The organism is Sulfurovum xiamenensis (assembly GCF_030347995.1).
GTDB classification, from domain to species: domain Bacteria; phylum Campylobacterota; class Campylobacteria; order Campylobacterales; family Sulfurovaceae; genus Sulfurovum; species Sulfurovum xiamenensis.
This window is the reverse complement of the sequence record NZ_JAQIBC010000002.1, coordinates 57,672-288,357: the sequence shown is the minus strand read 5'-3', so window position 1 is coordinate 288,357 and position 230,686 is coordinate 57,672. Positions and strand designations below refer to the sequence as shown.

The following is a 230,686-nucleotide window of genomic DNA, read 5'->3' as shown; positions in this document are numbered from 1 at the left end:
CTAAGGGTGTTTCTTTAAGAGATGCCCTTTTTTTACTTAGTGATTATATTGTATAAAAGTAACAATAAACAGGTTGAATAGACCCATTAACATCATAGTTATCACAAATGATTTTTCATGTTTTTTCCAACGATTGACATTTATTACTGTTAATAGTACTTTTTTCATTTTCACCCTTCCCCGATTCTTCATTGAAAATATAACATTTTGATGTCATATTTATGTAACATAAATATGAACTATTTGAAATAAAGTGTCAATTGCTAGAGAAGGATATGAATGGATATTATAGTAGTATCACCTTATGGCAGAAAGATGGGTGACATCTTCCTGTCAGGTTTGTTTTAACGTTTTTTGATCTCTGAAACGATGACTCCCCTAAATGCACCTAAAGTGTAGTGACTCGCATTCTCATCAGGATATGATTCATGTATCACTGCTTGTATCTCAGGAGAGATGTTCTCACCGTGACACTTGAGACATGCTGTTTCTGCTATCAATGGTTTATAGTAACGTGTGGCTTCTTTGGTGTTCACTTTTCTTACCATCATCGCTGTGGCTCTTTTATTTTGGATTGAATCCTCAATCTCTTTCATGATTTCAATATCTTTTGTATCAGGCTTATTGATACTATTTCTTGTTCTCAGAGAAGTTCTTCTTACTTTGGCATAGTCCGGTAGCTGTGTATTGACTTCATTGGTAATAAGTTGTGCTTGTGCTGTACAAAAACCAATGGCACTCAAACCACTCGGATCCGCCTGAAGTTGTGCTTTCAGTTGACTTTTAAGTGTCCCTCCAAGCATCTTGATATACTTGATACCTTCTTGTGTTTGACTTAGAGCTTGCGTACCATGGTTCTGTGATGCATGTATACCTGCAGTACACACTAAAGATGCAATAAATAGTTGTAATTTCATAGAGATACCTTTTAGTTTGGGATATTTTTAAATTCTACTCAAATAATCTTTGTGGCAGTTAAAAAAATATACTGCTTCCCTGTCAGTGTGACTCTGAACTTCTTCTGCTGCAGGTACTTTTTGCAAAAAATGATATCATTAAAAAGCAGTGACATTTCACTCATTGCATAATTGGGTGCCTTGGCCCCATAGATCATCTCTCCACCTATCCATCTACTGTTTGGAAAACCTAAGATGATAGCGGCATCTTTTTCAAGATAGTTTTGCACCAATGACATAAAAAAAGGCTTGAAATTGATACTTGGACTTTGCAATGTTCCTATGCTTACAAGTAGATCGAATTTCCCTAGATTTAAACGCTCTAAGTCATTGATATCATGTGTATGAAATGTCACATTCTCTTCAGGAAAACATTTTTCAGCATAGGTAATAGCAGATTTTGAGTGGTCAATACCTACAAGCTTCATTTTTTCATAGGTGAGTGTATCTAAACTATTTTTGATGATCTTGAACTCATCTCCTGTATTGATACCAAGGTTCAGGATTGATCTTCTTTGAGTGAGCCTGGCATTTTTCAGGGCTTGAGTATAGTAGTAAAGAAATGCTGGCTCTTCCATTTTTTGTATTTGAGAAAAATGTGACTCCACACCATATTTCTCTTCTTTGGAACTTGGGGATTCACTATGAAAAGAGCGTTGTGTCTCTAGCTTTTTAAAATGGAGTTTTACTAGAGGATAGGTACTTTTTGTAGGAGTCATCATTTTGCACATTAAAAGTTCTGCCAGGTCTGTCCATGATTTGTAGCCCCGATAAACATAGCTTTCTCCTGCTATCTCTAATATCTTACCGGCATACCCTTCTCCAAGATCTGGATCAACTGTTTCAAAGCTGATATATTCCCCTGCTTCACATGCCTTTGACTTTACACTGAGTATTGTGAGGATATCTTGCATTGATTGGGTGGTAAATATCAAATGAATACTCCGTATTTGAATATAATATTATTTAGTATTAGGGTAATGTTGGCTTGTAATGGGGTATTTTATCATAGATGTTTGAAAGGTGAGTTTGTATGTTATATGATGACCCATTTCCACAAAAAGTGGGAATGGGTTGGACAAGCATCAATTATATATCTCGTCTCTTCATTGACTCTAGACTGTTTCTTGTCTCCTTATAGCTATAGATTTCTCTTGTTAGCCAAAGGTGACACAGGCTTGAGTATGATGTATCGTTTTATGTAAAAGAAACTCTTTTCTACTGATAGCGCCATCGTTATCGGCATCTATCTCTGTAAATGAATGGGCTTCTCCTGCATTCTTAAGCATTCGACCTTCTGCGGCCCTCTGTTCCATACGAATAGTACGGGCTTTTTCCAATTCACTTTGGGTGATCTTGCCATCATTGTTAAGATCAAATTCGGAAAACCTAGGTTGATCTATAGCCCATACACCCGAAGCGAACAGTGCTATGATTATTAGCTTTTTCATGGTTTTTTCCTATGAAATTGGATTTATTTTCTCTGTATCAGAAAATTATCCTACTCTATCACTTTAGTGTGTAAAGTATGTGTATTGAAGAGGATAATATGGTAAAAGATATTGAAGAAAATATTGTTTATATCTGCTATTCCCACCACTCTGTGGGAATAAACAGTATATATATCTATTAATATGTAGAAGTGTTAAGATTAGGGACAATTTCCTGACGGACAATTTCCTCTGTTTTTCATTCTCTGAGTTTGGTGTACATTGAATTCCTCCTGGCTGATGACTCCATCCTTATTAGTATCGATCTCTGCAAAGCTGGATGCATTTCTCATCATACTTTTTCTTTGTCCCATACCTGTGCTTGGACAATTTCCAGTACATTTTTTCATCTGTTCTGTTTGATGTATCTGGAACTCTTCTTTGTTTAATGCACCGTCGTTGTTTTTATCCATATCGGAAAATGCCGGAGCCTTTCCTGCATTTCTCAACATTTTACCCTCTTTGGCTTTCTGGCTCATACGTTTTGCACGTGCTTCTTCCAATTCGCTTTGGGTGATCTTGCCATCATTGTTAAGATCATATTCTTCAAACGTTGGCTGCATAATATGTTTACAACAGTTACGCTTACTCGTCATACCCATACCTTTCCCCATACCGTTTGTCCTCATATATTTTTGTCGTTCTTCAGGAGTCATACTCTGCATACGTTTTTGCATCTCTTGCTGGAAAGCAGGACGATCATCCACAGGTACACTTCCTCGCATGTTCATCATCTCTTCTGTACTCATATTGGAAAAATCTGCAGCCCACGCTACTGAAGCCAATAGTCCAATCATTATTATATTTTTCATTTATTTGTTCCTTTCATTCCTTGGGTTTGTTTTTTTCTATTAGAATGTGACAATATTGTACTCTATTTTATATGTATTATTTGTGAAATTGATGAGGGGTTTATGCGATTTTTTGTTATGATGTTGATTATTTTAGAAGGAATCTTCAGTGTCAAAGTATGATCTCATCGTAGTAGGTTCCGGGGCAGCAGGTATGATGGCTGCCATTACTGCTGCACGTGCAGGCAACTCTGTACTGCTTTTGGAAAAACTCTCCAAGATAGGCGCAAAACTCAAAGCCACAGGTGGTGGACGCTGCAACCTGACCAACACACTTTCAAATGAAGATTTTATGGCACGTTTTGGACGGGACGGACGTTTTATGACCCCCGCTCTGGAAGCTTTGGACCATAAAGCACTGATGACATTTTTTAAAGAGATTGGTGTGGAGAGCCATGCTCCCGATGGATATAGGGTTTTCCCTGTAACCCATAGCTCTTCTACGATCATACATGCAATGGAAAAGGAGATGCAACACCTTGGTGTAAAAGTATTGTGCTCACAAAAAGTTGAGACATTGGAGCATGATGGTGAGAAGGTTACCGGTGTTAAGACAGTTACAGATACATTCATAGGTGATAATATTGTGATCGCTACAGGCGGGTTGGGTTATCCTGTATTGGGAGCTGAGGGTGACGGTTACCCCATAGCAAAATCTGTAGGACATAAAGTAACCGAACTCTACCCTGCTATGATGCCACTTAAAACAAAAGAGACCTGGGTAGAAAACTGTAGGGCAGATACCATTGCAAAGGTCGCTATGCATGTTAATATGAAAAAATATAAAAGACTCTCTGCCAAAGGAGATCTCATCTTTACCAAAGGTGGTATACGCGGTCCGGTGGTCCTTGATTTCTCCAGAGAGATCACTCCTCTTTTGAGTAAATTTGATGAAGTGCCTATACTCGCAAACTTTACCAAAGGGATGAATGAAGAGCAGATCCGTGACCATTTCAAGCAGGAACTGCTCAAAGATCCTCACCGTAACACACTACAACTGCTTCAAACCCTCCTTCCTGAGTCTGTCAGTTTGGAACTCTGCAAACTTGCTGAAGTTGACCCTGCTCTGGCTTTGGGTAAGCAGGCGGGTTCGGCAAGAGATAGACTCATCAGACTTCTGGCATGGACGCCGCTTACCATAAATGGACATGATGGTTTTAAAATGGCTATGATCACCCGTGGGGGCATCCATCTCAAGGAGATTGATCCTTATACCATGCAAAGTAAGAAAATAAAGGGACTCTATTTCTGCGGGGAGATCATGAATCTTGATGGCCCCTGTGGCGGATATAATCTACAATGGTCATTTGCCAGTGGATATTTGGCAGGTATGTTAAGATCATAGAACATTAAAATGTCTCAATGTGTAAGCCTCTCCAAGAAGAAAATAGGAAACCTTATAAAATTATATATTTTATAAGGTTTTGAAAATAAGACTATTAGAAGAAGTCTTAAATTATCTCTAAATTCTGGTTTATATAGATTACAGTTTCTGCTTTGAACTGTAATGTCCACACTGAAATTTGCTAAATGGGCTTTACGTGGCAGTTTCCTGTTCGGTATCACAACACTATTCTTTCTCTTCCTCAACGCTCAAAGAAAGCGGCTTTGAGTGCTTCGCGCACCTCCGACAGCCGCCTTGCGAACCGATCGCGATCATGTTTGGATTCGATGCTGCGATCGGCCAGATCGGCAATATACTGCACCTGTTCGTCGAGTGCGCGTAAGTGACTCAGTCTAACCGTGCGACTGGCGATGGTACCGATGGCGCTGAGCATTCGCGCCATAATGGCGACGTTGCCTGTGGCACTAGCCCGAATCTGATCGAACGCCTCAGCCAACATACCCTCAAAGGTTGGAACGATGGCGATCAGGCGCAACGTTTCTCCCTCGTAACGGTTCGATGGCGGGAATTGCCGACAAGATAGCGAGGTCAGAATCGCTGTCAAATAATCCACACACATCACCGCCGTCGAGGTGTCATTAACACCGGGCGAAAGTGCCTTTAAGGCCATATCCACAATTTGCCTGATACCGAAAGCAGGATCTTGTTCAACCGTACGATGACGATTAATACTATAAGCCTCATTCAGGGTAGCAATCGTCTCCTGATCTGGTGGGTACGTCAGGGCGAGTGATACCAGTGCAGTATCTTGCACAACGAACGCTCCGATGCCGTGCTCCATCCGCACAATAGTTCTCCTGTCCTTCGCCAGGCTCAGGATAGCGTCATGATCTACGTTTTGTATATAGCCGCTCACCTTTGCCGGGACCGCGTACCAGGTTTTCTCATCCAGAGATGGAAGGAGTCGCTCGTTTTTTTCATCCTCGGCTTTATCGGCGGTGGTGTCCCGTTTTTCCGGGAAAAACCGACTAATGGATGCGTTGGTTTCATGCGCAACAGAGGCTATAATGCTGGAAGCCTGAATCGACGAGGCGATGTGATGAATGAAAAAAATGAGGACGGCAATGCCAGAAAACACCAGAACAAATGCGAAAAATACCGCTAGGCTAGGCACAAATGGCGCATCGCCAGTGCGTATAGCGTGCATCACAATCAAACAATAGACAAAAATTCCTGCAAAGGTCCCCAGCGTGACCTGTGTGACATGACTGCGCATGAAGTTCCGCAGAATGCGAGAGGTGTATTGGCTCGAAGCCAGCGCAAGTGCCAGCAGAGTCATGGAGAACGTGATGCCCATAACGGTCATCATCGAACCGGCAAGCGTTGATAACATATCGCGCGCGCCATCCGCCCCGACCCCAAATATCCGTGGCCACTGGGACAGCCATTGGTCACTCACGGAGTAGTCTATTTGAATCAACACTACCGCGTAAACAACGCTGCTTAGGACGATCAAAAAAGGTAAAAACCAGAAGCTCGATCGTAGATTAGCCCAAAACTGTATTAACTTATTCATGATAAGGTATGTGCCAACAACAAAACTGACAGCGCCAGTAATGTAGAATGTCATTATCTTCTCTGTATCTGAACCTGTCGTTATTTGTGAACCGACAAAACCAGATAATTGATACCCCCATAATGCAAGGCCAAGACCTATAGCCACTAGACCAATACCAATAATTTTCATTGTAGTTCCTGAAGCCATTGTTATGTTAAACCCCCATCGTTGAAAGAGACTAAATATTTTTATATCGTAGCTAACAGTTTAATTAACGAGACCCATTGTCTCATAATACATTCTTATACCTATAGTGTACCTAAAAATTTACTTGTTATTAAGATCACCATCTCTTATCTTTTGTGTTGAATATGTAAACATAAGCTACTCAAATATGACGTAATGTTCTATTCACAATAAAAAAGATTTGATTTAAAAATTTAAGTAGATCGTATTGTAGAGTAATTCTATTATGCGTTAGATCGGAGAACTTGGATTAGAATCTAGTTCTCCTGATTGTTAAAAGGGTGTTTATCTATTTTGTGTCTTCGTAATATCCAACACCCGCACCTATAGCTGTACCAACGGCTGCTGATTTAAGTACTGAACGTCCAGATACGGCACCAACTACTGCTCCAGTACCGGCTCCGATCAGAGCACCTTTTTGTGTTTTTGGGCCAGGCTGAGCACATCCCGACATCAATCCTACAACTGAAACAGCAACTAACATCTTTTTAAAGTTTATACTTTTCATCATTGTTCTCCTATTAGTTTAGATTAACTTATTATATCATTAATTTTTCTTCATTATCAAATCTTGAGTAAGTTATGTAGTCAGTCTTTAATTTCATTTTGGCTAACTATCAAATGAATGCCTGATCTACCTACTTATTCAAAAATACTCTATTTAGCTTCGTCTGTTTCCAAAAAGCAAGATCAATCCACCTAATACTATGGCACCAGCACCAGCCCAAACTGGAATCTGTACCGTCTGTTTTTCTTCTACCGTCATCTCGACTGGTCCTACCTTGATCGCATCTGTATCCTTAGTGTAGCTGAAACTGCTGTACGCTAAACCTAATGCACCGGCTATGATCAGTATGATCCCAAAAATTTTGATTGCATTCATTTTACTTCCTTTTTGATTTGATTCCCTGCCAGATACAAGTAACTAAAAAATAGAAACCAGGTGTTCTGTGCAGAGCTATTTTTGACTCTTTAGAGTATACGACGACCTTGAATAACACGAATCACAATCACCACAATTGCGATGACTAGAAGAATATGGATGAATCCGCCCATAGTATATGAGCTGACAAGCCCAAGAGCCCAAAGTATAATTAGAATAATTGCAATCGTTTCAAGCATTTTATTTTCCTTTTTTTATAGAATATTATGAAAGTGTGTATTGCCTGTGTAGTGAATTCTAGTGAGTAAACTAGATGAGTCGTAGTATAGGCGTAGCAAGACGAAATAATTTTGCTCAGACCGTTGGTTAGGGTTTTGTTTTTTATGGCTGTCTTCCTAGATCAGTTAACTTTGGTTCACATTTCTAGTATATGACCAATAATACCTTTAAAAAAAACACCAAAATCTTTCTCTGAGGGGGTTGACCTTATTTTTTAGAAGAGTTAATATAACTCCTGGTTGCCAATAATAGTTTAACAGCTGTTATCATTTTTCTTCTTGTGTCATTTTCTGGTAAGCACCCAAACCGATGACTAGCATCACAGCAGTTAATAGTAAAAAGGTTGGATACACCAATAAACTGATATCTTTTTTCGCTGCGGAAAAAACGAATACCAAAGCCTCAAGCGTGACGGCGATAATAATAATGATAAGAAATTTGACTAAGATCACTCTCTGTTTCTGAACCGTCTCTTCGCCATGGACTTTGAACACTTCCTCCTCCATCAAAAATCTCGACACATCAAAGATGGCTGTTCCAATCACAATGAAGCCGACTGCATCTAGAAGGGCTTTGGTAAGTAACATTTTCTCGTGCAGTGAAGCCCAAATATCATAGAGCGCATAAACAATCATCGTGAGGCTGATAATTCCAAGTGATAAACTGATAAGACCATACACGGTTCGACTAATTCTTTCAGTAATAAGTTTTGAGGTATTCATAATGACTCCTTGGTCTTGATTTGTATCTTAACTCATCATTATTTATTAACGGAATACAATGTCTGATTATAACGTAATATTTGCATTAGGAGTCAATTAAAAGTGCTCCCTAATTTATCAAATAAACCATCAAAAGGAAAATTACTCCTTCCATTGAAGAGTTAAAAATATGTAAATAAATATATTTCTAAAATGGTTAACTGATTCAAAACGTTATAATCTAACATATCTTATAACGTTTCTCGCTGTAGCGACGTTTGCAAGGTAAAATATTTTTCCCTCCAATAGAAAACCTTATAAAAAGTTCTAAAATGTGATGTTTTATAATGAAAATCATACAAAAAACCATATAGTGTAATTTCCAATAAAAGTGTATACTTCCATCATGAAACTTAGAGTAGGTACCTTTAACCTTTATCAATTTGTCGAGCCGCCTTTTGCATGCTATACACGCAAAGGCAAGTACAACCAAAGACAGTGGCTTGAAAAAACGTTGTGGATAAAAAAGCAAATACTTCGTATGGATTGTGACATCATAGGGTTTCAAGAGGTCTTCTCTAAAAAGGTCTTGGAGACACTTGTAAAAGAGTTGGGCTTTGAGTACTTTGCAACCGTCGATGATGCTAAGCTAAGTGAAACAACACCACATAAATACACAACTACCACCGTTGCCATAGCCTCCAAACACCCTATATCAAACATACAAGGTGTTAATCTACATGCTCCCAGTCTGGAAAAGCACCATTTTAAAGATGAGTTTGCATTTTCCAGAGTCCCCATAAAAGCAACGCTCTCACTGCCAAACGGGCAAGCGCTTTTGGTCTACGTATGCCATCTTAAATCAAACAGGCTAAACGCGTTTGAATATGTTTTTAAAAAAGAGGATACCTTGGCACAGAAAAAAGAGCGTGTCTTTAAACTATTGGAAGAGAAGCGATCTAGCGCCCTAAAGCAGAGATTGTGTGAGGCATCTTCACTGTTCTATGACATTCAAAGTTCACGACATACACCTGCCCTGCTCTTGTGTGACCTGAACGATAAGGAGTATTCCCTGACCATTGAAGCACTCACCAACCCGTCCTACCATGATGATACAAGTGAGGATACTCCTCTTTTATATGATGCAAGTTACCAATACAAAGAAAAGGTATATAACCCTCACCCGGAACAAAAAAAGCCAAAACGAACACCTACGAGTTACTTTAAAAACAAGGGGAATGTGCTTGATTATATTTTTATTTCAGAGCATTTTCACAAAGAGAACTCACAAAAGGTAGGAACAGTCACCGACTACCATGTTTTGGATGCGCACTTACAAACATATAAAGATGGCTCCCTCATCCAAAGTGACCATGCACAGGTGGTGTGTGAGTTGACTTTGGATGCCTAAATGTAGTTCCTAAGTCTATAGATGTTTGTTTAAAATATCGATATAGTGGTCGATATACTTCTGCTTTTCTTTACGTCTATACTGCATGACCCATCTTGGATGGGGCACTACTTCTATACTTTCAAAACATCGGTGCATTTTGTTAAACGCTTCAAGATACTTGAGGTTTTTGCCTGTGCCTACGCAGATGATCTTTGGCTTGGCTTGAGGAATGGAGATCTGTTGTAAAAGTGTTTGGGTAATGTAGGGCTCGAGGCTTGCGAGGGTCTCTTTATCATCATAGTAGTTATAGTTCTTCCCCTCTTTGAGCAGACCAAGAGGCATCGTGGTCGTAAAGAAAAAATCACCGTAAAACTTCTCTACACCGCCATAGGCTTCTATGACCTCGAACATAAAAGCTGCACTCAGTTCTATACGTTTATCAAAATCATTGGCTATATCGCATATCTGCTCTAAATGATAGGCATCACTGAACCCTACTCCCGTCACACCTGAACCTAGCCTGCCCGGGTTAATACCTATGAGATAGGTACGCGGATTTGTATCGTTGTAGTATTTGTTAAAAAAAGTCTCCATCATCTCTCTGGTTTGCGGGTTATCGAAAGGATAGATCACCTCTATCCCTTTGGGAAGAGAGGGTTCTTTTGACAAGGTAAAATAAAAATCTAGTATCTGTTGGGCAAACGTATACATATTTGAGCCTTACTTTTATAAAAATTATAGCTTTGAATACATAAAGAAACAACGCTTTTATTTTAAGATTCAACCATTATGCACTTCATTAGGACATTCTAGACTATTATGGTAAAATTCCGACCATAATTAAAGCAAGGAATTGATGTGTTTAACATTCAAAACTATTCGAAACAAAACATTAAAAATGACATTCTTTCGGGTGCATTGGTCGCTGTTGCCCTTGTACCTGAAGCGATAGCATTTTCATTTATTGCCGGTGTCTCTCCGGTGGTCGGGCTTTACGGGGCATTTATCATCGGGCTTATTACTGCACTTCTTGGGGGTAAGCCGGGAATGATCTCTGGTGCTACAGGTTCTGTGGCAGTGGTATTTGTAGGACTCGGTCTTTCTGTTAGATCTATGTACCCTGAGCTTGATACGGAAGCTTTTAGCATGATGGTACTGCATTACATCCTATTGACATCCATTATAGCTGGACTCATACAGATAGCGATCGGTGTATTGAAGATGGGTAAGTTCATTCGTCTTGTGCCGCAGCCTGCCCTCTTTGGTTTTGTGAATGGTCTTGCTATTGTTATAGCCATGGCACAGCTTCCTTTCCTTGCACCTCAAAATATGGAACAATATACCAACTGGATAGATATCGTCTTTGCAAGTTTTACAGAAAACTATGTAATGTATATGATTGTGGCTGTGACAATGCTAACAATGCATTTTTTACCTAAGTTCAGTAAAGCTGTCCCTGCAGGACTTGTAGCGATCGTTGTACTGACGCTGATCACGTATTTTATGCACATCGATACGAAAGTGGTTGGTAACCTTGCAGACCTTTCCAATGTTTCTCTGCCTTCGTTCGTAATGCCTCTCACTGAACTCTTTACATGGGAATCCATGGCTGTGATCTTGCCAACTGCACTGATTGTTGCACTGGTCGGACTTATAGAGTCTTTATTGACCCTCTCTGTACTCGATGAGATGGGTGGAGAGCGTGGTTCAGGAAACAAAGAGTGTATCGCTCTTGGTATCGGGAACTCTACTTCGGGACTCTTTGGGGGTATGGCAGGATGTGCGATGATAGGCCAATCGGTCATCAACTTTACCTCTGGTGGTCTGGGCCGTCTTTCTTCCTTTACTGCAGCTGTACTGCTTATCATTCTTGTGGTGAGTTTTTCGCATATCATTGCAGTTATCCCTATAGCAGTGCTTGTGGGTATCATGTTTATGGTAAGTATTGGTACTTTTGAGTTCTCTTCTATTAAACGTATCACGCATATGCCTCGTTCAGATGCATTTGTATTGATTGTAGTGACCATCATCACGGTACTTGAGGATCTTGCAGTAGCAGTGATCGCAGGTATTATTATCTCTGCACTGGTATTTGCATGGGAACATGCCAAGATCTTTGCACGTACTTCTACCGATGATAAGGGTAAAAAGATCTACACACTTGAGGGACCGCTATTCTTTGCTTCGGTGACTTCATTTAATGAACAGTTTGATATAGAAAATGATCCAGACACTGTTGTTATAGACTTCAAGGATGCCAGAGTTATGGATAGTTCCGGTGCAGAAGCCATAGATAGCATCACGGACAAATACAAACAAGCAGGAAAAAAACTTACACTTAGACACCTTTCCAAAGACTGTAAAAGTTTGTTAAAAACGGCTGGACCTTTCTGTACCTATGAAGAGGATGACCCGACCTATAAAGTCGCAGCCAATATATAAATGATCTTATGACATGCCAGCATCTTTCAAGAGATAGAAAATGCTGGCATCTTTTTTTGCGTTACACACTCTTTCCATACTCTCTATACTATTATATAGCATTATCAGTACTCTAGTATTTACTAAAGGAAAAGGATGTTTTATAAATACTGTACATTTGTATTAGTGATTAGCTCTCTCCTCTTGGCAGAAGAGATTGGACTGGAGTATGAAGGTATACCAGTAAAAACCATGGATGCAGCAGGTAAGAATGTATACACCGTTGTAAAACGTGAGATCCCGGAAGCGTGTAAAAAAATACCTATCAATAATATAATGCTATGGACAGGAAACTACGCCCATCCTAATGTACCTGAAGTATGCAAATCTACTTTCGTACATACTGTTGGTGGTCATATATACCCTATGTATCTAGATACAGATATCACTACCTATGGTGAACTGGAAGTGTTGGCTTTTGTCAAACAGATGCAGACAGATGATTCACTGATGCTTATAGACGTTTGTAAAAAAGAGTTCTATCATTATCGGACCATCCCCGGAGCAGTCAATATGCCTTTTAATCACTTTAAAGATCCAACAAACTATGTGTTTGAATTTGAACAGCATATGAAAGATCTAGGCGTTTCTGTGAATGATGAAAATGATAGTTTGGACTTTACTCATGCCAAAACGATCACTCTCTTTTGTAATGGACCCTGGTGCAGCCTATCTGTAACAGCAATTCTGGCTTTACTTGATATAGGGTATCCTCCTGAAAAGATTAAGTGGTACCGTGGAGGATTGCAGGAATGGTTGGCAGCAGGCATGACTTCTACAAGAAAATGATTTTACAAAGTGTAGCCTTAGACTTCATTACACACATTTTCTACACACACTATGTTATGGTCATTCAAAAAAGGATGTATCATGTTTTATAAAATGACAATCATCTCATTACTTTTAACTTCTTCCATAATGGCTGGAAATAATGGTTTTGAATATGAGGGAATACCTGTAAAAATGGTCGATATAAACGGTAAGATAAAAGAGTTTATTGTAAAACGTGATATTCCCGAAGAGTGCATAAAAGTGCCTATCACGAATAAGATGTTATGGACCGGAAACTATGCCAATGCAAAAGTACCTGAAGCATGTAAATCTACCTATGTGAGTACGAAAGGTAAGATCCTTCCTATGCAGTTGCATGAAGATATAGATACCTATGGAGAATTAGAAGTTTTGGCCTTTATGAAAGAGATGCAAGAAAATGATTCGATGATGCTAATAGATGGCCGTAAACAGGTATGGTATGATTATCGTACAATTCCGGGTGCTATCAATATGCCTTTTCATCATTTCAAAGAACGAAAAAGTTTCGAATTCGAATTTGAACATGAAATAAGGAGATTGGGTGTAAAGATAAATGAGGATGATACATTTGACTTTACAAAAGCAAAAACCATTACAATATTTTGTAATGGCCCATGGTGTAGCCAATCCGTCGCAATGATCATAGCCCTTCTTGACATAGGATATCCGCCTGAAAAGATCAAGTGGTACCGCGGGGGTATGCAAACATGGTTAGCTGCAGGTATGACCTCCACAAGGGATTAGAAAACTTTTCAGAGAATGATTCTCTAAGATATAATTATAAAATAAACTTAATTAATATTATAAACTATACATATAATATACACTCATTTCCTATACTTCATGTAAAACTCACAAATGAAAATCATAAATAAAAAAGGAAAAAATATGTTTAAAACCATTCTTTTATGTATTGTCTTGATCTCTTTTTCCAAAGGAGATGATAGCACCTTACAACTTAATCGTGTAGTTACTGAGCATATCAATAATAAAGGTGAGAGAAAACCTATTATAGTCAAGCGTGATATTGACCCTATATGTAAAAATATCCATATAAGTAATGAAGTGATTTGGCAGGGAAACTATGCTAATTCGAAAGTTCCTGAAGCATGTAAGTCTACTTTTGTTACCTGTGCCGGACAAACAATATTTCCAATGCAGTTACATAAAAAGATAGAAACCTATGGGGAAGTAGAAGTGATGGAGTTTATCAAACAAATGCAAGAGAGTGAGTCTATGCTTTTGATTGACACACGTGCTGGAAAGTGGTATACATATCGTACCATACCAGGCGCGATCAATATCTATTATAAATATATCATGAAGCCCCATATTTTTCAGGATGACTATGAAGCATCCATGGATATGCTCGGTGTTATTGGCAATAAAAAGCCTTTTGATTTTTACAAGGCCAAAACAATTTTACTATTTTGTAACGGGGCATGGTGTAGCCAATCTCCCAAAATGGTCAAATCCTTGCTGGCTCTGGGCTATCCTCCAGAAAAGATCAAATGGTACAGAGGCGGCATGGAGGACTGGCTGGGGTTAAGTATGAGCACTACCAACAAGTATAAAGCAAGACTTTAGTGCAGGGATTTAAAGAAAGAATATCCCTGCAATCAGAAATAAAAAGGGTAGAATCCCTAACAAAAAGATCTTTTTTTGGGTTTTAACTGTTTTAAAGATACCCCAGAAAAAAAGGATCACACTTAAGACAAAGAGTATGAGAATGATACTGTTTGTCATGTTTATTTATCTAACTCTTCTTTTCCCAGTTTATCTACCATCTTGATACTATCTAAAGCATTATTGAGTATCTTTTTCGTTGATGTTAGAGGTTTCATATGAAGGTTTGTCTGTTTTTTATCGAGACTTTCATCCATGAGTACATCCATGACCTCTTTTTCAAGCTCTTTGATGATCTCATTGATCTTATTTTCTATAAAATCTATATTCATATTATTTAGTATGTCCTTATTTTGCTTTCGGTCTGAAGATCTTTATAACGTCTTCATTTGCTTCTATGAAAGAGCCTCCGATAAGGTCTATACAGTATGGAACAGCAGGGAAAACAGCATCCAAACACTCACGGATAGACTTTGGTTTTCCCGGTAGATTAATGATCAGTGAACTGTGGCAGATACCAGCCGTCTGGCGTGAAAGTATGGCTGTTGGGACATACTGTAGACTCACTGCTCTCATCTGTTCTCCAAATCCAGGAAGAAGTTTTTGACAGACATTTTCTGTCGCTTCGGTCGTCACATCTCTCTTGGCTGGGCCTGTTCCGCCGGTAGTCACTATTAGATCACACTTTTTATCCCTTGCAAGTTCTATCAGTGTTGTCTCGATAAGGCTCTGTTCATCAGGTATACATCTGTATTCATACTCACATTCATTGAGCAAGTACTCTTTCATTGTATCCATGATAGCCACCCCTGAGATATCTTCATAGATACCTTGTGACGCTCTGTCGCTTGTAGTAACAACACCTATTTTTATCTTATCCATATACAATCCTATTGTTTTATTACGCAGATTATAGCAAAACTCTTTTAATACAATTTTGGTGCTTCTTCTTAGCGCTAATCGATCTTCATCAAGAGTTTGTCTAGGTATGAAGTACTTAGGATGCGTTTGATATAGCCTAGAAGATATGTGGCTTTTGTAATATAGTAACGGGGTTTTGGACGGTCTGCCAATATAATTTTGTGGACCACTGCAGCAACCGACTCAGGCCCCTCTTTAAACGGTACTTTCTGTTGTGTTCTCTCTTTAAGACTGCGATGGTATTTCTCCTTGAAGACGGAATGTTCTATATCAACATTCTCTGCAAGTTTTTCTACGGCTGTTTGTCTAAAATGGCTTATGATGGGGCCAGTATTAAGAAGTACAGGATAGATGTTCGTATCCTGAAGTTCAAGTCGAAGCGTATCTGTAAGCCCCTCTATGGCGTATTTACTTGCATTGTAGGCACCTCGCCCAAAAAGAGAGATGATGCCGAGTACAGAACTGTGCTGAATGATCTTCCCATACCCCTGCTTTCTCATTACAGGAATGATCTGTCTTGTACATTCATGCAACCCAAACACATTGGTTTCAAACTGTTCTCGCAGTACAGGGACTGTAATGTCTTCTACCGCACCTGGTTGCCCATAGCCGGCATTGTTGAACCAGACATCTATCTTTCCATCTAGTTCAAGTACTTTGTTGATCACTGCTGTGATCTCATCAGGGTGTCTGACATCCAGTTGCATGGCATGTTCAAAGCCCAGTGCTTTTAACATCTCTACATCTTTTGTATCTCTTGCGGTAGGATATACTTTGATAAATTTGTCTTGGAGATATTTTGCAGTTTCAAGTCCGATACCTGTACTGCATCCTGTGATGACGATATTGGTCACTGTTTTATCCTTCTATATACTTTTTGAGTATTTCGGTATTGACGTTCTGACCCCGTATGTGCTCTTTGGCAAACTCTACGATCATCCCATGAAAACGTGCATAAAGGGTATGTCGTGTCAATGCCTTGCCAAACATTTGGGTTATTTTATCAAAGTTTGCTTCGATCCCCTCTTGCATCCATGCCTGTATTTGCATATAGTTCTCAAAACTGTAGCCCAAAGCATTAAGGAGTCTGGCTGTATAGCTGTCGACAACAAAAACTTCACGTCCGCATCCGTAACAAAGGATGGAATCCGCACTCTCCATGCCTATCCCTTTTTGTTCAAGCAGCCATTCCCTGCTTACTTCATTTTGAAATTTTTCAAAGGTATGAAAGTCATGGAGTATATTTTGACAAAGTTGTTGAAGCCTCTGGGCTTTGGTATTGTAAAAACCACTGGGTTTTATGAGTGTAGAGATCTGCCCTGATTCTGCTTTACTAAGTGCTTCCAGTGACATCAGACCAGCTTCTTTTAAATTGGCCAGTGATGCCTCTACCTTCTCCCATTTTGTCTGCTGCGTCAAGATCGCACCGATAATGACTTCAAAGGTACAGCTTTTGGGCCACCAGAGGGGATCTCTGTTCGTTTTGGGATAGCCCATGTTTTGAAGGGCACACAGCAGATCATAACTACTTTGCAAACGATACCCTTACTTGTCTGTAGAGCGCTGTTGTAGATAATCTTTCAAGATCACACTGTGGTCAAAGACCAATTGATCCATGGGTATCTCTTCCAATGCGTAAACTTTTGCCTCTTTGGCATCATCTCCGCCTTTGGGTTGACCTTGAGACTTTGTTATGAAAACAATACTTGCCGTATGAAACCTTGGGTCACGATCAGGATCAGAATAGACACCAAGCAGTTTGCTTATCTCTACCTCCAGGTTGGTTTCCTCTTGCATCTCCCGCCATAAAGCATCTTCTACACGCTCACCCACATCCACAAAACCACCAGGCAGAGCCAACCCCCTTGGATCATTTTTACGCTCAATAAGTATAATACCCTTAAATCTATCTCCCTCATACAACTCTATAATACCATCCGTAGTAAGATGGGGTGTTTTAGGCGTAAAAGGCATAGAAGGTGATTGTTGTATCTTAAGCAGTGCAACAGCTTGTGCCAGAGAAAGAAAAAACGTAGCAGTAAGAAGTCCAAGAGAAACGGCTGACCTGAAGGCTTCACTGGCTTGCAGCAGAAAATACGAGTGTATCATTACAGCGAAGAGTCCACCAGCAACCAATAACCATGAAAAAACAATACCGACTGCACGTCCTTGTAAGAGTGCCAGATAACCATAAAGAACCAACCCTACTAAGAGTAAATTGAGGATCAGAAATAACTGAATGCCACCCGGCATCCCGAACAGTTCCCACTCATGCCAGTAAGCAGAGTCAATCTCATGGGTAATGAGAACAGCTGCATTCAGAAGGTAGAGCCATATAATAATGGGCTTTACTTTCATTCATTCTCCTTTTAATCTACTTTTTCTTTTGTAATTTTTGCCTTTACCTCGTTCCACCTCTCCGCAGATGGAATACATAGGTAATTTTAACATAATCCTCACATAATAAGTCTACCAAAACCTATTAATTTCCATTAACCACTTTCCCTCATTATAATCTCTGGTACTAGAATATATCTTCTTTTACATAGACACGTAATACACTCTGCATTAATTTACCAACTGGATATATTCTTTATGGACACGGGTTATGCGGGGCACTTGAATTATGATATAATTTATTGATCCTTTAGTAAAGAAAGTAGGTAAAAAATGAAGCTTCGTATCAATACTGAAGATATCATTCAAATAGCTATAGGTGCATTTGCCCTTGCCGTGCCGATCTCTTTTACAGAAGAAGCATGGAAGATGAGTGTGACTTTACCATTTTATAACCTCTTGTTGGTTTTTATACTTTCTGTGACTTTTTTAGGATTTTATGCCTACTACAGTGTCTTCCAAAAGCAGGTATCAAAGCGCTACGATATATTCATCTTACGTATTTTTATTGCCTACTTTATCTCTGCCCTGGTAGTAGTTTTAGTTTTACTGGCTTTAAATAAGTTACCCGTTATAGATGAGCCCCTCATAGCGTTAAAAAGATTAATATTAATTACTATGCCTGCATCAATGGGCGCCATTGTTGTAGACAGTTTCAATAAGGAATGATCTAAAAAGGAGAAAGTATATGGAACGGGATCTTACGATTGAAAACTCTATGCTATCTGATAGAGTATTAGGCTTTTCTATAGGTATCGGGCCTTTATTTATTACGGATTTTCGGCAATTTCAGGGATCGGTAGTTTCAATATGACAGAACATATACTCCTTACATTAGCATTGGTCAGCTTTTTTGGTATCTTGAGCCAGTGGCTCTCCTGGTACATTAAACAGCCATCGATCATTTTTCTGCTTCTGTTTGGTATAGTGATCGGACCGGTGGCAGGACTGTTTGATCCGGATGCAGTGTTGGGTGAACTTCTTTTCCCTTTTGTCTCTATGGGAGTTGCTATTATACTTTTTGAAGGTGGCTTGACACTTCGTTTTCATGAGATCAAAGGTTTGACCAGACCGCTTTATATGCTTCTTACAGTTGGTTTGGTAGTCACATGGGCCATAGTGGCTCTGGCTACACATCTATTGGTAGGACTTTCATGGGAAATCTCCATACTCTTTGGTGCACTGATGACGGTAACAGGACCAACGGTCATTAAGCCGCTGCTCAGAACGGTACGTCCTTATGCCGACCTTGCCAATATCCTTCACTGGGAAGGTGTGATCCTGGATGTAGCTGTAGCGATCCTGATAGTCCTTGTCTATAAGACTATTACCCTGCAGCATTCTGGAACAATGATTCCACTTTCCCTGGCTTATATTGTTGCTACAGGTATGATCAGCGGTACAATAGGGGCTCTCTTGCTTGCATTTTTATTACGTCGATACCTTCTACCCCATTTTTTGCACCATGTATTTACTTTAACCCTGGTATTGATGATCTTTACACTCTCTAATGCGATCGCACATGAATCAGGATTATTAGCGGTGACGCTCATGGGTATGATGCTGGCAAATATGAAAAATGTAGATATAGAAGAGATACTCTTTTTTAAAGAGAGCTTGAGTCTTCTACTTATCTCCGTACTTTTTATCATTCTTTCTGCACGTTTGGATCTTTCAGCGCTGATTGACATAGGCTGGTCTGCATTGGGACTGTTGGGGATCATCCTCTTTATTGCACGCCCTCTTTCTGTGATGGTATCAACACTCTTTTCTGACCTTACACTACGTGCCAGGATATTTTTGAGCTGGATCGCTCCTCGCGGTATCATCGCTGCTGCTGTTTCGGCACTTTTTGCTATACGCTTGGAGGAATTTGGATATGTGGAAGCAAAACTGCTGGTGCCACTGACATTCATGGTCATTATTGGTACGATATTGCTACAGGGGTTGAGTGCAAAACCACTGGCCAAACGCTTAAACCTGCAAGAAGCAGAGCCCTCCGGTATGCTTATCCTTGGAGCCAACAGGGTCTCTCGTGAGATCGCTAGATCACTGAAGGAACAAGGGGTTGCTGTAAAGTTGGCAGATACAGATTGGGAGAATATCAGTCATGCAAGAATGGAGGGGTTTGATACCTATTATGGACGTGTCATATCTGATCATGCAGATCGCAATATGGAACTGGCAGGCATAGGAGGTCTGTTGGCCATAAGTCCCCATGCTACACTGAATGCTTTGGCATCTGTACGGTTCAAGTCCGAGTTTGGCACTGAAAATATCTATTACCTTCAGAACGCTGAGGGTCGGAAACTTGAAAAGAGCAAAGCATCACACTCTACGATTGTAGGGCGTCAACTCTTCACGGAAGATGTGACCTTTACTAAACTATCTTCTTTGTTGCATGGTGAAGGAGAGATCAAGACAACCACCTTGTCTGAGAAGTTCGATATAGAGGCCTATAAAAAAGCACATGAGAGTAAGGTTATTCCATTATACTTGATAGATACAGACGGGAAATTACATTTCTTTACCACAGATCATGAGCTCAAGCCAAAAGAAGGATGGAAGATCACAAGTTTGATATACAAGCATAAGGAAAAACAATGAAAAACGAGATAGCCAATAAATTTCAGCAAGGTTTTGTTCTGCTCCTGCTCTTTATAGCTCTGACGGGATTCATCGGGATGATCCATGAATTTTTGATCGCACTGATCCTGGCTGCGATCTTTTCGGGACTGCTTTATCCTTTTTACCGTAAACTTTTTGACTATTTCAAAAAAAGATCTGCTCTGGCAGCGAGTACTACACTGATCGTCACTGCGTTGACTTTTGGTTTGCCGCTGGCCACTTTTACAGGTATGGTAACAGGTGAAGCCATAGAGATCACTAAAAAGGCACGTCCTATAGTCAAAGAAGTTTTGGACAATAATCTCTCTTTAGGTGAACATTTACCTGAATGGTTACCTTTTAAAGAGAAACTTGAACCTTTTCATGAGACTATTATCAAGAAAGCCTCTGAGGCAGCCAGTGCGATGGGAAGTTGGCTGGTTTCAAGTCTGTCAAGTGCTACCAAAGGTACAGTGGGATTTTTTATCGGTCTGTTCATTATGTTTTATGCTATGTTCCATTTCTTGATACATGGACCGCAACTACTCCGTACACTCTCTTCTTTGCTGCCTCTTTCGGAAGAGGATCGGACTGAAGTGATGAGCCGCGGCTTGATGGTGACCAGGGCATCTCTGAAAGGCATCATCATTGTAGGGTTCGTTGAGGGTGTATTGGTCGGTCTGGGCTTATGGATGGCCGGTATCGAAGGTTCAGCATTTTGGGGGAGTATTGTTTTTCTTCTAGCTGCTATTCCAGGATTAGGGGCATCCTTGATCTGGTTGCCGGCAGCACTCTATTTACTATTTACAGGCAGTACCGGATGGGGTATAGCTCTCGTGGTTTGGGGTGTATTGGTAGTAGGAATGGTGGATAATATCTTGCGTCCATGGATCGTTGGGAATGATGCAAAATTGCCTGACCTGGTCATACTCATATCGATCTTTGGAGGTATACTCTCCTTTGGTCCTCTGGGAATCATTATTGGTCCAGTGATCGCAGCTCTTTTGGACACGATTTTAAACATTTACAAAAGGACGTTTCAGCATCTGTTGACTTCCTGAACTAAGGCATAGAAAATAATGTATAAGGCTGACTGAACATGATAAAGCAGATTTTTTTACAGATAGTATTGATGCTATTGCTGCCACTTCTACTTTTTGCAGACAGTCAACAGATAAAAAAGGATAGTAATATGCAAAAAGATAATAAAACTGTCTCCTTGGTCCTTGGCAGCGGAGGAGCCAGAGGATATGCACATATTGGTGTCATAGAAACGCTTGAAAAGAAAGGATATACGATCAAATCTATTTCGGGATCTTCTATGGGTGCACTGATAGGAGGACTTTATGCGGCAGGAAAACTGGATGCATATAAAAAGTGGGTACTCTCTCTTGATTTTATAGACACGCTTAAGCTGATTGACATCTCACTAGCTCATGGAGGTATAGTTAATATCGACTCTGTGTATCAAAAAATAGAACAGATGATAGGTGATATTACCATAGAAGATCTGCCTATCACCTATATGGCGGTGGCATCAGATATCAAAAATCGTAAAAAAGTATGCTTCAGGGAAGGAAAGCTTATTGATGCTATAAGAGCTTCTATCGCCATACCTACCGTGTTTACACCAGTCATTGAAAATGATATGATCCTTGTAGATGGAGGTGTATTGGAGCCCTTACCCATAGCCTCCGTCTTATCAGATGATACGGATATTATTATTGCAGTGAACCTGAATGCGAATATACAAAATACCTATCATATAGAGAGACTAGAAAAAGAGAAAAAAGCAGAAAATAGATTGTATAAAAAGACTCTAGAGCTAGTAGATAAAGCCAAGGAGGCCATAGGTAAGGATAGCTCTAAAGAAAAGCCTCCGATAGATATTTTGTATATACTGAACAAAAGTCTAGATGCCACACAAAGTCTCATAATAGAGAATACCCTCAAGGAATATGAACCTGATCTAATGATAGAGATACCTAGAGATGCTTGTGAAGCTTATGAGTTTGACAAAGCCTATGAGATGATAGAGATAGGTATAAGAGCTACACAAAAAAGTTTAGAAACTGTAAAATAATTAGGTTATGAGTAGATTATTCTACCCCTTTACGGATGTCTAGTATTTAGCCTTTGAGTAGATGTCCTGCATTTTTCATGAAATAGGTAGTAGTCAAAGGTTTGAAGAATTCAAATGCCTTTTGTGCATCTATGATCTTGTCCTTTTCTCCCAGAAAGACTTCTATGGTAGTACCTCTATCAAGGACTTTCTGTATCTTTTCATTCTCCCAAGTGTAGCTAAGCAGTGCTTCAAGCTCTTTTTTGGTTCCAACATTCAAATAGTCTGAAAGATTGAAGTTTGAAGGATAAGCAGCATTTTCCAGGAACTGTTTCACGTACGCTTCCTGCCCAGCTTCAAAGTAACGCAGCTGTGTACGTATAAAACTTGGTTTTTCTGTTTGAAAAAAAGCCGGTGAGAGAAGTATCAGCCTGTCTATACGCTCTGTAGAGTTATATACATACTCAAATGCCTGTTGTGCCCCATAGGAAAAACCGGCAACACCATATTTGCTTGGTGTCATATAGGGAATGAAGAGTTCCTTTTCATTTTGAAGCGAAAATCCATTAAAGTATTTCATTAGAAGGCACTCCTCTCTAAAAGATCTTACGTAAGATCACACGGCACTCTTCAGGCGTGATATTTTCATGTGCCAAGAGGAAAGCAGTGACTTCACTCAGTGCTTGATCCAGGGTAGTTAAAAGTTTTGTGATCTCTGAAACAGAGTCACGTAGAAGTTCCTCTTCCTGCTGTGTGGTTACGATGAAGTTGTCACTCATCACATACTCATACACCACTTTTCTAACGATCTCTTTTGCCTGAGCAATGTCAGTACTTGCATTGGTGAATTGTTCATTATAGTGTATCTTTGTAGCGATGCTGCCTGCAAGATAGACTTTAATACGTGAAAGCAGCTGGCTTTTGGAGAGTATCTCATGTTCCTGGTTGAGAAGCCTTGTGTTGACGATACCGATTTTTTCATATTCCACATCCAGCCAGGTAGCGATAACAGCTTTTGCGGCCTGATAAACGGCTTGAATCTCTCTCTCCTCTTCGGTAAAAGAGAGTATTTTTCGTTTTCCCAGTAAAACTTTCTCTTTGACTGCTTCAAAATCTGAAGTTTCTACGACACTACGCCCTTCTCTCATCGCATAGATAGCGGCTTCGTTGGTCAGTGTATCCAATGCTGCAGAGTTGAAACCGACGGTCATACGTGCCACAAGATCGATGTCTACATTGTTTGGTTTGTGTGCAAGATAGAGCTCAAGTGTTTTGGCCCTGTCTTCCAGGTCTGGCAGTGAAATATGTATACGTCTATCAAAACGCCCTGCTCTTAGCAGTGCTTCATCGAGCATCTCTATTTTATTGGTCGCACCGATGACGATGACACCTGAACTCTCTTCAAAACCATCCATTTCCGTGAGCAGTTGATTAAGTGTGGCTTCTCTCTCATCATTTCTGAATTCACCGCGGCTTTTACCTACAGCATCGATCTCATCGATAAAAACAATACTCGGTGCCATCTGTTTGGCTTTTTTAAAGAGTTCAGAAACCCTTTTTGCCCCCATGCCTACATAGATATGGACAAAAGAAGCCCCACTTTGGTAAAAGAAAGGTACATTGGCTTCACCCGCGACGGCTTTGGAGATAAGTGTTTTACCTACACCGGGAGGACCTACAAGGAGCACACCTTTGGGTAGACGAATGTCCAAGTCACGATATTTCTGCGGTGCTTTGAGAAAATCAATGATTTCTTCAAGCTCCTCTTTCACATCTTTTATCCCTGCGACATCTGCAAAAGTGATAGTGGATGTCAATGCCTGTACTGGAGCATTGACAGGTGTATCATCGTCTTTAGAGGCTGCACGTATATGTTTGAGTTGTTGCAGTCTGTTCTGCTGCATTAATCTATATAAAAAACCAAATGCCGCGATAATGATAAGAAAGGAAAGAAGATCATAGATGTCACTATTGTCCTGACGTACTTCAACAGGGTATTTGGTGAAAAAAGCTGTTTTGTTCACTGCATCTTTGTAGATCTTATAGGTGTCTGTATCAGTCTTTAGTCGTATGAGATCACCATCTATAATGACTTTTTGTATTTTGTTTTCAGTGTAGAGAGCATTGGCCTGATCGTGGGTAATGAGTGTATCTGTATCCCTAAGAATAGCAAATGAAAGTAAGAACACCAACAGTACAAGCAGTCCTACAATCACTTTTACATTCGAGGGATTCAGCATTGATGGGTCAAACTTTGGCTTTATTGCCTTCATTGCTTACCTCCACATCATTTAGCAGGACCCAGTTTGAAGTGAGGTCTTCATCACTTGTTACAGATACTTTATTAAAATATTGGTCAAAGCCTTGATAGACACCATCTTGACCACTCTCTAGGAGTACTTCAAGGTTTTGTGTATGCTCCCGTCTGAACGCAAAGTTCTTTGCTTTTATGATAGCTGTAAGTTCACGATGACGCTCTTTGGCTATGTTGCCCCTTACTTCTGGTTTCATGGTTGCTGAAGGGGTATTGTCCCGCTTTGAATAGGAGAAAGCATGTACATGGGTCAAAGGTAATTCTTTCACTCTGGAGATCGCCTCAGACCACTCTTTTTCATCTTCACCTGGATGTCCTACGATGTAGTCCGTCCCCAATGCATAGCCCTGGTCGGCAATTTTTCTGAAAAGTGCCAGATCGCTCTTAAACTCATTTCTTCTGTTCATCAGTTTGAGCATTTTATCGCTGGTATGCTGCAGGGCAATGTGCATATGTTTTGCCATCCAAGGTTCATTGAGAAGCTCCAAGAATTCATCGTCGATCTGTATAGGCTCCATACTTCCTATACGTATACGTCGAACACCACGGATCATACTCATCTTTTTAAGCAGTTTGGCCATGGAGGTGTTGTGATCCTGTCCGTAACTTCCTACATTGGTTCCTGTAAGGATAAATTCTCCAAATCCATTGGCTGCAAGTTTGTTGATCTGCTCTAAAATAGTCTCTTCTTTATGGGAGCGTGCATCACCACGTACTGCAGGTATGATACAGTAGGAACATCTAAAGTCACACCCCTCCTGGATCTTGATAAAAGCACGGCTTTTACCTACAAACTCTTCAACAATAGTCGAATCAATATGCTCAAGATCACCGATCTGATAAAATGGGTTTTCATTTTTAAGTATAGCGTTGATGTTCTCTTTTTCAGAATGACCTATGACACCAAATACTTTTTTGTCTTCAAAGAGTGATTCACCTTTTGAGTGTGATCCACAGCCTGCTAGAATCACTTTTGCATCCGGATTTTTACGCTGCATAGAGGAGATATAGTTACGGACAGAAGAGTCTGCACCATTGGTCACGGTACAGGAGTTCACAACGATGATATCAGAGCTCAGCTCATTATCTGTCAGTTCATAATCTTTCAGTTTTGACATCATGACCTGTGTATCAAACTGGTTCGTACGACATCCAAAGGTTTTAAAATAGACTTTTTTCATCATCAAAGTCCTTGAGGAGGATTGATCGTATCTAATCCTATTTCCGGTTTAGGTACATTTTTATCCACATAAATAGATTGTGTAGGGAATGCAAGTTGTATCTTCTCTTCTTCTTGAATACGTGCGATGATCTCGATGGAAATAGTACTTCTCAGAGTCATCGTCGCATAAGAGTTTGTCAGATACCATGCAGATATTTTTAAACCGTAAGGTTCAATATGTGTAAAGATACGAGGCTCAACATTGGTGTTTCTCATACCATATTTACTTCTTAGTTTGTTCAGTTGTTTTCTTGTGATCTCTGTATACCCTTTTGAGTATTTTTTGGTGATCTCTTTAGCGATCTGTGTAGCTTTATTTGCATCAGAATCAAAAGTAATGACAAAGTCTATCCCATCCCATACTGTTTTGAGTCCAGAGTGAGAGTAATTTGCGATCATATCAGTAAATATGAAGTTGTTTGGAATGAAGATCATACGTCCTGCTCTTCGGTTGGTCATGTAAGAAGTGAGGTTGACATCCTCATGCATGGTCATACGGAGCATGGAGATATCTACGATATCCCCTACATACTCTACACCTTCACGTACAAATCGAACCCTGTCACCTACATGGATAGCACCGCCAAGTACGATGGTCGCCCACCCCATAAGGGACATAAACCAGTCTTTCATCGCAATAGCAATACCCGCTGAGGCAAAACCAAGGATCGTGACCAGATAACTCACGTTCTCTATATAGGCAAGGAGTAAGGTTAAGATCAAAATACTCACAAAAGAGATGTTGAGTGCTTTGTTGATGGCATAAAAGCGTTCATCTTCTGACATATATTTTTTAACGAAATGTTTAATGAAGAAGAGAATGAAAAGAAAGAACAGGATGATCCCACCGATCGTCATCGTTCTTTGTATCTCTCTTTGAATATCATTTTTGAGCTTGAGCTCGATCTCATCGATTTTTTTACTGTACACATTCTTGGTGGTTTTAAATATTTCCAGGACAGGAATAAATGTTTTAATTTGATCTATCGTGTCCTGCTGCTCATTGATGAACTCTATGTTCAGAGGGTCCAACTTTAAAAGTTTTTTAAGAAGAAGCTGTTTCTCTTTAAACTTTTCAACGATATGATAGAGAGATTCATAGCGGTTGTTGTACTCTTCCATATCGGATTGGAGCTTTTCTCTATACGATACTGCAGAGATAAGAGCAAAAGGACTATCTACTTTAGGTACAGCAGTGATCTCAGGCGGGGTAAGAAACTTTTTAAATGGGTCTTTTTCATACTCTTCTAGCAGTTGAAGTTTGCCAAGAAGTGTGATCTTGGTGTCTTGAGCATTTTGATACTCTTCTTTTTGAGCTTGTGTTTTTCGTTTGATTTTTTCCAAGCGTGCAATGTTTTCATCCAGTACAATCTGTTGTTTTTCAAGTTCTTTGTAGGTATGGTAATTACTATAGATCTTTGACCAGATATTGTTATCACTCAGTTCTTTTTGCAGTGTTTCTTTTTGCACAAGAAGCTGATCTATTCTCTGTACATCCAAAGGCAGTTTTTCTGTTTTATTGGCCTCTATGATCGTTTCTGTAGTAGTATTTTGCTCTAAGGCAGGTTCAGCAAAGGCTGGAACAGAAGATAAAAGAGAAAAAGCTATAAGAATGTTTTTAAAACTCATTTCTTTTCTCCAAAGCTTTGAAGTACTTTTTTTACTACACTTTCATCAATATCGGATGCCATTTTATAGTTACCCATTCCATTAGGTAAGATAAATTTGATACTCCCTTTCGCACTTTTTTTGTCTAAAAAGAAATGCTCATAAAAGTCATCTACATCTTTGATCACATAGTCGGTAGGCAAAGAGGCATTTTCCAAAAGTGTTTTGACCGCATCGGCCTCATCTTGTGTAAACAGGCCAAGTTCTACTGCCAAAGCGTTGGCCATGACCATACCTATAGCGACTGCTTCTCCATGTAAATAAGTCGTATAGTTGGTTTCATTTTCAACAACATGACCAAAGGTATGGCCGTAGTTCAGTACAGCACGTATACCTGCTTCTTTTTCATCCTGATTGACCACCCATGCCTTAAGTTCGACACTCTTCTTGATCACCTCTTTAAGTGTTTCAGTGTCACTGAAATCCGATTTTTGCAGGAACTCAAAATAGTTTTTGTCAAACATGACTGCCATTTTGACTATCTCCGCGATACCTGCAGCAAACTCTCTTGGAGGCAGTGTTTTTAAAAATGCAGGGTCTATGTAGACAGCTTTTGGCTGATAAAATGCACCTATGAGATTTTTCCCATATTTGTTATTGACCCCTGTTTTACCTCCTACACTCGCATCCACTTGACTCAGTAGTGTGGTAGGTATCTGGATAAAGTCTATCCCTCTTTGATAAATGCTTGCAGTAAATCCTGTCATATCTCCTATCACACCCCCACCAAAGGCGATAAGCAGTGATTTTCTATCGAGCTTATGTTCAAAACATTCATTCAGTATATTTTCAACGGTTTCCAGGGTCTTGTACCCTTCCCCATCAGGGATCGTCACAACATTGAGTTTTGTGGCATGTATGTGAGAAAGAAGTGTTTCAAGATGGTACCCCGCAACTGTCGGGTTTGTCACTACAACAACATTGGTGTCAAAAGTAAGTTGGGGTAATGCATCAATAGTAATATCATAAGTGATGTTTTGAGCATGAGCTAATTCGATAGGGACGATCATATTGGTAAAACCTTGCGCGTTATTATTGGCTCTATTTTATCTTATTTGTGATTAAGTATCGTTTTAAAGGATTTTAGACCCCATAGAGCCTTTATGTCATCGCAAAAGGCACTAGCAGTTTGGGATGCTTATTGGTAGTAAGAAGAAAGTCTTGTATCCTGTTGGAGATGAATTTTCTAAGGCTATCAGTATTGAGCCGTTTTTCAAAAGGTGCGATCTGAAGTATATCTTCCATGTTTGAAAGTTCACGTATAGGGTTAGCCACCTTTTGTTCGATGTTCACCTCCATATTAAAGATATGGGCCAGTGTCTCGTAATGATCTATGATCATCTTTTTACTCTCAAAATCGCCTTCGGGGTTAAAGTCACCCAGAGTAAGCCCTAATCCCAGTGTCTCTGATATATCAAACGCTGTAGATGAAATGGATTCCATTTTTTCATTTTCACTCATCAGTACAACAGAGTTTTTAATGTTATACAGCAGTTTATCCCCAAAAAGGAAGACCAGTTTTTTTAGATCATAAAGTGTCTCTTTAAGCCCATCTGCTTCAAATGTAGGGATGCTGTTCATCACAAGCCCGATATCAAATTCATGTATATCATTTTTGATGAGAAATGCAGCATTTTCATTCTCATAGGAGATAGAGATCGTCACACGTTCTGATTCCAAGGTTTTAAGCTCTTCGATCAAATCAAAATCATTAGGGTATAAAATACGTACGAAGAGTGCTTTGTCTTCCAGTTTTTCTATAAGATAAATACTCTGTTTCAGACAGAGTAATGCCTCTTTTTTATCATGTCTAAGATCCAGGATAAGATAGATGTTTTTACCAAATGGTTCAGGGAACAGACCTATTCTTTTATTGATGGTCTTGTATACACCATTGAGTACGATAGGTTGTCCCAGGATAAGTAGGGTATCGTTTGGACGAATCATCGTAGTATCTTCCGGAAGGATCAGTTTTTCATCTCTGTAGAGCGCAGAGATCTTCCATTTTTGCTGAAGGATCGATCCTACATGTCTATAGGCGTAAGAACTTCCAAAGGGTACATGGACTTCCATGATCTCTCCCTGGCCAAGTCCGACATTCTGTGCGACCAAAGGTACATTGGGTAGTTGGTCATAAAGATGGGCCGCTATCAGTTTATCGCTATGTACGATGGTAATGTTCTCATGGTCCTTCCCTATCGTATGGTCATCCCATTGGTTTACAAGGGTAATACGTATCTTTGGTTTGATCATGGCTATATTTTTTAGCACATATCGGGCATCCTCTATATCTTCCATGACAACAAAAAGATTTGAGAACTTGGTCTCATTCATAATACGATTCAATTTTGAAAAACTTGTAGGATCCGCATCAATGATCGTAATATTTTGGCCTATTTTTTCAGGTATCGTATGCTCTTTGTAGCATGTGACATAATATTCGTTGTCTGCAACCCTGTTTTTACTGACCCATTCTATAAAATGTTTGGCAATGCTACCGCTGGCTAAAATAAGTATATTTTTGATGAAAATCCTTTATATCATAACCCCATAAGTCAAAGGGTTGTAATGACTTTTCTTATCTATACGACAGGATCATATGAAGCGTCACTTTTGTCTTATTTTGTAAAATATAGATATACTTCCGTAATTATTTTTGAGGGATATTATAACACAATGGAATTTCAGATAGATAAAACAGATGGTAAAGCAAGAGCCTGTACGATAAAAACAGCACATTCTACGATACAAACACCGGTATTTATGCCTGTAGGTACGGTAGGTGCCGTCAAAGCACTTGATGCAACGGATCTTGCTACATTTATCAAACCGGAGATCATATTGGGAAATACCTATCATTTGTACATGCGTCCGGGTGATGAAACGATCAAGACCATGGGCAAATTGCATGGGTTTACGAAGTACCCTAAAAGCTTTCTGACAGACAGCGGCGGATTCCAGGCTTTTTCACTCTCAGATAACGTCAAGATCGATGAAAACGGCATTACTTTTAGAAGTCACCTGGATGGAAGTAAACACTATTTTACACCTAAAAAAGTGATAGATATCCAGCATAACCTGGGATCAGATATTATGATGATACTGGATGATCTTGTGGCGCTGCCTGCTACCCAGGAACGTATCAAAGCAAGTATTGAACGTACCACACGCTGGGCGCAGGAATCTATAGACTACTTCAGAGCCAAGCAAGAAGAAGGTATCGGTGTGGATCAAAATATTTTTGCCATTATCCAAGGAGGTACCGATAAGGCTTTTCGTGAGAAATCTGCCAAAGAACTCTGTGCGATGGATTATGATGGTTTTGCTATTGGCGGTCTTAGCGTAGGAGAGGCAAATCAGGATATGTATGACACGGTAGAGTGGACCACACAGTTCATGCCAGAAGAGAAGCCACGCTATCTTATGGGGGTAGGAACTCCTGAAGATTTGGTGGAGAACGTAGCACGTGGTGTAGATATGTTTGACTGTGTGATGCCTACAAGAAATGCACGTAACGGAACACTCTTTACAAGCTTTGGTAAAGTCAACATCAAAAAGGCTGAATATACGACTGATGAAGGACCTGTCGACCCTGAATGCGACTGTATGGTCTGTAAAACCTACTCAAGATCATATTTACGTCACCTTTTCCGTGCAAGAGAGATCACTTACTTCAGGCTGGCAACGATCCATAACCTCTATTATTATCTTAATTTGATGAGCCAGATGAGAGAAGCTATTTTAGAGAATAGATTCGATGCATTTAAAGTGGAGTTCTATGAAAAACGGAAGTAATATTTAACGACTTTAATACTAAGAAATATTATTAAATTATATTAAATACTATTATCGTCTATACGGGACTTTGGCAGAAGGGGTCTCTTTGGATGTATGCTCTAAATGTGTATCCTGATCATCAAAAAATATATCTGCACCGAATGCTTTCACAACCTCATATTTTTGTACACCGCCCTGGAAAAAGGCTTCATCTACACGAACACCCCACCCCTCTAAGGTTCCTAATACTCTTTCATGTGTGGAAAAGTTTCTTGCCGTTACCAGTGCTGTACGTATAGGTGATTTTTCCATGGGAAACTTGTCCTGTATCTCTGATATCGTTTTAAGGAACTTGAAAAATGGTCCTTGACTCAACGGATTCTTGGCATTTTCACGTTCGTGTTCTATGAACGCTTCCAGACCTTTTTCCTGATAGACTCTCTCACTCTCGTCTCCAAAGAGGACAGCATCCCCATCGAAGGCTATTTTTACCATATCACTCTCCTCAGAGGTGATAGGTGTATGAGGAAGTATGGTTGCAGCAGCCACCCCCGAGTTGACGGCTTCTTCAACATCCGGGGAGTGTACAGAAAGGAACAAGTCTACTTTAAACGCTTCAAGATATCTACTTACAGGCGTACCAGCAGTCCATCCGGTACGTTCTATATCTAGATTATAGTGTTCTATAGATCGTCCTATACGTAAACCAGTTGCAGCATTATTGCGAGAAAGGATGATCACTTCTATCAGTTTGTTATCAAATTTTTTGTTAATAGCAAGCAGGTTCTGTACAAATTTAAATGCAGAACCTTTGGATAAAGGGTCATCCAAATGAGACAGTTGATAATCATAATATGCTTCGAGTCCTTCTTTATCAAAGATACTGTTTTCTTCCTCAAGGCTAAAGAGTGCACGGGATGAGATCGCAATGACAAGTTTGTCTTTTAAGTCATACGCCATAGGTTTCCTTATAGATGTTTGTCGTATTGTAGTCAATTTTTCTTTAGGGGGCAGAGAGAAGAGTTTACCAAATAAAACCTGTGCTAGAATTCTTTTACCAAATCAAAGGTTGAAAATGGAAACACTGTTTGTCTATGGCACGCTGATGCCAAATTGCCCCAATGGCCATGTACTGGAAAATATCACAGGTAAATTTGTCCCCTCAACCGTACGAGGAAACCTTATCGGTGCCGGTTGGTCAGCCTCAATGGGATATCCGGGCATTAAACTCGACCCTGATGGTGATACGGTACATGGTTACCTGTTTTACTCACGGAATCTTGATGAGCATTGGGAGTATCTCGATGAATTTGAAGGAGATGAGTTTGTACGTACTGCTGTGAGTGTAGAGAGATATGATGAACTTGATGTCGATACTTTTATCTATGTCCTCAAGGAAGAGAAAGAACATTTAGAAGAGTAGAAAAGTATCTTTGGTTATAATAAAGCTATACAACACTTAAAGGAAGAGAAATGAGTTTTGGAAATATTGTTTTACTGATCATTGTAGCTGTCGCTGCGTATCTTGTTGTTATTTATAACAGGTTTATATCATTGCGTACGGGTATCGATGCATCATGGTCTGATATCGATGTGCAGTTGAAGCGTCGCTATGATCTTATCCCGGCACTGGTGGATACAGTCAAAGGCTATAAGGATTATGAAGCAGAGACACTTGAAAAAGTGATACAGGCACGTCAGCAGGGATTGGATGCAGGAAGCATCGATGAAAAGGCTGCCGCAGCCAATATGATCTCCGGGGCCCTGGGTAAACTCTTTGCTCTGGCTGAAGCCTACCCGGATCTTAAGGCGAACACTACCTTTATGAAACTGCAAAATGAGCTGTCAAGCATAGAAGATGCGCTCCAAAATGCAAGACGTTACTATAATGCCATCGTAAGAGATTATAACTATAGACTTGATGCTTTTCCTGATCTTTACGTGGCAAAAAAGTTTAACTTTACTCCTCGCGAGTATTTTGAGCTTGATGAGAGTGAAGCCGAAGCTGCGAAAAAGATGCCTAAAATAGACTTTTGATCTGATGAAAACACTACTCATCCTCGCCCTCCTTTTTTGGGGCTTGAATACCTCTGCTTATGCTGAAAAGATCTCAAATTATAAGATAGATGTTACGGTAGAACAGAGTGGTGAACTCTCTATCGTAGAGTCTATCACCTATGACTTTGAAGGTTTAAGAAAGCACGGGATCTTCCGTGATATACCTTACACCATCAAAAGAAACAACCTTATAAAAGATCTGGGGCTCTATGACTTTTCGGTGCAGCTTGATGGGGGTATCATAGAGTGGCAGCAGTCCACTCTTGCTTCTACGCAGGCAGGAGATGTCATACGTTTGAAGATTGGTTCAGCTCATACCTATATTACTGGAAAACACCTCTATAAGATCGCTTACCGTGTAAAAAAAGGTGTGCTTCCGGCTGCTCAAAATGAAGAAGATGATGCCATACGTTGGAATGTTATCGGTACAGGTTGGCAGATCCCTATTCATAATGTTGAAGCAAATTTCTTCCTGCCCTCCTCTCTGAGTCAATATGACATCGTACTCTCAACGTCTACAGGTCGTTATGGTTCAAAGGCTCCTTCCGCTAAAAGCGTGTGGATTGATCCAAGACAACTGCAAGTAAAAGTAGTAAAACTGTATCCCCATGAAGGAGCAACGGTCGAGCTAGCTTATCCGGCCGATCTTTTAGATCAAAATGGACTGGAGAATGTCAAAGCCACTTTTGTGGAGTGGTTTTTAGCCCATATCCACTGGGCTGCATTGATTGGTTTTTTGCTCTATTTTTATCATACCTACACCAAGAACAGAGGATTTGTTGACAAACGGTCTATCGCAGTACAATATGAACCTCCAAAAGGGCTCAGTCTGTTAGAATCAGGACTTGTTCTGGACAAGTTCACTGACAATAAAGACTTTGCAGCAGCTGTCCTTGAACTGGCACACTTGGGACACCTTGAGATAGACCAAAGAGAGAAGAAACTTGATCCTCTTTTGATACGTAAAGAGAGTAATACAGCAAATTTAAGAATGGACCAGAAGTATCTACTTGATCATGTACTTTTTAAAGGAAAAAACAGTTTTATGCTCTCCTCTGGATCCGAAGAAAAAGCATCAGCACTGCAAAAAGGATTCAAATATATCAACGATAACCTTTACACCTGGTCGGTGGCAGATGGATATATGGTAGAGAATCCACAAAGGGTACGTAAAAACTTTTTAGCCAAGAGTATTCTACTTTTATTGCCTGTTGTAGGATTGGTGCTTTACAACCTCTATCTGCAGTTTGGAGAAGAGGTGATCTTTCTTCTTATCTTTCCTCTTGTCTTTGGTGGTGTAGGTCTAAATATTATGACGCTGAATAAAAACTGGTTCTCTAAAATAACAGGTCTTATCTTTGCTATAGCAGGAATGATGCCTTTTCTTGCCATACACAAGGAAGGGATACACTTCCATGAATTGATACTAGGTCCTTTGGGGGTTTTGATCGTACTGGTGGCATCTTTGGTTTTTACCTATAGGAAAATAGGAAAATTTACACAAAAAGGTGCTTATGCATCGAAACATCTACTGGGATTGAAAGAGTTTATCAAACGGGTAAAGCAAGATGAAATAAAAAGACGTTTAGCGATGGACCCGCTTTACCTGGAAAAAATGTTGCCGTATGCCGTTCTTTTTGATGAATCGGACCATTGGCTCACCTTTTATGATATTCTACATGTAGACACGCCATATTGGTATCATGGAAATGTTTCAGGTCTGGGTCGATTCTCCTCTTCTCTCAGTGCAGCATCTACGTCGCCTTCCAAGAGTTCTAACGGCGGTAGCGGCTTCTCAGGTGGAGGTGGCTTCTCCGGCGGCGGCGGTGGCGGCGGCGGCGGTGGCAGTTGGTAACTGAACTTATAGGATCTATGAAACCATAAAAGTCTATCCTATACTGAGCATCAGCGCCTCTTTATGTAATCCAGTCACTAAAGCATATTCTTGAGCATTTTATCACGTGATGAGTTTCTTTGCGATCTCTGCGACATATGCTCCCTGGTATCGTGCTCCGGAAAGCTCATTTTTACTTGGGAACCGACTGCCATCACCACCAGCGATCGTTGATGCACCATATGGAGAACAACCACTGATCTCTTCCATCATCATTTGTCCCTGGAACGTATAAGGCAAACCTGCAATGATCATACCGTGATGCAAGAGTGTAACATGGAAGGTCAATATCGTGGATTCCTGTCCACCATGCTGGGTACTTGAACTCGTAATAACACTTCCTACTTTGCCTACCAACGATCCTTCCATCCATAGTTTCCCGGTACTATCAAGAAATTGTCGCATCTGTCCACACATATTTCCAAATCGGGTAGGTGTTCCGAAAATGATCGCATCAGCCTCACTCAGCTCCTTTACCGTGCATATAGGTATATGAGACTGCTGTTTCTGGGCTTCAGTCGCACCCATTTTTTCTAATATTCCCTCGGACAAAGTCTCTGGAACTCGGCGAATGATAGCTTCTGCATTTGCAACAGATCGTACGCCTTCAGCAGCTTCTTCTGCCAGCCTGTAGATATGCCCGTACATTGAATAGTAAACGATCAATACCTTCATCTTAACACCCTATTTTTTATATCACTATAGTTAAAATTTGTGTACTTTCTATGTAGCAGTTACATAATTCATAGTATGAAAGCTTAAAAATATGTCAATTTGACATATTTGTAGCTTTTCTAGGATCCTTTACCCTACAATGTCGTCATGTATAACAAAAAAAAAGAAAGACTCTATATCTGTGACCTACTGGACAACCCTGCTGTTCCCTATCCATCTTACTATGTATTAAGCTGTGCTATGCATAGTAATGAGATGTTGCAAACGGCTCTGATAGCCCTGCATAGTTTTGATTTCAGCTATTATGAAACGGCCAAAAGCTATGAAGATATCTTTGCCATGTTCCACTCAGGAACCTTCCCTATCTATAAAGAAAAATACATTGTTGGATATTTTGGAAATAAAATGATGTATCTGGAATCAAATGGATGGAAAGGAATGCCTGCAACAGAGGAGATATTTAAGATAGAAAATTGGCTTGTGTGTTAGATTTAAAAAAATAATTTGAACAAATTTTAGTTATAAGTTTTAAATTAAGAGTAATTTTATCTTATTTGGTTACAATTCGGTCATATCTTAGGTATGGCAGTTTTTTTTATTCTTCCTCCTTTTAGAAAAACATTGTTGTCTCGACTACCAACGAAACAAACCCAACCTTGCTGTATCTAAGATAAAATTTCCTTCAATTTACAATTTCAGTAACTATCTATATCTGTGGCGATTATCGTATTGTTTTCGATTTTGATAATAACCATATTGACCTACACGTGCACTATAACGGTGTCCATGATGGTATCGATATCCATTATGGTAATAGTGCCCATCTCTAAATCTGTAACCTTTATAATAATAAAATCCATCACGATAATATCCACCATAATAATATCTACCGTCGTAATAATAGTATGGACGATCATAATAATGTGGGTAACTAAATACGGATGCCGCAACAACACCAACCCCTACACCAGTAGCAAAAGCGCGTTCCTGCGGATTACAAGCATTAAAGATCAATGCTGAAGTCAGTATGCTTGCTGCACCTATGAGTTTAAGATTCCTTCTTACCATCCTACTTTCCTTTATAGTGATCATTGAATTAAATGATAAACTAGAAGTATGTAATAAGTGTGAAATCATTAAGGCATCTAAAGGATACTTTTGATCTATGCCTCTCCACCTCTCAACACGTCTAATACGTTTGTAGCGTATGAACCTTTAGGCAATACAAAATTCAGTTCATAGTGGGCTTTTTCTTCGATATATGTTTTCTTAATATCCGTTACCTGTATCCAGGCATACCTTCTGGCACCATTGAGGTTTATCTCCTCAGCAAATGGTGATTCTATGAGACCTGCTGTACCTTCTGCTCTCTTTGTTTTTTTACCGGGAAGCAGTCCTGCAGGTGCGATGTCTTTTTCTGCAAAACGTTTGGCTTCTTCTTCCAGGTTCTCCACCGTAAATAAACGTCCGTAAGGATAGTGCATCATTACATCACCCTCTACCAGTTTGAAGAAGTTTGGCTGTGACTTTGTACCTTTGAGTGAGCCTTTGGGTAAGTTCAATACCTGCTCCGTTTCAGCTTCAGTGAACTTTTCAAGCAAGTGACTCAGTTCCATACGTTTTGAGAGCCATTGGTTGAAAAGATAGCTTTGGTAGGCACCCATCAAAAACTCTTTTGTTTTTCTGTCACGTATTTTCAGGCTTCCCTCTATCAGTTTTTTACCATCTTCCCAGTTGTTTCCATCTGTCCCGAAACGTTGGTTTCCAAAGTAGTTTGGTACACCATTTTCGTCGATCCACTTCAGTACAGAATCCAGTTTGTCTTTTTGGACACCAAGCACTTTTTTCAGACGAATTTTGAAACGATTACCTTTCAGATGCCCTACACGTATCTTGTTATTGTGGAGGACCATAGAGAGGATCTTGATCTTATCATGTGAAAAGGCCTTTAACTTCTCCTCAAATTTCGCTGGCAAAGAGATGTACTGAATCGTCATAGCATGTTTGTCTTTTAACCCTGCATATCCCATGTCACGGCGTCGTATGCCTACATGGTTGGAAATGACATCAAGCATCTCCCATGTCGTCAACTCTTTTTTACGTACTTGAAGTACCAGATGTTCACCCTCACCCGTAAACTCATACAGTGGTATCTCTTCAACAGTAAAGTCTCGAGGAGAAGAGTTAAATACAAATTCATTTTTGACGTTCAGTGGGTAGATTAGCTGCATGGATTTCTTTCAAAAGTTAATAATTCCAGCATTTTAGCTAAAAAATGTATAATCGCCCAACTAAACATGCACAATACATAAATTATCGGTTATTTGTACGAACGAACATAATTCACCTACAAACGGTGTTCTTTTATTTGTACTATAAATGAAAATTTGGTATTGTATATAAAAATTATATTAATTATTCAATAACATTATATAAAAGGTAAAATTTGAAATTCACTAATAAAGAAGTCATTTTATTTGATCTGGATGGCACACTGATCGACAGTGTACCGGACTTGGCAACCGCAGTAAATCATATGTTAAATGCATTACACCGTGAAACGTTCAGTGAAGATACGATTCGTTACTGGGTGGGGAACGGGGCACAGGTTTTGGTCAAACGTGCTTTATCAGGACAAACAGAAATAGACGAGAAGCTGGATCCTACTTTGTTTGAAAAGGCTTTAGATATCTTTTTAACGTTCTATGGAGAAAATCTTTGTATCGATACGGCGGCGTATCCCAATGTATCAACCACACTGCATACCTTAAAGGAAAAAGGCTACCGTTTGGTGATCGTGACCAATAAACCTTTTGATTTTGTCGGCCCTATCCTGGAAGCCCTCGGGCTTGATGGCGTGTTTGACTTTTGGTTGGGAGGAGACAGTTTGGAGAAAAAGAAACCAGACCCCCTCCCTTTGCTGCATGCTTGCGAGCATATGAATGTCAGCATATCGCAATGTGTGATGGTAGGCGATTCTAGAAATGACCTCTTGGCTGCCAAAAACTGTGGTATGCAAAGTGTTGGTGTAACTTATGGGTATAATTATGGTGAAGAGATAGGAATATACGACCCAACATTTATCATAGATGATTTTTCGGAGTTAAATGCACTGTTATGAGTATGATAGAAAAGAGTAAAGTAAAAATTGCCATTATAGGGGGAGGTGCTGCAGGATCAAGTGCAGCACTCTATTTTGGTCAACTTGGTCTAAATGTGACACTGTTTGAAAAGAGTGCAAGTTTAGTGAGTGGGCCACCATGGTGTCATTTACATGCAGGGGGCAATCTCTATCGTGAGATCTCTGATGCACAGTGCATTACTTTACTAAAACAATCCATAGACTTTTTGCGCTTCTACCCTTTTGTAGTGGACTACAGACCTACGGTCATAGTGTTACCCACTACTGACAGTTCCAATCCTGAGGCACTACTACCACGCCTTAAGTTACTGACAGAGGAATATAAAGCCCATATCGCCAAAGACCCGAAGAATGAAGTACTGGGAAAACCGGAGAACTATTATCGGATCTACACCAAAGAAGAGATACAAGGACTCAGAGAAAAAGCATTGGTCCAAAGACCGAAAACCTCTGATGAATGGATGATACCTGTAGCCAAAAATATCGATATGGATAAAGTACAGTTTCCTCTTATTATGGTTCAAGAGTATGGACTAAACCTCTTTAGGCTTGCTGCTGGTGCTGAAATGACCCTTGAAGCACTAGAGTGCGTTTCGCTCAATATGAATAGTATCGTTTATAATGTACAGCAAAATTTTGAAACGGAAGGGTGGGATATCAGTTATGTCAAGGATGATATCAGCCATACAGACTCTTTTGACTATCTCATCAATGCTGCGGGCTTTAGAACAGGAAAGATCGATGATCTTTTGGGTGCACCTTGTAAGTCTATGGTTGAATTCAAAGCAGCGTATGTGAGTCACTGGGATGGGTGTGAAGGTACACAATTCCCTGAAGTTGTTTTTCATGGAGAGCGTGGTACACCACGAGGTATGGGACAATTCACGCCCTACCCCGGCGGGTATTTTCAACTGCATGGCATGACCAAAGATATCACACTCTATGAAGATGGTCTGGTTGCAAATTCTCTTGTCAGTTGCCAACCCAGACTGGGTCAGGATTTTATAGACAAAATAGAAAAGTCCTGGACACAAGAAGAGACCCAAAAACGTACAAAGGCGGCTATCGAACATCTCTCTCAGTACATACCGTCCTTCAAGAGTGCTACTGTAGGAAGCAAACCTCTTTTTGGTGCACAGCAGATCCCTGGAGATGACCCGACTTTACGTGTAGCAGAAGTCTCTTTTCCTCGAGAACGTTATGCCAGATGTGAGATCGTCAAAGTTTCTTCAGTCTTGGATATGATAGATGCCATGACACAACAATTTATTGACTTAGGCTATCTAGAAGCCAATATTTTAGGTAAGCGTGACTTTACTCATGCCACAGACTTGGATGAAACCGCATTAAAACAAAGAGCTGAATCTATAGCAGTAAAACGTGACTATCCACGTGCTTTAGCCAACAGAAATATTTCAAAGCAGGTCTCATGAAAATCTTTTCTCTTATACTATTTACGTTAAACATCCTCTTCGCTACGGCAGAGCTTGAACATGTCACACTGGGAAATCAGGACTTTTCCATAGTCACGGAGGCTTATGATATCTATGACTCTAAAGGTGAAGTAATGAAGTTCTATAAAGAAGAACGCAATAACGATCTTACCTTTGTATTGAGTCTGATCTTGAAAGACAAAACAGGTACCTGTGCAGATAAAAGTACGCAAGAAGGTGCCTATGAGATAAACGGTACGACTATCACGCTCTACAGTTTTTGGGACAGAAAAGGAAAAGTGTATGACAGCCCTTATGGGGCAAGGATACAGCAGTATGAAATGCTCCCGGATCATACGGTAGTATTGAGATCAAGTAAAGTTTATATAGAAACAGCAAGAAAAAGTTATGACAAAGAGAGTGGGATGCAATACCTTTTTACCCCGCCAAAAACAGCGTTGGAAAAAGAGGCACTTCAAGCCTATGTGCAGTCTGTAGAGAAAGAGTATAAAGGCGTCTTTGTCTTTGGAGAAGAAGCAAAAATGCTTTTAGACGAAGTGCATGAAGCATTTAGGCGAAAGATGAAGTCTGCATGGCAAGGTAATTAACCTTACTCTGTACTATTTTGAAAATGCTGGCTTTTACATGGATATCTGTCACTGTTTTTAGCCACTTTTGCAAAGACACTTAAAGGGGTATTGGTCTCTTCTGCTATTTTCATAACATCACTATAATGTTCAGGAGCGAAGCTTACAAGCATTTCATACTCTTCCCCGCTGTGCCCTATTTCAGGCGAAATTTCTTCAAATATATCAAATCCATATTTATTAATATCTAATAGTTTGTTCGTGTCACAATAGAGTCCGTCTGAAATGTCCATGCCCGTACGTAAAAAAGGTCTTGCACTCGCTATAAAGTCTGCCCTTAATGTAGGCTCGAAAAAGCGTGCATCATTGGCTATCTTTTCCCCTCTGAAAAGTGCATCAAGATTACGTTTGCTCTCTCCCAATGTTCCTGTATAGGCCAAGAGGTCCCCTACTTGTAAACCTGTACGCAGAAGCGGTGTATCGCTTTTGGAAATGATCGTAATAGAGAGATGTAGTTTGTCACCACCAATGGTATCTCCACCAATGATCTCGCAGTGGTACTCTTTCGCTGTACTTTCCATACTCTGTATCAATTCATCTATCTCTGATTCTGTCATCGTCTTAGGGATAGAGACAGTGACGAGTGCAAACTGTGGCCGTGCATTCATAGCAATGGCATCAGAGAGATTGATAAGCATCGCTTTTCGACCTATCTGAGCGATGCTCATCCATTCACGCTTGAAATGTGTATCTTCAAAGAAGGCATCCATACTATAGAGTGTATCACCTATCACTGCAGCATCATCACCGATGTATTTTGAACTTAAAGAGTGAATAAGGTAGTGTTCTTTATCTTGTTTAGGCATAGTTTCTGTCCTTTGAGCACTTAAATCTTTAGAATTGGTAGAATTGTAACATAGTTCAAGTGTTTTAGCTTTAGTAAGAGTCAAATTGTCTCATTCATAGTTCTATAAGTTATACTAAACAATCTTTATTAAGGAAATACCTATGTCATATAAACTTGAAATAAGAGCATTCTTTTTTAATGCTAAAACAGACTATCTGCCTTACTACAAAAACTTCACTATACATGTGAATGATGATGCAACAGCCAAAGACCTGCTGGTAAAGATACAAGAAGAGAACGAGAACTTCAGTTTTCCGAAACAAAAACTTCTTATGAAGATCAATGGTCTTGTTGTCGAGGCGAAGCAACCTGTTTCAGCTCTGGTGGAAAGACTTGGAACCTCTTTACAAATAGATCCGGTAAACAGCTATCGTTCTAACGATGGACTGAAGATCAATGACAGTGACTTTATGAATAGTTTTGAACTTTTGGCTCCCTATGCTTCGGAATCAGATCTAAAATACTACAAAACATTGTATGCACTTCATTATGCATCAGAAACAGAAAACTTTGACCGTGAGTACATCGGTGATGCAATACTCGTTCTGGCACATAAAATGATCACAGAAGGCTCAGAGCATAAAGAAGCCATACTTGAAGCGGTCACTTCTGTGAACTCTGGACTCTTTGACTGTGAATATGAAAATAACCTCTTTAATGCGCAAGACCACAGTGCTGCGATCAATGCGCTCAAAGCGATGGTCAAACCAGAAGAAGGCCCTTCTCTCTGTGCAAGACTTATGGCACGCTTTTCTAAAAAAGAGGTTGAAGTTTCTGTACCAAAAAGAGCAGCAGAGACGATTGAAAACCTGGAAGAGAAGCAGATTGCACATTATCATGGTCCAGCTTCCCATGATACTATGCATAAGTTGATCGCTGACAGAGGTATGAAAGGTGTACACTTTTCAAGATCAGGAAAGCTTGCCGGACTCGGGATACTGGAAGAGAACAAAGATCTCGCATTCAAAAAAGCAGGTGCCATACTTTTAGATGCCTATGACCATGGTGCAGAAGTGCTTGTTGTTGAAGATATTGACGTAATGGACATGTTCAAGAAAAACTTTTCTGCTATAGAAAGAACGATAGGTAGAAAGATGATAGGTCTAGAACTTATCTCTGCAAATGATTTTGTTTCGCAACTGAATTCTATCGCAGCATGATCAAAAGTAGCGTTGGCTGAATTGCCACGCTACGAAACACTACACCTCCCCAAATTTCATCACTTATACCAATTTCTAACGAAAATTAATGCTAAGAAGATATAATAAAGCCAAATTGTAACAAAAGGATATGGATACTATGAGCAAAAACTCAGATATTAAAATCTACGAATATGACGCAGTCATCGTTGGTTCTGGACTCGCTGGACTTGCAGCAGCGAAAGAGTTGACAGAAGCAGGGAAAAAGACAGCGGTCATTACAAAACTTCACCCATTAAGATCTCACTCAGGTGCAGCACAAGGTGGAATCAACGCTGCTCTTGGTAAAGATGATTCTACAGAACTTCATGAGTTTGACACGGTGAAAGGTTCTGACTATCTTGCAGACCAGGATTGCGTTGAATTGATGTGTACAAAAGCTCCTGAGACTATCAGATGGGCAGAGAGAATGGGAGCTGTATTCTCAAGAAATGAAGAAGGTAATATTGCTATCAGACCTTTTGGTGGACAGTCTCAACCTAGAGCATGTTATGCAAAAGACAGAACAGGACTTACACTGCTTCAGACTATTTATGAACAGGCATTCCGTGCAGGTGTAGAGATATTTGATGAGTGGTATGCTGCTGATCTTCTTTATGAAGATGGAAAAGTATCTGGTGTTGCTGCGTATAATATCCGTAACTCAGAACCGGCTATATTCAATGCAAAGGTGACGATGTTCGCTACAGGTGGTCATGCCAGAGCCTATAGATTTAACTCAAATGCACATGCAAATACAGGTGACTCACTTTCTATCGTAGCACGTCACGGTCTTCCTCTAGAAGATATGGAATTTGTTCAGTTCCACCCAAGTGGACTTGGTGGTTCAGGTGTACTTATCTCAGAAGCGGCGCGTGGTGAAGGTGGTCGTCTTTTTAACTCTGAAGGTGAAAGATTTATGAGCAAGTATGCACCAAACGCTATGGAACTTGCTTCACGTGACGTTGTATCCAGAGCTATTATGGAAGAGGTACGTCAAGGTAGAGGTGTAGGTAAAGATGGTCAGTCAGTGAACATTGACCTTACGCATCTTGATCCTGAGATCATCTTGACACGTCTTCCGGAGCTACGTGAACTTGCTATTGCCTTCCAAGGGCAGGATATGCTTAAAGAGCCTATTCATATCTCGGCAACAGCACACTACTCTATGGGTGGTATTCCTGTAAATATCAACTGTCAGGTTCGTAAAAATCCAAGAGAATTGGTAGAAGGTTTCTATGCGGCCGGTGAGTGTTCATGTGTATCGGTGCATGGAGCGAATCGTTTGGGTGCAAACTCAGTGCTTGAAGCCCTACTTTTTGGTCGTCATGCAGGTGAAAACATGATAAAGGCACTTGATGAAGGTATAGAGTTACGTAAAGCCTCTGCTTCAGATGCAAACAGAATGATCGAAGAGATGCACAAGATCAAAACTTCAAACGGTATTGAAACAGTTCCTGGACTCAGAACTGAACTTCAAAACGGGATGACTGCAGATGCAGGTGTATTTAGAAGCAAAGAGTCTTTAGAGAGACAAATAGCACTTATCGATAACTTGTTGGAAAGATTTAATAATATTCGTATTGATGACAAGTCAGATACCTATAATACAGACCTTCAAGAAGCTTTAGAACTTGGACATATGTTAGAGTTCTCCAAGTTCATTGTTGTGGGAGCACTTAACAGAGAAGAGAGCCGTGGCGGACACTACCGTGAAGACTTCCCTAAGAGAGATGATGAAAGATTCCTCAAACATACCTATGCATATATGGATAAAGATTTTAACATTACTCAAGAATGGGGTGATGTAGTGCTTGGTAAGTTTGAGCCTAAAGAAAGAACATATTAAGGAGGTCATGATGAGTGAAACAAGAAAAGTAACAATAAAAGCATTCAGATTTAATGCTGAAACAGACTATCTTCCATATACAAAACAGTATGAAATGGAAGTAGGAAAAGATGATTTGATCCTTGACCTTATGAACAGAATTAAATGGGAACATGATGGAAGTTTCTCTTATAGACGTTCTTGCCGTCACGGTATCTGTGGTGCCTGTGCCATTAAGGTTAATGGTAAAGCAGTGCTTGCTTGTAAACAAAATGCGATTGAACTCTTAGACCTTTTTGATAATGATATTACACTTGAGCCAAGTTCGAAGAAACGTGCGATCAAAGATATGATCATTGACAAATCAGATTTCTGGGAAAAACATGCGGCGATCAAGCCTTATGTCGTTGCAGATGTTGAGCCTCATCCAACACATGAGACAAAACAGTCTATTTCTGAGTTCAATAACTTCTTGGATTCAGATCTTTGTATCCAATGTGGTGCGTGTCACTACTCTTGTCCTGCACTTGAAGTGAACCCGGACTTCTTCGGACCGGCTGCCTTTGCTGCGGCATATAGATTTACTGTAGATACCAGAGACACTGCTGGTGCAGAACGTCTGGAGTTGACGGCACAACCAAGTCAAGGTGTCTGGGACTGTGTGAAATGTTATGAATGTGCAGAAGCATGTCCAAAAGAGATCAATCCTATAGAGAAGATCGGAAAACTTCACAATATGCAGTTTGAACAGGGTATCGCTGAGAGTAACGTTGCAACACGTCACGCAGAAGGCTTCCTTAGAGGTATGAAAAAATATGGTTATCTTGATGAGGCAGATATTGTTACCTATTCTGAAGGCTTACTTGGTGCAGCTAAACACATAGGTACAGCAATGAAAATGATGAAAAGCGGTAAAATTCATTGGCATTCAGGAGTACCGTTCATAGACAGTATTCCTAAGATCAAAAACCTAGATGAAGTTCAAAAACTGATTGAAATTTCACAAACAAATAAACTGTAAGGAGAAAAGATGAGCGAACAATTACACTATGCATTATTTACAGGATGTACTGCTAAGCAATCTACACCTGAGTTACTTTCATCTACACTTGCAGTAGCTGATAAGTTGGGTATCAAGATCACTATATTGGAAGAAGCGAGTTGTTGTGGTGCGAGTCACTTGCAAGATTTCGATGAGTTCCTGGCCCATGTACTGAACGCTAGAAACATCTGTTATGCAGAAAAACTGGGTCTTACGATGATCACTATCTGTAATACATGTCAGCTAAACTCTGCAATGACAAAACATGCACTTGACACTGACCCGGAACTTAAAGCTAGAGTCAACGAAAAACTTGCAGAAGTTGGACTTGAGTACAAAGGTACATCTGAGATCAAACACTTCCTCTATACACTGATCGATGAGTATGGTTTAGAAAATGTTAAAGATAAGGTACAAGTACCACTTAGTCACTTAAACATAGCACCATTCTATGGTTGTCATAATATCAGACCATCTGAACTTCATGAAGAAGCTAATGGACATGAAAACCCATATAACCCTACTTCACTTGATAGTTTGATAGATGCATTAGAGGGTAACCCGGTGAATTATGAGAGTAAGAACAAGTGTTGTGGTTTCCACGTAGAACTTCAAGCAAACCATACTTCTGAAGTATTGGCCGGTAATGCCCTACTGGATGCTATGGATAATAATGCAGACCTCATGGTTACACCATGTCCACTCTGTCACTTAAAGATGGATACTTATCAAGACAGTATAGGGAAAGTGATGGGTCGTGACGTAGAACTTCCAGTACTACATATGCCTCAAATGGTTGCTTTGGCTCTTGGATGTACAGAAAAAGAGATCGGACTTAATTTCCACGTTCAAAAAGCGAAACACCTTTATACTGCTTCATAGACAACTACTTTTTTAGACCATTCAAACACCAATGTTAAGAATGGTCTAACAATACCTTCTTTCCCATAAAAAACTATTCATCCTTTTATTATAGACATTTTTGATTCTTTTTTGATTTCTATTTCGGACATTATTATAAAAATTAAACAAATAAGACAATTTTTATCCTAATTAATTTTATTTGTGCTATAATATTTGCACAAAAACAAAAAAAAGGAAACAATATGCCAAAAATCAACAAATACCAAGACATTTCAGAAATCGATAGAGAAGCGAAAAAAGACCTTATCGACAGACACTCTCCATTCATTCACTGTGCAGATACTGCAAAAGCTGGTGAGCCGTTTGAAGTAACAGTAAAAATGGGTAACGAGTATACTCACCCAGATGACTTTGATCACTTTATCGAGTCTGTAACACTTTTCGATGGTGATACACAACTTGCAAAAGCTACATATGTACCAGGAACTCTTGGTAACACAAAAGCGCACAACACAACTACATTCACTATCATCCCAACAGGTAAAAAACTTAAGCTTAACGCTCACGGTTACTGTACTAAACACGGTATCTGGGAAGGTACTGAAAAAGAAGTAACAGTAGAAGCGTAAGCAACTGCCCTACTTCATAAGCTTTAAAGCCCTATTTTAGGGCTTTAGCTTATATTTTATTCTATTCCTTATACCTACAACCAATAGTCAAATCTCTTATTATTCTCTCAACTTTTGTTATAATCCTCTATGCAAAAAATATGAATAATGAATTTATCTGTCCATTAAATAAATTACATCAAAAGGAACGACTTGAAAAAACGATATTTGATCATCACGGTACTCATCCTGCTATTAAGCGGATGTAACAAAGTTACGAAAGAGAATTACGACAAAATTGAGAGTGGTATGAGCTACAATGAAGTGGTCGAGGTTCTAGGTAAACCTAAAGGGTGTTCTGAAACGCTTGGAATAAGTAACTGTGAATGGAAAAATGATGATGCAATGATCGCTATCACCTTTATTTCAAATCAAGTGACAATTGCAGTTGCACATGGTCTTAAATAAGACCATGTGTTACTTTTAAGCTTTATCTATTGATAAGATTACTTTTCTAACGCTTTTTTCATAGATACACGTTGAAACTCCATCTCTTCTTTATCCAACACATTACCATAAATACTTTCTCTAAGTAACAATTTTTATTATCTGCATATAATGCAAATTTCTGTAAACTTCTAAAAACAGGCAATAGGCTGTGTATAAAAGCTACATAGCGCCTGTTAAAATAATAAGGGAGTGTGTAATAATGCGATCAAAGATTATATTTGTACTGTTATTCATGCTTGCTTTTACGCTTTTGCATGACTCCTTTTTCTCTCTTATAGAAAAAAATGATAATGTCAGTGTCGTACATAACATAGATGATAAATCATTATCTTCGGAATGTATTGAATTCAACAAAATACATGCTATGTTCCATTTTATTGCTATTGTCGTACCTTATAGTAATCGTCAGATGCTGTTTGCTAAAAAAGAGCACATACCACATCACTTGGTACAGTACACCCCTCCCCTTGTAAAAACCTCACACAAACCACCAATAGTATAAAATTTAAATATAACATTACTGTTGATACTGTCGTATACTCTAGTATATCGGCATATTTCCACTATAGCCATGATGATGGCCTATTATTACGTACACTATAGAGAAAGAGAAAAATTTTTATGAAACAGATTATACTATTTGTGTTATTGATACAGTTGCCGTACGCTTCAACATTGACTTTAAAAGAAGTGTTGGAATCTGCAAAGAAGCATCAGACACTTACACAGGCACTCGATCAGGAGCGTCTTTTCCTCGAAGCAAAAAACCTTGCAGAGACATCTTTGGATCCTATGGAGCTTTACGGTTCTGGGACAAAAGCCTATCCAATTGATGGTAGAAAAAATGGATACGAATACTCCGTCGGTATTTCTAAGACACTTCCTTTGGGCAATACTCAGGAACAGGATGAAATGATCAACCGTCTGAATAATGAAGCCTATCTTTTAGAAGAAGAGAGAAAGATCTTGAGTTTTGAAAACAACCTGAAGAGTCTTTATCATCAACATTGTTTGGATTATAAGAGCTACCACAGTTTCAATCAAAACTATCAGGAGTTTGAAACACTCTATAAAAAGAAAGAAAAGGCGTACAGATATCAAGAGATATCGAAGACTGAACTTATGCAGCTGGAGATCGAAAAGCACAGACTCTATGCAAAACTCCAGGAGATGAAGACGATACAAAGCATATCAAAGCAAAAACTTTTTATTTTGGGACGTATCAACCATTCTGAAAAGACGGTATTGTCCTGTAGTGATATGTACCCGATCAGAGAATCTGTGAAACTTAAAGAACGTCCCTTTATGCTTTCTAAGGCAGCCTATGAAAAGCGTATACATAGCACAGAGATAGCATTGGAGAGATATACAAGACCATTGGACTCCGTCAGCCTTTCACTACAGTATGAACAGGAGATAGATATCGATAAATACAGTGTGGGCATATCTGTTCCCCTCTCTTTTAGTGGACGTAGATCAGAAAAAGAGCGTGCCGCGGCTATGCATAAAAATTCGGCTATAGAGTTTCAGTATGAAAATATGATGGCTGAGAAAGAAAGTATGTACTTATCATTGACAAGTACATTGAAAAGCAGTGCCTTGATGGTCAGGTCATTGAAGCATGATCTAAATAATTATAAAAAGAACCTTTTACCTCTTATCAGGAAGAGTTACGATCTTGGTGAAAGTTCCGTCATAGAATATTTATTGAACAGGCAGAATTACCATCAGCTCACGCAAGAGCTTTTTGCAACACAAAAAGCCTATTATCATACACTCTTTACGCTCTTTACATTTATTGAATCAAAGGATAACCAATGAAAAAACAACTGATCTTTTTAGCACTATTTATATGCTCTTTAAATGCAGAGACAATTACGCTTACATCGGAACAAGAAGCAAACTGGAAGATCAAAACTGAAATACCGAAAAGCTCAGATAGATTGCCATTAGGTGAATTTATCGTTGAAGTTGTGACGCCACCTTCACTCTTACATACGGTCTCCTTGCCATTTGAAGCAAATGTGCAGATACTGAATGTAGCCAGGTATGAAAAAGTGGACAAAGGAGGTATACTGGCCGAAGTTACAGGGACAGAATGGATAGAGACACAACAAAAAGCCATAGCTGAAGTCATAGAGTTTCGTCATCATCAACATTTGACTGAGCGTAAGAATCTACTCTGTAAAGAAGAGATCATTCCTCAAAAAGAGTGTATGATTGCAAATGCAGAACTTGAAACAGACAGGATCAAAGTCTTTGCATCCAAAGCCATGCTGAAAAGTTACGGTGCAAGCGATGAGATGATTGACAAACTTTTGAAAGACCTTACATTGTTCCCAACCATAGAGATAAAAAGCAGTGTCAAGGGAAGTGTAGTTCAACTGCTAGCTGCACCAGGGAAAAGTATCAGTCCTACAGAAGCACTGTTTGTCATTCAACAAGATGGCCCTTTATGGATTGAAAGTTCTATAGAAGCATACAGAGCAGAAGTACTGAGAGAAGCACAAAAGGTAGAGATAGTTCTTGAAAATCATACTTTTGATAGCTCGATTTTGCAGATTTCTCCAGTGATCAATCATGAGAATCAGACTAGAGAGATACGTTTTCTGGTACCTTCGGATATTAAGATTTTTCCCGGACTTCGTAACAGTGCAAAGATCATACTTTTAGAACAGTGCATTAAGATAAGAAAAGATTCTGTGATCAAGGTAGGTGAAGCACAAGTAGTTTTTTATAAAAACAAGCATGGCTACACTCCATTGCCTGTAGATATAGTGTCTGAAGATAATCAATACTACTTTGTCAAACCATCCCCACTGTTAAAAAACAAGATAGCTATCAGCTCTGTGGCTATCCTCAAAAGTATGCTGGGAAACGAAGATGAATAAGTTGATCAGTTTTGCCCTTGCACAAAGGCTTTTCTTATCCTTGTTGGCGCTCGTGGTGCTTGGTTTCGGTATCAAGGCTTATAAGGAATTACCTATCGATGCATTTCCGGATATCTCCCCTACTCAGGTAAAGATCATCCTAAAGTCAAGCGGAATGACACCTTCTGAGATAGAGTCACGGATTATCGTTCCCCTCGAGATGCAAATGGTCGGTATACCGCATGAAACAATGTTACGCTCCATTTCTAAATATGGTCTGTGTGATATCACCATTGACTTTGAAGATGGAACAGATATCTATTGGGCCAGACAGCAGGTCAATGAAAGGCTTTCTGACATCAGAGACGATCTTCCTGCAAATCTTGAAGGGGGGCTTGCGCCTATCTCTACACCTTTAAGCGAGATATTAATGTTCACGATCGAATCCAATACCCTTTCACTTGAAGAAAAAAGAACGATTTTGGATTGGGTTATCACTCCCAAGATACGTGCTATCAGTGGTGTTGCAGAAGTGAGCCCTCTGGGAGGGAAGGTAAAAACCTATGAAGTGGTACCTGATATGAACAAAATGAGAAGTATGAAAGTGACACTCTCCCAGATATTTAAAGCACTTGAAAAGAACAATCAAAACGATGGTGCAGGACGTGTTTCACAAGGGGTAGAGAGCATCTTGGTAAGAAGTGTTGGTCGTTTAAAAAACCTGCATGATATCCGTACATTGCCTGTTGGAAAACGGGGAGAGAAGATCATCACCATAGGTGATGTGGCTGGCGTGAGGTATGGATATATCACACGTTCAGGTTTCGTCAGTAAAAATGGAGAAGGAGAAGCTGTACAGGGTCTGGTTCTCGGACTTAAAGGGGCAAATACGGCTTTGGTCCTTGATAAAGTAAAAACAGAACTTAATAAACTTGACTTGATGCTGCCGGAAGATACAAAGATAGATATATTTTATGACCGTTCGGACCTTGTCAATCTTGCGACTGATACGGTAAAAAACGCACTCTATGAAGCTGTCATACTCATTATGGTCATTCTACTGCTTATGTTGGGAAATCTTGCTTCTGCACTGAGTGTTGCACTTATTCTTCCTTTTGCACTGCTGATGAGTTTCATCGCGATGCAATATTTTGGTCTGACAGCCAACCTGATGAGCCTTGGTGGACTTGCCATAGCTATAGGTATCCTTGTAGATTCTGCGGTCGTGGTGGTAGAGCACATTACTGCAGAGCTTGGAAATCCTAAGCACACAAAACAGAACAAGCTGCACATCATCTATGCAGCAACGACTGAAATGGCTCCCTCCATTATCACAGGGGTACTCATCATTATCATTGTGTTCATGCCACTTCTTACCCTTGAAGGTCTTGAAGGAAAGCTATTCCGACCTGTAGCACTGAGTATAATTTTTGCACTATTCTCTTCACTTGTGCTGGCATTGACGCTTATACCGGTGCTTAGTTCATTTATTCTAAGCAAAAGACCCGACAGAGAATCAGCCCTTATTCAGTATGTGACAAAAAAGTACAGGCCTGTGCTGCTTTTAGCATTAAACCATATTAAGGGCACTGTGATGGCGGTGCTTGTGCTTTTTGCCGGCTCTCTTTTTCTAGCATCAAAAACAGGAAAGACATTTATGCCTACAATGGATGAAGGAAGCATCATTATTGGGATAGAAATGCTACCTTCTATTTCTCTCAAGGAAAGTTTGGCACTGAACCTGAAATTGCAAAAAAAACTTTTGGAAAAAGTACCTGAGATAAAGGAGATCATAGCAAGAACTGGAAGTGATGAACTTGGTCTCGATCCCATGAGTCTGAACGATACAGATACCTTTCTGGTTCTTAAGGACAAAGAAACGTGGCGGGAGCCCTCGAAAGAATTTGTTATGAATGAGATCAGAAATGTACTAGATGCGTTTGTCGGGATAGAGTATAGCTTCACACAGCCTATAGAGATGAGGGTATCTGAAATGCTTACGGGAGTCAGGGGTGATCTTGCTATCGATATCTTTGGGACTGACAATAACACACTTGAAGAGATCGCCGTAAAGATCAAAGAGATACTCGAAGTTATAGAAGGAAGCAGAGATGTCTACAAAAAAGCCAATGAAGGTGTGGAGTATTTTGAACTGAAATTCAACCAGAAAGCTATGGCATATCATGGTATCAGTCAGCTGGAGATCAATCATTTTCTCAAAGTAATGGTCACAGGTATGCAAGTAGGTATTATTCAGGAAGATATGCGTCGTATAGATCTTATCGTAAAAGGAGATGAGAGTCTGCAAAATTCACTTGATAAGATAGAAAAACTCTACTATCCGTTGGAAAATGGGAATGCGGTTCCTCTAAGTAATTTTGTAAAGTTCGTCTCCAACGAAGGACCTGTACAGATAGAGCATGAACATGGGTACAGAAAAACAATCGTACAAACGAATGTTGAAGGTAGAGACCTTGTCAGTTTTGTAGAAGAAGCTAAGAAAAGGATCGAAAAAGAGGTTAAACTTCCTGCAGGCTATTATCTTGCGTTTGGAGGAGAGTTTGAAAATCAGCAAAGGGCTGCAGATAGATTGGCGATCATCATACCTTTGGCTCTTTTTTTGGTCTTTATCCTTCTCTTTGTCTCTTTTGGGTCTTTAAGACAAGCTGCTATGGTGCTGATCAACGTGCCTTTGGCTTTGATCGGTGGCTTTATCGGGCTCTATGTGAGCGGGGAATATATGTCCGTGCCAGCATCGGTCGGATTCATCGCCCTGCTTGGGATCGCTGTTCTGAACGGTGTGGTACTAGTGAATTATTTCAACTATCTAATGCTGAATGGAAGGACGCTGAAAGATGCGGTGGTAGAGGGATCCATCAAAAGACTCAGACCTGTACTCATGACTGCGACCATTGCGGCATTTGGTCTTCTCCCTTTACTTTTTGCTACAGGACCGGGTTCTGAGATACAAAGACCTCTGGCGATCGTTGTGATCAATGGTCTTATCTCTTCGACACTGCTTACCCTTATCATTCTTCCTATACTCTATTTGAAGTTTTCAAAGAAAAGTGATGAGAAATAAATAGCTTCTTGAACCAATATAAGGCAGGTAACTACTCCTGCCCCCCCATATTACTCTCTTTTTCACTAAACCTATGTGACCCAAAATATCTATTTATACCTTTATCTATCTTCTGCTACACTACGTTCATAAAAGACTAAGGGTTAAAAATGAATATGCAAGAGATAGCAGATAAGTGTGAAAAAAAGTTTCTAGAAAAAATCGAAGAGAAAATGGGTGACAGTTCAGTAGTACCGTTGCCTGTGATCAAAAGATACTGTCGAATGCTGACGATCTATTGTGACTCAGAAGGTAAAGTAACGGAAAGCTTTATAAAATCGATGGAAAAATGTATTGAAGAGATAAAATCTATAGAGGGTATGGATGAAATCTTCGATGAATGCAATCAATGCCCTGAAGAGTCATAGAAACGGGTCTAAAAAATAAACAAAGCCATGCAATGATGCATGGCCTTTAAAAGATCTGGATCTTCCTTTTAATCATTAAATAGCAATAACATAGATATTTGGATCGAGTTTATCTCTTAGCGCATTTTGAATGGCTTGGAGTGTACCCGTACCTGAACTGGAACAGTCACTACATGCACCAAGATAACTAATGTAAACCTCAAATATCTCACCATTTTCTTTGACATTAAGCACATCGATGTCTCCACCATCCATAATAAGAAACTGTCTTACAGTGTTATCAATCGCAGTTTCAACTGCCATGACTCTATACTCTGGGCTTAATTCTCTAAAAGGTATAGCAGCCAGAGCCTTCTCTGCTTCTTCTTCCTCTGCCAATATTTTTTGGTGTGCTTCAATGAATGCAGAAAGGTTTTCTTTGCAATCAGTGTCTGAGGATCCAGCTTTTGTGTACTCTACAAGACCTTCAAGTGTATCAATGTTATGTAACTCGATAGACTCTTTTATAGAGGCAATGCTCATTGGGCTATCTTTACAAGGAACGGTTTTCTCCTCATGGTTTAATGGCTTATGAATATACTCTTTGACAGCCAGTTTTGCAGCATCAATCGCAAACGTGATCGTATAGCGTTCAGAAGAAGGAAGTGCTTCCATAGTAGGATTGTCACGTAGCAAGCGTTCCAAGGCTTTGTAAGTGATATCATTGATCTGTGGTATACTTTTATTCGTAGATATGAGTGCTAGCATATGATTGACTGCTATACCAGAGGCTATCCCTTCATAGGTATAACGTGCTAGGACAATGCTGTCTTCACGTGTGTTTATAGCCCAATATAGTGTAAGTTTGTATCCAAGTGCTTCATCGCCATAGGTATAGCTAAAAAGTGATGCACCCAGTTCTTCGGCTTCTTCTTCAGAGATAGTCCCCAAATATTTAGGTTCGTTTATAAACATTGCAACCTTGATACCATACTCATCGTTTGTTTCTTGATCCATTTTTTTTCCTTTAGGAGATAATGTGCACTTTAGCAAGCTAACCTAAAAATAGGCTAAAATAATGTCTAAAATATTTTTAATTTTTTCATTTCGGTAAATTACATTCCTTATAGTATTATTATTTGTATTTAGAAGGAAGATGAAAGAACAAATAATCATGTTTTTTACGATATAAACTTCATGAGGTACACCGTATAAGTCAAATACTATTCAGAGAACATATTAAGATGTTTGGGAGTATAATATTCTCATGAAAAACCTCCGAAATGCACTTTTACTTAAACAACTGTATCAACTCAAACAGCTGGGCTACAAATATACATCCGTCACACCATACAAAGAAGATGAGCAGCACCTAAGACTTCCTAACACATTGGATTCACTGAAAAAGCAAGCCATGGAGTGTCATTTGTGCGAGCTTAGCAAAAGTCGCCAGAAAGTGGTCTTTGGAGAGGGTGATCCACAAGCAGATATCCTTTTTATCGGTGAGGGACCAGGTACGATGGAAGATAGCTCCGGTAAACCTTTTGTCGGTAGATCAGGTGAACTACTCACAAAGATGATAGAGAATGTATTATTGATCTCCAGATCTGAGGTTTATATCACAAATATCGTGAAGTGCCGTCCCCCCAATAATGCAACACCTACACCGACCCAGGCACATACTTGTCAACCTTATCTCTTGAAGCAGATTGAACTCATACGGCCAAAGATCATAGTCACATTGGGTGTAACTGCTTATCATTATCTTACAGGTGATGATACAGAGATAAGTAAAGTGAGGGGTACCCTACACAAACAAAATGATTATACGGTCATCCCTACCTATCATCCAAGTTATTTACTGAGAAATCCAAGCGCTAAAAAAGAAGTGTTTGAAGACCTGTTGAAGGTCAAAGAGTTGATGGGGAAATAATCATAGGAGTTCCCCAAGAATACTGGGGAATGACAAAGAGAAGTGTTTAGGCTTCTCTTGCTTTTGTGACCAACTGTTCAACGATAGATGGATCTTCAAGTGTGGATATATCCTGTGTGATCTCTTCGTGTTTTGCGATAGAACGTAAAATTCTTCTCATGATCTTACCGGAACGTGTTTTAGGCAATCCCGGTACTTCAATGATATGGTCTGCTATGGCAATGTTACCTATTTCTGCTGCAAGCAATGCATTGATATGGTTCTTGATATCTTTGTTGATGTGCCCCTCTTTGAGTACAATATAGATGAAAATCGATTCACCTTTAATATCGTGAGGACGTCCTACTACCGCAACCTCTGCTACCGAATCATCTTTTTTTACTGCTGCTTCTATTTCCGCAGTTCCCATACGGTGTCCAGAAACATTGATCACATCATCTACACGACCGGTGATCGTAATGTAGCCTTCTTCATCAACGACTGCACCATCCCCGGAGAAATACACAGGTTTTCCATTTTTAACTGCGTCTCCAAAGTATGCTTTTTCATAACGTTTTGGATCTCCCCAAATATTTCTGATCATACTTGGCCACGGTTTTGTAATACAAAGGAGTCCTGTCTCCCCTATTTCTTTAGGCGTGCCATCAGGATCAATGACCTCTGCTATGATTCCTGGAAGTGCAAACGTGGCACATGCCGGTTTGATAGGTGTAGCACCAGGAAGCGGAGAGATCATATGTCCACCTGTTTCTGTCTGCCACCATGTATCAACAATGGCACATTTCGAGTTACCTACGGTTTCATAATACCATTTCCATGCCGGTGGATCTATAGGTTCTCCTACAGTTCCAAGTACCTTTAAACTTGATAGATCGTATTTCTCAGGCTCATGTTCACCCATTTTATGAAGTACACGGATCGCAGTCGGTGCTGTATAGAATTGGTTGATCTTATGGTCTTGAACCATTTTCCATGCACGTCCTGCATCAGGGTATGTCGGTACACCTTCAAACATGATAGTTGTTGTCCCCGCAGCCAAAGGTCCGTAGATAATATACGTATGCCCAGTGATCCAACCGATATCTGCGGTACACCAGTAGACATCATCCTCTTTAATATCAAAGACCCATTCCATCGTCATTTGTGCCCAAAGGATGTATCCTGCAGTTGCATGTTGTACGCCTTTTGGTTTACCCGTACTTCCTGAGGTATAGAGTAAGAAGAGCGGGTCTTCACTATCCATCAGTTCAAAAGGGCATTCTGCATGTTGAGATGTGATCAGTTCGTTGTAATCATGGTCTCTACCCTCTACCCATGTGATCTCTTCATTGTTTCTTTTTACGACAAGTACCGCTTCAACACTCTTGCCACCTTGTGAGAGTGCATCATCGACAACATGTTTAAGCATATAAGGCTTCCCTTTTCTATACGCACCATCTGCAGTGATGACAAGCTTCGCTTCTGCATCTTCGATACGGTCTTTCAGTGCTTCTGCAGAGAATCCGCCAAAAACGATGGAGTGGATTGCACCGATACGTGCACATGCAAGCATTGCATAGGCAGCTTCAGGGATCATAGGCATATAGAGTACCACTCTGTCGCCTTTTCCTACACCAAATTCATCTCTAAGTAAATTTGCCATTCTGTTCACACGTAGGGAGAGCTGCGCATAAGAGATCTTTTCTACATCACCTCTATCACCCTCAAATAAGATAGCGGTTTTGTCTGCTTTGTCTGCAAGGTGTCTGTCGATACACTGGTTGGAAACATTGAGCTTACCGTTGATGAACCATTTGTAAAATGGTGCATTACTCTCATCCAGTACCTGATCATAAGGAGCTAACCAGTCGATCTTTTCGTCAGCATACTCTCTCCAAAAACCTTCATAGTCTTCTAAAGCCTTATTCTGTAACGTCCAATACTCATCCATGTTTTTAATAGCAGCATTTGCAGCGAGTTCCGGATTTGGGTTAAAAGTCTCTTTTATCATTAACAATCCTTTGGTATGTATAGTAGAAAATCATTTTAACATAGAATTAAGAAAGAAAGTTTAAATAGGAGTATTAACTCCTATTTGTTGGATCTGGTGGTCAATTTGTATTATATGATCTCAATTTTTTCTATGACATCCAGACCAAAACCTGCCAGTCCGACAAATTCCGTATCTTTATTTGTGGTAAGCAGATTGATATTTTTAATGCCAAGGTCTTTAAGTATCTGAGCACCCACACCAAACTCTTTGGCTTGTTCGTGAGAGATCACTTTTGTATCAAGGAAGATCAGTGTGCCTCCATTGAGTTTTAAGTACTCTATAGAGTTGTTAAGTGCATTAAAACGTTTATCGTCAAGTACGAGTCCTATGTCTGAACCTATATTATGAAACTTCACATTGGCAGTTTCATGAGGTTTGTAAAACTGTATCACCGTATGTGTTCTATCGAGGTGGTCACAGTATGTGATCTTCTCAACTTTGATACCTCTGAGTTCACAATCCTCTTCTTTGACACGTTTGATCAATTTTTCATGAGCCAAACGGTACTCAACGATATCTGAAATGTACACAATGGAGAGATCATGTTTTTTTGAAAAGAGTTTAAGGTCATCCATACGTGCCATCTTTCCGTCATCCTTGATGATCTCACAGATCACAGCAGCAGGAGCCAGTCCAGCCAACTTACAAAGATCTACCGAACCTTCTGTATGTCCTGTTCTTACCAAAACACCACCATCTTTGGCGATCAATGGAAAGATATGCCCCGGACGTACAAAGTCTTCACTGACTGTTTGAGGATTTGCCAACTTGGAGATACAGTCATCTCTCTCAGCAGCTGAGATACCTGTTTCTGCGTTTGCTGAGTCTATGGAGACAGTGAATGCTGTTTCATGAGCAGATACATTATTACTTACCATGGGTACAAGATCAAGCTTGGAAGCGATCTCATTGGTGATAGGAGTACAGATCAATCCCCTGGCTTCTTTTGCCATGAAGTTAACCATATCCGGTGTAGAGAAAGTTGCTGCATAAACAAGGTCACCTTCGTTTTCACGATCTTCATCATCCATCATGATGACCATTTTTCCATGTTTTATATCTTCTATCGCTTTTTCTACTCTTTTAATCGCTTCAATTGACATTCATATTCTCCAAAAACTTTTATACAGTATATATAGTATTAATCGTATTATACCTATCTGGTACTTCACTTTAGAAACTTTTTTAAACTTTTCTTTCAAACCCCTTGACATGTGAAGCATATGGTGCTATAATGCCGTCCACATAAGCAGTTAGCTTATATCGATTGGGGTATCGCCAAGCGGTAAGGCAACGGTTTTTGGTACCGTTATTCGGGGGTTCGAATCCCTCTACCCCATCCATAAGATTTAATCTTGGTTTTATTAAATCAAGATACAATCTCACTTCATTTAAATCGAAAGATTTATAATTTCCTGTCGCGGGATAGAGCAGTTTGGTAGCTCGTCGGGCTCATAACCCGAAGGTCGTTGGTTCAAATCCGGCTCCCGCAACCAATTATAAATATCGGTATCATCGTTAATACAAGACAATCAATCAAAATAATATTTACTACGAATTTTAGTCAAGGTACACACTTTATTTTCTCAAGCTACTTTATTGAGATTACTTTTTTAAAAAATATCTCAATACACAAATACCCTCCCCCTACTTCAAAACATCCAATGGTAGATAATAGATATAGTGGTCAGATAAATTTTTGAAAAATATGGCCTAATTAAATCCCCCATACTAGGACATCGTTTTCTTCCTTACGTCCAAACTCTTCATTGCCATTTTTTCAACAATTTTTGAACATTTTAGTGATATGCTTTAGCATTAGAGTGAAAGGTTTACAATGAAATTGAAGTTAATGCTAAGTGGTCTGATTACATTAATCGCTCTTCTTTTAGTCGGATGTGGCAACAATAATGGTAACACTGCCATGGATGTCTCAGTAAGAGGCTTTCAGGGAATAGTTGAAGAACATCTTGCAGGCATTTTGAATGCAGAACGAGCGATCGCTGCGAGTGTAGAGGCGCAATCAGGCGATTGGGATACGGTCAAGCCTATATTGGCACAATTCGCTGATGACTTGAGCACCGATGCTGCCGTTTGGTACGTCTTTTCGGATGGGCATTACTACACTGTCGAAAAAGATCTTGTTGATGCAAGTCTCAGTGACCGTGACTATTTTTCATCCTTAATGAGCGGTGAGGATATCGAAGGCGATCTGGTCATCAGCAAATCAACCGGGAAGCGTTCCATCATTGTCGCTACACAGGTAGGTGGCAACACCAGTGTTGCAATCGGTGTTTCTGTTGATGCCGAACTGCTTTCTCAACTCGTAACTGAAAGATTGCAGCTGCCGGAAAATATGTATTTTTTTGCTTTGGATCAAGAATTTCAGACACCAATACATAGTAATATTGAGCGCATTTTCGCCTATCCTGCTGAATTTGACGAATCTGTAGAGGGTGTGTTTAAATCCATTCAGGGTAATGATCAAGGGGTTATCACTTATACGTTGAATGGCGATCAGATTACAGCAACCTATCATGCCTCAGAGATACTTGGCTGGCAATTCTTTATTGCGGAGAAGTAAATAGCTTCAGTAGATGAAATAGCAAATTGTATTTTATTCCAAAATGGTCAAGACATAATAATTTTCTTTAATATTTCACAGGCTACAAATTGGTGTAACTCTGGTTCTGTTGCAAGAGTTAAAAGTAAGGTATTATCTTAGGGCTTCAGTTGCTATTAGTTCTAATGTAGATTTATCTGTAATTTGTGGAAATATTATTTTCACTGCATCAATTACAGCTTTTTTAAGTTGATTTTTCTTGTAATTCTCTTTGACATATATAGCTATTTTAAGCTCTTTTGGTAGATCTGCTCCCAAAGTCTCAAGTGTCTCTTTAGTTGCTCTTATCTTGGCATCTGTGATACTATGTGCAGTTTTTATGGTATTTAGAACCATGAAATAATGTAAAACCCTCAAACTAAGTTCATCTTCTAGCTCGGGTGCATAGAATAAAGGTGTTGTCATCTTGGCTGTCTGTGTATCATTAAGCAGTACATCAAAGATATTCTCTACAGTATACTTAGTGTCTTGCATATCCTCTTCTAGTATTGCAACTTCTTCTCTTAATAAAGGGTCATTTAAGTATTCTCTATCTGTTTTAGGCTCTTCCCTAGATTTTCTCTTTATGTATTTATTATAGAGTGTAAGTGATTCAGGTTTCTCACCAGAGCCTCTCTTGGCTGCCCACTCTATATATTCAAGTTCTTTTTCTTTATTTGCATAGTGCTCTTTTAATATTTTAGGGTCTAGTTCAAAGTCAAACATGCTACACCTCCGTCCATTTAGTCTTAGTATCGAAAGTTGTTGGTTTAAATTTAATCTTTTAAACTCTTAACTATCCATTCTTTTTCAAGTAAAAGTAACTCACCTGAAAATATCTGTCCTACAAATTTATCTCCCAGGCTATAGTTACCTACACCTTTAGGCGTGCCACTCATGATAATATCGTTATCGTCCAATGTCATAAAACTTTGTATCTCTGAAAGCATAGTATCAGGTTTATACATCATTAAATCGTACGTAGCAAATTGTACTAGTTTATTATTGATATAGAGCTTCATTTTCAACGTGCTGATATCTACATCAAGATTGATAAATTCACTTAGTACAGCAGAATGATCAAATGCTTTGGCTCTCTCCCATGGCAAACTTTTGGATTTCAGATGGTTTTGAATATCAGCATGTGTCAGATCAAGTCCAAAGCCTATACCATCGATTTTTGCATCACGGATTAAAAAACAGATCTCACCCTCATATCGACAATGTTCTGAAAAGTAGTAAAGTGTGTCACTTATGGCTGAATTTGGTTTGTTGAAAACGACCATACTCGAAGGGATCTCATTACCCAACTCTTCTATATGTGCGACATAATTTCGACCTATACAGACTACTTTAGATACTTCTAAGTATTGGTTTTTGTATTGAATTGTTTTCATTTACTTTGTCAAAGCCTCCATGGCCTTATTTTGTTCTTCGATACGTTTGTTAGCCTTATTCACCGACTTCTTGCTTGACTCTCTCGAATTAACTCGACTAGTTAGATATGAAGTAGGGTTTTGTAGGGTGTTGGAGATACTAAGCGCTTCAACATTTCTTTTATAGGTATTTGTAGGAGTATCAAGTTCGATTTTTTTAGGTGGTTCCGTAGTATCTGTATAAGTATTTTGTATTGGATCTTCTTTGGTCATAAATAAAAATAACCCTGCAATAATCAAAATAACGAGCATGATGTTTTTCATCTACCACCCTCCTCTTTCATATTTTATAGAGACTAGTATAGCATAACAAAAGGATGAAGAAGTGTTAAAAAAGTTTTTTAGGTCTGAGTATATCACCCTGACCCTTTTAGGGTCTAGGTGATGTAAAAACAAGGAAGTTTGATGATTGTTTAATGATTATGCATCAGTAGATAATTGATTCTCAATGGCATCTGTAAGTTCATGTAAAACATTATGTACTTTGTTATCTGTTCCCAGTCTACCTGGATTCATTTGGATTTTATCTACAAACTCTACATTGACATTATCGTTTGTATAAGCTACCTTCACATAAACAGTCATTTGTTTGTTCTGATGTCTGTTCTGATATCTGTATGTGAAGTAGTCTTTATTTTTAATTTTCTTTTTAAAATAAAGTGTTTGTGATGCATTTTGCATAGCTGGTGTATATTGTGTCCACTCATCATTCATTGCAGCCGTTTGAATGGCATTGATCATTTTATCTTCTTTCACTGTCATTTGAGACGCTGCAAATCCGTTTGTACCTAGTAAAAAGCTTGCTATAGTTGTAAGCACTAATAATTTTTTCATGTATATATTCTCCTAATTATGTATATATTTTAGTTATTTTTGTATTGGTTAAATTTGTATATACGAACAATCACACGAGTACATACCAACAAATGCAGGCAGTGTGATCGCGCTTTAAGAGAATATAGGAGGTTTGAAGATAGTATTGAGATAGAGTTGATCTACGATAGGTGTTGAGAAATCAAAACCAGTAAATGGTTTTGTTTCCTTTGAATAAGGTTTTGGAACAAAGGCAATTAGCTTTTCATCTAATATTTGTTGTGTCTCTTTCTCTTCCAGTGAAATTTGGATTTTTGTTTCTGATATACTATCCGCCAATTTAGGTGAAGAGATGTCAAAAGAGATGGCAGTCAACATAACAATGATAAGCGATACAATATAATGCCTGTTTAGTTTCATAAGCTTGATACTACCAAATTTTGTTAATGATGTCAATATCTTTTAGTGAAGTTATCATTTATTTTTATGACTTTTGTCTTTTTTGTATCTCTTGGATTCTTGACGGTAACGCTTTTCATCATAACGATCACGCTGATGTTCACCCAGATAGTGCTTATTGTGTTTATAATAGCCGTTCTTATAGTTTGGATGTTTCTCTTTTCTATACTTTTTTCTATAATGTTCCTGGTACCCTCTCTCATAGTAATGACCACCCTTTAGTCTTTTACCTTTATAATAGTAGTACCCGTTCCTCCAGTCACCACCATAGTAGTATCTGTTATTGTAAAAGTAGTAAGGTCTTTCATCTTGGTAGTGTGGTTTATCATACGCTCGATTATACTGGTCGTAATATCCTTGTGGATAATAGTGTCCACCACTTAGTCTTCTGCCCTCATAGTAGTAGCTTCCGTTTCTCCAGTCACCACCATAATAGTATTTGTTATTGTAAAAGTAATAAGGTCTGTCATCACGGTACTGCGGTTTATCATATGTACCTAAGATCACATCTACCACCACTCTTTCCAGTAAAGACTGTGCAGATACTTGTAGAGGCATACATACACTGATGCATACCAAACTGCTCATGATCATTTTTTTCATTGTTCCTCCTAATTTTGATATATTACAGTATAAAATAAAAATGTGGAGTTATTGTATAAAAACAATTTTATACTCTCTGTCTATCGACGTTAACTTTTCTTCTATCCTTCCTGTTTAGAGAATGGTCTTATTTTACCTTAAGCTTCTCAGCCATTTTACAGCCTTCTTCAGAACCGAGTTTACAGGCTTTTTCGTAGTATTCAATCGCTTTTGAAATATCTTTTTCCAATACTTCACCCTTCTCATATTTCATTGCGACTGAAAAACATCCATAATAGTCGCCATGATTATTACAGTCATCTATATAGTCTTGAACGATCTCTCTTTCCGTCAGCTCTTCACCAAGATCATCATCGAACTCATCAGACTCTGCATGTGTAAAGCTGCTCATACTTAACACAAGTATACTTGCAAGTAGTATTTTTTTCATTGGTATTCCTTTTTTAGATTATTTTACGTATTTTACTGACAAAATGATTTATCTTTGATATTTTTTTTGAAATTATTTTTAATGATGAAACATCATTGACCATTATCAAAGAATCGCCTAATGAAATGAGGTAAAGCAAAGATTCTTATATTATTTTTTAACGATATCCCGTCTATGTATCATTTTACTTACGTATCATTCGATATATCATATTTGGATGATCGAATGAAAAGAACAGTCATAAGTATCATGCCAATAAATACAGTGATAGAGAATAGTGCCAAAAATGGGTCAATAGTTTCAAGAGAAACAAAATTTCCATAATATAAAAATAAACCAATGACAACGCCAAGTGTTCCGACTTGATGAATATAAAATTGGGTAACAGATAGTTTTGAGATCAGGTTATTGAGCCAGAGTTTGTGACACAGACCATAGATAAATGAGACAACAAAACCAATGAGAAGGATATGCGTATGCGTTACTAAATGACTATGGTCTTTGGATGCTGCCATAAAAATACCAAGTGCCAAGCCAATGATGGCATACATGAGACTGATAAATATAAATTTTCTGTCCATATTACTCTCCTATTGTGAATATAAGACCCATATTAGGCACTTTCGTCGTTGGAGTTTAGTATCGCATCTATACTATTGTAGCACTTTTTTCGTCATTTATTTCTCAAACATAGAATGACGTATTCATGGATATCATTTTCTATGACAATTTGACATACTTTCAACTTCTTTCATCTTTTTCTGTCAGAATACATCTATGAAATCTACATCCAAAGAACTGCTTGAATCGGTCAGTAAGCATTGTTACAATGAATTAACACTCTACAAGTTCAACAATACGACACTTCACGTAAGTGATAAGTACAGAGAAGGCAGAGTAACTGCATTGGAGTACCTTATTGAACTTACTTACTATTACCTACAAGAAGAAAAGAAAATAGGAGAAGAGTTTAAGCTGCAGATATCAAAACAGTTAAAGCGTTATGATTGTCTGGATGACACAGAGTATAAACGTGGTCTTTATGATGCATTACATGCAGTATCGGGATTGTAGTGGTTTCTTTGTAAAGAAGAGTGTTCAGTATGGTGTGTCATAAACACACCCTGTAAGGATATCACAATGTACCTCAATGACTTGAAGACCATTCTATTACTGGTTAAGCAATAGGGATAAAAACCTATTCAAAAAATGATAGTAGATCTTTCACATGTGCATTGGTCAGATCTTTTCCAATACTCTTTCCGAGTTTTTCCTTGGTTTTTGTATCGATCATTTCAGTGAGTTTATTCAAGTTTTCCTGAGGAAAGGCAAGATGCCATTTTGGAGGGTTGGTTTCAGAGATCAATGCAATGATATCATCAGCGATCTGCTGCATACCGCGACGCTCTGCTTCTAATGAACGGTTATGCTGTTCACCGGTATTGTGCCCCTGATTTCCCAACTGGTCACTCATGTCATCGGATGTATGGGTATGCGGTTCTATATATTCAAATTTTTTAATTGTGGTTAGGTTTCTTCTCACTTTTTGCGTGCCGGCACTCACATTTCTTGTCTCTTGGGGATCAATACCTGTGACTGTATCAACCTGATATGCATCAAACCCACCTAAGTTAGCGATAACTATAATATTTTCATTAAAATTCATGACTACATTACCTCCTTTGATTTTATTATATTTTATTATAACGACTTTATGCCCTTTACTCAAGTCCTAATAAAATCGTTATTTAGTTTTTTTGGGAAGATTATAATTTGATTGATGATTGAAATAAGAAGTTACTGGAAAGAGTGGGTAAATACCCACTCTTTATATGATGACAGTTCTTGTTTATAAAAATTTATGGTTTAGTGATAGCCCAAGTACCATCGCCATTTTCTGCACCTGAGTGCTGAATGTTCACATAAAGTGTTTCTGGATCAGTTGGGCTGAAGTAGATACCTGTACCTTCTGCACTACCATCAGTCAATGAAGCAAAAAGTTTCACAGATTTAGAAGCACCGAATTCATTAGTTTGAGTTGATGCGAACCAGATATCTGATGGACTATTGTCTTCAACCATAACCAAGTCACCGTTTGGTGCTTTAGCAAGATTATCTACACTGTCAAAACCAGTCTGATGACCATCTTGACCGGGTTTACCAAGTTCAATAGGAGCATTAAGTCCTGCTTTAACAAAGTTAGTCACCTTTATAGTCTCAAGATCGATTGCAAGTACACGACCTTCATAATACTCTTTGCCGTACTCGTCTCTTGGACCTTCAGTGATCGCTGCATAAAGTACACCATCAATGATCTGTAAGTCTTCAGGACGCTGGTAGCTGGCACCACCTATATCAGAACCTGATTCACGTGCATTTTCCGGATCTATTGGTCCTAACCATGCTCCTTGACCTGTTCCATCACGGTTAGCATCTGGGAAACCAAGAACATAGAGGTTACCTGATGATAGATCACCATATGTATTTGGTACGAATTTGTAGATACCGCCGCCACAAGGAAGTTGAGTATCACCTAAATTAGTGACACCAATACCATTCGTATCTGTACAACCTTGAGTACGACCACGGTGCTCATCAACGACATAAACATTACCGTCTGCATCAACTTGAACACCTTCATGTGAAAGTTTACCTACTGCAGGACGCTCAGTAACAGTTCCGGACATCATATCATTAGGGTCAAGTGTCAATTCATAGAAAGAACCAGCAGTTGTCTCTGAATTAAATACTATACTTCCCCATGGCGTCCATGCGATACCGTCAATTGCAGTGAAATTTGTAGACTGGGCAATGATTTTAGTCTCACCCGTTTCCAGATCGACAACGGATACTGCACCACCTAAATCATTCCATTCAGTAGGAGCAGTTGCACCTAGACGAACTTCATGTGTACGGTAAAGATAACGACCTGCATTTGTACCAGTTTCATTCACCACGTTCATATCGTGCCAATCATTTTCAGTAGGATAGATATTTAGATCAGTTTCATCAGATACAACCGTCTGAATATAACCTTCCGGTAATTTCCAAGGTGCACTTGGATCCCAATTCTCTGCATTAGCAGATAATTCTATTGGAACAAAATTACTGAAATTGATATTACCTGTTGCATCAACTTCCTCTATATTATCAACATTATCAACTCCATTTGTACCATCTGTAGTACACGCAGATAATGTTAAAACTAATGCTGCCGATGCAGCAATACTGATCCATTTGCTCATTTTAGCTCCCTTGTTTTGTTTAATACATAAAAATGCAGTGGGATATTAGAAGAAATTGATAACAAATATATATTATTTTGATTACATGCATGTATCCGTATAAGATAAATAAAAGTTATAACTATATGATATGGCTCTTTTAATGACTGATTTAATTTATAGAACTCTGTACCACTACTCTTAAGTTTTTTGAGGCACAATAAAATTACAAAGAGATAAGCAAAGGGATAGAGTATATCAATGGTTAAACAGACAAGAAAAATACTGCTGGCAATATTATTGGGGGTCATTGCGTTTGGAGTGATGATCGCATTTTTTACACTTGAACAGTCTCTTATGGTTGCAGTGATCGTATTGATGGTGACACTGTGGACGAATGAGGGGTTGCCTCTGGCTGTGGTTTCACTGCTTCCGATCGTTCTTTTCCCCGCCACAGGAATATTATCTACAAAAGAGACGGCGGTAAACTATGCCAATCCCATCATCTACCTTTTTCTAGGTGGTTTTTTGATCGCGATCGCTGTTGAGAAGACAGGACTTCACAAAGTGATAGCAAGCAGAATGCTAGATCTGTTCCCAAATTCTGTCAGAGGCATTATCTTTGCTTTAATCATCACATCGGGGCTTTTAAGTTCTATACTCTCAAACACCACGACCACTCTGCTCCTGCTTCCAATCGCACTCTTCTTAACCGAAGATGTAAAACTCAAAATGCGATTTGCTTTAAGTATAGCCTATGGGGCAAGTATTGGAGGTATATTGACACCTATCGGTACGCCGCCTAACCTGATACTTTTGGGGATCATGAATGAGATGGGGATGGAAGCTATTCCTTTTGTCCAGTGGATGTATATGGTTGCACCATTGGTTTTCTTGATGTTTATAGCAGTGGGGTATATTCTGGGAGCGGGTGTTAAAAATCTGTATATTGAAGCAGATCTCAGTAACAAAACGCTTACTGCCGATCAAAAGAAAGTCGTCTATCTTCTTTTCGGGTTGATCATACTGCTCTTAGTCAATGCTCCTATTAAACCGTATTACAATGGATTGGGGTTGAGTGAACCGGGTATACTGCTTGCAGCCGGGCTGCTTCTTTTTGTCCCGCCTTTTTCAATTTTGGAGTGGATGGATGATAAAGAGAGCATCCCCTACCGTATCATGTTTCTTTTTGGTGCAGGGTTTGCGATAGCTGCGGCGGTCACAAAGACGGGTATGGCTGAAGAGATCGCTTCACATCTTATGGGCTTCGCGAATATGCCTATGATCCTGTTCTTACTTATCATTGCTGCTATGATCACCTTTACTACAGAGATCACCAGCAATACCGCACTGATATCGATCATGCTTCCTATTCTCTATAAGGTAGCCGAACAAACGGGTATGGATGCAACACTGATCATGATGGTCGCGACGGTCTGCGCTTCGTATGCATTTATGCTTCCTATTGCTACCCCGCCTAATGCAATAGCGATGAGTTCAGGTGCAGTTTCAGTCAAAACAATGGCGACATACGGGATCATGTTTAATCTAATGGGTATTCTACTTATCGTGACAATTGCCCGATCTCTCTGGATACAGTTGCTGTAGATCGTAGTTTATTCCATCTCCAGTGTCATCAGATACATCTCTTCACCGTCAAGGACCGATACATCTGTACTTTGGCAGTGAAGACACTGATAGCGAACTTCATTCTGCTCGCTCTCTTGCTGACACGTATTGCAGTAGAGCTTAAGATCCTGTAGCTGCATGACAAATTCTGCACCGTCACACACGGTTTTTTCTCTAAATGTTTCAAAAGCGGTTTTTAGCAGATGTGGTTCCACTCCGCTGAGTTTGCCTATTTTGGTCACTACTTTGGTGACTTTCGTTGAATTATTTGCTCTGGCATGATCTTCACACTGTTCTAAAAGGGCTTGGACTATGGAGTATTCATGCATGACGTTAGCATATCCTAGGTAAAAGTTCGCCTTTTGGCAAGTCAAGATAACGGCTGCTTCCATAGGCAGAATGAAGGATGACCCTTCCCTCTTTTTTTCTACTTACCTGGCCGATCATAGTTGCTTTCTTTGTGACTTCTACTGTATGCAGTGCAGCTAATGCCATTTGTGCATCTTTTTCAGGGACAGACAGTATAAAGGTACCCTCATTGGCAAAATCAAAAGCTTCAAAACCAAACAGTTCACATATCCCCTGCACCGCTTGATCAACAGGTATGTTTGACTCTTTGATTTCCAAACAGACTGCACTTTGTTCAGCCCATTCATTCAATACTGCAGAAAGGCCTCCACGTGTAGCATCACGCATAGCAGAGATAGAAACATTTGCATCGATTAAGGCTTGAACTGCTGGCCATAATGTGGCACAATCACTCTTAAGATCACCAGAAATTCCCAATCCTTCACGTTCCATCAGGATCGCTGCACCATGCCGTCCCACATCACCTGAGACGATAATGATATCTCCCTCCTGAAGATGATTTGCTGAGATCCCCTCTTTTTCTATCTCCCCTATGCCTGAGGTATTGATAAATAATTTGTCAACGGCACCTTTGGGAACCACTTTGGTATCACCACAGACAATTTTTGCTCCGGAGTGTTTAAGCTCCTCTGCCATTGCTTTTACGATAGTCTTCAAGTCATCAAAAGAAAATCCTTCCTCGATCATGAAGGAGGCACTAAGATAAAGTGGTTTGGCACCCATCATGGCAAGATCATTGACCGTACCTGCTATGGCAAGTTTTCCTATGTTTCCACCATTGAAGAAGATCGGGCTTACGGTAAAACTATCTGTGGTAAACGCGATCTTTTTTTTGACTTCCAAAACGGCAGCATCTTCTGCAGCGAGCAGTGTATCATTGGAGAAATAGTGATAGAAGAGATCGTGAATGAGGCTGTTAGTCTCTTCTCCACCACCACCGTGGCTCAGCTGTATCTGTTTAGGACTTGTCATTTAGATCTCTCCATATCGGTAATAGGCATTACAGGCACCTTCTGCGCTGACCATACAACTACCCATAGGATTGTTTGGTGTACAAGCCGTTCCAAAGACCTGACAGTTATTCGGCTTAGCCAATCCTTTGAGTATCGTTCCGCAGATACAAAGTTTATGGTCATCAATAGGCTCTGTTGGTAGAATATCAGCAAATATTTTTTCTGCATCATAAGCAGCATACTCTTCTCTTAGTTCAAGTGCACTATCTGGAATGTCGCCTATGCCACGCCAGCGAAAATGTTTACGTGGTTCCATGAATTTTGCTATCATTTCCTGTGCTTTAATATTGCCCTCTAAGGTCACAGATCGGCTGTATTGAATCTCCATTTCACAGCGCTCTTCATTCTTTTGCCTCACGATCATCAAAATGCTCTGCAGTACATCAATCGGTTCAAACCCACTGACTACTACAGGTGCACCATATTTTTCAGGTAATGGCTGATAGATCTTCGCTCCACTGATGACGCTGACATGTGCAGGGCCTATAAACGCATTGATCTTTGCCTGACCATCTGCCATGATGGCATCCACTGCCGGAGGAACAAGTACATGATTGATATGAAAATAAAGATTAGTGATACCTTGTTTTTCGACCTGCTCTAGTAATGCTGCTGTCATAGGGGTTGTTGTTTCAAAACCTATGGCAAAGAAAACAACTTTTTTATCTGGATTTTCAAGTGCGATCTTGATCGCATCCAAAGGTGAATACAATGCGCGTATATCACAACCATTAGCCCGTTCCACCGCCAAAGAACTTTTAGAACCTGGTACACGGATCATATCACCCAGGGTGAGTAAAATGGTATCTTCCATCTGCGCCAAGGCGATTGCATGATCGATCCGTTCTTTTGGCATGATGCATACCGGACAACCAGGACCATGTATAAAATCTATATTATGAGGGAGTAGTTGCTTTAGCCCATATTTCATAATGGTATGGGTATGCCCACCACATACTTCCATAATATTTAACGTTTCTTTTAAATTTTTTGTTTCATCCGTAATGGTCTTAGCCAAGGCTTTGATAACATCAGGGTCTCGAAACCCGTCATAAAGATCTTTAAGCTGAAGTTCACTCATACCTGGGTCCGATTATCACATTGGTCATCCGATTCAATGACTTGCCGTCTCTCTTCCTCTTCCATAGCTTCAAGCATTTCCCGATAAAGCTCAAGACTTTGCAAGGCTTCTTCTTCATCTATTTTATTCATTGCAAAACCGACATGGATGAGTATATAGTCTCCTATGTTGATCTCATCAGCTATGAGATCAAGGCTTACATGGCGTTTGATCCCCATTGTATCAACTGTAGCCATATTGTTGTCATCAATTTTCACTACTTTAGAGGGTATGGACAGACACATATTAAGCCCTCATTTTTCGTTTGAAATTTATCCACTCTACAACGGAACGAATAGACTCTTTATCATTGATATTGACTTCCAGGATATCCACATTGGGTTTAATGCGTCTGGCCTGGGCTTTTTCATTTTCAATATCATACTTGAAGTATGGCAGAAGGTCGGTTTTTGTGATGAGGACAAGATCGGCCTGACGGAACATGACAGGATATTTGGCTATCTTGTCTTCCCCTTCGGGTATAGAGACCAGTACGATGTTCAAATGTGTACCCACATCATAAGAAGCAGGACAGACCAGGTTTCCTACATTTTCCACAAAACATACATCCAACCCATCCAACGGCATATCGTGTAAACCTTTATGCACCATAAAAGCATCCAAGTGGCAAGCAGAACCAGTCTGTATCTGCATGGCAGGAATGCCTTTTGCTTGAAGCCTCTCTGCATCTTTACTGGTTTCTAAGTCACCCTCAACCACACCAAATTTAAAATCTGCCACATCTGCCATATGTTCCAACAGCGTGGTTTTCCCACTCCCAGGACTGCTCATAAGGTTGATACCCAATATACCTTTGTTGTTAAAATGTTGTCTGTTATGCTCTGCTTCATGGTCATTTTTATCTAAGATCTTTTGAATGACTGAGATGGTTTTGGCATCATTGAGTTGTGGATTGTGATGTAAATGTTCATGTGCTTTTTGATGCTGATGAGAATGAGCATGATCTTTACCTTCATGACTATGCTCCATCACACTCTCTGTTATACTACACCCACAATCTGTACACATATTTTTCCTTTATCCTAATAATATATTCGTTCCGACTATCAGTGAAATGAAACCGGCCGTTGCAAATGCTCTTCTTACGTTTTTTAGATTACCTAAAAAGCTTTGATTGATATAGAGTATCAACAGTCCAAATGCAAAAAATACCAGCATGACCCCAAGTGTAAAAAGACCTACCATCGATAGATCTACACTGCTACCTTGAACAGCACCCAGTGTGATCAGCATACCTCTCACACCTCCTGCTCCCATTAAAAGTCCCAGTGAGAATGAAGAACTGTTCTCTATGCCATGGTGTTCATGCGACTTTCCAAACCAAATGTGTATGTGCTCTTTATCGCCATGCTTATGTTTTCGCAGTTGAATACGATTTGTCAGAACCATCGTAAGTAGATAGATACCTATACCTATGATCACCATGGCAGAGATCATATCTCCATAGGCTAAAATTTCTTCAGATAATTCAATGTGTTGGAGTATTTTTGCAAAGATAAAAAGGCTGAGACCATGACCTAAGGCAAAGAGTGCTGTGATCAACAAGGTTTTTTGTTTATTTTTTCCTATGGAAAAATCAGCAATAGCGGTAAGATGATCAGGACCAAATGCATGTAAAATACCATACCAGAAAATAAGTAATAAACCAGCTTCCATCTTGCGTTCCTTATACTTTTAATTATAGAGTCTTTTCATAAAATTGTGTTTAAAGATATGCATCTTTATCATGCGTTTTGTGTTGAGTAATAATGCAAGGCATGCCATGCCTGTCCTCCAGCGATCCCACCATCATTGATCGCTGTATCATTTTGAAAATAATAGTTACGATTCTCTTTTTTACAGCGTCTGATGATCTTCTCAACCAGTACTTTGTTCTGGAAAACACCTCCAGAAAAAAGAAGTGGGAGCGTAGGATGTTTTTGGGCGATCTGAAAAATGATCTCTACGACTGTATTAAAAAAGGTTGAAACAATGCGTTGTCTATCTTCCATTTGTACCATAGATTCTACCATCGATTGTAGGTTGATCATACCATTCTCTATCTCAAAATGAAAGATATCCGTGATGCTTTCATCCACATACTGTTCCATGACCAAGCCACTTTCCCCTTCAAAACTTGACAGATGTACAATATCTGCAAAACTTGCCACAGCATCAAAAAGTCTTCCCATAGAACTGCACAATGGAGCATTCATGCCCTTCTCCCATACCGTATGAAGCATGTTGACCTCTTCTTTGGAAAATTGCTGTAATAGTGGCAATTTTAGTGCATGTATCTCATCAAGTGTATAGGTTTCAAACAAGAGAGAAAGAGCAGATCTGCGTGGCTCTTTGATGGCCTTTTCCCCACCCAAAAGACGAAAAGGTGAAATGGTCACAATACGTTCATAGTTTTGATGATCTGCTATCATCACTTCTCCGCCCCATATGGTTCCATCATCACCATAACCCGTACCATCAAATGCAAATCCCAAAACTTTTCCATCCATATGATGTTCGCCCATCACTGCAAGAAGATGAGCATAATGATGCTGTACTTCAATGGCTTGTAAATTTGGATGATTTTTTTGTAATTGTTTAGCCCATTTTGTGGTCATATATTCGGGATGTTTATCATAGACGATGACATCAGGTTCAAAATCATAAAAGCGTTTAAATGTATGAAGTGTACGTTCAAAATATTCAAATGCTTCTAGTGAATTTAAATCACCGATGTAGGGACTCATAATAAGCGTATTATCAAAGATCAAAGCAATACTGTTTTTTTGATTTGCTCCGACAGCGAGTATCTTTTTCTCACTCTTAAACGGTAGTTTCATACTTTTTGGTGCATAGCCTCTGGACATACGAAGTGTTATCTTTTCATCGCCTACCATTTGTAAGACACTGTCATCATTTGCATTGAGTATATCGCGGTCATGGTCAAGTATCAGATCAACAACAAAGCCAAGCTTCTCAAGTAACTCAACACTGTTTTGTATGATCGGGTCATCACTGTGATTCGCACTTGTAGCAACAAGAGGAACATTGACCTCCTCGAGCAGAAGATGATGCAAAGGTGTATAAGGAAGAAAAACACCTATGCGGTCAAGACCCGGTGCTACAAGAGGACTGAGTAAACTCTCTTTTCGTTTAGGAACGATGACGATAGCTTTTTCTTTGGATGTGATGAGTTCTGCTTCCCTTAGAGATATGTCTGTAGAGGCTTTTAAACTTTCTATATCTGGGAACATCACGGCAAAAGGCTTTAGTGGTCTTTGTTTGCGTTTTCTTAACTCATCTACAGTATTGGTGTTGGTGGAATCACAGATCAGATGAAATCCTCCAAGTCCTTTGACTGCTACAATAGACCCTTTTTTGATAGCATCTGCTGTTAATTTTATAGTATCATTGCCTTTTATTAATACGTTTCCCTTAGGATCAAGTAATTTGAGTGTAGGTCCACAGTCAGGACAGCTGATGGGCTGTGCATGAAAACGGCGATCCAAAGGATCCATGTACTCTTTTTGGCACGCTTTACACATCATAAAAGAATGCATAGAAGTGTTGGGTCTGTCATAGGGAAGTGTTTCTATGATACTGTAACGCGGTCCACAGTTAGTACAGTTAATAAAAGGATAAGCGTGTCGTCTATTGGTTGGATCATGCATCTCTTGGAGACAATTTTTACAAATGGCTATATCAGGAGAAACCAAAGTAGATTTCTGATTTGCTGTGTTACTTTGAAGAATTTGAAAATTTGTATAACCGACGTACTGTGTATCTTCACTTGAGAGTGTATCGATACGTACAAGAGGGGGCAGTTCTCTGTGGAATGCTTCTGTAAATGCCTCAATGGCACTCTTTTTACCCTCAAGTTCTATGTTTACCCCAGCTGTAGTGTTTACTATAAATCCATTTAAATGGTAACGGTCCGCGAGCTGGTAGATGAAAGGACGAAAACCAACGCCCTGTACAACCCCGGTGATGTTAAACTTTCTATTCACTTCCAAGGGTAATCGCTCCAAATGCGACATTGGCATCATCTATGCTTAAACGTTTGTTTCTATAGATCGGATAATTGATACTCAGAGCATTATAGGCACGCATCAATAATTGACGGTTTTCAAATAATCCACCGCTGAGTGTCACACCATGGATACCTATATTTGCATCTGCATTTTCAGCCTGCTGTGCAATAAAGTCTGCCAAAGAATCAATAAAACCAAAACTCAGGAGATACTCATCAAGACCGGCAAGTTTGAAACTCATGGCAGAACGGATGGCAAGCCTCGGGTCAAGCTGGTATCCCTCTTCTGTGCTTATGACTTTATAATCGATACGAGGACCGGATTTACCGTTGAATTCAATGGCAGTTGACTCAAGTTTTTCGCATGACTCCAGTGCATCGCTCCCTTCATACAAGCCGATAAAAACAGCTGCCATAGACCATATTTTGGTAATGTCAGAAATATCGGTATGGGATGTAAACTTCACTTGTTCGATCGTATCACAGAGGTCAGGAAAACTCTTTTGGAAATTGTTCACCAGACGCATACCACCCTCGTCCATGGTTCTGATCGCTTCTAACATATGTTTAGGCTGACAGATGGTATTATCTCTGAAGAGTACCATAGGGGTATATCCTATTTTTCTGGAAAAAGAGAAGATATGAGATGGATGTGTTCGGCTGAAATGTATCCCACAGAGTGACTGTTCGTCAAGTCCATGTTCAAGTACAATGGAACGCATGGCAGCATGTGCAGGTTCAAAACGTATCGCATTGGCAAAGGTAGGTGCTGCATCATTCGCAACATAGCGTATAGTTGGTTTTTGTAAGGCAAGTATTTTGTTCAACTGTAAGCCATTTACATCTCCACAGGCCTGAAAACCGTTATACTCACAGAAAGAAGGTTGTTTTAAAGGGATATCCATAGAAAATGGCAGCATATCACGACCTGATGTGATAATCAACTTTTCATCCAGCGCAGTAGCAACACGTAATGTAGATACATGGTCAGAGTACACTGCATCTATATCTTTCTTTTTTAACGCAATAGAGAGGGCCAAAGTAATTTTATCATCTGCGAAGAAGACAGGATAAAAAGGTTGATCCAATGTATTTTCAGCGCGAAACATTAATTTCGGTTTTAAACGCACGGAAGGTTTTTCCACTGTCATCAAGCTATCCAATTCACATTGCGTGATAAGAAATTTATCTGAAATATCTGTAGGATCGCAAAAGAGAATACCCTGATCGTTTTGTTCCTTTGTATGTAATAAAGCAAAGCGGCGTGTTCCATTATAGGTAGGTAAGACAATTTCACCTTTCTCTTCCAAGACAGTTGCCAATTGCAGAAAAAAATCCTTTTCTTTGGATGCTTGGATGCCTGTATAAGTAGTGAGATCATCCATAGAAATAGATAGTTCACTGAACCCGCAAACAGTACATGGATGAAACGGATTCAATGTGTTGATCACTTTTTCCTGGCATTCGGGGCAATATGGTACTTCATATGGAGCATCATTCTTAGAGAGTATCTTAGAAGCTACCTCGGTGTTAGCCTCCTCTATCTTGTACTCTTCCAAGAAGAGTGACTGGGGGACGAGCAAGGATATTTGTTCCGCCAGTGCCTCTAAGCTTGTTTGGTCAGCTGAAGCTTCTATCCTGAACTCTGTGCCATTCTGGTATAGTGAAAGCGGTAGAGTTGAGAGTTCATTGATACGATTTAACAGTCGTATAAACAACCCATTACTATGGGTGTATGTAAATTTAAACGCTATATGCATCAAGTACCCTAAATGAGTTTGGTAGAATGGCCTGCATATCGACTTCAGCTTTTTTGACTGCAGCAATTCCCATGGTTTTTAAGTAATGTAGCAGTGTCTTTTCCATCAGTGGTACGGCGGCAGCTACACCCTCAGAAAGAGAAAATTCTGTGGCTTCTATCACTGTGGGTACGACACCCATGATCATCGTAGGTGGACGATCGCCTGCAAGATCCATCATATTGAGAGTTTGCAGCATTTCAACCTCATGTGCACTACCCTGCCAGTCTACTGCATCAGGCACTGCATCAAAATCAAAGAAATAAACTTCACCAGCCTCTACTCCTGGTGCATTGATCGTATCAACAATGATCACATGATCATACTCTACGATGATAGGTATGAGTCTTTGTGCAAGGGTCCCTCCATCCACAAGATCGATCTGAGGTTCACCTTCAAAACGGTATTTCTCTCCTATATAATTGATAAAATGTACCCCGATGCCTTCATCACCAAATAGCAGGTTCCCAATACCTAATACTAAAATTTTCACTTTTTATCTTTTTCCTCAGACTGGCTTTCTAGTTGTTCTTTTTTCAGATGGTAATCATACCCTGTAAACATTACATCAAGCGCGGCATGTTTAAATCGTATGGCAGACCAAATGACCATGTAGATATGGATAGGGATAAAGACCAAAAAACCCCACATTGTAATATGATGTATAAAACGTACACTAGCAAGTCCACCGAACCATGCCTCAACTACGCGCATTGAGTCATATAACAAACCACCAATACCTTGGTGATAGACATGTACATACAATATTAATCCAGTAAGTGAGGCTGTAATAACCAAGAGCGTGATTATAAAGTAAGTAAAAAACTGTAATGGCCCATACAACCCTATTTTACGTAATTCACCGAAAAAGAAATATGACTTTAACGCAACTAACCAAGATTTTAAACTGAATACATCTCTAAGTGAACGTAATTCACCATTACTATCTGGTCCAAAAAAGAAGAGATAGATACGAAGCAGACCGGAAGATATCAGTACAAATCCCAGGATAAAATGCCACATTGCCCACTTTCCATAAAGTAGTTTATCCGTTGAACCTTCAGACAAAATGAATGGATGTGCTAGATAGAACCCGGTTATAATTAATCCCGTTACTACAAGGGCACGTATCCAGTGTAATATTCGATTACCCCAACTATAAACAAAATCAGGATGTTCTATAATATATTCTTCTGGTTTTTTCATAGTTTTCTCTCCTTTTCATTCCTTTTTATTCAAGGAAATCTATTTAACACATTAACAAGCTGTCCCACTGTTCATAGGATTCACTTTAAATTCACTAAGTTCTGCACCTTTCATATCCATCACATGTACGGAACATGACATACAAGGATCAAAAGAGTGAATCACTCTGAGTACTTCAAGCGGTTTGGTCGGATCTTCAAGTTTTAAACCTACCAAGGATGCTTCATAAGGGCCAATAGTACCGTTACCGTCCATCGGTCCAGCATTCCATGTTGTTGGTACGACTGCTTGATAATTTTCTATGACTCCATCTTTAATACGTACCCAGTGACTAAGTGTTCCACGAGGAGCTTCTCCTATAAAGCGGCCTTTGTAGACTTTTGAATGATCAATCTCAAACTTAGTGTACGTACTGTCATCGGTTTTGATATTCTCTACCAGTGAATTAAAGGTTATGATAGCATTGTCAGATATCAATTTAGTTTGAAGCATTCTTGCCGCTGTTCTACCTAATGTCGTAAAGAGTGCACCTACCGGCAGTCCCGTCCTTTTTAGAAAAGCGCCTACTTCCGCTTGGACCTTTGTATTGCCTCTGGCATAATTAACCAGTAAACAGGCTAAGGGACCAACCTCCATCGCTTGATCGTCATAACGAGGTGATTTCACCCAAGAGTATTTTGCATTTTCATCGATGATCTTTGCTTCTCCATTCACAGTATCACCATCTACAAAACCAGTATAGTCTGGTTCAGTCACACCATCCCAAGGTTGTAAGTGATTTGTACCTTTATACCATGCGTGTGTCACATCTTCTTCTATCTTCATATCATCAATATCGAATACTTGAGTAATATCACCATTTGTGATGTACCCACTTTGGAAAAGATTTTCTGTACGGTTTAGCATAAATGCATCAGCAGCAAGGAAGTTCTTCACCCCTACTCCACCTAGTACGGTTTCTTCTGTACCGTAGGCTTCTGCAGCCATGATGATATCTGCCTGATAGGCACGATCGATGAAGTCTTTAACAATTTTGTATTTTTCTTTCCATTGAGCCAGACGTGTAGGACTCAATATATCTCTGACACAGGTCACCCCACCCACCACAAGACTTTGCGGATGCGGCTGTTTTGCTCCAAAGATAGCGAACATCTGTGCAGCTACACGCTGTACCTCTAGTGCCTTGAGATAATGTGAAAGTGCGATAAGGTTCTGTTCCGGAGAGAATTTGTAGGTGCCATTCCCCCAATAGGCATTGGCGAATGGACCAAGTTGACCTTTATCTACAAACTCTTTCACTCTCTTTTGTACAGCAGTCAGTTCATCTGCTCCTGTTGCTATAGGTGAATCAGAATATTTAAAAGCCAACTTGGATGCTTTTTCAGGGTCTGCACTCAATGCTGAGACCACATCGACCCAGTCAAGACCATGTAAGTGGTAGAAATGTACCACATGGTCATGCATATAAAGAGATTCATTAAGAAGTGAACGTATCAATTGTGCATTGTAGGGTGCTTCTACACCTAAGGCATTCTCTACCGCTTCCACACCGGCCTTGTAATGTGAATAAGTACAAACACCACAGATACGCTGTGACATAAGTCCAGCATCACGAGGATCACGCCCTTTAAGAATAAGTTCGATCCCTCTCCACAAAGTCGATGATGAGTAGGCTTTTTGTACTACATTGTTTTCATCTACTTCGACTTCTATACGCAGATGTCCCTCAATTCTAGTTATCGGATCGATCACTACACGTCTGTTACCCATGACTTACTCCCCCCTTTTCATCATGTTTATTCATAAATATACTTGCAACGGCATGTGCACCTATACCAACCAATGTTGCAGTAAGAAGTGTGGTGCCTATCTTATCAACAGTGGAGTTGAGTCCCATGACGAGATGTGAATCGATCGGTTTTTCCAATGGCCCCATCGTATCCCAGAAGTCCGGTTCAGAACATCCCATACAACCGTGTCCCGCACCAATCGGCCAATTGACATGCTGGTTAAAGCGTTCTGTAGAACAGTTGTTAAAGGTATACGGACCTTTACATCCCTGCTTATAGAGACACCATCCGTCTTTAGCACCATCATCACCGAAACTCTCTACGAACTCTCCGGCATCAAAATGTCCGCGACGTTCACAAAGATCATGTATGCGGTTACCGTATGCCCATTTTGGACGATGGTAACGGTCAAGTGCAGGCAGTGTACCAAAGAGTAAAAAGTGCATCAGTGTACCAACAATATTTGAAGCACTTGGAGGACAACCAGGAACATTGATAACAGATTGAGAAACCACCTTGTCAACACCTTTTGCACCGGTAGGATTTGGTGCAGCAGCCTGAATACCACCAAACGCAGCACAAGTTCCTATGGAAAAGATCGCTGCTGCGTCTTTGGCCGCTTCTGTAACAACACTGAGGCCTGTTCGACCTTGGGGTCCCATGGTCAAATACTGACCGTTCATAGCTGTCGGTACTCCACCCTCAACAAGGAGAATATACCTTCCTGCATATTTTTTTAAAGCTTGATTCAGGTTTTCTTCCGCTTGCCAGCCTGATGCAGCCATGAGTGTCTCATGGTATTCAAGAGAGATATAGTCAAAAATCAGGGAATCGACTGTTGGCGCATCAGAGCGTATAAAAGATTCACTACATCCTGTACACTCTGCCATATGGAGCCAGACCAACGGTATACGATCGGCCATTTTAGCAGCTTCAGCAAATAAAGGAGTGAATTGGGAAGGCAGGGCAAGCATTGCTGTAATACCTGCAGCCCATTTGATGAAGTCACGCCGCTCAATACCACGACCTTCAAGCATCTGCTCTATAGACTCTTCTTTAAATGAAGGCAACTCAGACAACGCCTGTATACGATCTTTTGCTTTTGCATAAAGTGCATCAAAACCATTCATCTTCAACCCCTTTAATTTTTGTATGTGCTAAGTATATCATAGGAACTCTAATAATATTTGCTTCTACCAAATATTATAAAATAATTTTTAATTATGACAATTATCTATTTTCTAGAACCATCCTCTCAACATAAGATACCAGTACATCGGTTTCAACTGATAGAGGTCAAATGCCCACCACAGAAATCTGGGTTTTGCAGGATCCAGGAATGGTACGGTAGGTGCTAGACCTTTGTAGTTAAATTCAGCCATGATGATCTCACCATATTCTGTTTTAAGCGGACAGACTGTGTACCCATCGAATTTCTCCATCAGTGGCTTACCTTCAAGTGCTGAAATAAGGTTGCCCACAGCGATAGGACCATGATGTCTAGTAGATCCACCGGTTTTACCTAACGGAATACCACAAACATCACCCATGCCAAATACATTTGGGTATCTTCTATGCTGCAGTGTTTCCTGGTCTACTTCAAGCCATCCCTTAGCAGTACCTTTTTGCCAACCCAATTGAGAATCCACCAATGCCTGAGGAGGCCCCATAGGCGGTACAATATGAATGAAGTCATAAGAGATGTCTACCATTCTTTTTTCTTCAGATATATCATACTCTTCCAGATCTTCATCATATTCCCCTTTGACCTCATAGGTCTCTTCAAACGTTGCTACCTTGTTCTTTGTATCTATGGCAATAAGATTGTGTCTAAAATGATTGGTAATGGTGTCATACTTATTTTGTACTTCTAGCAGTGATTTTTCGATCTCAGGGATGTGAAACAGTTTTGCACTGTCAGTAGCGTAAATATAATTCGCCCCTAAATCATTTTTTTTCAAATGATCTGCACTGAGGTAGAGGATCTTTTGTGGTGCACCACCACATTTGATAGGTGTGTTCGGACTTGTATAGAGTACTGTTGGTTTTTTACCTGAAGCTGCTGCCTCTTTGAGCGCGTTGAACCAGTGCAAAGTCACTTCACCACCTTTAGCGGTACCTTTTTCCAGATTGTTCAGATAGACACTGGAGATACTGTTTTTACCTATATCCTCTTCACTCAGACCTTTGATCCAATCATAGTGATAGACTATCCCGGTAGCCACGACCATATAATCATAAGGTACTTCCACACCGGCACGTGTCGTTACTTTATTGTTATCCGGATCAAATGAAGCAACTTCATCTTTGATCCAATTGACATCCTCCGGTATGAACTCTCTATTCTCTTTTGCAATATCATCTAACGTATAAAGCCCGGCAGCCATAAAGACCTGTCCCGGCTGATAAAGGTGTGTCTCATTGGGTGCAATGATCGTAATATCTGCATTAGGTAAAGCACTGTGAAGTCTGGCAAGTGCCATGATACCGCCTGCTCCACCACCAACAATCAAGATCTTGGCATTCTTTTCACTTTTGGCTGTTGGTGCTTCATCTGCTTGTAAAAAAGGAGATGAACCCACCAATGTGGCCGCCCCACCGACCCCCATCATTTTGAGTGCTGTTCTCCTACTGATACCTTCTTCTATGGCTTCACCATGCAACAGTTCCACTAAAGGTTTACTATGCTCAATTTTTTTATGCTTCATAAATTAAAATCCCTATGATTTATTTATCTTAAGTATAGGATAAATAAATTTTACAAATACTGAAAATAATCTATGAATATGATGATAAGCATTTAAATAAAGTGTTTTCATTTAAAGGTAGTATTATCTTAAGTACGCAGTTGCTTCAATCATAAGAATAGTGATATAATGTTCTTAAAAAGAGATAAATCTATGGCTGGGCAACTTATACAAGCACTTTCTGGGTTGGGAATGTTCCTGTTTGGTATGTTATATATGGAACTTGCACTGAAAGAGGCAGCCGGGCGCCGTTTTAAAACCTGGGTCAAGAACTCAACATCTTCTACTCTTAAATCTCTAATGACCGGAACGATTGCCACTGCGATGCTTCAAAGTTCTTCTGTCGTCACGCTTATGACATTATCATTTGTGAGTGCCTCTCTGATCACATTGTATTCGGGGATTGCCGTTATATTTGGTGCAAATGTCGGTACAACTGTGACATCATGGATCGTTGCAACACTTGGTTTTAAGGTTAAGATTGAAGCTTTTGCTTTACCGATGATAGGTGCAGGAGGTCTGCTGCTTATATTTGCATCTTCAAATCAAAAAATTACATCTGTGGCTAAAGTATTTGTTGGGTTCGGCCTTTTATTTCTTGGTCTTGAATTTATGAAAAACTCTATAGAGTCTTTAACCAGTCTGATTAACCTTGAGAAATTTTCACATTTACCTCTCATCGCTTTTGTTGGTATCGGTTTTTTTCTTACAGCACTTATCCAGTCAAGTTCAGCGGCTACAGCTATTGCACTGAGTGCACTCTATGTACACATCTTAAACTTTGAACAGGCCGCTGCCATGGTGATCGGTACGAATATAGGGACAACTGTAACAGCGATGCTTGGTGCTATGGGTGGTATACCTGATAAAAAGCGTGCAGCTCTGGCACATTTTATCTTTAACTTTATCACTGCGGTCGTCGCATTCTTGATACTTACACCTTTGACACAGTTTTTGATGGATATTCCGGCTTTAAAGCATGACCCTATCACAGCATTGGCTCTTTTTCATACGATATTTAATGTATTGGGTGTCGTGCTGCTGCTTCCTTTTATATCACTGATGGCTAAGTACTTGAAACGACTTTTTGTCTATCGTGAACCCGAACCGACACGGTATATACATTTGGTCGATCCTGAATTTTCAGAAACGGCACTGGTTGCATTACGTGATGAAGTAAACAATCTCTTTGTTAAAACGATGAAATATGCACTTTTGGTCGCAAATATAAAACCCAATGATATTTTTGTAAAAAAACTAGGTCTGAAAGAGGCTGTAGAAGCCAATCAAGAGCAAATAGAATTCGATCATAAAATAGCCTATAACACGATTAAAGAGATAGAGATCAAGATCATGGAATTTGTGTCGGTTTTGAACCAACAAGATCTTTTGGAGGATGAAAGAAAAAGCCTGCAAACACTTTTAGCATCCGTACGTGAATCTGTCTATGCAGCTAAGATGCTGAAAGATATAAAAAATGACATGAATGAATTCTCAGAAAGCAGCAGTGAGACCATTCATACGATCTATGATGCTATACGAAGAAATCTTCTCTATGCGATCCTGATTTATATCAATTATATGGAAGAAGTATGGAGTATGGATAAATGTACAGAAAAATTCTCTAAAGCAGAAGAAGAGAATCATCGTATAATGAACGAAGCAAGTATTTCTATCAGTCATAAAGGTATTAACGAAAAGAAAGTGATCTCTCTGCTCAATACCAATCGCAGTGTTTTCATTGCAACACAGGCACTTTTCGAGGCATCAAGATCAGTATCACTGCACTTCCCGCTTGAGGATTAGGTGATAGCCATTTAGTCCTCTTGTGTTATAATGCTGCCCATACAAAAACAAGGGTGTACTATAGTGGAAACTTCATCAGTTCAAACACAAAAATTCATTTTAAAACTCTTTCCGGAGATCATGGTCAAAGGTTCTTCTGCCAAACGACAAATGGTAGGACAGCTTTATAACAATCTTGTAAAACTTTTAGGTAGATATAGTGCTGATATCACGGTCAAAAAGTTCTCTGATAAGATTGAGGTTGTTACACCTATAGAATTTCTTACTGAGGTACGCCAAACACTTCTTGACACCCCAGGTATAGAACAGGTACTCGAAGCATTACAGTTTGATGGCATGGAAACACTGGATCAGATCAAGGTCAAAGTCAATGAAATGATGGCAAAAGAGATCATAGGTAAGACCTTTGTGGTACGTGTTAAACGTTCAGGAACTCACCCTTTTAATTCTACACAAATAGCACAGACCGTAGGCGGATATATGTTGGCACACAATGAGACAAAAGGTGTGGACCTGCATCATCCGGAAGTCACGATTCGTCTGGAGCTCCTCAATAAGCAACTCAATATCATTACGATCAAACATGAGGGACTCAGTGGTTTTCCTTTAGGTACACAGGGAGATATACTCTCGCTGATGTCCGGTGGTTTTGACTCGACAGTGGCCTCTTACCTCACGATGAAAAGGGGTATAAAAACCCATTTCATCTTCTTCAACCTTGGTGGGATCGCCCATGAGATAGGTGTCAAACAAGTTGCACTTTACCTTTGGTCCAAGTTCGGTGCTTCGCATCGTGTCTCTTTCATCTCTGTGCCATTTGATGCAGTCATCGAAGAGATATTCCGTTCGACCCATGAGAGCTACATGGGTGTAACACTCAAGCGTCTTATGCTCCTTGCCGCTGAAAAAGTGGCCAATGAACTGGAAATAGATGCACTGCTTACGGGTGAAAGCGTGGCACAAGTTTCTAGTCAGACCTTGCGTAACCTGGCACTGATCGACCAGGTGACCAATAAACTCATTTTACGTCCACTCGCTACAATGAACAAACCTGAGATCATCAAGATAGCCAGTGAGATAGGCACACGCCGTTTTGCAGAGAATATGCCTGAGTACTGCGGTGTCATCTCCAAAAACCCTATTACGCACGGTTCATATAAGCGCATGGAAAAAGAAGCAGCACGTTTTGACTACTCTGTGCTGGATAAAGCTGTAGAAGATGCACAGAAGATCTATGTCGATGAGATCATCGATGATGTGACCAATGCGGCACCTGTAGAGGTGATACATGACCTCAATGATGATAAGTATGTGGTCATAGATATACGTACGGAAGATGAGTGCATCGAAACACCGTGTAAAAGCATTAAGATCCCATTCCATAAACTCAAGACAGAGTTCAAGAAGCTGCCGCAGGATAAGGAGTATCTACTCTACTGTGACAAAGGGATCATGAGCCAACTACATGCCCAGTATCTGCGTGATGCAGAGAATGTTAAAAATGTAAGGGTATATCGACCCTAAAATATTATGAAAATGATGTCCCTGCATGCCATTATCATCGGTGAAAAAGCCAAAGAACCTTTACGTTACGTAGAGAGTGCCCAGGCTGTTAAAGGTAAAGGCTTGGAGGGTGACCGTTATTTCTACGGACAAGGCACCTTCAATAAACCCCAACTTTCCCAAGATGTAAGAGAGATCAGTATACTTCCTTTTGAATCTTTGGCAGAGTGTAACAGCCGATTAGAGAGTCACTTGGACTTTTTGGACCTGCGTCGAAACCTTATTATCAAAAACTTCGATGCTTCACTGTTGGAAGAGAAAATTTTCAGCATTGGTACGACCAAGTTCCGCATCGTACGTACCTGTCCTCCATGCCGTTACCTTTCCAGACTTTTAGATGAAGATATGATGAAGGGACTGAAACATATAGGTGGATACAGGGCTCTTATTGTACAAAGTGGGATGATCAGTGTTGGAGATGAAATTAGTTATTAACACTCGAAGATACTAGAAAAACTTAAATTAAAAATCCTCATATACATCTTCTTTTATTGTAATTACACGCATAATACACATAGGCTTGCTATCCTCAAAATCGAGATACATTACGATCAATAATTACATGGCAGGATGTTGTCTGTCTAATAAGATATAAAAGGAATATGGATGAAAGTTTTAATCATAATAGCAGCAATGATCGCCTCACTGTATGCGATAGATTTTTCGCATATGAGTACGGAAGATATGATGCATATGCGTGGTAGTATACCTATGGAGCAAAGAGATGACTTTAGAAAAGAGATGCAAAAACGTATGCAATCCATGACACAGGAAGAGCGTCAAAAATATGGTATGCAAGGTAAAGGCATGATGAGTGGTCAAGGAATGATGGGTATGGGCAATCAAGGTATGATGGGTGGCCAAGGAATGATGGGCATGGGTAACCAAGGTATGATGGGTGGTCAAGGTATGCATTGCTGTTGCTGCTGCTGTTGTTGCCAGGCAATGATCAACAACCGTTGTATGATGGTAAATAAAGGTATGGGTAAAAAAAGTATGATGGGTGGTCAAGGTATGAAACAAGGTAAAGATATGAAGTGTGGCGGCCAAGGTATGATGATGAAAAATCAATAAATGACTGTGGTAGCCTATAAAATGAGGCTACCCAACTTATCTTTCTAAAAAACTACATAAGTATACATAGCCGATGCACACTGACTTACTATACGCAATTCAATGGAATAAAGGATAAGAGATGCATTATTTTGATCATGGCTGGGGTATGGGTTTTGGAATGTGGTTCACATTTATAGTTTTCGTACTTATAGTTTTTTATTGTTTAAAGGAATCTACAAAAAGTGAAAAGCAAGACGCTTCAGCTCAAGATATTCTTGATAAACGCTATGCGAATGGAGAGATAGACACAGAAGAGTATAAAGAAAAATCAAGTGCTCTTAGAGAAAAATGATCATTTATGTTGCACAGAAGGTACACACATTCTTGTTATTCTATTTTTCATAAAATAGAAGGTTATGTAATGAAATGGATACTGCTATTAATCTATCTACTCTCTACACTACTTTCAGCTAAAGATGTCTACTACAATCTTACCATAGACTATCAACAAGTAAATTTCACAGGGGAAAATGTAGAAGCTATGACCATTAATGGAGGTATCCCCGGTCCTACCATTAAAGCCCAAGAAGGAGATTGGGTCAATATCAAAGTAACGAACAATATGGATGTAGACACTTCCATTCATTGGCATGGTATTCTTTTTCCTGGTCGTAACGATCAAGATGGTGTTCCAAATCTCACTACACCTCCTATTAAGGCACATGGTTCGTACACATTCCGATTTCCCCTGATACAGTCCGGAACATACTGGTACCATTCTCATACTAGACTTCAAGAACAAAGAGGTGTGTATGGTTCCATTATGATCCAACCGAAAAAGAAACGGTATAAAGTGGATAAAGAACTGGTTCTTATTCTGTCAGACTGGACCAATGAAGACCCACAGGAGGTTATGAGAACACTGAAACGCGGCAGTGAATACTATTCCATAAAAAAAGGTACTGTACAGTCACTCTGGGGTGCAATTGAACACAATGCCGTGGGCAATATGCTGACACAATGGAAAAATCAAATGCCTGCTATGGACCTCTCTGACGTCTATTATGATGCTTTTCTTATCAACGGCAAACAGAACAGTAGTTACAAAGCAAAATCCGGTGAGAAGATACGTCTGAGAATCATCAATGGTTCTGCCTCCACCTTTTTTTATGTGCAGTATGCAGATGGCCCTTTACATATTGTCTCTGCAGATGGTGTAGATGTGAAGCCTTTTGATCAAGATAAACTTCTTATATCTGTTGCAGAGACCTATGATGCTATCATCACTGTTCCCAATGATGGAACTTTTGAACTGAGGGCAACTGCCCAAGATGGTTCGGGAAAAGCTTCGATCTATATAGGTCATGGAGAAAAGGAATCGGTGAAAGGAGTACCCAAACCAAACTATTATGCCATGAGATGCGGCGCTTCTATGAAACCTAAAGGTAAAGGGATCGGTGGTAGTAAAACAATGAAATGCAGTGGCGGGAAGTCGGCAGTTGGTATGAAGTGCGGCGCTTCCATGAATATGAAAAAAATGGATATGTCCTTATCTCAAAGACCGCCTACTCCTTATGCCAAACTCGAAGCATTGGAAGATACCACACTTGATAAAAAACGTCCATGGAGAGAAGTGCATCTCACACTGAATGGAGATATGCGCAGCTATATCTGGAGTTTTAACGGTAAAACACTGAGCGAAGAAGACAAAATACCTATCAAAAAAGGTGAGAATGTACGTTTTATCTTTGAGAATAAGACCATGATGCATCATCCGTTGCATCTACATGGACATTTTTTCCGTGTGGTGAATGAAAATGGAAGTCGCTCACCGCTGAAACATACAGTGGATATCGCACCTTTAGGTAAGAGTGTCATAGAGTTTGCAGCCGATTATGAAAAAGACTGGCTCTTTCACTGTCACATTCTTTACCATATGATGTCAGGTATGACACGTGTAGTCAGCTACGGTACACCCAAAAATCAAAAAGAACAAGCCAGTTACAACAGGTTCATCAAGGAATTTGATAAGTGGTACTTCTGGGGTAATATGCTGGCACTTGACAGTATGAATGAAGGATTGCTTGCAGCTGCAAGCGGGAAGAACAGTTTGATTGCTTACTGGGAGAGTGATTATGATACAGAGTATGATAACTACATTGTTTATAACAGGTATATAGACCGTTTCAGTTCCTGGTTCGGTGGTGTCAGCATTGCAGACAGAGAAAGTGATAAGACACGTGCGATTATTGGGTATAACTATCTGCTTCCGGGACTCATCGATGCAAAATTATGGGTGGACAGTCAGGGAGATGCGCGGATCTGGTTCATTAAAGAGCTCATGCTGACCAATAACACGGGATTGGAACTTGAATACCAATACGATACTGAACTCAAAAGTGAATGGTCTGCCACTTTGGATTACCGTATCAACAAACAATTCAGTATAGGTGCACGTTATCACAGTGATACAAAATGGGGTGCGGGGATACGATGGTTTTTCTAGCACCGATAATGATGGAAGGTGTCTATTATGATATCCCAAAAAATTCGACACCGATTGAAGAAATTTTCCCTCACTTACATAATCAAGTCACCACTATCTAGATCTCATCTTCTGTAAGATCATAGAGTTTGTAGACCGTTTGGTCGATCTCTTTGTCGGTGTTGGCTATTTGATCTTGTACTTGGATTTTATCGTTTTCGAAGAGGGCTTGCAACTCTTTAAGACCGTTCTTTGAAACATAGACATTACAGTTATAACTTGTGCGAGTATTCTATCAATAAAGAAGTTGGAGTTAAATGGGACAGATTGATTTTCCTTTGTTCACTTTTTCTTATTAAATTATATAATTTAAAATATTTAAAATTCAAAGACATTTTTGTTATACTCTTAATACATACTAACGAAACAGAGGGTACTTTACTCCTCCAGCTGTTCTATACTTACAAAGAAAGGACCACCTTCATGATGAATGATTATAAAAGCCTTAAAGAGCACTACAGGTTCACACCAGAGGAAGAAGAGACCTTAAACGCACTTCAACCTAAAATGGCTTCCATTGCAGATACTTTTATAGACGAATTTTATGATTATATCTGGGGCTTCGGTGAAACGGCTCAGTTTTTAAAAAATCAAGAGATCATTGATAAACATAGAAAAAAGATCAGGGAGTGGTTTATTAACCTGTTTAGCGGAAAGTATGACCTGCAGTACTTTATGTACCTATATAAGATCGGTGAAGTACATATGAAGATCGGGCTGCCGACGCATTATGTCAATTCTGCTTTTACCTTTGTCAGAACCTTTGTGCTCAAGCACATTGAAGATGACTACGACAATAAAGAGGAACACATTAAAGTGATCAATGCGGTTGAAAAGATCATAGACATGAACCTTGACTCTCTGACAAGTTCCTACAGGGAAGAAGAGTTAGGAAGGTTTCTCTCTTTGTCTAAAGTCGAAAAGAAGATACTGACCGGACTGAAAGAGTTCAACTCTTATATCAATTATTTTTTGGCTGCTGCACTGGCTATCGTTGCATTTTTTTCTATAGGTCTTTTTTTATATGACATCTACCTGTTATTTTTTACTGATGTGAAAATAGAAGAAGGAATCTTAACCGTGCTTGGAAGCCTGCTTGTTCTATGGGCAACGATCGAGCTTATCCATGAAGAGATCAACCACCTTCAGGGTAAAGGCTTTGCCATAGGTGCTTTTATCATGCTGGCCATGGCAGCACTCATCAGAAAAGTACTGATATACTCTTTGTCTTCTGAAAAAGGGGATGAGCTGCTCGTTATAGGCGGAGTGATTGTCGGACTGGCCATTGCTTACTGGCTTGTAGGAGCAAAGAAAAAACATCTTCGGTCCTGACAAAACATACTAAAACATACGATAAAAAGGACGATCGTTGATAAATGGATGCTTTATCCCTCCCTGATCAGCCAACTGTCACGTGCACGTATAATACACACTTATGTGATAGCATAGATAAAAGTGACAGCAAAGATAGTGACAAAAAAAGGATAGTGCAAAAAAGAAAACGATGAAAAAAGAAAACGATGAAAAAGGAAAACGATGAAAGAGGCTCACAAAGATGTGGTGTGCGGTATGGATGTTTCAGAGGATTCCAAATATAAAAGTGCCTATCATCATAAGACCTACTACTTCTGCAGCGAACAGTGCAAAAGCAAGTTTGATGCCTCGCCAGAGACCTACCTTCATACAGAAGATGCAAAAGAAACAAAAGACACATTACACACAGAGAGTTGTCCTGATGGCAGCTGTGACATAAGCCCGAGTGTGACACAATACACCTGCCCCATGCATCCGGAGATCATCAAGGATGGACCAGGAAACTGTCCTATATGCGGTATGTCACTCGAACCTGTGATGGCTGCTGAAGAAGGAGAGAACATCGAACTCAGGTCAATGACACAGCGTTTTTGGATCTCTGCGTTCCTGGCGCTTCCTCTTTTTGTCTTGGCGATGGTAGCAGATATGATGCCTTCACTTCTACCGCAGAACCTCTCAACAAAAACCTTATACTGGATAGAGTTTGCTTTGGCGACCCCTGTAGTGCTTTGGGCTGGATGGCCTTTTTACGTCAGGGCTTGGCACTCTGTAAAAAGTTGGAACCCCAATATGTTCACGCTCATTGCGCTCGGTGTTTCGGTGGCATGGACCTATAGTCTAGTGGCCTTGCTTTTCCCCACTATTTTCCCGCCACAGATGCGGTCAACGGAGGGTACGGTACATGTCTATTTTGAAGCAGCAGCAGTGATCACTGCTTTGGTGCTGATGGGGCAGGTACTGGAGCTTCGGGCACGTTCAAGAACCAATGAAGCCATCAAAATGCTTCTCAGTCTTGCACCCAACACTGCCACGCTCATTCATCCTGACGGATCGGAAACGACGGTTTCTACTGAAGAGGTCAAAGTAGGCGACAAACTGCGTATCCGTCCCGGAGAAAAGATACCTGTGGACGGTGTTGTAGTGGAAGGAGCGAGCCATGTGGATGAGTCTATGGTAACGGGTGAGCCTATCGCTGTCAATAAAACATCAGGCATGAAACTGATCGGTGCCACGATCAATGGCAGCAGTACACTTGTGATGCAGGCAGAAAAGATCGGTGCAGATACCCTACTCTCACAGATCATCGATATGGTAGCCAAAGCACAACGTTCACGTGCACCTATACAGAAACTCGCAGACCTTGTCTCCTTTTATTTTGTACCGACGGTGGTGTTTATATCTATTCTGACCTTTATTGTATGGTATCTCATCGGGCCCGAGCCCAGATTGGCATACGCACTGGTATCTGCAGTAGCAGTTCTCATCATAGCCTGCCCCTGTGCCCTGGGTTTGGCAACACCTATTTCGATCATGGTGGGTACGGGAAAAGGAGCAGCGAATGGGGTACTGATCAAAAATGCTGAAGCGTTGGAGATCATGGAAAAAGTAAGTACGTTGGTCGTCGACAAGACAGGTACATTGACGGAGGGTAAACCTAAACTTGTTGCTATAGAAACAGTCGGAGAGATAGAGGAAAATGATCTGCTTCAGTTGAGTGCTTCTCTTGAACATTCAAGTGAACACCCTATCGCTCTGTCAATCATGGAAGAAGTAGAAGAACAAAAGATACCATTGCTTGAGGTGAAAGCGTTTGACTCCATTACCGGTCAGGGTATCAAGGGGGTTGTCAATGGACGGGAAATGGTGATAGGCAACATACATCTGTTTGAATCTTTAGAGGTCGATACAAGCAGTCTGAAAGAGAGGGCCGAATCCTTGAGAGGAGATGGTGCTACCGTGGTACTGGTCGCCATAGATGATGAGATCGCCGGCCTCATTGCCGTGGCAGATCCCATAAAAGAGACCACACAGGATGCCATCAATGCACTCCACAAAGATGGACTGAAAGTTGTAATGATGAGTGGAGACAACCTGACCACAGCCAATGCTGTCGCGAGAAAACTTGGTATTGATGAAGTACATGCGGATGTACTCCCCGATGGCAAAGCAGACATCATCAAAACACTTCAAGATCAAGGCGAGATCGTCGCCATGGCAGGCGACGGGATCAATGATGCCCCTGCACTGGCCCAGTCCCACGTAGGGATCGCAATGGGTACAGGTACGGATGTTGCTATGGAGAGTGCTGGGATCACACTTGTTAAGGGTGATCTAAGAGGTATCGTCAAAGCCGTTCATCTTAGCCGGGCTACCATGAAGAATATCAAACAAAACCTCTTTTTTGCCTTTATTTACAATACTCTAGGGGTGCCTGTCGCCGCAGGTGTGCTCTACCCTTTCTTTGGTATTTTGCTCTCTCCTATGATCGCTGCTGCTGCAATGAGTTTCTCTTCGGTGTCGGTGATCTTGAATGCATTAAGATTGAAAAATAAGAAACTCTAACTAATAAATTCATTGATCTATAAAAAAACTACACGCAGACTGCACATACTCTAGATTACTATAAGAGTATAAAAATACATACTAAATGAGTATATAAAAGGATAAAGAATGACACACACATTAATGGACTTACCTTTTGATGAAAATGCACTGGAACCGTATATTTCAAAAGAAACACTTCAATACCATCATGGTAAACATCATGCCGGATATATAAATAAACTTAATATTTTGATTGAGGGTACGGTCTATGCAGAGATGAAACTTGAAGAGATTGTCACAAAAGCCGATGGTGGTATATTTAACAATGCTGCACAAGTCTTTAACCATAATTTTTATTTTAATGGAATGAGCAAAAAAGCAACTTCTCCTTCTAAAGAACTGTTGGCTTTATTTGAACGTGATTTTGGATCTATAGAGTCATTTAAAGAGAAATTTTTAGACATGGCAGCAGGTTTGTTTGGTTCTGGCTGGGTATGGCTGAGTATAAAAGACTCAGGTACATTGAGCATAGAATCATTTTCCAATGCTGGTAATCCACTTCTTTTAGGTCATACACCATTACTTACATGTGATGTATGGGAACATGCCTACTATATTGACTATAGAAATGCCAGAGCGGATTATCTTGAGAAATGGTGGGAGCTTGTGAATTGGGACTTTGTATCGGAAAACCTAGAAGCAAGTACTCAATGATATTTCATAGAATGAGTGTGTAGGACACCACAAACATTCTAACACGTAAAGGAGTGATCATGAAATCATCAAGAAGATATTTTTTTAGATATATGTCAGCACTTGGTTTGGTGAGTTTTTTCCCTGTACCGATCAGTGCCAAAACAGCTAAGAATATCGTAAAATATCAATCTACACCAAAAGATGGAAATGCCTGTAAAACATGTATGCACTTTATACCTGAAACCAATGAATGTAAAACGGTGGAAGGAAGTATTGATCCCAATGGCTGGTGTATCATTTACTTTAGAGATCCTCACTATAAAGAAGTAAAAGTAGAAGATGATAATGCAACTTGATCTCGCTGTAACGTAGTTCGTCATTATTCATCTAGTCAGGAGCTTAGAGTATGACCTTGGAAAAATTGAAGCAGTATAATGGAAAAAATAATCAAAAAGCATATATTGCCTATAAAGGTAATATATATGATGTCACAAACAGCCCACTATGGAAAAATGGAACCCATCAAAATATGCATGAAGCGGGTGTTGACCTCACAAATGTTCTGGCAAATGCACCCCATGGTGAAGAGGTCTTTGGAAAATTCGAGATCGTAGATACACTCGATGAAGAGGATGAAAATGATCGAAATAATGTAAGCACAATAGATTGGGTGCAATGGTACCGTAAATACCATCCACATCCTATGCTGGTTCATTTTCCTATTGCTCTACATCTTTTTGCTTCCGGACTGGATCTTATTTTTTTGTTTCAACCCAGTGCCTCGTTTGCTACAGCAGTTTTTTACACTTTTTTTGTCTCCACAGTGATGGGTATATTTACGATGTTTTCTGGCATATTAAGCTGGTGGATCAACTACCAACTGGCATTGAACCATATTTTGATCAAGAAACTGATATTCTCTGTGACCACCCTCATTCTTGGTATTATCGGTATTATAATCTATCTTAACGATCCTGGTGTGGTTTACTTAACGACACTGCCGAGTATATTTTATCATGGCATCATATTTCTTACAGGGATAACAGTGATCATATTGGGATATTACGGAGGCAAACTCACCTGGCCAAATAGCACAGAGGATACAAGAAAGGATATCAAAGACGATACCATAGATGATAGTAAAGAAGAAATGAAGAAAGAGACTATAAGTCCTACTATGAAAGAGATGAACATACCGTTTCAGTCAGTGATCTCCAAGTCACCCGTGTCTCTACCACAAAATGAAGAAGTAAATATAGATGGGAAGAGTCATAGTATTTCTATTCTTATCGGAGGTGCAGCAGGAACCGGTATCAAGACACTGGAAAATATATTATCTGCTGCCTTTAAACGCAGCGGTTATTTTGTCTTCTCCACCAAAGAGTATATGTCAAGAGTACGAGGCGGAAGCAACACCACCCTGCTCCGTATTTCAGACAGACCTATCATCGCACCATGTTGGTATGTAGATCTTTTTATAGCCTTGGATACCCCTGCCCTCTCGCATGTACAGGAACGGTTGACGGAGGATAGTGTTGTTTTGGCAGATGAGAATGTTGAGCACGAACAGATACAGATCACATCTATACCTATGAATCATACAGCCAAAGAGCTTGGAAGTAAAAATTATGTGAATTCTTATGCCGCCGGTGTACTTTTTGGCATCTTGAATCTTGCATCACAACCATTGTCAGGAAGTATTAGCAGGCTCTTTGATGAAGAGGATCTTCAAGGAAATGAAAGAGCGATGGAAGCAGGGTTGACCTATGGTAATAATCTAGAGACTTTCCCATCTCTACAACTTCCTGAAACGTTATTTGATTCTGCAGATTCCATGCATCTTATGGATGGCTCTTCCGCATCCGGATTTGGTTTTTTGGCTGGAGGATGCAATATGATCACTGCCTATCCTATGTCCCCCTCTACCGGAGTACTGAACTTTATGGCTTCGATGTCCAATGAGTTTACTCTGTTGGTTGAACAGAGTGAAGATGAGATCGCATCGCTGAATATGGTGCTGGGTGGCTGGTATGGCGGGGCAAGAGCCATGACCTCCACTTCAGGGGGTGGATTCGCACTTATGAGTGAAGCGATCAGTCTTTCGGGAATGAGTGAAACACCTGCCGTCGTCTACCTGGCACAGCGTCCTGGTCCAGCCACAGGCTTGCCTACACGAACAGAACAGGGAGATCTGAACCTTGCAATATATAGTGGACATGGATATTTTGGTCGTATTGTCTTAGCACCGGGAGATCTTCAGGAATGTATCGACTACGGCTATCTAGCCTTTGAACTTTCAGATAGGTATCAGATGCCTGTGATCTATATGAGTGACCAGTACTTGGCAGACTCTCTCAGTCTTTTAAAAACAGTGGATTTTGAAGCATATGAACAACGACGCTATATTCAACCTACGGATGCATCTTATGATCGCTACAGACTGAGTGATACAGGTATTTCAGCACGGGGAGTCCCGGGTGTGGGTGAAGGAATAGTGGTCACTACCAGTGATGAACATGATGAGCGTGGACAAATCACTGAGAGCTACCATGTGCGTGAAAAGATGGTTCAGAAGCGGCAAAAAAAGATCGAGTTGTCTATTTCAGAAGCATTTGCTCCTAAGGTCTATGGAGAAGGAGAGATCGCGATCATAGGATGGGGATCTACCAAAGGGGCCATCATGGAAGCAATAAATGCATTAGATGATCCCAGACTCTTTCATGTGCATTTTTCATGGGTACATCCCCTCAATACGGAACACCTTGCATTTCTCAAACAAACTTCACTCAATATAGTGATAGAAAACAATGTCACCGGAGAGTTTGCAGCTATTTTGAAAAGCCATGATATCAAGATCGATCATCGTATCTTACAATCGAATGGTTTTAGCTTTTTTACGGACCGGTTAAAAGAAGTATTGGAAAAAGTACTAAAGGAGACAACATGAAACATCCGCTCGATAGAACAAACATAGACAATGCATGGTGTCCAGGGTGTGGAAATTTTGGGATACTGAAACTCCTGGAAGAAGTACTGACCGAACTGGAATGTGATCCTAAACATACAGTTATAGTCTCTGGTATTGGGCAAGCTGCCAAGACACCCTACTATATCGATACACATATGTTCTGTGGACTTCACGGGCGTGCACTTCCTGTCGCTACAGCACTCAAAGCTTCCAACCCTGCACTAAATGTCATCGCAGAAGGCGGGGATGGAGATATGTATGGTGAAGGTGGGAACCATTTTATGCATACCATCAGGCGTAATCCTGATATCGTACATATCGTACACAATAACATGGTCTATGGTCTTACCAAAGGCCAGGCCTCACCCACAACCCAGATAGGTTTTAAAACACCCATACAGGTAAATGGGGTCACTAATGAACCATTCAACCCCATATCAGTCGCTCTAGCACTAAAGGCCGGTTTTGTATCACGTGTCAACATAGGAAATCAAGCCCATGCCAAAAAGGTTCTCAAAGAAGCCTTTTTACATAAAGGGTATGCTTTGGTAGATGTCTTTCAACCTTGTGTGGTCTTTAATAAGGTTAACACCTATAAATGGTTCAATGAAAACACCTATGAACTCGATAGTAGTTATGAGAGTAATAACCTACCCTCAGCTATGCAAAAAGCACTTGAAAATGACCCCATACCTATAGGCATTTTTTACCAGAACAGGCAACCAACATTTGAAGAGCATATCAGAGGAGATGAACAAAATCCGCTTGTCACTCTTACCCATGATATAATAAAATTACAGGAATTATTCGATTCCTATTGAAATATAAGGTAAATAGGATAAAATTACTCCTATATTATAAAAATACTTGACCGCACTCTATAATTGTGCTATAACTTGTAAAAGAATAATGATCTATATAAGGATTTTAAATGGCAAACGAAGGATTAGATAAAGCTGTCTCAGGAGAGTATGCCCTCGGCTTTGAGATAGATATCGAAACCGAAACCGCACCACCGGGACTTTCAGAAGAGACGATTGCGTTCATCTCGAAAAAGAAAGGTGAACCTGACTGGATGCTTGAACTCCGTATCAAAGCATTTAGAAAATGGGAAACCATGACTGAACCGCACTGGGCTAAACTAGACTATGAGCCGATAGACTACCAGTCTATCTCTTACTATGCAGCACCGAAAGAAGGTATTGACAGTTTAGATGAAGTGGATCCTAAAATTCTAGAGGCCTACAACAAGTTAGGTATCTCTTTAGAAGAGCAAAAGCAACTGGCCGGTGTGAAAGTGGCTGTAGATGCAGTTGTTGACTCAGTTTCGGTCAAAACCACCTATGCTGAAGAACTTGCTGAACATGGTGTTATCTTCTGTTCGATCTCAGAAGCGATAGAACGTCACCCAGATCTCATTAAAAAATATATGTTCTCTGTTGTACCAATGGCAGATAACTATTTTGCAGCGCTTAACTCTGCGGTATTTACAGATGGAACCTTTGTATACATTCCTAAAGGTGTACGCTGCCCTATGGAGCTAAGTACGTACTTTAGGATCAATGCCATGAACACGGGACAATTTGAACGTACACTGATCGTAGCAGATGAAGGATCATATGTAAGTTATAATGAAGGATGTTCTGCTCCGACACGTGATGAGCACCAACTTCATGCAGCTGTCGTTGAACTCGTAGCAATGAAAGATGCAGAGATCAAATACTCTACGATCCAAAACTGGTTCCCAGGAGATGAAAACGGGAAAGGCGGGATCTACAACTTCGTTACCAAAAGAGGTATATGTGAAGGAGACAATTCCAAGATCTCATGGACACAGGTAGAGACCGGTTCAGCCATTACATGGAAATATCCGTCATGTATCTTGAAAGGTGACAACTCTGTGGGTGAATTCTACTCAGTAGCAGTCACTACCCTAGCCCAGCAAGCCGATACAGGTACAAAGATGATACATATCGGTAAAAACACCTCTTCAACGATCATCTCTAAAGGTATCTCGGCAATGAAAGGCCAAAATACCTATAGAGGATTGGTGAAGATAGGTGCTAATGCCACGGGTGCAAGAAACTACTCTGAGTGTGATTCACTGCTCATAGGTTCTAACTGTGGGGCACATACGTTCCCTTACCTTGAATCAAAAGATACACAAGGACAGGTAGAACACGAGGCAACGACCTCGAAGATCAGTGACGAACAACTTTTTTACCTCCGTCAAAGGGGTATCAATGAAGAAGATGCCGTGAGTATGATCGTTCACGGTTTCTGTAAACAAGTCTTTAGCCAACTCCCTATGGAGTATGCGGTGGAAGCAAAAGCATTATTAGAATTAACATTAGAAGGAAGTGTAGGATGAGTATTTTGAAAATTGAGAATTTAGAAGCGAAAATAGGTGATAAGCAGATATTAAAAGGTTTAAACCTAGAATTGGAACCAGGAAAGGTCCATGCTATTATGGGACCCAACGGTGCCGGTAAGTCTACGCTTTCTAAAGCGCTTGTAGGACACTACGACATTGAATTACTTGGTGGAAATATCATCTACAAAGGTAAGAACATCAATGAGATGGAGCCTGAAGAGAGAGCTTTAGAGGGAATTTTCCTTTCATTTCAACACCCAGTAGAGATCCCTGGTGTGAATAATGCCTATTTCCTAAGAACAGCACTCAATGCGAAACGTAAACACGAAGGTAAAGAAGAGTTGAACTCAGCTGAGTTCCTACGTCTTATGAGAGACCATTTAGAGATGCTTGGTATGAAATCAGATATGATCAGCCGTTCACTCAACGAAGGTTTCTCAGGTGGTGAAAAGAAGCGTAATGAAATTCTTCAAATGCTTATTCTTGAGCCGGATGTCATTATTCTTGATGAGATCGACTCCGGACTGGACATTGATGCACTAAGAGCTGTATCTGAAGGGATCAACAAGATGAAGGACGGTAAACGTTCATTCCTGGTTATTACACACTATAGCCGTATTCTTGACTATATCCAACCGGATTATATCCATGTACTGAAAGATGGGAAAGTGATCAAAACAGCAGGTCCGGAGCTTGTAGCACAGCTTGAAGATACTGGATATGACGCGATAGAGGAAGAATAATGAACCTTTCAACGCTTAAAAACAAAAACCTGCAAGAAGTCAATGGCTTGTTGGATATAAAAGATAGAGATATCTTGGTAGAGCGTTTTGTATCACTGGGTCTTCCGAGTAAAAAGTCAGAAGAGTATCGCTACTTTGATGTAGAAAAACTCCTGGAAAAAGAGTACAAAACACTTACCTATGTTCCAAAAACGCTTAGAGTCTCTGATAAGATAGAGATCGTTGATGGTGTGGTGGTAGCTGCTCCACAAGGATTACGTGTCTACAATGAGGCATGTGGCCAGATCGATATGGATCATTTTGATCCGCTCTATTACCTTGGACACCTACTCTCTCCACAAGCGATCAAAATAGAGCTGGATGGAGATACAGAGGTAGAGATAGAGCATAAGTTTACCCAAAGCAATGCTTTGATCAACTATCGTATCGTACTCTACACACAGGCGAACCGTCATGCAACGGTATATGAGAACTTTGTAGAAGAAGGTATTGAGAATTCGCTTGTACTTTATGGGTATGATATGCATATTTCACAAGACTCTTCCTTACGTGTGGTTAAAATGCAGCGTATGCAAAACAGCGGTTATAGCATGGTTGCTTCACATAAGATCAATGTTGCTAGAAATGCACATGCCGTATTTAAAAGCTTTGATCTAGGTGGAGACAATGCCCTTCAGCTACTCAAAGTAGAATTAGATGAGCGTGCCCATGTTGATGCAGGTCACCTTCTCTATCTCAACAGTGAAGCAAAAAGAGGTACTGTCTCTCAGATCGTACATCGTGGTGAACATTCGACCTCTAAACAGGAAGCTAAAAATATCTTGGACGGTGAATCCAGAGGTATCTTTGATGCACTTATTCGTGTAGAAAAGAGTGGTAAATATACCAAAGCTGAGCAGAATTCTAAAGCGATACTACTTCACGATAAAGCATATATGGCTGCAAAACCGCAACTTGAGATCTATATTGATGAACTGGAAGCAAGTCATGGTGCAACGACTGGTCAACTCAGCGAAAAACAGCTTTTCTACCTACAAAGCCGTGGTATTAGTCGTGTTGAAGCCAGAAAAATACTTGTGATCGCTTTTGCAAATACACTGATCGAGACGGTTAAGGACAGTAGACATCAAGAGCGTATTAAAAAAGCTTTTGAAGAGGTCTTTTACTTAGCACACAAAAAGGATAACTAATGAATATGGAAGAGACAGTAGCAAGGTATAAAGAAGATTTTGAACTTTTTCCTACAGATAATGAAAAGTTAGAGTACATTTTTGATTTGGGAAAACGCCATACAACACTTCCTGACGAATTGAAGAATGATGATACTTATGTCAAGGGATGTGCCTCTGACGCATGGCTTGTAGGCGAATGTGAAAATGGTATACTCAAACTTCGCGGTGAAGGTACTTCTGAGATGGCCAAAGGTATGCTGACTCTTCTTTTAGACATATTCTCTAACCGTCCAGCTGATGAGATACTCAGTTTTGATCCTGCTAAACTTCATGATATGGGTGTGGTAGAACTCCTCTCCCCTGTACGTCAGCAAAGTTTGGAAGCATTTTTAAATATGGTCTATGGCTACGCACAAAAATGTAAAGAACAAGGATAACATCATGAGTAGTGAAGAGAAAAACATCAATGACAAAATGGCTGAAGAGAGACAAAAATTTATCGAGTCTCAGCCAACAGATGAAGAGATGACAGAAAAGATCATCGCACATCTTAAAGAGATCTATGACCCTGAACTTCCGGTGAATATTTATGACCTGGGACTCGTCTATAATATAGACACATGGACGGATGAAGTCTCTATGATGAAAAAAGCCAAGATCACGATGACACTGACTTCAGCAACCTGTTCATTTTCACAGGTCATCATCGATCTGGTCAAAAGTATCGCTACACGTCAAGAGGGTCTTGAAGACGTAGATGTAGAGATAGTTTTTGATCCGCCATGGAGTCAAGACAGCATGACCGATGAAGCAAAATTAGCTATGGGATTACTCTAAAAACCATACTGACGCTCTCCGTCAAAACATTGCTTGCCAACGTGTATTAAACACCTTTTTTAATACACGGTATTTCCCTTTCGCCTTTCACATCTAGATACAGACTCATAGAAATATTTATGATATAATTTATATTAGTGATATACACTGGATTTGTGTATTAAACAGTCTCTGAGAAAGAAAGGGTTTAAAATGGATGGACCCCTATTAGAAATTTCAGATCTCTATGTCTCCGTAGAGAACAAACAGATCATCAAAGAGATGAACCTTAGTGTGGGCAAAGGTGAAGTGCATGTTATTTTCGGTCCCAACGGTTCTGGAAAATCCACCCTCCTCAATACGATTTTGAAACTTCCCGGCTATAGCATTGATAGTGGAGAGATCCGAGTAAAATCCAAAAATATACAAGATATGACAACAGATGAGATCGCCAATCTGGGTATAGGTATGTCTTTTCAGCATCCGCCAAAGATCAAAGGGGTGACTCTCCGAAACTTTCTTCATGCGATCAACCGTTCCGATGACCTTGATGATGAGATTCGAGCGCTCAGTATGGAAAACTTTCTAGAAAGAGAGCTCAATGTCGGTTTTTCTGGCGGAGAACTCAAAAGGGCTGAAGTACTGAAACTTTATGCACAAAGTCCTGACCTGCTTTTAATAGATGAACCCGAATCAGGTGTTGATATTGAAAATATTGCCGTAATCTCAAAAGCGATCAATAAGATTCTTCAAAAAGAAATGCCGATGAAACTGCGTGTACGTTCTGCTATAATTATCACACATACGGGCCATATTCTTAACTATATCGACGCTGATATTGGACACGTTTTCATGGATGGTAAGATCGTTTGCACGGGTAATCCTAAATCACTTATGGAAGATATTAAGAGGTTGGGTTTTACAGGGTGTGCAGAGTGTTATAAGAAACCAAAGGATCACATATGAAGCAACTGGATGAAGCTACGAAAACAACTCTAAAAAAGGTCGCATATGATGAAAAAGAGGAACGATCGGCAAATTTTTTTGCCAAAGATTGGGATATTCTAGACACACACTCCGCGGCTGAAGGACTTGAGATCCTCCCCATCAATACAGCATTGCAAAAATATGAATGGCTCAAAGAACTTTTCTTTACGCTTGTAGATAAAGACAAAGACGATTATGTCAAGCAGGTAGCCTCCAGTGATGTGTTGCTGGGCTATTTCATCCGTGTCAAGGCAGGAGTCAAAATTACTCTTCCAGTCTATACCTGCTACATGATCAATACCGATAAATTCACCCAGTGCACGCATAATATTGTGATTACTGAAGAGGATTCTGAGCTTCACCTTATCAATGGATGTACAGCCAATGCACATGTCACATCCGGACGCCATCTCGGTGTCACAGAGTACTTTGTCAAAGATGGTGCCACACTCACCAGTACTATGATCCATAGTTGGGGGAAAGAGGTGGAAGTTTACCCTAGAAGTGCTGCACATGTTGGTAAAGATGCAAAATTTATTTCAAACTATGTCGCGATGACTAGTGTAAAAAAACTGCAGATGAATCCACTTGCAGTGATAGAAGAATCTGGACTCGGGGAATTTTATACTGTCATATATGCACCTGAAAATTCTCAGTTTGATGTCGGATCGACGGTTATCTTAAATGGTGATGGAGCATCATCCGAGATTATCAGCCGTGTGGTTTCTAATGGTGGTGAAGTAATAACCAGAGGAGAGATCATCGGTAAACACCCCAATGGCAGGGGTTCAATGGCCTGCAACGGGTTGCTTCTGAGTGAAAAAGGCTACATTCACGCGATCCCAGAACTACTTGGAGAGGACCCGCACCTTGAACTCTCTCATGAAGCAAGTGTGGGCATGATCTCCAAAGATGAACTTGCCTACCTGATGGCATCGGGTATCGAAGAGGAGAAGGCAAAATCTTTGATAATCGAAGGCTTTTTGGATCTAAAAATCCCGTCTCTTCCTGAATACTTACAACGACAGATCAATGATATTGTCAAAGAGACAAAAGACTTTGAAACGATGTAAAGAGGGTTTGGATGTACTCCAGGCCCTGCTCTTGCGAGAGTGATACATACAGTTTTTAGCATTTTAGTGTAGTAAAATTATAACAAATTGTTTAAAAAACTATAAGAATTTAAAATATCACTAGCATTATCTTGTTTATTATGCTATAATTCCGAACTTTTACTGCAAGAGAGTATCAAACTCCTTATTTAGATACATAACATGTATCTCCTTTTTACAACGCATTGGCGTGTGATAGTTTGGTATCAAGTTGCATAAAACAGGGTGCACCCAGTTGCTTTAGCAGCAGGGGTATCGGCATTGAGTGCCAGATAACATGCTTGTAACTTTAGAACCGTTCTATCGCCAAGACTTTACCACCCCACACAATATCAATATAAAGAAAACACTACATGAAATTTACAGATTTTAATTTAAAAGAGACTATTCAGACTGCTATAGCAGAAGCTGGATTTACTGAACCGAGCCCGGTTCAGAAAGATGCGATTCCTTTAGTATTAGAAGGTCATGATATGATCGCGCAGGCACAGACAGGTACAGGTAAGACTGCTGCATTTGGTCTTCCTATCATGAGCATGATGAAAGGTGACGGTTCTGTTGAGGGACTTGTGATCGTTCCTACTCGTGAGCTTGCAATGCAGGTGAGTGATGAACTCTACCGTTTCGGTCAAATGAGCGGACTTAAAACAGCTACTGTCTATGGTGGTACAGCGTATGGTAAACAGATAGACCGTATAAAACAAGCTTCTATCGTTGTGGCGACTCCGGGTAGACTTCAAGATCTGCTTGAGAGCGGAAAGATCAAAATGAATCCTCAGTTCGTTGTGCTTGATGAAGCTGATGAAATGCTTGATATGGGATTCTTGGATGAGATCAAGAATATCTTTACTTTCCTTCCTCAAGAACGTCAAACACTTATGTTCTCAGCAACAATGCCAAACAGTATCAGAAAACTTGCAGAGCAGATCCTTAAAAACCCTAAAACCGTTTCTATTACGAAGTCAGAGAGTACAAACACTTCTATCACGCAACTTTACTATGTTGTACAGGAGAAAGAGAGAGATGATGCGCTTGTTAGACTTATCGACTATAAGAATCCAAACAAATGTATTATCTTCTGTCGTATGAAAAAAGAGGTTGATAGACTGGTTGCACACTTGACAGCACAAGGATTTAAAGTTTCTGGTCTTCACGGAGATATGGAACAAAAGCAAAGAGAAGTAACGATCCGTGCTTTCAAACAAGGTGGTATCGATATTTTTGTTGCAACAGATGTCGCTGCACGTGGTCTTGATGTCAATGATGTCACACATGTATTTAACTACCACATCCCTTTTGACTCTGAATCTTATGTTCACCGTATCGGTCGTACAGGGCGTGGTGGTAAAACAGGTGAAGCGATCACTTTAGTAAGCCCTAATGAGCTTAGAACCATTAAGCGTATAGAAAAAGATGTAGGTACGAAGATGACTACACAAGTGATCCCTACACGTATGGAAGTACAAAACAACCGTGCAGATGCGCTTATCGCTAAGATCTCTGAAACTAAAGTGACTGAAAGTGCGATCAATCTTGTTAAAACATTACAGCATGATCTAGATATCGTCACGATCGCACATCTTCTTGCTTCTTTAGTTCAGGAAGAAACTTTTGTAAAAGGTAAAGACCACATTGGTCTTGGTCTTGAAGAAGTTGAACTTCTTATCGAAAAAGCACTGCAGAACAGAGGCGGAGGCGGTGGTGGCCGTAACCGTGGTGGTTCTCGTGGTAACAGAAGTGGTGGCCGAAGTAGACATGGCCGTAACGGACGTTCAAGCGGTAGCCGTAGCGGTGGCAGACGTGACAGCCGTAACGGCGGTCAAGGCAGCAACAGAGGGTAAAACTACCCTCTTCTTCTTATCTCCTGCCTTATAATTTAAACTTTCAAAACTATTAGAACATTATTTCTCCAAATATTAAAACATTCATAGATTAGTTCATCACCTTATTTCTTGAAATATACATATATTTCTTGTATACTATAAATACTACTAATAATTTGTTGAGCTTGCAAAAGGTTGTATGCCTGAACCTTCATGGCAGTGATAAAAGTATATCACTCATCGTTCTTATGAACACAAAAAGGATTCTACATGAAACTACGATTATTTTTCCCACAAATCTTGATCTTAATGTTATTTAATCATATCCTGCTTGCACAGGAACCTACTTATAAGCAAGGGGTGAATACATTCATAGAAACCGGCGTAACACAGCCTGATAATATCCCTACATGGTATGCGCCCATGGTAGCAAAGCCTTATGCACCTGTTTTTGAAATTCTTGCTACAAAAGGAACTCAAGGCAGGTATTATCCATACACGTATGCTGTCACGATAAAAGATATGATCAAGTGGCATGGCCATGATTGCGAAGGAACCACCCATGCTGCGAACATCATGAAAATCGCATTTGAGATCCTTTTCCCTGATGGTATTATAGATAGAAGTGTCCTCAAGGGTATTTCTGGAACTGGGCCCTGCTGGTCAGATGCTGTTGCTTTCTTAACCGGTGCCCGACTTCAATATGGTAATCTTGGCTACTTCAAGAACAAAGATTATAACCATGCTATTCTACTGTATCGTACGGACACCAAGGTTGCTGTATTAGGAACATGGAAGAAAGGTATCAATAATATTCCAGGTGAACCCGTCGTACTACCCGAAAAGATCAATTGGACAGCAAAAGTGAACATGCAGGATGTCATTGCATTGAAGAAGGAAGTGAAAAATGCAAAAGGGAATCCTACTCCCTACCAGGTCGATCTCTTACGTTTCTATCAGTGGACACATGTGAACGACATTCTGAGTCATCCATTACATGAAAGCTATCAAGCTAAAGTCATTGAAGATTTTAACTGGGACGACTGGGTGGATAATACAAAAAGCATTTCGAAGCCATTTATAAGATCAGATACACGTTTAAAGAATCACCCGTACCGTGAGAAACCTGTATTAGATAGAAATTAACAAACTAATTATCCTCATTCCCACGGAAACTGTTCGAATGAGAAAAGAGACTTAATCTTTTATGATCTTAAAGGATGGGGATGTTATTATGGTAGGTACATAAGAGAAGATGCTTTTTATATTGAACTTTATACCGATGAAGAAGTGATACTTTCTCAAATGGGAAGGCAAAGTAAGTAAAACAATGGAATATCAGTTTATAGAATTCAAAGAAGGTCAGAGATGGAAGACCCGGATGGGCAAAAGATTTATTATTAAAGAGATTCGTGAGGACGAAGAGTACGCTCTGGTATGCATTAGTATGGATACAGGTAAAAAACATTTTTTTGATGAAGATGGTTTTGAAATTCCAGGATATCCTACAGATAATGATTTAGTAGAACAGATCTCTTAGTATTGAGGAATAAGTCCCTACTTAGAAACAGTGTAGCAAGTATTAATGCAAAAGGCAATATAATGAAAAGCAAGAAAACACTAAGTACCGAAGGATTCACGAGGCGAGTCGTTGTGAAGCTCTTTGGAGTGGTGGTGGGTATTTTGGCCACTGGATTTCCAAAGAGCGCTTTCGGTTCAAATAAGGAGTCAAAGATGATTTTTCCTAATGAATCAGAATCCCGCATCACCCCCTTACCCACTAAGGATTTGAGCCCAGAAAGCTTAAAAATTTTGGCACGTCTTCCCGGGAAAGGCCTCCAGGGAGAAGGCTTCCCGTACAATCTCCTCGGTACTCTAATGCATAACCCGGACACCTTGGAGCCGTTTCTTGACTATTGGGTGACGTCAAAAGCGAATATGGGACTGTCGGTCCGTGAGCAGGAGTTGGTCATCCTTCGCATGGCTGTTCTCTATCGCAGCGAGTATGTTTGGAAACACCATGTTAAGGTCGGGAGAGAATTTGGCATCAACGATACAGAACTCGACGCTATTCGACACGGTTCCTATGCAGCGTTCTCTGCTCAGAGGGAGTGCGCCTTTCTCGAACTGACTGATGCCTTCGTGAAAGAGCGGTCTATCTCGCCGAAATTATGGAACCATACCAAGGAGATTCTCTCTGAAAAGGACTTCGTCGATTTGATCTCCCTGGTCTCTCAGTACGTTCTTTTCGCACTTACTAATGTCTGCTTACAAGTCCAGGTCGAGCCTGGAGTGGCAGATCTGCCTGGAATCGAGGATTAGAGGCGACTCTAAATCGACAGGTTTGATATATTACTCACACTTTATATAGATACTGTGAGGAGAGTTTATTTAAGATACAATTGATACGTTCAAAAAACGCAAAAACAAGGATTTAAAATGAAAGTTACAAAAATATCTTTAACTTGATTGGCTATGCTCTCATCTTCTGTTTTCACTGCGATTGCAGATACTCCAGAGCCGTCTAACCATATAAATTATCCTGTAGGATGGCAGAAGTGGTCTCCGATAGCTGTTTATCACCGTACAGATAATAACACAAGTAGAAAAATATTAGGTAATTCAATTGCCGTCGAAGCTGCGCGTAAAGGAAATGTCAATCCTTGGCCGGATGGGGCTATATTGGGGAAGATCGTTTGGAAAGATGATCAACTACAAGATTGGAAGGCAGCAACGGCTCCTGGAGAATTTGTTCATGCCGAGTTTATGTTTAGAGATTCAAAGAAATGATGAAGATGTTTTGAAGTTCCAGGCTATCCTACAGATAATGATCTTGTAGAACAGATCTCTTAACCCGTTCCATATCTCCCGATACAGAACGAATCAGTTTCTGTAGGTATAGATCTCTGATTAACATGCTATAATTTAAACCATGAATAAATGGATGCAGATAGCCTATAACGAAGCGATAAAAGGGATGAATACCAATGAAGGGGGACCGTTTGGTGCCGTCATTGTCAAAGACGACAAGATCCTTGCTAAAGCCCACAACCGTGTGCTGGCGACAAATGATCCGACGGCCCATGCCGAAATGACCGCCATTAGGGAAGCCTCGAAGTTACTCGACACTTTTGATCTTTCCGGATGTACCCTGTACGTCACTACACAACCCTGCCCGATGTGCCTCGGGGCTATCTTATGGGCACATATAGAGACTGTCTATTATGGTACGACCAAACTGGATGCGGCCAAAGGTGGCTTCGACGATGCTCGTTTTTACGAGATGATAAAGTGGGAAAAAAATGGTGTTGTGCTCAAGCAGATCGATTACGAGGCATGCGCAAAGATTTTTGAACAATGGAATGAGAAAGAGGATAAGCAAATCTACTGACTCTAACACATTACCTCATTACACCAGTAGTAAAGAGGTACTGCTAATACTATACTGATCTTTATTCTTGACCATACACCTAGGAAATGGGAGAAAATCTCATAACTCAAAAGAGAGATTTGCAAATACCCCTTCGACACTTTGTGCCGTTTTATAGCGGGTCTGGAGCATTCTTACCTTTTTGGTCTTCATGTCACAAATAGCTATACGGAAGCTCATACCCATTTGCGGTTCAACGATACAGATAATTTTTCCATCATGTTCACGTGTGGCATGGATGATACCCTGAAGTTTGGGAAAGAAGTATTTTGGATAGCTTAACGGTGTAATCTCTACGATCTTTACCTTATCGCCATCTTTTAGGGTATCAACTATAAGCTGGGCATCTTCCACGCTCTCAAACTGCACACACCAATCATCAAAAACCTTATTGAAATGCTTTAGATCTTCATCTAAGAAACCTCCGGCAAGTGATTGTAAAGCAAAAATACCCATTCATTTTATCCTATTTTATCAAGCGAATTTTAGCATAAATTGCTGGAGAAGAGAAATAACCTACAGGTTAAAGTAGTGTTTTGTGACTCGTCCTCCATCGAGACAATGGGAGAGAGTATATGCGTATCGATATATTAGTTTATAACTATATGTATTGAAACTTCCAGACATTTCTTGTATACTATTCATGCTCTAATAAAAGTAGTATGTTTCTCTAAATAAAGTGAGTCACCATTTACTTGTAAAAAAGGATATAAAATGAAACTTATTAAATTATTTGTCACTTCATTGGCGATGATCTTTTCTTCCACTATCAATACATTTGCGGATACACCAGAGCCATCAAACAATATTGACTATCCTGTCGGTTGGCAGATGTGGTCTGCGATAGCTGTTTCTCACCGTACTGATAACAACACAAGTCGAGTAATATTGGGTAATTCAATTGCAGTCGAAGCAGCACGCACAGGAAAAATTAACCCTTGGCCTGATGGGGCCATATTGGGTAAGATCGTTTGGAAGGATAAACAACTTAAAAATTGGAAGGCAGCAACTGGACCGGGAGAACTTGTCCATGCCGAATTTATGTTTAGAGACTCAAAGAAATATAGTAAGACATACGGATGGGGTTGGGCACGTTGGCTTGGTCTGTCACAAAAGCCATTTAATGATGGAGGAAAGTCCTGTATCTCATGTCATACACCAGTCAAAGATCGAGACTGGACATTTACAGATCCAGCTGCATTTCCAACTTTAAAATAGCTAACAATGCATATGTGGTGTTAAAAAGAAGTCAAGATAATCCCTCCCCTCTTGGATTTTCACTTCTCTTTCGTCATATCCTTGACCCCATCTACATCGATCGGTGTGGACCATTTTGCTTCAAATACCGTTTCCATAGACTCTACCTCCTCTCTAATATCCTCTACTCTCTTTCTTAACTGCTCATGCAATTGCTTATAGTGCTTGTCGGTAGACAACAGCTCTTCTTCTTTTTCTTTTTTCCATCGATATCGGCTCAACGCTTCCACAACTTCCGGGGCGACGGATTTCAGAATGGCTGATTCGAGGAGTTCGGCTTTGTTCTCTACTACATTGAGCTCAACCCCAAGTGTCTGACCCTTTTCTATCCAAGATTGGTTGGGTTTGTTTTGTTTATTGGTGCTGAGGGTATAAGTGGGATAATGAGAGACGATATCTTCATATCCACTGCCAAAAAGCACAGGGATAGCACTAAATTCGATATCTGGGTTAATGAGCCCTAAGTCATTCTTGACCTTCACCGCAAGTGAGTGAAAGATGGATTCACCGGATGGGTCGAAGTCGGTAATGGCTATAAGATAGGCTTTATTGTATTTGGCCGTACGGTTAAGATATTGGGCAATATTCACCGACTCAAAAGATGGGATCTGTCCGGTACTGCTATAGATACCACATTGCAGTGCTTCGGAGAGTATGTCTGTACTTCTCGTCGGCTTTTCTGTGAAAAGCACGATGGGGGTATTATAGGTGTGTTTGTCATTACTGAGTCCCTTAGTGATAAGGTTGAGTCGACTGTAGATCGTCACATCACCATCCAAAAAGAGTTCATAGAGATATTCGCCTATGAGTCTGTTGACATAGATATCCCACTTGTCATCAGGCATTTTTTTGAGATGTTCGATGTCCCCTTTGAACTTATACCAGATATCTCTGATATTTTCCACGGTTTCACCTGTGGAAAGAAACTGATCGATATAGGTGGTAAGTTTTTTGCGGGTGCCTCTGTAGTGTTTCATAGCTTAGCCTTTACGCATACAAAGTTAGAAACATTATACCAGTTTTTAACTCTTGTCACTACTTGTAAATCCGGATCTTGAGCACAGAATTAAAATCATTTTGGAAAATTCATAAAAATAGAGAAAAACTTATTAAATGATAATTTTTATTATTTACATGTAAGTATAACAACTATATAATGACTTATAAAATTTATAAGGAGACTATATGAAAATGACTAAAATAATTGCTGCTTCACTTGTAGCATCATCCGTATTATTTGCTGGTTCATTGGCTGATAAAGCAAAATCAATGGGGCTTCAACCGATCCCAATAGATAAAAATGAGCTTACCAAACTTACGGATCCAAATGGAACCATTACACCTGAGAGAGTGGAACTAGGTAAAAAACTCTATTTTGAACCAAGACTTTCAAAAAGCGGTATCATCTCCTGTAATACCTGTCACAACCTTGGACTTGGAGGAACGGATGGAGCACCGGCAGCTGTAGGTCACATGTGGGTTGCAAATCCACACCACCTGAATTCACCAACAGTTTACAATGCAGTCTTCTTTAAATCTCAGTTCTGGGATGGAAGAAGTCCACACCTTGAAGATCAGGCACAGGGCCCTATGCAGGCAGCACCTGAGATGGCATCACCGGCTTCACTGGTTGTAGATAGAATCAATTCTATTCCAGCATATGTGGAAGAGTTTAAAAAAGCATATGGAAACGATGTAAAAGTTGATTTCCCAACGATCACATCAACGATCGGTATCTTTGAGAGAACATTGGTCACACCATCAAGATACGATGACTTCCTCAATGGTAAAGATGATGCATTGAACGATGCTGAAAAAGAGGGGCTACAAGTATTTATGGATCAAGGATGTGCATCATGCCATAACGGTGTAGCACTTGGTGGAACCATGATGCCATTCCCAATGATCAAACCATATAAATTTGCAGATGTAGGTGACTTCAAAGGTGATAAGAAGGGTATGGTAAAAGTACCAACACTTAGAAATGTGACGGAGACAGCACCATATTTCCATAATGGTCAGATCTGGAGCCTTGCTGAAGCGGTTCAAGAGATGGGACGTACACAGCTTGGAAAAAATATTTCTGATGAAGATACAGCAAAGATCGTGACATTCCTCAAAGCGTTAAAAGGTGAAAAACCGGAGATTGTTTATCCACAGCTTCCGGAAAGTACTGCTACAACGCCTAAACCTGATTTTAACTAATCAAACATTATGTTGCAGAGCGGGAAATTCTTTCTTGTTCTGTAACTATATATCTACGATACTCTTGATCTCATCAAGATATAACAGCTCTTTTTCTACCAGTTTATCTGAAAGCGCACTGATCTCTTTCTTATGGGTTTGAAAAAGTTTTAATACCTCTTCCTCTTTTTCTGTAATAATCTTCCTTACTTCATCATCTATGAGTTTGGCTGTCGCTTCACTGAAGTCTTTTGGCATCGCCATTTCACGCCCCAAAAAGACATGATCTTCCCCTTTTTGATAGTAAACAGGTCCAAGCACTTCACTCATACCCCATTGGCTTACCATATGTGTTGCCAGACTCGTTGCCTCTTTAAGATCATTGGCCGCTCCTGAAGAGAGATCACCAAGCAGTGTTTGTTCTGCAGCCCTTCCACCAAGCATCACCCCTATTTTGTCTAGCAGATAGGCCTTTGGAAAGTTTTTTAAATCTTTCAACGGCAGTTGTTCTGTCATTCCCAGTGCCTGCCCTCTTGGAATGATACTTACCTTTTCTATAGGATCTGCATGTTCAAGCAGCAGTGCAGCAAGTACATGACCACTCTCATGAATGGCTACTCTTTGCTTGTCCTTTTCATCCAAGACAAACTCCTGTTCGACACCCATGATGATACGATCACGTGCATACATGAAATCATCCTGTGTGACATACTTTTGCCCTTCTCTAGCTGCATGCATGGCTGCTTCGTTGACAAGATTGGCGAGATCTGCACCGGAGAAACCGATAGATATTTTTGCTATCTTCTCCAAATCTATAGAGTTGTCTATCTGAACATTACGTATATGGATGTTGAGTATCTTTTCACGTGCTTTGACATCGGGCAGACTGAGTGTGATTTTACGGTCAAACCTACCCGGTCTTAGCAGTGCATAATCGAGAACATCAGGGCGGTTTGTCGCTGCGATGACCACGACCTGCTCTTCTGACTCAAAACCGTCCATCTCAGCTAAGATCTGGTTGAGTGTCTGTTCTTTTTCATCATGACCGCCGCCTACACCTGCACCTCTGGCACGCCCGACAGAGTCAATTTCATCGATAAAAATGATTGCAGGGGCTTCTTTTTTGGCTTTGTTAAAAAGATCACGTACCCTTGATGCCCCTACTCCTACAAACATTTCAACAAACTCCGAACCACTGATGGAAAAGAATGGCACTTCCGCCTCCCCTGCTACTGCTTTTGCCAAAAGGGTCTTCCCCGTACCCGGTGCTCCCATCAGCAAGATCCCTCTGGGAATTTTGGCACCTATTCTTTCATATTTTTCAGGATTTTTAAGAAAGTCCACAACTTCATAGAGTTCGATCTTTGCATTTTCCACACCTGCCAGATCATCAAACGTCACAGATACCTTTTGTTTCTCATATTTTTTAGCCGTGGATTTCATAAAGTCAAATACACCTCCACCCATACCACCTAATTGCTCTTTCATACGTCGTGAACTGTAAAATATAAACCCTATAAAGATAAAAAGTGGCAGCAACATAAAAAAAGCAAGCCAAAAACCTGACTCTTTTTGTGACTTCACGAACATCTCAACCTGATTTTTTTCCAATAGTGCTAATAATGTTTTATCTTCAAAAGGAGGAAGTGTTGTCCTTACATAAGCAGGTCTCGAACCTATCTCACCTTTTAAAGTAGCTACAACCTGATCTCCATCGATTCGTATCTCTTTGATACTATTTTCTGCAATTTTCTTTTTAAATTCATCGTAAGAGAGTGTTTGACTCTGTTTCTGCAATGACATATAATTATACAATTGAAATCCGAGCATAATCATGATCAGTATCACCCATATATTGGTAAAAGGATTGAATTTAGGCATATCTATCGGTTCTTGTTTCATCTCTACTCCCATTAGGAAATTATCAACTCTATACTTATTGTACCAAAATATAGAAAGTCATTTTATAAGGATAATAGGTATCATAAGGATAATTCACACTTATTGGCTATAATACGAAAATAATCACTATGAAAGAAGAAATTCCTGTATTTTGGATGCATGAATAAGGTACCCCTATGAGCAAACTTGATCTTAGAGAAGCAAAACGTTTTTTACCTACCACCAGAGAAGAGATGGATGCACTTGGGTGGAAACAGTGTGATGTGATATTGATCTCTGGAGATGCCTATATAGATTCTCCGTTCATTGGTGTGGCTACAGTCGGACGTATGCTTGAAAAGCTGGGGTATAAGGTTGGAATCATAGGTCAGCCTGATATCAAGAGTGACAAAGATATCAGACGTTTGGGTGAACCGAGACTCTACTGGGGTGTGAGTGGTGGAAGTATTGACTCTATGGTAGCGAACTATACAGCTACAAAGAAGTTTAGAAATTCTGATGATTATACACCCGGAGGAAAGAATACCAAACGTCCAGACCGAGCTGTTCTGGTCTACACCAATCTCATACGTCAAAACTTTAAAAATACGGTACCTATCGTTCTGGGCGGTATAGAAGCTTCACTTAGACGTGTCACCCACTACGACTACTGGAGCAACAAGCTTAGAAAACCTATACTCTTTGACTCTAAGGCAGATATACTCATCTATGGTATGGGAGAACAGGCGATTCGTGAGCTTACCCATGCCTTGGATCAAGGTAAGGAGTGGAGAGACATACGCGGTGTCTGCTACATAAACAAAGAGCCTGTAGAGCATTATCATCAACTTCCCTCACACCAGGAGTGTCTGGATGATAAAGAGAAGTATATAGATCTTTTTGATCTTTTTTATGACAACAATGATCCCATCGCAGCAAAAGGTCTTTGCCAGAAAGTAGACACACGTTACTCTATACAAAATCCGCCATGCGATTATCTGAGTGAACCTGAGATGGATGAAGTCTCTGCCCTGCCGTTTACAAGAGAACTGCACCCCTACCACCGTCCGGAAGGTAAAGTAAAATGTCTTGAGACGATCAAGTTCTCCATTATGACACACCAGGGATGCTGGGGTGAATGTAACTTCTGTGCCATTGGTGTGCACCAGGGACGTACGATCCGTACACGTTCAGAACAGTCCATCGTCAAAGAGGCCAATCAGTTTAAAGAGTACAAAGACTTTAAAGGCATCATCTCAGATCTTGGCGGTCCTACAGCAAATATGTACGGCTATGAGTGTAATAAAAAACTCAAACTCGGTACCTGCGACCATCAGCGTTGTGTAGATTCACGACATCTATGTTCATCCATGAAACCGGACCATACCCGTGTGATAGGTATGATGAAACAGGTACGTAACATAGAGGGGATCAAAAAGGCCTTCGTAGCTTCAGGTATACGTTATGACCTGATCAATGAAGACAAACGTAAGGGCTACTCCTATCTCAAAGAGCTGGTAGAACACCATATCTCAGGCCAGATGAAAGTCGCACCTGAACATACCCAGCAGCATGTACTTGATCTTATGGGAAAACCGGGAAAACAGACACTGATAGACTTTAAAAGGCTGTATGACAAACTCAACAAAGATATGGGGAAAAAGCAGTATCTTACCTATTATCTTATCGCCGCACACCCGGGTTGTGAAGAGAAAGATATGCATGAACTGAAACGTTTTACGACTGAAGAGCTTAAAATGAACCCCGAACAGGCACAGGTTTTTACCCCGACTCCTGGAACCTACTCTGCCGTGATGTACTACACAGAGATGGACCCTGTCACACGTAAAAAGATCTTTGTGGAGAAAGATATACATAAAAAAGAGAAACAAAAAGCCATCGTACAGGCAAAAACGAATTTTAAATCAGGATTTGCAAGTTAATGCACAACAGACCTATCTATATCACTGACCTCGACCATACGTTTTTGCGTACGGACCAGAGTGTCAGTGATTTCAGCAGAGAAGTTTGGAACACAAAAAGCAAAGATGCCATTCTCTCAGTAGCCACAGCAAGAAGCTTTCAAAAAACCCATGACTTTTTGGAAAAACTCCATCTGGATGCCCCTATGATACTATTAGACGGTACGATGATTGTCTCTCCGGACAAAAAGCTCATAGATCTAAAAACCATCAACAAAGCACTGGGTGATGCCATCGTTGAAGTTGGATTACAGTTTGATATTGACCCTTTTATCATAGGGTTGAAAGACATGGATCTCAATGAAGCATTTTTGTACCCTCGTAAACTGAATAAGCATCAGAAATTTGTCCTCAAGGGCTACAAAAATGATCCACGACTACAGTTCAACCCTGAAAATAAAACCATGGAGTTGAACCTGAAGATCGTTTATTTTGGTGATAAAAAAACACTGAAACCTCTTACATCGAAATTAAAAGCGACATTCAAAGATGCCATAGAGTGCAAACTCTCCCCGGAAAAATACTCAGACGGCTACTTCCTGACGATACTTCACCCTGAAGGGGACAAAGCCCATGCACTTCAGAAGGTTATGAACTATCTAGAACGAGATCCTGCTGATGTAACGGTATTTGGTGACTCTGTCAATGACATTGGGATGTTCAAGCTTGCAGGAACCTCTGTAGCCGTTTCCAATGCCCTGGATGAGGTAAAAGCCGTAGCAGATGTCATACTTCCTCACTCTAACGATGAGGATGCAGTGGCCAAATATTTGAAAGAACAGAAGCGTTAATACCTATTCATCAACTGGGCGTTCAAAAGCTCCAGTCTCTCTGGTGTCCCTATATCAAGCCATTCGCCTTCATAGAGTTCACCGGTCACTTTTCCCTCTTTGATTGCTACTCTGAGTAAAGGTGCCAGTGCAGATTTACCGTAGAGTACCCCATCAAAGAGTTTTGGAGAGTAGTACCCGATGCCAGAGAAAGTGTATTGCCTGTTATCAATGACCCTGTTCCCATCTAAGGCGAAATCTCCTTCAGGGTTATGTTCCGGGTTGGGTACAAGGACTAAATGGGCGAGAATACCTTCTGCAAGCTTTCTATGGTCTTGAAAATCATAATCGGTCCATATATCTCCATTGAGAACCAAAAATGCCTGATCCCCAAGTAATGGCAGCGCTTTGATGATGCCCCCTGCTGTCTCAAGTCCACCCTCTTCCTGTTCATCAGAGTAGGTAATGTTCACGCCCCACTCTGAACCGTCCCCCAGTGCTTCAGGGATTTGATACCCCAGGTGTGCAATGTTAATGACTATATCAGTATATCCGTCATGTGCTAGACGTTCTATGTGCCATACGATAAGAGGTATACCGCCTACTTTAAGTAGAGGTTTCGGTGTCGTGTCGGTCAGTGGCCTCATTCTTGTTCCAGAACCTGCAGCAAGTATCATACATTTCATCGTAGTGTATCCTTTCTTAATTAGGCGGTTAAAATATTCTCATCGTGACAGGTGCATCTTTGAACTCACCATATTGTGATTTCAGTAGAGCGATCAATCCGTCCAGTTCCGGGTACTTTTGACCCACTTCCAGGATATACTTCAACGTTTGTGGAATATCCTGCAGGTATTTCTTTTTCCCGTCTCTTAGTGCCAGTCTTGAAAAAATACCCAGTATCTTGATGTGACGCTGCAGGCCTGTAAAATCAAACCAGCGGATAAACGTCTCATCCTCTACATCAAGTCCCTTCAACTCCTTAAAGAGCAGGATCAGTCTGCGTAATTCTCTTCTATCCAGTTTCACATAGGCATCACGAAGCAATGAGACCAGGTCATAGGTCAAAGCCCCTTCTCTTGCATCCTGGAAGTCTATGACCACAATCTCGTCATTGCTGTCTATCATCAAATTGCGTGCATGGTAGTCCCGGTGTACAAAAATGCCTTGCGGCTGGCTCAATACCTCTTTGGCTATCAGGGAGAAACTCTCCAAAAGCATACGTCCTTCAAGACATTCAAGTGTTGTGCCCAGATATGCTTTTAGGTACCACTCTGTCATAAGATTCATCTCTTCGAGCAAAAAACCCTGATCATACGGTAGTAAACCTTTAGAAGATGTGGTCTGGAGTTGAACCAATGTTTCTATGGCTTTATCATAATAAGGCCTTGCATCTACACCTTCCACACATTTATCCAGGAGGTGGGTAGAGCCTATATCCTCTAAAAACACAAAACCTTTTTCAAGATCATAGGCATTTATGGTCGGTATACGTACATTTGCATCTGTAAGTCTTTGAGCTACACCGATAAAGACAGGTACACTCTCTTTGGCTTCTGAAGCATCCATCACGATACCACCATCACTGTTTATAAGACGGTAGTATCTTCTTGCACTCGCATCCCCATGTAACATTTGAAGTTCCGGGTCATTAATACCTAACGACTCCAACCATTCTGTTAACTCTTTATACATATATGCCTCCTAGAACTGCATTGTCACTTGCACCCGTAACGTCCTTTAAATTGACTTTTTGATGATGTATACGTTTGTATGCAAGCCATGCAAAGGTCATTGCTTCTATCTGGTCTGCATTAGCAGAGATAGCCACTTCTACATTTGGCATCAATACTTTGATCCGCTCAACAAGAAATGTATTCTTGGCACCACCACCGCAAAGCAAAGTAATATCCGGGTTGAACTTCAAAACTTCATTACTGATACTCATAGCAGTAAGTTCTAAAAGTGTCCTCTGTACATCTTCAGGGTTATGCGTATGTCCTGAAAGATACTTTTGTAACCATACATTATTGAATTTTTCTCTACCTGTACTTTTGGGATAAGGCTCTTGAAAAAAATCATCCGACATCATTTTATCTAAAAGAGTATAGTCCACAACACCTGTGCTTGCCCACTCTCCATTTTCATCATATGCCTTGCCCTGATGTTCAGCTATCCACATGTCCAAAAGTACATTTCCACAACCAGTATCATATCCTATAAGTTTATCTCCTAAGACAGTAATATTTGCCATTCCACCGATATTTACCACAGAAACAGACGAATTAATATTACTAAATATAAATTCATGAAATGCCGGTGCAAAAGGGGCACCCTGTCCACCTAATGCTACATCTTTACGTCTGAAATCTGCTACAACAGGTATCCCTGTCTTTGCAGCCAAAATATTAGGGTCACCAAGCTGCATCGTGAAAGGATATTCTCCTTCCGGTGCATGCCAAAGTGTCTGACCATGTAATCCTATAGCATTAATACCTGATGGATCTATATTCTCACGAATCAATAAAGCACCAACAGCCTGTGTGAAGAGTAAACCCAAACGATGGTCTATCTCTCCTAAAGATTCTAATGTACAATTCTCTTCTATCACTCTGAGTATTTCACTCTTTAACTCCAAAGGCATAGGATACTCTAAAGAAGTAATAAGTTTACAGGAGTTGCTGTCTATTTCACAAAGTATGACATCCACACCATCAAGTGATGTACCTGACATGATACCTATATAGTGTTCTTTATTCATCGATATATCTTTTCAGTGGGATAATAGGAGACCTATTACCTAGGTTTTATAGTATGAAAGATTATACAAACTTACTGCTTAATATGGTGATAAACGTAAAGATCTATTGCGTGATATGACAATTCTGTTGTGCGAGGTATTTATATAAGTGAAGTTCAACTATACTTCAACAAATAAAAAAAGTCAGGTCAATATGAAACTAAGTAATCGAGCAAAAAATATCGCACAATCAGAGATCAGAGCGATGTCCATATTATGTAACGAAAAAAATGGACTCAATATGGCACAAGGTCTTTGTGATCTTGAAGTACCTTTACCAGTTGTAGAAGGTGCAAAAGAAGGGATAGACCGTGGAAAAAATACCTATACCTCTGCTTACGGTAATTACAAGTTAAGAGCCGCTATCGCTAAAAAGCAGAATGATTTTTATGACCAGGGTATCGACGTGGACAATGTACTTGTAAGTCTTGGGGCAACAGGAGCGTTTTATGCTACTGCTATGTCCCTGCTCAATGAAGGAGATGAGGTCATACTTTTTGAACCTTACTATGGTTACCACGTAGCGACACTAAAATCAATAGGATGTAAGATCAAATACATCAGAACGAATCCGCCAGCTTATGAAATAGACTTTCAAAACTTGAAAGATCAGATATCAGAAGACACAAAAGCCATACTCATCTGCAATCCTTCAAACCCCAGTGGAAAAGTGTATACAAAAGAAGAGCTTCAAACGCTTTCTGAGGTCATTAACCAAAACGATCTTTTCCTCTTTAGTGATGAGATGTATGAACATTTTATCTACGATGAACTTGAGTTTGTATCTGCATTAAGTATCGAGAGTTTAAAAGAGAGAACAGTTGTAATCTCAGGTTTTTCAAAGATCTATTCGATCACTGGATGGAGACTTGGATATGCGATCACACAAAAAGGCATTATCGATGCAGCCTCTGCTTTTAATGATCTGGTATATGTCTGTCCTCCTGCACCGCTACAGAACGGTATACTCAAGGGACTGAACGAATTACCTAAATCCTACTACGAAAATGTAGCCAAAGAGCATCAGAAAAAAAGGGATAAGTTCATTAAAGCCCTCAATGATGCAGGACTGAAGGCTGAATATGTCAAAGGGGCCTACTATGTACTAGCCGATATTTCGAAACTTGAAGGTGAAGATGACAAGCAAAAGGTTGTAACACTTCTAGAAAAAACCGGTATCGCTGCGGTTCCGGCTAGAGCATTCTATCAAGAGAGTGAAGGTATTCATCTGGCAAGATTCTGTTTCTCTAAAAAAGAAGAAGAGCTTGATGAAGCTATAGAGAGATTGAAACGTCTCTGAATTCAGTGATAATTGTATGCCTAAGGGTGTGAGATTCACCTTTAGCTAATGTCACACTATCATCTAAAACATTGGCACTCTCTATACAAAGCATCTGAGTGTGATCGTGTAGATCAGCCATACTACTTGCTATAACCTCTCCAGGATTCCAAATAACAATCGTATTCGTCCCCTCTGTTTGAACAGTATGATGTACCTTGTTATCTTTTACCAAAATATCATTATTGACATTTTGATAGATTCGATCTACCTCTTTGCTAAAATCTATATGACCCTCTTGAAGTGTAAAAGTATTTTGGGTCTTATCGAAATAGTATGTCTCATCCAAACCTTCTACATGCGTTTCATAGATGTTATCAATCGCCAGATAAGTATGTAGTGCAGAGGTGAAAGTAAACGGTTTAGTATCAAGATTTTGACTTGTAAGTTCTAATCTAAGTACCGCGCCAACATAGATATCTAATGTCAGATGAAACAGATAAGGCCAAAGTACGAGTGTCTCAGGTGACGAATGCAGTGTCAGTGTAACCTTGGTCTCTCGATCATTTAACATCTGAGTCGATTGATGCTTCCAAAGTGAAGTTCTGGCAAACCCATGATTGGGTAGCGAGCTATCACTTTCATTGGCACCAAACCAAGGCCAGCAGATGGGTACACCACCTCTTATGGCCTTCCCCTCTTTAAATGCTGATGTTTGACTCAGAAAGAGTACACTGCCCTTTCCTTTCAGTGTAAAATCAAAGATATGAGCACCTTGTAATGCTATCTTTGCACTGGAACAGCTGTTTTCAACACTTATGTACGCTAATTCATCTTGTGTATCCATACCCTCTCTTTTCATAGCTAGAATAAACTAATTATTTGAAGTACTTTTTTCTTTCCCGAACATCATCAAGACAAACGCCACAAAAGTTCCGGCCAAAATCTGCCATGCAAACCCAAGTTTCAAGTCCAGTGCAGCACCTAGCACATAAGGTTGTAGTAGCAGTACTGTGATAAATCCACCAAAAAGTGCCAATGGCACTGTAGTTGCAGAACCGCGTTTAGTAAAGATAGCTGCACCAAATACACCAAGTAAGCCTGTGTATGCAAATGCCATCACGCCAAGAGCAAAGCTAAGTAGTGGAAGTTCTGTGTAACGTTGCCAGTAGTAGCTTAGCATCGCCATAAGTGAGAGTGCGACAGCAAATAGAAGCACTGCATTACGCCCTGCTTTGACAAAGTGCATCTCATCTACATTGCTTCTCTTTTGCTTCCAAGGTTTATAGAGATCTTCTATGGCTACAGATGACATGGCACCCAGGACAGAATTGGAACTGGATAAAGCAGCTGCTACAGCACCAACGGTCACAAGTCCTCTCATCCCCTCTGGCATCTCATGTAAAATGTAGTACATAAAAATAGTGATCTTCTCCCCATCAAATTTTTGTACCACTTCCGTACTCAAACCAGAAATTTCAGGATGCTGATAAAAGAGGTAAAGCAGCAAACCGATCATTAAAAAAAGTAACGCTACAGGGATAGTCAGGTAGATACTCATCATAAGTGAATTTTGGGCTTCTTTCGTACTTTTGCAGGTCAATGCTCTTTGTGTCATGTCCTGGTCAAGGCCATAGGCAGCGATATTAAGAAGCAGCCAGCCACCAAGCAAGGTCCAAACAGAAAATCCACCAGACATTGACCAATCAAGTAGCTTGAGTTTGTTTTCACTCTGCAGGGTAGACACAATCGTAGACAGATCGGTATGCATACTCATATAAAGGTAGATCAATATTGCGATCCCCGCTCCAATATAAGTAAAGGCTTGAATGATGTCAGAAAAGATGATCGATTTGACACCCCCAAAGTATGCATAAGCCAATGCACCCAGCATTAATATCGAGATGGATATAGCAACATGTATGGATGTAATATCTAAGAAGAGTATCATGGAGATGGCTAATGCACCGATATAGAGCCTAGCACCAGAAGCAAACAGACGTCCTATAAGAAACATAATACCCGCTTCTCTTTTTGCATTCTCACCATAACGCTTTTCTAGCAATTCGTAGACTGTTACCGCTTTGATCGCATAAAAACGTGGAATCAGCACTTTAGCGACAAAAAAAACTGCCAAAAAAGCAGAAATATAGAATCCTATGAACGTCAGATCTTTTCCGTATGAGTACTCAGGTCCGCCAAGAAAGGTAGCAGCAGACTGTGAAGTAGCCAGTACAGACATCGCTGCAGCAAACATAGGAACACTATTCCCCCCGACGAAATAGTCACGTGTGTTCTTTACCTTGATACGACTTAAAAGTACTGATGTTATAGTTAATATTAAAAAATATGCAAAGAAGATCCCCCAATCAAGGGTACTGAATGCGGAGTTCATTCGTTCCCTTTGGGTGGTGCTTTAAGATGGAGACATTGTACACCATTTCTTATATCGGACATAAACTTTTCACCGGGATCAGATTTCACTGTTCTGTATCCTTTGTCTTTTTCCAACCACAAAGCTGTCTTCTCCATCTGTCTGTACTCATGATGACCTACAAGATACTCGATCGTAGGGTATTTGGCCTTGAGATACATCACTAGGTCAATGTTGGCCTGACGCTGTTCAGGTGTCAGATCATCTATCTTATTGTCTTTCCCTCCGATGTTCTCTATACCGATACTGGAGTAATTAAGTCCTATCACATGACGTGCCATCCAATTCTCCGGCATTAAACGGTATATGGTCCCGTCTCGTGCCACCATAAATTGAGAGGATACATTCAAGGCTGAAGCTTTCACAATGTCTTTTCGGTCAGAAAGGAGTTTTTCAGGCTTCAAACGCTTGAATGATTTGTCAAAATCCATCTCTGCTGTCCAGTGGAGCATAATGATCTTTGGCGTGATCTCAATATTCTCTACGTTCATGCCGTAATGAGATTTTATATACGATTTTGTCATAGCGATGCGGTCAGGTCCGAAATCGATTGGTTTATCGATGATCCGGAGTGGTTGTATAGGTTTTGTGGTACAGACTGCAGGTTTTGCCTCTTCTTTTCCACATGCAGTCAAAGTGAGAAATACAAAAGAGAGTAGTAAAAGTCTTATCATGAAATAAATCCTCACTTCCAAGTAGAGTTATTCTATCGGATCTTGGCTAATGTTTTCTTTTTCTTTTAGAAGGACCCAAACAAGAATCACAGAAGGAATACCCAAAGAGATAATATAACTTGGAATATGTAATAATCCGTGTCTATTGAGATATAAGAAGCCCAAGATTAGCAGCACATAGGCACCTAGTCTATAGAAAGAGAGAGCCGCTTTGGTGTCTTTCATGGTCTGGTAGACACTGCGTCGATTCTCTTTGAGTTTTTTCTTCTCTGCTTTGATCGTTTGTGCCAAACTCTTCTCCTCGACCTCTACCTCTTCACTGTATAAATCATAGGGATCTTCAAGTTTGTCAATCACATCTTGAGTGTCATCCATGGTTACCATATTGTGTTTCACACGGGCATTGACCATACGTCTATAACTGACTATCGAAGCAATCATGACAAGTGATGCGGTGATATAGCCTATCTGTGTGTTGTAAAGCACTTTAATATCAAAAAATATTATAGAGATCAAGAGTAGTAAAATATCCACAGATAGGAGTACTGCGAAGATCTTACGATTCATACTATGCATCATCATCCTCAGCATCATATTTGTCTTGCTGTTCTTTTTTATAGGTATATCTTGGATCATTAGCCAATTCATCCAACGACTTTTTCTGCTTCGCATATGCTTTGTAGACATTAGAGATAGCCGCACCGATACCGATGAATACACCGATCCAGAGTGTCCATCCAGCACCCGTAAGATTGCGTAATCCCAATCCTATACCAACACCAATAATGACAGCGACAACCATGGAAATACCAAGACTGAGTCCATCTGCAGCATCCACCACTTTTTTGAATTTCGGTTCTTCCGTATTATTTTGCATTTTTAGTCCTCATAATTTGAAAATGTAGTATAGCCAATTGGTACATAGAGCATGGTTTAGAATAAAGTTTTTCCTCCTCTATGTTGCACCAGTAGGCTGCTCTAGCGTGACAGCTCCATAAAGAGAAATATATACTCTTCTACTTTAGGCAGCAGCACGGTACCGTGTCCATCACCAGGGAGTATGAGTGTGGTACCTGCAATTGCTTTTTTACCATATTCAAGTGCATTCACGTTCGCACCCAATGGATCATTTTTGGTAGCGATAAAGTAGGTTTTTGCCAGAGAACTTGATAGTGCCATGTCACTTTCACTGCTGTTTGATCTTCCCGCAGAAAGCGAAATGAGTGCTTTTGCATCATAGTCATTCAATACAGGGATCAGCGATGCACCACCCAGTGATGCTCCAATGAGGTAGAGTTGTTGTATATCCAGGCTTTTATCCTCTTCTATCATCTCCAGCCATGCTATGAGGTCCTGTGGTATCTTGGAAAATCCCACTTTGGGTGCACTTGCATCAAAAGCTGTTCTCACTTCACTTGTGTTTTTAGGCATTTGTACGCTGTTCTCTACGCCTTGTTGCATGGTTGACTTTCCATGGCCACGCAGATCCACACTGAGAGTCGCCATACCTTTCGCAAGTAATCTCATGGTGAGCATATCCCATGATGTATGGTCTGAACCGAACTGGTGTGCCAAAAGTACGATAGGCATAGGTTTTTTAGTCTCTTTCGGTTTTTCCAGCCATCCGTGGAGCACAAATCCATCTTCGGTCGTAAGATTAAGTTCCGTAGCAAAAAGAGGTATGACCAATACCAGGGAGAGTAGAAATTTTTTCATGATATTTCCTTCACAAACAGTATAACTTGATTGGCTGTTCTATCAAAATGATATGAAGCGTGATCTAGGCTATTTCAGCCATCACTTCATACGCTGCTTTGATCGTCTCATCTATCATCTCATCCGTCATAGCAGCACAGATAAATCCTGCCTCAAAAGATGAACAGGCAAGATAGATACCTCTGTCCAACATACCTTTATGGAACTTGGCGAACCTTGCCGTATCATTTTCCAACGCATCATCAAAGTTTCTGACAGGCTTATCAGAGAAGAAGAAACCGAACATACTCCCTCTAACATCGGTCACGAAAGGTATGTTAGATGCATCTGCCGCTTTTTTGAATCCATCCATGAGTTTCTTGGCTTTGTTTCCCAGTGATACATATAATGAAGGATTGGATTTGAGCTTTCTGAGACTGGTAAGACCTGCTGCCATCGCTACAGGGTTACCTGAAAGTGTTCCTGCCTGGTAGACCGGCCCTTCAGGAGAAAGGTGTGCCATGATCTGTGCCGATGCACCAAAGGCACCGACAGGCATACCTGCACCGATGACCTTACCAAGAGTCACCATGTCCGGTTTCACACTTGAAATACCCTGAGCACCGCTCAATGAAGCCCTGAATCCACTCATCACTTCATCAAAGATAAGCAGTGCACCATGGTTTGTACAGAGACATCTCAGTTCTTCCAAAAATGCTTCATCTGCAGGTACAAGACCCATATTTCCGGCTATAGGCTCGATGATCACACAGGCAATACCGTCCGGTGACTCCTCAAAACACTTTAGTACGGATTCAATATCATTATACGTTGCCAAGAGTGTATGTTTGGTAAGATCAGCCGGTACACCAGGACTTGATGGAGAACCGAATGTAGCCAGACCAGAACCTGCCTGTACTAGCAGTGAATCTGAGTGGCCATGATAACATCCAGTGAACTTTACAATATTCTCTCTACCTGTCACACCACGAGCCAAACGGATAGCAGACATCACTGCTTCTGTTCCAGAACTCACGAAACGCACTTTATCAATGCTGTCAAAAAGCGTGACGATCTCACTTGCAAGCTCCGTCTCTATAGTCGTAGGAGCACCGAAACTCAATCCTCTTTGAACGGCCTCTATCACTGATGTTTCGATCTCTTTATCTGCATGACCAAAAATAAGCGGACCCCAACTTTGTACATAGTCGATATATCTGTTCCCGTCAATATCAAAAAGATATGCCCCCTCACCTCTTTGGATGAATGGTGGTGTACCCTCTACTCCTGAAAATGCACGTACCGGTGAGTCAACCCCCCCAGGAATCACTTTATATGCTTCTTCAAATGCTGCTATACTTTTGTCATATGCCATGTTATTAATCCTCATTATGTATAATTGCAAAGATTATACACTAACGGCACTTAGGGCTATATACAAGGAGAGTCTCATCAGAACGCTGAAAGGATTAATACTCTCTTTATTGTTACATTTACTGATATTGATGCTTTTTATGAAAAACTGGAAAGAGTTCATCTTCTTACCTCCTAAGAAAGAAGAGAAGAAAATAAGCCTAAATCTCCAACAGATCGTCACTCCTCCTGCACCGAAACCAAAGCCGGTACCTGTTCCCGAACCCGTAGTGATTCCACCAACACCTAAACCTGTCATTCAAAAACCGGTAGAAACAGCCGTGCAACCTATAAAGAGAAAAAAGTTGGATGAGAGTAAAAAGATCTTTGCACAGCAAAGTACAGAAGAAAACAATGTCACCAAAACCGTACCCAAACCTGTTCAAAAGATCGTTCAAAAAGAAGAGAAAAAGAAAGTTATTAAAAAAGTACAGAAAAAAACTGTAGCGAAAAAAACGAAAACATACAGACCATCTAAACGTTCAAGTGATCCTCTTGCTAATGCGCTCATGGGTTCTGGTACATCTATGTATCCAACACAGCGGAGCCGACCATCATCTTCAGGCAGTTATGGTGCTAGAATGATCAATCAGCTTTATGGTAAAGAGTTTGATACTTACAGTGAAACACAAAAAAAGTTCATCAAAAACAATCTGGGAACCATCCACAGGATCACACAACGTACACTTACCCGAAACGGCTATCCGGATGTTGCGGTCCGCACAAGACAGCAGGGAACCAACATTGTCTCTTTTTACCTCCATCCAAATGGTGATATCTCAGATCTTAAATTAAAAAGGCATATAGGTCACCAGGCTTTAGATCAAAATACTTTAGATGTAATACGCATTGCCTATAAAGATTATCCTTTACCTAACAAAAAAACAAAGATCGTTTTTTATGTAAGGTATAGTATCTATTAAAGTTTATCTGATCTCTTTCCAAAGCTTTTGTACCACATCCTCAGTTCCCTGAATTAATAGAGGTTCAGCTTCAGGATCTAACCAACGTAAGACTGTTTGTATCTGCTCCTCGCTCATCACTGTACATCCGGCCGTAGGTACATCCTTAATATGAATAAAGATACATGACCCTGCCCCCTTTATAGCTCCAACTTCACCTATATGGTTATGATCCACCACAATGCCATACTTGTAGTAGTCTTTGGGGAACTTCATATGTTCTTTGCTTTTATAGTCCACATCTACTTGCGTACTGTCTACGATCTTATTATAAAATTTAGAATTGACATCATCCACACAATGATCTGTCTCTTTGTAGATTTTATAGGGGTATGCTATATGAAAAGGTGCATATCCGAATGCATGTTTGAGTTTAAAAATACCTGCAGGTGATTTCCCGTCTCCCTCTTTTTTAATGATCTGTGCATCTTTTGGTAATTCATGCAGCCCTATTCCCCATCCTAAACCGTTTCTACCCAGTTTGATATCTATCTTATTGCCTATTTTTTGCCAACCAGTCTCATGCAGTTCATAACGCTGTAGTTTTCCTGAAGGTGCAGACCACTCTTTTGTTGTTACAACCAAAAGCTGTTTGGTTTGAGCCTGTAGTGTGATAAGTATGACACATAGTGCAAGTACAATCTTCATGTGGTATAATCCTTCTATGGAATATGGAATAGTCTCAATAGCAATCCCGTTGCTTACAATCATTTTAGCTATTATAACCAAAGATGTGATCGTTTCGCTCATGGGCGGTATCTTTGCAGGTTTTTTGGTACTGAATGGATATAACCCTATAGATGCCTTCATTGCACTTTTTGATGGTATTATCTCACTTTTTTCAGAAGCCTGGATCACCAAAACCCTTCTCTTTATCGTCATGGTCGGTTCCATTATCAGATTACTTACCCTAAGCGGTGCGGTTGACAGTTTTGTAGTTTATCTGAGCCAAAGATCCAAAAAAATTGACTCACCAAAAGGGGCAATGCTGCTTGCTTATATTATCGGTGTTGTGATCTTTATAGAATCCTCTATCACTGCGCTGGTTGCTGGTACTGTGGCTAAACCTCTATGTGACAAGAATGGAGTCAGCAGAGAAAAACTTGCCTATATCTGTGATTCTACTTCTGCACCGATCTGTTCGCTCATTCCACTCAATGCATGGGGTGCCTTACTTCTAGGTCTCATCGTAACGGCCATTGACTCTCAGGTGATATCAGGAGATGGTGTCTCTTTACTAATCTCTTCTATTCCCTATAACTTTTATTCGCTCTTTACTTTAGCTATTGTTTTGGCAGTCATATTTTTAAATATAAATATGGGGCCCATCAAGGATGCTATTCCTGTACCCTACACTGTTCAAGAGAGTGAGACTAAGATCGAGGCTACACCCTACAGGATGCTTTTACCTATTTTGGTGATGGTAATGATGGTACCTGTAGGACTTTATCTGACAGGAGAAGGTGACATCTTTAAGGGTTCCGGTTCCACTTCTGTCTATTACGCTGTCATCATCACGTTGCTCTTTATCTATCTCTATTATGTCCCGACCAAAACACTCACACATAAGAACTATTTCATTGGTCTCTATGAAGGTATAGGAGATATGATACCCGTAGGATTGATCATGGTCTTTGCCCTGCTTATAGGAAACGTGATCAGTGATCTTGGCACTGCCAAATATTTGGCATATTTGCTTACGGGAAATATTTCGCCTCTGCTTATACCGCTTCTTATCTTTTTAGTCGCAAGTATCACAGCATTCTCTACAGGCACAAGCTGGGGTACATTCTCCATTATGATGCCTATTGCTTTGGCTTTGGGTGCAACGATGGAGCTGCATATCCCATTGGTCATAGCAGCAGTGATCTCCGGAGGTATATTTGGCGACCACTCCTCTCCTATCTCTGACACGACCATTATCTCATCCATGGCGGCAGGGTGTGACCATGTCGAACATGTAAGAACACAACTGCCTTATGCACTCTTGGGTGGTCTGTTGGCATCAGGTGCATTTTTACTGGCAGGATGGTTCACCGTATGAATTTATTGAAAAAAGGCAAATCATGAGCACAAAACAAGGAAATATGCAATGAAGCTTCTTGTCTCCGCCCTGGAACCCTCATCAAACCTCCACTTAAAAGAGGTTCTCAAGCATACACAGGATGTTGAGCTTCTGGGTATCTTCGATAAAAATATTAAAGAAGGTACACCGCTTTATGACATCAGCGAAATGGCTATCATGGGTGTGGTAGATGCCATCAAAAAACTTCGCTGGTTCTTTAAAGTGGCAGATGAGATGGTCGAACTCGCCAAAGAGGCAGATAAAGTCCTTTTAATGGACTCTTCAGGGTTTAACCTGCCTTTGGCTAAAAAACTGAAAGAAAAGTACCCGGATAAAGAGATCATTTACTATATCCTTCCCCAAGTATGGGCCAGCCGTCCCAAACGTGTTAAGAAGTTGGAACTCTATTGTGATAAACTGCTCGGTATACTCCCTTTTGAAATGGAGTATTACAGTTCAGATAAAGCACAGTATATCGGACATCCGCTGCTTGACGAGATAGATGTACACAGAAATGAAGAAGAGACAAAAGGATGCATTGCATTCATGCCGGGAAGCCGTAAAAGTGAAATAACCCGTCTTATGCCTATTTTTCTTGAACTGCGTAGAAAATTCCCGGAGATCCGCCCTCTGCTTGTCATTCCTCCCTCTTTTTCTAGAAACAAAATAGCCAAACTCTACAAAGGCAATCGTGAGTTTGAAATCGTACGTGATACCCATGAAGCTCTTAGACGTGCAGAGTTTGCCTTCATATGTTCAGGGACTGCCACACTCGAAGCAGCACTCATAGGTACACCTTTCACACTGGCATACATCGCAAAGAAGGTTGACTTTTTCATAGGGACAAAACTTCTAGGCATCACACAGGTAGGCTTGGCGAACATCATACTCACCCATTACAACAATACGACCTTGCACCATGAGTTACTTCAAGAAGAGGTCACAGTTGACAACTTGTTAAAAGAGTACTACAATACCGACCGTAAGATCTTCGGACAAAAAGCTGAAGAGTTAAAAACATATCTTTCTCACGGCAGTTCTCAGAATGTCGCGGAAATAATCATGTCGCAAAGGTCATAATGGAGTCATCATGCTAGTACATATCTGCTGTTCGGTCGACAGTCACTACTTTTTGCAAAAACTCCAAACGGAGTATCCTGAAGAAAAACTCACAGGATTCTTTTATGATCCAAACATTCATCCCTACTCTGAGTACTACTTACGACTTCTGGATGTAAAACGCAGTTGTAAAATGCTCGGTATTGATCTCATAGAGGGAGAGTATGATGTCGAGAACTGGCTTGAGGCTGTACGTGGCTTGGAACATGAACCTGAAAAAGGCTCACGCTGCTCTGTCTGTTTTGACAGACGTTTTGAGGTCTCTGCACAAAAAGCCAGTGAGATAGGTGAAACAAGCTTTACCTCTACACTGCTTACCAGTCCTAAAAAATCGCTCAAACAACTACAGGCAGCCGGTGATGCATTGGCTCAGAGAGAAGGCATCGCTTTTGTCGCTCCAGACTACAGAAAAGCTTCTGGTACACAGGAACAGAACATGTTAGCCAAAGAGGATGCACTCTACAGACAAGACTACTGCGGATGTATGTTCGGTCTGACTATTCAACGTGACCAACAGGATAAACTGGCAGATGAACTCTTTGTACCGCTTTCAAAACAAATACAGCCAGAATCCATAGAAGAGCGCATCGAAATGTATGAAAAGCGTTGGAAGATGGAAGAAGCAAATATCCCTCATAAGATCATCAAACAACGGTTTTTAAACTGGCGTTTGATGATGGGCTTACTGCGTGTACGTAAAGAGGTCGTTCCTGCACACTTTCTACCCTATTCTACACTCAAGGGTGAATACACAAGAGGAAAGATAGAGTACCATGTCGGTGAGGTGTATCATATGAACCGTGATGAGGTACGTTTTATCACACTTAAAGACTATAATGATCTTACTGGTACTGACTACCGGAGTGTCACAGAACTCATCTACTCCCCTCCAACATTCAGTCAAGAAGTGGAACTGCGTGCCAAACTGGGGGTCACTCCCTATGATCTCTCTGTCATCATGGTCGTCGAAGAGATACCAAGCAACAAGATTGAGATCATTTGTCAGAGCAAAACCTACAGTGACGTTAAAGAAGTATTGATAGAGCTATAAACCGATTTTTACCAACATTTAGATAAAATAATCCAATTTTAAAATAAAGGTTTATACATGCTTTATAACGTCGTGGACATTCAGAATATATTACCCCATAGATATCCGTTTTTATTAGTAGACAGAATCACTGAACTTACACCGGGTGAATATATTGAAGGTCTTAAAAATATCTCTATCTCAGAACCTGTATTTCAAGGGCATTTCCCTGGACACCCTATCTACCCTGGTGTAATGATCATTGAAGGTATGGCACAGGCTGGTGGTGTATTGGCGTTTAAAAGTATGGATCTGGCAAGCCAGGAAGAGATCGAAAATAAAGTAGTATACTTTATGAGTATCGACAATGCAAAGTTTCGTTCACCTGTGACACCGGGGGATCAACTGGTGTACAAGATCAATGTAATCAAGAATAAAGGTGCCGTATGGCAACTTGATGCAAAAGCATATGTGGATGACAAAGTGGTTGCGCAAGCTGAACTTAAAGCTATGATCGTAGATAAATAGGTCTTTTGATGTCTTTAATACATGCTTCTGCAGTCATAGAAGATGGGGCCATCCTAGGTGAGAATGTCTCTGTAGGTCCTTTTGCATACATCGGCCCGAATGTCAAGATAGGTGATAATACCACAGTGGCAACACATGCTGTGATCGAAGGCCACACCACCATAGGTAAGAATAACCGTATTTTCCCACATGCGGCCGTGGGTACGATACCGCAGGATCTAAAATTTGCCGGTGAACATGTAGAACTTATCATTGGTGATAACAATACCATCAGAGAGTTCACACTGCTCAACCCTGGTACCAAAGGCGGAGGTTCTGTCACCAGGATCGGTAACGGAAACCTACTTATGGGATATGTACACTTAGGGCATGATGTGATACTTGGAGATAACTGTATCCTTGCAAACGGTGCAACACTTGCAGGTCACGTTGAGTTAGGTAATCATGTAGTGATCGGTGGACTTACGCCTGTGCATCAGTTCGTACATATCGGTGACTATGCGATGATAGGAGGAGCCAGTGCCTTATCGCAGGATATTCCTCCTTTCTGTCTGGCTGAAGGAAATCGTGCGAACTTGAGAGGACTTAATCTTACCGGCTTGCGTAGAGCGATGGGGAGAGAAGATATCAATGCCCTCAAATCAGCCTATAGAGAACTTTTTGAAGAGGGAAAACCACTACAAGAAGTAGCACAAAGACTTTTTGAAAGTACAAGCTCTGAAAAAGTCAAACAACTTTGTGAATTTATTATGACCTCTAAAAGAGGGATTCCGTTTACACGGTCAAAAACAAATGAGGATAAATAATGACAAAAAAAACATGTAGCTTTTGTGAAGCCCAAGAGAGTGAAGAAAATCCACTCATCGCCGGTGAAAATGCCTATATTTGTTCAAACTGTGTCGTTTCTGCATATAAAATACTTTTTGGTGAAGAAGAGCAGGATGAAGCACAAACTGACATAGGAGCCCATACGCTCTATACGCCAAAAGAGTTGAACACACTGCTGGATGATTATGTCATTGGCCAAGAGAAAGCGAAGAAAACACTCTCAGTGGCTGTCTATAATCACTATAAACGTATTTTTAAAGATGATATTCAAGATGATACGCAGATCGCTAAATCAAATGTACTTCTTATCGGCCCAACGGGTTCAGGAAAAACACTGTTAGCACAAACGATCGCCAGATTTTTGAATGTGCCTATTGCTATTGCAGATGCTACAAATCTTACAGAAGCAGGGTATGTGGGTGAAGATGTTGAAAACATTCTTACAAAACTTCTTATGGCTGCTAATGGCGACCCGCAACGTGCCGAGCAAGGGATCGTCTTTATAGATGAGATTGATAAGATCGCAAGAATGGGTGAGAACCGTTCTATCACACGTGATGTTTCAGGAGAAGGTGTACAACAGGCCCTCCTTAAGCTCATTGAAGGTTCAGTAGTCAATATCCCGCCAAAAGGTGGACGTAAACATCCTAACCAAGACTTTATACAAATAGACACAACCAATATACTCTTTATCTGCGGAGGTGCATTTGATGGACTCAATGATATCCTTAGAAGAAGACTTGGAGCGAATATACTTGGTTTTGGTCAGGAAAAACGTTCCAAGAAAGAAGAGGAAAATCTTCTTCCTATGATAGAAGCAGATGATCTGGTCACCTATGGGATCATTCCTGAACTGATCGGCCGTCTCCATGTACTGGCTACACTGGGTGAGATCAGTAAAGAAGATATGGTCCGTATTTTGGTAGAACCAAAAAACTCTCTTGTCAAACAGTATCAGAAACTTTTTGAGATCGATGATGTCAAACTTACCTTTGAGGAAGATGCACTTGCACGTATTGCCCAAAAAGCGCTGGAGAGAAAAACAGGTGCACGAGGATTACGTTCTATACTTGAAGAGATACTTCTGGATATCATGTATGAGTTGTCTGAACTTAAAGGGTATGAAGTAGTGATCACCGATGAAGTCGTTGGTTCAGGTGCAAAGCCTTTGTACATAAAAGATAAAAAAACAGCATAACAGCAGTATTAAAAGGATATATGGATGTTTAAAAGATTATTAGGAATGTTCTCAAACGATCTAGCGATCGACCTAGGAACAGCAAACACTCTTGTACTAGTAAAGGGACAAGGTATCAGTATTAATGAACCTTCTGTCGTTGCTATCCAGTATGATAAGCATGGTAGAGAGAAAATTCTTGCTGTGGGTCAGGAAGCTAAAGATATGGTAGGTAAAACACCTGGAAACATTAAAGCCATTCGACCTATGAAAGACGGTGTTATCGCTGATTTCGAAGTGACTGAAATGATGATCCGTTATTTCATCGAAAAAGCACATAAAAGAAAAGGGTTCTTCTCTCCACGTATTATCATCTGTGTTCCTTATGGATTGACTCAGGTAGAAAGACGTGCCGTAAAAGATTCAGCGGAAAATGCTGGTGCAAGATATGTTTACCTGATAGAAGAACCTATGGCCGCTGCGATTGGTGCAGGTATACCTGTCAAAGATCCAAATGGTAACCTGGTAGTAGATATCGGTGGTGGTACCACTGAAATAGGTGTAACATCACTCGGTGGTCTTGTGATCTCCAAGTCTATTCGTGTGGCCGGAGATAATCTTGACCAAGCGATCATTGACTATATTAAAAAGAACTTTAACCTTCTTATCGGTGAGCGTGTGGCTGAAGAACTTAAGATCAAGATCGGAACAGCGATTCCATTACAAGAAGAGTTGACGACAACGGTACGTGGTAGGGATCAAGTGGAAGGAAGCCTTGCTTCGATAGAGATCACTTCTGAGCATATCAGAGCAGCGATGAAAGATTCTCTGGAAGAGATTGCAGAAGCATTGAAAGATGTACTTGAGCAAACACCACCGGAACTTGCCGGTGATATCGTTGAAAACGGTATTGTACTGACAGGAGGTGGTGCACTAATCAGAGGGTTGGACAAATATCTTTCTGATATCGTAAAACTTCCTGTATATATCGCTGAAGACCCTCTTCTTGCAGTTGCAAAAGGGACAGGTATTGCATTGGATGAAATAGATCTCCTTCAACAAATGGCATATGAAGACTAGACTTGTCATCATAGCCATACTGTTACTCATCCTAACAGTACTGTTATCACGAAATGATGAACGTATCTCGGATACATTTCTCAATATCATTAACCCTATCAAACAAAAATATAAAAACTTTACACAGAATTTAGAAGATAAAAGCCAAAGCTATATTTTTCAAAAAGAGTCTATCGAAAAATTGAGTAAGGAGAACCGTATTTTACGTAAACGCCTTCTCGAACAAATCCACTATATAGAACAGATCAAAGATATTTATGAAGTACTCCCGACATTAAGCCACATACCTGTAAAAAATATCTCTATTACCGATACCATATCCTATGTAAAACTGAACAGTTTTTCTCAGATCATATTGACCAAACCAAAAGGACTGGTAGAAGACAAACTTTATGGCCTGATACAAGGCAGCGTCGTTGCAGGTACGGCAATGGTCCATAACAATCAACTCTATGGTTATCTCACATCAGATAAAAAGTGTCGTTTTTCTGTGTTCATCGGTGAGACCAAAGCACCCGGTATCGCTTTGGGTCTAAAAGAGAATGAAATGATCGTCAAGTTCATACCAAAATGGCATAAGATCAAAGAAGGCGACACTGTCCTTACCTCAGGTTTGGACGGAATATTTTTTGCAGACATACCTGTAGGCCTTGTGACAAAAGTAGAAATACAGAGTTCTTATACCGTTGCACATATCAAAACCTATAGTGATATTTTCCATCCTAAAACATTTTTTCTTATCAATGATGCCAAAGCGACACTTGCAGAAAATTATGATGCTAACCGTACCAATATGGCAACAAGATACAGTACCCCCGATATCCATGTTGAACAGAGCCATTCGTCTGAGCAACTTCATGATGCTAATATAAGTAGACCTGTTGTCTCAAGTATACCAAGACGTATCGACCAGACACAAGAAGATGTGATCGAGCCAATTGACGTTCCAGAAATCGTAGAATCCTCTAAAAAAGTCAATAAGAAGAAGTCTGAAATTGGTTCAAGTAGTCTAGACCTCTTTTAAAAGCGTATTTTGCCCTCTTTTAAGGGCTTTTTCTATCAAAATCATGTATAATATCCAACTAAAAATTAAGGGTATTTCTCCATGCCAAAACGCAATGACATCAACACTATTTTACTTATTGGTTCTGGGCCTATCGTTATCGGTCAAGCTTGTGAATTTGACTATTCTGGAACGCAAGCAGCTAAAACACTCAAAGAATTAGGCTATAGAGTTGTCCTTATCAACTCTAACCCTGCTACGATCATGACAGACCCTGAGTTTGCAGACCGTACCTACGTTGAACCTATCACTCCTGAAGTCATTGATAGAATTATCAAAAAAGAAAATGTTGATGCGATCTTACCTACCATGGGTGGGCAAACTGCACTGAACGTTGCTATGGAAATGTATGAAGCTGGCATGCTTAAAGATGTGAAATTCCTTGGAGCACATCCGGATGCTATCAAAAAAGGTGAAGACAGACAACTCTTTAATGAAGCGATGATCAAAATCGGTATGGACCTACCTAAAAGTGCCAATGCATACAGTGTGGACGAAGCGATAAAAGTGGCTAAAGAGATTGGTTTCCCTGTTATCAGTAGAGCGTCATTTACGCTTGCAGGTGGTGGTTCAGGTGTTGCCTACAATATGGAAGAGTTTAAAAAACTGGCAGCAGAAGGCATTGATGCAAGTCCGATCAATGAGATTGAGATCATGGAATCGATGCTTGGCTGGAAAGAATACGAAATGGAAGTGATCAGAGACAGCCAAGACAACTGTATTATCGTATGTTCTATAGAAAACTTCGATCCTATGGGTGTACACACAGGAGACTCTATCACTATTGCCCCTGCTCTGACACTGACAGACAAAGAGTTCCAGAACATGAGAGATGCATCTTTCAAGATCTTACGAGAAGTAGGAGTAGACACGGGCGGATCAAATGTACAATTCTCTATCAATCCCGATACAGGACGTATGATCGTTATTGAAATGAACCCAAGAGTTAGCCGTTCTTCTGCACTCGCTTCAAAAGCTACAGGGTATCCTATCGCTAAAGTGGCAACACTTCTGGCTGTTGGATTTACACTCGATGAGATCACCAACGACATCACAGGAACACCGGCGAGTTTTGAACCGGTCATCGATTATGTCGTAACAAAACTTCCTAGATTTACTTTTGAAAAGTTCCCGCTTGCAGACTCTACCCTTACAACATCTATGAAATCAGTCGGTGAAGTCATGAGTATAGGAAGAACATTCAAAGAGTCTTTCCAGAAAGCACTCTGTTCACTTGAAACAGGACTGATCGGCTTTAACCCGATCAAATGTGATGGAGAAGAGCTTGTCAGAGAGATCAGACGCCCCAATGAGAACCGTATGCTTTATGTATTTGAAGGACTCAGACGTGGTATGAGTGTAGATGCGATCTTTGATCTTTGTAAAATTGACAGATGGTACCTTTACCAGCTTGAAGAGCTTGCAGAACGTGAAAAAGAGATGGATATTACCCTGCTCTCTGATGCTACACGTCTGAGACAAGTGAAAAGTGAAGGTTTCTCTGATGCTATGATCGCTGCAGTGATCAATAAAAAAGAGGGTCTGAAGCTTACAGAGAATGATATCTATAATGCCAGAGAAAAAGCCGGGGTAGTACTGGAGTATAATGAAGTAGATACCTGTGCTGCAGAGTTCAAGGCACTGACCCCTTACCTCTACTCGACAACGAATATCACCAAACTTCCTAAACAAGAACAACCAGAATCTACAGAGAAAAAAGTACTTGTGATCGGTGGTGGGCCTAACCGTATCGGTCAGGGTATTGAGTTTGATTACTGTTGTGTACATGCGTCATTTGCCATCGAAGACATGGGGATGAAATCCATCATGTATAACTGTAACCCAGAGACCGTTTCAACCGACTATGATACGTCTGATGTTCTCTACTTTGAACCGATTGATTTTGAACATGTCAGAAGTGTTATCGAACTTGAAAAACCGGATGGCGTGATCGTACACTTTGGTGGACAGACACCACTAAAACTGGCTAAAAACCTTACAGCGATCGGTGCGAACATTTCCGGAACGACTGCAAAAGTGATCGATCTTGCTGAGGATAGAGAACAGTTCTCTACTTTCATCAATGAACTTGGACTCAAACAGCCGGATAATGGTACTGCATTTGCCAAAGATGAAGCGATGGCTATCGCAAACCGTATTGGTTACCCTGTGCTTGTACGTCCGAGTTTCGTACTTGGTGGACGTGGTATGCGTACAGTCTATTCTGATGCAGAGCTAAGAGAATATATGGATGAAGCTGTAAGTGTCTCTAACGATGCGCCAGTCCTTATCGATAAATTCCTAGACAGTGCTATTGAACTTGATGTAGATGCGATCTGCGACGGAGAAGAGGTCTATATCGGATCGATCATGCAACACATTGAAGAGGCAGGTATTCACTCGGGTGACTCAGCATGTTCACTTCCTCCGGTATCTATCTCTGATGCGCTTCAAGAAGAAGTAAAAGAACAAACTGCAAAGATCGCACTTGGTCTTGGCGTAGTGGGTCTAATGAATATACAATATGCCATCCATAAAGGTGAGATCTACTTGATCGAAGTCAATCCAAGAGCATCAAGAACCGTGCCGTTTGTATCAAAGGCTACAGGTGTACCATTGGCAAAAGTAGCAACAAGAGTCATGCTACAGGGTGACCTAAGAGAAGCACTTAAGTTCTACGATACATTTAATGTCGTCAACTTCGATAAAAAGATCATGGAACCAAACCTTAAAGGCCACGTAGCTGTAAAAGAAGCGGTATTCCCATTCAATAAACTTCCAGGATCAGACCTTATCCTCGGACCAGAGATGAAATCAACGGGTGAAGTGATCGGGATCAGTGACAATTTCGGTATGTCTTTTGCAAAGAGTCAGTTTGCCAGTAAGAACAATATCCCTCTGGAAGGTAAACTTTTCATCTCACTTACGGAAATAGATAAACCTCAAGCAGGTGAGATCGGTCAAATGTTCATTGACCTTGGATTTGATATCGTTGCAACATCGGGGACACATGCAGCATTGGAAGTAGCAGGAGTTCCTTCCACGAAAGTTCTCAAGATCTCCGAAGGCCGTCCGAACATTGATGATATGATCAAAAATGAAGAGATAGCATTGGCGATCAATACTTCAGACAACAAAGCAAGTAAAGATGATGCCAAAACCATCAGACAATCGGTTCTTGCTAACCATGTAGCCTATTTCACTACATTAGCCGCAGCAAAAGCAACAGCAGCAGCTATCAAGGAACTGAAGTCGACAAGTGGTGAACTTGAGCCAAAAGCATTGCAAGATTATCTCAGTTAAAATGAATAATAAAGTTTTTTTGACACAAACCGATACGACCATCGGTTTTGTCTCGCAAAATGCTGACAAACTCACTCAGATCAAACAACGCCCTCCTCACAAATATTATATTAAAGCTGTCAACTCACTAGATACGCTCAAAACATTTACCCGTGTACCTCAAAAGCATAAAAAAAGAGTCAGAAGAGCAAAAAAAACAACCTTTATCATGCCGGATGGAGATTCCTACCGTGTGATAAAAGACAAACATCATCTCTTGCTCTTAGACCGTCTCAAATGGGCCTATACGACTTCAGCAAATCTAAGTAATGAAGCCTATGATGAATCATTCGCCAGAAAGATGGCAGATGTCATCATAGAACCGATACAAGAGAACAGACAGGCCTCAAGTATTTACAGGCTTGGGAAAAAAACACTAAGAAAGATACGTTAATGTCAGTAATATATAAAAATGAAAATATCAGGATTGAAGTAGAACAGAACGAGATCCCCTGGCTTAAGATATTTACTCAACACGCTTACAAAGAGATGAGTGAAGTGCCTAGTGAGATAAAATTAGAAATATATAACCTTTTAGACATCATAGAAAAAGAGATGCTCTCGTATTACAAACCTAAAAAAATAAATATTGCCAGTTTTGGTAATTATATGCCTCATGTACATTGGCATATCATGGCACGTTTTGAAGAGGACAGTTTTTTCCCTGAACCTATGTGGGGTACAAAACAGCGTGAAAGTAGTTTGAAGTTACCAGATTTTGAAAGATTTTGTGAAAACGTAGTTAAAGCTATAGTATAACTTATAGTATACTCGCCCTAAACGCGTTTGGACGAGTGATTATCAAATTTTTATTTCCCCTCATTCTCCGGACTATGATCATCAAATTTAACTTCTTCATCTGCAGCTTTCTTTGAAAACATATCTACATCCAGAAAAATTCCAACGACTACACCGATAATAACCCCTACCACTATACTAAATATGTCCATGACCATTCCTCTCTCTTTTTTATTATATTAAACCTTACAGTTATAAAATAGTATAACATAAAATTCTTTTTAACTATTTTTAAATAAAAATAACAGAAGAAATATGATTATTCTATGATCACTACTAAGATTAGTAGGGGTATACTATGGGAATGCACTTATGAGAAAAGGATGAGATAAACAGATATGATACGAATGGCCAAAAAAATGGAAAAAGCGGCAATCAAGAGTAGTGGTTTTGATTTTATAAGACTTGGTTTTGCGCTCTTTTTTCTCGTAGCGGTTTTGACCTATAGTTTTTTAAGCTCAGGGCATATACCAAATAATATGTTTTTAGCTATCGCCGCACTATTTGGTGCCTATATGGCTATGAACATCGGTGCGAATGACGTTGCAAACAATGTAGGCCCTTCTGTTGGTTCAAAAGCACTTACTATGGGTGGTGCCATTGTCATTGCAGCTATATTTGAGGGCGCTGGTGCATTTATAGCCGGTGGAGATGTTGTAAAGACCATTAAAAAAGGTATTATTGACATCAATGCATTCGGTACCAATGTTGATCCTTTTATTTGGGCGATGATTGCAGCGCTCCTGGCTGCAGCACTATGGCTGAACTTTGCAACGATGATGAAAGCGCCTGTATCAACCACCCACTCTATCGTAGGGGGTGTGATGGGAGCAGGTATTGCTGCTGCAGGGTTTACTATCGTGTCATGGGGCACTATGGGTCAAATAGCTGCTTCTTGGATCATATCACCGGTGATTGGAGGAGTCATTGCAGCAATATTTTTATATGCCATCAAAAAAACGATCATATTTCAGAATGACAAAGTTGCCGCAGCCAGAAAATGGGTACCTATTTTTGTAGCTATTATGTCTTGGGCATTTATGACTTATTTAACACTGAAAGGCCTCAAAAAGATCTGGCCTTCGATCGTAGATATTTTCGTCTTTCTCCCGGATGAAAAAACACCTTCTTTCCTTACCGCATCTATATTTGGACTGATAGTGGCTGTAATCGTGTATATAATCATGAATAAAACGGTTGCAAAGAGAGCAACCAATCTTCATAACACCAGAGATTCGATCAATTTACTCTTCACTGTGCCATTGATCTTTGCAGCAGCACTATTAAGTTTTGCTCATGGTGCAAACGATGTAGCCAATGCTATTGGTCCATTGGCAGCGATCAATGATGCTGTGATCACAGGTGGAATTTCGGCTAAAGCTGGTATACCTTTATGGGTGATGGCAGTAGGAGCACTTGGTATTGCTCTTGGACTTGCACTGTATGGACCAAAACTGATCAGAACAGTCGGTAGCGAAATCACCGAACTAGATCAGATGAGAGCATTCTCCGTAGCCATGGCTGCAGCTATTACAGTGATCATCGCTTCTCAGTTAGGTCTTCCTGTCTCTTCAACCCATATTGCAGTCGGTGGTATATTTGGTGTAGGTTTTCTAAGGGAATATCTTGAATCTACTGGGCAAGTAGAACGAATTGAAAAACAGCAGATCAATATAGAAGATGAAAAAAGAGTTTTGAGAGCATATAGCAGTGAACTTATAACATTAGAAGAGAAAACAGATAAATCAAAAGCAGATTATGAAAGAATCGTTGATCTTTATAAAGCAATTGACCAGGAAGAAGAGAGGATTAAAGCGGCAAAAAAACGTATAAAGAGTGTAGAGAAAGTCAAATATGTCAAAAGAGATGCCGTTAAAAAAATTATCGCTGCCTGGGTGATTACTGTACCGGCTTCTGCTGTACTTTCAGCAGCAATATTTTTCATGATTAGAGGCATTGTCCTTTAATCTTCACTTGCCCGTTCTACTAACCAGAACTCACGAATAACGCTACTAAGATCCATTCACCTCATATTTAAAAAGCCATTTCAGTAAAAATGGTGGAGCAATGGTTGTTACAATGATGACAAAGATCAAAACAGCATAGATCTGATCATCCAGTATACCGTTTACACGCCCTACTTCTGCAAATATCAGCCCTACTTCTCCTCGTGGGATCATAGAAATACCGATCAATGCTTTCTTCAATGCACTGGTATCTCTGAGTAAAAAAGCACCTATATATTTTCCAATAATCGCGATCACCAGGAAAACAAATGCTAAACTCCAAAATGTTACAGAAGTAAAGTCAATCACTTTTAAGTTCATTGATAACCCTACCATCACAAAAAAGATGGGTGTAAACATCTGTGCGATAGGCGTTATAGCCATTTTTACTTTCTCTAAAAATACTTCATCATGTTGTAACCCCATTCCAAAAGGAAGTATGAACCGTCTTGAAAGTGCTATACCTGCAGCAAAGGAACCTAAAATTTCAGGGGCACCAAAAAGATGTGACATATAAGCAAAAAGCGCTATAAGTGCTATGATCAACGTCGGTATGAACCCAGGCACTCTTTTATGTTCATCAAATTTCCTCATAAAATGAGAGATAAAATGTGCAAAAGCAGGAGCCAGCAAGAAAAACAGTAGGATAAATACCGTTGTATTCAAGGTATTTGTCAGGCTTAATGTTTGTGTGATTGCATAATCGTAAATAAAAACAAGGACTATCACACCTAATATATCATCCAATACTGCTGCACCAATGACGATCTGGGCAACTTCAGAATGTTCTTTTTGAAGATCTTTCAGTACCCTCATGGTTATCCCTATACTTGTTGCTGTCAGTGTACCTCCGATAAAGAGTGAGACAACCAGTGTCAAATCAAATAGATAGTAGGCCACGAATGCAGAAACAGTAAAGGGAAACACTGCACCAAACAGTGCAACAATGATCGCTTTGCCCCCTGCTTGCTTAAGACGTGCAATATCAGTATCTAGTCCGATTTCAAAAAGCAGAAGAAGAATACCGATCTCGGCCAGTATTTTGAGTACATCATTCACCTCTACAAGACCAAAGCCTGAGACACCAAGAAGTATACCTGCACTAAGCTCACCCAGTACAGAAGGTATGCCCAATCGGGCAAAGAGTTCACCTAGGATCCTTGCCGTGACCAATATTAAAAAAAGTATGAGAAAAAAATTATGTACATCCATACTTTATTGTACAGAAAATAATATAAAATCGATACCATTAAGAGTGTATCGTGTGAATAAAGAGAAAATCTCAATAAGGTATAATAGTGTTTTAATTAAAGGGTTTAAAAAGGTCTCTTATGGAGTGTAACTGCTATCTATATAACATACTAGCAAGCTTGATAGTTTTTTCTGTTACTCTCTTGACCGGTTGCACTAAACCTATCAGCGAATTTTATCCACCGGATCCGGGACGGACTGATAATAAAACAGTTTATGTTGTCAATCATGGAATACACACAGGTATTGTTGTACCAAAACAAGATGCGGTTTATTATATGCATTCTTTTAATGATTTTAAACATGCTAGATATTTAGAGATAGGCTGGGGAGATGAGACCTATTATCAAACGGATCCAAATACGCTTTGGATGGGTGTAAGAGCACTCTTTTGGCCTACAGATTCAGTGATTCATGTCGCTGCATTCCAGACAGATCCCGTAACCTATTTTCACAACAAAGAGGTAGTACCATTAAAACTCTCCCAAGCAGGTTTTACCAGAATGGTAAAAGTCATCTATGATAGTTTTGCATTGAACCAGCAGGGACAGCCTATCAAATTGGGAAAAGGGCTCTACGGCACAAGTAAATTCTATCGCGCAAAAGGATCTTTCCATCTGTTCAATAATTGTAATGTATGGAGTGCAAAAGCAATCCGTTCCTCCGGCTTCCCACTAAACATATTTTCTGTATTTACATCTGATAACATCATGTATCAATTAAAAGAGCATAAAAATTAGTCGTACTTATATGTCTACTCTTTTATAAACTGTCCGGGATCTCACAGGTAATCTTTTCATCACCGACTATCTCAGCGAGTTCTGTACTCTCTACTATCTCCTGTTCAATAAGCTTAAGTGCCAACGTTTCTATCTTATCCCAGTGTGTTTCTACCAACTTTTCAGCATTTTGTTTTGCTACATGCATCCAATGCAAAAACCTTTTTTCTATCTGTTGTTCAAGGAAGTAATTGTCTAAAGTATTGATTGCATTAAGGTTGATATAGCCCAGTTCCTTATCCATCCCCAAGGTTGTAATGGCGGCATAAGCTTGTAAAGAAGCTTGTGAAAGGTCATTCTGTGCTCCACTGTCCATCTGATCATCCCCCATTTTTTTCACTTTTGCTAAACGACCGGATAGCAGAACACAAATATCATGGAACAAGTCTATCTTAGAGATATTGGACAACTGGTCTTCCTCATTGTAAGAGACAAAACCAAGCATCTTGCTTCGTGGTGAAATAGTCACTTGCTCAATTTTAATATGAGGTAAAAGAAGTACTGAAAGCACTGCATGTGCTGCTTCATGATAGGCTGTCATTTTAAGTTCTTTTTCGAGTGTTTCAACCATCTGCTTTTCAACTTTATGCCCGTACTTGATAATATTTATCTGTTCAATGAGTATCTCTTCGGTGATATGCTCTTTATCCTGTTCTACTACACTCAGTGCTGCCATACGCCCTATTCTTTCCAATTCCAAGGCACTCATACCGGTGATATAACGCACAATTCGTTCAACATCTATTTTGGGGTCATGGGGTTTTTCCAAGATCTTTTCTATAAAAAATCTTCTGGCATCCTTGTCAAGTTCCAAAACCTCCAATAAAAAATCAAGCTTTTGTGGTGAAGTGAGTATAGGATCGATCTCATCAAGGCTCTCAGCTGTAGCAAAAGTAAAAACCCGTTCATCTGTGGACTCCAGTATCTTGGCAATATCTGAAAAAGAGACATTGGTGATCGCCCCCTGCATAATGCCTTTTATATCAATATCTTCCAATATAACGATACAGGGAGCATTCTTGGAGGCAATATCGTATACCTCTTTGATATACTCCAGTTCAAAAAGTTTTGAACCTGATATCTCCAGATAAGAGACTCCTGCCTCTTTTGCAAATGCTTTTGCAAGCATACTTTTCCCTACACTTACAGGACCATAGAGCAGTAGACCTTTAGGAATGGGAGTATCAAATCGTTCAAGCATTTTCGGATTTTTAATGATCTTAATAATACCTTTGAGACGTTCTTTGATATGCTTATGCCCTACGATATCATCAAATCCAATTTTAGATTGCTTTATTTTCGGTGTATCTTTTGTTTTTTTTTCTGACATTTTTAACCTTTGTACACTCTATATCATCTAATTCTATCATAACTCTTTCTTTAAACCATATATTCTGTTTCAGTCGTATAGAGTTTGGCTATAATAAAGTATTTAAAGTGAAAGGTATCTTATGATCTATGAACTCTCCAATCCTGTTGCAAAAACTTTATTGAATCATTTACGAGAAAAGAAATCGGATGCATTGCGTTTTCGACATATCGTCCAAGAGTTATCTCGACTTCTTGTCTACGAAGCCTTAAAGAATGAAACGCTTTATGATCAAACAGTCACTACATGGCAAGGTGAGGAAACATTTGGATTTATTAAAGAAGAAGATATCATTTTTGTCACTATTTTACGTGCAGGTCTTCCTATGATAGAATCTGTTACTGCACTTTTTCCAAATGCATCTTCAGGGTTTCTAGCTATGAAACGTGATGAAAACACCCATCAAAGTATACTCTATTATGACCGTATACCCGAGTGTGAAGGGAAAACTGTTATTATTGTCGATCCTATGGTAGCGACTGCTGGATCACTCTGTGATGCGATATCTGTTATTGAAGGGAAATCACCCAAAAAGATCATCTCACTCAATATTATCGGTTCTCCGGAGGGCATGGCAGTTTTAAAACAAAAACATCCAAACGTAGAAGTATTTATTGCACACATTGATAAAAAACTAAATGAGTATAAGTTCATCATTCCAGGATTAGGAGATGCTGGAGATCGATCATATAATACTATGGACTAAAATATTTGTTTAAATCAGATTTATCAATATATTCTTATTCATAAGTAAATATGATTGATAATAAAATGTTAGATAATAGTTAATATTTACGAAAAAAACATATTTACACCTATAAAACCCCTATTTTCAGTATCTATTAAGAGAGAATCTCCCATAATTATATTTATAATAAATATAATTTATTTTCTAAACTGAAAGGTATGTTATGGAAAGAAGAGATTTCTTTAAAAAAGCTATTGTAACTGCTGGTGCTGCAGCTGTAGGTACTAGTACATTAGAGGCGGGGGTAACTACTCAACCTATTGATAACAGAAAAGTATCACCGGTTGCTTTTCCTGAGAAAAGACCACTGATAATGTATTCTGACAGACCACCTTTGTTGGAAACACCTAGGGATGTATTTACCTCTGCACTTACACCAAATGATCAGTTCTTTGTTCGTTGGCATATGCCAGATATCCCAACTCATATTGACCCAGATACCTATACGATCCACGTCAACGGTCTTGTAAAAAATGAGCTCCATATCTCACTGAATGACCTCAAAACCAAGTTTGAACAGGTAGAAGTAACCGCTGTTCTTCAATGTGGTGGTAACAGCCGTTCTGCATTTAAACCTATCGCTGGTGGTATCCAGTGGGGTTCAGGTGCCATGGGTTGTGCAACATGGAAAGGTGTTCGTTTAAAAGATATTCTTCACCTGGCAGGATTGGAAAGAGATGCAAAGTGGATCGGGTTTAACGGTTCTGAAAGAGCTGCTTATTATGAAACACCTGAATTTGTACGTGAACTTGAACTCAGTGAACTTGATGACCACGTGATCTTGGCGTACGAAATGAACGGTGAAGACCTACCATACCTTAATGGTTATCCTCTTAGACTAGTACTTCCGGGGTATTACTCTGATTCATGGGTAAAAATGCTTTCAAACATCACCGTAACCAATGAATATAAAAAACTCTTCTTCATGGATGTTGCTTATCGTGTACCGGATAATGAAACAGAATCAGAAACACCGGAAAAGAGATACCCTACGACAAAGCCTATCAAAAAGATGAATGTCAAGTCTGTGATCGGATATCCGACAAAAGATTCATTGGTATCTCACAAGTCTCATGTCGTAATACGTGGAGTTGCGTGGGATGATGGTCATGGTATACAAGATGTACTCATTTCTACAGATGGTGGAAAGACATGGGATAAAGCCATTCTTGATGACGGTAAACTCGGTCGTTATGCTTATAGAGCCTTTAGATATCCATATAAGCCAACTACATTCGGTAAAGTAACGATCATGGCTAAAGCGATCAATAAAATAGGACAAGAACAGCCATTTGCCAAAGATATCAAATGGAATCATGGTGGATATAAATATAACGGTATCGATGAAGTTACTGTGGAGGTAGTATAATGAAAAAATTGATTTTAATTGCAGCACTGCTGGCATCACCGCTTTTTGCGCAGGTAAACGAAAAAGTAGAAGTACCTTATGTTGCTTTCCCCATCAAAATGGGTGACGGATTCGATGCAATACAGACACATTGTCTTATGTGTCACTCTTTTGGATATATTATAAACCAAGGAAGACAGTCTAAGAAGTTTTGGCGTGGTAAAGTGGATAAAATGATTGTACACTTTAAAGCACCTATGGATGAAGCAGCCGCTAAAATAACAACAGATTACCTTTTTGAACATTACGGAAATGGAAAACTAGAATAATTTTATTACACCACCTCTCATTGAGGTGGAACTCTCTACATAACTATATTATTTACTCTCTTCTTAATTTATCTGTCATTTTTATTTGTTTCTGACTCATTTGTTTTGGTTCTCGTCTCTGTTCTAACGCGCTCTCCATTCTGATTCACTCTGGTCTTTGTTCTGACACGTTCACCATTCTGGTTGACCCTAGTTTTCACTCTGACGCGCTCTCCATCTTGTTTCACTCTGGTTGTCGTTCTGACACGATCGCCATTCTGATTTACCCTAGTCTTGACTCTAACGCGTTCGCCATTCTGGTTGACCCTAGTCTTGATTCTAACGCGTTCACCATTCTGGTTGACTCTGGTCCTTGTCCGTATATTATCTCTAACATTTGTTCTTGTATTTGTATATTCTCTATTAGTGTTGCGATTACGATCACGATTTCTATAGTGACTTGACCTTTGGTAGGCAGCTTTACTTCTATAATATCCATATTTGCCCTCTACCGCACGATAACGGTGTCTATTGTGGTAGCGATACCCTTTATGGAAGTAGTGGCCATGAAGGAATTTACGATCACCAAAATAATAATATCCATTACTGTAATATCCACCATAATAGTAGATTCCACTGTAATAGTAGTATGGTACACCATAATAATATGGATAAGGATAACTTGAAAGAGAGACTCTTACACTAGAGTATGGCACCGGGTCGTAGTATCCGGTATCATAGTAACCTGAATGATAAGTTGTACATCCGGAGAAGAACAAGGTGGAAGATGCTACGGTAACAAGCCCTAAATATTTTGTTTTATTTAACATATGAATCCTTTCAATTTTGTATATCATAGAATATAAAAGTGTAACTATTGTGTAGATTAAAAACCTATTATTTTTTCTTCTAATATAATAGGAATCTGACCTTTACTCTTTCGCGCAATGGTATCACGATAGACCCATGCTGCTTTTATCTCCTCTTTCTTTTCACTGGTCAAGGAAGAAGCATTGTATCTACCAGAAAGTTCACGTTGTCTTTGCGCTTCATAGAGTATCAGTCCTGTGGCTACGGAGACATTGAGACTTTGCACCATACCCTGCATCGGAATGATGATGATTTCATCAGCCAGTTTTACTATCTCAGATGAAACACCCTCTTTTTCATTTCCCATTACAAGTAGTGTAGGTTTTGTATAGTCTACTTCTCTAAAAGAAACCGCCTGCTCTTCAAGATGAGTGACTACCACTTGAAAACCCTGCGTCTTTTTTTCCTTTATAAACGACACCTTATGATCATTATGCATACGGTAACGGTGTGTCCATCTGTGTGCACCCTGTGTGATCGTTTTATGAATACGAACACTCGCATCTTCCTTTGTAGCGTAGTAAACATCAAGGACACCCACCGCATCAGCTGAACGTATAATAGCAGAAAGGTTTTGTGAACTGTAGAGATTATCCAGCATCACTTGCAGATCAGGTTGTTTTTTACTCAATACATCATCAATACGGGTTATACGTTTTTCATTTAACATAACCAATTATAACCATACAAGCTAAATATATAGGCGCTGTAAATTCAGGTATAATTGCAAAAAAATATAAGGAAGTGCTATGTGCGACTTCAACACTTTAACAGAGGAAGAAAAAAAGCATTACCATGAACTGCTTTTAGAGTGTGCAAACAACTTTGGCGGAAAGAACTTTTTTCTTCATCTCTTAGAAGCCATACGAGAGACAAAACCCCATCCGCTTACTGCAGGCAATAGTCAATTCGATATGGAACTAGGGACGATCAAATGGAATAAAGTTATCTTTAATGACAAGCTCCAGCTCTTACTTAAAGCACGTGTCAACGAGAGTGCTCAAGACAATTTTCTACCGGACCCAAATGCGAAGAGCTATAAAAAGATACTCAATGTTGTACGTACATTAAAACCTATTGTATTTCATGTAAAACCTGCCCATAAAGAAGATGGACCGGGTTTTTTCTTCCAGCCTTTTGATACGATAGATGAACATAAAACAAAATTAAATCCTCTCTTTGATGCACTCTTCTTTTGTTCAGTAGAGACCGTAAAAAAAGTACTGAACTACGAACCAAAAGGATAAAAATGACAGGTGGACAAAAAAGAGAAAACATCAAATACGGCTTGGATGTCGGAGTGGTATTGAAAGAAGACCAAGGAACAGGAAGACTCACCTATGGTAAAGTACAAAAGATCCTCACCAATTCCCCTACCCATCCCCATGGTATCAAAGTACGTTTAAATACCGGTGAAGTAGGCAGAGTAAAAGAGATCCTATGACACTCTTCATCGACGGTGATGCTTTTCCAAATCTTCTGAAACCCATCATATTACGCAGTATAGAACGTCTGGCTCTATCCACCAAGGTCATAGCCAATAAAAAGATCCATATCGGTACATCTAAACACATCGAATACATTATCGTTGATCAGGGTGCCGATGAGGCGGATCATCATATCGTAGAATTGTGTGATGCGGGCGATCTTGTCATCACAGCCGACATCCCTTTAGCTGACAGGATCATCAGTAAAGAGGCCCATGCCATAGACCATAGAGGTGAACTCTACAGCGTAGATAACATTAAACAATACCTGGCCATGAGAAACCTTATGGAAAGTATTAGAGAAAGCGGTGAAATGACAAGCGGACCCAAAGCATTTGGTCCAAAAGACGCACATGCCTTTGCAAATCAACTTAATGCATTTTTAGCCAAACATGTATAGATTGATATATTTTTATATCGATCTCAGTTGTGCCACAATAATATAACGATACCCAAAATGACTAATATGAACCGTAAATCCATGACTTTCAAGTTTTTTCTTTAAGACTTCAGGTGGATAGAAGTTACCAGGTTCTCCGAACAATCTTTCTATCCTGCAAAGAATTTTACCTATAAAGGTACTGGAATCAAAATCATAGATAAAAACACTTCCACCGTTTTGAAGCACACGTACCATCTCTTGTATCGATTGATCAACATCCTGAAAATGATGCAGCGCTTCTCCTATAAGTATGGCTTCAAAACTGAAGGTATCAAAGGGGAGTAGCTCTGCATAGGCTGTGTGTGTTTGTATATATTCAGCAGAATATTTCAACATACCCTCAGCAGGATCCACCGCGGTAAATTGAAGATCAGGTCTACAAGCATAGGCAAACTCACTCATGATCCCAGTCCCTGCACCAAGGTCCAATACCGATGCAGATCTTGAAAGTGGTATTAAAAAACGGCAAAGTGACCCTCGTATTTTACGGGGATATATGGCTGGTCCGATGTATTTGAATATCCAACCCAAATGATTAAACGGAATCATGGAGATCTCTCCTTTTTAGACACTTTACATCACTATAACACATTATAATATATGACAATTTGACATATATCCATACCAAATTATACAACTTTGATATAATGGTCAAATAAAAACATCAATGAAGTCATAGGCATTTATGAAAAAGATACTTTCAGATATTTACAGAAATTTTGTTCTTTACTTTCAAATCTATATGCTTCTATTACTCATTCCTCTTACTTATAATTTCATTCCGGTCAATGAAGGGACTAAAACATTCTATATATCCTCATCAAACATAGATGACGTGATTCATACACTCAAAACAAACGGCTATGAAGTCACATGGTTGGACAAATTGATGTTAAAACTTAGAAAGACGCCGGATGAAGGATGGTATAGTGTTGAACCTAGTGAATATGGACGTATTTTATTTTTCCAGCACCTCTATCAACAAAAAACAGATGAAATCATGGATATCGTGGTATATGCCGGTGAAACGAAAGAGGAACTTATTGCACGTCTTGCCAATGATATGAAACTGGATCAGGATAAATTGTTACAGATATACGATACCCTTGCTCATTTCAAAGAAGCAGATATATTAGCTCAACGTTACACTCTTGCACGTAAAGCAGATGAAAATACAACAATGCAATATATTTTCTATAAATCCAGACAAACATTAAACACGTTTGTAAAAGAATATTTTACCACTACACCAGAACGGTTGGAGCTTAAAATTATCCATATCATCGCGTCTATTATACAAAAAGAGAGTAACTCTATTGAGGAGATGCCACTGATCTCATCAGTGATCTATAACCGGCTTGAAAAAGGTATGAGATTACAGATGGACGGTACACTTAACTATGGGCCATATGCTCATACAGTTGTTACACCGGAACGTATCAAAAGTGATGAAAGTGAATATAATACATACAAACATAAAGGCTTGCCGCCACACCCCCTCAGTACCGTCACTTTAGACGCACTGCAAGCTTCCATGAAACCGAAAAAAAGTGACTATATTTTCTTTATGCTGAACGAAAATGGTACACATAACTTTACGGTAACTTACGACGAACATTTGGATAATATCAGGGCTTTTAGAAAGTATCAAAAAGAGAGGGAAAAGGAGAAAGAGACAGAGTTTAAAGCCAGCCTCTAAATATAGAATGATGACTGCCGATCATAAGAAGGGCCATACCTATACATAGGTATAACCCAAAAATATCTTTCTTGAAGTGGATTAAGAGATATGAACGACGATCTCTCCATCGGCAACATCAAAACTTACAGATGAACCTTCAACCACTTTATCTTCAAGTATCAGTTCTGCAAGTCTGTCCTCTACCACTTCATAGAGTGCTCTTTTTAGCGGACGAGCTCCATAGACAGGGTCGAAACCGGCTTCGGCAATATATGCTTTGGCATTGTCTGTCAGTGTGATGGTTATATCACGCTCTGCGAGTTTTGTCTGGATACTTTTAAATAAGATATCCACAATGCTCGTGATCGCATCAAGGTCAAGAGGATTAAAGATCACCTGGTCATCCAGACGGTTAAGGAACTCCGGTTTGAAGTTTCGTTTCAGTTCATCATTTACCGCTGCTCTTCTCTCTTCTTTATCTGTGATCGTCATGATCTTGTCTGATGCAATGTTCGAGGTCATGATGATGATCGTATTCTTGAAGTCGACCGTAACACCTTTGTTGTCTGTCAAACGTCCGTCATCCAGTACCTGCAAGAGTGTATTGAAGACATCAGGATGTGCTTTTTCTATCTCATCAAAGAGTACAACTGAATAAGGTTTTCTTCTGACTGCTTCAGTCAGCTGTCCACCCTCTTCATAACCGACATATCCAGGAGGTGCACCCACAAGTCTACTTGCAGCATGTTTCTCCATATATTCACTCATATCGATACGGATCAGTGACTTCTCAGAGTCGAACAGGAATTTTGCAAGCGTTTTAGCGACCTGCGTTTTACCTACACCTGTTGGTCCAAGGAACATGAAACTACCGATAGGTCGGTTGATATCACTCAGCCCTGCTTTATTACGTTTAATGGCACGTGCGACAGCCTTAAGTGCTTCATCCTGCCCTACTACCTCTTCTTTGAGAATACTCTCTATCGCAAGGATCTTCTCTTTTTCTCCTTGTAGCATCTTGTTGACAGAGATACCTGTCCAACGGCTTACGATGCTGGCGATCATCTCTTCATCCACAGAGTTTTTAAGCAGTGTACCTTCAGACATCATCTGAGTCCATTTCTCTTCAAGACTTTTAAGTTTCTCTTTCTCTGCAGGTATCTGTCCATACTCTATCTCTGCAGCTTTGTTGAAATCACCTTCTCTTTTTACATGTTCTGCCTGTGTTTTTAGTGAATCAATATTTGATTTTATCTCAGCGATCTCATTAAAGACATTTTTTTCATTGTCAAATTGATTCTGAAGCGATACACGTCTTTCTTCCAGATCAGCCAACTCTTTTTCTATCTCTTCCAGACGAGCAGTGTTTTTATCACTCTCCTCCATCTTAAGTGCCTCTTTTTCAACCTGTAGTGTTGAAATATCACGTTTAGACTTAGCAAGATCTGTAGGTTCAGACTCTATCTGCATTTTAAGCTCTGCAGCAGCTTCATCTATCAGGTCAATAGCCTTGTCCGGTAAAAACCTATCCGTAATGTAACGATCACTTAGTTTGGCTGCTGCGACCAAAGCAGAGTCTGTGATATTGACATTATGATGTGCTTCCAGTTTATCTTTGATACCTCTAAGGATCTGTAATGCTTCATTGATACTAGGTTCATCCACTTTAACAGGTTGAAAACGTCTTTGCAGTGCCGCATCTTTTTCAAAGTACTTTCTGTACTCTTTCAGTGTGGTTGCACCTATCGTATGAAGCTCACCTCTTGCCAGTGCCGGTTTAAGTATATTGGCAGCATCCATACTTCCTTCACTTGCCCCTGCACCAACGATCGTATGAATCTCATCGATGAACAGGATGACATTGGCTGCTTCTTTGACTTCATCCACGATCGCTTTTAGCCTGTCCTCAAACTCACCTCTATACTTTGCACCTGCGATCAGTCTACTCATATCAAGTGAGATCACACGCATGTTTTGTAAACTAAGCGGTACCTCTTTGTTTACGATTCTTTGTGCCAGTCCCTCTACGATAGCCGTTTTACCAGTACCCGGTTCACCTATAAGGATAGGATTATTCTTCGTTTTACGAATCAATATCTGCATCATACGCTGTACTTCTTCGTCTCTACCGATCACAGGATCAAGCTCTCCATCCAGTGCTTTTTGATTCAGGTCAATACCATATTGTGAGAGCGCTTCCAATGTCTCATCACCTGATTGTGAGTCTATCTGTTTACCCCCACGGATGCTCTCAAGTGTCTTTTTATATTCATTCATATCAATATATTTACCCAGTGTTTCTTTCATAAAACTCTCACCGGCATTGGCCATAAGCCATGCATCCACTGCCAGATACTGGTCACCGTTCGCAGTCATCACACCTTCTGCATTTTGCAATGATCGTACAAGGTTTTGTGATAATTTAATGTTCTCTTTTGTGACAGAAGAAACCGTTGGTAATTTGTTTGCAATGCTTTTTGCTTCCAATTCTATGGCAGCTTTGTCAGCATTCATTTTGTTGAGGGCTTGATGTAAAATGGAACCGCTGTTTGTAAGTAATGCCCAAATAAGATGAATAGGTTCTACTTCTTGGTTTTTATTATGAAGTGCTAAAGATACCCCCGATTCGATGGTAGCTTGCATTTGATTCGTTAATTTTTCAAGTATACTCATAGAATAACTCCTTAAAATGATTTAAATTTGAATTATTATACAACCTTTAGTCACTTCTTGTCAAGTTTATTTAATAAAATGATTTATGTAGTGTTATCTATAGTATTTGTTATAATAATATACTTGTTTCACGTGTAGTATCTGTGCAAACATACTTCTGCAATTTGAGATAGATCTATAGAAATTCTGATACATCAGAAAATTTTTCAAAGTAAATTACGTTATGATATCCTCATGAATTACACAATTGCTTCAGAATTTACTCCTCTTATAGATGCGATAGAGACCCATTTAGTGGGTAAAAAAGAGACGATCGCTTTATCATTGGCGACTTTTTTTGCAGGTGGGCATTTGCTTTTAGAAGATATCCCAGGTGTGGGAAAGACAACCCTGGCAAAACATCTCTCTCAAGTCTTAGGACTGGACTTTGGTCGTATACAGTTTACCTCTGATATGCTTCCTTCAGACATACTTGGGGTCAACTACTATAACCAGAAAGAAGGCGCTTTCATCTTTAAAAAAGGTCCTATCTTTACCTCTTTTCTTTTAGCTGATGAGATAAACCGTTCCATGCCTAAAACCCAATCTGCCCTTCTCCAAGCAATGGAAGAAGGGTCCATCACTATAGATGGAACACTCCATACACTACCCAAGCCTTTTTTTGTTATTGGGACACAAAATCCACAGGAAGAGGTAGGCACTTTTCCTTTACCAACCTCCCAGCTGGATCGTTTTATGTGTTCGTTTGGGATTGGCTATCCGGACAGCGTATCAGAAAGAGAGATATTAAAAGGTGAAAGAGGACACAGTAGATCTATATCTAATACCTTATTGACACCCCAGCAGATAGAAAGCTATATGAAACGGGCTTCAGAGGTCACACTGAGTGAGACACTGTTAGACTTTCTTCAGAAAATAATCGCTTATACTAGAGAGAGTGGCATATTTGAGTATGGTCTTTCTACACGTGGGGCATTATCTTTGACCGCCATGACTAAATCTTGGGCAATGCTGCAAGGTCGTAACTACGTCACTGCTGATGATCTACAGGCAGTGACATCCGCTGTATGTACCCACCGCCTTAAGTTTAAAGAGGGTCTAACTACAGCCAAACGTATCCATGATGAAATCTTTACGCACATTCGCTCAGATATATAAACGCATAGACCAGCACGCTACACGCTACAGTGTAGTTGTAGTGGTTTTGCTTTTCGGGCTTTTTTTGGAAGCCTATATGCATGATTTCAATCTTGTCTATATTACACTTTTTTTTACATTTTCTCTTGCATTTAGCGCTGGGCCTATAGGGATCTTAAACCTCGGTCATCTAGAAGGTTCTTATGTACCTTCTGGACGTTTATTTACACATCAAGAAGGTCATCTTGCTATGCAGATATACAATCCTTCACAGACAACATCATGGTCTGTCATACTCCGTCATGAAAATAAATCTATACCCCTGGAACCACTTAAAGGTGACACATCGACGATTCTGCACCTGCCTGTACTACCCGAAAAACGTGGTACTTTCACCCATAAAGGCTGCTATCTGGAAAGCAAGTATCCACTCTCTACGGTACGTTTGGTCTTGAAAATAAACGATTCTTACAATGGATTAGTCTACCCTGAGCCCAAAGGTATCTCCTTACATTCCTTTTTACAAAAGGAAGAAAACAATTATGGGGAAGAAAAAGAGTTTGATGGCTTACGAGCCTATGATGGATCACAAAAACTTTCCCATATCCACTGGGCATCCGTAGCAAAAGGAGAGATGTCAGTCAAAGTCTTCACTAAAGAGACACAGACACCTAAACTGGTTTTTAACTTTTACACAGCAGCCACAGATGATGAAGCACGGTTATCCCAACTCTGTTTATGGGTACTGGAATGCGAAAAACAAAACCTGCCTTTCATGATACAAATGCCAAACAAAGTCTTAAATTCAACAAAGGAGAGTACAGATGTTATTCTTGAAACACTTGCAAGATACTAAACTCACTCCTTTAGCGCTTTTAGACACTGCCTATATCATTGTTCTATTGCCTTTGATGCTTATACTCAAAGTACCTATGCTGATCTTCTCTTTCATGGTGTTGGTATTGCTATTCTTCAAGAAAACACCTGCAGATAAATATTTGATACTTTTTATCTTTTTGATGGGGCTTTTGGCACTCTATCTATCACTGTATGGTCTCTTCTCATTCAGGGGTCTTTCACGCTTGAAACTTTTTCTTGAGTTATTGGTCTATATTTTGATCATCGTGGTTTCCATGCAAAGACTCACAAGAGAGATCAACTTTTATCTACTGCTCTCCCCTGTTTTATTTTTGGCCCTCTCCTTATTTTTCTTTCATAGTCTTATGATGCTTATGTATGTCATATTCGAAATTTTCTTTCTGCTCTGGCTGATACTGGCACACCGAATGGAGGGTAATATGATAGAGAGCTTCCGGGCGAGCATGGTAATGTTCATGTATTCTCTTCCCTGGGTGGTTGTGCTTTTTATCTTCTTTCCCCGTATCTCATTTGAACATGCAGACTATGGTTTTAAAGGTGAAAATATACAGCGTATGGGACATGACGGTACCATGTTCTTAGACTCCAAGGCCCTGCTCGTTCCTTCAGACCGGATTGTCATGGAAGTGGGCTTTGATACAGAGGTCCCCACCTCTGATAAACTCTATTTCAGAGGAAGTATACTTTATGTGGATAAAAAAGACTATTGGGAACCACTGCCTGCCTATATGAAAAGAGAAAACAAAACCGATGATCCTGTAGTGGGAGAAACTATAGAGTATAAAGTGACCTTGTATCCTACTCAAAAACGTTGGATCTATCTGTTGGATATGCCTGTACGTATAGTAAACAATTCGGATATGGATAAAGATCTCATAAGTACCGTTAAAAAGCCTATCAAAACCCCTATGCATTATACCGCACGTTCTGTGTTAACTCCTACGTTTTATGATAATTTAGATCAAGATACACTTGATGCCTCAATCTCCTTTGATATAAAACGTAATCCTAAAACGTATCAGGAAGCACAAAAAATAAAAAACCTCTATAAAGAACCTGATAAGAAAGCTTCTGCACTTGTAAAATTTTTTCAAAACCAGTCTTTGACCTACAGTTTAAAACCGAAAGCTCTTGATATTAATAATACAGCAGACAGTTTTTTATTTGACAAGCGTTTGGGATATTGTGTGCATTTTGCATCTTCTTTTGTCACCATGGCCCGTATGTGTGGTATACCTTCACGCATCGTTACAGGGTATAAAGCCGACCAAGCCAACAGTTTTAACAATTATCTAGCTGTAAAGGAACGTGATGCACATGCTTGGGCTGAACTCTATATCGGTCAACACTGGGTAAGATTTGAAACAACCAGTACAGCATCAGCGATAGATAAGGACACATTAGAAATACTCGGTGCAAATAATACATTCTTTAATAGAGTGAATCTCCAGCTCATGTATATAAAATATCAAGTAGAGACATGGATACTCTACTACAGTCATATCCGTCAACTGCAACTGATCCAATACGCAAAAGAGAATCCCAGATTTGTCTTACTTTTTGTATTCTCTTTACTGACCCTGGTCTTGATCACTTTTAGCATCACTTTATATTTCCGTCGTCCCCGATGTACCCATAAAGTACTATGTATACTCGAGCCTCTTTTAAAGAAGCTCAAGAAAGAAGGCTACATTAGACAAAAAGATGAAACCATGCACCAGTACTTTCTGCGATATATGAAGGAACATCCGGAAAAAAGTGCACTAAAAGAAGTGGATAACTGTTATGAACTTATCTCTTATGGCGGTGACACTTCATCTGCTACAATGAAACAATTAAAACGTATGGTCAAAAAGAGTCTCTCTTCTTAGAGATCGTGTCTCTTAAAAAAATGGTTAACCTTCCTTAAGTATAGTAATACAGAGGATTCAAAGCAACCTCTTAGATGATTTTAAATAAAATTATAAACCAATTCTCATAGGGAGACACCACCTTAATGATTAAGAAAAGCAAAAAAGTTATTGTTGCGGGACTTGTAAGTACTTTGACTGTCGCATACATGTTCGGATCTTTCGCCCAAGCCAAAGATACTGCTGCAAAAACCTATGCACCTTCTACCGCCAAGGAAAAGCTGGAAGCCTACATCAAATTTACACAAATTCTTAATGTGATCGAGAGCCAATATGTGGATGATATCAATACCACAGACCTCGTAGATAAAGCACTAAAAGGACTTATGGCCAATCTCGACTCTCACTCTTCTTTTATGGACACTAAAGAGTTTAAAGACCTCTCTGTCCAGACGAAAGGTGAATTTGGAGGTTTAGGGATCTCCATAGGTATGAAAGACGGTGCACTGACCGTTATCGCCCCTATCAGTGACACACCTGCAGATAAAGCGGGAATCAAAGCCGGTGATATCATTTTAAAGATCAATGACACAGCCACTATCGGCATGAGTATCGATGAGTCGGTAAAATTGATGAGAGGGAAGCCTAAAACCTCTTTGGTCTTAACGATCATCCGTAAAGGTGAAGCGAAACCTCTTGAAGTGAAGATCACTAGAGATATCATTAAAATTCAGTCTGTCTATGCAAAGACCATAGAAAATGATCTACTCTATATCCATGTTACTTCTTTTGACCAAAAAGTAGTACAAGGTGTAAAAGACGCTATCAAAGAGCATAAAAATACCAAGGGTATCATCCTGGATCTAAGAAATAATCCTGGTGGACTCCTTGACCAGGCTGTCGGACTGACAGACCTTTTTGTTGATGAGGGTGTGATCGTCAGCCAAAAAGGAAAAGTGGCCAGCGAAAATATCGAGTATAGAGCGACCCAAAAAGGTACAGACAAGGATACACCTCTGGTCATACTCATCAATGGAGGGTCTGCATCTGCTTCTGAGATCGTATCTGGGGCGCTTCAGGATCTAGATCGTTCTGTTCTCGTTGGAGAAAAAACATTTGGAAAGGGGTCTGTACAAGTGGTTATGCCTGTAGGTGCGGATGAAGCATTAAAGCTTACAGTTGCACGTTACTACCTTCCAAGTGGACGTACCATACAAGCTGTGGGTGTTACGCCAGACATTTCTGTACCTCTTGGAAAAATAGATTTTATTGAAGACTCTGTCATGCTTAAGGAAAAAGATCTCAAAAAACACTTACAGAGTGAACTCGAGAAGATAGAGATCAACAATAACACATCAATAACAACCAAGGCAAATACAGACAACAATGCAACCAAGACAGATGATACGATCATCACTGAAGAACAGATCTATAAAGATCTACAACTCAAAAGTGCTGTAGACATCTTGAAAGCTTTGATCATCACAAATAAAGGAAAAAAATAATGCCAAAGACTGAACTTTTGTATGAAGGTAAGGCAAAGAAAATCTGGAAAACAGAGGATGAAAATCTTCTTATTTCCGAATTTAAAGACAGCCTGACTGCATTTAATGGTGAAAAAAAATCATCTGAAGAAGGCAAAGGTGCCCTTAACAACCAGATATCGACAGAACTCTTCAAATATCTGGATGAAAAAGGTATCCCTACCCACTATGTAGATACCATTGATGAGAATAACATGCTGCATAAAGCTGCAGAAGTGATCAAGATCGAAGTGATCGTAAGAAATATTGCTACAGGTAGTCTTAGTAAAAACCTTGGCATTCAAGACAAAACAGTACTTCCTTTCACACTGGTGGAATTTGACTATAAGAATGATGCACTTGGAGATCCAAAATTAAACGACCAACACTGTCTTATTTTAAATTTGGTCAATGACGTATCTGAACTTGATTACATTCGTTTCATGGCAAGAAGGATCAATACCCTGCTCGTAGATTTTTATGCTGGTCTTGACATTAAAGTTGTAGACTTCAAGATCGAATTTGGTAGAGATAAAGATGGCAATATCATCCTTATCGATGAGCTAAGTCCGGACAACTTTAGACTCTGGGATGCCAAAACAGATGAAAAGCTCGACAAAGACAGATTTAGACAAGGTTTGGGCGGACTCACTGAAGCCTACAGACAAGTATTAGACAGAATAAAAAACAGATAAGGAATAGTAATGACAGCAGTAGTAAACGTATTTTTAAAAGAGGGTGTTTTAGATCCACAAGGTAAAGCAGCACATCATGCGCTTGACTCTTTAGGTTTTGCCGGAGTAAGTGATGTACGTATCGGTAAACAGATCATCATTAACCTTGAGACAGAAGATAGAGCGACAGCTGAAGCTGAAGTAAAAGAAATGTGTGAGACACTTCTTGCTAATACTGTTATTGAAGACTATACAATAGAGATAAACTAATATGAAAGTAGCAGTATTAAGATTTCCCGGAACAAACTGCGAGTTTGATACACAGTATGCTTTTGAAAAGTTAGGACATACTACAGAGCTTGTATGGCATGAAAGTAAAGAACTTCCAGAAGATATCGATCTTGTGGTTGTACCTGGTGGATTCTCTTATGGTGACTATCTACGTTCAGGGTCTATTGCCAGATTTTCACCAGTCATGAAAGCAGTGTCAGCGTATGCAGATGCAGGAGGAAAAGTACTTGGTATCTGTAATGGTTTCCAGATCCTTACAGAAGCAGGACTTCTTCCTGGTGCATTAAAACGCAATAACAATCTTCACTTCATCTCTAAACACCAAACACTTTGTGTCATTAACAATGACAATGCATTTTTAAACAAATGTGAGAAAGGTGAAGTATTGAACATTCCTATCGCTCATGCTGATGGTAACTATTATATCGATGAGGATGGGTTCAAAAAGCTTGAAGCAAATGGACAGATCCTTCTTCGTTACTCAGATGAGAACGGTAATCCAGTAGTGGTCAATGGTTCTGTAACATCAATTGCAGGTGTATGTAATGAAGCCAAGAATGTATTCGGTCTTATGCCTCACCCTGAACGTGCTTTAGAAGCTATACTCGGAAGTGAGGATGGTGTACGTATGCTTCAAGGTTTTGAAGCATAATGCAACACTTACGTTCTGTATGGCTCTTTATAGCCCTCATAGTAGCCTATACTACCCTGCTAAGTGCACAGAACGAATTTAAATACAGTTATATGCCCAAAAAGGTATATAATAATCAACTCTTCGCAGTCACGATCATCGCTCCTGGTAAAGATACTGAAAGTAAACCTCAATTTACTTTTGACAGATCAAGTGAAATACAACCTCTTTTTGAAAAACCACTCAGTATTCAGAATGGTCCTGACAGCTTCTATACCTTCTATTTTAAAGCTTCAAATGATGACATACGTATTCCCAGACTGTTTATATCCTCTGAGAGTGGGGAAGCATCACTTCCACCTAATATGGTCTATATACAATCTCTTGAACAACGTGAAGACTTCTGTCAGGTACTCGCGGCAGATATGAAGATCAAAAATTCACAAGTTTCGAACTATGATGAGAAGAGTCATATAGTCACCCTCTCCATAGAAGCCTTTGAAGCCAATCTTGAAGATATGAGACTGGATAAAGTGCAAGAGTCCGGTATAGAAAATATCAAGCGTGATTTTGCAAAGGTTGAAGCAGAATTTTATGTAGTACTTCCTGTAGAAGAGAAAGTGCTTAAATTCACTTATTTCAACACGATCAAAAAACAGTATGAGTTTTTAGAAGTGCCTGTGGAAGTGATCGATGCTTCAGTCACGACACAGTCTGATCTCAATCCTAAAGAAGACAGTTTTGAAAAGCTGAAAAAGTATACATTTATGTTTTTGGTCGGTTTCTTTTTCATTATGTTCTTATTTAGAAGAGATTTCTTCTATCTGGTCTTTGGTGTTGTTTCTCTTATCACCCTTTTGACGTTTTATATTCCCCATAAAAAAATATGTGTAAAACAGGGTGCCCCGCTTTATATTTTACCTACACAGACCAGTACTGTCAGTACGAAGATAGACCAGAAACTTGACACAATGCTCTTGAGTGAACGCGAAGGCTTTAAAAAAGTGGAATACAAAGAAGGTATCATCGGATGGGTCAAAAATGAAGATCTTTGCGACAATTAGGTTTTACTGGGGTGCATTTGTCATCTCATTTAATACCGCTGTTTTTATGATACCTGCTCTGATGCTCTTTGGCAAGTATAAAAGTACCATTGTGCATCACATCAACCGTTTGACGCTTTTTATGATGGGTGGTAGATTGGCCCAGGAAGGTACGATGGATACTACCGCAGATATGTATGTCATGAACCACCAGGGGATCGTCGATATCATCGGCCTTGAAGCTTTACAGAACAACCATTTACGCTGGGTTGCGAAGAAAGAGCTTTTTGAAACACCATGGTTCGGTAATCTTTTACGTCATGGAGAGATGATCTCACTGGATCGCCAAAACAAAGCAGGACTCATAAAACTCATCAAAGATGTAAAAGAGTCTAAGGAAGTATTGCATCGTCCTGTAGCGATATTCCCAGAAGGAACAAGAACAAATACACAACCCCTACTTCCTTTTAAACCGGGAACAAAGATCATAGCAGAGAAGCTGGGATTACGTATACAACCCATCGTTATCACAGGCAGTAAATGGGTCTTAAATGAACATATCCGAACAGCACACAGTGGGACTGTAAAATATACTTTTTTACCTAGTTTCAATGTAGATAGTAATGACAAAGAGTGGTTTGATACACTGAGAGAAAATATGCAAAAGGTTATAGATGACGAGTTTAGCAACAATCATTGCAGTCGCTAGCGGTGGTGCCATAGGGGCAACACTGAGACTTCTGATCAACGGAGCGGTCAATAAGCATTTTGTACATGCACTTCCCTTAGGGACATTGGCAGTCAATTTTATAGGAAGTCTGATCATAGGTATGCTTTTTGCTTACTTCCATCTAAACACTTCACTCACTCCCCATGTTAAAACCTTTTTGGTGACAGGGATACTCGGTGCACTGACCACCTACTCTACCTTTGCTATAGAGAGCTTCTTCTTACTTGAAGCCGGTCATTATCTGCATGCCTTTGCCAACATGGCTCTTAACCTTTTTGGTACCATACTGCTTGCAGGTATAGGATACCTTCTCATACTACAAATTTCAAAATAGGAAAAACATTGTCAACACTAAACGAAGAGATAGAAAAACACATAAAAAAGCTTGTATACCCTCTTAAGAACCCAGAAGAGCTGCTTGAAGTACTCAAGGTGAAACTGACTAAAAAAGAGTTCAAACTCTTAAGGTCATGGGCAGATGAAGTGCCACAATCAGAGATTCAGACTGAGCTTAACCTTGACGAAAAGCGTTACGGTGAACTCTCAACAAAGCTCATCAAAAAGCTCAATCAGGAAAAGATCAAACAGGCGATGTGCATCTAATCTACAAGATCAAAAACAAAGAGCACGCATTATAAAACATGTGAAGAAAGATACTGGCACCTATGTGCCCGTACTGCTCTTTAAAATACCCAAAGACCAAAGACGGTATAAACACAAGCATTGCCCAGAGAGGTGTATGATGTACGAAATGCATTGCAACAAAGAGCAGTGAAGTCACAATGTTCGCTATGGATAGATAAAAGAAAGATGGATATTCTTTTGTCTTCGCAGCTATGTACTCCTGGATCACTCCACGAAAAGCCAACTCCTCCACTACCGGATAAAAAATTATCAGAAATAAAAGTGATCTCATATCAAAAGAGACTAACTGCAGATCAAGTAGTTGTTGTTGAAATATAGTGTTATGAAGAAGTACAAATAGTGGAGCAGCCAGGACAGCCGCTCCAAATTGTTTGTGTATTTTATTCACAGAGAATATTATTTGATAAATCTTCTTCTGAATGGATAGAGAAGTCCAAGAGCCATCATCACTAGGAACATCATATCAAAGTTCTTACTGTTAGGGTTGTATGTACAACCTCCACCACCACTGCTCGGGTTAAGATCATCTGAAGGAGGAGGTGTGACCGTTGTTCCATCTGTTGCTGTAGTTGTTGCGGTTAATGCTCCATATGTCGCTGTTACAACAGTACCATTCACTACATTTACAGTTCCATCTGCCGTAACACTGTTCGCATCAGTTCCAATAGATCCCACAAATATAGAGCTGTTCACATCTGTCTCTGTGAGTGTTAAGTTTTCTTCATCACCACTGTCTGCTGTAATGACAACAACTATCGTATCGTTTACATCAGGAGAAGCTCCAGTTACATTAGTATCTGCAACACCCACAGATAGATCTGCACCTATAGTAAACTCTGGTGCCGGGCTAATGACAAGCTTTGCTACTGTACCATTGTAATCAGTTGGTGGCATGATATAGTCACCATTTGCATCAATATAACTTGGCGCTGTCTGATTAGCGTCTGGGGCAACTCGTGGAGTAATACGAATAGTAAATGTCTTACCAATTGTACTATTTTGTCCAACTTCCACTACATAATTTGGTCCCAAGTTCAGAGTATCTTCAATCTTACCTAGGCTATAGAGCGGATCAGCCATCCATGTAAGCAACTCTTCTGCTGAAGGTTCAGCCCATCCATCAGCCTGTCCTTTATGCCAAGCAGGAACTGCGTTTGGATCATTTGCTTCTACTGGTGTTGTACCCCAAAACGCTACAAGTTCAGCATCGGTTGTCGGATCATTATCATCATCCCAGAAGATACCATACGGTACCCATTTGGATGGCAACCAAATGCCAAAGAGATCTACATAGTTACTACCCAGTGTATCTGGTCCACCTATTAGTTCCTGAGTATCGTTCCCTTCTTGAACAAAACCTGCTCTTACACTGCTAAAGAAACCATCTGTTTCAAAATGAGGTGGTTCATGTTTTGTATCTTTTGGTCCCCACAAACCATGTGCGAATACAGCTTCATATCCGCTCTCGTCAGACTCTTTTGTACTTATATCCAATGAAAATTTTATTTTATTGTCAGCGGTTACTTTTGTTCCATTTTCATCCAACAGTTCAATCATGTAACCATCCAGTCTCATGTCCGTATAGTTATTGATCTTTGAAAATACCTGGTATCTTCTAGCTGCTGTACTGTTATCTTCAGTATCAAGGTTAAAAACAAGATCAATAGGCTTACCATATCTAGTAAATTCATCAAAAGCAAAAACTGATGCTGGCTGCATATTGATCTTAAACCTTTTATGAGATTGGAAAGGACTTGAACAGACCGTAGGAACAGCAATACCATCTGGGTTTTTATCATAAATATCTAGATATCCACTCTCGCCTGTACCACTATCAACTTCATCCAAATATGAAGTCGTCATGATACAATTCGGCGATTTTCCACTCTGAGCAGTCCCAGCATCATCATTGACTACCTTGATACCTGCAGGTTCACCGACTGGCCAATCTTTTCCTTTCAGTATTCCCATGACTGTACCACCATTTGTTTCGGTAATATCAGAGCGAAAAGAATCACCATAAGTCATAATATCATATGTTCCATTCGACTCATTAAAGGTTAACCCCGTCGCCTCACCAGTCTCCGCATTAACCATTCTCACGTCAACATTACCTAAATTCCATCCACCAAAACCATACTGCGTTGGAAGTGGTTCAGTAAGAGTATGCGGTGTACCTGCATCGACTCCAATAATCTTACCTGCATATACATTACTACTAAGTAACATTGCTGCCGCTACACTCATACCTAAAATTTTATTTTTATAGTTTTTTTTCATGATTTTATCTCCCCGATATTTTTACTATACATTCTATTGTACTTAATAAATGTTAAGTCAATGTTAAATTATATTTATATTTTTAGAACAACATATTGAAACTAACGAGGAAGTCTCTATAGTCTTCTATATCTGATCTTGATGGCTTCGCCCAGCTATGTTCTACAGTCAGCTTCATAGGTAGGTAGTACTTGAATGAATAGTCCATACCTACAGTAATGGCATTGTCCAGATCTTTTACATTGATGTGTTTCAGTCTTCCCTTTCCACCATCTGCATAATCATAAACATCATTGAAAGTAAGATATGAGAGTTTCATACCAAACTCCGGAGTAAGGTTCACTTCTCCACCTATGGAGAATGCTTCATTGTCTAAATTATCAAGATCTTTGGATGTACCAGCACCGATACCTGTATAAGTTACTTCGTTTTTAAAGACTTTACTCATCGTCAAAGTTGCACTTTTATCACCTATATACCCTTCAACCATAAAATCCATTCCGTAGGTTTTACGTTCTATACTGAGAGAACTTGTAGCATCTACTGTCTCTCCACCGCTCATAATAAATCCACCTAATATAAGATTATACTCTCCTACAGGATATTCATATGCTAATCTCGCAAATGGGATCAGGTTGCTTGTTAGCTCCATTTGAACATTGTCCTGCCCCTGCGCATACATACCTACAGTTGCAAAAAGATGATCACCATCTGCCAATGCGCCGTCTTTGTCAAAGTAAGCCTGTAGACCAGTTGCAGCACCAGTACCTATCTCTGTTGCTTGTAGTGCATTGGAAAGTCTTCTTATATCAAATGTTCTAAACGGTTTATAAAGACCTGAATTGTAGATCTCCATACCGGAGAAAGGACCAAAGTCAGCTGTAGAGTACGCTGCTAATCCCATATATCCATCTTGGATCTCTTGTGCATAGACCATTTTACCTGAAACAGAATGATCATTCTGAGATTTATAAGAAAGATTGACAAGGGCACCAACATTGTTTGTTACCCTTCCCCCTACATACAGTGCAGCAGTTCTAGGTACAGATAAAATACCGTCATTTGTTACAGTCGTATCTTTGACAACTCCAGATTCACTCGGTTTATTATCTGTTTTTTCATAGATGGACTTGAACATCACTGATGGATTGATATCTGACCCGCTGCTGTTTGCATCTGTAAATTTCTGGCTGATGGTCATACCTGAGGCCAAAAACTTTCTACCAAATTTGTTGAGCCTTTCTATGTGTTGTATGTGACATGCCTTACAATCCATACCTGTCTGTGTAGCAAACAAAGGCATAGCCTTCACTTCACTTGTCAAACTGATGAATCCAAGCAGCCCCACTGCTACCAAACTCTGTCTGTTCATTTTTATCATTCTTACTCCCTTCCTTTAAAATAGCCTTGTACTATCTGTTTATTCTAGCACAACTGACTATAAAGAAGCAAGATAGATAACCTGAATTCAAATGATATAAGTATATAATAGAGTAAAAATAATTGAAAAGGAGTAGTATGAACTTCATAAAAATTGGCGTATCACTTTTAACAGTGAGTATTCTTTCTGCCTCACCTGCACAGAATGCTTATGTGCAAAAATGTGCGAGCTGTCACGGTGTAAATGGTGATATGAAAGCCATGGGAACCTCTAAAGCGATAAAAGAGATGTCGGTCGAAGAGATAGAAAAAGCACTTATAAACTACGCGTCAGGAGAAAGAAAAGCAATGCCTTTTGTGCAAAATTTAAAAAAAGATTTTGTCAATAAACACTCTAATGAAGAACTTCATGAGCTTGCTACCTATATTCATGATCTGAATATGTAGCTCTATTATACAGAAGGGTATCGTTGTTGGTCACAGATACCCTTCAAATTAGGTTGTACTATATAAATAGTACTTTTTAGTGACGACCGCCACCGCCACCACCTCTTTGTCCACCCATTGATCCATTATTTGATCTATTTGGGTTTGTACCTTTATACTCATACTGTTTTTGATAATTATATTTATATTGGTTTTTTTCACTACCGTCTTTGAGTCTTTTTTGATACTGTTGTTGAAGTTTTTGTTCCATTCTAAGATGTTCTTGCAAACTATCTTCTGCAGCAAATAAAGAAGGAGTGGCTAAAAGTGCTACAGCACCCAATGTCAATAAGGTTTTTTTCATGGTATGTCCTTTGAAAGTAAATATTATGTGTTACATTCAAAGTATAAAATAAGAGTGTGAAGCATCTATGAAGTAAAAGAGGTCTATCTTCGACCTCCTCCGCCACCGCTACCTGATCCACCACCCATGGATCCTCCCATGCCTGAATTACCACCATATCCACTCATGAAGTTACCCTGTGCCGAACCATCATTGAATTTGAATTTAAACCTTGATCTGTTGTCATAGTCATAACTTTCTGATTTTTTTTCGGCCGCAGCTTCATTTCCAGATCCTATACCATTTGATTTATATTCATCTTTAAATACAAAACGTTTCTTCTTTTTAGAAGGTTTCTTTTGAGGCTCAGGTTTGGTCAGTGCTTTCTTCTGACCTGCTTGTTGAAGGATATTCCCTAATCCTTTCTCCTCTGCATGAAGTGACATGGCGCCAAATATACAAAGTGTAGGAAGTATATATTTACATTTCATCATTAGCACCTTACTCAATTTTTGTTTATTATAGTAAAAAAGTATGAAAGAAGTATGAAAAACTCTTTTCCTGAGTATGTTATAATCATAGTAAATATCAGGAGTGCCGATGAAAATTTTATTATTGGAAGACGATATAGGTTTGGCCGATATCATGTCAGAGTATCTTGAAGACAATGATTTTGAGCTAGACCTTGTCTATGATGGGGAAGAAGCACTGAATAGAGCCTATGAGACACAGTATGACCTCTATATCTTCGATGTCAATGTGCCTGCGATCAAAGGTTTTGATCTATTGAAAACACTGCGAGACAATGGTGATGCCACCCCTACGATATTTGTCACATCTCTCAATGACATAGAGGATGTATCACAAGGCTTTGAAAGCGGTGCAGATGATTACCTCAAAAAACCTTTCGAACTTACCGAACTTCTTTTACGTATTAAAAACATCCAGAAGCGTTCTTTTGCACAAAAACGTTCTAACATGATACAGATAGATAAAGATATCACTTTTGATATAGATACAGAATTACTCCATACAGGTGGAGAGAGTGTTTCTCTGCCGCAAAAAGAACTTAAACTGCTTAAACACTTTTTGAAACATCCCAATGAGGTCGTCACATTTGAAAGTCTGTATGATGTACTTTGGGACTATGATGAAACAGCCTCAGCTGAATCTCTAAGGGCACATATAAAAAATCTTAGAAAACACCTGACCAAAGATATGATACAGAACCTTAGAGGTCTTGGTTACAGGTTTGAAATGGAAACTTCAGACTGATGAAGGCTAGTACCAAAAGTGTCATTATTTTCATGGTGGTCTACCTGGGGTCACTCAGTATTTTAGCCACATGGGTGGGGTATCTTTATTATATAGACCGTAAGAATGCTTTGATCGAGAAGATGCATTTGGAAATGCGATACAAAGCGAGAAGTATCAATGCACAGTTGGAATACTACCATATGAACAAAAGTGAGCAATTCACTTTTTATGAAGAGGGGTATGACATCGCACTCTATGATAACGAAAGAGAACTCCTCGCTTCCACATTCATGGATGATATTGATTTTTCCAAACTCTTCTATGCCGATGATGACGAATACTATCTTGTAGAGACACTCTACAAAGAGTATCTTGATGTTAAATACATAGTGATCAAGAAACCTCTTGATGTACAACAGTTAAATGAGATCCTTGAAGAGATCACTCTCATAGCTTTTTATGGATTTATTTTTATACTTTTTGTCGCACTTCTCTTGGCCAAGATCATGTTATCTCCCATCAAAAGATCCATCGCCTCTCTCACCAAATTCATGAAAGATGCCACCCATGAGATGAATACTCCCATCAGTACGATACTCATGAGCTATGAACATATGGACAAACACAATCTCGATGCAAAACAGATTCGCTCACTTGATCGTATAGATATCGCAACCAAAACCCTCTCCAGTCTTTACCGAGACCTCTCTTTTGCTTCTTTTCATGACTATATAGAGTATGAAGACACACCAATAGATGTCAAAGAGGTGATCCTTGAAAGAATCAAGTATATGGATACACTCATACAGTTTAAAGGGCTAAAGGTCAGCACTGCATTACAACCCAAGACGATCTATATGGATCAACGAAAACTTATCTTGCTTATAGACAACCTTCTCTCAAATGCGATAAAGTTCTCTAAAAAAAACGGTGAGATCGAAGTAAGTTTGACTGAGAACTATTTCTCTGTAAAAGATAATGGCATCGGTATTTCAAAAGAAGATCAAAAAAGTATCTTTGATCGTTTTAAATCCACGAACAGTTTACATGGCGGATTTGGTGTGGGATTGGATATAGTGAATCAGATCTGTAAAGAGTATCATATAAAGATCGAACTGGAGTCAGAGCCTAAAAAAGGGAGTACATTTAGACTGGTATGGCCAGAACAAAAATTTAATAAATAAGATGTAAGTATTTACGCGACTTTACGTCCGGCATAGTAGTTGATCTTCCAGCCATCTTTCTCTTTTGAAAAATAGAGTTTCTTTATTTTACCATCTTCTGTATAGTTAATGGTCTGTCGTTCTTCACCGTTCCATGATACAGACTTCATTTTGATCACAGGCGACTTTTTTCTGGAAATAAGATCATAAGAGAGTTTATGTTCGACTTCACTCAATGCATCTGCATCTTTTCCTATCACTTTTAAATGTGACTTGAACTCTGGGTCTCTCAATGATAATCTTAAACCAAACGTTTCCAGAGTCATCATATATGACTCTGGTGTCATCAACTCTTTGATCGTTGAGAGATCACCACTATATAATGATGTATAGTAAACACTGAGTATATCTTTAGGCTCTAACAGTGAGTACGTCTTGCTACTGTTTTTTAACATCATAGATTATACTCTTTCAATCGCTGCCTGAAATGCATCAAGGTGACTTAAACTACCTTCTTTAAGGCTTTCAAATACAGAGACTACATCTTCTGGCATACCTTCAGCCGCATGTTCCAGATCTTCTATGTCAGTATATTCGATTAATTCGCCTATTTTGAGTGCGTCAAGAAGTGTTTCTTCACCTTCACTCACACAGGTATCATAGAGCTCTTGCAGTACAGGCAATACAAAGCTTCCTACAGCATCTTCATCTACACCTGAAGTATCCACACCATATTTTTCACAAAGTTCTCTTGCCGAATCCATATGTCTCTGTTCTGATACCTGAATCGAGGCAAAAGTATTTTCATCTGTATAGATATTACCTAAAGTAATATATACATCTCTAGCGACCTTTTCTTCCTGGTATATATAGAAGAGCATATCTTTTTGATCTTCAGTCAATACAACAGTAGTATCCGTAGTCTCTTTTTTTGCATAAGCTGAAGATGAAAGTAATGTTACACCACTTGCACCTGCAACCAACATTTTAGTTAAAAAACTTCTTCTATCTTTAATAGTATTCTTATTCATGTTAATCCTTTTAGAATATGTATTAATTACGAAAGCAGTATAAAATAGAAGTATGAAGAAAGTGTGAAACAAGATATCACACTTTATAAAGAGGAAGTATTTATACTTTAGTTGAACAGTAGGGTTGATTCGTCTCTTTTTTGATAGAACGCAGTATAACATCATCCATACTGAGCTCATCGATGTGTCTCTTACCCATTACGGCAAGCAGTGTACGTACACCATGAAGGAGTTGATGATGATAGAATGCGATGTGCTTTGATTTTTCAATGACAAGATATTTACTTCTTTTGGCTTCATTCATGGTATTAAGCCCGACAGGACAGTCTCTACCGTTTGCACCACTACACTCTCTCGCACGTATACAACCTGCTGCGATCATAAAACCTCTGGCAATATTGATAAAATCAGCACCATGACAAAGCAGATCAACGACATCATCAGGTGTCAGTACCTTCTCACTCGCTATGATCTTAATATGCTCTCTGAGTTCATACTCGTTGAGCACTTGATTGACTATAAGGAGTGCTTCACGTATCGGTAGACCTATTTTACTCATCATCTCCAACGGTGCAGTTGCTGAACCACCATCCCCACCATCAATCGTAATAAAATCAGCAATATCTTTCCCCTCTGAGACTCTGTTTTTCAGCGCTTTCGCATAGGTCTCAAAATTCTCTCGTGATGAGATAACGATCTTAAAACCTACTGGTTTATCGGATAACTTCTGTAAGCGTTCAATAAAGTCAAAAAATGTCTCCATATCGGTAGCATAAGGAAAACGGTTAGGGCTTACCAGGTCTTTATGGGCAGGAACACCTCTATAGTAAGCAATATCATCACTGACCTTCGTTGCAAGAAGCTTACCTCCTGTCTGTTTTGCCCCCTGTGCCAGTTTTACTTCGGTCATACGACAGAAACGCATCACTTTTTGGTAAAGGTCATCACTGAAATTCCCCTCCTCATCTCTTACACCATACAGGCCGCTTCCCATCTGGAACGTAATATCCGGTATACCTTCGGATATGGATTCGGGAAATGACTCTAAGGGACTATGCCAATTAATGCGAAAATAGACCAATCTGGTTCTATCAAATATAAAAGACCCTCTATCTTTTTGTCGTACGACCATATGTCTATAAAGGCGTTGAGACACTTCTCTATTGGTAAAGAATCTCATTATTCTATAGATAGACTTGGCGAACCATGTTCCCTCTTTCATCTCAAGATAAGAATTTTCACAATCCTTGAGGTTGAGTGTTGCAAGGAAGTTAGAGGTCAAACCGCCCTCCCCCGTATTGATAGGAAACTGTCCATTAAAAGCACCACGAGCATAAGCGCGTGTTCCCTCCGGTGATACCGCCCCATCACTCATAGCTGATCTGCCTATGATACTTTTACTTTCAAAGGGTATTTTTCTATTTTCACCAAATCGTACGGAAAACTCAGCTTGTACTTCATGCAGTTCATTGACAAAATTGGCATGTCTAAAAAGTGATTTTTGATTACCGTAAGGATTTGAAGGGGAAAAGGACAAATAAGGGTTTTCTCCATGTGACACTTTATTGATCCAATCAATTTTTTCAAAAGAATCATAAAATGTCTCATCACCAAAATATTGACGCATTGGGTTCCGTAACATATAAAAAAGATATCTCATACGTCCTATAAGAGGAAAATTAATCAGAAGTTGGTTTTTTCTTTGTATAAATCTATCATAAATTGCGATATTGATAAGCACCAGTATCAATATAATGAGTAATAGTTTAATGAACACACCCCAATCTGAAGAAAAAAGAGGAAAATAGGAGAATAGATTTTCTTTAGTCATCTGGCATCCTTAAACAAAACTCTGTCTAAACTATATTTGCCTGCACCAAAAGTGGCAAGGAAGACAAGAAAAAGTAGATAGTAAAGTGGTATTTCGAATCCATTATCTGCAACAGAAAAACCATTTTCTATATGGACGAAAAATATGGCACCCACCATCACACACGAAAGTAAAATAGAGATATAACGGGTAAAAAGTCCTAAAAACAAAAGGATAATACCTATGGTTTCAATGCTTGAAACGAGATAGGTCGATAAAAAGGGTAGAGGTATAGACATACTGTCAAACCATGTTACCGTATCTTCCAGGTTATTGATCTTAAGTAAAGCCGGTGTGGCAAATCCGTAGGACAAGATCAGTCTAATGGCTAATATAATGAGATTTTTAGGATAAGAAAAAAGAACAGCGACCTCACTCATAAAATCTTTCATAAAACTCTCCTTTTAAGGATATATGTTTTAGCTATAAAATAATCTATGATATAGCTTTGGAACTAAACCTGCACTCACCCAGAGTAATGATCTTTCCCTTTTCAATCTGCGAGATGATATACTTTAAAGTAGACTCTGGATCTGTTTCAGGCATCTCTTCTGCTATCATACGAAGTGCATCTTTTTCACTGGTTTTCTGCCATCTTTTTTCATAGGTATATTGTGTATATATTTCCACCAATTTATATCCAACCCAGTTCAGCAAAGATAGGTTCCATCTCAATCCACCAGTTTTCAAACCGTACAGAGACCTCTGCAATAGCATCATCCTCTTCTTTCCACTCTTTGAGTTTCTCTAAGATCAATGGTTTATTCTCTTCAGATACTTCAGTTGATTTTTGCACATGCTCTATGACTTCTTCTATATTCTTTTTCATCTCATAACTCCTTTGTTCTTATTCTAGTTCATTCTCATATAATTGTCAATATTAACCAACTATTTATTTTGATTAGTAAATTTTAGCTAGAATAATCCAATTGATAACAAAGGGTTAAAAATCATGTTCACACAGTTTCTTCAGGATTTCATCAAAAAAGAATCATCCGCAGGGATTTTACTGATCATTGCCACTATTCTAGCATTGCTGCTGCAAAATTCTTTTATGTCATCATTCTATACAAGTTTTTTACATACGCCGGTTGAAATACGCTTTGGTGATCTCCAGATAGCCAAACCGCTCCTTTTATGGGTCAATGACGGACTCATGGCCGTATTCTTTCTCGTTATAGGTCTTGAAATTAAACGTGAAGTGAGAGAAGGTCATCTCTCTTCACTCTCACAGATCACTTTGCCGGGTATCGCTGCACTGGGTGGTATGCTCGTACCTGCTTTAATTTTCATCGCATTCAATAGAGGTGAAGATTTTTCTATGAATGGGTGGGCGATCCCTACTGCTACAGATATAGCATTTGCCTTAGGTATTTTATCTTTACTGGGGAAAAGGGTTCCTGTCTCTTTAAAAGTATTTTTGATGGCATTGGCTATTATCGATGACTTGGGTGCCATTTTGATCATTGCATTCTTTTACACCAGTGAGCTGTCAACCATGTCTATTACTATTGCAGCGATCGCACTTTTTGTACTTTTTGTGATGAACCGTATGAATATAGCCATTAAATCAGCCTATATGGTTGTGGGTATCATTCTATGGGTATCCGTGCTCAAATCAGGAGTCCATGCCACACTTGCCGGTGTAGCACTTGCCTTTATGATCCCTCTCTCCTCTAAAGATAAAGAAGGCAACGACTTCTCCATGGCAAAAGAGATGGAATATGATCTTCATAACTGGGTGGTCTATATGATCTTGCCTCTCTTTGCTTTTGTGAATGCAGGAGTAGATCTCAAAGGTATCTCTATAGAAGAGATGGCCGGTACGGTACCACTGGGAATCATGCTTGGTCTTTTTATCGGTAAACAGGTGGGTGTATTCGGTTTCTCATGGTTAGCTATAAAAATGGGACTTGCATCTTTACCCAAAGAGAGTAACTGGATCATGCTGTATGGGGTCAGTGTCCTCACAGGTATAGGTTTTACCATGAGTCTCTTTGTCGATACCCTAGCCTATAATGATACACAGATCTATCACTATGCAGACAAGTTGGCCATTCTTCTTGGGTCATTCCTTTCAGCTATCGTAGGATATCTTATCTTACGTCTGACTACAGCTAAATCATAATCATGAAAAGAGAAAAGGTTTTATAGATATTAAAGTCTTTTTGTCCTATCATATAAAAAGGTTATGATTAGACTTAGCCTATACATATTAAAGGAGAAAGTATGATTGAGAAGAAACAAATTAAAAAGTACATTAAAAAACAAATGGACAGCATGCTCAAGAAAGAGCTAAAACAAGAAGTTAAGAAGCATATAAAAGACTATAAGAAAAAAGAAAAAGCAGAGAAAGTAGCAAAAAAGAAAAAATAAGAGTCCCTGATGCTTCGCCTCGTTCACTTTACAGATGAGCGAGGGAGAACCACATATTATCCCAGATAAATCACTTCTTCAGGTTCTACAATATGTGCTTTTTTATCTAGCGCATTTTCAATAACACTTCGTAATATAGTCTGTTTGTCCTCTTCTCCATGTATAAGATAGATACGATAGAGATCCTCCATCTGTGATATCCATTTGATAATCCCCTCCTGGTCTGCATGTGCTGAAAATCCGTTGATCGTATGCACACTTGCTTTGATCAAGATATCCTCATTAAATATCTTGACCCATCGTGCACCATCAACGATATGACGTCCCAACGTTCCAATCGCCTGATATCCTACAAATATAACAGCATTTTTAGGATTCCAAAGACGGTTTTTAAAGTGATGTATGATCCTTCCTCCCGTACACATACCACTCCCTGCTATGATAATGGCACGGGTATCTACTTCATTAATGGCTCTGGACCCTTCTACATCTGGTGTATAGATAAGACTTTCAAAATCAAACACCGTTCCATCTCTTTTTTTGTACTCCTGACACTTCTCACTGAGAAGATCACTGTAGTTGTTATAGACTTCAGTGGCACGTGTAGCCATAGGGCTGTCTAAAAAGATCTTGCAATGGGGCAATTCTTTTCTGTCATGCATCTCTTTTAAAATGATCAATATCTCTTGTGTACGCTCCACAGCAAATGAAGGGATCAATACATTACCCCAATCACGCAAGGTATCGATGATCACACGTTTGAACTCTACGATACTCGCATCCAGATCTTTATGGTTACGGTCACCATAGGTAGATTCTACATAGAGATAATTCGCATAGGGACACTTTGCTAGATTTTCCATGACCAAATTCTTATCATTGCCTATATCTCCGGAAAATACAATGGTCTGCTCTACACTGTCTTCCTTATAGGTGATCTCTATGAATGCGGCACCAAGTATATGTCCTGCATTACGATAGGTCACCTTAAGAGAATCCAGAATGGTAACCGTGTTATCATACTCCGGATATTCCCAAGCAAGATCAAATGCTGCTTCCACATCATCTTCATCATACAAAGGTGCCATGACCTCGTCTTCTTTTCCTTTTCGCTGTGCTTTTCTATAATTGGTCTCAAAATCCTCTTTCATGATCTTGGCACTGTCAAGGAGTATAATTTCAGCAATATCACGTGTGGCTTCCGTTGCATAGATCACACCCCTGAACCCTTCTTTGACCAGTTTAGGGATGCGTCCTACATGGTCAAGGTGCGCATGTGTGATAAGAAGATAATCTATCTCGGATGGATCAAAACCAAATGCAGAATAGTTTCGGTCCTCTTCAGGTCCTTGAAACATACCACAATCAATAAGAATACGAGGTCCGTGCTCGATCGCAAGCAAATGACAGGAGCCGGTTACTACTTTAGCCGCACCATGGGAAGTTACTGTTGCCATTATTATTCCTTTATATTATCTATATTTATTTTACTTTCTGAAATATTGATTTGAGCTTAGGTAGCAATAGATAAATTCTTTATTATATATACATATATTTTATATCTCTTATGAAATTGGGATATCTGAAAAAAGAGAAATTGAAGAAGTGTTATATCTCTTTTTTATAGCCTTATAATAAGCAAAAACATAACTGATACTAAGCTATAATCATATAGTTTATACACGTTAAAGCGATCATAAATGTACATCAAGGATACATAGGTGCACTCCACTTACGCTAGAGAGAAAATATCAATGAATGAAGAAATTTTACAAAAATTAGATACATTAGAGCAACATATACATCACTATAATGAAGGTATTGACATTGGGGTACACCCTTTTGATATCGCTGATCTACTCATTGAGATCAGGGAAGTTGACAATGATCTCTATACTGCATCTTTAAATAAACTACCGAGTACACTTTTGGCAGAAGTACTCGTAGAATTACCAAAATCATTCCAAGAAGAACTCTATACCAATTATGGTCCTAAAAAACTTGCGAAACTGACTGAATCACTCGATACGGATGATGCAGCGGTCTTGATACAGCATATTGAAGAAGTAGATGAAGAGAAAGCAGATGCCATTATGTCCAATCTCTCAGATGAGGACAGGGATACCATCGAAGAACTCATATCATATGAAGACCATGAAGCCGGTTCTTATATGCAAACAGAAGTCTTTGAAGCGCATCTGGATGAAACCATTGGCGCTTCAATACTCCGTCTCAAAAAGATGAAAGCAAACAGAGAGATCGACAATGTACATCATGTATTTGTTGTTTCAAATAAGAGAAAGTTCGTCGGTATGATACCTCTGGAAGATCTTATTCTTCATGGACCTAAAGAGCTCTACAGGGATGTCATAGAAGAAGGAAAGATCACTATTTCTGTTGACCCGCATGAGGAGATAAAAAATGTGATCGAAACGGTTGCCAACTATGACCTCAGTGTGATCGCCGTAGTGAATCAAAGAGGTATCCTCATGGGTCGTATCACCGCAGATGACATCTATGATATCATAGAAGAAGGTGCAACAGAACAGATCTATAACCTTGCCGGTGTTAATGATACAGCCGAACAAGAGGAGAGTATCTGGAAGATCGGCCGATCAAGAGGACTTTGGCTGGGGCTTAACCTTTTAACAGCTATTGCCGCATCCCTGGTCATCGGACTTTTTGATACAACACTTCAATCCCTTGTTGCACTCGCCATTTTAATGCCTATCGTTGCTTCTATGGGAGGCAATGCCGGGACACAAACACTGACAGTTACAGTAAGACAGATGGCACTCGGAGATATAGAAGCAGATGAGGCAAAAAAAACCATCTATAAAGAGGTTTTCATCTCATTGATGAATGGTGTTGTGTATGCTGTAACTATGGGTGTGATCGCTTACATGTGGTTTCAAATGCCTATGCTTGGTATCGTCATAGGTATGGCGATGATAGTGAATCTTTTTTCTGCCGGATTCTTCGGTGCAGTAATTCCCTTGACGCTCAAAAAATTCGGTGTAGACCCGGCCATAGGTTCTACTGTTCTTTTAACAACGGTAACGGATGTAGTTGGATTTTTCAGTTTTCTTGGACTTGCAACTATTATTTTATTATAAAAGAGAAGATTTATGGATACAACAGACACAATGAAAAAGATACATTTTGAAGAATATATAGAAGACTATTGGGATATTATCGTAGGTTTGATCGCTATAGTTGCAGCGATCATTCTACATCAATATGGAAATAGTTATCTGGCTACTTCTTTTGCAGCATTGGGTATTGCTACACTCTCATTAACGGTTTCAGAAGTTGCTGAAATACTTTCTCAGAGACTTGAAGAACCCTATGCCAGTTTTGTCCTGACATTCAGTGCGGTTATTGTTGAGATCATACTTCTCTACATCATTTTACTTCAAGCCTTACATGATCCAAAAGTGGTAGAGACCGTCAAAGGCGGTATTATCTCGGCTGTGATCGTAGATATGAATGTACTCTTAGGGCTTGCAGTATTTATCGGTGGATTGAAATTTACCGAGCAGGAACATAACAAAGAAACTTCCAGTACCTACACCACTATACTATTGGTTACCGCCCTTGCATTACTTGTACCAAGCCTGCTCAATCAGACTGAGCATGACGAATCCGTACTCAAAGAGGTGAGTATGATCATTGCGGTAGCCTTGATGTTTTTTTATATTATTATTTTTATTTTTCAGACAAGAACCCATACACACTTCTTCAAAGCAACAGCAAGAAGCAGGATGTTCAGACTGAGAAAACGACAAGAAGAAGGTAAAGAGGAAGAAGAAGTAGCCAGTGTTTATATTTTTGAAAGATTTAACAATATAGGAAATTTCATTACCATCTTTGTACTCATCGCTATCATTTCTATAGGTGCAGAAGTGTTTGCAACGGATGGTATCAAGATGGCAAAAGATTTTGGGATATCCGCTGGACTTGCCGGTTTGATCATTGCGATCATTGCTGTTGCACCTGAAATTGCAACCGCTGTTAAAGCAGCCAAAAATGACCAGATCCAAAGGGTGGTCAATATCGCGATGGGTGCCTCAGTCGTTTCCATCCTGCTCACTGTACCCATTTTACTCGGACTGGCTCACCTCAGTGGGATCAATCTCTTTCTTGATTTTAATCCTCTGCAGATCGGTGCACTGATCATGACCATTATTCTTGCATGGAAAAGTACAGAAGAGGGTCAGACCAACTACTTCGAAGGACTCTCTCACCTGATGTTCTTTGTCTGTTATGCGATCATAGCAGCCTATTACTGACCTACCAAGGCAGCTAGAGATGCTTTGATTCCAATTCACTGATATGTACAATCGTTTGTAGGACAGTATCAGGATTCAAACTGATAGACTCTATACCCATTTTAACTAAAGCTTCCGCCATCTCAGGGTAATCAGAAGGTCCTTGTCCACAAATACCGCTATGTCGGTCATTACGTTTTGCCCCCTCTACTGCCATTTCTATCATCTTCATCACACCCGGGTCACGTTCATCATAATCAAATGCAACGATCTCTGAATCCCGGTCAACCCCGAGTGTCAATTGGGTTAAGTCATTCGAACCAATGCTGAATCCATCAAAAAGTTTACTAAATGCATCGATCTGTATGACATTGTTCGGTATCTCACACATAACGTAGATCTTTAAACCATTTTCACCACGTTTCAGACCATATTTCTCCATGGCATCCAATACCCTCTGTCCCTCTTCTACTCTACGGCAAAAAGGTATCATCAAAATGACATTATCAAAACCCATCTCTTCTCTGACATGTTTCATTGCTGCACACTCCAGGGCAAAGCCCTCTTCATAGTTTGGATGTGTATAGCGTGAAGCACCACGAAAACCGATCATAGGATTGGCTTCATCCATTTCAAAGAACTCTCCTCCAAGCAGTGAAGCATATTCATTGGTTTTAAAGTCGCTCATTCTCACGACACAGGGGTTAGGATAGACTGCTGATGCAATGCTCGCAACACCTTCAGAGAGTACTTTTACAAAATAGGATTCAGGGTTGTCATATCCGGTTGTGAGTTGACCGATCTTTCTATCTGTGGTCTCATCGATCTTTTCGGGATGTATCAGTGCCATCGGATGTACTTTGATGGATGTATTGATAATGAACTCCATGCGTGCCAGGCCTATGCCATCCACAGGCAGTGAAGCCAATGTAAATGCCATGTCCGGATTACCAAGGTTCATCATGATCTGTGTCTTCGTTTTTGGTAGCGTACTAAGATCTGTTTTAATGACCTCATAATCCAAGATCCCCTCATGGATCAAACCGGTTTCACCCTCTGCACAACTTACTGTGATCTCTTGGCCATCCACTAACGTCTCTACAGCATTTTCAACTCCTACAATCGCAGGTTTCCCTAATTCTCTCGAGACGATAGCTGCATGACAGGTTCTTCCACCCGTGTTCGTCACAATGGCCGAAGCGATCTTCATAACAGGTTCCCAATCAGGACTGGTCGTTTCTGCAACCAGTACATCACCTACTTTAAAATCTTTCAGGTTGCTTGGATCAACGATCTTACATACCTTTCCTGCACCTATTTTCGTACCTACGGCCTGGCCTGTCAGTAAAACTTTACTCTGTTCCTTTAATCGGTACATTTCAAGCACTCGATCTTCTTTTCGGGACTCCACAGTTTCCGGGCGTGCCTGCACGATATAGATATGTCCATCCACACCGTCTTTTGCCCACTCCATATCCATCGGTTTCTGATATCCTGCCTGTTTCGAATAGTGTTCTTCGATCTTTATGGCATAATCAGCCAGAAGAAGTACATCTTCATCAGTGATACAAAACTTCTCTTTTTCTTCTTTAGGCGTGTCTATATTCTTCGTATACTCTACGGCAAGATTATCCTGATTGATTCCCTCTGAAAAGATCATTTTAAGTGCTTTACTTCCAAGTTTTCGTCTTAAAACAGCACGATATCCTTTTTTGAATGTCGGTTTATGAACATAAAAACTGTCAGGAGCGATACTCCCCTGGACAATGTTCTCACCTAAACCGTACGCTGCATTGATGAAAACAACATCTTTAAATCCTGTTTCTGAATCTATGGAAAACATGACCCCGCTCTCACCAATGTCACTTCTAACCATTTTCATCACAACGACACTGAGATACACTTTCATGTTATCAAATCCATGAACAAATTTATAATGTATGGAACGGTCTGTAAAATTTGAAGCCAGGCAGCGCTTATAGGCATCCAATAAGGCATCCAACCCCTGAATGTTCAGATAACTTTCATTTTGTCCCGCAAAGGATGCTTCTGGAGAGTCTTCAGCTGTTGCCGAGCTTCTCACCGCAAGACTTACATCGTCACCATATTCTTCTTTCAGTGCTTGATAGGCTTGATCTATCTGGTCGATCATCTCATCAGGTAGCGTACAGTTATTGATGATCTCCCGACAACGCTTTCCTCTTTCCTGTAACTGCGTAACATCATCGGGGTCAAGGTCATCCAGTAGTGTATGTAGTTTTCCCCATGCGTCATTACGCTCTAGCACAAAACGATAGGCATCCGCAGTAATCGCAAAACCATTAGGGATACGGATACCTTCCTGCGTAAGATTTTGATACATCTCACCCAGTGAAGCATTTTTACCACCAACCAGATCCACATCTTCTATACCAAGCTCATTAAACCATTTAATATACTGAGACATAAGCTATCCTTTTTTTTATTCTACTCTTAATGAACCATTCTGTCAACTTTAAGATGTCATAATAATGCAAATAAATAAACACCATTTATGCTATAATTATTTTATGCTAAGCCAATTAAAATCCCTGATCGTCAAACCATCACTCTATCATCACAGTTATTCCCATACCGTGTGTGATGATACTGTACCAGATAAATTTAGTGTGCTTTGCTGGAATGTGCATAAGAACAATGATACTTTTTCCTTCAGTAACTATATTGAAGAATTTTCCAAAAAGAAACCGGTTGACTTCTATTTGTTTCAGGAAGCTGATTTTAAACATGATACAGAACTCAATCTTCCAAGTCTCACATTCAGTGCTGCGGCAAATTTGGAAAAAGGTTCTACTTTTTATGGTGTCTTAACAGCAAGTAAGTGTAGAGCAGAGTACAGTAAGCCTTTCCTGTCACATGGTAAAGAGCTCATCTTCGGTCCACATAAAAGTCTGCTTTTGACCAAGCACGCTTTTGCAGACGGTTCTCCTTTATGGATCTTAAATCTTCATGCGATCAATTTTAGAGAAAACAGACACTACTACAGAGAGATAGACAACATGATTCAGATCATCGATGATTATGATGGTCCAATGATCATTGCCGGTGATTTCAACTCCTGGAATAAAAGGAGAATGAAATTCCTACACACCAAAATGAAAGACCTAAATTTTGATCCTGTACCATTTTCAACAAGTGACAGGGTGAAGTCTTTTATGCGAAATCATTTGGATTTTATTTTTTACAGGGGTATTGCACTGGTTGAACAGAGTATAGAAAGAAACCATAAGCTTTCTGATCACCATCCTTTGTTTGCAAGATTTAGCAAACACTTATAGCTGTATTGTGAAAATTGAAGCATAAGCATTATTCTTTCACTTCACTCTTCACTGCATTGAGTAAAACCTGATAGGTATTACGGTTAAAAAGATAGGGCTTGGCATTAAATAACGTGTCAAACATGATCTTCCAAAGTGTTGAAAAGTTCTCATCATCACGTACACTACAGAGCTTGGCTTGCATTTGATATTCAAGTTCACTGAGTGCCTTGGCATGATCTACATATGCCTTTAGTACATTATGGTCCACACCCACTTCTTTAAAATACGTTACCAGCTTGACCATACTTGCCTCTCTGTCTGTATAATCATCTTCATGTATAGGTAACACTATACCATCGTTTAAAAGTGTTTCTAAAAGCGTTGCATCCACATTGTAATGCTCAATAAACTCTTCTTTGGTAAAATGCTTCGCATCTGAAGGAATATCACTGAGTGTATTCATCAATGGCTGCAGCATGGTTGCTGAAGTGGATAGAGACTGATTTTGGTTCTGCAGAGCAAATCTGATCTGTTCATTACTGCTGCCTATCTCTTCTTGCATATATTTGATATACTGGATAAGTTCTATATGTTGATCATTGTAGCGATGCACATTTGATTTGATCTTATTTGCTTCTGGAAGTAAGCCTTCTCTAATGTAATACAAAATGGTTGACTTAGGTACACCTGTCTTTGCAACAAGTTCAGATATTTTATATTCCATTTCTTAGCCTTTTACGTTTAACTTTAATTTAAAGAATTATAGCATATAATTAAAAACGTTAAGTTAAACTTTACGTTTTAGACACTCATTACATTAAGGAAAGAAATGGCACACATACAATTACCCGAATTTGAAGACATGTCTCCTGAGATTCAAAAAAGAGCACAACCTATACTGGAGAAGACTGGACAACTGGGTGATATATTTAAACTCTTGGCTTTAGATGAAAAGATCTATTTTGCAACAGATGGAATGATCCAGAAATACCTGCTGGATGAGACAACTCTCTCTTATGATACCAAAGAATCCATTGCACTACTTATCTCTTTAGAAAACGGCTGTAAAATGTGTGTAGATGTCCACAAAGGCATTGCAAAAATGCTTGGTATGTCTGAAGATCGTATAGAAGAAGTGCTTCATGGAGTAGATGCCATGAATGTTCCAGAGAGTGAGAAAGCTTTATTGAACTTTTGTATCAAAGCCTCAGGAAAAGAAAACTATAAAATTCTTAAATCAGAAATAGATGCACTGAAAGCATATGGATACAGTGACTTACAGATCCTTGAAGCTGTTTCTATTACAGGCTATTTTAACTATATTAACACCCTTTCAAATGTATTTGGGTTAGGAGAGTCATGAAAAATGTATTCAGGCTTATAAAGAATTTTTTCATTGGAATATGGGATTTTATTTTTTATCTCATTGGTGCACCGTATGAAGAACAAGCAAAAAAATTAAAATGGGATGAGAAAGATGCTGCCTTTAGAGGTCCGGAAAATCCAAAAACAAAAACAATACATTACAGAGCCAATAAAGTGAGTAAACCTTCATGAAATTAAAAAAAATCCTTCTCTTGGTATTTTTTACCAATATCCTATTGAACGCATCAACAATATTTACGTTGTCGGGTGTCAAAAAAGTCTATTTGGTGGTGGAAATATCCGGTAAAACCATTCCAAAATCATATAAAAGTATGATCATGGATAGTCTACAGACAATGACCGATGATCTTAAGATCGACACCAAAGGTTATGACCCAAGATCCTTAGCTGTACTGGTCAATGAAACACCAATCAATGGAAGTACCATGATCAATATTCAACTGCTTATCGGAGAAGAGGTAAAACGTTTGGACAACTATGAGAAAACATTTGCCCTGACCTATCAGGATATGGGACATTTTGTATTGAAAGATGGTGATGACCCGGAAGATGCATTTGAAGATACCTTTGATACGATGCTTTTAAAGTTCTCGGAACAATATCTGGAAGAGAATAAAAAGATCTCAAAAGTAGTGATCAATGAAGAGAATTTTGCATCTGAAATGCATTATGAAACTAATTATGATGAAGCGGTCAAAAAGTCAAAAAAACTGCAAAAAAACATCATGCTTGTTCTGGTATCGAATTTCTGTCCCTGGTGTCGTAAATTTGAGCAAAGAGTCCTGCTTAAAAATGAGATCAATGAGATCGTACAAAAAAATTATATCCCTCTCATTCTCAATAAAGAGAAAGATCCGTTTCCAAAAGAATTTGATACAGGATTTACACCTATTATACATTTCATAGACCATCAAACGCAAAAAAGCTATAAAAATGTGATCGGTTACAACAATAAGGATGAATTTACCTACATACTAAGATCGGACAATGTAGCAAAATAAAATATGTGTACTTTAGTGATATCAGGCATTTTTATTCTATAATATACTTTAGAAACTGTAAAGGACCGATAGATGGGGATTATAAAAGCATATAAATTTACCGATGGTTTTGATTTTGATCTGATCAGGAAAGAAGTGGTTGGTACGTTTCGCGCAAAACTTTTAAAAGATGTGCTCATCATCGAAAAAGACAACGATCTCTGTTTTTTGTTTGAATATGGTGTGGTCATATTCTGGGATTTTGACGATGAAGAATACTTTCTGAAAACGATCAGTTCTTCGATCGGTGCGATCAAGATCTTAGAAGACTACAAGTATCACATTTCTCCGATCCAGCCTGTTAAAATTGAATTAGACACTATCTATATCGATTCTGATGATGAATTAAAAAAGCTTTCCATATCCTATGCCATTGAGCAATCTATCATGCTGGGAAGCTTTGAAGATTCCATAAAAAAAGCCCTGGAACTCACTGAGCATATTCCTTTGGATCTTGCTGAAAATGGTCGTGTCAATATGAGCAGACGGGAAATAGCCAAAGAGAGAGGCCGTCTTTTTATTACAAAATCGAACATCTATTTACATTTTGAACTTTTAGATACACCGGAGTTTTTCTGGGAGTATCCTGAACTGGATATTTATTATCAAAGTATGAGAAAGTATCTTGAACTTCAACCACGTATCGAAATTCTTAATAGAAAAATGAATGTAATGCAGGAGGTATTGGCCATTCTTGCAGATGAACAAAATCATAAACACAGTAGTACTTTAGAATGGATCATCATCATTTTGATTGCATTTGAAATTGTATTATTTATCTTAAATGATTTTAACTAATCATAGACATATCACATGGGTATCTATAATTTTTCAACCATTCCATCTCGATATAATCGATACACATCTAAATCATTGGCAATGAAAAGGCTGCCTTTGTAATACTCTTTTATCTCACTATAAAGCACTTCAACACTCTTAGTACTATTGTTGTTATATCTTGGATTGATATGAGATGCGATCAGATTTTTAACACGACTCTTTTGGACGGCATTACCAAGTTCTTTTGCGGTCGTATGCAAGACTTTTACCTGAAGATGATCATAATCCTCTTGTGTATATGTACACTCATGTACTAAAAGATCAATCTCTTCAAGATAACTGCCCAAAATATCCGGCTTACTGTTATCACCAGCGATAATCAACGATCTTCCTCTTATAGGTGAAAGCATGTACTCCTTAGGCTCTAGTTTTTTACCTTGAAATGTAATACTCTGACCTCTTTGCAGCTCACCATACAATGGCGAAGGTTCCAGGCCGATCGATCTCAATTTTTCTTCATTGAGTTTGTTGGTGATATCATTCTCTTTAATATAAAAAGCAAAACTTTCTATGGAGTGTTCAAGTGCTAAGATTTTCAATGAAAATTTATCAAAATGAATACGCTCTTCTGCTTTAAACTCTATGATGTTTAGTTCATATCCAAGATTTTCAAAGGAGACATCAATTACACACTCAAGAAATTTTTTGATACCTGTAGGGCCGTATACAGTAAGAGGTCTGAAAGCAGTATCAAGTTTTTTAGAGCTCAACAGCCCGGGAAGGCCATAGTAATGATCTCCGTGCATATGGGTAATGAAGATCGTATCAAGTTTCCCAATAGAAAGCCTGCTTCTAAGAATCCGATGTTGTGTTGCTTCACCACAATCAAATAGATACCACTTGTTGTCCTGTTCAAACTCTAATCCCACTGCAGAGACATTTCTCTCTTTGGTAGGTTTACCTGCACTGGTACCTAAAAATGTTAGTTGCAACATATCCTCCTTTATTCCATAGCCATCAATTTCTTTTTTTCCAGGCATGCCAGAGAGAGTGGACATCAGTATACTGTTTAGGAAGTATCATCGTTATGAGAATATTTTCTATCATTTCAATCACCAAAAAATAGACTGCTAAATGAAACAGAATATTATGACCAAATCCAAGTAGTATAACCACACCTATACTCATCATTACAGCTGAAAATTTTGTGATCCATGTATGATAACTTGCCAGCTTTCCAAATTTTATCAGTGAAAATACTGAAGGCAGTACATATATGATGATCGCCGCGATGATATAGTATATCTCCTTCTTGATAAGGTCCGGCCAAAGCCACCAGACTGCCAAAGGCGTAGATAGATAGGTTAAAATATCACCATAACTGTCCAGTCTTGCACCTAATTCACTTGTTTGGTCCAACACTCTTGCAATGATGCCGTCAAGTGCATCTGAAAGCAGCATCAGTCCAAAAAGAATATAAAAGAGATTTACCATTCCCAACCAGCCTGCAAGCAGTAAAAAAGGTGCTGCAATGATACGGAATAGACTTAATATATTAGGAATATTTCGTAACATGATAAAGCTCCTATTGATCATATGATACAGATATTCTTAGGGAAAGTGAATAATTGAACTGTGAGGTATGCAAACATGACATTAAATAGTTAATGAAGAGGAGACTACCTCTTCATCGTAAAGATTACTTTATTTTTATCTTCTTAGCCTCTTTTTTACTTCTCTCTACTTTCGGAATCACTACTTCCAGTACACCATCCTTGCAATTTGCTTCTATATTTTCAGCATCTGTGTTATCAGGCAGTGTAAAACTTCTTTGAAACTTACCATAAGAGCTCTCCTTCTTATAATAATCTTTCTCTTTCACCTCTTTTTTGGTTTTTCTCTCACCCGAAATCGTCAGAACATTGTCTTTGAGATCAACATGTATATCATCTTTTTTAACACCAGGAAGATCAACCTCTACATGATAGGCATAGTCTCCTTCTCTTGTATTCACAGATGGCGTAAAACCGGAAACATTTGAAAGTTCGCTACCGATTTCAGGCAATCTGAATGCACTTGCCATTCTCTCTTCTAAATCTCTAAAATCTCTCATAGGGTCAAATTTCGTTAATAACATTGTTGCTCCTTAGTGTATTAGATGTTGTTTAATTAGTATATAACTTTTTAATATGTTTGTCAATCAATAATTATCATTTAGACACTGTAATATGTTATACTTCTTTTAACCTGTCACTTTATTTTGTGAGGAGGAAAGTATGAAAGCTTTGATCATCAGTGCAGATCTTTTTGAAGACTCTGAGTTGAAAATACCCTATCAATCTCTTGGGGAACTAGGTATACATGTAGACATAGCCTCTACCAAAAAAGGTGCTATTATAGGAAAACATGGATTTAATGTCTATGCCACAATAACCCTCAATGAGGTAGATCCCAAGCAGTATGACATATTGATCCTTCCTGGAGGCAAAAGTCCCTCTTTGATACGTCAAGAAGAAAAGGCATTAGAAATAGCACGATACTTTTTTGACCATGATAAACTGGTTGCAGCTATCTGCCATGGTCCCCAGATACTCATTTCAGCTGGTGTCATGGAAGGAAGAGTTGCAACAGGCTATAAAAGCATTGCAAAAGAACTTGAAGATGCCGGTGCCATCTATAAAGATGAGAAAGTAGTCATCGATAGAAACCTGATCACTTCGAGGCAACCTTCGGACCTCAATGCGTTTATGCAAGCAATTAAAAAGTATTTATATCTTGCATCAAAAAAATAAAAAAACGGCCCACTCCCAAAAAGTCATCAAAGAACGGTTCACGCTGGAAAAAACGTTTTGCAAGAGACTCTTTGACAAAAAAGCGAAGTTCGGCTTTGGCGGCTTTGGTGAGGCAGTCTACTACCGTACCTACAGCAGGATCAAATCTGACGGTTCTCAGGAACATTGGGCAGATACTGTCATACGTGTGATCAATGGTGTGATGTCAGTACGCAAAGATCATTACCTTTCAAACGCTTTATTCTGGGATGAAGTAAAATGGCAAAAATATGCTCAAAAACTTGCGCTTTCCATCTTCAATATGAAGTGGCTTCCACCAGGAAGAGGTCTTTGGATCATGGGTACAGAGTATATTTATGAACGTGGAGGTGCGGCATTAAACAATTGTGGTGCCGTGGATACAACAAATCTTTCGCTCGCAGCAGAATGGACCATGGATATGCTCATGTGCGGGGTCGGTGTTGGTTTTAATACTGCATGGCAGGGAAAAAATGTTTCCATACCAGATAAAAATGCTCCAAGTACCTATACCATTCCGGACAGTAGAGAGGGGTGGGTAGAATCCGTCAAACTCTTGATAGAGAGCTACACAAAAAAAGCACCATGGTTTTCTTTTGATTACAGTCTGATACGTCCTGAGGGATCACCGATCCGTGGATTTGGTGGTACTGCATCCGGCCCTGCTCCATTAAAAGTGTTACATCAACGTATTGAAAACTCGCTAGACAATTATTGCCAGGATAAAATAGATAAGACACGCTGTGTGGCTGATGTGATGAATGCGATCGGTGTCTGTGTTGTGGCAGGGAATGTACGAAGAAGTGCGGAAATAGCACTGGGATCAATCGATGACATAAGTTTTCTAGAATTGAAGGATTATAGAAAAAACCCGGAACGTGCTGACATCGGATGGGTCTCAAACAATACGGTCGTACTCACTAAAACAGAGGATCTTGAAAAGCTTTCGGTGATCGCAGCACATATTCGAGAGAATGGGGAACCAGGTATCATGAACCAGATGAATGTTCAAAAATATGCACGTTACGGTGAGGAGTCCAAAGACTGTGCATCGCTGGCAAACCCCTGCTCCGAAATTGCTTTAGAGAGTTTTGAACTCTGTAATCTCTCTGAAGTCTTTCCATCACGATGTGTGAACGAAGATGATTTCTATCAAGCATTGGAGTATGCAACGTTTTACGCTTCAACAGTCTCGTTGCTTATGACACATCGCCCTGAAACCAATGCGGTCATTTCACGAAACCGTCGGATCGGTGTCAGTATTTCTGGTATTGCAGATATGCTTGATAGAGATGGTATAGCCGATTTGACCTCAAGACTGAAAAAAGGGTACAACCTTGTACGTTCTGTCAATCAGGCATTGGCAGAAGAAGCAGGTATTCCTGTATCCATCAGAGTGACAACAGTGAAACCATCTGGAACAATCAGCCAATTGGTCGGATGTAGTTCAGGGATGCACTTCCCGACATTTCAGTATGCCATACGCCGTATACGTGTAGCTAACACTTCACCTATCTGTCATATACTCAATGAGGCAGGGGTACCGTATGAAGAGGATCATTATAGTACCAATACAACTGTTTTCGAATTTCCTGTTGATCATGGAAAAACAAGAAATGCGACCCTCGTTTCAGCATGGGAGCAGTTTTCCATCTTAGCCATGTTACAGAGAGAATGGAGCGATAATATGGTGAGTTGTACGATCTATTTTGATCCAAACAGAGAGGGAGATCAGATCGATGATATGTTAAGAGAATTTGTACCACTAATCAAGTCGGTCTCTATGCTTCCGCATTCGTACAAAGGATCTTACAAACAAATGCCGTATGAGGGTATTACAAAAGAGCAATATGAAGCACGTCTTGAAAAGATGCCGTCTATTGACTGGAACACTTTTTCCAATAGCAAAACCATAAAATAGATATTTACAAATCCAACCTGTACTAAAAATTAAAAACTATCTCATGAACGATGCAATGGTCTCTTTATAATCAGGGTGTAGGTGTACAGTATTATGCCCTACATTGCTGAGTGTCACAGTTTCAACCTCTGTTTTATTAAAAGAGTGGATAAAATTCTGGGTATTCTCATAAGGGATAACCCTATCATTTCCCGCTGCTATGATCAGTGTATCTGTGGTGATATCAGCAGCTCTTCCGACCGAATCCAAACGTTCTTTGATGATGAGATCAATAGGGAAAAATCCATAAATTTTTTTACCTACATTGACTGCACTATCAAAAGGTGTCACAAGGATCAGCTTATCTATATTGCGTTTGGAAGCCAAGTATGTTGCTACAGCCCCTCCGATACTTCTACCCATAGTCGAAATTGTACTATGGAGTTTAATAAAATGATCGTAAACGGCTAATGCATCACTGTAGAGACCCCCTTCATATGGGGATCCACTACTCCCTCCATAACCACGGTAGTTGACGAGGTAAACTGTACGGTCGGCAAAAATGCTTCGAAAATCATCAATGTTATATGCAACGTTCTCAGCATTGCCTCCAAAGTAGATAAGCGCTTTCTCCTTACCTGGGTTAAGTGTCCATACCTTGATACGCACTTCACCTGTATCTAGTAGAGTATATGCTACATCCGGAACACTTACCTCAGTGCTCGGCAAGTAAATTATCTGGCGCTGAAAGACAAAAAGTAAAAAACACATTAGCACGTAAAAGATTCCCAATACAGCTATAAATGAAAGCATTTTTCTACCCTTTATTGTCTTCTCCATCATACTGTACCATCCCAATTGTATTCATGAATAGCAACCTTTGTTAAAGAACAAAATCAGCCATCAATAAACATTGCATCAGTTACTCTTTTACGATCCCCTTCATAAACTGCTGAAAATCAGATGGGAAAGGAAAGACCACTGTATTGGTCTTGTCATTGGATATATCACTCAAAGTCTGCAGATAGCGCAACTGTATACCATGAGGATTGTCACTAAGAATTTTAGCCGCTTCAACAAGGTTTTTACTTGCTTCAAGTTCTCCTTTGGCATTGATCACTTTCGCACGACGTTCCCGTTCTGCTTCAGCCTGTTTGGCAATGGCACGAACCATACTTTCATTAAGGTCTACATGCTTTATCTCAACATTGGAAATCTTGATACCCCAGGTGTCGGTCTGTTTATCAAGTATCTCTTGTATATCGTAGTTCAACTGTTCCCGTTCTGCAAGCATCTCATCAAGTTCATGTCGACCCAGGACAGAACGCAGAGTCGTCTGGGCAAGCTGACTGGTTGCAGCATAAAAATTCTCTACCTGTATGATCGCTTTTTCAGGATCAACTACTCGAAAGTAGACTACGGCATTGACATTCACAGAAACATTATCATGTGAAATGACATCCTGCTCTGGTACATCCAAAACAATGATACGCAGATCCACCCGTTCCATTCTCTGTATAAACGGTATCAATATGATCAGACCAGGGCCTTTCACACCGGTAAAGCGTCCAAGCGTAAAAATCACTCCACGCTCATACTCACGTAAAATCCGAATGGCAGCAGCCAAAAAAATGATCAATATCATCACGATATAGACAGTCGTCATTGGTAATATAGGTAACATAATTTACTCCTTTATTGGATTGACGTGGAGAACTAATCCTGATAGACTCTCCACACGCACTTTTTGACCGATATCCAGGTCACTGTCAGATTCAGCATACCATACTTCACCATGGCAGCGCACACGATATCCTTTTTCAGATGAGTCAAGGACTTCAGCAGTGGAACCTATCATCTCATCTACGCCGGTGACTATTTTGACAGACCTTGATTTAATAAGAAAACGTATCAAAAAGATGAAAAAAGCCAGACTTACCAAGGTAAAGGCAATAATAAGTGGAATGGAGACCCCGCTTCCCAGTGTATCGGTATCAAAAAGAAGCAGTGAACCAAAGGCAAAAGCAGCCACTCCGCCGATCCCCAATATACCAAACCCTACGATCAACACTTCTGCAACCATAAAAGCTATACCCAATAGTATCAGCAGTAATCCCGCATAATTAAAAGGAAGCATATTCAGTGCATACAAAGAGATCACACCCGATATGACACCTATCACGCCGGGGAATATGGCACCTGGATTGACCAATTCAAAAAAGATCCCGTATATGGCTATGAGTAAAAGCATATAGGCGATATTGGGGTCGGTGATGATCATTAAAAGTTGTGTTTTCCAGTCAGGTTCAAAGGGATGTATCAGAGCATTTTTTGTACTGAGTATGACCTCTTTTCCAGAGACTCTAAGGCGTGTTCCATCCAGTTTGTTCAAGAGTTCTATACTATTCTCAGCCATCATATCGATCACATGATAGCGAAGTGCATCTTTGGCAGAGATACTTTTAGCCTCTTTAACCGCCTCCATTGCCCATGTGATATTGCGATCATTAAGTTCAGCCAGACTTTTGATGTAGGCCATAGCATCATTGATGACCTTTTTCTCAAGTGATGAAGGTGCACTGGTATTTGCATCGGTCATTTTTGGTACAGGCATCAAACTGATCGGTGTTGCTGCACCAAGGTTGGTTCCGGGTGCCATGGCTGCAACATGAGATGCATAGAGAAGATAGGTTCCCGCACTTGCAGCCCGTGCACCTTTGGGAGAGACATAGGTGATCACTGGCAAGGTACTGTTCGTGATCTCCTGTATCATTTCCCTCATAGAAGTAGAAAGGCCTCCAGGTGTATCAAGTTCTATCAAGATCATCTGGGCATTGTCTTGCACTGCAGCTGCCATACCTTCTTTAAGATAGTTACTGCTTGCAGGCCCTACTGCACCCTTTATCTCTAATTTTATGACCGTAGAAGTGCTGGCGATAATCGGAAAAAATATGATAAGTAGTAAAAAAAATAAGCGCTTCATCGTATATACCTCTCATCAATATAAAGGACAACTAATACTTATACTAACAAATAAATAAAAGAAATGTCAATGTCTTTGTGCTAAAATATGTAAAAGGCAGTTATACAAAGCTGTAGAGTTCAAGAGGTTTGGATGCATTCCTTTATATTATACATGCATGGAGGTAGTATATGGAAAACTACATTTATAATTCTGACGTGGGGACATTTACGATCGTTCAGAAAGGTCTTTTACAGTACGAGCTTTGGATTGGTGAAGAACTGCTTGGTGAATATCAAACTGCAGAACAGGCTGCCGAAGATGTTGCCACATTTAATACAGACTATGTTGAATGGGATAGATTTAGAAATGAGCTTGAAAACTTCCCGACAAGCCTTGCAGAATGGACTGTTGTCTCCGAGGAAACACCTCGTAAGTAATGCAATATTCCCATCATTTTGCTAAAAACAGCAGCATAAAGTTCATCGCTGATTGCCATTTAGGTAAACTGGCAAAATATCTTCGACTTCTGGGTATTGACACCCTTTACTTTCCACATATAGAAGATGATGAGCTGCTGCGAATAGCAAACGATGAGGATCGTACGATTCTTACCAAAGATCGTTCTCTTTCAGAACGTAAAAAAGCTCCTGTATTTTTTTTAGAGGAGAAAGAGACTCAAGCACAATTAAAAACAGTGATAGACCACTATAAACTAAAAGTGCAACCTTCTCCTTTCAGCCGATGTATCGTCTGCAACACTCCACTACAGATAATTGAAAAAGAGAAGGTGCTGGATCGTCTGCCTGAAAAGGTCAAAAAGTATTTTGATTATTTTGAATACTGTCCTAGCTGTGACCGTATCTACTGGCGGGGTGACCATTACCGACATATGAAGGCCTATTTGGACCAGGTATTGGAATCTTAACCAATAAAGGATGATGATGTTAAAACAGCTATTATGGTTGACCATATGGGGTGTTGTCTTTGGATATATGGAGGCGGCTGTGGTTATTTATCTACGTGATATCTATTATCCTGAAGGTTTTTCATTTCCTTTGGTCATAATAGAGGATCGTATTCTGTTGACCGAACTGCTTCGTGAAGCAGCAACACTGCTCTTGATCTGGGCGACCGTATCTCTGGCATACAAAAGAGTACAAAGCCGGTTCGCAGCTTTTTTCCTACTCTTTGGACTGTGGGATATTTTCTACTATATTTTTTTAAAACTGCTTCTTGATTGGCCTGAAAGTCTGAACACATGGGATATACTCTTTCTTATCCCTGCACCTTGGGTTGGACCCGTCTGGGCACCTCTACTAGTATCCATAGGGTTCATCTATGCTGGCACGACCCTACTGTTTTATCATCAGAAAAAACGATTTTTTCATTTTGACAGAAGCTTTATCCTAATTGGGATCTTTTCAGCACTTCTCATTATCCTCTCTTTTATGATACCCGTTTCATCCATACTTGATCAGAATATACCTACAGACTTTCCATGGATACTTTTTCTCACAGGATTTTTGATAGGTACAGGTGTTTTTCTTTACACGGTTTACCGATCTGATCATGCAGATACGAAATGATAAAAACATTCGTTTTGATAGATTCAGATCTCTTCATACTCCAGTTCAAAGTGATATTCTGAAAAATTCCTCTCAAGCATCTGTTCAATCTTTTCACGGTATTGTGTGGCTTTAAGCGCATTTGGAGAGAGAAAAACAAAAGCGATATCAGCCTCTTTGGCATACTCACCACTGATATCCATCACAGAAACATTAAATGCTTTCAGCTTCTCTTTCATACTGTTTGTAACACTTCTGCGCCCTTTGAGTGATTGGACATAAGGCAGTTCTAGATGGAGTATACAGCTACAGATAATCATAAGTTACTCATATCTTTTTTTGTCTGCTCTTATTGGCAAAAAGTTTCAACTTCTCTTCTACAAGATAATTGATACTCTCTTTTGGGAAATGACCGTTCGCATCTTTTGTTCCGCTTTTTTTACCTGTAAGTATCTCCAAGCCTTCATTCACACTCTTAATCGCATAGATTTTGAATCTATTCTCTTTTACAGCTTCTAACACTTCTTCTTTCAACATCAGATGTTTGACATTGGATGCAGGTATAATGATCCCATGGTGTTTTTTGCTCTTAACCAAGTTGCAGACATCAAAAAAGCCTTCGATTTTTTCATTGATCCCTCCGACTGCCTGAACCTGACCGTTTTGATTGACTGAACCGGTCACTGCAATAGACTGATCAAGCGCTACTTCGCTCAATGAAGAGAGTAAAGCAAAGAGCTCTGCACATGATGCACTGTCACCGTCAATTTTTCCGTATGATTGTTCGAAAACCAGGGTTGCGGTCATTGTTAACGGGAAATCTTTTGCATAGGTAGTAGCCAAATAGGCTGATAGTATCATGATCCCCTTGTCATGGGTCGGACCGCTGAGCTTTGCTTCTCTTTCTATATTGATCACACCGCCTTTACCCAGTCGTGTCAATGCTGTGATCTTTGAAGGATGACCGAAGGAGAAGTTACCAAGATCAAGTACAGCAACCCCATTGATCTGACCTATAGAAGACCCTTCTGTCTCTATCAGTATAGTGCCTCTCTGGATCGCTTCATACATCTTATCTTTGATCCTGTCTGATCTTTCTATCTTTTCCCTAATGGCTTGATCTATCTGAGCTTTTGAAATATGATCCATATCTTCTTGTGAAGCGATAAAGTCAGCTTCATGTAACAGATCGCTCAAACCTCCAAGATGTGTGGTAAGCTTTTGGCTGTCCTCTGCCATACGAGAACTGTATTCGATCACCTTACCGACCGCCTCTTTATCCAATGGCAAAAGGCCGTTATCTTTTGCGATCATGCCTATCATTCTCGCATAAAGCTGAATATTTTCATCATTCCTGACTGTTTCATTTTCAAAATCGGCATTGATCTTAAAGAGTTCCCTGAACTCAGGATCATAATTATATAAGAGATAGTAAAGAAATCTGTCGCCTATAAGTACGATCTTGATATCCAGTTCAATGGTCTCAGGTTCCAAAGAAAGTGTACTGATCAAGCTTAATGAACGTGCAAGCGGTTCTATACGGATCTCAGAAGATCTCAGCATCCTTTTAAGTCCTTCCCAGACAAAAGGCTGCATTAAAACCTTTGAAGCATCCAATATTAGATATCCTCCATTTGCTTTATGCAATGCTCCGGCTTTGATTAGATTGAAATCGGTCAAAAGTGTCCCCATTTGGGCAATATGTTCGATCTCACCAAACAGATTTGTATAGGTTGGATTATCTTCATAAATAATAGGAGCACCCTCTTGATCTTTATGTGCTACGATGACATTGATATGGTATCGGTTAAATATACCGCTTTGTTTAGCATAGTTCGCTCCCATCATTGCAAGACTGTTTTGCGCAGAAATTAAAAAATCCTGTGAATTATCTATAATGTCTTCTTCCACACTCTCTAAATAGGATACGACTTTTTCATAATCCTGATACTTTTTTTTTAATTCGTTGATACTTGTGTCTACAGCTTTTTTAGTCATTTTTCTTTCAAGTTCCCGGATCTCTTTTTGCTGTATTTTACTTTCGATCACAATATCTTGAACTATATTCTCCAGTTCATTCCTGAATTTGAGTATTTTCTCCTGTATCTGGTCTTTATCTTGCGTACTTAATGCTTGATACTCTTCTTTTGCAAGTACTTTTCCATCATGGCTCATAGGTGCTAATGTATAGCCTGCAGTCGTATAATTGATAAAGATATTTTCCTCTTTGGCTCTTCTTTTCACTTCCCTTAGGGATTTCTCTTTCGCATCGGTCAGCTTATCTATAATGGCCTGTTTTTGTATACGATACTCTTCACTTTCAAAGAGTGAGGGGATGACCGTTTGTAACTCTTCTATCAGCTCTTCCATGTCTTTTTTAAGCTGTACGCCCATAGATGATTCAAGCTTGAGATAGATCGGTTTTCTAGAGTCTTCAAAATTATTGACATAACACCAGTCACCCGGTTTCTTTTCATCTTTTGCCTGGCTCTGTATAAACTTTTCTACTACTGTATGTTTACCGCTGCCAACCCTTCCCATGGCATAAAGGTTGTATCCCTCTTTCTTGATACCTATACCAAAACTGATCGCTTTGAGTGCTCTGTCCTGTCCTATGATCTCATTAGGATCTTTCAGTTCCGCAGTCGTATTAAAATCAAATAATGCCAAGTCACAATGGTTATAAAGTTTATCGGTCGCAAGTGGTTTTATCATAGTCTCTCTCCGTATTCAGGACAATGGTAGATCATATCTTTTAACATCTTATATTCCATTTCATGTGCATTGGCTACAGCTTCGTCAGTCACAAATCCACCTGCAACATTGACACCGCTGTAGATTGCTTCATCTTTTAAACATGCAGTCTTCCACCCCATATCTGCGATCTTCTTTACATATGGTATCGTTGCATTTGCCAATGCCTGTGTAGCAGTGAGGGGGTAATCCCCCGGTATATTGGCAACACAATAGTGCAGCACACCATCCACTTCAAAAACAGGGTCATCATGTGTCGTAGGTCTGGATGTCTCTATACATCCTCCCTGATCAATAGCAACATCAACCAATACCGTTCCCTTCTTACAGTAGGATAGCATCTTCCTTGTAATGAGTTGTGGTGCTTTTTCACCAGTGACATAGACTGCACCGATAACAATATCCACTGTAGGTAAGATCTTTTCCATATTATAGGCATTGGAGTAAAGGGTTGAGACATTTGCTTCCATAGACTCTTCAATGGATTTCATACTCTGTGGATTTCTTCCCATCACTATGACATCCGCACCCATTCCTGAAGCAATTTTAGCCGCGTTTTTAGCTACACTCCCGCTGCCGATGATCAGGACTCTAGAGGGAAGTATACCGGTTGAACCGCTTATCAATACACCCATACCATTATTATGCATTGCAAGAAAATAGCTTGCAACCATGGGGGCCACTCTACCCGCTATCTCACTCATAGGTTCAAGTAAAGGCAGCCTTCTACCTTCTTGTACTGTTTCAAAGCCTATTGCCGTCACTTTTTTTTCAAGAAGTATCTCTGTCAACTTTTTATTGGGAGCAAGATGTAGATAGGTAAAGAGTATTTGTCCAGGTTTTAAAAGTTCATACTCCTCTGGCTGAGGCTCTTTTACTTTTACGATCATTTCACAGATCTCAAATATCTCTTTAGGGTCATCAAGAATCACAGCACCAGCTTGCTTATACTCCTCATTGGAAAACCCGCTTTTTTCTCCAGCGTCCTTTTGGATATAGACTTTATGTCTACCCTCTACAAGCAATCTCACACCAGAAGGGATCATTCCTACCCTATATTCCTTGATCTTTATCTCTTTTGGAATACCAATTTTCACCTGAAAATCTCCCTTTTCTCTAAAGTAAATTCACTTAAGCTTGACATGAGACAGAATAAACAATCATCATTGTTTATAACACAACCCTTTAATTTTCTACTAAACCTTGGTTCTGGCAATAGGGTTGACTCTTAATCGCTCCTCAGGTATCGGTTTTGCACTTTCTTCACAAATGCCGTAGCTTCCATTTTTTATTTTTGCAAGTGCATGTAGCGTCTCTTTTCGCTCATTTTCCTGCTGCTCTAAAATCGTGTTGTCTTTACTACTGAGACTTTGAAGTGAGGCCAGATCTTCCATATCATTGATCCCATCGTCACTTCCTACACTTTCAAGCTCTGATCGAAGCTGTTCAATATTACTTTCTATATGTGCTAATTTTTCTTTTAATATTTTCTCAAATTCATTCAAGTCCAGATCATCTCTCATTTTCATACTCTACTCCTTTGTTTAAGTAACTAGTTATCATAGTATGGTTCTACGGTACATAGACCAAGACATCTTTTGATGTTTCTCTTAAAATATAATTTGCCACACTTCCCAACAATGCATTCACCCCTACTGTACCGCGAGATCCGACAACCACAAGGTCATATTGACCCTCCTTGATATAATTGACCAGTGTCTCTTTCGTATAGAGTTCACCATCGATCACTTTACCTTTTTTGACAGATACCTCTTGCATAAAATTTTTTAAATCGCTTTTGGCACAAGATTTTGCGACATCATTATATTGCGATAGATCACGACCCACTACAGCATAGGGTCCTTCCATATAAATGGTATCAAAAGCATTGACTACATTGATCTTTGCACTTGGAAAAATATCTTTTGCAAATAAAATACTTTGCTTTGATTGCATACCAAAGTCTGTTGGTGCTATGATGTTTTTATATGGGTTTTTTGCACTATTTTTAACGATCAGGACAGGTAAATGACTTAAGTGAGCTACTTTTTGTGCTGTCGTACCCAAGAAACCTTTTTTCCCTTTTGCCTTACTGTGTGCACCGATGATGATCATATCAATTTGATTTAATTTTGATTCATAGAGTATGACATCCTGGGGATTACCCTCTTTTACAAAGACAAAACAGTTGACTTTAAACTCACGGTTCAACGGCTTGATCTTTTTTTCTATCTTTTGAGCGATGCTCTGATGATCTATGACAACATCTTTACCACCGAAATAACTAGGTACACCAAGCCAAGGTGTCTGTACAGCATGAACGATAAACAGATCAGCTTTATGTTCATTGGCTACACTTAATGCTCTTTTTAAAACATTATTTGATTTCTCAGTGACATCCAATCCTACTAATATTCTTTTTAATTCTTTCATGATTACCCCTCTTTCAGAAATTTTAACACATAGATACTATGTAGCTATTTATATTCTACTATTAAAAAACTTAATAGTGCGACTTAAATGTATTAATGAAATTGTTAAAATAAAGAGTGTAAAATAGATTATATGTGAACTAACCATGTACTATATCTTTAGTTACAAAAAGAGGTGGAACATCCATTTTCATACCAAAACGATCGAACAGACATTTTCACTATTAGATTCAGATCATTCCGGTTTGACAGAAGAGTCAGTGTATGCACGTCAAGAGAAATATGGCCTCAATATTCTGCCATCAGAACCGGAAATGTCATTTTTAGAACATTTTCTTCAACAGTTTAAAAGTCCTATCATCTATGTGCTACTTATAGCGTCATTCATGGCACTCATCATCCAAGAGTACACAGATGCAGGATTTATTCTGCTTGTCTTACTTCTGAATGCAGTGATAGGGACCTATCAAGAGTATTCTGCATCGCAAAAAGCAAAACTGCTGCAAAACCTTATCAAAACCAATGTCATGGTCCTGAGAGACGGTGAGCTACAGGAAGTGGACAGTCGTCAAATTGTGACAGGGGACATACTGATCTTTGAACCCGGTACGAAAGTGAGTGCCGATGTGAGGATTGTTGAAGCCAACAACCTGATGGTTGATGAGTCATTGCTTACAGGAGAGTCCATTGATGTGCATAAAGATGCGCTCTTTGTCAGTGCGAACGAAGATCTTCTCATCTCTGAGCGCAAAAATATGCTCTTTGCAGGTACCTATATCTCCAGTGGTAGAGGTTTAGGTATCGTAACAGCTATAGGTAAAGAGACAGAAGCCGGTAAGATAGCACAGTTACTGAGTAAAAAAAGCATAGCCAAGATACCTTTGGTTGAAAAAATGGAAAAGCTCTCTTTTACTATTTCCATTGCCATTGCAATAATGGTCATCATACTTTTTACAGTAGGTGTGCTCAAAGATATGGAGTTTTATGGACTTTTCCTTTTTGCTGTTGCACTTGCTGTCTCTACCATCCCTGAAGGTCTGCCTGTAGCTATTACGGTTGCCCTGACATCCGCTTCTTTGTCCATGTCCAGAAAAAATGTCATTATACGGAAATTGGCTGCCATTGAAGGGCTGGGTGCCTGTACACTGATAGCCAGCGACAAAACAGGTACACTCACACAGAACAGACTCAGTGTAGAGTATTTTATCTCACCGCATATGGTGTATGATACAGATTCACTGGATGATGTACATGATATGGTCTACCTGGCTTCCGTATTGTGCAATGAAATGCATTATAAGGAGTCTGAAGAAGGCGGTGTGGATTTTTATGGGGACCAGGTAGATATTGCCCTGGCGCAGTTTGCTGCAAATGCTGACGAATCCTATATCACCAGTTCTAGATCCTATAGAAAGATAGATGAGATACCTTATGAGCCTATCAACCGTTTTTCTGCAGTGATGATGGAATTGGATGAGTTGATATTCCAGTTCAGCAAAGGTTCACCAGAAACGGTACTGGAACACTGCAATGTGACCCAGGAAGAGAAAATAGAGATACTCAATGAAGTGGATGCCTGGGCACTCAAAGGCTACAGAACCATTGCACTTGCCTATAAAGAGTCTTCTGATGAGTCTGTTATCAATCTTAGAAACTTTACCTATCTTGGCTTTGTGGCTATCATTGATCCTGTCAGAGAAGAGAGCCCCGAAGCGATCAACAAAGCGCAGGAGGCAGGTATCAAAGTGGTCATGATCACCGGAGATCATCCCAATACAGCATTTTCTATTGCACAGGAGCTTGGCATTGCCTCATCACGTGAGGAGGTAATGAGTGAAAAAGAGCTTCTGGCATGGGAAGATGGCGGTGCTGTGGCAGAGGCACTGAAAGACAAATCAGTGTTTTCCCGTGTGACACCTGCACAAAAGATGATGATTGTCATGGCCTATCAGTCCCTTGGACATTATGTTGCCGTTACCGGTGACGGTGTCAATGATGCCCCTGCGCTAAGACATGCCAATATCGGTGTTGCCATGGGCAAAAGCGGTACAGATATAGCCAAGGCAACCAGTGATATTATTCTAACAGACGATAACTTCACCTCGATTGTCAATGGTATTGAGGAAGGAAGACGCGCACATGATAACATCAGAAAAGTGGTGTATCTACTGATATCGACCGGTTTTGCAGAGTTGGTTCTGGTCATGCTCTCTTTTCTCACAGGACTTCCTCTACCACTGTTGCCTGTTCAACTTTTATGGCTTAACCTAGTCACCAATGGTATCGAAGATGTGATGCTAGGACTGGAAAAAGCAGAACCCGGACTCCTGCAAAGAAAACCGAGATCACCCAAAGAACCGATATTTAACCGGCTTATGCTTAGACGTATCTTCATTGGTGGCCTCTATATAGGTGTTACCTCTTTCGTACTTTTTTATATTTTATTGAAAAACGGAGAGAGTGAGGAGAGTGCAAGAAACATTATACTGCTTCTCATGGTACTCTTTGAGAATGTACATGTTTTTAATGCCAGAACAGAAACCAATTATCTGCACAAGGTCGGCTATAGAAGCAGTATGTTTTTAATCTTTTGGGTCATCTTTACGCAGCTATTGCATATTGCATGTTTGTATATCCCTTTTATGCAAAACGTACTCTCTACACAACCAGTCTCGTTTAACATGTGGTTGGAACTTGCTATGATCGCTTTGGGATTGGTTGCTGTTATGGAGGCAGATAAATGGGTGATGTCAAAAAGGCGATCTGTCTGATTCATTGATACTATTTTACTCTTCAATGCTTCCTTTTTTTCCAGAGGTACTCACCCCATTTTCGTATTTCTATCATTCCAAATACCCACAATGCCATGATACCGATGATCGTTAATGAACCACTGTTAAGTGGCAGAGTATGGAAGAGATCAGAAAGTAGATAAATGGCACATAACTGCAGGGCTACTCCTATACCTATCCCATAAAAAATATAAGGATTGATCTGCAATGATGTTTTAATATTTTTTAAAAAAGGTTCATGTTCTTTGAGTGACTGAATACCATTCACCCATGTAGCAATGATAAAAGCTGTGAACAATGTGGAGATAGCGCTCTCCTTAGTATAGTGTTCCAACATCCAAGCATATAAAAAAAGTGCTCCTATACTAATCACTATAACGACATAAAATACACGTAAAAGCTGAACTTTATCCAAAAACTGTTCATGTAATTTACTGGGTGCTCGTTTCATCACATCTTCTTCATCTTTTAAAAATGGAAATGTTTTATCCAAAGCACTGTTGGCAACGAGATTGATCCATAAAATCTGTATAGGATAGAGCGGTAGCGGCAATGCCATTAAAATAGCCCCGGTGATGAGGATCACTTCATCCAGACTGGTAGTGAGCAGAAAATAGATCGTTTTTCGGATATTGTTTGCTATGGAACGCCCTTGCTTGATCGCTTCAACAATGACAGAAAGATTGTTGTCTGCAAGCACCATATTGGCAGTAGATTTTGCTGCATCCGTTCCCTCCCCCATAGCGATGCCAAGATCAGCTGCTTTGAGTGCAGGGACATCATTGACCCCATCTCCTGTCACGGCAACGATCTCGCCATTTTTTTGCAGTGCCTTTACGATACGGTACTTATGTTCAGGGAGTACCCTTGCCCATACAGTGACCTTTGGCAGGATCTTTGTAAGTTCTTCATCATCCATCTCATTAAGTTCTTTGCCCGTAACGACCAGATCTCCCTCTTTGTAGATATTCACAGATCTAGCAACAGCTGTCGCAGTCAGGGCATTATCCCCCGTGACCATCATCACTTTTACGCCCGCTTTTTGTGCCTTATTCACCGCTTCCAGAACCCCTTCTTTGGGAGGATCAATGAATCCTACAAGTCCAACGATATCAATTTCCCATTTTTCTATCTCATCTGTTGTATGTTCGCCCATACCCAAAGCTATCACTCTCAATCCATGGGAAGCCAGTCTGTCATGCTCTTTTTGGAGTGTTTCAAGAGTATCCAGGTTTGTGGCAAACTGTTTTAAGGATTCAAAGGCACCTTTGACAAAGATCTTATGCTCTTTTTCCATCATATTTGAACTTGCCATCAGCCGATGCTTCGTGTCGAAAGGATAGAGATTGACACGCGGATATTTATCACGTATATCCTTATAGGACTCCCCTACCCATAATGCAAGGGCCGTGTCAACGGGATCACCCTTACCTTCTATGGATTCGTTCGCAAGGGATGAAACGGTATGTGAAAAAGTATCATGAAGCAAAAAGACCTCTTCTACTTTAAGATTTCCCTGTGTGATGGTACCAGTTTTATCCGAAGCGATGACAGTTGTGCTGCCTAACGTTTCAACCGAAGGCAAATGACGTATGTAGGCTTTTCTTAGACTTAGCGTCATGGCTCCTATGGTGAGTACCAGTGTGATCACAATCGGCAGTCCTTCAGGTACAGAGGCGACCAGCAAAGCAATGACCAGATAAATGATCTCAACAATCTCTTTACCTTCAAAAAATGTGAGAAGCCCCGTGATAGAGATCAGGATCATAACGACGAACATATGCTTTTTAATGAACGCCTCCAGTGCTTTGCTCAAAGGCGTATCCCGCGATTCTTCTTCAGCTTTGGATGAAATAGATGCCAAGTAGGTTTCCTGTCCAGTGAAAACCACATAACCCTCTGCATTCCCTTTGGTTACCGTGGTTCCGGAGAGAGCCATATTGTCCATTTCATAGGGAAGTGTGTCTCTGGGCAATGTAAGTTTCGCATCTTTATCCACAGGTAGAGATTCTCCTGTCAGTATTGACTCATCAATGACAAATCCATTGGTTTCAAAAAGACGTATATCTGCAGGTACAATATCACCTTCAGACAAAAGAATGACATCACCTGGTACCAGTTCAGATGAAGGTATAATACGTACCTGATGATCACGTTTGACCTTTGTTTTGCTCTCTGTAAGTTTTTTAAGTGCCTGAATGGAACCAAGCGCTTTAAGTTCCTGCCAAAATCCTATGAAAGAATTGAACAGAAGTATGATCAGTATCAGTATACCTTCATGTATATTTTCCAAAAAGAGAGAAAGCAGTGCCGCAGCCAGCAGTACATAGACCAAAGGGCTTTTGAACTGAGAAAGAAAGAGTATGAAGATATTATGCTTTTTTTCCTTGATCTCATTCAAACCATAAATGGAAAGATTCTTTTGTGCACTGTCACTGCTTAATCCCTCTTTGGATATTTCCATTTTTTCGGCTAAGGAGTCAATCGTTTCAAAATGGGGATACTCTGGAATAATCATTGTGTTTCCTGTATTTCATCTCTATTAGTGTAACATATTTTATTTGTTATAATTATCTAAGAAAGTTACTGTAAACTATAGCATATGCTTAACGGAGAGATACTATGAGAATCGTGATCATAGGCGGTGGGATCGCTGCAGCTTACATGGCCAACTCGATTTTAGAGAAGGCGCCCAAGTATGAAATATTGATCGTATCAAAAGAATCAAATCCTCCCTATGATCGAATCCATCTATGCTCCCTGATCAATGGTATTTCGGATATTAAAGACATCGCCTTGCCTCTTCCTCCTGGTGTCCAACTTGAACTTGATTCTGAAGTCATCCAAATAGACAAAGAAGCCAAACGGATCTACACAAAGAATTCGAGTTTCAGCTATGATATTCTCATCATCGCAACCGGTTCTGATCCCAGAACCCTCTTTGATATTGAGGGTATAAAAAATGCCAGGACCTTTAGAAGTGCTGCTGACAGTGAATGTATAGCTGAATGCAGCAAGGGCAAAAATGTGGTCATGATGGGTGTAGGTCCTATTGGGCTGGAGCTTCTAGACACACTTTGCGGATTGGAGGGGCCTGAAAAGATCTATCTTGTCTCACGCGGTATGCACCTTTATGATAAAGCACTCACTCCTGTTGCTGTAGAGATGATGAAGAAGATCTATGAAGAGAGTGACTCCCGTGTTCAGATATTGCTTGAAGAAGAGATCATCGATAAAAAGATCGAAGGCGATGAGATCACACAGGTAATTATGAAATCACACACTATAGATAATCCTTTTGTTATTTTTGGAGTGGGGATCACACCGAGTACTGAGTGTGCGAAAGGGACCCTTGATATAGACAAAGGCATCCTTGTGGATGAACATATGCGTACCTCAGATCCACACATATATGCCGTTGGCGAAGTCGCACAGATGCCGGATGGTTATATCGCAGGAAGGGTCAGAGAGTGTACCCTTCAGGCAGATGCCGCTATAGATTCTATATTTGAGATCGAAGGTGAGGGATTTAAAGAGTTTGTGACGGTTGACGGACTCAAAGTTGGTTCTTTTTTGCTTGCAGATGTCACCTCGACACTGTATGATCCCAAAGATAAAGATAATGAAGATATTGTGATTTCATCAAAGCAGGAAGAACGTATCGATCAGTATATTATGAATAAGGATAAGCTGGTCCGTTTTATTGGCATCAATACGAACGTTGATGTGATAGAGTTGAAAAGAATGATGGAAGAGGATAAAAAGATCGATACCTCTTCTTTTTATTCCAATCGTCTTGTCAGTAAGCGCGGTAGACTAATCTGTAGCTGTGTAGGAAGCTATAAGAACGACCTTGTCGATATCATCAAGACAAACTGTGTTGAGAATTTTGCAGAACTAAAGTCCTTTAGTGAAGCTGGACGGGTCTGCGGACGTTGCAAGAAAGATGTGGAACAGTTGATCATAGATACTCCGGTAGATCCCGAAGAGGCACAACGTATCAAAGCTGAACGAGAAGAAAGGAAAAAGGCAGAAGAACTGAAAAAAGTCCAGCGTCGTATTGACAAATATAATGCCTTACATCCAAAGAACCAGATAGAGGGTGAGAACCTTCAAGAAGCAATAAAAGCCTTTGATCTGAAAAAGGAATACAATAGCTGGGTCTCCATGATCACTGCAAATATGCGTCTAGGACCAGAATATGAAGAGCTGGTCGGCCAAGGTCTTGAACAATTGAACAAGATACCGATCATCTGGCTGGAACTGGCTGACTGTACGGGAAACTCAGAAGGCTTTATCAAATCCGCTCACCCCAAGGTAGAAGACCTTATTTTGAAATATATCTCTTTGGATTATCATGAGCTTCTTATGGCGGCATCTGGAGATCGGTCAGAATCGGTACTCCAGAGTATTATTGAAAATGATGCAGGCAGATATATCCTGATGGTAGAGGGCGCTGTTCCTTTGGGGATGGAAGGAAAATTTCTGAGGATCGGACCAAAGGGTGAGACAGGACATGACTTGCTCAAGCGTGTTGCACAAAACGCAGCAGCCGTACTTGCTGTAGGCTCATGTGCATTTGACGGTGGTGTTGTAGCGGCAAAGCCCAATCCGACCGGTGCGGTAGGTGTTGCGGAAGCCTTGGGAAGGGATGACATCATCAATCTTCCGGGCTGTCCGGTCAATCCGATCAATATTGTAGGGACTTTGCTGCACTACATTATGTTCGGTGAACTTCCGAAGCTTGACGAGAAAAACCGTCCTGAGTGGGCCTATGGTTTCAGGATCCATGACAATTGTGAAAGACGCGGCCATTATGAGCTGGGTGAATTTGTTGAGGAGTGGGGTGATGAAGGAGCAAAAAAAGGCTGGTGTCTCTTCAAAATGGGATGCAAGGGCCCTTATGCCCATCTGAACTGCTCTTTGGTAAAGTTCAATGAAGGAACAAGCTGGCCGGTGCAGGCAGGACACGGATGTTTCGGCTGTGGACTTGGAAAGATCGCATTTGACCATTTGGCAAACCACAGAGAAGTGGACGATGAGACAAAAAAACTCTTAGAAGATGCAGGAGCCAACGATGGCTAGTCGTAAAATTGTGATAGATCCCATTACAAGGATCGAAGGGCATTTGCGTATCGAGGTCGAAGTCGATGAGAACAATGTGGTCACTGAAGCATGGGCTTCGGGACAGTTGTTCCGCGGTATAGAGATGATCTTGAAAGGACGTGATCCACGCGATGTCGGACTGATCGCTCAGCGTATTTGCGGGGTCTGTACCAATGTGCATTACCGCGCTTCCATCAGTGCGGTAGAAGATGCGTACAATATCGCCTTGCCGAAAAATGCAGAGATCATTAGAGATTTGGTGACACTGGCACTTTTTGTTCAAGATCATATTGTTCATTATTACCATCTGCATTCTCTTGATTATGTGGATGTGGTATCCGCCCTTGAAGCTAACCCAGAAAAAGCATCACAGGTCGCAAAAGCATACCATGAGCACCCCTATCTAAGTTCAGCTGAACATTTGAAAAGTGTGCAGGAAAAGTTAGATTCATTTGTCAAAGCAGGACGGCTCGGTCTATTTGCCAACGGTTACTGGGGTCATTCATCCTATAAGTTCACACCGGAAGAGAACCTGGTACATATGAGCCATTATCTCGAAGCTTTGAACATCCAGCGTGAGATGAGTAAGGCTATTGCAATCTTTGCAGGCAAGACACCGCATCCTCAAAACCTAGTGGTTGGCGGAGTAACAAGCGTGGCAGACATGCTGAACCCTCAACGGCTGAATGACTTTATGTTTATCCTCAAAGAAACACGTGACTTTATCGAGCGTGCTTATATTCCTGATATCAAAATGGCAGTAAAGGCTTATAAACATGAGATAAAATCCGGTTTTGGAAGAGGAAGCGGTAATTTTATGGCGGTCGGTGGTTACAGTTTCGGAAAGTCAGAACAGCTGTTTGAAGGTGGAGTGATCTATGCGCATGATTTTAAGACCATAGACGATTTCGATGAAGCATACATCACTGAAGAAGCCTCACGTTCTTGGTACGAACAAGATGCACCCCTATCGCCGTATGATGGAGAGACCACACCTTTTTATACGGACCTGAATGATGATGGAAGCCTAAAAACAGAGGGTAAATACAGCTGGGTCAAAGCGCCTCGCTATAAAGGCAGACCGATGGAAGTTGGACCTGTTGCACGTATGATTATGGGCTACAGCAAAGGATCTAAGACCATAAAACCTTACATGCAGAACTTTATGGATGCAACAGGTCTCGAGCTTGTAGATTTTTCTACAACATTGGGACGCAATGCGGCGCGTGCTGTAGAGTCTCAGGTCTGTTGTGACCATATCTTTGATTTTTGCAGCGAGCTTATCGAAAATATCAAATACTATGATGAAGAGACGTGGACAAAGTATGTCTTCGAAGCACTCCCTTCAGAGTCAAAAGGGCATGGGATCTTTGAAGTCCCTCGCGGAGTACTGTCACATTTTGTCTGTATAGAAGATGCCAAGATATCCAATTATCAGGCCGTTGTTCCGACCACATGGAACGCTTCACCCAAGGATGCCTCAGGTATCCGAGGGCCTTATGAAGAGTCACTTATCGGTATCACACTTGCCGATCCCTCCAATCCGTTGGAAGTGTTGCGGGTAGTGCATTCCTTTGATCCCTGTCTGGCATGTGCAGTGCATGTCATGGATATAAAAGGCAATGACATCGGTCAATATAAGATCAATGCCTCTTGTACTATTTAAACGTGTGTAGCTACGCTTTTAAAGTACTAAACCAATCCAGTTCATCCAATGCTTCCCATGGATACTCTGCATAGCCTATCTGGCCTTTTGCCGCGATATCGGCATATAAAAATCGTTCTTGACCTGGACGATCCAGACCAAATTTCTGGGTGATCCATCTAGGCGTCAGCGTAAATTTCTCTGCGATGATCTGAGAGAGTTCTTCGTCTTTGAGCTCCGTTAACCCCGTATGCAGGGTGTCGACAGTGACTGAAGAAGGCCTGGTCTCTGCAATCACATAAGAGAGCTGTACCAGTGCCTTCTTGGCAAGCCCAGCGGCAACAATGTGTTTAGCAAGCCATCTAGCCGCATAAAGTGCTGTACGATCCACTTTCGTATAGTCTTTGGAACTTTGTGATCCTCCACCGATAGGCGCATATCCGCCATAGGTGTCACATACGACTTTTCTACCTGTCAAACCCGAGTCTGCAATGGGTGAATGCTGTACAAATCTGCCTGTATTGTTGATATAAAACTCTATACGTTTCTCATCAAAATGCCCTACTTCAAACTTTACGTTCTCTGTGATGATCTTTTTGACCAAACGCTTTACTTCTTTCTGTGCTATAGCTTTGTTATGGGCAATAGCCACGATGATCTTTGCAATATGCTGAGGCATGCAATGATCAAAATTATCCTTCGTTTCATAGTCCATGACCACTTGAGTTTTCATATCCACACCGAATGTCTCTGGATGTTTAAGTGCATAGGCATAGAGTACATCTCTTATCTCTCTGGCATAGGAAAAGGCACTGGGCATATAATCTTCTCTTTCAGTGTTGGCATATCCAAACATCATTCCCTGATCCCCGGCCCCTATCTCATGATCTTTCTTTTCCACTCCCATTGTGATATCTGGTGATTGTGTACTGACATAGACATGTACCTCTGCCTCATCAGGGAAAAAGGTTTCACCTCTCTCAAACCCTGCTTCAGGATATCCTATCTTTTTAAGTGCTTTGATGGCGATCTCTTCATAAAAAGCATCATTCACAGCGACTTTTGTTTTTACTTCACCACCTATAATGATATGTTTTCCACTGATAAACACTTCTGTTGCTACTTTAGCATCTGGATCACGTTGCAGCAGCGTATCTACGATACTGTCCGCAATGATATCTGCACACTTGTCAGGATGACCTGCCGAAACGGATTCTGAAGTAAAAAGGTACAACCTATCTCCTTTTTTTATTTTTTACCTGTTCTTATCATAACAGACAATAGATTAGCGGATACTTTCATGATACACCTTCTATGGCTTTTATAAATAAGTCTCTGTCACTATTATTATGAAACACAAAATGCACCTGCATGTTCTTATTTTCATTCAAAAAATGACTCACCACTTCATAGGCTATTATTGCCGCTTTGTCTTTAGGATAGCCGTATATGCCTGTAGAAATAGCAGGGAAAGCAACATCCTTACACCCTAGTCTATGAGCCAGTTCAAGTGATTTTCTATAACATGAGGCCAACAGGTCTGAGCAATCCTCACCGCACTGATGATAGATCGGTCCTACTGTATGAATGACATAATTTGAAGGCAAGTTACCTGCATTAGTGGCTACAGATTCTCCGGTAGGCAAACCTTCAGGATAACTCTCTTGGCGAACTTGTTCGCATGCTTCAAGGATTTTGGGACCCCCTGCTCTGTGGATAGCACCATCTACACCGCCACCGCCCATGAGCGAACTGTTTGCGGCATTTACGATAGCGCAGACTTTTTCTTTTGTAATATCACCTGTCTTGATAATGATCCTATCCATCCTTTTGCCTTTAAAAAAGATTTACCCTATAATATCATAAAGTAAGGAGCATCGTTATCATGACAGATATTGGGAAGAGTCTTATCTTTATGGGTGTGGTGATCATCATTCTAGGTATACTTCTACTCTTTAGCGAAAAACTCCCTTTTAACCTTGGCAGACTTCCCGGTGATATCTCCTTCAAAAAAGAGAATTTTTCCTTTTATTTTCCAATCACAACGTCTATCTTGATCAGTATTATTTTATCACTATTGTTCTATCTCTTTGGCAAGTTCTTTAAATAAGAACTTCTAATATATAATACTATAGAGAGAAGGAGAAAGCTATGCCCAAATCACATAAAGTCGTATTTACCATCTATATTATTGTTTGGACCATCATGGCGATCAATCCAAAATATCCGCAGGACTGGCTGCTTGAAAATGTATTGGTATTCATTTTTTTTCCTTTTATTTTCTTGATGGACAAAAAATATCACTATACACTGCCAAGTCTTGTATTACTTCTGATATTTGCCAGTTTACACTCTCTGGGTTCACACTATACCTATGCGGAAATGGAACACTTCAATGCCATCACGCATTTTTTTGGATTTGAAAGAAACCATTTTGACCGTTTAGTACATTTTCTTTTCGGCCTTCTGGTTTTTAGAATTTTGTTTGAAATGATCAGTTCATCAGCCACGACACTAAAAACTGCCCTGCTCTTCACATTGACAATGGTGATTTCTATTTCCACTTTTTACGAAATGCTTGAGTGGTTGGCAGCAGTGATACTCCACCCTGAACTCGGTATGGCTTTTTTAGGCACACAGGGAGATGTTTGGGATGCACATAAAGATACCGCACTTGCAATGATAGGTGCTTTGATAAATATTGTTTTTTATCAAAGCTATAAACATTTATGGCTATTGAAAAAAGGATAAGGTCTATATAAAAAAACTGTGTGTTATAACCCCAGTCTCTTTTTCTTGTATTTTACAATGCGTCCGTCATCATCTGCAAGATAAACATTGCCTTTCGCATCAAAGGCTATACCTTCCCAGGCTCCCTTTGCTAATTTGACTTTTTGTACGATTTTCTTCTTTTGTAGATCATATTTGATCAGAAGATCCTTTTTATCACTCACCATATAAAGATATCCGTCATGATAGCAAAGTCCTGCAGTATCAGCGACACGATGTTCAATCACATCAACGATCTTTGAAGGAGAAGGCATCAATCTTACTACAGCAATGAATGATCTTTTTTTCTTGTTGGATTGTTTGGCCAGATAAATACTGTTGCCAACTTTCGTGATACCTTCTACCCCTGATTTTTTACTAATCAGCGATAACTTTTTTCCATGATACATGGTATCCAAAGGAATTTCCTTCTTTTCACCTGTCTGAGTATCAACAAGCAACATTCCTTTATTTTCAACTGCAAATATCATCTGTGACTCTTCACATACAACACCTTCTAGATCATACTTTCCTAACTTTGTGTGTTGGAGTATCTTTCCTTTTCGAGAGATCTTATAGTAGGTCCCTTCATCATTGGCGACAACAAGTGTATCATCGCTGCTGCAGTAACTTATACCAGAAGCTTCCGGGATGTGTGCGATCACCTCTCCCTCTGGGGAAGCACAGGCACTTACCAGTAATACTAAAGGAACTAGAAAATAATATTTTATATATGGCAACCGAATTCTCTTCCGAGTTTCAGCAACTCCGGGTTTATCTGGTATTTTTTATACGCTACTTCTTCTATCTTTTTATGGTTGAATCCACCATCACCATAACAGATAACTGAACTCTTATTTCCCTCAAGCAATCCATTTATAGCCTGGGTCACAAAATGAAAAGCCATAAGGCGGTCATACACGGTAGTATTCCCTCCGCGTTGTATGTGACCCAACACTGTAATACGGGATTCTACTCCTAGCTCCTCTTCAAACCACTGTGCGACTTCTTCAGAGTTTTTCAAAGCTTCAGAGACCACTGCGATAAAATAGTCTCTTCCCTCTATCCTCTGTTTTTGAAAACATGATTTATAGTTGTCCAGATCATAGGGAATTTCCGGTATTAAGCACATCTCTGCCCCAGAGGTCAGTGCTGAGACAAGTGCCAGGTATCCAGACTCTCTACCCATCGCTTCTATGACAAATGCACGGCTAAAGGATGATGCCGTATCTCTGATTGAGTCTATGGCATACTTAATGACATTGAGTGCTGTATCTACCCCAAGACAGTACTCTGTTCCAGCAATATCATTGTCGATAGTAGCAGGGATACCGGCAAAACTTAAACCTTCACTCTCATCACTCAATGCCTGCATCCCTTTAAATGAACCATCACCACCCAAAACGACCAAATATCCTATGTTATGAGATTTTAGGTTATCAATTGCCTGTTTACGATAGGATTGTTCCATAAAACGTTTTGAACGGGAAGAGTGTATTTTGGTACCTCCTCTGGAAATAATACCTGCAACATCACTGTAACATGCCTCATAGATGTTGTTATCTATCAAACCATCAAAACCATGATCAACGAAATAGGGTCTAAGTCCTTTTCCAATGCTGTATTCAACAAAACGCTTTAAAGCAGCATTCATTCCTGAAACATCACCACCGGAACAGAGTATGGCTATATTTTTCATCCTACGCCTTTTATAAAATGATTATAAAAAATTATACCATTAAAAGTATTCAAAGTAATTCAGTTAAAAAATATGTATAATAACTTTAGAGGTATCCGTATGAAAAAAAAGTCCAATAATTATTCTGAAACATTACAACAGATCAAAGCTATCATCAATGATGCATCTTATGAAATCGCAGAGGAAGATAAGAATTTTATCTACTCTGATGAAGCCAGAGGGGTAAGACTTCAGCTTGACTATCTCAAAGCAGAGGTCAAGATGCAAAAGCAAGGTGTTGATCATACGATCGTTGTCTTTGGCAGTGCACGTATCGTAGAATTTGATGTGGCGTTAAAAGCATTGAAAAAGATCGAACAAGAGTTGGAGAGTTCACCTCAATCAGAAGCACTTCTATTTGCCCTTAAAAAAGCGGAAAGTAGTGTAAGAAAGAGTCATTACTATGATGAAGCCCGTAAATTCGGTCAACTGGTGGGGAAAAGCGGTAAATGCCCTGAAGATGCGCACGTCACCTTAATGACAGGAGGTGGTCCGGGTATCATGGAAGCAGCAAACCGTGGAGCATCTGATGTAGGTGCCAAATCTATAGGTCTCAATATCGAACTGTCACATGAACAGTTCCCCAACCCATACATTACGCCCGAACTCTGTTTTCAATTTCGATATTTTGCTATGCGGAAACTCCACTTCATGCAACGTGCCAAAGCACTGGTTGTCTTTCCCGGTGGTTTTGGTACCATGGATGAACTCTTTGAAGTATTAACACTGATACAAACAAAAAAAACACCCCCTATTCCCATTATTTTACTTGGTAAAGAGTATTGGAATCGTATGATTGATTTTGAATTTTTAGAGGAAGAAGATGCCATTGAGCCTCATGATCTAGATATCATAACTTACGTCGATAATGCAGAAGAAGCATGGCATGCTATTATCCAATGGCATAAAAAAAATAAAACCCCCCTCTTTTAAACACGCCCATAAAACAAAAAGCACCATTACGCTATAATCGCGGCAATATAATAGATAGGAATGGAAGTTATGAGCGAAACAACCGAAAAAAAAGCAGTATATAATCCAAAAGAAGTAGAAGACCATTACTACGAGATATGGGAAGATCGTGGCTATTTTGAGATAGAGGGGAACAAAAATATCCAAGAAGATGGCAAGAACTTTGCGATCATGATGCCTCCTCCAAATGTCACAGGAAGTCTGCACATCGGTCATGCACTTACATTTACACTACAAGATATCATCACACGTTATAAAAGAATGGATGGATACAAGACTCTTTGGCAGCCCGGCACCGACCATGCCGGTATCGCAACACAGAATGTCGTAGAGAAGCAACTGCTTGCTGAAGGAACGACTAAAGAAGCCCTAGGAAGAGAAGCTTTCCTTGAAAGAGTATGGAAGTGGAAAGAGTACTCAGGCGGTACGATCGTTCACCAGATGAGAAAGCTCGGGGTTTCACCTGCTTGGAGCAGAGAGCGTTTCACCATGGATGAAGGTCTTAAAGAAGCGGTAAAAGAGGCATTTGTCCACCTCTATAACGAAGGTATGATCGTACAGAACAACTATATGGTCAACTGGTGTACCCATGATGGTGCACTTTCCGATATCGAAGTGGAGCATGAAGAGGTAAATGGTAAGTTCTATCATATGAACTACCATTTTGCTGATGGGAGTGGACATGTCACTGTAGCAACCACCAGACCTGAGACGTACTTTGGGGATACGGCGATCATGGTGCACCCTGAAGATGAGCGCTACAAAGGTATCATCGGTAAAGAGGTGATCCTTCCGCTTACTGACAGGAAGATAAAGATCATTGCTGATGAACATGTTGATATGGAGTTTGGTACAGGTATCGTAAAGGTCACCCCTGCACATGACCAGAATGACTACGAAGTAGGTAAAAGACATGACCTTGAGTTCATTACAGTCTTTGATGAAAAAGGTATCCTCAACGAATACTGCGGTGAGTTTACCGGTATGGAGAGACTTGAAGCCAGAAAGCCGATCGTTGAAAAACTTGAAGCAGAAGGCTACATCGTCAAAATTGAAGATCACCAACACCAGGTAGGACACTGCTACAGATGTAAAAATATTGTTGAACCATACATCTCTAAACAATGGTTCGTTAGAAGTGAAGTCGCTAAAAAATCCATCGAAAAGACCTATGCGGGTGAAGCACAGTTCCACCCTCCTCACTGGCTCAACTCTTACAGAGCATGGATGGATGAGCTTCGTGACTGGTGTATCTCAAGACAGCTTTGGTGGGGACATCGTATCCCTGTATTCTATTGTGATTCTTGTGATCACCAGTGGGCTGACAAACACGATAACCCCGAAGCTTGTCCTCACTGTGCTAGCACCGAGATCCGCCAGGACCCTGATGTACTGGATACATGGTTCTCTTCTGCACTTTGGGCCTTCTCTCCACTTGGCTGGGGAAACAATGGCAAGATGGAAGGGACATACAACGACAGTGACCTGGCTGACTTCTACCCGAACTCGCTGCTGATCACAGGATTTGATATCATGTTCTTCTGGGTAGCTCGGATGATGATGATGGGTGAGCACTTCAGAGGTGAACTGCCATTCAAAGATATCTATATGCACGCGCTTGTTCGTGATGAACATGGGGCTAAAATGAGTAAGTCAAAGGGTAACGTAATTGACCCACTTGATATGGTTGAAGAGCACTCTGCAGATATCATCAGATTTACCCTGGCATTCCTTGCAGTTCAGGGACGTGACATTAAACTTGGTGCAAAGAATCTTGAGCAGTTCAGAAACTTTACAAACAAGCTCTATAATGCTTCAAATTTCCTGCAGATGAATGTAGATACTTTTGCAGATCTGAAGGATATAGAGATCAAGACACCGCTTGGTAAATATATGCAAAGCCGCCTCTCTCGTGCAGTGGAAGAGGTACGTGAGACACTGGAAACATATAAGTTCAACGAAGCAGCAACAGCACTCTACCGTTTCGTATGGAATGAATTCTGTGACTGGGGTATCGAATACTCTAAAGCAAGTAAAGAGTCTATCGCAGAACTTGGTGCGATCTTCAAAGAGACGCTCAAGATGGTTTCTCCGTTCATGCCATTCATCTCTGAGCATCTCTACCATAAACTCTCTGGTACTGAATTGGAAAGTGGTGACTCGGTCATGGTGATGAACTTCCCTAAAGAGGTTAAAGCGGATGCAGATGCAGAAGCGACGTTTGCTATCATCGAAGAGACCATTACTGCGATAAGAAGAGCCAAAGTAATTATCGATATGGGTAACTCCAAGATCGCAAAGGCATATGTCAAACTTGGAACAACTATCGATACGGATGTAGCAAAACCATTTATCCAGAAATTGGCAAAAGTAGAAGAGATAGAATTTGTAGATGCAAAAGTAGAGAATTCTGTAACAGACGTATCTGACAACCTTGAAGTCTATATCCCGACTGAAGAGATCGACCTAAGTGCGATCATCGGTAAACTTAGCAAACAAAAAGAGAAGCTCGAAAAAGAGATACAAAAACTCAGTGGCATGCTAAATAACGAAAAATTTGTAGCCAATGCACCTGAACAAGTCATTACAGAGAACAGAAAAGCGTTAGAGGATGCAGAGGCTAAAATGGAAAAAGTTCAAAACGAACTTGCAGGGTTTGGTGCATAATGACTCCTCTAGCACAAGAAGCGTACAACGCATTACTCGCAAAAGAATACGACAAGGCTCTTGAACTCTACTCTGCTCTAGAAAAACAAAAGGACCCTGTATCCTACTATTACCTTGGGTACCTCTATTTTAGAGGGCTTGGTGTCAACCAAGACACGAAAAAAGCCTTTGACTACTATCTGGAATCAGCGACCAGAGAAGTACCTTTGGCACAATTTGAAGTGGCATTAATGCTTGAAAATGGTGAAGGTTGTGAGAAGAATGAATCAGAGGCAGCCTTCTGGTATGAAGAAGCAGCCAAAAGAGGTAACATCGATGCCTTTAACAACCTAGGTGCCATGTACAAAGAAGGTCGTGGTGTACATCAGGATTATAAAAAAGCATTCATACTCTTCTCTAAAGCAGCTCAGGTAGGTAATGCAAAGGCCCAATTTAATCTAGGCGCACTCTATGACATGGGATTAGGCTGTGAAGAGAACAAAGAGAAAGCCATCGAATGGTGTAGAAAAGCTGCTTATCAAGGCCATGAGATGGCAAAAGGTATTATCAAACGTATGCAGCAAGATGGGCAGATCGTTTTTTAAAAGTGTGATGTAGAACTCAGTACAAAAGCGCTTATTCAATAGAGATCATCTCATTGATCTCTATCGTCTCTCCAGACCCATACCTTGTATGTAGCCTGGAATACATTATTAAATTGTATTATCTGAAGTATTAATATCCACCGGTGTTACTTCACCTGTCAAGACTTCAACATTATCTTCCTGATCCACAACACCATGAAATACATCACCTAAGTACTCTGCCGTAATAAGACTGTAATTTCCTTCACCAAGGAATGCCAACGTAAAATTACCATCCGTCATATTGACATCGGCTGCACTTACAGAATTCAGAAAAATACTACCATTCTCATCAGCAACTGTTTCATCTGAATTATACTCACCAGACTTGTAGCTATAAACAACTAAAGAAGAAGACGCATATTTTTCTGCATCTGCATCTACTACTGTTCCATTAATCATACCTGATAGTTCAGTAACAACTAATCTGATAACCGGCTTCAAAATATATTTTGTATTTTTCGTTGAACTGCCTGTAACCACAATTGCTTTATGTATGTCAAAATCAGCAGTCACTGCAATTTTTGCATCAGCTGTAATATCAAATGCACCTTTACCCTTATAACCACTTTGCGTTTCCGCACCACTAGGGGTAAACAATGGGTAAGAAACATTATCAATTGTTATATTGCAGTCTGGATTACTTTGGATTTCAGCTGGTGTATCTTTTGTAGGAATAGCCAACTTAAAACGAATCTCCTTATAGTGTCCAGCAGGAAGTACTAAATCTCCCAAATGCAGTGATTTACCATTTTGAAGATCAAGTAGATTGAAAGTTTTCGGCTCAAATTCTTCAGCATTGACCCAATTTCCCTCATAATTGTATTCAATACCGATCACAGCAATATTGACCGCTGTTACATTTCCTTCTAATTTTGGTGGTGCATCTGTCATGCTTAGTGATAAAGTACCGGTTGGTGTAGAAGATGTACCACCGCCTCCACAACCAGAGATGAGTGTCATAAGTGTGAACGATACTATCATACCGATCAGAGTCTGAAATCTTTTCATAAATATCCTTGTGTAATTGAATGTTGCACAAAAGAAGTAAAATTCATTTTGGTAGTCTGGCGATCTTCATATGTAAGACCCATGACTTTCCGTCCTTGCTTCACAGCAAGTTTGGCACAACAAAATAGGGTTGAATAAATAATATTTAAAGTTCAAACAGGTAAAGAGAAAAGACAGCATAGTACATCATACGCACATATGGTATTTGGCAACCTGGCGATCTTAAGATTAAGACCCATGGCTTTCCGTCCTTGCTTCACAACAAGTTTGGCACAACAAATAGTATTTAAAATATCTCTTTAACGTATAAAACATGCTTATTATATAAGATAAATGATTAAATAGCTCTTTGAGCGTGAAGAAGAATCATAGGCTAAGATTTATTTATTGAGTTTCCCCACTTCTAATAAGTGAGGAATATGTGGCCTAAGGCAGTGTAGTTGATATTGTTTCGTCCGTAATGTCCTGGTTTGTTGTTTCACCTGGCAATACAACGATATCATCAAAGTATCCTAAGATGTCTTTAAAAGTACCATTAACATCCTGTGAAGTAACTACAAGATCATATGTACCTATAGTAAGCCATGGTAATGTATAGCTTCCGTCAGTAGCATCTGTACTTAAAATTGCTTTTCCAAAATTATTGGTTGCATTTGATTCATTAGAATCCCAGCTTCCATCTTCGTAAGCATAGACAATTACTGATGAAACATTTTCATCTAAATTCAATGTCATTGTACCATTGATCTCACCTACTTCTATATTATCAATAATCTTGATAGTAGGATTTAACTTATAGGTAACATTTACATTCTTCTTAACATTACCGGTCACAGTCACAGATTTTCTTACATCGAAATCAGCTGTAACATTCACTGTACCACCGGCTGGTATCGTAAATCCTCCGATTGCTTTGTAGCCTGTTTGATCACCGCTTGGAACTTCTAAGGGTTGCATGCCACCAACAACCAGATCAACATAACACTCATTTGTATTGAGTACAAAACGTACATGATCTATCTCTCCTGCGGGTAACTCAACTTTATTTAATAGTGTCGTGTTTCCGTCTTGCAGATCGAGTAAATTAATGGTTCTTGATTCATTTAGGTCCACATCTTGCCAACCATCACTGCTATCTGCATATTGGTAACGCAGTGCATCAAAAGTTACATACACACCTTTTACATTTTTATCATCAGTAGGTGCATCTGTTAGACGCAGAGCAACTGTACCTGTACTAGCGGTACTAGCAGAACTGTCAGTAGTTATACCACCTCCACATCCAGAGATAAGTGTCATCAGTGTGAACGATACTATCATACCGATCAGAGCATGAAATTTTTTCATAAATATCCTTAGTGTAATTGAATGTTGCACAAAAGAAGTAAGATTCATTTTGGCAGCCTGGCGATCTTAATATTTTAAGACCCATAGCTTTCCGTCCTTGCTTCACAACAAGTTTGGCACAACAAAATAAATTGAATTAAATAATATTTGCAATTAAAACAGGTAGGAAAAAGGCAGAATCATACATCATACACACATATGGTATTTGGCAACCTGGCGATCTTAAAGTTAAGACCCATGGCTTTCCGTCCTTGCTTCACAACAAGTTTGGCACAACAAACAATATTTAAAAAGTCTCTTTACGATAAACAAAAGCATTATATAGAATCAAAAATTAGATACATCTTTAATGACATAAATATGAAAGGGAGATAAAAACATAAGAATTTATGTAACTATGTTAAAAAACGTTCACTAAACTCTTCTGCATCAATGGCTTTGCAAAAATGGTATCCTTGATACCTAAGTTTTGGATCTAACTCTCTCAGCAGCTCTTGTTGCTGTTCATTTTCAATACCTTCTATAACGATGTTATAGTCAAATTGTCTTCCTATACCCAAAATACTTGAAACAAGATGTACCTCTTTAGCGCTGGTTTCGATATTTTTTATGAATTCCTTATCTATCTTCAATGTATGGAAAGAAAGCTTCTTCAAATAAGATAAAGAAGAGTAGCCTGTACCAAAATCATCGATGGCACATCTTACTCCCTGTCTCCGTAATTCAGTGATGACATCTTCTGTATAATCAAAATTATCAATCAGTGATCGTTCTGTGATCTCTATCATAATGTCATTAGTCTCCAGTCCATACTCTTTTAACTTTTTGAGAAATTCTCTAGCAAAATCATTTTCTACAAATTGCTGTGCATTGACATTCATTGAAATATACTCAAGATTCCATCTATTCTCTTTTTTCCAGTGAGATATATGCTGACATATAGTATCAAGAACCCACCATGTAATCTGTGAAATCAGACCTGCTTTCATAGCCAATGGTATAAAATCCTGTGGTGAGAGAGACCCTCTTGTCGGATGTTCCCAACGTACAAGTGCCTCCGCAGAACTCACGATATTACCATCTATGGAAACAACCGGTTGATAAAAGAGACCCAACTGATTATTTTTGACTGCATATATCAGATCATGCTGAAGTATAAATAGCTCTTTTTGTTGTTTGTCCAAAGAGGAATCATAATAGGCGATATGTCCATTATCAATCTTTGCTTGATACATTGAAAGGTCAGCATGTCTTATGATCTCTACGATATCCTTATAACCAGGATCCATAAGCACGATACCAATACTTGATTTAATATGTAAATGCATCTCTTTTATAATAAATGGTTCTAAGAAAAGATCCTGTATCTCTCTAGAAAACTCTTCAGCTTCTTGATTTGCCATATTTTTATCTTCTGATACATGTGGAATGATAATGATAAATTCATCTCCCCCTAATCTGCTTACCATACAATCTTTTCCTAAAAGATTGGTCAAACGTTTAGAAACAGCAAGAAGAACATCATCTCCAACTTGATGTCCCAAAGAGTCATTAATGCTTTTAAACTGATTGAGATCAAGATAAAAAAGTATGGAAAAATATGTTTGATGTTTTGGACTCGTTACAAGGTTCTCCATATAGATTCTAAAACCTCTACGATTTAACAAACCTGTAAGTACATCATGCTGCACCATATATTCAAGATCTATTAAGGCGGTATGTTCTTTCGTTTTATCCTCTATCATACCTACGCCACCCAAAATATTATTATCCAGATCGGTAAAAGAAAACACTTTGGCATCGATCCAAAAAGACTTATTCTTTAGAGATACATAGGGACCTTCATAAGACTCTGTTCCCTCTATAATGGCATTTTCTAATACTTTTACTATATCTCTATCCGGAAGGAGATGAAGATCCATACCTCTGATCTCATCTGTTTCATACTCAAAGAGTTTCTTTAACTGTTCATTGCACTCCAGTACCTTGAGGTCTTTATCATAGGTAAAGATACCAAGAGGTGCATTTTTAAACAAACTGTTTAAGAGCATATGCTCAGATTGCAACGTATTAAAAGCATTTTTCTGTTTATACATATTATAGATATTGGTCGCTTGTGCAAGAAAATACAAGATCAATGAAATTGTAAGTATGATATGCAAAGGTGTATCATAAAGAAATGCCATTGAATAGATAAGAGGCAATAAAAGAATAGCTGAATACATGATGTTGAGTCGTGCATCTGCCGATAAAGAGACTGTAGAACCTAAAGACAAGCCTAAAAGTACTGCAACGATATAAAGTTGATAATAGGGATCCACCTGATGTATAAAAATAAAACCTAATGTTGAGAAAACAAGTGCGGTTAATATTGCATCAAAGATAAATTTCTTGTACCATAATGCCATGGAGTATTTTTTAGGGTTTTGTTTAAACATATACGCAGAATAAAGTCTATATCCCGTTAAGAGCATCAGACTCAGTGCCCATACCAGGATACTTCCATGAAGTACTGGGTATAAAGCTATAATTACTAAAATAGCTAACAGAACAACAACCAAGAGTGCTCTAGTTGAAAGTGTATAGAGTGCGATGATCACAGAGTCATCAACCGTTTGAAGCTCTTTTATTGTCGAGAACAGTCTTTTTAAATTCATACAGCATTGTAGCATGAAACACTAACAACTTAAATATATTTGATACTATTTTAGAATTCATTTCCTGTTTTGATGATATCTAGTCCAAAACGTGTTCTTAACGCATGTATATTTTGATGTAACTGTTTTTCTTTACTGTCCTCATAAAAATCTATCAGTGAAAGTGTCTTCAGGTTAAGTGAAGCAAAATTTGAAACGTTCAACGTCAGTTTTATGGCCCCTTTATTGGGCTGGACCATCTCTTCATACATCTCTGAAAGCATGGACTTAAAGAGTGTTTCAGAGAAGACTCTGTCCACAGTCAGTGTCTTTTTTGCTTTGCCACCATACTCATACCCTATCTTCAGATAATAGCTTGTAGGATTCACCTCCATAGCCATCACCATATAGATGATATGCCTTGCCATGATCATAATACGTCTCTTGATCTCATCACGGTCATGTATGGCATCAAACGTACGGCTGATCCCTATGGACTTCCTCTCCCCTCTGCTGCTGATACCTTCATTGTCTGTTCCTGTGACACGTCTATAAAGTTGAATACCGGGTTTTTTCCATGATTCAAAAAGTGTTTTATGCCGTTTTATATCGCCCAGTGTAGAGATATAATGTGATTCAAGCCTCTTTTGAAATCCTTTTCCTATACCCGGAAACTCTTTGATAGGAATCTTTTCTATATAGCTATCTATATCCTTCACTTCGTACACACCGTAAGGCTTGGCAGATTCTGTTGCCAGTTTAGCGATCCATTTTGCTTTGGCAATACCTATAGAAACAGGAATATCAAAATACTCAAGTATCTTTGACTGCAACTCTTGAGCGAAAACATACACCTCTTCATCTCTCTTCCATCCGCTGACATCTCCGAAAAACTCATCGATGCTATACTGCTCTACTTGGGGTATATGTGCAGAGATAAATGCATGTATCTTATGAGAAAGCTTATGATAAAGCGGATAGTTCGAAGGCACGACCGTTAACTGAGGACAAAGCTGTAAAGCCTGGGCAATGGGCATGGCTGTCTTCACCCCACATGATCTAGCTTCATAACTAGCAGTGGTCACGATGCCCCGTATCTTTTTTCTTCCCTCTATCTCATCTACAAAATAAGACTCGAATGTTTTCTTTTTATCACTGTAGAATACAGGAGTCACAAAGGCCCCTGAATTATCATTCATAAGCTTGATATAGGTGCGTTTCTTGTTAAATATCTCAAGGTTGCTACGGGATCCTACACACATAGGTATACCTTTAAGCCTATGGTCTACAGAACGTTCTGCAGAAGCAAAAAAACTGTCTATATCGATATGCAAAAACAAAAGTTGTCCTCCATAAAATATCTATCTCCATTATATCGATCTTCAAAATCCATCCTCAAATATATGACATATTGTCATACTTGATCTTTATACTGATAAAAGCAATGTAAGAATTTGACTTCTTCAAAATAATTTATCATAAGATAAAGTTTTATTTAACACTTACTTAACACTTATAGTTTAAAATTAAAATGGATTGTTTTATATCAATTCATAGGGGGAGATATTAGTATTCTAATATCTAATGGTGGACACTCAGTGTCTTAATAAACATTAGACTAAAAGGAAGAAGAATGAAGTTAAATGTTAAATCATTAATGCTCGTGCTGGGTACAGGCATTGTGTTTTCATTAAGCGGATGTGGTGGTGGTAGCAGCACATCCACGGTAACAACTATTACGGACAGTGATCCTGCTCCAGGTGAGTTAGGGTATCAGATAGTCACAGATCAGAATATTACCTATGTGGACTATACTGGTGGTACACGTGTATCACCTCTATCAGCTGCAGCTGCTGAATATCATACTGGTGTAGATTTTAATCATACTCTATTTGACAGTGCCGATAAAAAGTGTCAGAACTGTCACAATGAGTTGTACGATACATGGAAAGGTTCCATGCATGGAAAATCATGGACGGATCCTATTTTCCAAAGTAAGTTTCAGGATTTCTTACGTACTCATTTAGCAAAAATTGGTGAGACAAAAGATATATTATATGAACAAGCCTCTGTTGGAATTGGGACTAAAAATATGTTTAGTGGTGCAGCCCAAACCTGTATCAAGTGTCATGCTCCAAGTGCTTACTATGCTGGCGATGTACAGGTAACTGTTACAGAATTGCAAGATGCCACTGATATAAATAATTCAGAATTACTTGCATTGAAAAGTACACATGAAGTGAATGATGCGAATGGAGAGATTGCTGTAATCGCTGCAAACAGTCACCAAAATGTGGTCTATAAAGCTACATTCCAGATCGGACATGAGGCAAACCGTGAAGGTATTAACTGTGCGTTCTGTCATAGTATAGAGACACCTCGTTTGATGCAATCAGGAGATACATACACATTAGCAAATACTATGAGAGTAGGACCACATGGACCGATTAAAGCTGATGTTGGGGATATACTCAGTTATAGTACTGAT

General features: G+C 39.8%; 228 protein-coding genes, 2 tRNA genes and 4 riboswitches (1 of these 234 running past the window's edge). Of the genes, 123 read left to right on the top strand and 107 right to left on the bottom strand.

The genetic code is table 11. From position 1 onward, the window contains the following. Positions 1-344: 344 nt before the first annotated feature. The 4 genes from PF327_RS04555 to PF327_RS04540 all read right to left on the bottom strand — a co-directional run bounded on the left by PF327_RS04555 (position 345) and on the right by PF327_RS04540 (position 3,258). Complete coding sequence (locus tag PF327_RS04555; RefSeq protein ID WP_008242680.1) at positions 345-917, bottom strand: Tll0287-like domain-containing protein; 573 nt, start codon at positions 915-917, stop codon at positions 345-347. A gap of 38 nt (positions 918-955) precedes the next feature. Next, positions 956-1,891 carry a methyltransferase domain-containing protein gene (locus PF327_RS04550; RefSeq protein WP_289401498.1) on the bottom strand — a complete coding sequence of 312 codons (936 nt, stop codon included), beginning with the start codon at positions 1,889-1,891 and terminating at the stop codon, positions 956-958. A gap of 222 nt (positions 1,892-2,113) precedes the next feature. Further along, positions 2,114-2,407, bottom strand: coding sequence for an EF-hand domain-containing protein (locus tag PF327_RS04545; RefSeq protein ID WP_008242684.1), 294 nt, complete (start codon positions 2,405-2,407; stop codon positions 2,114-2,116). 200 nt (positions 2,408-2,607) lie between these two features. Continuing rightward, entirely contained in the window at positions 2,608-3,258 is a 651-nt protein-coding gene (locus tag PF327_RS04540) for an EF-hand domain-containing protein (protein ID WP_008242686.1), read from the bottom strand. 148 nt (positions 3,259-3,406) lie between these two features. Here PF327_RS04540 and PF327_RS04535 point away from each other — a divergent pair, with 148 nt between their 5' ends. Then, the gene (locus tag PF327_RS04535) at positions 3,407-4,642 is read left to right on the top strand and encodes a BaiN/RdsA family NAD(P)/FAD-dependent oxidoreductase (RefSeq protein ID WP_289401497.1); all 1,236 of its coding nucleotides are present in this window, start codon (positions 3,407-3,409) and stop codon (positions 4,640-4,642) included. A 241-nt stretch (positions 4,643-4,883) separates the two neighbouring features. Here PF327_RS04535 and PF327_RS04530 read toward each other — a convergent pair whose 3' ends face one another. From PF327_RS04530 to PF327_RS04510, 5 genes are all read right to left on the bottom strand, one after another. After that, complete coding sequence (locus tag PF327_RS04530) at positions 4,884-6,389, bottom strand: DUF2254 family protein (RefSeq protein WP_289401496.1); 1,506 nt, start codon at positions 6,387-6,389, stop codon at positions 4,884-4,886. A gap of 346 nt (positions 6,390-6,735) precedes the next feature. After that, positions 6,736-6,957 (bottom strand): YMGG-like glycine zipper-containing protein, encoded by a 222-nt coding sequence (locus PF327_RS04525; protein WP_037999891.1) that lies wholly within the window; start codon positions 6,955-6,957, stop codon positions 6,736-6,738. Positions 6,958-7,107: 150 nt separating this feature from the next. After that, the gene (locus PF327_RS04520) at positions 7,108-7,329 is read right to left on the bottom strand and encodes a hypothetical protein (RefSeq protein WP_008242692.1); all 222 of its coding nucleotides are present in this window, start codon (positions 7,327-7,329) and stop codon (positions 7,108-7,110) included. A gap of 89 nt (positions 7,330-7,418) precedes the next feature. Further along, positions 7,419-7,568 carry a lmo0937 family membrane protein gene (locus PF327_RS04515; protein WP_008242693.1) on the bottom strand — a complete coding sequence of 50 codons (150 nt, stop codon included), beginning with the start codon at positions 7,566-7,568 and terminating at the stop codon, positions 7,419-7,421. Positions 7,569-7,874: 306 nt separating this feature from the next. After that, complete coding sequence (locus tag PF327_RS04510) at positions 7,875-8,330, bottom strand: hypothetical protein (RefSeq protein ID WP_008242694.1); 456 nt, start codon at positions 8,328-8,330, stop codon at positions 7,875-7,877. A 385-nt stretch (positions 8,331-8,715) separates the two neighbouring features. On the opposite strand from PF327_RS04510, the gene PF327_RS04505 reads away from it, so the two are divergent. Further along, positions 8,716-9,720: an endonuclease/exonuclease/phosphatase family protein gene (locus PF327_RS04505; protein WP_008242695.1), complete on the top strand. Its 1,005-nt coding sequence runs from the start codon at positions 8,716-8,718 to the stop codon at positions 9,718-9,720. Positions 9,721-9,735: 15 nt separating this feature from the next. On the opposite strand, the gene PF327_RS04500 is transcribed toward PF327_RS04505, so the two are convergent. Continuing rightward, on the bottom strand, positions 9,736-10,413 hold the full coding sequence (locus tag PF327_RS04500; protein WP_289401495.1) for a uracil-DNA glycosylase family protein: 678 nt from the start codon (positions 10,411-10,413) through the stop codon (positions 9,736-9,738). A 147-nt stretch (positions 10,414-10,560) separates the two neighbouring features. On the opposite strand from PF327_RS04500, the gene PF327_RS04495 reads away from it, so the two are divergent. The 4 genes from PF327_RS04495 to PF327_RS04480 all read left to right on the top strand — a co-directional run bounded on the left by PF327_RS04495 (position 10,561) and on the right by PF327_RS04480 (position 14,583). Beyond that, positions 10,561-12,144, top strand: coding sequence for a SulP family inorganic anion transporter (locus PF327_RS04495; protein ID WP_008242697.1), 1,584 nt, complete (start codon positions 10,561-10,563; stop codon positions 12,142-12,144). A 135-nt stretch (positions 12,145-12,279) separates the two neighbouring features. Next, positions 12,280-12,972, top strand: coding sequence for a rhodanese-like domain-containing protein (locus PF327_RS04490; protein ID WP_008242698.1), 693 nt, complete (start codon positions 12,280-12,282; stop codon positions 12,970-12,972). An 81-nt stretch (positions 12,973-13,053) separates the two neighbouring features. After that, complete coding sequence (locus PF327_RS04485; RefSeq protein WP_008242699.1) at positions 13,054-13,740, top strand: rhodanese-like domain-containing protein; 687 nt, start codon at positions 13,054-13,056, stop codon at positions 13,738-13,740. 144 nt (positions 13,741-13,884) lie between these two features. Then, on the top strand, positions 13,885-14,583 hold the full coding sequence (locus tag PF327_RS04480) for a rhodanese-like domain-containing protein (RefSeq protein ID WP_289401494.1): 699 nt from the start codon (positions 13,885-13,887) through the stop codon (positions 14,581-14,583). Between the two features lie 161 nt (positions 14,584-14,744). On the opposite strand, the gene PF327_RS04475 is transcribed toward PF327_RS04480, so the two are convergent. The 5 genes from PF327_RS04475 to PF327_RS04455 all read right to left on the bottom strand — a co-directional run bounded on the left by PF327_RS04475 (position 14,745) and on the right by PF327_RS04455 (position 17,901). Beyond that, entirely contained in the window at positions 14,745-14,954 is a 210-nt protein-coding gene (locus tag PF327_RS04475) for a hypothetical protein (RefSeq protein ID WP_008242702.1), read from the bottom strand. A gap of 16 nt (positions 14,955-14,970) precedes the next feature. Further along, entirely contained in the window at positions 14,971-15,504 is a 534-nt protein-coding gene (gene mog, locus PF327_RS04470; protein WP_008242706.1) for a molybdopterin adenylyltransferase, read from the bottom strand. Between the two features lie 74 nt (positions 15,505-15,578). After that, on the bottom strand, positions 15,579-16,397 hold the full coding sequence (locus PF327_RS04465; RefSeq protein WP_008242707.1) for an SDR family NAD(P)-dependent oxidoreductase: 819 nt from the start codon (positions 16,395-16,397) through the stop codon (positions 15,579-15,581). Positions 16,398-16,401: 4 nt separating this feature from the next. Next, the gene (locus PF327_RS04460; RefSeq protein WP_008242708.1) at positions 16,402-17,079 is read right to left on the bottom strand and encodes a 3-methyladenine DNA glycosylase; all 678 of its coding nucleotides are present in this window, start codon (positions 17,077-17,079) and stop codon (positions 16,402-16,404) included. A gap of 9 nt (positions 17,080-17,088) precedes the next feature. Continuing rightward, on the bottom strand, positions 17,089-17,901 hold the full coding sequence (locus PF327_RS04455; protein ID WP_008242709.1) for an NUDIX hydrolase: 813 nt from the start codon (positions 17,899-17,901) through the stop codon (positions 17,089-17,091). Between the two features lie 312 nt (positions 17,902-18,213). Between PF327_RS04455 and PF327_RS04450 the strand changes: the two genes are divergently transcribed. The 4 genes from PF327_RS04450 (at position 18,214) to PF327_RS04435 (ending at position 22,630) form a co-directional block, all read left to right on the top strand. Next, positions 18,214-18,609, top strand: coding sequence for a DUF2391 family protein (locus PF327_RS04450; RefSeq protein ID WP_008242710.1), 396 nt, complete (start codon positions 18,214-18,216; stop codon positions 18,607-18,609). Between the two features lie 141 nt (positions 18,610-18,750). Further along, positions 18,751-20,547 carry a cation:proton antiporter gene (locus tag PF327_RS04445; protein WP_008242711.1) on the top strand — a complete coding sequence of 599 codons (1,797 nt, stop codon included), beginning with the start codon at positions 18,751-18,753 and terminating at the stop codon, positions 20,545-20,547. After that, a complete protein-coding gene (locus PF327_RS04440; protein WP_008242712.1) occupies positions 20,544-21,608 on the top strand; it encodes an AI-2E family transporter in 1,065 nt (354 codons plus the stop codon). Before PF327_RS04445 ends, PF327_RS04440 begins: the two co-directional genes overlap by 4 nt. A 38-nt stretch (positions 21,609-21,646) precedes the next feature. After that, positions 21,647-22,630, top strand: coding sequence for a patatin-like phospholipase family protein (locus PF327_RS04435; protein WP_008242713.1), 984 nt, complete (start codon positions 21,647-21,649; stop codon positions 22,628-22,630). 46 nt (positions 22,631-22,676) lie between these two features. On the opposite strand, the gene bioV is transcribed toward PF327_RS04435, so the two are convergent. The 6 genes from bioV to PF327_RS04405 form a co-directional block, all read right to left on the bottom strand. After that, a complete protein-coding gene (bioV, locus tag PF327_RS04430; RefSeq protein ID WP_289401493.1) occupies positions 22,677-23,189 on the bottom strand; it encodes a pimelyl-ACP methyl ester esterase BioV in 513 nt (170 codons plus the stop codon). Between the two features lie 16 nt (positions 23,190-23,205). Next, positions 23,206-24,882 (bottom strand): AAA family ATPase, encoded by a 1,677-nt coding sequence (locus PF327_RS04425; RefSeq protein WP_008242717.1) that lies wholly within the window; start codon positions 24,880-24,882, stop codon positions 23,206-23,208. Continuing rightward, entirely contained in the window at positions 24,857-26,104 is a 1,248-nt protein-coding gene (gene mtaB, locus PF327_RS04420) for a tRNA (N(6)-L-threonylcarbamoyladenosine(37)-C(2))-methylthiotransferase MtaB (protein WP_289401640.1), read from the bottom strand. Before mtaB ends, PF327_RS04425 begins: the two co-directional genes overlap by 26 nt. 2 nt (positions 26,105-26,106) lie before the next feature. Further along, on the bottom strand, positions 26,107-27,774 hold the full coding sequence (locus tag PF327_RS04415; protein ID WP_008242720.1) for a mechanosensitive ion channel domain-containing protein: 1,668 nt from the start codon (positions 27,772-27,774) through the stop codon (positions 26,107-26,109). Beyond that, positions 27,771-28,823 carry a 3-dehydroquinate synthase gene (gene aroB / locus PF327_RS04410; RefSeq protein WP_008242722.1) on the bottom strand — a complete coding sequence of 351 codons (1,053 nt, stop codon included), beginning with the start codon at positions 28,821-28,823 and terminating at the stop codon, positions 27,771-27,773. Before aroB ends, PF327_RS04415 begins: the two co-directional genes overlap by 4 nt. A gap of 91 nt (positions 28,824-28,914) precedes the next feature. Further along, the gene (locus PF327_RS04405) at positions 28,915-30,159 is read right to left on the bottom strand and encodes a COG3400 family protein (RefSeq protein WP_289401491.1); all 1,245 of its coding nucleotides are present in this window, start codon (positions 30,157-30,159) and stop codon (positions 28,915-28,917) included. 330 nt (positions 30,160-30,489) lie between these two features. Between PF327_RS04405 and tgt the strand changes: the two genes are divergently transcribed. Then, positions 30,490-31,608, top strand: a complete 1,119-nt coding sequence (gene tgt, locus PF327_RS04400; protein WP_289401490.1) for a tRNA guanosine(34) transglycosylase Tgt — start codon at positions 30,490-30,492, stop codon at positions 31,606-31,608. Positions 31,609-31,659: 51 nt separating this feature from the next. Here the strand turns inward: tgt and PF327_RS04395 are convergent, their stop codons facing one another. Further along, positions 31,660-32,550 carry a 5'-nucleotidase gene (locus PF327_RS04395; protein WP_008242735.1) on the bottom strand — a complete coding sequence of 297 codons (891 nt, stop codon included), beginning with the start codon at positions 32,548-32,550 and terminating at the stop codon, positions 31,660-31,662. Between the two features lie 115 nt (positions 32,551-32,665). On the opposite strand from PF327_RS04395, the gene PF327_RS04390 reads away from it, so the two are divergent. From PF327_RS04390 to PF327_RS04380, 3 genes are read left to right on the top strand one after another with little or no spacing between them, the layout of a single operon-like run. Beyond that, a complete protein-coding gene (locus PF327_RS04390; RefSeq protein WP_008242736.1) occupies positions 32,666-33,013 on the top strand; it encodes a gamma-glutamylcyclotransferase family protein in 348 nt (115 codons plus the stop codon). 50 nt (positions 33,014-33,063) lie between these two features. Beyond that, complete coding sequence (locus tag PF327_RS04385; RefSeq protein WP_008242739.1) at positions 33,064-33,627, top strand: LemA family protein; 564 nt, start codon at positions 33,064-33,066, stop codon at positions 33,625-33,627. A 4-nt stretch (positions 33,628-33,631) separates the two neighbouring features. After that, positions 33,632-35,503, top strand: coding sequence for a DUF2207 domain-containing protein (locus PF327_RS04380; protein ID WP_289401489.1), 1,872 nt, complete (start codon positions 33,632-33,634; stop codon positions 35,501-35,503). A gap of 102 nt (positions 35,504-35,605) precedes the next feature. Here PF327_RS04380 and wrbA read toward each other — a convergent pair whose 3' ends face one another. Then, a complete protein-coding gene (wrbA, locus tag PF327_RS04375; protein WP_289401488.1) occupies positions 35,606-36,217 on the bottom strand; it encodes an NAD(P)H:quinone oxidoreductase in 612 nt (203 codons plus the stop codon). A 147-nt stretch (positions 36,218-36,364) separates the two neighbouring features. Here wrbA and PF327_RS04370 point away from each other — a divergent pair, with 147 nt between their 5' ends. Beyond that, the gene (locus PF327_RS04370) at positions 36,365-36,706 is read left to right on the top strand and encodes a hypothetical protein (RefSeq protein ID WP_289401487.1); all 342 of its coding nucleotides are present in this window, start codon (positions 36,365-36,367) and stop codon (positions 36,704-36,706) included. A gap of 213 nt (positions 36,707-36,919) precedes the next feature. Here the strand turns inward: PF327_RS04370 and PF327_RS04365 are convergent, their stop codons facing one another. Next, positions 36,920-37,285, bottom strand: coding sequence for a hypothetical protein (locus tag PF327_RS04365; RefSeq protein ID WP_008242744.1), 366 nt, complete (start codon positions 37,283-37,285; stop codon positions 36,920-36,922). Positions 37,286-37,380: 95 nt separating this feature from the next. Then, positions 37,381-38,448, bottom strand: coding sequence for a tRNA pseudouridine(13) synthase TruD (truD, locus tag PF327_RS04360; protein WP_008242745.1), 1,068 nt, complete (start codon positions 38,446-38,448; stop codon positions 37,381-37,383). A gap of 215 nt (positions 38,449-38,663) precedes the next feature. On the opposite strand from truD, the gene PF327_RS04355 reads away from it, so the two are divergent. From PF327_RS04355 to PF327_RS04345, 3 genes are read left to right on the top strand one after another with little or no spacing between them, the layout of a single operon-like run. Next, on the top strand, positions 38,664-39,338 hold the full coding sequence (locus tag PF327_RS04355; RefSeq protein WP_008242746.1) for a phosphoglycolate phosphatase: 675 nt from the start codon (positions 38,664-38,666) through the stop codon (positions 39,336-39,338). Next, positions 39,335-40,792, top strand: coding sequence for an FAD-dependent oxidoreductase (locus PF327_RS04350; protein ID WP_008242748.1), 1,458 nt, complete (start codon positions 39,335-39,337; stop codon positions 40,790-40,792). The genes PF327_RS04355 and PF327_RS04350 overlap by 4 nt, the downstream gene beginning before the upstream one ends. Beyond that, a complete protein-coding gene (locus PF327_RS04345) occupies positions 40,789-41,400 on the top strand; it encodes a hypothetical protein (RefSeq protein WP_008242749.1) in 612 nt (203 codons plus the stop codon). Before PF327_RS04350 ends, PF327_RS04345 begins: the two co-directional genes overlap by 4 nt. 2 nt (positions 41,401-41,402) lie before the next feature. On the opposite strand, the gene PF327_RS04340 is transcribed toward PF327_RS04345, so the two are convergent. Beyond that, positions 41,403-42,245 (bottom strand): thiamine-phosphate kinase, encoded by an 843-nt coding sequence (locus PF327_RS04340; protein WP_008242751.1) that lies wholly within the window; start codon positions 42,243-42,245, stop codon positions 41,403-41,405. A 142-nt stretch (positions 42,246-42,387) separates the two neighbouring features. On the opposite strand from PF327_RS04340, the gene PF327_RS04335 reads away from it, so the two are divergent. The 11 genes from PF327_RS04335 (at position 42,388) to PF327_RS04285 (ending at position 54,675) form a co-directional block, all read left to right on the top strand. Next, complete coding sequence (locus PF327_RS04335) at positions 42,388-43,446, top strand: DUF5644 domain-containing protein (RefSeq protein WP_289401485.1); 1,059 nt, start codon at positions 42,388-42,390, stop codon at positions 43,444-43,446. 139 nt (positions 43,447-43,585) lie between these two features. Beyond that, entirely contained in the window at positions 43,586-45,313 is a 1,728-nt protein-coding gene (locus PF327_RS04330) for an FAD-binding protein (RefSeq protein ID WP_008242755.1), read from the top strand. A gap of 10 nt (positions 45,314-45,323) precedes the next feature. Then, a complete protein-coding gene (locus PF327_RS04325; RefSeq protein ID WP_008242756.1) occupies positions 45,324-46,313 on the top strand; it encodes a succinate dehydrogenase/fumarate reductase iron-sulfur subunit in 990 nt (329 codons plus the stop codon). Positions 46,314-46,322: 9 nt separating this feature from the next. Next, entirely contained in the window at positions 46,323-47,216 is an 894-nt protein-coding gene (locus tag PF327_RS04320; protein WP_008242757.1) for a CoB--CoM heterodisulfide reductase iron-sulfur subunit B family protein, read from the top strand. Between the two features lie 224 nt (positions 47,217-47,440). After that, complete coding sequence (locus PF327_RS04315; RefSeq protein WP_008242758.1) at positions 47,441-47,827, top strand: class II SORL domain-containing protein; 387 nt, start codon at positions 47,441-47,443, stop codon at positions 47,825-47,827. Between the two features lie 192 nt (positions 47,828-48,019). Continuing rightward, entirely contained in the window at positions 48,020-48,274 is a 255-nt protein-coding gene (locus PF327_RS04310; protein WP_008242759.1) for a DUF3862 domain-containing protein, read from the top strand. 241 nt (positions 48,275-48,515) lie between these two features. After that, positions 48,516-48,818, top strand: coding sequence for a hypothetical protein (locus tag PF327_RS04305; RefSeq protein WP_008242760.1), 303 nt, complete (start codon positions 48,516-48,518; stop codon positions 48,816-48,818). Between the two features lie 119 nt (positions 48,819-48,937). After that, the gene (locus tag PF327_RS04300; protein ID WP_289401484.1) at positions 48,938-50,137 is read left to right on the top strand and encodes a TolC family protein; all 1,200 of its coding nucleotides are present in this window, start codon (positions 48,938-48,940) and stop codon (positions 50,135-50,137) included. Beyond that, on the top strand, positions 50,134-51,207 hold the full coding sequence (locus PF327_RS04295) for an efflux RND transporter periplasmic adaptor subunit (RefSeq protein ID WP_289401483.1): 1,074 nt from the start codon (positions 50,134-50,136) through the stop codon (positions 51,205-51,207). The genes PF327_RS04300 and PF327_RS04295 overlap by 4 nt, the downstream gene beginning before the upstream one ends. Next, positions 51,200-54,268, top strand: coding sequence for an efflux RND transporter permease subunit (locus PF327_RS04290; protein WP_289401482.1), 3,069 nt, complete (start codon positions 51,200-51,202; stop codon positions 54,266-54,268). The genes PF327_RS04295 and PF327_RS04290 overlap by 8 nt, the downstream gene beginning before the upstream one ends. A 149-nt stretch (positions 54,269-54,417) precedes the next feature. Then, on the top strand, positions 54,418-54,675 hold the full coding sequence (locus PF327_RS04285) for a hypothetical protein (protein WP_008242764.1): 258 nt from the start codon (positions 54,418-54,420) through the stop codon (positions 54,673-54,675). A 75-nt stretch (positions 54,676-54,750) separates the two neighbouring features. On the opposite strand, the gene PF327_RS04280 is transcribed toward PF327_RS04285, so the two are convergent. Continuing rightward, a complete protein-coding gene (locus PF327_RS04280; RefSeq protein WP_008242765.1) occupies positions 54,751-55,671 on the bottom strand; it encodes a NifU family protein in 921 nt (306 codons plus the stop codon). A gap of 250 nt (positions 55,672-55,921) precedes the next feature. Between PF327_RS04280 and PF327_RS04275 the strand changes: the two genes are divergently transcribed. Then, positions 55,922-56,587: a uracil-DNA glycosylase gene (locus PF327_RS04275; RefSeq protein ID WP_008242766.1), complete on the top strand. Its 666-nt coding sequence runs from the start codon at positions 55,922-55,924 to the stop codon at positions 56,585-56,587. Positions 56,588-56,633: 46 nt separating this feature from the next. Here the strand turns inward: PF327_RS04275 and acs are convergent, their stop codons facing one another. Beyond that, positions 56,634-58,577, bottom strand: a complete 1,944-nt coding sequence (gene acs / locus PF327_RS04270) for an acetate--CoA ligase (protein ID WP_289401480.1) — start codon at positions 58,575-58,577, stop codon at positions 56,634-56,636. Positions 58,578-58,687: 110 nt separating this feature from the next. Beyond that, positions 58,688-59,722: a bifunctional 3,4-dihydroxy-2-butanone 4-phosphate synthase/GTP cyclohydrolase II gene (locus PF327_RS04265; RefSeq protein WP_008242769.1), complete on the bottom strand. Its 1,035-nt coding sequence runs from the start codon at positions 59,720-59,722 to the stop codon at positions 58,688-58,690. Positions 59,723-59,887: 165 nt separating this feature from the next. Between PF327_RS04265 and PF327_RS04260 the strand changes: the two genes are divergently transcribed. From PF327_RS04260 to PF327_RS04250, 3 genes are all read left to right on the top strand, one after another. Then, positions 59,888-59,962: transfer RNA gene (locus PF327_RS04260), tRNA-Gln, on the top strand. Between the two features lie 76 nt (positions 59,963-60,038). Beyond that, positions 60,039-60,115: transfer RNA gene (locus PF327_RS04255), tRNA-Met, on the top strand. Positions 60,116-60,456: 341 nt separating this feature from the next. Further along, the gene (locus PF327_RS04250; RefSeq protein WP_008242770.1) at positions 60,457-61,203 is read left to right on the top strand and encodes a cache domain-containing protein; all 747 of its coding nucleotides are present in this window, start codon (positions 60,457-60,459) and stop codon (positions 61,201-61,203) included. 132 nt (positions 61,204-61,335) lie between these two features. On the opposite strand, the gene PF327_RS04245 is transcribed toward PF327_RS04250, so the two are convergent. From PF327_RS04245 to PF327_RS04210, 8 genes are all read right to left on the bottom strand, one after another. Then, on the bottom strand, positions 61,336-61,947 hold the full coding sequence (locus PF327_RS04245; RefSeq protein ID WP_008242771.1) for a hypothetical protein: 612 nt from the start codon (positions 61,945-61,947) through the stop codon (positions 61,336-61,338). Positions 61,948-61,997: 50 nt separating this feature from the next. Further along, positions 61,998-62,618 (bottom strand): fumarylacetoacetate hydrolase family protein, encoded by a 621-nt coding sequence (locus tag PF327_RS04240; RefSeq protein ID WP_008242772.1) that lies wholly within the window; start codon positions 62,616-62,618, stop codon positions 61,998-62,000. Then, positions 62,619-62,921, bottom strand: coding sequence for a hypothetical protein (locus PF327_RS04235; RefSeq protein WP_008242773.1), 303 nt, complete (start codon positions 62,919-62,921; stop codon positions 62,619-62,621). Positions 62,922-63,077: 156 nt separating this feature from the next. Next, positions 63,078-63,491: a hypothetical protein gene (locus tag PF327_RS04230; protein WP_008242774.1), complete on the bottom strand. Its 414-nt coding sequence runs from the start codon at positions 63,489-63,491 to the stop codon at positions 63,078-63,080. 114 nt (positions 63,492-63,605) lie between these two features. Further along, positions 63,606-63,890, bottom strand: coding sequence for a hypothetical protein (locus PF327_RS04225; RefSeq protein ID WP_289401479.1), 285 nt, complete (start codon positions 63,888-63,890; stop codon positions 63,606-63,608). 54 nt (positions 63,891-63,944) lie between these two features. After that, positions 63,945-64,532: a hypothetical protein gene (locus PF327_RS04220; protein WP_289401478.1), complete on the bottom strand. Its 588-nt coding sequence runs from the start codon at positions 64,530-64,532 to the stop codon at positions 63,945-63,947. A gap of 127 nt (positions 64,533-64,659) precedes the next feature. Then, positions 64,660-64,962 carry an SEL1-like repeat protein gene (locus PF327_RS04215; protein ID WP_008242777.1) on the bottom strand — a complete coding sequence of 101 codons (303 nt, stop codon included), beginning with the start codon at positions 64,960-64,962 and terminating at the stop codon, positions 64,660-64,662. A gap of 188 nt (positions 64,963-65,150) precedes the next feature. Beyond that, entirely contained in the window at positions 65,151-65,543 is a 393-nt protein-coding gene (locus tag PF327_RS04210) for a hypothetical protein (protein WP_008242778.1), read from the bottom strand. Between the two features lie 196 nt (positions 65,544-65,739). On the opposite strand from PF327_RS04210, the gene PF327_RS04205 reads away from it, so the two are divergent. Continuing rightward, positions 65,740-66,036, top strand: a complete 297-nt coding sequence (locus PF327_RS04205; protein WP_008242779.1) for a hypothetical protein — start codon at positions 65,740-65,742, stop codon at positions 66,034-66,036. 124 nt (positions 66,037-66,160) lie between these two features. On the opposite strand, the gene PF327_RS04200 is transcribed toward PF327_RS04205, so the two are convergent. After that, entirely contained in the window at positions 66,161-66,628 is a 468-nt protein-coding gene (locus PF327_RS04200; protein WP_008242780.1) for a host attachment protein, read from the bottom strand. A gap of 193 nt (positions 66,629-66,821) precedes the next feature. Continuing rightward, positions 66,822-68,207 (bottom strand): alkaline phosphatase PhoX, encoded by a 1,386-nt coding sequence (locus tag PF327_RS04195; protein ID WP_008242781.1) that lies wholly within the window; start codon positions 68,205-68,207, stop codon positions 66,822-66,824. Between the two features lie 240 nt (positions 68,208-68,447). Here PF327_RS04195 and PF327_RS04190 point away from each other — a divergent pair, with 240 nt between their 5' ends. Beyond that, on the top strand, positions 68,448-69,794 hold the full coding sequence (locus PF327_RS04190; protein WP_289401477.1) for an SLC13 family permease: 1,347 nt from the start codon (positions 68,448-68,450) through the stop codon (positions 69,792-69,794). 8 nt (positions 69,795-69,802) lie between these two features. Here PF327_RS04190 and hypA read toward each other — a convergent pair whose 3' ends face one another. From hypA to PF327_RS04125, 13 genes are all read right to left on the bottom strand, one after another. Then, positions 69,803-70,144, bottom strand: coding sequence for a hydrogenase/urease nickel incorporation protein HypA (gene hypA, locus PF327_RS04185; RefSeq protein WP_008242784.1), 342 nt, complete (start codon positions 70,142-70,144; stop codon positions 69,803-69,805). Positions 70,145-70,148: 4 nt separating this feature from the next. Continuing rightward, a complete protein-coding gene (hypE, locus tag PF327_RS04180) occupies positions 70,149-71,156 on the bottom strand; it encodes a hydrogenase expression/formation protein HypE (protein WP_289401476.1) in 1,008 nt (335 codons plus the stop codon). Next, positions 71,157-72,278, bottom strand: a complete 1,122-nt coding sequence (hypD, locus tag PF327_RS04175) for a hydrogenase formation protein HypD (RefSeq protein ID WP_289401475.1) — start codon at positions 72,276-72,278, stop codon at positions 71,157-71,159. Then, complete coding sequence (locus PF327_RS04170) at positions 72,275-72,562, bottom strand: HypC/HybG/HupF family hydrogenase formation chaperone (protein ID WP_008242787.1); 288 nt, start codon at positions 72,560-72,562, stop codon at positions 72,275-72,277. The genes hypD and PF327_RS04170 overlap by 4 nt, the downstream gene beginning before the upstream one ends. 1 nt (position 72,563) lies before the next feature. After that, complete coding sequence (gene hypB, locus PF327_RS04165; RefSeq protein ID WP_008242788.1) at positions 72,564-73,346, bottom strand: hydrogenase nickel incorporation protein HypB; 783 nt, start codon at positions 73,344-73,346, stop codon at positions 72,564-72,566. Positions 73,347-73,355: 9 nt separating this feature from the next. Continuing rightward, positions 73,356-73,994 carry a hypothetical protein gene (locus PF327_RS04160; protein WP_008242789.1) on the bottom strand — a complete coding sequence of 213 codons (639 nt, stop codon included), beginning with the start codon at positions 73,992-73,994 and terminating at the stop codon, positions 73,356-73,358. A gap of 68 nt (positions 73,995-74,062) precedes the next feature. After that, entirely contained in the window at positions 74,063-76,360 is a 2,298-nt protein-coding gene (gene hypF / locus PF327_RS04155) for a carbamoyltransferase HypF (RefSeq protein WP_289401474.1), read from the bottom strand. Continuing rightward, complete coding sequence (locus PF327_RS04150) at positions 76,317-78,107, bottom strand: Kae1-like domain-containing protein (protein ID WP_289401473.1); 1,791 nt, start codon at positions 78,105-78,107, stop codon at positions 76,317-76,319. Before PF327_RS04150 ends, hypF begins: the two co-directional genes overlap by 44 nt. Then, a complete protein-coding gene (locus PF327_RS04145) occupies positions 78,091-78,639 on the bottom strand; it encodes a HyaD/HybD family hydrogenase maturation endopeptidase (protein WP_008242792.1) in 549 nt (182 codons plus the stop codon). The genes PF327_RS04150 and PF327_RS04145 overlap by 17 nt, the downstream gene beginning before the upstream one ends. Then, a complete protein-coding gene (gene cybH / locus PF327_RS04140) occupies positions 78,636-79,352 on the bottom strand; it encodes a Ni/Fe-hydrogenase, b-type cytochrome subunit (protein WP_008242793.1) in 717 nt (238 codons plus the stop codon). The genes PF327_RS04145 and cybH overlap by 4 nt, the downstream gene beginning before the upstream one ends. 51 nt (positions 79,353-79,403) lie before the next feature. Beyond that, on the bottom strand, positions 79,404-81,122 hold the full coding sequence (locus PF327_RS04135) for a nickel-dependent hydrogenase large subunit (protein WP_289401472.1): 1,719 nt from the start codon (positions 81,120-81,122) through the stop codon (positions 79,404-79,406). Further along, positions 81,115-82,272 (bottom strand): hydrogenase small subunit, encoded by a 1,158-nt coding sequence (locus tag PF327_RS04130; RefSeq protein ID WP_289401471.1) that lies wholly within the window; start codon positions 82,270-82,272, stop codon positions 81,115-81,117. Before PF327_RS04130 ends, PF327_RS04135 begins: the two co-directional genes overlap by 8 nt. Before the next feature lie 111 nt (positions 82,273-82,383). After that, positions 82,384-83,850 carry an NAD(P)/FAD-dependent oxidoreductase gene (locus PF327_RS04125; protein WP_008242798.1) on the bottom strand — a complete coding sequence of 489 codons (1,467 nt, stop codon included), beginning with the start codon at positions 83,848-83,850 and terminating at the stop codon, positions 82,384-82,386. 192 nt (positions 83,851-84,042) lie between these two features. Here PF327_RS04125 and PF327_RS04120 point away from each other — a divergent pair, with 192 nt between their 5' ends. From PF327_RS04120 to PF327_RS04000, 25 genes are all read left to right on the top strand, one after another. Next, positions 84,043-85,695, top strand: a complete 1,653-nt coding sequence (locus tag PF327_RS04120) for a Na/Pi cotransporter family protein (protein ID WP_008242805.1) — start codon at positions 84,043-84,045, stop codon at positions 85,693-85,695. Positions 85,696-85,758: 63 nt separating this feature from the next. After that, positions 85,759-87,219, top strand: coding sequence for a tRNA uracil 4-sulfurtransferase ThiI (thiI, locus tag PF327_RS04115; protein WP_289401470.1), 1,461 nt, complete (start codon positions 85,759-85,761; stop codon positions 87,217-87,219). A gap of 15 nt (positions 87,220-87,234) precedes the next feature. Then, positions 87,235-87,693: an MOSC domain-containing protein gene (locus PF327_RS04110; protein WP_289401469.1), complete on the top strand. Its 459-nt coding sequence runs from the start codon at positions 87,235-87,237 to the stop codon at positions 87,691-87,693. 171 nt (positions 87,694-87,864) lie between these two features. Next, on the top strand, positions 87,865-88,332 hold the full coding sequence (locus tag PF327_RS04105) for a DUF1104 domain-containing protein (protein ID WP_289401468.1): 468 nt from the start codon (positions 87,865-87,867) through the stop codon (positions 88,330-88,332). A gap of 121 nt (positions 88,333-88,453) precedes the next feature. Then, entirely contained in the window at positions 88,454-88,666 is a 213-nt protein-coding gene (locus tag PF327_RS04100; RefSeq protein WP_008242809.1) for an SHOCT domain-containing protein, read from the top strand. A gap of 69 nt (positions 88,667-88,735) precedes the next feature. After that, positions 88,736-90,820: a multicopper oxidase domain-containing protein gene (locus PF327_RS04095; protein ID WP_008242814.1), complete on the top strand. Its 2,085-nt coding sequence runs from the start codon at positions 88,736-88,738 to the stop codon at positions 90,818-90,820. Between the two features lie 462 nt (positions 90,821-91,282). Beyond that, positions 91,283-92,191 carry a protoglobin domain-containing protein gene (locus PF327_RS04090; RefSeq protein WP_008242816.1) on the top strand — a complete coding sequence of 303 codons (909 nt, stop codon included), beginning with the start codon at positions 91,283-91,285 and terminating at the stop codon, positions 92,189-92,191. Between the two features lie 204 nt (positions 92,192-92,395). Next, positions 92,396-94,735 (top strand): heavy metal translocating P-type ATPase, encoded by a 2,340-nt coding sequence (locus PF327_RS04085; RefSeq protein ID WP_289401467.1) that lies wholly within the window; start codon positions 92,396-92,398, stop codon positions 94,733-94,735. Positions 94,736-94,843: 108 nt separating this feature from the next. After that, entirely contained in the window at positions 94,844-95,431 is a 588-nt protein-coding gene (locus PF327_RS04080; protein ID WP_289401466.1) for a superoxide dismutase, read from the top strand. Between the two features lie 59 nt (positions 95,432-95,490). Further along, complete coding sequence (locus tag PF327_RS04075; protein ID WP_289401465.1) at positions 95,491-95,769, top strand: iron oxidase oxidoreductase; 279 nt, start codon at positions 95,491-95,493, stop codon at positions 95,767-95,769. 50 nt (positions 95,770-95,819) lie between these two features. Further along, the gene (locus tag PF327_RS04070) at positions 95,820-98,360 is read left to right on the top strand and encodes a 2-oxoacid:acceptor oxidoreductase subunit alpha (RefSeq protein WP_289401464.1); all 2,541 of its coding nucleotides are present in this window, start codon (positions 95,820-95,822) and stop codon (positions 98,358-98,360) included. Beyond that, a complete protein-coding gene (locus tag PF327_RS04065; RefSeq protein WP_289401463.1) occupies positions 98,357-99,202 on the top strand; it encodes a thiamine pyrophosphate-dependent enzyme in 846 nt (281 codons plus the stop codon). Before PF327_RS04070 ends, PF327_RS04065 begins: the two co-directional genes overlap by 4 nt. 110 nt (positions 99,203-99,312) lie before the next feature. Continuing rightward, on the top strand, positions 99,313-100,752 hold the full coding sequence (gene sufB / locus PF327_RS04060) for a Fe-S cluster assembly protein SufB (protein ID WP_008242833.1): 1,440 nt from the start codon (positions 99,313-99,315) through the stop codon (positions 100,750-100,752). Continuing rightward, positions 100,749-101,498, top strand: coding sequence for a Fe-S cluster assembly ATPase SufC (gene sufC, locus PF327_RS04055; RefSeq protein ID WP_008242835.1), 750 nt, complete (start codon positions 100,749-100,751; stop codon positions 101,496-101,498). Before sufB ends, sufC begins: the two co-directional genes overlap by 4 nt. After that, on the top strand, positions 101,498-102,688 hold the full coding sequence (locus PF327_RS04050) for a SufD family Fe-S cluster assembly protein (protein ID WP_008242838.1): 1,191 nt from the start codon (positions 101,498-101,500) through the stop codon (positions 102,686-102,688). Before sufC ends, PF327_RS04050 begins: the two co-directional genes overlap by 1 nt. Next, positions 102,688-103,107 (top strand): SufE family protein, encoded by a 420-nt coding sequence (locus PF327_RS04045; RefSeq protein WP_008242840.1) that lies wholly within the window; start codon positions 102,688-102,690, stop codon positions 103,105-103,107. The genes PF327_RS04050 and PF327_RS04045 overlap by 1 nt, the downstream gene beginning before the upstream one ends. 4 nt (positions 103,108-103,111) lie before the next feature. Continuing rightward, a complete protein-coding gene (locus tag PF327_RS04040; RefSeq protein WP_008242842.1) occupies positions 103,112-103,507 on the top strand; it encodes a metal-sulfur cluster assembly factor in 396 nt (131 codons plus the stop codon). 192 nt (positions 103,508-103,699) lie between these two features. Then, positions 103,700-104,452 carry an ABC transporter ATP-binding protein gene (locus PF327_RS04035; RefSeq protein ID WP_289401462.1) on the top strand — a complete coding sequence of 251 codons (753 nt, stop codon included), beginning with the start codon at positions 103,700-103,702 and terminating at the stop codon, positions 104,450-104,452. Further along, positions 104,449-105,546 carry a SufB/SufD family protein gene (locus PF327_RS04030; protein WP_008242846.1) on the top strand — a complete coding sequence of 366 codons (1,098 nt, stop codon included), beginning with the start codon at positions 104,449-104,451 and terminating at the stop codon, positions 105,544-105,546. Before PF327_RS04035 ends, PF327_RS04030 begins: the two co-directional genes overlap by 4 nt. A gap of 392 nt (positions 105,547-105,938) precedes the next feature. Beyond that, a complete protein-coding gene (locus PF327_RS04025; RefSeq protein WP_008242847.1) occupies positions 105,939-107,426 on the top strand; it encodes a DEAD/DEAH box helicase in 1,488 nt (495 codons plus the stop codon). Positions 107,427-107,678: 252 nt separating this feature from the next. Beyond that, positions 107,679-108,554: a formylmethanofuran dehydrogenase subunit E family protein gene (locus tag PF327_RS04020; protein WP_289401461.1), complete on the top strand. Its 876-nt coding sequence runs from the start codon at positions 107,679-107,681 to the stop codon at positions 108,552-108,554. A gap of 184 nt (positions 108,555-108,738) precedes the next feature. Further along, positions 108,739-108,948 carry a hypothetical protein gene (locus PF327_RS04015; RefSeq protein ID WP_008242852.1) on the top strand — a complete coding sequence of 70 codons (210 nt, stop codon included), beginning with the start codon at positions 108,739-108,741 and terminating at the stop codon, positions 108,946-108,948. Positions 108,949-109,010: 62 nt separating this feature from the next. Beyond that, on the top strand, positions 109,011-109,730 hold the full coding sequence (locus PF327_RS04010; RefSeq protein WP_008242853.1) for a carboxymuconolactone decarboxylase family protein: 720 nt from the start codon (positions 109,011-109,013) through the stop codon (positions 109,728-109,730). A gap of 153 nt (positions 109,731-109,883) precedes the next feature. After that, entirely contained in the window at positions 109,884-110,198 is a 315-nt protein-coding gene (locus PF327_RS04005; protein WP_289401639.1) for a cytochrome P460 family protein, read from the top strand. 154 nt (positions 110,199-110,352) lie between these two features. Further along, on the top strand, positions 110,353-110,799 hold the full coding sequence (locus tag PF327_RS04000) for a nucleoside deaminase (RefSeq protein WP_008242858.1): 447 nt from the start codon (positions 110,353-110,355) through the stop codon (positions 110,797-110,799). Positions 110,800-110,898: 99 nt separating this feature from the next. Here PF327_RS04000 and PF327_RS03995 read toward each other — a convergent pair whose 3' ends face one another. Beyond that, entirely contained in the window at positions 110,899-111,294 is a 396-nt protein-coding gene (locus PF327_RS03995) for a hypothetical protein (protein ID WP_008242860.1), read from the bottom strand. Positions 111,295-111,588: 294 nt separating this feature from the next. Between PF327_RS03995 and PF327_RS03990 the strand changes: the two genes are divergently transcribed. Then, on the top strand, positions 111,589-112,056 hold the full coding sequence (locus PF327_RS03990; RefSeq protein ID WP_289401459.1) for a cytochrome P460 family protein: 468 nt from the start codon (positions 111,589-111,591) through the stop codon (positions 112,054-112,056). A gap of 59 nt (positions 112,057-112,115) precedes the next feature. Here PF327_RS03990 and PF327_RS03985 read toward each other — a convergent pair whose 3' ends face one another. Beyond that, positions 112,116-113,072 carry a hypothetical protein gene (locus tag PF327_RS03985; protein WP_289401458.1) on the bottom strand — a complete coding sequence of 319 codons (957 nt, stop codon included), beginning with the start codon at positions 113,070-113,072 and terminating at the stop codon, positions 112,116-112,118. 208 nt (positions 113,073-113,280) lie between these two features. Here PF327_RS03985 and PF327_RS03980 point away from each other — a divergent pair, with 208 nt between their 5' ends. Further along, on the top strand, positions 113,281-114,300 hold the full coding sequence (locus PF327_RS03980; protein ID WP_289401457.1) for a cytochrome-c peroxidase: 1,020 nt from the start codon (positions 113,281-113,283) through the stop codon (positions 114,298-114,300). 45 nt (positions 114,301-114,345) lie between these two features. Here the strand turns inward: PF327_RS03980 and ftsH are convergent, their stop codons facing one another. Next, complete coding sequence (gene ftsH, locus PF327_RS03975) at positions 114,346-116,181, bottom strand: ATP-dependent zinc metalloprotease FtsH (protein WP_289401456.1); 1,836 nt, start codon at positions 116,179-116,181, stop codon at positions 114,346-114,348. Between the two features lie 176 nt (positions 116,182-116,357). Here ftsH and PF327_RS03970 point away from each other — a divergent pair, with 176 nt between their 5' ends. Together PF327_RS03970 and PF327_RS03965 are read left to right on the top strand one after the other, a co-directional pair. Continuing rightward, a complete protein-coding gene (locus PF327_RS03970; RefSeq protein WP_289401455.1) occupies positions 116,358-118,103 on the top strand; it encodes a YgiQ family radical SAM protein in 1,746 nt (581 codons plus the stop codon). After that, complete coding sequence (locus PF327_RS03965; protein ID WP_289401453.1) at positions 118,103-118,933, top strand: HAD family hydrolase; 831 nt, start codon at positions 118,103-118,105, stop codon at positions 118,931-118,933. Before PF327_RS03970 ends, PF327_RS03965 begins: the two co-directional genes overlap by 1 nt. Here the strand turns inward: PF327_RS03965 and murU are convergent. The 3 genes from murU to PF327_RS03950 are packed head-to-tail and all read right to left on the bottom strand — an operon-like array spanning position 118,930 to position 121,673. After that, positions 118,930-119,598 carry an N-acetylmuramate alpha-1-phosphate uridylyltransferase MurU gene (murU, locus tag PF327_RS03960; protein WP_289401452.1) on the bottom strand — a complete coding sequence of 223 codons (669 nt, stop codon included), beginning with the start codon at positions 119,596-119,598 and terminating at the stop codon, positions 118,930-118,932. The two genes, PF327_RS03965 and murU, sit on opposite strands and share 4 nt — an antisense overlap. A gap of 28 nt (positions 119,599-119,626) precedes the next feature. After that, positions 119,627-120,607 (bottom strand): aminoglycoside phosphotransferase family protein, encoded by a 981-nt coding sequence (locus tag PF327_RS03955; protein WP_289401451.1) that lies wholly within the window; start codon positions 120,605-120,607, stop codon positions 119,627-119,629. Then, the gene (locus PF327_RS03950) at positions 120,600-121,673 is read right to left on the bottom strand and encodes an anhydro-N-acetylmuramic acid kinase (protein ID WP_289401450.1); all 1,074 of its coding nucleotides are present in this window, start codon (positions 121,671-121,673) and stop codon (positions 120,600-120,602) included. The genes PF327_RS03955 and PF327_RS03950 overlap by 8 nt, the downstream gene beginning before the upstream one ends. Positions 121,674-121,866: 193 nt before the next feature. Here PF327_RS03950 and PF327_RS03945 point away from each other — a divergent pair, with 193 nt between their 5' ends. Next, positions 121,867-123,012 carry a pyridoxal phosphate-dependent aminotransferase gene (locus tag PF327_RS03945; protein WP_289401449.1) on the top strand — a complete coding sequence of 382 codons (1,146 nt, stop codon included), beginning with the start codon at positions 121,867-121,869 and terminating at the stop codon, positions 123,010-123,012. On the opposite strand, the gene PF327_RS03940 is transcribed toward PF327_RS03945, so the two are convergent. The 7 genes from PF327_RS03940 to hemL form a co-directional block, all read right to left on the bottom strand. Further along, positions 122,987-123,838, bottom strand: a complete 852-nt coding sequence (locus PF327_RS03940) for a D-hexose-6-phosphate mutarotase (RefSeq protein ID WP_289401448.1) — start codon at positions 123,836-123,838, stop codon at positions 122,987-122,989. The two genes, PF327_RS03945 and PF327_RS03940, sit on opposite strands and share 26 nt — an antisense overlap. 27 nt (positions 123,839-123,865) lie before the next feature. Continuing rightward, the gene (locus tag PF327_RS03935; RefSeq protein ID WP_289401447.1) at positions 123,866-125,386 is read right to left on the bottom strand and encodes a sodium:solute symporter; all 1,521 of its coding nucleotides are present in this window, start codon (positions 125,384-125,386) and stop codon (positions 123,866-123,868) included. After that, positions 125,383-126,099 carry an N-acetylmuramoyl-L-alanine amidase gene (locus PF327_RS03930; protein WP_289401446.1) on the bottom strand — a complete coding sequence of 239 codons (717 nt, stop codon included), beginning with the start codon at positions 126,097-126,099 and terminating at the stop codon, positions 125,383-125,385. Before PF327_RS03930 ends, PF327_RS03935 begins: the two co-directional genes overlap by 4 nt. 27 nt (positions 126,100-126,126) lie before the next feature. Beyond that, positions 126,127-126,675, bottom strand: a complete 549-nt coding sequence (locus PF327_RS03925) for a hypothetical protein (RefSeq protein WP_289401445.1) — start codon at positions 126,673-126,675, stop codon at positions 126,127-126,129. Then, a complete protein-coding gene (locus tag PF327_RS03920; RefSeq protein WP_008242889.1) occupies positions 126,668-126,976 on the bottom strand; it encodes an AtpZ/AtpI family protein in 309 nt (102 codons plus the stop codon). The genes PF327_RS03925 and PF327_RS03920 overlap by 8 nt, the downstream gene beginning before the upstream one ends. A 101-nt stretch (positions 126,977-127,077) precedes the next feature. Further along, a complete protein-coding gene (locus PF327_RS03915) occupies positions 127,078-127,815 on the bottom strand; it encodes an alpha/beta hydrolase (RefSeq protein WP_289401443.1) in 738 nt (245 codons plus the stop codon). A gap of 64 nt (positions 127,816-127,879) precedes the next feature. Beyond that, entirely contained in the window at positions 127,880-129,169 is a 1,290-nt protein-coding gene (hemL, locus tag PF327_RS03910) for a glutamate-1-semialdehyde 2,1-aminomutase (protein ID WP_289401442.1), read from the bottom strand. A 109-nt stretch (positions 129,170-129,278) separates the two neighbouring features. Between hemL and PF327_RS03905 the strand changes: the two genes are divergently transcribed. Then, complete coding sequence (locus tag PF327_RS03905; RefSeq protein WP_289401441.1) at positions 129,279-130,130, top strand: energy transducer TonB; 852 nt, start codon at positions 129,279-129,281, stop codon at positions 130,128-130,130. Positions 130,131-130,133: 3 nt separating this feature from the next. Here the strand turns inward: PF327_RS03905 and PF327_RS03900 are convergent, their stop codons facing one another. Then, the gene (locus PF327_RS03900) at positions 130,134-130,817 is read right to left on the bottom strand and encodes a L,D-transpeptidase family protein (RefSeq protein WP_289401440.1); all 684 of its coding nucleotides are present in this window, start codon (positions 130,815-130,817) and stop codon (positions 130,134-130,136) included. Between the two features lie 49 nt (positions 130,818-130,866). Between PF327_RS03900 and PF327_RS03895 the strand changes: the two genes are divergently transcribed. From PF327_RS03895 to PF327_RS03845, 11 genes are all read left to right on the top strand, one after another. Beyond that, complete coding sequence (locus tag PF327_RS03895; RefSeq protein ID WP_289401439.1) at positions 130,867-132,213, top strand: Na+/H+ antiporter NhaC family protein; 1,347 nt, start codon at positions 130,867-130,869, stop codon at positions 132,211-132,213. 48 nt (positions 132,214-132,261) lie between these two features. Beyond that, positions 132,262-133,314 (top strand): lipid-A-disaccharide synthase, encoded by a 1,053-nt coding sequence (gene lpxB / locus PF327_RS03890; RefSeq protein WP_289401438.1) that lies wholly within the window; start codon positions 132,262-132,264, stop codon positions 133,312-133,314. Positions 133,315-133,324: 10 nt separating this feature from the next. After that, positions 133,325-134,404, top strand: coding sequence for an epoxyqueuosine reductase QueH (locus PF327_RS03885; RefSeq protein WP_289401436.1), 1,080 nt, complete (start codon positions 133,325-133,327; stop codon positions 134,402-134,404). Positions 134,405-134,461: 57 nt separating this feature from the next. Next, a complete protein-coding gene (gene fabZ / locus PF327_RS03880; protein WP_008242904.1) occupies positions 134,462-134,911 on the top strand; it encodes a 3-hydroxyacyl-ACP dehydratase FabZ in 450 nt (149 codons plus the stop codon). An 8-nt stretch (positions 134,912-134,919) separates the two neighbouring features. Beyond that, positions 134,920-135,717: an acyl-ACP--UDP-N-acetylglucosamine O-acyltransferase gene (lpxA, locus tag PF327_RS03875; RefSeq protein ID WP_008242906.1), complete on the top strand. Its 798-nt coding sequence runs from the start codon at positions 134,920-134,922 to the stop codon at positions 135,715-135,717. Continuing rightward, positions 135,717-136,937 carry an ATP-dependent Clp protease ATP-binding subunit ClpX gene (gene clpX, locus PF327_RS03870; RefSeq protein ID WP_289401435.1) on the top strand — a complete coding sequence of 407 codons (1,221 nt, stop codon included), beginning with the start codon at positions 135,717-135,719 and terminating at the stop codon, positions 136,935-136,937. Before lpxA ends, clpX begins: the two co-directional genes overlap by 1 nt. 24 nt (positions 136,938-136,961) lie before the next feature. Beyond that, a complete protein-coding gene (locus PF327_RS03865; protein WP_008242911.1) occupies positions 136,962-137,996 on the top strand; it encodes a rod shape-determining protein in 1,035 nt (344 codons plus the stop codon). After that, positions 137,986-139,020, top strand: a complete 1,035-nt coding sequence (gene mreC / locus PF327_RS03860; protein WP_289401433.1) for a rod shape-determining protein MreC — start codon at positions 137,986-137,988, stop codon at positions 139,018-139,020. Before PF327_RS03865 ends, mreC begins: the two co-directional genes overlap by 11 nt. 81 nt (positions 139,021-139,101) lie before the next feature. Beyond that, positions 139,102-142,362, top strand: coding sequence for a carbamoyl-phosphate synthase large subunit (carB, locus tag PF327_RS03855; RefSeq protein ID WP_289401431.1), 3,261 nt, complete (start codon positions 139,102-139,104; stop codon positions 142,360-142,362). Between the two features lies 1 nt (position 142,363). Beyond that, positions 142,364-142,795 carry a Sua5/YciO/YrdC/YwlC family protein gene (locus PF327_RS03850; RefSeq protein ID WP_008242929.1) on the top strand — a complete coding sequence of 144 codons (432 nt, stop codon included), beginning with the start codon at positions 142,364-142,366 and terminating at the stop codon, positions 142,793-142,795. After that, positions 142,795-143,160 (top strand): HIT family protein, encoded by a 366-nt coding sequence (locus tag PF327_RS03845; protein WP_008242931.1) that lies wholly within the window; start codon positions 142,795-142,797, stop codon positions 143,158-143,160. The genes PF327_RS03850 and PF327_RS03845 overlap by 1 nt, the downstream gene beginning before the upstream one ends. A gap of 50 nt (positions 143,161-143,210) precedes the next feature. Here PF327_RS03845 and PF327_RS03840 read toward each other — a convergent pair whose 3' ends face one another. Further along, positions 143,211-143,351: a hypothetical protein gene (locus tag PF327_RS03840; RefSeq protein WP_155993745.1), complete on the bottom strand. Its 141-nt coding sequence runs from the start codon at positions 143,349-143,351 to the stop codon at positions 143,211-143,213. 186 nt (positions 143,352-143,537) lie between these two features. Between PF327_RS03840 and PF327_RS03835 the strand changes: the two genes are divergently transcribed. Beyond that, positions 143,538-145,166, top strand: a complete 1,629-nt coding sequence (locus PF327_RS03835) for an inorganic phosphate transporter (protein WP_289401428.1) — start codon at positions 143,538-143,540, stop codon at positions 145,164-145,166. A 45-nt stretch (positions 145,167-145,211) separates the two neighbouring features. On the opposite strand, the gene PF327_RS03830 is transcribed toward PF327_RS03835, so the two are convergent. After that, complete coding sequence (locus PF327_RS03830; protein ID WP_289401427.1) at positions 145,212-146,417, bottom strand: cation:proton antiporter; 1,206 nt, start codon at positions 146,415-146,417, stop codon at positions 145,212-145,214. 119 nt (positions 146,418-146,536) lie between these two features. Here PF327_RS03830 and PF327_RS03825 point away from each other — a divergent pair, with 119 nt between their 5' ends. Further along, on the top strand, positions 146,537-147,196 hold the full coding sequence (locus PF327_RS03825) for a DUF2459 domain-containing protein (RefSeq protein WP_289401425.1): 660 nt from the start codon (positions 146,537-146,539) through the stop codon (positions 147,194-147,196). A gap of 22 nt (positions 147,197-147,218) precedes the next feature. On the opposite strand, the gene PF327_RS03820 is transcribed toward PF327_RS03825, so the two are convergent. After that, complete coding sequence (locus PF327_RS03820; protein ID WP_289401424.1) at positions 147,219-148,565, bottom strand: AAA family ATPase; 1,347 nt, start codon at positions 148,563-148,565, stop codon at positions 147,219-147,221. 121 nt (positions 148,566-148,686) lie between these two features. Between PF327_RS03820 and upp the strand changes: the two genes are divergently transcribed. The 3 genes from upp (at position 148,687) to PF327_RS03805 (ending at position 151,029) form a co-directional block, all read left to right on the top strand. Then, a complete protein-coding gene (upp, locus tag PF327_RS03815) occupies positions 148,687-149,310 on the top strand; it encodes a uracil phosphoribosyltransferase (protein ID WP_289401423.1) in 624 nt (207 codons plus the stop codon). A gap of 205 nt (positions 149,311-149,515) precedes the next feature. Continuing rightward, positions 149,516-150,721: a molybdopterin-dependent oxidoreductase gene (locus tag PF327_RS03810; protein WP_008242939.1), complete on the top strand. Its 1,206-nt coding sequence runs from the start codon at positions 149,516-149,518 to the stop codon at positions 150,719-150,721. Beyond that, positions 150,721-151,029 carry a hypothetical protein gene (locus tag PF327_RS03805; protein ID WP_008242941.1) on the top strand — a complete coding sequence of 103 codons (309 nt, stop codon included), beginning with the start codon at positions 150,721-150,723 and terminating at the stop codon, positions 151,027-151,029. Before PF327_RS03810 ends, PF327_RS03805 begins: the two co-directional genes overlap by 1 nt. A 68-nt stretch (positions 151,030-151,097) precedes the next feature. On the opposite strand, the gene PF327_RS03800 is transcribed toward PF327_RS03805, so the two are convergent. Continuing rightward, on the bottom strand, positions 151,098-151,838 hold the full coding sequence (locus tag PF327_RS03800; RefSeq protein WP_289401422.1) for a hypothetical protein: 741 nt from the start codon (positions 151,836-151,838) through the stop codon (positions 151,098-151,100). 56 nt (positions 151,839-151,894) lie between these two features. After that, entirely contained in the window at positions 151,895-152,548 is a 654-nt protein-coding gene (locus PF327_RS03795) for a TrmH family RNA methyltransferase (protein ID WP_289401421.1), read from the bottom strand. Between the two features lie 79 nt (positions 152,549-152,627). On the opposite strand from PF327_RS03795, the gene PF327_RS03790 reads away from it, so the two are divergent. From PF327_RS03790 to PF327_RS03780, 3 genes are read left to right on the top strand one after another with little or no spacing between them, the layout of a single operon-like run. After that, on the top strand, positions 152,628-153,125 hold the full coding sequence (locus PF327_RS03790; protein WP_289401420.1) for a hypothetical protein: 498 nt from the start codon (positions 152,628-152,630) through the stop codon (positions 153,123-153,125). 2 nt (positions 153,126-153,127) lie between these two features. Next, positions 153,128-153,322 carry a YwbE family protein gene (locus PF327_RS03785; protein ID WP_223890674.1) on the top strand — a complete coding sequence of 65 codons (195 nt, stop codon included), beginning with the start codon at positions 153,128-153,130 and terminating at the stop codon, positions 153,320-153,322. Beyond that, positions 153,319-153,765, top strand: a complete 447-nt coding sequence (locus tag PF327_RS03780; protein ID WP_008242950.1) for a YaiI/YqxD family protein — start codon at positions 153,319-153,321, stop codon at positions 153,763-153,765. The genes PF327_RS03785 and PF327_RS03780 overlap by 4 nt, the downstream gene beginning before the upstream one ends. Positions 153,766-153,777: 12 nt before the next feature. Here the strand turns inward: PF327_RS03780 and PF327_RS03775 are convergent, their stop codons facing one another. Then, entirely contained in the window at positions 153,778-154,356 is a 579-nt protein-coding gene (locus tag PF327_RS03775; RefSeq protein WP_289401419.1) for a class I SAM-dependent methyltransferase, read from the bottom strand. A 136-nt stretch (positions 154,357-154,492) separates the two neighbouring features. Between PF327_RS03775 and mltG the strand changes: the two genes are divergently transcribed. Further along, positions 154,493-155,506, top strand: coding sequence for an endolytic transglycosylase MltG (mltG, locus tag PF327_RS03770; RefSeq protein ID WP_289401418.1), 1,014 nt, complete (start codon positions 154,493-154,495; stop codon positions 155,504-155,506). An 81-nt stretch (positions 155,507-155,587) separates the two neighbouring features. Here mltG and PF327_RS03765 read toward each other — a convergent pair whose 3' ends face one another. Then, complete coding sequence (locus PF327_RS03765) at positions 155,588-158,161, bottom strand: ATP-dependent Clp protease ATP-binding subunit (RefSeq protein WP_289401417.1); 2,574 nt, start codon at positions 158,159-158,161, stop codon at positions 155,588-155,590. A gap of 234 nt (positions 158,162-158,395) precedes the next feature. Between PF327_RS03765 and PF327_RS03760 the strand changes: the two genes are divergently transcribed. The 11 genes from PF327_RS03760 to PF327_RS03710 all read left to right on the top strand — a co-directional run bounded on the left by PF327_RS03760 (position 158,396) and on the right by PF327_RS03710 (position 167,522). Next, complete coding sequence (locus PF327_RS03760) at positions 158,396-159,319, top strand: AAA family ATPase (RefSeq protein WP_289401416.1); 924 nt, start codon at positions 158,396-158,398, stop codon at positions 159,317-159,319. Continuing rightward, a complete protein-coding gene (locus PF327_RS03755; RefSeq protein WP_289401415.1) occupies positions 159,285-160,154 on the top strand; it encodes a DUF58 domain-containing protein in 870 nt (289 codons plus the stop codon). The genes PF327_RS03760 and PF327_RS03755 overlap by 35 nt, the downstream gene beginning before the upstream one ends. Beyond that, positions 160,123-162,048: a transglutaminase TgpA family protein gene (locus tag PF327_RS03750; protein WP_289401414.1), complete on the top strand. Its 1,926-nt coding sequence runs from the start codon at positions 160,123-160,125 to the stop codon at positions 162,046-162,048. Before PF327_RS03755 ends, PF327_RS03750 begins: the two co-directional genes overlap by 32 nt. A gap of 125 nt (positions 162,049-162,173) precedes the next feature. Continuing rightward, positions 162,174-163,532: a S41 family peptidase gene (locus PF327_RS03745; RefSeq protein WP_289401413.1), complete on the top strand. Its 1,359-nt coding sequence runs from the start codon at positions 162,174-162,176 to the stop codon at positions 163,530-163,532. Beyond that, positions 163,532-164,245: a phosphoribosylaminoimidazolesuccinocarboxamide synthase gene (gene purC / locus PF327_RS03740; protein ID WP_289401412.1), complete on the top strand. Its 714-nt coding sequence runs from the start codon at positions 163,532-163,534 to the stop codon at positions 164,243-164,245. Before PF327_RS03745 ends, purC begins: the two co-directional genes overlap by 1 nt. 9 nt (positions 164,246-164,254) lie before the next feature. Next, a complete protein-coding gene (gene purS / locus PF327_RS03735) occupies positions 164,255-164,494 on the top strand; it encodes a phosphoribosylformylglycinamidine synthase subunit PurS (RefSeq protein WP_289401411.1) in 240 nt (79 codons plus the stop codon). A 1-nt stretch (position 164,495) separates the two neighbouring features. Then, positions 164,496-165,167: a phosphoribosylformylglycinamidine synthase subunit PurQ gene (gene purQ / locus PF327_RS03730; protein WP_008242971.1), complete on the top strand. Its 672-nt coding sequence runs from the start codon at positions 164,496-164,498 to the stop codon at positions 165,165-165,167. Beyond that, positions 165,167-166,210, top strand: coding sequence for a hypothetical protein (locus PF327_RS03725; RefSeq protein ID WP_289401410.1), 1,044 nt, complete (start codon positions 165,167-165,169; stop codon positions 166,208-166,210). Before purQ ends, PF327_RS03725 begins: the two co-directional genes overlap by 1 nt. Then, positions 166,188-166,898, top strand: a complete 711-nt coding sequence (locus PF327_RS03720; RefSeq protein WP_008242975.1) for a lysophospholipid acyltransferase family protein — start codon at positions 166,188-166,190, stop codon at positions 166,896-166,898. Before PF327_RS03725 ends, PF327_RS03720 begins: the two co-directional genes overlap by 23 nt. Continuing rightward, positions 166,864-167,253: a fluoride efflux transporter CrcB gene (crcB, locus tag PF327_RS03715; RefSeq protein ID WP_289401409.1), complete on the top strand. Its 390-nt coding sequence runs from the start codon at positions 166,864-166,866 to the stop codon at positions 167,251-167,253. Before PF327_RS03720 ends, crcB begins: the two co-directional genes overlap by 35 nt. Positions 167,254-167,261: 8 nt before the next feature. Beyond that, complete coding sequence (locus PF327_RS03710) at positions 167,262-167,522, top strand: hypothetical protein (protein ID WP_289401408.1); 261 nt, start codon at positions 167,262-167,264, stop codon at positions 167,520-167,522. A gap of 1 nt (position 167,523) precedes the next feature. Here PF327_RS03710 and mrtJ read toward each other — a convergent pair whose 3' ends face one another. From mrtJ to PF327_RS03695, 3 genes are all read right to left on the bottom strand, one after another. Beyond that, positions 167,524-167,952, bottom strand: a complete 429-nt coding sequence (mrtJ, locus tag PF327_RS03705; RefSeq protein ID WP_289401407.1) for a JDVT-CTERM system glutamic-type intramembrane protease MrtJ — start codon at positions 167,950-167,952, stop codon at positions 167,524-167,526. Positions 167,953-167,960: 8 nt separating this feature from the next. Beyond that, complete coding sequence (locus PF327_RS03700) at positions 167,961-169,844, bottom strand: choice-of-anchor F family protein (protein ID WP_289401406.1); 1,884 nt, start codon at positions 169,842-169,844, stop codon at positions 167,961-167,963. Positions 169,845-169,926: 82 nt separating this feature from the next. After that, positions 169,927-171,225, bottom strand: a complete 1,299-nt coding sequence (locus PF327_RS03695) for a hypothetical protein (protein WP_289401405.1) — start codon at positions 171,223-171,225, stop codon at positions 169,927-169,929. Between the two features lie 137 nt (positions 171,226-171,362). On the opposite strand from PF327_RS03695, the gene PF327_RS03690 reads away from it, so the two are divergent. Next, on the top strand, positions 171,363-171,671 hold the full coding sequence (locus PF327_RS03690) for a c-type cytochrome (protein ID WP_289401403.1): 309 nt from the start codon (positions 171,363-171,365) through the stop codon (positions 171,669-171,671). A gap of 76 nt (positions 171,672-171,747) precedes the next feature. Here the strand turns inward: PF327_RS03690 and PF327_RS03685 are convergent, their stop codons facing one another. Continuing rightward, entirely contained in the window at positions 171,748-172,014 is a 267-nt protein-coding gene (locus PF327_RS03685) for a hypothetical protein (protein ID WP_289401402.1), read from the bottom strand. A gap of 83 nt (positions 172,015-172,097) precedes the next feature. Beyond that, entirely contained in the window at positions 172,098-172,484 is a 387-nt protein-coding gene (locus PF327_RS03680; protein ID WP_008242993.1) for a hypothetical protein, read from the bottom strand. 109 nt (positions 172,485-172,593) lie between these two features. Between PF327_RS03680 and PF327_RS03675 the strand changes: the two genes are divergently transcribed. Then, entirely contained in the window at positions 172,594-173,268 is a 675-nt protein-coding gene (locus tag PF327_RS03675; protein ID WP_289401399.1) for a response regulator transcription factor, read from the top strand. Then, positions 173,268-174,434 carry a sensor histidine kinase gene (locus tag PF327_RS03670; protein ID WP_289401398.1) on the top strand — a complete coding sequence of 389 codons (1,167 nt, stop codon included), beginning with the start codon at positions 173,268-173,270 and terminating at the stop codon, positions 174,432-174,434. The genes PF327_RS03675 and PF327_RS03670 overlap by 1 nt, the downstream gene beginning before the upstream one ends. 11 nt (positions 174,435-174,445) lie before the next feature. On the opposite strand, the gene PF327_RS03665 is transcribed toward PF327_RS03670, so the two are convergent. From PF327_RS03665 to PF327_RS03640, 6 genes are all read right to left on the bottom strand, one after another. Then, on the bottom strand, positions 174,446-174,868 hold the full coding sequence (locus tag PF327_RS03665) for a hypothetical protein (protein ID WP_289401396.1): 423 nt from the start codon (positions 174,866-174,868) through the stop codon (positions 174,446-174,448). Positions 174,869-174,874: 6 nt separating this feature from the next. Next, the gene (locus PF327_RS03660; RefSeq protein WP_289401395.1) at positions 174,875-175,444 is read right to left on the bottom strand and encodes a ferritin-like domain-containing protein; all 570 of its coding nucleotides are present in this window, start codon (positions 175,442-175,444) and stop codon (positions 174,875-174,877) included. A gap of 100 nt (positions 175,445-175,544) precedes the next feature. Then, positions 175,545-177,275: an FMN-binding glutamate synthase family protein gene (locus tag PF327_RS03655; protein WP_289401394.1), complete on the bottom strand. Its 1,731-nt coding sequence runs from the start codon at positions 177,273-177,275 to the stop codon at positions 175,545-175,547. Then, complete coding sequence (locus PF327_RS03650; protein WP_289401392.1) at positions 177,272-177,706, bottom strand: DoxX family protein; 435 nt, start codon at positions 177,704-177,706, stop codon at positions 177,272-177,274. Before PF327_RS03650 ends, PF327_RS03655 begins: the two co-directional genes overlap by 4 nt. A gap of 43 nt (positions 177,707-177,749) precedes the next feature. Then, positions 177,750-177,944: a hypothetical protein gene (locus tag PF327_RS03645; protein ID WP_289401391.1), complete on the bottom strand. Its 195-nt coding sequence runs from the start codon at positions 177,942-177,944 to the stop codon at positions 177,750-177,752. 4 nt (positions 177,945-177,948) lie between these two features. Next, entirely contained in the window at positions 177,949-178,143 is a 195-nt protein-coding gene (locus PF327_RS03640; protein ID WP_289401390.1) for a hypothetical protein, read from the bottom strand. Between the two features lie 123 nt (positions 178,144-178,266). Here PF327_RS03640 and nhaA point away from each other — a divergent pair, with 123 nt between their 5' ends. Together nhaA and PF327_RS03630 are read left to right on the top strand one after the other, a co-directional pair. Beyond that, on the top strand, positions 178,267-179,442 hold the full coding sequence (nhaA, locus tag PF327_RS03635; protein ID WP_289401389.1) for a Na+/H+ antiporter NhaA: 1,176 nt from the start codon (positions 178,267-178,269) through the stop codon (positions 179,440-179,442). A gap of 101 nt (positions 179,443-179,543) precedes the next feature. After that, entirely contained in the window at positions 179,544-179,690 is a 147-nt protein-coding gene (locus PF327_RS03630; protein ID WP_008243014.1) for a hypothetical protein, read from the top strand. Between the two features lie 56 nt (positions 179,691-179,746). Here PF327_RS03630 and PF327_RS03625 read toward each other — a convergent pair whose 3' ends face one another. Then, positions 179,747-181,147 carry an MBL fold metallo-hydrolase RNA specificity domain-containing protein gene (locus tag PF327_RS03625; RefSeq protein ID WP_289401387.1) on the bottom strand — a complete coding sequence of 467 codons (1,401 nt, stop codon included), beginning with the start codon at positions 181,145-181,147 and terminating at the stop codon, positions 179,747-179,749. Positions 181,148-181,411: 264 nt separating this feature from the next. Here PF327_RS03625 and mgtE point away from each other — a divergent pair, with 264 nt between their 5' ends. Both mgtE and PF327_RS03615 read left to right on the top strand, forming a co-directional pair. Next, the gene (mgtE, locus tag PF327_RS03620) at positions 181,412-182,806 is read left to right on the top strand and encodes a magnesium transporter (protein ID WP_289401386.1); all 1,395 of its coding nucleotides are present in this window, start codon (positions 181,412-181,414) and stop codon (positions 182,804-182,806) included. A gap of 12 nt (positions 182,807-182,818) precedes the next feature. Then, positions 182,819-183,982 carry a calcium:cation antiporter gene (locus tag PF327_RS03615; RefSeq protein ID WP_289401385.1) on the top strand — a complete coding sequence of 388 codons (1,164 nt, stop codon included), beginning with the start codon at positions 182,819-182,821 and terminating at the stop codon, positions 183,980-183,982. A gap of 13 nt (positions 183,983-183,995) precedes the next feature. Here the strand turns inward: PF327_RS03615 and ppsA are convergent, their stop codons facing one another. Further along, a complete protein-coding gene (ppsA, locus tag PF327_RS03610; protein WP_289401383.1) occupies positions 183,996-186,407 on the bottom strand; it encodes a phosphoenolpyruvate synthase in 2,412 nt (803 codons plus the stop codon). Between the two features lie 64 nt (positions 186,408-186,471). On the opposite strand from ppsA, the gene PF327_RS03605 reads away from it, so the two are divergent. Continuing rightward, a complete protein-coding gene (locus tag PF327_RS03605; RefSeq protein ID WP_289401382.1) occupies positions 186,472-187,278 on the top strand; it encodes an endonuclease/exonuclease/phosphatase family protein in 807 nt (268 codons plus the stop codon). Between the two features lie 28 nt (positions 187,279-187,306). Here PF327_RS03605 and PF327_RS03600 read toward each other — a convergent pair whose 3' ends face one another. Next, the gene (locus PF327_RS03600; protein ID WP_008243026.1) at positions 187,307-187,984 is read right to left on the bottom strand and encodes a MerR family transcriptional regulator; all 678 of its coding nucleotides are present in this window, start codon (positions 187,982-187,984) and stop codon (positions 187,307-187,309) included. A gap of 105 nt (positions 187,985-188,089) precedes the next feature. Here PF327_RS03600 and PF327_RS03595 point away from each other — a divergent pair, with 105 nt between their 5' ends. The 4 genes from PF327_RS03595 (at position 188,090) to PF327_RS03580 (ending at position 190,484) form a co-directional block, all read left to right on the top strand. Beyond that, on the top strand, positions 188,090-188,623 hold the full coding sequence (locus PF327_RS03595; RefSeq protein ID WP_289401381.1) for a carboxymuconolactone decarboxylase family protein: 534 nt from the start codon (positions 188,090-188,092) through the stop codon (positions 188,621-188,623). Continuing rightward, positions 188,620-188,817, top strand: a complete 198-nt coding sequence (locus PF327_RS03590; RefSeq protein WP_289401380.1) for a hypothetical protein — start codon at positions 188,620-188,622, stop codon at positions 188,815-188,817. Before PF327_RS03595 ends, PF327_RS03590 begins: the two co-directional genes overlap by 4 nt. Continuing rightward, positions 188,814-189,647: a thioredoxin fold domain-containing protein gene (locus PF327_RS03585; RefSeq protein ID WP_289401378.1), complete on the top strand. Its 834-nt coding sequence runs from the start codon at positions 188,814-188,816 to the stop codon at positions 189,645-189,647. Before PF327_RS03590 ends, PF327_RS03585 begins: the two co-directional genes overlap by 4 nt. Positions 189,648-189,719: 72 nt before the next feature. Further along, complete coding sequence (locus tag PF327_RS03580) at positions 189,720-190,484, top strand: RMD1 family protein (protein ID WP_008243032.1); 765 nt, start codon at positions 189,720-189,722, stop codon at positions 190,482-190,484. A 23-nt stretch (positions 190,485-190,507) separates the two neighbouring features. On the opposite strand, the gene PF327_RS03575 is transcribed toward PF327_RS03580, so the two are convergent. The 3 genes from PF327_RS03575 to PF327_RS03565 form a co-directional block, all read right to left on the bottom strand. Continuing rightward, entirely contained in the window at positions 190,508-191,461 is a 954-nt protein-coding gene (locus tag PF327_RS03575) for an MBL fold metallo-hydrolase (RefSeq protein ID WP_289401376.1), read from the bottom strand. Between the two features lie 22 nt (positions 191,462-191,483). Beyond that, complete coding sequence (locus tag PF327_RS03570; protein WP_008243036.1) at positions 191,484-192,041, bottom strand: CDP-alcohol phosphatidyltransferase family protein; 558 nt, start codon at positions 192,039-192,041, stop codon at positions 191,484-191,486. A gap of 124 nt (positions 192,042-192,165) precedes the next feature. Next, on the bottom strand, positions 192,166-192,603 hold the full coding sequence (locus PF327_RS03565) for an Hsp20/alpha crystallin family protein (protein WP_008243038.1): 438 nt from the start codon (positions 192,601-192,603) through the stop codon (positions 192,166-192,168). 139 nt (positions 192,604-192,742) lie between these two features. Between PF327_RS03565 and PF327_RS03560 the strand changes: the two genes are divergently transcribed. After that, positions 192,743-193,258, top strand: coding sequence for a type 1 glutamine amidotransferase domain-containing protein (locus PF327_RS03560; protein WP_289401374.1), 516 nt, complete (start codon positions 192,743-192,745; stop codon positions 193,256-193,258). Beyond that, complete coding sequence (locus PF327_RS03555) at positions 193,242-195,197, top strand: ribonucleotide reductase barrel domain-containing protein (RefSeq protein ID WP_289401372.1); 1,956 nt, start codon at positions 193,242-193,244, stop codon at positions 195,195-195,197. Before PF327_RS03560 ends, PF327_RS03555 begins: the two co-directional genes overlap by 17 nt. 36 nt (positions 195,198-195,233) lie before the next feature. Here PF327_RS03555 and PF327_RS03550 read toward each other — a convergent pair whose 3' ends face one another. The 3 genes from PF327_RS03550 to PF327_RS03540 form a co-directional block, all read right to left on the bottom strand. Then, positions 195,234-195,947 (bottom strand): alpha/beta hydrolase, encoded by a 714-nt coding sequence (locus tag PF327_RS03550; RefSeq protein WP_289401371.1) that lies wholly within the window; start codon positions 195,945-195,947, stop codon positions 195,234-195,236. Between the two features lie 151 nt (positions 195,948-196,098). Continuing rightward, a complete protein-coding gene (locus PF327_RS03545) occupies positions 196,099-196,860 on the bottom strand; it encodes a slipin family protein (protein ID WP_289401369.1) in 762 nt (253 codons plus the stop codon). 3 nt (positions 196,861-196,863) lie between these two features. Beyond that, positions 196,864-198,159: an NfeD family protein gene (locus PF327_RS03540; RefSeq protein ID WP_289401368.1), complete on the bottom strand. Its 1,296-nt coding sequence runs from the start codon at positions 198,157-198,159 to the stop codon at positions 196,864-196,866. Between the two features lie 170 nt (positions 198,160-198,329). Between PF327_RS03540 and PF327_RS03535 the strand changes: the two genes are divergently transcribed. From PF327_RS03535 to PF327_RS03525, 3 genes are read left to right on the top strand one after another with little or no spacing between them, the layout of a single operon-like run. After that, complete coding sequence (locus PF327_RS03535) at positions 198,330-198,578, top strand: hypothetical protein (RefSeq protein ID WP_289401367.1); 249 nt, start codon at positions 198,330-198,332, stop codon at positions 198,576-198,578. After that, positions 198,578-199,066, top strand: coding sequence for a Mut7-C RNAse domain-containing protein (locus tag PF327_RS03530; RefSeq protein WP_289401366.1), 489 nt, complete (start codon positions 198,578-198,580; stop codon positions 199,064-199,066). Before PF327_RS03535 ends, PF327_RS03530 begins: the two co-directional genes overlap by 1 nt. Positions 199,067-199,082: 16 nt before the next feature. Beyond that, positions 199,083-199,727 (top strand): hypothetical protein, encoded by a 645-nt coding sequence (locus PF327_RS03525; RefSeq protein ID WP_289401365.1) that lies wholly within the window; start codon positions 199,083-199,085, stop codon positions 199,725-199,727. A 23-nt stretch (positions 199,728-199,750) separates the two neighbouring features. Here PF327_RS03525 and PF327_RS03520 read toward each other — a convergent pair whose 3' ends face one another. From PF327_RS03520 to PF327_RS03500, 5 genes are all read right to left on the bottom strand, one after another. Beyond that, complete coding sequence (locus PF327_RS03520) at positions 199,751-200,026, bottom strand: DUF503 family protein (protein WP_289401364.1); 276 nt, start codon at positions 200,024-200,026, stop codon at positions 199,751-199,753. Between the two features lie 7 nt (positions 200,027-200,033). Further along, the gene (locus PF327_RS03515) at positions 200,034-202,421 is read right to left on the bottom strand and encodes a Lon protease family protein (RefSeq protein ID WP_289401363.1); all 2,388 of its coding nucleotides are present in this window, start codon (positions 202,419-202,421) and stop codon (positions 200,034-200,036) included. After that, positions 202,418-203,557, bottom strand: coding sequence for an alanine dehydrogenase (gene ald / locus PF327_RS03510; protein ID WP_289401361.1), 1,140 nt, complete (start codon positions 203,555-203,557; stop codon positions 202,418-202,420). Before ald ends, PF327_RS03515 begins: the two co-directional genes overlap by 4 nt. A 99-nt stretch (positions 203,558-203,656) precedes the next feature. After that, the gene (locus tag PF327_RS03505; RefSeq protein ID WP_289401360.1) at positions 203,657-203,989 is read right to left on the bottom strand and encodes a TraR/DksA family transcriptional regulator; all 333 of its coding nucleotides are present in this window, start codon (positions 203,987-203,989) and stop codon (positions 203,657-203,659) included. A gap of 43 nt (positions 203,990-204,032) precedes the next feature. Next, complete coding sequence (locus PF327_RS03500; RefSeq protein WP_289401359.1) at positions 204,033-204,893, bottom strand: universal stress protein; 861 nt, start codon at positions 204,891-204,893, stop codon at positions 204,033-204,035. Positions 204,894-205,038: 145 nt separating this feature from the next. On the opposite strand from PF327_RS03500, the gene PF327_RS03495 reads away from it, so the two are divergent. Then, positions 205,039-207,663 (top strand): cation-translocating P-type ATPase, encoded by a 2,625-nt coding sequence (locus PF327_RS03495; RefSeq protein WP_289401358.1) that lies wholly within the window; start codon positions 205,039-205,041, stop codon positions 207,661-207,663. 22 nt (positions 207,664-207,685) lie between these two features. Here the strand turns inward: PF327_RS03495 and PF327_RS03490 are convergent, their stop codons facing one another. After that, positions 207,686-210,202, bottom strand: coding sequence for a cation-translocating P-type ATPase (locus tag PF327_RS03490; protein ID WP_289401357.1), 2,517 nt, complete (start codon positions 210,200-210,202; stop codon positions 207,686-207,688). A gap of 104 nt (positions 210,203-210,306) precedes the next feature. Here PF327_RS03490 and PF327_RS03485 point away from each other — a divergent pair, with 104 nt between their 5' ends. Together PF327_RS03485 and PF327_RS03480 are read left to right on the top strand one after the other, a co-directional pair. Further along, positions 210,307-212,769, top strand: a complete 2,463-nt coding sequence (locus tag PF327_RS03485) for a hydrogenase small subunit (protein WP_289401356.1) — start codon at positions 210,307-210,309, stop codon at positions 212,767-212,769. Continuing rightward, positions 212,762-214,456 carry a nickel-dependent hydrogenase large subunit gene (locus tag PF327_RS03480; RefSeq protein WP_289401355.1) on the top strand — a complete coding sequence of 565 codons (1,695 nt, stop codon included), beginning with the start codon at positions 212,762-212,764 and terminating at the stop codon, positions 214,454-214,456. Before PF327_RS03485 ends, PF327_RS03480 begins: the two co-directional genes overlap by 8 nt. A gap of 10 nt (positions 214,457-214,466) precedes the next feature. Here PF327_RS03480 and metK read toward each other — a convergent pair whose 3' ends face one another. Further along, on the bottom strand, positions 214,467-215,669 hold the full coding sequence (gene metK, locus PF327_RS03475) for a methionine adenosyltransferase (RefSeq protein ID WP_289401354.1): 1,203 nt from the start codon (positions 215,667-215,669) through the stop codon (positions 214,467-214,469). 64 nt (positions 215,670-215,733) lie between these two features. Continuing rightward, entirely contained in the window at positions 215,734-216,261 is a 528-nt protein-coding gene (locus PF327_RS03470) for an O-acetyl-ADP-ribose deacetylase (RefSeq protein WP_289401353.1), read from the bottom strand. Between the two features lie 59 nt (positions 216,262-216,320). On the opposite strand from PF327_RS03470, the gene PF327_RS03465 reads away from it, so the two are divergent. Further along, positions 216,321-216,545: a DUF2905 domain-containing protein gene (locus PF327_RS03465; RefSeq protein ID WP_008243067.1), complete on the top strand. Its 225-nt coding sequence runs from the start codon at positions 216,321-216,323 to the stop codon at positions 216,543-216,545. Positions 216,546-216,586: 41 nt separating this feature from the next. After that, the gene (locus PF327_RS03460; RefSeq protein WP_008243069.1) at positions 216,587-217,186 is read left to right on the top strand and encodes a DUF2238 domain-containing protein; all 600 of its coding nucleotides are present in this window, start codon (positions 216,587-216,589) and stop codon (positions 217,184-217,186) included. 23 nt (positions 217,187-217,209) lie between these two features. Here the strand turns inward: PF327_RS03460 and PF327_RS03455 are convergent, their stop codons facing one another. Then, positions 217,210-217,944: an SdiA-regulated domain-containing protein gene (locus PF327_RS03455; protein ID WP_289401352.1), complete on the bottom strand. Its 735-nt coding sequence runs from the start codon at positions 217,942-217,944 to the stop codon at positions 217,210-217,212. After that, positions 217,932-218,903: a 6-phosphofructokinase gene (locus PF327_RS03450; RefSeq protein ID WP_008243073.1), complete on the bottom strand. Its 972-nt coding sequence runs from the start codon at positions 218,901-218,903 to the stop codon at positions 217,932-217,934. The genes PF327_RS03455 and PF327_RS03450 overlap by 13 nt, the downstream gene beginning before the upstream one ends. Positions 218,904-219,002: 99 nt before the next feature. On the opposite strand from PF327_RS03450, the gene PF327_RS03445 reads away from it, so the two are divergent. The 3 genes from PF327_RS03445 to PF327_RS03435 all read left to right on the top strand — a co-directional run bounded on the left by PF327_RS03445 (position 219,003) and on the right by PF327_RS03435 (position 223,165). Beyond that, positions 219,003-219,875: an LOG family protein gene (locus tag PF327_RS03445; RefSeq protein WP_289401351.1), complete on the top strand. Its 873-nt coding sequence runs from the start codon at positions 219,003-219,005 to the stop codon at positions 219,873-219,875. 69 nt (positions 219,876-219,944) lie between these two features. Further along, positions 219,945-222,581, top strand: a complete 2,637-nt coding sequence (locus tag PF327_RS03440; RefSeq protein ID WP_289401350.1) for a valine--tRNA ligase — start codon at positions 219,945-219,947, stop codon at positions 222,579-222,581. Next, positions 222,581-223,165: a tetratricopeptide repeat protein gene (locus PF327_RS03435; protein ID WP_289401349.1), complete on the top strand. Its 585-nt coding sequence runs from the start codon at positions 222,581-222,583 to the stop codon at positions 223,163-223,165. Before PF327_RS03440 ends, PF327_RS03435 begins: the two co-directional genes overlap by 1 nt. Before the next feature lie 108 nt (positions 223,166-223,273). On the opposite strand, the gene PF327_RS03430 is transcribed toward PF327_RS03435, so the two are convergent. From PF327_RS03430 to PF327_RS03415, 4 genes are all read right to left on the bottom strand, one after another. Beyond that, complete coding sequence (locus PF327_RS03430) at positions 223,274-224,215, bottom strand: DUF4382 domain-containing protein (RefSeq protein ID WP_289401348.1); 942 nt, start codon at positions 224,213-224,215, stop codon at positions 223,274-223,276. A gap of 47 nt (positions 224,216-224,262) precedes the next feature. After that, a riboswitch (cyclic di-GMP riboswitch) is annotated at positions 224,263-224,341 on the bottom strand. 78 nt (positions 224,342-224,419) lie between these two features. Continuing rightward, positions 224,420-224,497: riboswitch (cyclic di-GMP riboswitch) on the bottom strand. Between the two features lie 144 nt (positions 224,498-224,641). After that, positions 224,642-225,562 carry a DUF4382 domain-containing protein gene (locus PF327_RS03425; RefSeq protein WP_289401347.1) on the bottom strand — a complete coding sequence of 307 codons (921 nt, stop codon included), beginning with the start codon at positions 225,560-225,562 and terminating at the stop codon, positions 224,642-224,644. A 48-nt stretch (positions 225,563-225,610) separates the two neighbouring features. Continuing rightward, a riboswitch (cyclic di-GMP riboswitch) is annotated at positions 225,611-225,690 on the bottom strand. Positions 225,691-225,766: 76 nt separating this feature from the next. Next, positions 225,767-225,844, bottom strand: a riboswitch (cyclic di-GMP riboswitch). A 113-nt stretch (positions 225,845-225,957) separates the two neighbouring features. Then, complete coding sequence (locus PF327_RS03420) at positions 225,958-228,219, bottom strand: sensor domain-containing protein (RefSeq protein WP_289401346.1); 2,262 nt, start codon at positions 228,217-228,219, stop codon at positions 225,958-225,960. Positions 228,220-228,269: 50 nt separating this feature from the next. After that, positions 228,270-229,538: a DNA polymerase Y family protein gene (locus PF327_RS03415; protein ID WP_289401345.1), complete on the bottom strand. Its 1,269-nt coding sequence runs from the start codon at positions 229,536-229,538 to the stop codon at positions 228,270-228,272. A gap of 293 nt (positions 229,539-229,831) precedes the next feature. Between PF327_RS03415 and PF327_RS03410 the strand changes: the two genes are divergently transcribed. After that, positions 229,832-230,686 carry the 5' end (the start) of a hypothetical protein gene (locus PF327_RS03410; protein ID WP_289401344.1) on the top strand. Its footprint extends 1,536 nt past the window's final position, so only the first 855 of its 2,391 coding nucleotides appear in the window; it begins with the start codon at positions 229,832-229,834; its stop codon lies beyond the right edge, outside the window.

Bases quoted from the DNA above. Each gene is read 5' to 3' on its own strand.
- PF327_RS03525 (WP_289401365.1), top strand. From the start codon at position 199,083: ATGTTAAAACAGCTATTATGGTTGACCATATGGGGTGTTGTCTTTGGA.
- PF327_RS03605 (WP_289401382.1), top strand. From the start codon at position 186,472: ATGCAAATAAATAAACACCATTTATGCTATAATTATTTTATGCTAAGC.
- PF327_RS03650 (WP_289401392.1), bottom strand. From the start codon at position 177,706: ATGAAAGATTTTATGAGTGAGGTCGCTGTTCTTTTTTCTTATCCTAAA.
- PF327_RS03425 (WP_289401347.1), bottom strand. From the start codon at position 225,562: ATGAAAAAATTTCATGCTCTGATCGGTATGATAGTATCGTTCACACTG.
- bioV (WP_289401493.1), bottom strand. From the start codon at position 23,189: ATGAAATACTTTAATGGATTTTCGCTTCAAAATGAAAAGGAACTCTTC.
- PF327_RS04435 (WP_008242713.1), top strand. From the start codon at position 21,647: ATGATAAAGCAGATTTTTTTACAGATAGTATTGATGCTATTGCTGCCA.
- PF327_RS04335 (WP_289401485.1), top strand. From the start codon at position 42,388: ATGTCATATAAACTTGAAATAAGAGCATTCTTTTTTAATGCTAAAACA.
- ftsH (WP_289401456.1), bottom strand. From the start codon at position 116,181: ATGAAACAAGAACCGATAGATATGCCTAAATTCAATCCTTTTACCAAT.
- aroB (WP_008242722.1), bottom strand. From the start codon at position 28,823: ATGATCGTCCCTATCGAATTAGCTCATGCTCAAAACATCACTTATGAT.
- PF327_RS04000 (WP_008242858.1), top strand. From the start codon at position 110,353: ATGCAGATAGCCTATAACGAAGCGATAAAAGGGATGAATACCAATGAA.
- PF327_RS03995 (WP_008242860.1), bottom strand. From the start codon at position 111,294: ATGGGTATTTTTGCTTTACAATCACTTGCCGGAGGTTTCTTAGATGAA.
- PF327_RS03595 (WP_289401381.1), top strand. From the start codon at position 188,090: ATGGCACACATACAATTACCCGAATTTGAAGACATGTCTCCTGAGATT.
- PF327_RS04340 (WP_008242751.1), bottom strand. From the start codon at position 42,245: ATGCCTAAACAAGATAAAGAACACTACCTTATTCACTCTTTAAGTTCA.
- PF327_RS03915 (WP_289401443.1), bottom strand. From the start codon at position 127,815: ATGAAAAAATTTCTACTCTCCCTGGTATTGGTCATACCTCTTTTTGCT.
- PF327_RS03720 (WP_008242975.1), top strand. From the start codon at position 166,188: ATGAAGATCTTTGCGACAATTAGGTTTTACTGGGGTGCATTTGTCATC.
- PF327_RS04440 (WP_008242712.1), top strand. From the start codon at position 20,544: ATGAAAAACGAGATAGCCAATAAATTTCAGCAAGGTTTTGTTCTGCTC.
- PF327_RS04390 (WP_008242736.1), top strand. From the start codon at position 32,666: ATGGAAACACTGTTTGTCTATGGCACGCTGATGCCAAATTGCCCCAAT.
- PF327_RS04370 (WP_289401487.1), top strand. From the start codon at position 36,365: ATGTATAACAAAAAAAAAGAAAGACTCTATATCTGTGACCTACTGGAC.
- PF327_RS03775 (WP_289401419.1), bottom strand. From the start codon at position 154,356: ATGATTCCGTTTAATCATTTGGGTTGGATATTCAAATACATCGGACCA.
- PF327_RS03520 (WP_289401364.1), bottom strand. From the start codon at position 200,026: ATGATTATCTGTAGCTGTATACTCCATCTAGAACTGCCTTATGTCCAA.
- PF327_RS03490 (WP_289401357.1), bottom strand. From the start codon at position 210,202: ATGATTATTCCAGAGTATCCCCATTTTGAAACGATTGACTCCTTAGCC.
- PF327_RS03725 (WP_289401410.1), top strand. From the start codon at position 165,167: ATGCAACACTTACGTTCTGTATGGCTCTTTATAGCCCTCATAGTAGCC.
- PF327_RS04510 (WP_008242694.1), bottom strand. From the start codon at position 8,330: ATGAATACCTCAAAACTTATTACTGAAAGAATTAGTCGAACCGTGTAT.
- PF327_RS03685 (WP_289401402.1), bottom strand. From the start codon at position 172,014: ATGAAAAAAACCTTATTGACATTGGGTGCTGTAGCACTTTTAGCCACT.
- PF327_RS03435 (WP_289401349.1), top strand. From the start codon at position 222,581: ATGACTCCTCTAGCACAAGAAGCGTACAACGCATTACTCGCAAAAGAA.
- PF327_RS04095 (WP_008242814.1), top strand. From the start codon at position 88,736: ATGAAATGGATACTGCTATTAATCTATCTACTCTCTACACTACTTTCA.
- PF327_RS03835 (WP_289401428.1), top strand. From the start codon at position 143,538: ATGATACGAATGGCCAAAAAAATGGAAAAAGCGGCAATCAAGAGTAGT.
- PF327_RS03830 (WP_289401427.1), bottom strand. From the start codon at position 146,417: ATGGATGTACATAATTTTTTTCTCATACTTTTTTTAATATTGGTCACG.
- purS (WP_289401411.1), top strand. From the start codon at position 164,255: ATGACAGCAGTAGTAAACGTATTTTTAAAAGAGGGTGTTTTAGATCCA.
- crcB (WP_289401409.1), top strand. From the start codon at position 166,864: ATGACGAGTTTAGCAACAATCATTGCAGTCGCTAGCGGTGGTGCCATA.
- PF327_RS04240 (WP_008242772.1), bottom strand. From the start codon at position 62,618: ATGAAAACAATTCAATACAAAAACCAATACTTAGAAGTATCTAAAGTA.
- PF327_RS04300 (WP_289401484.1), top strand. From the start codon at position 48,938: ATGAAACAGATTATACTATTTGTGTTATTGATACAGTTGCCGTACGCT.
- PF327_RS04520 (WP_008242692.1), bottom strand. From the start codon at position 7,329: ATGAATGCAATCAAAATTTTTGGGATCATACTGATCATAGCCGGTGCA.
- PF327_RS03695 (WP_289401405.1), bottom strand. From the start codon at position 171,225: ATGATAAAAATGAACAGACAGAGTTTGGTAGCAGTGGGGCTGCTTGGA.
- sufB (WP_008242833.1), top strand. From the start codon at position 99,313: ATGGCAAACGAAGGATTAGATAAAGCTGTCTCAGGAGAGTATGCCCTC.
- murU (WP_289401452.1), bottom strand. From the start codon at position 119,598: ATGAAATGTATGATACTTGCTGCAGGTTCTGGAACAAGAATGAGGCCA.
- PF327_RS04245 (WP_008242771.1), bottom strand. From the start codon at position 61,947: ATGTTTGACTTTGAACTAGACCCTAAAATATTAAAAGAGCACTATGCA.
- PF327_RS04490 (WP_008242698.1), top strand. From the start codon at position 12,280: ATGTTTTATAAATACTGTACATTTGTATTAGTGATTAGCTCTCTCCTC.
- PF327_RS04320 (WP_008242757.1), top strand. From the start codon at position 46,323: ATGAGCGAACAATTACACTATGCATTATTTACAGGATGTACTGCTAAG.
- PF327_RS04100 (WP_008242809.1), top strand. From the start codon at position 88,454: ATGCATTATTTTGATCATGGCTGGGGTATGGGTTTTGGAATGTGGTTC.
- PF327_RS04075 (WP_289401465.1), top strand. From the start codon at position 95,491: ATGAAATCATCAAGAAGATATTTTTTTAGATATATGTCAGCACTTGGT.
- PF327_RS03430 (WP_289401348.1), bottom strand. From the start codon at position 224,215: ATGAAAAGATTTCAGACTCTGATCGGTATGATAGTATCGTTCACACTT.
- PF327_RS03640 (WP_289401390.1), bottom strand. From the start codon at position 178,143: ATGAAAAAGAATATAGAAGAAGTCATAGAGCATGTGCAAAAATCAACT.
- PF327_RS04170 (WP_008242787.1), bottom strand. From the start codon at position 72,562: ATGTGTCTGTCCATACCCTCTAAAGTAGTGAAAATTGATGACAACAAT.
- PF327_RS04330 (WP_008242755.1), top strand. From the start codon at position 43,586: ATGAGCAAAAACTCAGATATTAAAATCTACGAATATGACGCAGTCATC.
- PF327_RS03565 (WP_008243038.1), bottom strand. From the start codon at position 192,603: ATGTTATTAACGAAATTTGACCCTATGAGAGATTTTAGAGATTTAGAA.
- PF327_RS03765 (WP_289401417.1), bottom strand. From the start codon at position 158,161: ATGAGTATACTTGAAAAATTAACGAATCAAATGCAAGCTACCATCGAA.
- PF327_RS04475 (WP_008242702.1), bottom strand. From the start codon at position 14,954: ATGAATATAGATTTTATAGAAAATAAGATCAATGAGATCATCAAAGAG.
- PF327_RS04285 (WP_008242764.1), top strand. From the start codon at position 54,418: ATGAATATGCAAGAGATAGCAGATAAGTGTGAAAAAAAGTTTCTAGAA.
- purQ (WP_008242971.1), top strand. From the start codon at position 164,496: ATGAAAGTAGCAGTATTAAGATTTCCCGGAACAAACTGCGAGTTTGAT.
- PF327_RS03760 (WP_289401416.1), top strand. From the start codon at position 158,396: ATGAATTACACAATTGCTTCAGAATTTACTCCTCTTATAGATGCGATA.
- PF327_RS03550 (WP_289401371.1), bottom strand. From the start codon at position 195,947: ATGTGTTTTTTACTTTTTGTCTTTCAGCGCCAGATAATTTACTTGCCG.
- PF327_RS03950 (WP_289401450.1), bottom strand. From the start codon at position 121,673: ATGAATAAAGAACACTATATAGGTATCATGTCAGGTACATCACTTGAT.
- PF327_RS03990 (WP_289401459.1), top strand. From the start codon at position 111,589: ATGATCTTTTCTTCCACTATCAATACATTTGCGGATACACCAGAGCCA.
- PF327_RS04290 (WP_289401482.1), top strand. From the start codon at position 51,200: ATGAATAAGTTGATCAGTTTTGCCCTTGCACAAAGGCTTTTCTTATCC.
- PF327_RS03795 (WP_289401421.1), bottom strand. From the start codon at position 152,548: ATGTTAAATGAAAAACGTATAACCCGTATTGATGATGTATTGAGTAAA.
- PF327_RS04215 (WP_008242777.1), bottom strand. From the start codon at position 64,962: ATGAAAAAAATACTACTTGCAAGTATACTTGTGTTAAGTATGAGCAGC.
- PF327_RS04235 (WP_008242773.1), bottom strand. From the start codon at position 62,921: ATGAAAAACATCATGCTCGTTATTTTGATTATTGCAGGGTTATTTTTA.
- mtaB (WP_289401640.1), bottom strand. From the start codon at position 26,104: ATGAAAAAAGTCTATTTTAAAACCTTTGGATGTCGTACGAACCAGTTT.
- PF327_RS04005 (WP_289401639.1), top strand. From the start codon at position 109,884: ATGCTCTCATCTTCTGTTTTCACTGCGATTGCAGATACTCCAGAGCCG.
- PF327_RS03500 (WP_289401359.1), bottom strand. From the start codon at position 204,893: ATGAAAGAATTAAAAAGAATATTAGTAGGATTGGATGTCACTGAGAAA.
- hypF (WP_289401474.1), bottom strand. From the start codon at position 76,360: ATGCCAATGTCGCATTTGGAGCGATTACCCTTGGAAGTGAATAGAAAG.
- clpX (WP_289401435.1), top strand. From the start codon at position 135,717: ATGACAAAAAAAACATGTAGCTTTTGTGAAGCCCAAGAGAGTGAAGAA.
- PF327_RS03800 (WP_289401422.1), bottom strand. From the start codon at position 151,838: ATGTTAAATAAAACAAAATATTTAGGGCTTGTTACCGTAGCATCTTCC.
- PF327_RS03750 (WP_289401414.1), top strand. From the start codon at position 160,123: ATGTTATTCTTGAAACACTTGCAAGATACTAAACTCACTCCTTTAGCG.
- PF327_RS03625 (WP_289401387.1), bottom strand. From the start codon at position 181,147: ATGGCAACAGTAACTTCCCATGGTGCGGCTAAAGTAGTAACCGGCTCC.
- nhaA (WP_289401389.1), top strand. From the start codon at position 178,267: ATGTTCACACAGTTTCTTCAGGATTTCATCAAAAAAGAATCATCCGCA.
- PF327_RS03495 (WP_289401358.1), top strand. From the start codon at position 205,039: ATGTACTATATCTTTAGTTACAAAAAGAGGTGGAACATCCATTTTCAT.
- PF327_RS03825 (WP_289401425.1), top strand. From the start codon at position 146,537: ATGGAGTGTAACTGCTATCTATATAACATACTAGCAAGCTTGATAGTT.
- hypE (WP_289401476.1), bottom strand. From the start codon at position 71,156: ATGACAAGTCCTAAACAGATACAGCTGAGCCACGGTGGTGGTGGAGAA.
- PF327_RS03690 (WP_289401403.1), top strand. From the start codon at position 171,363: ATGAACTTCATAAAAATTGGCGTATCACTTTTAACAGTGAGTATTCTT.
- PF327_RS04020 (WP_289401461.1), top strand. From the start codon at position 107,679: ATGAAACTACGATTATTTTTCCCACAAATCTTGATCTTAATGTTATTT.
- PF327_RS03900 (WP_289401440.1), bottom strand. From the start codon at position 130,817: ATGAAGATTGTACTTGCACTATGTGTCATACTTATCACACTACAGGCT.
- PF327_RS04080 (WP_289401466.1), top strand. From the start codon at position 94,844: ATGACACACACATTAATGGACTTACCTTTTGATGAAAATGCACTGGAA.
- PF327_RS04210 (WP_008242778.1), bottom strand. From the start codon at position 65,543: ATGGACAGAAAATTTATATTTATCAGTCTCATGTATGCCATCATTGGC.
- PF327_RS03780 (WP_008242950.1), top strand. From the start codon at position 153,319: ATGACACTCTTCATCGACGGTGATGCTTTTCCAAATCTTCTGAAACCC.
- PF327_RS04065 (WP_289401463.1), top strand. From the start codon at position 98,357: ATGAAACATCCGCTCGATAGAACAAACATAGACAATGCATGGTGTCCA.
- PF327_RS03515 (WP_289401363.1), bottom strand. From the start codon at position 202,421: ATGATAAAACCACTTGCGACCGATAAACTTTATAACCATTGTGACTTG.
- PF327_RS03655 (WP_289401394.1), bottom strand. From the start codon at position 177,275: ATGACTAAAGAAAATCTATTCTCCTATTTTCCTCTTTTTTCTTCAGAT.
- PF327_RS04110 (WP_289401469.1), top strand. From the start codon at position 87,235: ATGTCCCTGCATGCCATTATCATCGGTGAAAAAGCCAAAGAACCTTTA.
- PF327_RS03535 (WP_289401367.1), top strand. From the start codon at position 198,330: ATGGAAAACTACATTTATAATTCTGACGTGGGGACATTTACGATCGTT.
- PF327_RS04220 (WP_289401478.1), bottom strand. From the start codon at position 64,532: ATGAAAAAAATGATCATGAGCAGTTTGGTATGCATCAGTGTATGTATG.
- PF327_RS03540 (WP_289401368.1), bottom strand. From the start codon at position 198,159: ATGAAGCGCTTATTTTTTTTACTACTTATCATATTTTTTCCGATTATC.
- PF327_RS04315 (WP_008242758.1), top strand. From the start codon at position 47,441: ATGCCAAAAATCAACAAATACCAAGACATTTCAGAAATCGATAGAGAA.
- PF327_RS04500 (WP_289401495.1), bottom strand. From the start codon at position 10,413: ATGTATACGTTTGCCCAACAGATACTAGATTTTTATTTTACCTTGTCA.
- PF327_RS03970 (WP_289401455.1), top strand. From the start codon at position 116,358: ATGAGCAAACTTGATCTTAGAGAAGCAAAACGTTTTTTACCTACCACC.
- hypA (WP_008242784.1), bottom strand. From the start codon at position 70,144: ATGCATGAATACTCCATAGTCCAAGCCCTTTTAGAACAGTGTGAAGAT.
- mreC (WP_289401433.1), top strand. From the start codon at position 137,986: ATGAAGACTAGACTTGTCATCATAGCCATACTGTTACTCATCCTAACA.
- PF327_RS04070 (WP_289401464.1), top strand. From the start codon at position 95,820: ATGACCTTGGAAAAATTGAAGCAGTATAATGGAAAAAATAATCAAAAA.
- PF327_RS03755 (WP_289401415.1), top strand. From the start codon at position 159,285: ATGAAATCTTTACGCACATTCGCTCAGATATATAAACGCATAGACCAG.
- PF327_RS03945 (WP_289401449.1), top strand. From the start codon at position 121,867: ATGAAACTAAGTAATCGAGCAAAAAATATCGCACAATCAGAGATCAGA.
- PF327_RS04280 (WP_008242765.1), bottom strand. From the start codon at position 55,671: ATGGATCAAGAAACAAACGATGAGTATGGTATCAAGGTTGCAATGTTT.
- PF327_RS03820 (WP_289401424.1), bottom strand. From the start codon at position 148,565: ATGTCAGAAAAAAAAACAAAAGATACACCGAAAATAAAGCAATCTAAA.
- PF327_RS04305 (WP_008242760.1), top strand. From the start codon at position 48,516: ATGCGATCAAAGATTATATTTGTACTGTTATTCATGCTTGCTTTTACG.
- fabZ (WP_008242904.1), top strand. From the start codon at position 134,462: ATGCTTTATAACGTCGTGGACATTCAGAATATATTACCCCATAGATAT.
- PF327_RS03470 (WP_289401353.1), bottom strand. From the start codon at position 216,261: ATGGATAGGATCATTATCAAGACAGGTGATATTACAAAAGAAAAAGTC.
- PF327_RS03700 (WP_289401406.1), bottom strand. From the start codon at position 169,844: ATGAAAAAAAACTATAAAAATAAAATTTTAGGTATGAGTGTAGCGGCA.
- PF327_RS04135 (WP_289401472.1), bottom strand. From the start codon at position 81,122: ATGGGTAACAGACGTGTAGTGATCGATCCGATAACTAGAATTGAGGGA.
- PF327_RS03465 (WP_008243067.1), top strand. From the start codon at position 216,321: ATGACAGATATTGGGAAGAGTCTTATCTTTATGGGTGTGGTGATCATC.
- PF327_RS04445 (WP_008242711.1), top strand. From the start codon at position 18,751: ATGACAGAACATATACTCCTTACATTAGCATTGGTCAGCTTTTTTGGT.
- PF327_RS04010 (WP_008242853.1), top strand. From the start codon at position 109,011: ATGAAAAGCAAGAAAACACTAAGTACCGAAGGATTCACGAGGCGAGTC.
- PF327_RS04250 (WP_008242770.1), top strand. From the start codon at position 60,457: ATGAAATTGAAGTTAATGCTAAGTGGTCTGATTACATTAATCGCTCTT.
- PF327_RS03660 (WP_289401395.1), bottom strand. From the start codon at position 175,444: ATGAATAAGAATACTATTAAAGATAGAAGAAGTTTTTTAACTAAAATG.
- PF327_RS03930 (WP_289401446.1), bottom strand. From the start codon at position 126,099: ATGATAAGACTTTTACTACTCTCTTTTGTATTTCTCACTTTGACTGCA.
- PF327_RS04545 (WP_008242684.1), bottom strand. From the start codon at position 2,407: ATGAAAAAGCTAATAATCATAGCACTGTTCGCTTCGGGTGTATGGGCT.
- PF327_RS04455 (WP_008242709.1), bottom strand. From the start codon at position 17,901: ATGAAAGTAAAGCCCATTATTATATGGCTCTACCTTCTGAATGCAGCT.
- PF327_RS04295 (WP_289401483.1), top strand. From the start codon at position 50,134: ATGAAAAAACAACTGATCTTTTTAGCACTATTTATATGCTCTTTAAAT.
- PF327_RS03670 (WP_289401398.1), top strand. From the start codon at position 173,268: ATGAAGGCTAGTACCAAAAGTGTCATTATTTTCATGGTGGTCTACCTG.
- PF327_RS03600 (WP_008243026.1), bottom strand. From the start codon at position 187,984: ATGGAATATAAAATATCTGAACTTGTTGCAAAGACAGGTGTACCTAAG.
- PF327_RS04480 (WP_289401494.1), top strand. From the start codon at position 13,885: ATGTTTAAAACCATTCTTTTATGTATTGTCTTGATCTCTTTTTCCAAA.
- acs (WP_289401480.1), bottom strand. From the start codon at position 58,577: ATGATAAAAGAGACTTTTAACCCAAATCCGGAACTCGCTGCAAATGCT.
- PF327_RS04540 (WP_008242686.1), bottom strand. From the start codon at position 3,258: ATGAAAAATATAATAATGATTGGACTATTGGCTTCAGTAGCGTGGGCT.
- PF327_RS04120 (WP_008242805.1), top strand. From the start codon at position 84,043: ATGGCTGGGCAACTTATACAAGCACTTTCTGGGTTGGGAATGTTCCTG.
- PF327_RS03505 (WP_289401360.1), bottom strand. From the start codon at position 203,989: ATGAAAATGAGAGATGATCTGGACTTGAATGAATTTGAGAAAATATTA.
- PF327_RS04225 (WP_289401479.1), bottom strand. From the start codon at position 63,890: ATGAAACTAAACAGGCATTATATTGTATCGCTTATCATTGTTATGTTG.
- PF327_RS04450 (WP_008242710.1), top strand. From the start codon at position 18,214: ATGAAGCTTCGTATCAATACTGAAGATATCATTCAAATAGCTATAGGT.
- PF327_RS03965 (WP_289401453.1), top strand. From the start codon at position 118,103: ATGCACAACAGACCTATCTATATCACTGACCTCGACCATACGTTTTTG.
- PF327_RS04200 (WP_008242780.1), bottom strand. From the start codon at position 66,628: ATGAATTTTAATGAAAATATTATAGTTATCGCTAACTTAGGTGGGTTT.
- hypD (WP_289401475.1), bottom strand. From the start codon at position 72,278: ATGAGTGAACTTCAGCTTAAAGATCTTTATGACGGGTTTCGAGACCCT.
- PF327_RS03615 (WP_289401385.1), top strand. From the start codon at position 182,819: ATGGATACAACAGACACAATGAAAAAGATACATTTTGAAGAATATATA.
- PF327_RS03420 (WP_289401346.1), bottom strand. From the start codon at position 228,219: ATGAATTTAAAAAGACTGTTCTCGACAATAAAAGAGCTTCAAACGGTT.
- PF327_RS04085 (WP_289401467.1), top strand. From the start codon at position 92,396: ATGAAAGAGGCTCACAAAGATGTGGTGTGCGGTATGGATGTTTCAGAG.
- PF327_RS03675 (WP_289401399.1), top strand. From the start codon at position 172,594: ATGAAAATTTTATTATTGGAAGACGATATAGGTTTGGCCGATATCATG.
- PF327_RS03810 (WP_008242939.1), top strand. From the start codon at position 149,516: ATGGAAAGAAGAGATTTCTTTAAAAAAGCTATTGTAACTGCTGGTGCT.
- PF327_RS03940 (WP_289401448.1), bottom strand. From the start codon at position 123,838: ATGGATACACAAGATGAATTAGCGTACATAAGTGTTGAAAACAGCTGT.
- PF327_RS03920 (WP_008242889.1), bottom strand. From the start codon at position 126,976: ATGCAAAATAATACGGAAGAACCGAAATTCAAAAAAGTGGTGGATGCT.
- PF327_RS04365 (WP_008242744.1), bottom strand. From the start codon at position 37,285: ATGGTAAGAAGGAATCTTAAACTCATAGGTGCAGCAAGCATACTGACT.
- PF327_RS03885 (WP_289401436.1), top strand. From the start codon at position 133,325: ATGCTAGTACATATCTGCTGTTCGGTCGACAGTCACTACTTTTTGCAA.
- PF327_RS04325 (WP_008242756.1), top strand. From the start codon at position 45,324: ATGAGTGAAACAAGAAAAGTAACAATAAAAGCATTCAGATTTAATGCT.
- cybH (WP_008242793.1), bottom strand. From the start codon at position 79,352: ATGAAAAAACCAGAAGAATATATTATAGAACATCCTGATTTTGTTTAT.
- PF327_RS03575 (WP_289401376.1), bottom strand. From the start codon at position 191,461: ATGTTGCAACTAACATTTTTAGGTACCAGTGCAGGTAAACCTACCAAA.
- PF327_RS03450 (WP_008243073.1), bottom strand. From the start codon at position 218,903: ATGAAAAATATAGCCATACTCTGTTCCGGTGGTGATGTTTCAGGAATG.
- PF327_RS04190 (WP_289401477.1), top strand. From the start codon at position 68,448: ATGGTTAAACAGACAAGAAAAATACTGCTGGCAATATTATTGGGGGTC.
- PF327_RS03545 (WP_289401369.1), bottom strand. From the start codon at position 196,860: ATGTTACCTATATTACCAATGACGACTGTCTATATCGTGATGATATTG.
- ppsA (WP_289401383.1), bottom strand. From the start codon at position 186,407: ATGTCTCAGTATATTAAATGGTTTAATGAGCTTGGTATAGAAGATGTG.
- PF327_RS04105 (WP_289401468.1), top strand. From the start codon at position 87,865: ATGAAAGTTTTAATCATAATAGCAGCAATGATCGCCTCACTGTATGCG.
- PF327_RS03785 (WP_223890674.1), top strand. From the start codon at position 153,128: ATGACAGGTGGACAAAAAAGAGAAAACATCAAATACGGCTTGGATGTC.
- PF327_RS04505 (WP_008242695.1), top strand. From the start codon at position 8,716: ATGAAACTTAGAGTAGGTACCTTTAACCTTTATCAATTTGTCGAGCCG.
- PF327_RS03955 (WP_289401451.1), bottom strand. From the start codon at position 120,607: ATGTATAAAGAGTTAACAGAATGGTTGGAGTCGTTAGGTATTAATGAC.
- PF327_RS04040 (WP_008242842.1), top strand. From the start codon at position 103,112: ATGAGTAGTGAAGAGAAAAACATCAATGACAAAATGGCTGAAGAGAGA.
- carB (WP_289401431.1), top strand. From the start codon at position 139,102: ATGCCAAAACGCAATGACATCAACACTATTTTACTTATTGGTTCTGGG.
- PF327_RS03460 (WP_008243069.1), top strand. From the start codon at position 216,587: ATGCCCAAATCACATAAAGTCGTATTTACCATCTATATTATTGTTTGG.
- PF327_RS04195 (WP_008242781.1), bottom strand. From the start codon at position 68,207: ATGAGCAAATGGATCAGTATTGCTGCATCGGCAGCATTAGTTTTAACA.
- PF327_RS03480 (WP_289401355.1), top strand. From the start codon at position 212,762: ATGGCTAGTCGTAAAATTGTGATAGATCCCATTACAAGGATCGAAGGG.
- PF327_RS03590 (WP_289401380.1), top strand. From the start codon at position 188,620: ATGAAAAATGTATTCAGGCTTATAAAGAATTTTTTCATTGGAATATGG.
- PF327_RS04485 (WP_008242699.1), top strand. From the start codon at position 13,054: ATGTTTTATAAAATGACAATCATCTCATTACTTTTAACTTCTTCCATA.
- PF327_RS03845 (WP_008242931.1), top strand. From the start codon at position 142,795: ATGTCAGTAATATATAAAAATGAAAATATCAGGATTGAAGTAGAACAG.
- PF327_RS04130 (WP_289401471.1), bottom strand. From the start codon at position 82,272: ATGAATGGTTTTGATGCACTTTATGCAAAAGCAAAAGATCGTATACAG.
- hypB (WP_008242788.1), bottom strand. From the start codon at position 73,346: ATGTGTACAGATTGTGGGTGTAGTATAACAGAGAGTGTGATGGAGCAT.
- PF327_RS04160 (WP_008242789.1), bottom strand. From the start codon at position 73,994: ATGGAAGCTGGTTTATTACTTATTTTCTGGTATGGTATTTTACATGCA.
- PF327_RS04025 (WP_008242847.1), top strand. From the start codon at position 105,939: ATGAAATTTACAGATTTTAATTTAAAAGAGACTATTCAGACTGCTATA.
- PF327_RS03530 (WP_289401366.1), top strand. From the start codon at position 198,578: ATGCAATATTCCCATCATTTTGCTAAAAACAGCAGCATAAAGTTCATC.
- PF327_RS03980 (WP_289401457.1), top strand. From the start codon at position 113,281: ATGAAAATGACTAAAATAATTGCTGCTTCACTTGTAGCATCATCCGTA.
- mltG (WP_289401418.1), top strand. From the start codon at position 154,493: ATGAAAAAGATACTTTCAGATATTTACAGAAATTTTGTTCTTTACTTT.
- PF327_RS04345 (WP_008242749.1), top strand. From the start codon at position 40,789: ATGAAAATCTTTTCTCTTATACTATTTACGTTAAACATCCTCTTCGCT.
- PF327_RS03925 (WP_289401445.1), bottom strand. From the start codon at position 126,675: ATGCATAGTATGAATCGTAAGATCTTCGCAGTACTCCTATCTGTGGAT.
- PF327_RS03985 (WP_289401458.1), bottom strand. From the start codon at position 113,072: ATGAAACACTACAGAGGCACCCGCAAAAAACTTACCACCTATATCGAT.
- PF327_RS03840 (WP_155993745.1), bottom strand. From the start codon at position 143,351: ATGGACATATTTAGTATAGTGGTAGGGGTTATTATCGGTGTAGTCGTT.
- PF327_RS04265 (WP_008242769.1), bottom strand. From the start codon at position 59,722: ATGTCAATTGAAGCGATTAAAAGAGTAGAAAAAGCGATAGAAGATATA.
- tgt (WP_289401490.1), top strand. From the start codon at position 30,490: ATGGAATTTCAGATAGATAAAACAGATGGTAAAGCAAGAGCCTGTACG.
- PF327_RS03865 (WP_008242911.1), top strand. From the start codon at position 136,962: ATGTTTAAAAGATTATTAGGAATGTTCTCAAACGATCTAGCGATCGAC.
- sufC (WP_008242835.1), top strand. From the start codon at position 100,749: ATGAGTATTTTGAAAATTGAGAATTTAGAAGCGAAAATAGGTGATAAG.
- PF327_RS03630 (WP_008243014.1), top strand. From the start codon at position 179,544: ATGATTGAGAAGAAACAAATTAAAAAGTACATTAAAAAACAAATGGAC.
- PF327_RS04525 (WP_037999891.1), bottom strand. From the start codon at position 6,957: ATGATGAAAAGTATAAACTTTAAAAAGATGTTAGTTGCTGTTTCAGTT.
- purC (WP_289401412.1), top strand. From the start codon at position 163,532: ATGCCAAAGACTGAACTTTTGTATGAAGGTAAGGCAAAGAAAATCTGG.
- PF327_RS04150 (WP_289401473.1), bottom strand. From the start codon at position 78,107: ATGCATATAGCGTTTAAATTTACATACACCCATAGTAATGGGTTGTTT.
- PF327_RS04045 (WP_008242840.1), top strand. From the start codon at position 102,688: ATGAATATGGAAGAGACAGTAGCAAGGTATAAAGAAGATTTTGAACTT.
- mog (WP_008242706.1), bottom strand. From the start codon at position 15,504: ATGGATAAGATAAAAATAGGTGTTGTTACTACAAGCGACAGAGCGTCA.
- PF327_RS04385 (WP_008242739.1), top strand. From the start codon at position 33,064: ATGAGTTTTGGAAATATTGTTTTACTGATCATTGTAGCTGTCGCTGCG.
- PF327_RS03935 (WP_289401447.1), bottom strand. From the start codon at position 125,386: ATGAACTCCGCATTCAGTACCCTTGATTGGGGGATCTTCTTTGCATAT.
- PF327_RS03580 (WP_008243032.1), top strand. From the start codon at position 189,720: ATGGGGATTATAAAAGCATATAAATTTACCGATGGTTTTGATTTTGAT.
- PF327_RS04555 (WP_008242680.1), bottom strand. From the start codon at position 917: ATGAAATTACAACTATTTATTGCATCTTTAGTGTGTACTGCAGGTATA.
- lpxB (WP_289401438.1), top strand. From the start codon at position 132,262: ATGAAGCTTCTTGTCTCCGCCCTGGAACCCTCATCAAACCTCCACTTA.
- PF327_RS04125 (WP_008242798.1), bottom strand. From the start codon at position 83,850: ATGAAGCATAAAAAAATTGAGCATAGTAAACCTTTAGTGGAACTGTTG.
- PF327_RS04515 (WP_008242693.1), bottom strand. From the start codon at position 7,568: ATGCTTGAAACGATTGCAATTATTCTAATTATACTTTGGGCTCTTGGG.
- PF327_RS04230 (WP_008242774.1), bottom strand. From the start codon at position 63,491: ATGAAAAAATTATTAGTGCTTACAACTATAGCAAGCTTTTTACTAGGT.
- PF327_RS04395 (WP_008242735.1), bottom strand. From the start codon at position 32,550: ATGGCGTATGACTTAAAAGACAAACTTGTCATTGCGATCTCATCCCGT.
- PF327_RS04415 (WP_008242720.1), bottom strand. From the start codon at position 27,774: ATGAGTTTTAAAAACATTCTTATAGCTTTTTCTCTTTTATCTTCTGTT.
- PF327_RS04205 (WP_008242779.1), top strand. From the start codon at position 65,740: ATGAAATCTACATCCAAAGAACTGCTTGAATCGGTCAGTAAGCATTGT.
- PF327_RS04090 (WP_008242816.1), top strand. From the start codon at position 91,283: ATGATGAATGATTATAAAAGCCTTAAAGAGCACTACAGGTTCACACCA.
- PF327_RS03440 (WP_289401350.1), top strand. From the start codon at position 219,945: ATGAGCGAAACAACCGAAAAAAAAGCAGTATATAATCCAAAAGAAGTA.
- PF327_RS03560 (WP_289401374.1), top strand. From the start codon at position 192,743: ATGAAAGCTTTGATCATCAGTGCAGATCTTTTTGAAGACTCTGAGTTG.
- PF327_RS03665 (WP_289401396.1), bottom strand. From the start codon at position 174,868: ATGTTAAAAAACAGTAGCAAGACGTACTCACTGTTAGAGCCTAAAGAT.
- PF327_RS04030 (WP_008242846.1), top strand. From the start codon at position 104,449: ATGAAGCAACTGGATGAAGCTACGAAAACAACTCTAAAAAAGGTCGCA.
- PF327_RS04050 (WP_008242838.1), top strand. From the start codon at position 101,498: ATGAACCTTTCAACGCTTAAAAACAAAAACCTGCAAGAAGTCAATGGC.
- PF327_RS03570 (WP_008243036.1), bottom strand. From the start codon at position 192,041: ATGTTACGAAATATTCCTAATATATTAAGTCTATTCCGTATCATTGCA.
- PF327_RS03790 (WP_289401420.1), top strand. From the start codon at position 152,628: ATGTGCGACTTCAACACTTTAACAGAGGAAGAAAAAAAGCATTACCAT.
- upp (WP_289401423.1), top strand. From the start codon at position 148,687: ATGATCTATGAACTCTCCAATCCTGTTGCAAAAACTTTATTGAATCAT.
- PF327_RS03850 (WP_008242929.1), top strand. From the start codon at position 142,364: ATGAATAATAAAGTTTTTTTGACACAAACCGATACGACCATCGGTTTT.
- PF327_RS03745 (WP_289401413.1), top strand. From the start codon at position 162,174: ATGATTAAGAAAAGCAAAAAAGTTATTGTTGCGGGACTTGTAAGTACT.
- PF327_RS04015 (WP_008242852.1), top strand. From the start codon at position 108,739: ATGGAATATCAGTTTATAGAATTCAAAGAAGGTCAGAGATGGAAGACC.
- PF327_RS04035 (WP_289401462.1), top strand. From the start codon at position 103,700: ATGGATGGACCCCTATTAGAAATTTCAGATCTCTATGTCTCCGTAGAG.
- PF327_RS03680 (WP_008242993.1), bottom strand. From the start codon at position 172,484: ATGAAATGTAAATATATACTTCCTACACTTTGTATATTTGGCGCCATG.
- PF327_RS04530 (WP_289401496.1), bottom strand. From the start codon at position 6,389: ATGAAAATTATTGGTATTGGTCTAGTGGCTATAGGTCTTGGCCTTGCA.
- hemL (WP_289401442.1), bottom strand. From the start codon at position 129,169: ATGGCATATGACAAAAGTATAGCAGCATTTGAAGAAGCATATAAAGTG.
- lpxA (WP_008242906.1), top strand. From the start codon at position 134,920: ATGTCTTTAATACATGCTTCTGCAGTCATAGAAGATGGGGCCATCCTA.
- PF327_RS04380 (WP_289401489.1), top strand. From the start codon at position 33,632: ATGAAAACACTACTCATCCTCGCCCTCCTTTTTTGGGGCTTGAATACC.
- wrbA (WP_289401488.1), bottom strand. From the start codon at position 36,217: ATGAAGGTATTGATCGTTTACTATTCAATGTACGGGCATATCTACAGG.
- truD (WP_008242745.1), bottom strand. From the start codon at position 38,448: ATGCAGCTAATCTACCCACTGAACGTCAAAAATGAATTTGTATTTAAC.
- PF327_RS03585 (WP_289401378.1), top strand. From the start codon at position 188,814: ATGAAATTAAAAAAAATCCTTCTCTTGGTATTTTTTACCAATATCCTA.
- PF327_RS03805 (WP_008242941.1), top strand. From the start codon at position 150,721: ATGAAAAAATTGATTTTAATTGCAGCACTGCTGGCATCACCGCTTTTT.
- PF327_RS04425 (WP_008242717.1), bottom strand. From the start codon at position 24,882: ATGAAGGCAATAAAGCCAAAGTTTGACCCATCAATGCTGAATCCCTCG.
- PF327_RS03485 (WP_289401356.1), top strand. From the start codon at position 210,307: ATGAGAATCGTGATCATAGGCGGTGGGATCGCTGCAGCTTACATGGCC.
- PF327_RS04275 (WP_008242766.1), top strand. From the start codon at position 55,922: ATGAAAAACCTCCGAAATGCACTTTTACTTAAACAACTGTATCAACTC.
- PF327_RS04350 (WP_008242748.1), top strand. From the start codon at position 39,335: ATGAGTATGATAGAAAAGAGTAAAGTAAAAATTGCCATTATAGGGGGA.
- PF327_RS03445 (WP_289401351.1), top strand. From the start codon at position 219,003: ATGAAAAAAAAGTCCAATAATTATTCTGAAACATTACAACAGATCAAA.